The organism is Streptomyces sp. HNM0575 (genome assembly GCF_012726265.1).
Taxonomy (GTDB): domain Bacteria; phylum Actinomycetota; class Actinomycetes; order Streptomycetales; family Streptomycetaceae; genus Streptomyces.
Genome location: NZ_JAASAG010000003.1, coordinates 174522 through 405207 on the forward strand (window position 1 = coordinate 174522; position 230686 = coordinate 405207).

Here is a 230686-nt window from a genome sequence, read left to right on the forward strand (position 1 = left end):
AGGGGTCCTTGCCGGCGTCCGCGTGTCCGGGGCCGCCCGCGGGAGGTCCGGCCGCGGCGGCGAGCACGTTCCCAGGAGTGCTGGGTTCTTCTCGACCCGCGCCAGGCTCCCGCGCTGGTCGTCCCCGCGACCGGCGCACGTTTGCAGCGAAGCCCAGGCCAGGCACTCCGGGCCAACTCCCTTGCGGGCGGCCCGGGTTCGCCCCGAGGCATCGCCGCGGTCCAGCCCGTCGGCCCGAGGGGTCCTTGCCGGCGTCCGCGTGTCCGGGGCCGCCCGCGGGAGGTCCGGCCGCGGCGGCGAGCACGTTCCCAGGAGTGCTGGGTTCTTCTCGACCCGCGCCAGGCTCCCGCGCTGGTCGCCCTCGCGACCGGCGCACGCTCGCCCCGAGGCCCAGGTCGGGCACCCCGCGGCCAACTCTCCTGCGGGCAGTTCGGGTTCGGCGAGTTCGCGAGTCGCGGCCAATGTGCGCCGGAGCGTGCCGCCGGACCAGAGGTCCGGTTCCGACCTCGGTGCGTTGGCGGGTGCGCCAACTCCCGTGCGGGCAACCCGGGTTGGGGCTTTCCCGGCTGTCCGTCGGTGAGCGCTGGTGGGCGCCCGAGCCCGGCCCGCGTGCCGCCGGGGTCCCGTGCCGGAGCGCCGGTCCGTGTCGGCAGCGGTGTCAACCCCCGTGCGGGCGGCCCGGGTTGGGGTCCGCCCCCCCGATCGCCCGCCAATGAGCGCTGACTGCGCCCCCCCGGGCCCGGGGACGGAGGCCCCGCAACCCAAGGTTGCCGGGTCCCGGGGCGGGGCCCGCCCGCGCTGCGCGTCGGGCCGGGCCCCACTTCGCAAGCCCAGGCCGCAGGCCGCCCCCCTTTGTTCGGACAAACTCTCATGGAGAATGTTCGGACAAAGTATTGACGCCCCGCTCCGGCCCCGGCTAGAACTCCGCTCATGGTCCTTCGGCGTAGAGCACGTAGAGCGACAACGGTGGCCGCGGCCCTGACGAGTGCGGCGCTTCTCGCCGCCGGTTGCAGCAGCTCCGGCGGCAAGGGCGGCGAGGAGCAGAGCGACGGCGCGGGCGGCGGCAAGGGTGTCGACACCCCGCGGATGACGATCGCGATGGTCTCGCACTCCGGTGAGGGCGACACCTTCTGGGACATCGTGCAGAGCGGAGCGAAGGACGCGGCCCGCAAGGACAACGTCCAGTTCGACTACTCGCACGACGACGAGGCGGGCCGCCAGGCGCAGCTCGTGAAGTCGGCCGTCGACAAGAAGGTGGACGGACTGATCGTCACCCTCGCCAAGCCGGACGCGATGAAGGGCGTCCTGAAGAAGGCCGTGAAGGCCGGGATCCCGGTCATCACCATCAACTCCGGGGGAGAGCACTCGAAGGAGTTCGGTGCGCTCTCGCACATCGGGCAGGACGAGGCGATCGCGGGCGAGGCCGTCGGCGAGGAGCTGAACAAGCGCGACCGCAAGAAGGCCCTGTGCGTCATCCACGAGCAGGGCAACGTGTCGCTGGAGCAGCGCTGCGACGGGGCGAAGAAGACCTTCGACGGCGAGATGAGCACGATCAACGTCGACGGCACGAACATGCCGGACGTGCAGTCGTCCGTGGAGGCCAAGCTCGAGTCGGACGACGGCATCGACACCGTGCTCACTCTCGGCGCCCCCTTCGCGGCGACGTCGGCCAAGGCGAAGGAGGAGGCCGACAGCAAGGCGGAGATCGACACCTTCGATCTCAACGCGCAGGTCGTGCAGGGCCTGAAGAACAAGAGCTTCGGCTTCGCGGTCGACCAGCAGCCCTATCTCCAGGGGTACGAGGCGGTGGACGCCCTCTGGCTCCACTCGTACAACGCCAACGAACTGGGCGGCGGCAAGCCGGTATTGACCGGCCCGCAGATCGTCACCAGCAAGGACGTGCCGCGGCTGGAGAAGTACACCAAGCGCGGGACCCGGTGAGCGGACACCGGACAGGGGTCGCCGATACTGGCGCGGACGTCCGCGCCGGTACCGGTGGCCGCCGCGGGCGCCGGGCCGGACAGAAGCACCCGTATCGAGAGGTCGGCAGTACGTGTCAAGGCTGGAAGGGTTCCGGAGGGACCGCGCGTGCGCACCCGCGCGCAGCAGTACGCGCAGGAGTACCGGAACACGCGCCGCCCGGGCCGCGACCGCGGCCCTGCTCCTCGCGTCCGTCGCGCTCGCGGGATGCAGCAGCACCGGCGGACTGCGCGCGGAGAAGCAGCGCGACGCGGCCGTCTCGGGCCACGCCGCCGTCGGCACACCGCGCTGGAAGATCGCCATGGTGAGCCACTCCGGCGAGGGCGACACCTTCTGGGACATCGTCCAGAGCGGCGCGAAGCAGGCGGCGGTGAAGGACAACATCGACTTCAGCTACTCGCACGACAAGGAAGCGGGCCGCCAGGCCCAGCTGGTCAAGGCCGCCGTGGACAACGAGGTGGACGGCCTGATCGTCTCCCTCGCCAAGCCGGAGGCGATCAAGGGCGCCCTGAAGAAGGCGGAGAAGGCGGGGATCCCCGTCGTCACCGTCAACTCCGGCCAGGACAAGTCGAAGGCGTACGGCGCGCTCGCCCACATCGGACAGGACGAGGAGGTCGCGGGCGAGGCCGTCGGACGGGAGCTGAACGAGCGCGGCCGCAAGAAGGCCGTGTGCCTCCTGCACGAGCAGGGCAACGTCGGCCACGAGGAGCGCTGCCGGGGCATTCGCAAGACCTTCGACGGCGAGGTGCGCAACCTCCACGCGGACGGTACGAACATGCCGGCCGTGGAGTCCTCCCTGGAGGCCGAGCTCCAGGCGGACCGCAAGATCGACACGGTGGTGACGCTGGGCGCGCCCTTCGCGCCGACCGCCGTCAAGGCCGCCGACAGCGCGGGCAGCAAGGCCGAGACCGTCACCTTCGACCTCAACGACCAGGCGGCCAGGGGGCTCAAGGACGGCTCGATCGGATTCGCCGTGGACCAGCAGCCCTACCTCCAGGGGTACGAGGCGGTCGACCTGCTGTGGGCCGAGCGCTACAACGCCAACATGCTGGGCGGCGGCAAGCCCGTGCTGACCGGCCCGCAGATCCTCACGAAGAAGGACGCATCCACCTTGCAGAAGTACACGAAGCGGGGCACGCGATGACGGCTGCATCCACACCCACTCCACCCGGCGCCTCCGGTGCGGGGGACGGCGGCGGCACGGGCACGGCCGAGGCGGCCGGCGTCCCCGCCGGCGACGCCAAGGCCGGCACCACGGCCGACGCCAAGGCGCCCGGCGGCCCCGGCGGCCCCGGCAGCTCCGGCACCGCGGACACCGCCGGCCGCACCGGCCAGGGCCAAGGCGAGGCCGCGGGCGGCGACGAGCGCCTCGTACACCGTTCGCTGCTCCAGCGGCTGCTGGGACGCCCCGAACTCGGCGCCGTCGTGGGCGCGATCGCCGTCTTCGTCGTCTTCTCGGTGATCGCCGACAGCTTCCTGCGCGCCTCCAGCCTCTCCACGATCCTCTACGCCTCCTCCACCCTCGGGATCATGGCGGTGCCGGTGGCGCTGCTGATGATCGGCGGCGAGTTCGACCTGTCGACCGGCGTGATGGTCACCAGCTCGTCACTGGTCTCCTCGATGTTCAGCTACCAGATGACGGCGAACGTCTGGGTGGGAGTGGGCGTATCGCTGCTCGTGACGCTGGGCCTCGGCCTGTTCAACGGCTACATGCTCGTGCGTACGAAGCTGCCGAGCTTCATCATCACGCTCGGCACGTTCCTGATGCTCACGGGACTCAACCTCGGCCTCACGAAGCTCATCAGCCGCACCGTCACCACCAAGACGATCTCCGACATGGAGGGCTTCAGCTCGGCGAAGGCGGTCTTCGCGTCCGAGCTGACGATCGGCTCCGCCGACATCCAGATCACCGTCGTGTGGTGGCTGGCACTGGTGGCGCTGGCGACGTGGCTGCTGCTGCGCACGAAGGCCGGCAACTGGATCTTCGCCGTCGGCGGCGGCCAGCACACCGCCCGCGCGGTCGGCGTCCCGGTCGCCCGTACCAAGATCGGCCTCTATCTCGGGGTGGCGCTGGGCGCGTGGATATCCGGCCAGCATCTGCTCTTCAACTACGCCGTCGTGCAGTCCGGCGAGGGCGTGGGCAACGAGCTGATCTACATCGCCGCGGCCGTCATCGGCGGCTGCCTGCTGACCGGCGGCTACGGCTCGGCGGTCGGCGCCGCGGTGGGGGCGTTCATCTTCGGCATGACGAGCAAGGGCATCGTGTACGCGCAGTGGGAGGCCGACTGGTTCAAGTTCTTCCTCGGGGCGATGCTGCTGGTCGCCGTGCTGCTGAACGCGTACATACGCAAGCGTGCGGAGGCGAACCGATGAGCACGGAGAAGGAGCGGGAGAAGGCGCAGGAGCCGGAAAAGGACGGGAACGTGGCGGACGTACAGGACGCGGCCCCGGCCGTGCCGCTCGTGGAGCTGACCGACGTCAGCAAGTTCTACGGCAACATCCGTGCCCTGGAGGACGTCTCGCTCCAGGTCGCCGCGGGCGAGATCACGTGCGTGCTCGGCGACAACGGCGCCGGCAAGTCGACCCTCATCAAGATCGTCGCGGGTCTGCACCAGCACGACGCGGGCACGTTCCGCATCAACGGCGAGGAGGCCCGACTCTCCTCACCGCGCGAGGCCCTGGACCGCGGCATCGCCACCGTCTACCAGGACCTCGCCGTCGTACCGCTGATGCCGGTGTGGCGGAACTTCTTCCTCGGCTCGGAACCCACCAAGGGGCGCGGGCCCTTCGCACGCCTCGACGTCGACCGCATGCGCCGCACCACGCACAGCGAGCTGCTGCGCATGGGCATCGACCTGCGCGACGTCGACCAGCCCATCGGCACCCTCTCCGGCGGCGAGCGGCAGTGCGTGGCCATCGCCCGCGCCGTCTACTTCGGTGCGAAGGTGCTGGTGCTCGACGAGCCGACGGCGGCGCTCGGCGTCAAGCAGTCCGGTGTGGTCCTGAAGTACGTGGCGGCGGCGCGGGACGCCGGGCTCGGCGTCGTGCTGATCACGCACAATCCGCACCACGCGTATCTCGTGGGGGATCGTTTCGTGCTGCTCAAGCGGGGCGCGATGGCGGGCAGCCACCGCAAGGACGGGCTGGAGCTGGAGGAGCTGACCCGGCAGATGTCCGGCGGCAGCGAGCTGGAGCAGCTCAGCCACGAACTGGAGCGCGCGCCGGTACCCGAGCACCTGGGCTGAGCGGCGGCCGCGGCGGCGACGGCCCTTCCCCGTCCGTCGCCCCCGCCCCGCGGGACCGGACAGGGCAGCCGCCGGGCGCGAGCAGCTGCCGGACCGGCCGCTTGCGGGCCCGTATCGCCGCTGGTCAGAGCCCTGTGGCGTCGCGGCCTCGCGCGGTAAGGCAGAATCGGCGAGTGGGCCGGGGTTGTACGGCACGACCGCCGCCCGGCCCGCGATCAGCCGGCCGGGCCGTCGGCCGCCTGCCCAGCCCGTACGACCGACCCGTGGCCCAGAGCCAGCAGCCGCGCACAGAGGAAGGCCGCGCAGTGAGCATGTACAGAGAGCGCGCGGACCGCGACCGTCTCTACCGCCGCTCCGCGCCGAGCGCCAGCGTCCTGCGGACCGTGAGCACCCGGGAGCGGCGCTCGCCCCTGTCGGCGCCCAGGGTCCCCACCGTCGGCATCGACATCGGCGGTACGAAGGTGATGGCGGGGGTCGTCGACGCCGACGGCCACATCCTGGAGCAGGTGCGGGCCGAGACGCCCGAGAAGTCCAAGAGCCCGAAGGTCGTCGAGGACACCATCGCCGAACTGGTCCTGGACCTCTCCGACCGTCACGACGTGCACGCCGTGGGGATCGGCGCCGCCGGCTGGGTGGACGCCGACCGCTCCCGCGTGCTCTTCGCGCCGCATCTCGCGTGGCGTGACGAGCCGCTCAAGGACGCCCTCACCGCGCGTCTCGCCGTGCCGGTCATGGTCGACAACGACGCCAACACCGCCGCGTGGGGCGAGTGGCGCTTCGGCGCCGGCCGCGGCGAGGACCACCTGGTGATGATCACGCTCGGCACGGGCATCGGCGGCGCGATCCTGGAGAACGGCCAGGTCAAGCGCGGAAAGTACGGTGTGGCGGGCGAGTTCGGGCACATGCAGGTCGTGCCCGGCGGCCATCGCTGCCCCTGCGGCAACCGCGGCTGCTGGGAGCAGTACAGCTCGGGCAACGCGCTGGTGCGCGAGGCCCGCGAACTGGCGCTTGCCGAGTCGCCCGTCGCGTACGGCATCATCGAGCGCGTCGACGGCCACGTCTCGGAGATCACCGGGCCGCTCATCACCGAACTCGCCCGCGGCGGCGACGCCATGTGCACCGAGCTGCTCCAGGACATCGGCCAGTGGCTGGGCGTCGGCATCGCCAACCTCGCCGCCGCCCTCGACCCCGGCGGCTTCGTGATCGGCGGAGGCGTCAGCGCCGCCGACGAACTGCTCATCGACCCGGCACGTGAGGCGTTCAAGCGCCATCTGACGGGCCGCGGATACCGTCCGGAGGCCACCATCGCCAAGGCACAGCTCGGCCCCGAGGCCGGCATGGTCGGCGCGGCCGATCTCGCCCGCCTCGTCGCCCGCCGCTTCCGCCGCGCCAACCGGCGCCGCCTGGAGCGCTACGAACGCTACGAGCGGGCCGCGGACAACCTGCGCCGGGCGGTGGGCCAGTGACGACCACGACGCCGCCCCAGAACCTGCGTCCCTCGCAGCGCCCGCCCCAGCGCCCCCCGCACCGGCCGCGCCACCGCCTCCTGACGCTGCTCATAGTCGTACTGCTGATCGCGGTGCCCGGCGGCTATCTCGTCAGGTCGGCCTTCACGAGCCGGGACAGCGGCGAGGAGAAGGAGCGCAAGGCCGCCGCCACCAACCTCACCTACGGCTGGCCGAGCAAGGTCCAGCGCAACGTCTACGACGTGCCGCTGCCGTCCAAGTCCAGCCACTACGCCTTCTACGAGGCCAACTCCTGGCAGACCAGCTCCCTTTACGTGCAGTTCCGCGTGCCGGAGAAGAAGCTCGACGACTTCCTCGACGACGTCGGCACCAACACCTCCGCGCTGCGGGAGGGGAAGGTCACCATCCCCGACAAGCATGCCGACCGGATCGGATGGGACCTGAAGAAGGACGGCCACGACTACGCGGGCACCACGTACCGGCAGGGCGACAGCCGCCCGGACGTGGCGATCACCGTGGACCGCACGTACAAGGACATGCCGCGTGTATATGTCGTGTCCACCGTGAAGTTCTGATGTACACAGCGATGCCCCCTCGGCCGCGCCCCGAAGAGCCCTGGGTAGCGTGGCCGCGTGAGCGAGAAGCAGAGTGACCGGATGTTGCAACACCGCCTCGACGGCCCCGACGACGCCCCCGTCCTCGTGCTCGGTCCGGCCCTCGGCACGACCTGGCACATGTGGGACCGGCAGATCCCGGAACTGACCCGCAACTGGCGCGTTCTCCGCTTCGACCTGCCCGGTCACGGCGGCGCCCCCGCACACCCCGCGGACTCGGCGACCGCGCTCGCCGAGCGCGTCCTGGCCACCCTCGACTCCCTCGGCGTCCACCGCTTCGGCTTCGCCGGGTGCTCCATCGGCGGGGCCGTCGGCATCCAGCTCGGCATCCTCGCCCGCGAGCGGCTCTCCTCGCTCGCCCTGATCTCCACCTCGCCGCGGTTCGGCACCGCCGACGCGTGGCGCCAGCGCGGCGTCGTCGTGCGCACGAACGGCCTCGATCCCATCGCCCGCTCCACGCCCGAGCGTTGGTTCACCGAGGGCTTCATCGAGGCGCAGCCGGCGATCGTGGAGTGGGCCGTGCAGATGGTCCGTACGACCGACCCCGGCTGCTACATCGCCGCCTGCGAGGTGCTGGCCGCCTTCGACGTACGCAGCGAGCTGAGCGGCATCGGCGTGCCCACGCTGGTCGTCGCCGGCGCCGAGGACGAGGCGACACCGCCCGCCGACGCCCGCGGACTCGTCGCGGGGATACCGGACGCGAGGCTGGCGATAGTGCCCGGGGCCTCGCACCTCACGCCCGTCGAACAGCCGGGCGCGGTCACCGAGTTGATCATCAGGCACTTCACCACCAGCTGGCAGGAGTCGCCCGCGGGCCCGCCGGCGCCCGCCCCCGTCATCGCCCCGCAGCCCGTGAGACCGACCGGCGCCATAGCCGAACTGGAGCCGGGCGAGCAGGCTTCGATACGCACCGACCCGTACGACGCGGGGATGAAGGTGCGCCGCGAGGTCCTGGGCGACGCGCACGTGGACCGCGCCCAGGAGAACGCCGACGACTTCACTCAGGACTTCCAGGACCTCGCGACCCGCTACGCGTGGGGCGAGCTGTGGACCAGGCCCGGCATCGACCGGCGCACCCGCAGCGTCATCACCCTCACCGCGCTCGTCTCCCGCGGCCACTTCGACGAGCTGACCTTCCACGTGCGCGCGGCGCTGCGCAACGGGCTCACCCCGGAGGAGATCAAGGAGGTGCTCCTCCAGACCGCGGTCTACGCGGGCGTCCCGGCGGCGAACTCGGCCTTCGCGGTGGCGCAGAAGGTCATACGCGAGGAGACCACCCCCGAGGAGTGAGCGCCCCGAGGAGTGCCCGGGGGCGGTCGCGCCCCGAGGGCGGCCGGGACGCCGCAGGCGTGGGGGCACAATGGGCCCCATGAAGCTGATCAAGAAGGGCCACGCCTGCGTACGGATCGAGCACGAGGGGCGGACGCTCGTCATCGACCCGGGAGGGTTCAGCGAGGACGACGCCGCCGTCGGGGCCGATGCGGTGCTGGTCACGCACGAGCACCCGGACCACTTCGAGGAGGGCAGGCTGCGCGCCGCCATGGAGGCCAACCCGGCGGCGCACATCTGGGCGCCCCGCAGCGTCTCGGAGCAGATCGCCACGACCTTCCCCGGACGGGTCCACCACGTCGGTGAGGGCGACGCCTTCGACGCGGCCGGGTTCGGGATCGAGGTGCACGGGCAGCTGCACGCCGTCATCCATCCCGACATCCCGCGGATCGCCAACTGCGGCTATGTCGTGGACGGTTCGCTGTTCCACCCGGGCGACGCGCTGACCGTGCCGGGCCGTTCCGTCGACACGCTGCTGCTGCCGGTGCACGCGCCCTGGAGCAAGGTCTCCGAGGTCATCGACTACGTGCGCGAGGTGGCGCCCCGGCGCGCGTTCGACGTGCACGACGGGCTGCTCGCCGACCGTGCGCGGCCCGTCTACGACCGGATGATCGGCGACCTCGGCGGCGTGGAGCACGGGCGTCTGGCCCCCGGCGAGAGTGTCGGTGTCGCGCGGTAGATTTCACGGCATGCGTATCGCGACCTGGAACGTCAATTCCATCGGCGCCCGGCTGCCGCGGCTGCTGGAGTGGCTGAAGTCCGCCGGCCCCGATGTGGTCTGCCTCCAGGAGCTGAAGTGCTCCGCGGAGGCCTTCCCCGCCGCCGAAGTCGAGGCGCTGGGCTACGAGTCGCTGGTCAACGGCGACGGCCGGTGGAACGGGGTCGCGGTGCTCTCCCGCGTCGGCCTCGCCGACACCGTCCTCGGTCTCCCCGAGGGCCCGGCCTTCGACGGCGGGCAGGAGTCGCGCGCGGCCGCCGCCACGTGCGGGGGCGTGCGCGTGTGGTCGGTGTACGTGCCGAACGGCCGGGAGGTCGGCCACCCGCACTACGACTACAAGTTGGCGTGGCTGGAGGCGCTCCGTCTCGCCGCCCGCCACGAGGTCTCCGGCGATCTGCCCTTCGCGATACTCGGCGACTACAACATCGCCCCGGCCGACGAGGACGTCTACGACCGTTCCGCCTTCGAGGGCTCCACCCACGTCACCGAGCCGGAGCGGGCCGCCCTTAAGGCGCTGCGCGAGGAGGGCCTCAGCGATGTGATGCCCCGCCCCCTGAAGTACGACCACCCCTATACGTACTGGGACTACAGGCAGTTGTGCTTCCCCAAGAACAGGGGCATGCGCATCGATCTGGTCTATGGGAACGCGCCGTTCGCGGCGGGCGTCCAGGACGCCTACGTCGACAGGGAGGCCCGCAAGGGCAAGGGCGCCTCCGACCACGCCCCGGTCGTCGTCGACCTCGGGATCGCGGCCGACGGCTGAGCGGCGCGGCCGGGGCTGCGCCGGCGGTTCGCCGCCGCCCCGGCCTGCCGCTTGCGGGCTCCCTCCTGCGGGGCTATGGCACGAGCTTGCTCAGCTCCACCGACTCGCCCATCGCCTTGTATCCCGTGTCGCCCGGGTGCAGATGGTCACCGCTGTCGTAGGCGGGCAGCATCCGCTGCGGGCGTGCCGGGTCGCGTACGACGGCGTCGAAGTCGAGCACCGCGTCGAAGGCTCCCTTGCTGTCGCGTACGAAGGCGTTGACGGCGTTGCGCTTGGCGTCCACTTCCGGGAAGCAGTCCTGGTAGCCCTCGCACGGCGTCAACGTCGCCCCGACGACCCGCAGTCCGCGCTCGTGCGCCCGCCGGGCCACCTCCTTCAGGCCCGCGATCACCTCCTCGGGCGTGGAGCCCCAGCGCACGTCGTTGATGCCCTCGAAGACGACGACGGTGTGCGCGTTCGTCTGCCCCAGTACGTCGCGCTCCAGCCGGTGCAGGGCGCTGACTCCGCCCGCGTCGTCGCTGACGCCGTCGCCGGGATAGCGGTCGGAGACCACGCGGTTCGCGGAGATGCCCTGGTTGAGCACTCCGTAGCGCGGCACCTCCTGCTGCGCCCGCAGCCGCCGCGCCAGCACGTCCGGCCAGCGCAGATTCGCGTCCGGCGTGGAGCGCACCCCGTCGGTGATGGAGTCCCCGAAGGCGACCACCGACCCCGGGCCGCCCTGCACGTCGACGCCCGTGAGGAACGGCCACACCTCCAACGAGCCGGTGAACGCGGCCCCTTCGGTGTCGCCCGTACGGTCGCCGCTGCCGCTCGCGCTGACGTAGCTGTGCTGCCGGGCCTCGCTGTGCACCGGCGCCGTCTCGACCCGTCCCGGCAGGTGGATGCTCACCAGCAGGTTGCTGTCGGGCGGCACTTGGAAGCCCACGGGGTCGCTGACGGCGTGCCCGCCCGCCGGCAGCAGCACGCCGTCGCGCCCGCCGAAGTGCAGCGGCACGGGCTTGCCGCGTCCCGTGGCGCCTTCGCGCTGCACGACGACCGAGGCGTGCCCGATCTGCACGGGCCCCGAGGCGAAGGTGTTGGCGAGCTTCACGCGGGTGTGCGAGCCGCCGGCGGAGGTGTGCACGACGAGCCGGAGCGTCTGGTCCACCCAGGGGCCCACCGCGGTGTATCCGGCGGAGCTCGTCGTCCAGCTGCCCGTCCAGGACGACTCCGCGCGCCGTACGGACGCGGCGAAGACGTGCAGATCGCCGTCCGGGCCCGGATCGCGCGGCAGCGTCACGGAACGGACGCTGCGGCCCTCGCGCACCGGCACGGTCACCGCGTACAGCTTGGCCTTCTCGCCGAGCTGCCCGCCGGAGCGGGTGTTGACGTGCGGCAGCGCCACGGCCTTCGTGGCGAGCGGGCCGCCGCGCCAGTCGGGGGCGGAGAGCGTGTAGCCGGAGGTGGAGCCGTCCGAGTAGTGGACGGTGCCGCTGCCGGTGACGTCGCCGCCGGGGCCGCCGCTGGAGGTGCCCGCGACGAGCAGCGATACGGCGTTGCCGCTGCCGCTCACCCGCACCTGCTGCCCGTCGGCCCGTACGTTGTCGGGCTCGCCGGGGCCGGTGTGCGGCCAGCGCAGCGCGGCGGAGTCCAGTCCGAGAAGGCGCCCGGGTTCCCAGCCCGCGGCTCTCAGGTCCTGGGAGGAGAGGGAGTTGCCCGCGCCGTCGAAGTCGGCGTCGCCGGGGTGTGCGTCGTCACTCACTGCACGATTGTCGAAGAGCCGCTCCAAAGGGAGCGGCTCCGTGGGATCAGTGGCGGTAGTTGCGGTTGTTGTCGTGCGGTCCTGCGCGACTGCTGCCGCTGGGGCTGCCGCGAGGGTCACCGTGATCATGAGGGGAACACTCCACAGACGTCCGCGCACGCCGACGGTCCTCTCTCTTCGTCCGGCACCAACACCCTTTCCGCGCCTCCCGATTCGAACGAGGCTGGGTGAAGGTAGAGATACGGCAAAGCGGCGTCAAGGTGTCCAGTCGGGACACCGTCCGTTTTTTCCGCACCCCTGTCCGCAGCACAGCGTGCCTGTGGTGCTCGCCCATGCGGGGATGACACCCTGATGCGTATGAACATCCCCTTCCTGGACAACTGGCGTAAGAGGCACGGGGACGCGCAGGGCGCGTCGCTCTCGGACGCCGTGTCCAGCGACCCCGAAGGAGCCGCGCAGCTGCTCTCCGAGTGCGAACTGCTGCGGGACCAGGCGGAGGACGCCGGCGTCGAACTCGACGACTCCGCCGAGTCGTTGTCCGCCCTCGACCAGCTCCTGCCGCGCTGGCGGGACGACCCCGAAGTCGCACCGTGGCTCGGCAGCGACGCGGGCCTGTATCTGGGGACGGTTCTGGTGCGTACGGTGCCGGGCGCCGGATGGCGGCTGCGGCCGGACGGTCAGCCGGTGGTGCGGCTGGGCTCGGGCCGCGAGCTGGACGTACTGGAAGAGGGGGCGTCGTGGGCGGAGACCGGCACGCCCGAGCTGTCGCAGCTGTACGCGGAGTTCTCCGAAGGCTGAGCGGGCCCGACGGCCGAGGGTGCCCACCGGACGGCCGACGGGCGGGCCGCCGTGGGCCGTTGCTGCCGGATCAGCTCTTCGCGCGGTGGCCGCCGCGCCGCCCGCCGTCCGGGTCGGAAGCCTTCTTCGGCGGGGACGCCTTCTTCGGTGCGGGAGCGGTCGCGGCGCGGGTGACGTCGGCGACGAGTTCGACCACGTCGGCCCCGTACGCCTGGGAGTTGACGACCCGCAGCAGCAGCGCGAAGTTCCCGTTCGGCCCGTACTTGCGGGCCAGCCGCGCGTGGTGGCGGGCGAGATAGCGGGCCGCGGCCTGATTGGTGACGGAGCGCTGGCCGCAGAAGAGGAAGACGGGGCGTGCCGTGTCGCTCTCTCCGGCCGTGAGGCGCGCGAGCAGCACGTGCTCACTCACACCGGACTCCAGCAGATGCCGTTCGCCGCCGATGGTGAAGGAGCCGCGGTCCGGGCTGTTGCCGGTGTCGGTGCCGATCTGGACGCCGGGCAGCAGCGACTGGAGATGCGCGGCCATACGGCGGTTCGAGACGGGCCCGCCGATGCAGAACTCGGTGCGCTCGCCGAAGCCCTGCTGTGCCATGTCGTGGGATATGAGGTCGGCGTTGGCGCCGCACTCCTTGACGACGGCCGACAGCTCCAGCAGCGCGAAGACGTCGTTGCGGGCGACGGACCACTCGCCGGTCGCCGCGTCCCGGTTGACCACGAGCAGGCACTCGGAGTTCTCCGGCAGTCCGAAGAAGCGCTGCTTGCGGGCGAGTACGCGCTGCCACAGATATGTGCGCGCGAACCAGCCCAGGGCGATGGCGATGGCCGCCGCCAGCACACCCGGCACGACCATAGGCAGGTTCTCCGTCATGAGGCGGCAGCGTACATGCGTGCCCTTGGCGGGCCCACCGGAGTCGCCGGGGATCGCCTCCCGACCAGACCGCCCGGTGGGCCCGGGAGCGCGGGGCGGTCGCGGGCCGCGGGAGCCGGGTCCGCACCGGGGCTGACGTGCACGCGACGGCGGGCTAGTCTTCGCTGATCCGTCTCGTCAGGAGGTCTCCATGCGGCGCACCACCAACCGCCGTTCCGCCAGACTGATCGCCGTGCTCACGGCTACCGCAGCCGTCGCAGCGGCGGGCGCGGCCGCCGCGCCCGCCCTCACCGGAAGCGGCGGCGCAGCGGCAGGGCACCAGCAGTCGAAGAAGCCGGTCGCGGTCGGTTACGGCGGTGCCGTCTCCAGCGTGGACGCCGACGCGTCGGCAGCCGGCATCAAGGTGCTCAAGCAGGGCGGGAACGCGGTCGACGCGGCTGTGGCCACCGCCGCCGCGCTCGGCGTGACCGAGCCGTACTCCGCGGGCCTGGGCGGAGGCGGCTACCTCGTCTCGTACGACGCCTCCAGCGGCAAGGTCCGCACCCTCGACGGCCGGGAGACCGCGCCGAAGAGCGCCGACGAGAAGCTCTTCCAGGAGGACGGCAAGGCACTGCCGTTCGACGAGGCCGTCACCAGCGGACTGAGCGTCGGCACTCCCGGCACGCCCGCCACCTGGCAGGAGGCGCTCGGCAAGTGGGGCACCAAGCCGCTCGGCAAGGTGCTCGCGCCCGCACAGAAGCTGGCGCATGACGGATTCACCGTCGACGACACCTTCCGCGATCAGACCGCGGAGAACGAGAAGCGCTTCCGCAAGTTCCCCGACACCGTGGACCTGTTCATGCCCGGCGGCAAGCTGCCGAAGACGGGCAGCACGCTGCGCAACCCGGACCTGGCACGCACGTACGCCACGATCGCCCGCAAGGGCATAGGCCCCCTCTACGACGGCGCGATCGCCGACGACATCGTGAAGACGGTGCGCAAGCCGCCCGTCGGACCGGACACGAAGAAGGTGCGCACGGGCGATCTGACGCGGGACGACCTCAAGGCGTACGGGGCCAAGAAGCAGGGACCGTCGCACACCCGCTACCGCGGCCTCGACGTGTTCGGCATGGCGCCGTCGTCCTCCGGCGGCACGACCGTCGGCGAGGCGCTGAACATCCTCGAGCGCAGCGACCTGAGCAAGCTCAGCAAGAAGAAGCTGCTGCACCGCTACATCGAGGCCAGCCGGGTCGCCTTCGCCGACCGCGGCCGCTGGGTCGGCGACCCCTCGGCGGAGGACGTGCCGACGAAGGACCTGCTCTCGCAGCGCTTCGCCGACTCCCGCGCCTGCCTGATCAAGGACGACAAGGTGCTCAAGAGCCCTGTGACGCCCGGCGATCCGCGCCACCCCGAGGACTGCGGATCCGGTGACAAGGCCGCGCCGACGACCTACGAGGGCGACAGCACCACGCATCTGACCGCGGCCGACAAGTGGGGCAACATCGTCTCCTACACGCTGACGATCGAGCAGACCGGCGGCAGCGGCATCACCGTCCCCGGCCGGGGCTTCCTGCTCAACAACGAGCTGACGGACTTCTCCTTCGAGCCCGCCGACCCCGACGTGCACGACCCGAACCTGCCCGGTCCCGGCAAGCGCCCCCGCTCGTCGATGTCGCCGACGATCGTGCTGAAGGGCGGCAAGCCGGCCTTCGCGCTGGGCTCGCCGGGCGGCGCCACGATCATCACGACCGTGCTCCAGAGCATGATCAACCACGTGGACCGCGGCATGCCGCTGGGCGACGCCATCAACGCGCCGCGGGCCAGCCAGCGGAACGCGGAGAAGACCGAGCTCGAACCGAAGCTGTGGAACAGCGATCTGCGGCCGCAGTTGGAGGACCTCGGGCACTCCTTCACGAAGATCGACGAGATCGGCGCCGCCACCGGCGTACAGCCGCTGCCCGGCGGCCGCTGGCTCGCCGCTGCCGAGAAGGATCGGCGCGGCGGCGGATCGGCGATGGTGGTGCACCCCTCGAAGCGGTAGCTCGAAGAGGCAGGGAGCCGCAGGCGTACGGCGGCGGCCCGGGGCGTACGGGCCGTTGCCGTACGGGCCGCGCCGTACCGCCGGCGAGCGGCAGGCCGGGCGGTCGCCGGGAGCGCGTACGAAAGCCGTCCGTAGCGTTGCGGTAACACCCGCGGTAACACGGCGGGTGTGCAATGCGGGGCATGGCAGAAGTGTCCGCTCCGGCGACCGTCCGGCAGCCTCCAGACGCGGTGCGCGCCTATGCTGCCGAACTGGTCGCGCTGGCCCGGCGGTTGGACCCCGGGACGGGATGGTTCGCCGTCTTCAGGGAGCACGATCCGCACGGCCTGCGGGAGTGCCTGTCGGGGCGCGAGATGGCGCCCTGGGACGTGGTGGCCTCGCTGCTGGAGGATCTCGGGCGGCTGCACGGCACCGGCACGGCCCGGGGGCTGGAGGAGCGCCTGCGTCCATTGCACCGGGCGGCCGTCGCCGCGTACGACCTGCACACCGGTGGTGAGCCGGTGCTGCGTGACCGACTCGCCGCGGCGGTCCGGGAGTTGGACCAGGCCGCGGCTCGCGTACGCACGCTGGAGCCGGACGGCGGCTCGGAACTGGCCCTGGCCCGGGACTATCACGCACGTGTCGAGTCGCGCTGCGTGGAACTGCGGGCCCGCCTCGCGGACGCCGCGGGCGCCGCGGACGCCTCCCGGGGCGTGCCCCACGACGTCGCGCGCACGGCCGCTCCCGGGGCCGGGGCCGGGGTCGTGCCGGAGACTGCGCCCGAGGCCGTGCCGGAGGCCGTGGGGGAGGCCGTCCGCGAGAAGGCCGCGCCGCCCAAGCGGCGGATGCGCACGGGCGGTTCCCGCTTTGCGGGCGCCGTAGAGGAGCCGGATGCCCCGGGACCGGCCCCGATCGTGCCCCCTGGAGCCCCCTCGCCGGATCTGGCCCCTCTCGGGGACCGGACGCCCGGCACCCACGACGGCGCCGGGCGGAGCGGCGAAGTCGCCCCGCGCGGCGCACGGTTCGCCGGTGCGGTGCAGCCCGCGGGGGCGGGCACGGCCACGGCGCTGCCCGCCCGCGAGGAGGCGGCCGCGGCGCGCGTCGCCGCGAGCGAGGCCGCCGCCCGGCTGATCGCGCTGCGGCAGGTCGGAGACGGCGGCACGGCGTACGCCCTGCTGTGCGAGGCGGCGCAATGGCGGCCCCTGCGGCTCGCCGTGCTGGTCGACGAGTTGCAGCGGCGCGGACTGGGCTCGGACGTGGGGATCCTGCTGTGGGAGGCCGCGGTGCTGCCCGCCGCCGGGTTCGTGGAGGCCGCCTGCGCGCTGTCGGCACTGGGCCGGGGCGAGGAGAGCACGCGCATGCTCCGCCAGGGCGTCTCACGTCCGCCGGAGCAGATCGCCGAAGCCGCGCTGGCGCTGCACCATGCGGGCCGCGGACACGAGGCCGTGGAGCTTCTCGCCGCGATGCTCCGCTTCCGGGCGCCGGCGGGGGCCGTGCAGGTGGCGCGCGCCGGACCGGCGGTGCTCGTCGGCCTCGTGCTGGAGGCGGCCCGCACCCTCTCCCACGAGCAGTGCCGAAGTGTCGCCCACGCCCTGCGGGTCGAAGGGCTACCCGGCGTGCCGAGGGAGCTGTGACGGCGTGACGGCAAAGCTTCGCACGGCGCCGCGCCGTCGCTCGTCGTCCCTGGTAGGCCGCGGACGGGCGGCCCCCGCCGCGCGCCCGTACCGGTTCGCGGAGCGAGATCCGTCGGGCGACGTGGCGCCGATGCCCTTGCCACCGTGCGAGACCCGACCTACGGTCACATTCTCACGTGGATCTACGCGTGTCGAATGGCCTTGACCTCCCGGCAAAGGAGCTGCTCATGCCCGACGTTGTGCGCGCCGCCCTCGTGCAGGCGACCTGGACAGGCGACACAGATTCGATGATCGAGAAGCATGAGCGGTACGCGCGCGAGGCCGCCCGGCAGGGCGCACGCGTCATCGGCTTCCAAGAGGTCTTCAACGCCCCGTACTTCTGCCAGGTGCAGGACGCCGAGCACTACAAGTGGGCCGAACCCGTCCCGGACGGGCCGACGGTGCGGCGGATGCAGGAGCTGGCGCGGGAGACGGGAATGGTGGTGGTCGTCCCCGTCTTCGAGGTCGAGCAGTCCGGCTTCTACTACAACACCGCCGCCGTCATCGACGCGGACGGCACGGTGCTGGGCACGTACCGCAAGCATCACCTGCCCCAACTCCCGGGCTTCTGGGAGAAGTTCTACTTCAAGCCCGGCAACCTGGGCTGGCCCGTCTTCGACACCGCGGTCGGCCGGATCGGCGTCTACATCTGCTACGACCGCCACTTCCCCGAGGGCTGGCGCGAACTCGGCCTGGCCGGCGCCCAGCTCGTCTACAACCCCTCCGCCACCTCCCGCGGCCTCTCCAGCCACCTGTGGCAGCTGGAACAGCCCGCCGCGGCCGTCGCCAACGAGTACTTCATCGCCGCCATCAACCGCGTCGGCACCGAGGAGTACGGCGACAACGACTTCTACGGCACGAGCTACTTCGTCGACCCGCGCGGCCAGTTCGTCGGCGACGTCGCCAGCGACAAGGAGGAGGAACTCCTCGTCCGCGACCTCGACTTCGACGTCATCGACGAGGTGCGCCGGCAGTGGGCCTTCTACCGAGACCGGCGGCCCGACGCCTACGAGGGGCTGGTGCGGCCCTGATGAGCACTGCGCAACCGGCAGGCCACTCCCCGGATCCGGAGGCCCTCCTCCAGCGCACCCGCGCCGTACTGCCCGACTGGCTCGCGCTCTACTACGACCGGCCGCTGGAGATCACCCACGGCGAGGGACGGTACGTCTGGGACGGCGAGGGCAACCGCTACCTCGACTTCTTCGGCGGCATCCTCACCACCATGACGGCGCACGCGCTGCCCGAGGTGACCAAGGCCGTCAGCGAGCAGGCGGGCCGCATCCTGCACAGCTCCACGCTGTATCTGGACCGTCCCATGGTCGACTTGGCGGAGCGCATCGCCGCCCTGTCCGGCATCCCGGACGCCCGGGTCTTCTTCACCACCTCCGGTACGGAGGCCAACGACACGGCGCTGCTGCTGGCCACCACCCACCGTCGCTCCAACCAGATCCTGGCGCTGCGCAACAGCTACCACGGGCGCTCCTTCTCGGCGGTCGGCATCACCGGCAACCGCTCCTGGTCGCCCACCACCCTCTCGCCGCTCCAGACGCTCTACGTGCACGGCGGCGTGCGCACCCGCGGTCCCTACGCGGCCCTGGACGACGCCGGGTTCATCGATGCGTGCACCGCGGACCTGACGGACATGCTCGGCCAGACCGGCGGCGACGTCGCGGCGCTGATCGCCGAACCGGTGCAGGGCGTCGGCGGGTTCACCTCGCCGCCCGACGGCCTCCTCGCCGCGTTCCGTGAAGTCCTCAGCGAACACGGCATTCTGTGGATCAGCGACGAGGTGCAGACCGGCTGGGGCCGTACGGGCGAGCACTTCTGGGGATGGCAGGCACACGACGGGGCCGGGCCGCCCGACATGCTCACCTTCGCCAAGGGCATCGGCAACGGCATGTCGATCGGCGGCGTCGTGGCGCGTGCCGAGGTCATGAACTGCCTTCCGGCGAACTCCATCTCCACCTTCGGCGGCAGCCCCGTCACCATGGCCGCCGGCAACGCGAACCTCAACTACCTGCTGGAGCACGACCTTCAGGGCAACGCCCGCCGCGTCGGAGGTCTCCTGCTGGAGCGGCTGCGGGCCGCGTCGGCGGGTCTCGGCGTCGTACGGGAGGTGCGCGGCCGCGGCCTGATGGCCGGTGTGGAGCTGGTCGACCCGCACACCGGCGCCCCGTCGCCGGAGGCGGCCTCGCTGGTGCTGGAGGCCGCACGCGAGCGCGGCCTGCTCATCGGCAAGGGCGGCGGCCACGCCACCAGCAGCGTGCTGCGCATCGCGCCGCCGCTGACCCTCACCGTCGCGGAGGCGGAGGAGGGCGCCGAGATCCTTGAGCAGGCCTTGCGCACGGCCGACAACGAGCTGGGAGGGGAGAGCACTCAATGACGCACTCACGTACGGTCGTTCGCGGGGGACTCGTCATCACCGCGTCCGACGAGACACACGCGGACGTGCTGATCGAGGACGGACGCGTCGTCGCCACCGCCGCCACGGGAAGCAGCGTCGCGGAGGGCTGGACCGCCGAGCGGAGCATCGACGCCACCGGCAAGTACGTCATCCCGGGCGGCGTCGACGGTCACACGCACATGGACATGCCCTTCGGCGGCACCTTCTCCTCCGACGACTTCGAGACGGGCACGAGGGCCGCGGCCTGGGGCGGCACCACGACCATCGTCGACTTCGCCATCCAGCAGAAGGGGCACTCGCTGCGCGAGGGACTGGACCGCTGGCACGCCAAGGCCGACGCGCAGTGCGCCATCGACTACGGCTTCCACATGATCCTCGCCGACGTCAACCAGGGGACGCTGAAGGAGATGGACCTCCTCGTGGAGGAGGGCATCAGCTCCTTCAAGATGTTCATGGCCTATCCCGGTGTCTTCTACAGCGACGACGGGCAGATCCTGCGGGCCATGCAGCGCACCGCCGCCAACGGCGGGCTGACGATGATGCACGCGGAGAACGGCATCGCCATCGACGTGCTCGTCGAGCAGGCCCTCGCCGAGGGCCGCACCGACCCCCGCTACCACGGGGAGGTGCGCAAGGCGCTGCTGGAGGCGGAGGCCACGCACCGCGCCATCCAGCTGGCGCGGGTGGCCGGTTCACCGCTGTACGTCGTGCACGTCTCCGCCGAGGAGGCCGTCGCCGAGCTGGCCGGAGCACGCGACAAGGGGCTTCCGGTGTTCGGCGAGACCTGTCCGCAGTACCTGTTCCTGACGGTCGACAAGCTGGCGGAACCCGACTTCGGCGGCGCCAAGTACGTCTGCTCCACGCCGCTTCGGCCCCGGGAACACCAGGCGGCACTGTGGCGCGGGCTGCGCACGAACGACCTCCAGGTGGTCTCCACCGACCACTGCCCGTTCTGCTTCGTCGGCCAGAAGGAGCTGGGCCGCGGCGACTTCTCCAAGATCCCCAACGGGATGCCCGGCGTCGAGCACCGCATGGACCTGCTCCACCAGGCCGTGCTCGAAGGGCACATCTCGCGCCGCCGCTGGATCGAGCTCGCCTGCGCCACCCCGGCCCGGATGTTCGGGCTCTACCCCAAGAAGGGGACGCTACAGCCCGGTTCGGACGCCGACCTCGTCGTCTACGACCCCGGAGCCGAGCAGACCCTCTCCGCCGAGACGCACCACATGAACGTCGACTACTCGGCCTACGAAGGCAAGCGGATCACCGGGCAGGTCGAGACGGTGCTCTCGCGCGGCGAGACCGTCGTCGACAGGCGCACCTACACAGGACGTGCGGGGCACGGGCAGTACACCCCGCGCGGTCTGTGCCAACTCCTCGACTGAAGACAGCGGTTGCTGTGCCTGAACAGATGTGCCTGAACAGAAGGGACGGACAGGGCATGGACTTCGGACTCGTACTCCAGACGGACCCGCCCGGCTCGCGGACGGTGGGCCTGATGCGCCGTGCCGAGCGGCAGGGCTTCCGCTACGGCTGGACCTTCGACTCGGTGGTGCTGTGGCAGGAGCCGTTCGTCATCCACAGCCGGGTGCTGGACAACACCGACCGGCTGATCGTCGGCCCCATGGTCACCAATCCCGGCACCCGCGCCTGGGAGGTCACCGCCTCCACCTTCGCCACCCTCAACGAGATGTACGGCAACCGCACCGTGTGCGGCCTCGGCCGGGGCGACTCGGCGATGCGCGTCGCCGGGCGCAAGCCGAACACCCTCGGGCAGGTCAGCGCTGCGATGACCGCCATCCGCGACCTGGCGGAGGGCCGGGAGGCGGTCGTCGACGGTACGCCGCTGAAGTTCCCGTGGGTGAAGGAGGGCAGCAGGCTCCCGGTGTGGATGGGCGCGTACGGGCCGAAGGCACTTGCCATGGCGGGCCGTGAGGCGGACGGCTTCATCCTCCAGCTCGCCGACCCCTATCTGACGGAGTCGATGGTCAAGGCGGTACGGGTCGCCGCCGCCCAGGCCGGCCGCGACCCGGACGACGTCACGGTCTGTGTCGCGGCCCCCGCCTATGTCGGCGACGATCTCCAGCACGCGAGGGAGCAGTGCCGCTGGTTCGGCGGGATGGTCGGCAACCACGTCGCCGACCTCGTCGCCCGCTACGGCGAGGACTCCGACCTCGTACCGGCGGCGCTGACCAGCTACATCAAGTCCCGCCAGGGCTACGACTACGCGCACCACGGCCGTGCGGGCAATCCGGACACGGAGTTCGTGCCGGACGAAGTCGTGGACCGCTTCTGCCTGTTGGGCCCGGCGGAGGCGCACATCGAGAAGCTGCGGACGCTGCGGGACCTGGGCGTCGACCAGTTCGCGGTGTACGCGATGCACGACGCGACGGAGGCGGTGATCGACGCCTACGGGCGCGACGTCATCCCCGCGCTGAACGACTGAGACCGGCACGGCGGCGGGGGCGCGGCAGCGTGCCCCCGCCTCTGGCGCCCAGGCCGCCGGCCGCAGACCGCCCCTACCCCCCCCCACAACCGAAGACCAGCACCGAGTCGAAGAGGTGTGTGCCATGACCGGGACCGTTCCGACCGCCGCACCGGGCCCGCAGGGCGCGCCCGGCACCGGCACCGCTGAGCAGCTCACCCACCCCGACGGCCGGGTGGAGCTGCCCGAAGGGGCGATACCGGAGGGCAGCCGGTTCGCCAACGCCGACCTGCGGCCGGTGCCGCTGTCGAAGCGCCGCTGGACGACGTACAACTTCGCCGCCGTATGGATCGGCATGGCGCACAACATCCCGTCCTGGCTGCTCGCCTCGGGCCTCGTCGCGCTCGGAATGGACTGGAAGCAGGCCGTCTTCACCATCGCGCTGGCCAACGTGATCGTGCTGATGCCGATGCTGATGACGGGTCACGCCGGACCCAAGTACGGCATTCCCTTCCCCGTCTTCGCACGCGCCTCGTTCGGGCTGCGCGGGGCCAACCTGCCGGCGCTGATCCGGGCGGCCGTGGCCTGCTGCTGGTTCGGCATCCAGACATGGATCGGCGGACAGGGCATCTTCGTGCTGCTCGGCAAGATCTTCGGCGGCTGGGCGGAGGCCGGGAAGATCGGCGGGCAGCCGTGGACGCTGTGGCTGTGCTTCGTGCTGTTCTGGGCGCTCGAACTCGCCATCATCTACCGGGGGATGGAGACGCTGCGCCGCTTCGAGAACTGGGCGGCGCCGTTCGTGATCGTCGGTGCGCTCGTGCTGCTGGCGTGGATGGCCGTCAAGGCCGGCGGCTTCGGGCCGCTGCTGGACGAGCCGTCGAAGCTGGGCTGGGGGCCGGAGTTCTGGCCGGTCTTCTTCCCGTCCCTGATGGGCATGATCGCGTTCTGGTCCACGCTGTCGCTCAACATCCCCGACTTCACCCGCTTCGGCGCCGGACAGCGCGCCCAGGTGTGGGGCCAGTCGCTGGGCCTGCCCACGACGATGACGCTCTTCGCGCTGCTGTCGGTCTTCGTCACCTCCGGTTCGCAGGTGGTGTACGGGACGTCGATCTGGGACCCGGTGAAGCTCGCGGGCAAGACCGACAACGTCTTCGGGCTGCTGTTCGCGCTGATCACCGTGCTCGTCGCGACCATCTCCGTGAACCTGGCGGCCAACGTCGTCTCGCCCGCGTACGATCTGGCGAATCTCGCGCCGCGGTTCGTCAACTTCCGTACGGGGGCGCTGATCACGGGTGTCGTGGGCGTCGTGATCATGCCGTGGAAGCTGACGGAGACGCCCGAGCTGTACATCTACACATGGCTCGGCACCGTCGGCGGGCTCCTCGGCACCGTCGCCGGAATCCTGATCGCCGACTACTGGCTGGTGCGCCGCACCCGCCTGCACCTCGCGGACCTCTACCGGGAGGGCGGCGCCTACTGGTACTCCGCGGGCTGGAACTGGCGCGCGGTCGCGGCGTTCATCGTCGGCGGGCTGCTCGCGGTCGGCGGCTCCTACTCGGCGAAGGGCAAGGGGCCCTTCCCCGCGGACGGTCTGATCCCCTTCCTCCAGCCGCTCGCGGACTACGGCTGGGCGGTCGGAGTGGCCAGCTCACTGCTGGTGTACGTGGCGCTGACGCGGGTCAGCCCGCCGCGTGGGGACGCCGTCGGGAGTTGAGGAGGCACCCCCGCGCCGAGGCGGCACCCAGGGAAGCCACAGCCGAGAGGAAGGGAAGGACATGCAGCCCCTCCGCGGAGTCACCGTGGTCTCGCTGGAGCAGGCCATCGCCGCTCCTTACGCCAGCCGTCATCTCGCCGATCTGGGCGCACGCGTCATCAAGGTGGAGCGCCCGGGCACGGGCGACTTCGCACGGGCCTATGACTCGCGCACCCGGGGCCTCAGCTCCCATTTCGTCTGGGTCAACCGCAACAAGGAGTCGCTCACGCTCGACTTCAAGGACCCGGGCGGCAGGGACGCACTGCGGCGGCTGCTGTCCGGTGCCGACGTCTTCATCCAGAACCTGGCGCCCGGCGCCGCCGCCCGCGCGGGATTCGGCGCCGCCGAACTGCGGGCCGCACAGCCCTCGTTGATCGTCTGCGACATCTCGGGATACGGCTCCCCGGGGCCGTACCGGACCATGAAGGCCTACGACCTGATGGTGCAGAGCGAGGCCGGGCTGCTGTCCGTCACCGGCGACGGCGAGGACATGGCGAAGGTGGGCGTCTCGGTGTCCGACATCGCCGCGGGCATGTACGCCTACAGCTCCGTTCTCGCCGCCCTGCTGGAGCGCGGGCGCACCGGCGACGGCACCCACATCGACGTATCGATGCTGGAGGCCACCGTCGAGTGGATGGGCTTCCCGCTCTACTACTCCTACGGGGGCGCGGAGCAGCCGGTGCGCGCGGGCGCCGCGCACGCGACCATCTACCCGTACGGCCCGTTCACGGCGGGCGACGGCAAGGTCGTGATGATGAGCATCCAGAACGAGCGTGAATGGCGGGGGTTCTGCGAGAGCTTCCTGCGGCAGCCCGGCCTCGCAGACCGCCCGGAGTTCGCGACCAACGCCGACCGCAACGAACACCGCGACTCGCTGGCCGCCGTCATCTCCAATCGGTTCGCCGAACTGACGAGCACTGAGGCGATGGACGCGCTCGCCGCGGTCCCGGTCGCCCACGCCCGTGTCAACTCCATGGCGGAGGTGTGGGACCACCCTCAACTCGCCGCGCGCGGACGCTGGCACGAGGTCGGCACCCCGGCGGGCCCGGTGCCGTCCATGGCCCTGCCCGGCATGGTCGCCGGCGAGCCCAGGATGGATCCGGTGCCGGAACTCGGGCAGCACACCCGCGCCATCCTCGGCGAACTCGGCCTCACCGCCGACGACATCGACGCGCTGGTCGCCAAGGGAGCCGCCTGAGACCGGCCGTGGCGGCCAAGATCGCTGTGGCCGCCGCGGGACGCGTCACAACTCCGCGTTGAGGGCGATGCGGTGGACGCCCGGAAGGTAGGCGTCGAGGTCGCCGGGCGCGAAGCGCGTCATGCCGACGACATGCCAGAACTCGCCCGCCACGTCGCCCTCGTGCTTGTATCCGCCGCCCGGAGTCAGCGCGGCCCAGCCGCCCTGTAGGCCGAGCAGGGTGGCCCGGAGGCCGGGGGCGGCAGCCGGCTGCCCGTCCTCGTCGTGGAGGTTCCACAGGCGGACCGTGCCGTCCTCGCCGCCGCTCGCAAGCAGCGAGCCGTCCGGGCTGAAGGCGAGCGTGTGGATGCGGCCGGTGTGCCCGGTGAGCCGCGCCGTGGTCTCGCCGGTGTCCGCGTCCCACAGCCGGATCGCGCGGTCGTCGCCCGCGGTCGCCAGCAGCGGGCGGTGCGGGTGCGCCGCCGCGGTCCACAGCCGGCCGCGGTGACCGCGCAGCACGTGACGGCGCTCGCCGTTCTCCTCCCAGACGACGGCCGTTCCGTCCCAGGAGGCGCTCAGCAGCGCGCTGTCGCCGCAGCAGAAGGTCACGGCGTACACGCGGTCGGAGTGGCCTTCGAGTGCGGCGGCGAGGCGTCCGGTGTACGGCTCCCACAGCCGTACGCGACTGTCGTCGCAGCCGGTGGCCAGCAGCTCGCTGTCGCCGCGGAAGGCGATGGAGCGCACCCGGCCGCGGTGCTCGGTCAGCGTCGTGACGTGCGCGCCGGTGCTGCGCCACCACAGCCGTACGGTGTCGTCGTCGTTGGCGGTGGCGAGGAGTTCCCCGTCGCCGCTGAAGGCCTCCGCCCACGTGTGGTCGGTCTCGACGTCGATCTCCCGCAGGTATTCGCCGTTCTCGGCGTTCCACAGATAGACGTCGCCGTCGTTGCTGGCGGTGCCCAGCACGGGACCGGCCGGGCTGAAGACCGCGGAGACCAACCGGTCGCCGCGGCCCGCGAGTTCGGCGGTGCGGCGGCCGGTCCGGGCGTCCCACATCCGTACCAGGCCGTCGTTGCCCCCGGTGGCCAGGCGGGTGCCGTCCGGGCTGAAGGCGAGGGTGTTCACGCGGCGTCCGTGGCCGCGGAGGATCCGCTTGCCCTGGCCCGTGCCGGCGTCCCAGATCTGCGCGCCGCCGTCGTTGCCGACGGTGAGCAGCTGCCGGTCCTGTGGGCGGAAGGCGCAGGCCCAGGCGGAGCCGCGGTGTTCCAGGGGCTGCTGGGGCAGCAGGGTCACGGAGTGCCCGCCGCCTGCGGGGGCCACCCGCCACATCCGTACCGTCCCGTCGCTGTCGCAGGCGGCCAGCAGGCGTCCCTCGTCGCCGAAGAGCACCTGGTATACGGCTCCGGTGCAGCGCTCCGGCGTCCCCGCCTCCGTACCGGTGCGCGGGTCCCACAGGCGGACCCTGCCGTCGGTGTCGCCGCTGACGAGCAGTTCGGCGGAGGGGTGGAAGTCGAGGGTGTAGACGTGCCCTGAGTGGCCGGTCAACTCGTGCAGCAGCCGCGGTCGTCCGCCCTCCGCGCCCTGCCGCACCGCGCAGTCCGTCATGTCCCATACGCGTACGGTGCCGTGACCGTCCGGGCCGCGGTCGCCGGTGGCCAGCAGGGTGCCGTCGGGGCTGAACCTGGCCCGGTAGAGGGCGCCTTGGTGGTCGTGCAGCTCGGCCGTGCAGCGTCCCGTGCGGGTGTCCCAGACGCGCAGCACGGCGTCCGCGTCGCCGGTGACGAGGATGCCGCCGTCGGGGGAGAAGGCCGCCGTGTAGACGGGAACGGCGTGGCCGGGAAGGCGGTGCACGGGCTGTCCGGCGTCGGGACCCGTCGCGTTCCACAGCGTCACCAGGCCCTCCCTGTCGCCCGTGGCCAGCATCCGGCCCCCGGCGTCGAGGGACACGGGCCAGACACCGCCGGGATGGACTTCGAGCCGGTGCAGGCAGCGGCCCGACACCGGGTCCCACAGGCGTACTTCGCCGTCCGCGGCTCCCGTCGCGAGCACGTCCGCGCGGAACTTCACGGCGTAGACCCGGCCTTCGTGCCCGTGCAGGGTGCGCACCGCACGGCCGGTGTCCGCCGCGCAGACCAGTACGCCGCCGTCCTCGCTGCCCACGGCGAGGAGTTCGCCCTCGGGGCTGTAGGAGATCGGCTCGGGCAGCCGGCTGGTACGCATGTCGAAGCCGTACGGCACGCCCACCGCCGACGGGCGCAGCCCCGCCTCGACCGGCATGCCCGGCGCGACCGCGGCCGTGGCGAGCTCCGGCGCCGGCGTGCCGTCGGTGACCGCGTCGATCAGCGCGGCCCGGTTCCAGCGGCTGTCCGTGAGGTGCGCGCCGCGTAGATCCGTCCTGATGAGCCGCGCCCGGCGCAGGTCCGCGCCGGTGAGGTCGGCGCCGCTGAGATCGGCCTCGTCGAGCCGGGCCCCGACGAGGCGCGCGTCGCGCAGCACCGCTCCGGAGAGGCCGGTGCCCAGCAGGCGCGTGTCGGTGAGGTCGGCGCCGGTGAGGTCGACGCCGGAGAAGTCGCGGGCCGAGAGGTCCTCGCCGACGAGGCGTGCGCCGCGCAGATCGGCGTCGGCCGGCACCCGCAGACGGTCGATGACGCGCACCGCGTTGGCGCGGGCGGCCTCGCTCGTGCGGGGGCCGGGGGAGTTGAGCACCTCCTGCACCCACGCCGTGCAGCGTGCGTGGTCGGCAAGGTCGCAGAAGAACTCGACGGCGAGCTGCGTCAGCGGGCGGGCCGCCAGCAACGTGTCGTCGCCGCGGCCCAGTTGGGCCGCGGCCTCGCGTGCGATGAGCCATTCGACGACCGACCCGTGGATGAACTGGAAGAGCCCGTCCTCCGTGCGTACGAGAAGGCTGCCCGCGCCGACGGCCTGGGCGCTCTCCTGCGTGGACATCGAGCTGCCGCCCGCCAGCCCGCTGAGGGTCTCCGTCAGCTCGTCCAGACGCAGCGCGCTGCGGCCGCTCTCCCACAGCCGCTGCGCGAGAGCGGTGACGGCGGCCCACAGGTGCTCCGTGCTCAGCCCCGGGGCGGCGCCGGGCCCGCCCTGGCCGCGGCGCTCCTCGAATTCGAGCCACGCGGTGAAGACGTCCTCGTAGAGACCGGCGGGGCTGAGCGCCCTGCCGGCTCCCGCGACGGCGCGCAGCTGCTCGGGTCCCAGGTCGGCGACGAAGCTGAGCAGCCGCGGGTTGGCGCACAGCTCCAGCAGGTCGGGAATGTTCTGGAGGAGGCGGAAGCGCTGCTCCGCGGCCTCCTCGTCGCCGTACCGGTTGACGAGGTACGTGCGGATCTGCGCCGGGGCGAAGCCCACGAGGGAGAGCACGCGCCGCCTCGGCAGCATCCCGACCCGTTCGCCCAGCGCCGTGAGGATCTGCGACTGCGACTTGAAGTGCTGGGTGCGGCTGCTGACGACGATCTTGGCGTTGTCCACGGACGCGTCGAGGAGCACTTGGAGGTGGTCGGCGGCACGGTCGTAGCTGACACGGTTGACCAGTTCGTCGAAGCCGTCGAAGAGCAGCACGACGCGGCCCTGGCCCAGCATGTAGCGCAGCGCCCGCAGGTCGATGGTGTCGACGCCGTTGCCGGCGAGGTGTGCGGCGACGAGACCTTCGAGGCTGTGCGCGCGGTCGAGGGTGTTGAGCGGGATGAGCAACGGCGTGAGGTGCGGCAGCTGTTCGGGGATTCGGCGCGCCAACTCCCGCAGGGCGAAGGTCTTTCCGTGCCCGAAGTCGCCGAGGAGCAGTATGAACCGCCCGTGGTCCGCGGCGAGCAGGTCCAGCATGTTCTCGACGAGGCCGTCGCGCTCCTCGCCGTCGGGGCGCTCGGCGTCGCGGTAGCGCCCGGGCAGATAGAGGCCCGGCCGGTAGCGGTCGTCGGCGGCGAGGCGTGCCGTCTGGGCGGCGACGTACGCGCGCAGATCCAGCAGGCCCTGGAACTCCAGGAAGCTGCGGACGCGGACGCCGCGGCGGCTCGCGCGCTCCCGCAGCGCGCGCTCGGGAGCCGGCCCCTCGTGGACAATCTCCGCCTCAGAGCCGGTGTCCGTGGCGTGCGCCTGCGCGACGAAGCGGTCGACGTCCTCCTCGGCGGGGGTGCCCGGGTGGATCGCGATGCGCTGCTGGCGGACCACGCCCTCCTCGTGCCACGTCGCCATGAGCTGGACCATGTCCTCGGCGTCGCGCCTGGGCACGTCGCGCAGCCGGACGCCCTCGCGCCGGGCGCGGCACACCTCCCGCACGCGTTCGGCGAGCGAGTCGGCGGGCTCGTCGAGCGGGCGGTTGTCCCTGTCGGCTTCCGGCGCCGCCTCCGGCGGAAGGGGCGCCGCCGGCTCGTCGGGCACGGCGAAGACCCGGTGGGCCGAGCGCCATTCGAGGGGGAAGTCCGTGGGCTGGCCGCCCGCCTCGTCCCTCCACCGGGTGACGCCGCTGGGCCCGATGCGCAGCAGTTCGCACCGCGCGGGCGCGGCCGAGCCGAAGAGCGGCAACTCGCCTGCCGGGGTGGACAGTTCGGCGTACGAAGGCTCCGACGCGGTGGTGCGCGGGCCGCCGGTGGGGCCGTGCAGCACGAGGTGCAGCCGGCGCGCGGTGAACCGGGCGAAGGTGCCGGCGTCGCGCAGCGGCCCGGGCCCGCCGGGTGCGTCGCCCGGGCGCTGCCGCCCCTCGGCCGGCGGGTGCCGCACCACGCCGACGCGCAGCCAGCCCTCGTCCTCGTAGGTGCGCAGCGCCTCGGAGAACCAGGTCGCCTGGTCGCGCCCGAGGAAGCCGTACTGGTCGTCGGTGCGGTGGCTGAAGGCGATCGAGGAGTTGAACCCGGCGACGACGGTGTGCAGTTCGGGCACGGGGAACAGCGTCCACGGCTGGTCGCTCTCGAAGACGGTGTCCATCCCGTGGTAGAGGCCGCGGAACAGGCGTGTGTAGTGGCGCCACTTGGGCCAGTACGGCGGCTGCGGCGGCACCTCGTCGGCCTCGCAGGTGTGGAAGTAGCCCAGGCAGGCGGCCTGGCTGACGTCCTGGGTGCCCGGCACCACCACCAACCGCTGCGGCGGCAGGTCGAGTTGGGAGCGCAGCCCGGTGAGGAAGCTGAGGGCCTGGTCGCATTCGCGCGGGCTGCCGGACGCGGTGAGGTCGCCGGAGACGACGAGGAGGTCGGGCGCGGGGGCACCGGCGTCCTTCAGCTCGACGAGGTCGCTCCACATCTCCCGCAGCAGCGCCTCCGGTTCGCGTCCGCGGCCGAAGTTGGGCCCCGCCACATGCAGTACGGACACGGTGCCCCGTGGCGTCGTGCCGCCGCCGGGCCCGGCCGGATACTGCGGTGCCCTGGCGGGCCGCCGCCGCCCCGACCAGCCCGTGCGGCCCAGCGGGCGCTGTGCGTCGGCCTCCCGGCCGCCGTCCGCATCGAGCGGTGCGCGCGGGCCCGGGACCTCGCCGGAGGGCGTCCCGCCGGGGTAGCCGGGGCGCAGCGGCGGGCGCGCGTGGCCCTCGACTGCCTGACCGACGCGTGTGAGCAGCATGCTGCGCGCCGTCTCGGTGTCGGTGACGCCCACGAGATCGACGTACGTGATCGTGGCGAGCAGACCCTCGATGGGGACGTCCTCCACCCGTACGGTCAGCAGTTTGCGCTCCGGCGCCTCCGGCTCGGCGCGCAGCGCGGCCTGCCATTCCATGCGCCCGTACGTGGAGCGCCCGTAGTGGCTGGAGAGCACGGCGATGACGGCGACGGACTCGCTGACCCCGCGGTCCATGAAGTCGATGAAGTTGGTGCCGGGCACGAAGTCCCACGCCTGGATCACCGTGCGGTAGCCGGCCTCCTCCAGCGTCCAGGCGATCCATGACGCCCACTGCTCGTCCGCCGGGGAGTAGCTGATGAAGAAGTCCAAGTCCCGCGTGTGCGCTGCGAGTTCCCCGTTGTCCGTCATGCCAGCATCGTAGGAGCACGGGCACGGTGCGGGCATCCCGGGTACGACAGGCTGCGATCCTCTCCTCACATCGTGTGTGCGATTCTGTCCGACGTGCGAATCGTGAAGAGCGTGCATCCGCTGGACTGGCTCGCGGCCGGGCTTCTGGTCTGCGGAGCGCTGCTGGTCGCCACGGGACTGCTGCCCGCCCGTAACGCCGGTGATGCGATGACACGCATCGGGCCGCTGCTGGTGTTCCTCGCCACCGCCATCGTCATGGCCGAACTGACGGGCAAGGCGCAGGTCTTCGACGCCGCCGCGTCGTGGGTGGCCCGCGCCGGCAAGGGCAGCTACGCGCTGCTGTTCGGGCTGTGCGTGCTGTTCGCGTCCGTCACCACGATCACGCTCAACCTGGACACCACGGCGGTGCTGCTGACGCCGGTGATGCTCGCGCTCGCCACCCGCGTGGGCATCGCGGCCGTGCCGCTGGCGATGACCACCGTCTGGTTGTCGAACACCGCGTCTCTGCTGCTGCCGGTCTCCAACCTGACCAATCTGCTCGCGGCGGACCGCGTGGCGCTGTCGCCCGCCCGGATGGCGGCGACCATGTGGCTGCCGCAGCTCGTCTCGATCCTGGTCACCATGGCCTGCCTGTGGGGCTTCTACTGGCGCCGCGGGCGTCGCGGGTCGGAGAGCTACACGGCGCCGGAGCCGCTGCGCCCCGCCGATCCCGTGCTCTTCCGCGTGTGCGCGCTCGCCTGCGCCGCCTTCCTGGTGGCGATCCTCGTCGCCGACGTGCCGCTGTGGTCGGCGTCCTCGGCGGCCGCGTTCGTCGTCGTCGTGGCGTTCGCCTTCAGACGCAGGGCGGATCTGCGGCTCTCGCTCATCCCGTGGCGGCTGATGATGCTGGTCCCCGGGATGTTCCTCGTCGTGGAGACCGTCAACGCACACGGGCTGCACGACCTGCTGACCGCGGCGATCGGCTCCGACGGCGGACTGGTGGGGATGCTCCGCTCCGCCGGAGTCGGGGCGGGACTGTCCAACATCCTCAACAACCTTCCCGTCTACCTCGCGGGCGAGGCGGCCGTGCCGGTCGCCAACAAGCACCAGTTGCTGGCCCTGCTCATCGGCACCAACGTGGGCCCCCTCGTGACGCCGTGGGCGTCGCTGGCGACCCTGCTGTGGTTCGAGCGCTGCCGGGCGCACGGCACGGTCATCCCCCTGCGGCGCTTCGTGGGCACGGGCTTCGTGCTGGCGACGACGGGGACGCTGGCGGCGACGGTCCAACTCGCCCTCGTCTGAGGGGAGTCGGGGCCCGCCCCGTCCGGCGGGCGGAGTCAGGACGTGGTGTTCCCGGCGCCCGCCCGCCCCGCGAGATCGACCAGATGCGGCAGCGTCTCGCCGCGCGCCGCGACGAAGCTGCGCCCCGAGTCCGGGCCGTCGAAGCCCACTTGGAACTCCCCGCCCGACAACGTACGGAACTCCACGCCTGCTTCGGCGGCCAGCAGCGCACCCGCCGGGAAGTCGATGCCTTCAGCCCGGTAGCCCACGTAACCGTCGATGGTGCCGCTCGCCAGCATGGTCCACCCCAGCAACGGCGCCCACAGTTGCAGCACGCGCCGCGAGTGCAGCTCCAGCGCACCGCGCAGAGCCAGGGCGCGCTCGTCGCCCCGTGCCACCGCGTGCCCCTGCGTCCACGCCAGTACGGGTCCGGACCGCGGCAGCGTGCCGCACGGGCCGCCCACCCGCGCCGTCCCGCACCATGCGCCCCGGCCGGCCGTGGCCCGCCAGGTCCGCCCCGTGACCGGCTCGTGCACGACGCCCACGACGGGGGAGCCGTCGACGCACAGCGCTATCCCCACGGCGTAGGCCGTCAGCCCGATGGCGACGTTGTTGCTGCCGTCCAGCGGGTCCACCAGCCATGTACGGCTGCCGTGCGCGTCGAGGAGCCCGGCCTCCTCCGAGACGATCCGCTCGTGCGGGAAGTGCGTGCGCAGCCGGTCCAGGATGACCTTCTCGGCCGCCAGGTCCAGGTCGGTGACGACGTCGCCGCCCTCGCCCTTGCTGCGTACGGTGTGCGCCTGCCGGAAACCGGCACGCAGCAACGCCCCGGCCTCCTCCGCGGCTTGGACGGCCACCGTCTGTTCGAAGGCGTACGCACCGTTGCCGGAGCCCGTTTGCGCACCGGTGCCGGAACCGGCGTGCGCGCCCGTGCCCGTGCCACCGTCCGAGCGCCGCTCCGAGCCCCGCTCCGTGTCCCGGCCCGCGTCCCAGCCCCTGTCCTCGCCCGCCCCGCCGTCCGCGTCGGCGGAGGACTCACTCCGGCTTTCCCTCATGCACCCTCCTCAGCGCCGCCCGCACGGTCCTCCGGGTGTCCTCCGCGCCGCACAGCCGCCGCACGGTGCGGTGACCGCCGCCCTCCAGCGGCCCCAGGAAGAGGTCGGTGCGCCCCGGAAGGGTCCTGCCCAGCACCAGGGTGGCCGCCGGCTCGCCCTCCCTGACGACGGTGGAGTGGAACTCCCCGGCCCCCAGGACATATGTCTCGCCCCCGCCGCTGGTCTGCTCGGGACCGGGCTCGCTGCGTACGAGGCGTTCCGTGGGGCGCAGTTCGTCGGTGCCGTCGGGCGCGCTGTGCACCTCGAAGACGCGGTGCGTGGGCCCCGAGGCCGGTGCGGGCGCGGGCGCCGGACCGGCCGCCGGCGCGGCGACGTCGGCCACCCGTACCGGGACGTTGGAGACGTGTCCGTAGAGCACATGGCTGAGCAGCTCCCAGCTGTGCGCGTGCACCGCCGCCTCCGCCGGCTGCCCGGAGGCCGTCACGCCGTCGAAGAGGTGCACGCACACGCCGCGTTCGCCCTCGCGCACCACCGGGAGGCACAGGAACCCGAGCGGATGCCGCACGGCGCGCAAGTCCCGCCCACCGGAGGCGATTTCGGCGAGGACGCCCGCAACGGCCGCGCGCGGCACGTCCGATGACGGCCCCCCGTCCTGACGCAGCGCGTCTTCGAGCTCGTCGTAGTCCATGGCGCCGAGGGGGTCACCTCCGGTACGGATCGTCGGCGTGCAGTGCCTTGTCAATGATCTCGCCGACGTCGCCGTCGGTGAAGACGGCGGGGAGCGGAAGCCTCAAATGGTCGAAAACCGCCCGGACTTCGTCGACCGTCGGCTCGTCGCTCAGCGGCGGCAGCGCGTGCAGGTCGAGCCGCTCGGCCTGCTCCCTGCTCTGGTGCAGCTCGGTGACGTAGTAGTCGTAGAGCGGCTGGTCGCGGGCGACGATGAGGTTGACGCGGTTGGGGTCGTCCTGCGTGATGACGAGGCACGACTCGGACAGGTCGAAGCGGAGCGTCGGCACGCCGGAGGACAGGTGCACGCTGATCTCCAGGGTGTCCAGCCGCTGCCGGTACCAGCACGCGGCGAGCACCGTCGCGTACGACTCCTTCCTGGTGCGCGTCGTGGTCCAGGCGTTGGCCGCCTCGGTGTTCCGCTGCCGGGCGAAGGTCTGCCGGAAGCGCGCGTAGTCCGAACAGGTCTTCTCACTGCCCGGGTTGATGATGTCGATCTTGATGCTGAGGGGTGTGCGGTGCCTCGTGGCCGTCTCCACGCAGCGCGGCAGCGTCACCGCCCGCAGATAGGTGCCCGTGCCGCCCTTGAAATACCAGAGGTTGGTCTGCTCCCGCGCCTTGCCCAGCGTCTCCCCGACCTCGGAGCCCGACAGCGAGCGCACCATCGCCAGGTCCTCCAGGGCGCGGCGCGTGTCCGCCGAGACCTCCTGGATGTCGGACTTGCGGCGGACCCGCTCGGTCATCGAACCCACCGCGAGCGCGCCGAGTACCAGCAATGTCGCCCCGGAGGCCACGTCGTCGCTGATGACGTCCCCGAAGACGTCGAGGAACCCGATCGTCAGGCCGAGCCCGACGGCGACGACGACGTCCAGGTTCCGGATGATCCAGCCGACGCCCATTTCGATGCGTCCCACACGCTGTGCCACGTGATCGCCCCTCCCCGTGATCACCAAGCATCGTAGGAGGAGGTCCCGGCGGTCCGCCAGGCGGGCAGGTACGGCGGCCGGCGAGCGGTTACGCCTCGCCGCTCCCGGTGCGTAAGCTCGCTGCGCCCACGCGAGCCACGAGGATGACGCGATGCCCGATGCGGCCCGGTCCGCGCTCGACGACGCGGTACGCGCCGTACCCGCCGAGCAGTTCCACGGCGCCGACGGCCGCGCCGTCCGTCCCTGCACGCCCGCCGAGGTCACCCACCGCCACCTGGGCCTGCTGGACATACGGCCCGGCGACGCCGTCCTGGACATCGGCGTGGGCTCCGGCCTCTCGGCGGCGCTGGCCGCCCGGCTCGCGGGCCCCGAGGGCCGGGTGACGGCCGTCGAGATCGACGCCGGTCTCGCGGCGCGCGCCCGGGCGCTCTACGCCGCACACGGACACCGCGTCGAAGTGGTCGTCGGCGACGGCCTGCACGGGCATACGGGCCGCGCACCCTACGACCGCATCCTCGCCGGAGTCACCCCGCCGGCCGTGCCGGACGCGTGGCTGCGTCAACTCCGGCCCGGCGGCCTGCTGTTGTGCGGCGTACGGGTCTGCGATCTGCCGGGCGGATACGCCATCGCCCGCATCCGCACCGGCGAACGGAACCGGCCGCGGCAGGTCACCGTCCATCAGGGCGGATACATGCCGGCGGCGGGTCCCGTCGCCGACGAGAGGGTCACCCGTGCCCGTGCCCGTGCCGGGGAGCCGGGGCCGCCGGGGCCGCCGGAGCGTTCCCTGACCCTCCTCGGTGCCCACGAGCCGGGCCTGGCAGAGGCGTTCCTCGCGGCGCTCACGGACGCGGCCCACATCGATCCCGCACCGCTGCACGGCAGCGACTGGTTCCACCTGAAGGACTGGCTCATGGCCGCCGAGCCGCCGTGGCTGCTCGAAGCGACCCTCGAACGCGGCAACGGAATCGGCGTCGGCCACCGCACACCGGACGGCACCGCGCACGCCGCGCTCGTCACCGGCTTCCATCTCATCGCGGATCGCGGCGACTCACCGGCCCTCGCGGATCTCGACGGCCTGATCCGGCGCTGGCGGGAGAGCGGCTCTCCCCGTACGCACCAACTGCGCGCGGAGCTGCGTCAGGAAGGCGACCGCTGGCACGCCCGCATCGGCACCACGGCATAGCGCCCGCCGTTTCCGGTCTGCCGCCCGCCGTTTCCGGTCCGCTGTCGCCCGTCTGCCGGTCGCCAACTGCCGTCCGCTGTACGGCTGTTCGCGCGTGCCGCTCAGTCCTCGTGCAGCCGCTCCAGCAGCGCCGGGAGCGCTTCGCCGATCGGTTCTCGCACGATCTCGGCCGCCAGGCCGTCGTACGGAGTGGGCTCGGCGTTGACGATGACCAGCCGCGCGCCGTGGTCCACGGCGATCTCCGCGAGCGACGCCGCGGGCTGCACCTGGAGCGACGTACCGACGGCCACGAAGACGTCGCACGCCTTCGCCACACCCACCGCCTGCCCCAGCACCTCCGGATCGAGCGCCTGCCCGAACATCACCGTCGACGACTTGAGGATGCCGCCGCACTCCAGGCAGGCCGGATCCTCCTCGCCCGCCTCGACCCGCTCCAGCGCCCCGGCCATGGAGCCCCCGGCCTCGCACTGCGTGCACACCACCGAGCGTGAACTGCCGTGCAGCTCCAGCACCTTGCGGTCGGGCAGCCCGGCGAGCTGGTGCAGTCCGTCGACGTTCTGGGTGATGACGCGCACCGGCCTGCCGGACCTCTCCAGCCGCGCCACGGCCTCGTGCGCGGCGTTGGGCACGGCCTTCCAGGTGGGGCTGGTGCGGCGCATCTGCCATGACTTGCGCCGGATGTCCGGATCGGTCATGTAGTAGTCGTACGTGACGAGCTTCTCCGCCTCGGGGTCACTGCGCCAAAGCCCTTGCGGGCCGCGGTAGTCGGGGATGCCTGAGTCCGTGGAGATCCCGGCGCCGCTGAGGATCGCGACGAGGGGGCCGCGCGGCGAGGAGGCGCCGGCCTCCTGCCCGGCGCGGGCCTCGGCGTGCGGTTCCGGAACGGGTTCGGGGAAGTCCGTCATGGCCGCCAAGGGTACTTCCGCCGTCCCGGCCGTCGCGGCGGCCCGTCATGGTGCGGGCCTGGTGGGAGGGCCCATAACGGGCGGTGAACATCGGTCGACGGTGCGGGGCACGGCCTCTCCGCGGAACGGCCGGTCTCATACGTTGAGCGCATAAAAGTCGATCAAGCGCGCGAGGCCCCCATGGAGTGGTTCAGCCCCGAGAACTCACTGGCGGCGCTCGGCGTCTTCGCGACCGTGGGCGTCCTGGCGTACGAGCGGCTCATGCCGGGCCTGAAGCGCATCGGATACCGCGTCCAGATGGACACGCTCATAGGCGGCGACTCCCAGAACGGCCAACCGGACGTGCGGCTGGGCCTGTTCGGGGAGGCGCCCGAGATGTCGGACGCGTCGCTGGTGCTGCTGCGCATCGAGAACGACGGGCTGCGCGGCATCTCCGTCGAGGACTACACCTCGCGCGAACTGGCGGGCCTGACCGTCACGTTCACCGAACGGACGGTCATCTGCCGCCGAACGAGGAGCTGTGCCGCTCGCTGTGACCGCTCCGCGTGACCCGCGGTGCACGCTCCCGCACGCCCGGTCGAGGGGCGGAGGCGCCCGCGGCCGTATCAAGTCCGGCCGGTTGCGGGCGGGTTCGCGCCGGCGGAAACGGTCGCTGAACACTTGGACAACCCGCCGACGCGCCCCTCACACCGCCATACGCTGCCCGGTCCGGGCCCGGTGACCGTGCCGGGGCCGCCCGGCGAGCGCCACCGCCTCCGGCGGCCGCACCTTCCCGAGCCCGGTCCGCTGTGCCATCACCGGGCTTCGCAGGGAAGGACCTCGGGTGTCTTCGCTCTTCTCCGGCCTCCGCCGGATCACGGCAACGGACAGGCCGGTCACCGAGAACGACCGGGACGACGATCCGCGCAGGGACGACGATCCGCGCAGCGACGACGATCCGCGCAGGGACGACGGCCCTCCCAGCGACGACCGCCCGCCCTGGGGCGGGGCCTCCGGGCGGGGCCGTGCGGCCGGGCTGCGGGCCCGGTTCCGGGCCCGGTTCCGTGAGCGGTATCCGCGTGCGGCGCGGGCCGCCCCGTGGGTGACCACCGGCCTGGCCGCCCTGCTCGTGCTGTTCGCCCTGCTCGTTCCGAACACGCTCGACCGCACCACGCCCGGAACATTCCTCCGGCTCCCCGTGGAGGCCGTCTACTTCGCGGCCCTGCTGCTCGTGCTGCCGTCGAGGGCGGGACGGGCGGTGTCCCTCGCAGCGGGGCTGTTCCTGGGTGTGCTGACCGTGCTGAGGCTCACCGACATGGGCTTCTTCTCGGTCCTCGACCGGCCCTTCGACCCGGTGCTCGACTGGATCCTCTTCGACGACGCCGTGGACTTCCTGCGGGAGACGGCGGGCGCGGCTGGTGCGGCGGCCGCCGTCGTCGGCGCGGTCGGCGCGGTCGTCCTGCTGACCGTCCTGACCGTGCTCGCGGTGCGCAGACTGGGCGGCATCGTGCTGCGGAACAGGGCGGCGGCCACCCGTACCACCCTGGTGCTCGGGGTCGCCTGGATCACCGTCTCGACGCTCGGACTCCAGGCCGTCGACGGCATCCCGTTCGCGTCGAAGGCCACCTTCAGGCTCGTACAGGAGCGGGTGATGCTGCTGAACAAGGGGCTGAACGACGGGCGGGAGTTCGCAGGGCAGGCCGCGGTGGACGACTTCCGCGGCACTCCGCGGGAGAGGCTGCTGACCGGACTGCGGGGCAAGGACGTCGTGTTCGCCTTCGTCGAGAGCTACGGCAGGGGAGCCGTCGAGGACCCGAGGATGGCGCCCCAGGTCGGCAAGTTGCTCGACCGCCAGAACGAGCGGCTGCACGAGGCGGGCTTCTCGTCCAGGAGCGGCTGGCTCACCTCGCCGACGACCGGCGCCGGCAGCTGGCTCGCCCACTCGACCCTCATGTCGGGTCTGTGGATCGACAACAACCAGCGTTACCGCACCGCCACCGCAAGCGACCGCTTCACACTCACCGGTGCGTTCCGGCGCGCCGGTGCGTGGCGGACGGTCGGCATGATGCCCGGCGTCCGCAGGGCCTGGCCGGAGGGGCAGTTCTATCGCTTCGACACCGTCTACGACTCACGTGAAATGGGGTACAGGGGCCCGATGTTCAGCTGGTCGCCCGTGCCCGACCAGTACACGATGCAGGCCTTCGAACGGCTGGAGCACGGCAAGAGGAACCGCAGGCCGCTGATGGCGACCGTCGTCCTCGCCACCAGCCACAACCCCTGGGCGCCGCTGCCCAGGACGGTCGGCTGGGACGAACTCGGTGACGGATCCCTCTTCCACGCGCAGAAGAAGGAGGGCAAGACCCCGGCGGAGGTGTGGAAGGACGCCGCCGGCGTGCGTACGGAATACCGGCGTTCCATCCAGTACTCGATACGCAGCCTCACCGACTACGTGGCGAGGTACGGCGACAAGGACACCGTGCTCGTCTTCCTCGGCGACCACCAGCCCGCCCCCGTCGTCGTCGGCAACCACACCAGCAGGGACGTGCCGGTCTCGGTGGTGGCCCATGATCCGAAGGTGCTCGACCGGATCTCCGAGTGGGGCTGGCAAGACGGTCTGAAGCCCGGCAGGGACGCCCCGGTCTGGCGCATGGACCGCTTCCGTGACCGGTTCCTGACCGCTTACGGCCCGGGAGGCGGAGCCGGGGACGCGCCCCGCTGAGGCCGCGCAGCCGCCGGGTGAAAGGGTCCCGGGCCCGCCACGGGCAGGCCGCGCGCAGCGAGACGTGTGCTGGTCACAGCGGGGCCGAGGCCCGAACCCGCCCTTGCCAGGCGACTGTATACGACATACTGTCGCCCGGGTCCTGTCGATCTGTATCAGGGGTGGGCAGCCTTGCGCCCTCGCGCACCAGCGTCCTCAAGTGCCGCCGTCCGCGGAGCGGTTCTCACGCTCGCACTCGCCCTCGGCGCGACCGGCTGCGCCTCCCTGACGACGTCCGCGACCGAGGTCGGCGGCGTACGGATGGCCGACGAGCGGCCCGTGCGCGACGGCGGCACCCTCACCGTGGCGTTCAAGTCCGACCCGGACAAGCTCGATCCCAGCCTCGGCAGCACCCTCGTGGGCCGCAGCGTCTTCGCCGCGATGTGCCAGAAGCTCTACGACACCGACGCCCGCAACCACATACGGCCCCAACTGGCCTCCGGCATGCCGGAAGTGAGCGACGGCGGCCGGAAGGTGGTGATCGGCGTCCGGCACGGAGCCCGCTTCAGCGACGGCACCCCGCTGGACGCGAAGGCCGTCGAGACGTCGCTGCGCCGCCACCGTGATCTGCCCGAGTCGGCACGCGCCAGCGAGCTCGAACCCGTCGAGAGCATCGAGGCAGTCGGCGACGACAAGGTCGAACTGCGCCTGAAGGAGCCCTACGAGCCGCTGCTGGGCGCCCTCGCCGACCGCTCCGGCATGGTGATGTCGCCGCGTGCCCTCAAGAAGTACGGCAAGGACTTCGCCACGCACCCCTCGTGCGTCGGGCCGTTCCGCTTCAAGCAGCGGGTGACGGGCGACCGCATCGTGCTGGAGAAGGACCCCGGGTACTACGCGGCGTCCCACGTTCACCTGGACAAGATCGTCTACCGCACGATCATCGACGGCAACGTGCGGCTGGCCAACCTCCGCTCCGGCGACGCCCAGGTCAGCGACCAGACCGCGCCGCTGGAGGTGCAGAGCGCGCTCACCGACGACACGCTCCAGCTCTTCAACTCGCCGACGCTCGGCTACCAGGGCCTGACGGTCAACATCGGCAACTCCCGCGGCCTGGGCGAGAAGCCGGGCAAGGTGCACGGTGCGCTGGCCCGTGACGACCGCATACGGGAGGCGTTCGCGCTCTCCCTGGACCGCCGGCTCATCAACAAGATCGTCTTTCAGGGCATGTACGACACCGCCTGCGGTCCCGTCGCGCCCTCCAGCGAACTGGGCACCGAAATGCGCTGCCCCGGACGCGACTTGGGCAAGGCGCGCCGGCTGCTGCGCGAGGCGGGCGCGAAGGGCCCGGTCCCCGTCGAGCTGACCGTCTCCAACACCGTGGAGGACATGCGGCTCGGACAGGTCGTACAGGCGATGGCGAAGGACGCCGGGTTCCGGGTGAAGCTGCGGCCCACCGAGTTCACCACCCTCCTGGAGCACGCCGACAAGGGCGACTTCGAGGCCGCGTCCGTCGGCTGGTCGGGCCGCCTCGACCCGGCGGGGAACGTCGACGCCTTCGCCGGCACCCTCGGATCGGAGAACCGTTCCGGCATCTCCGACGAGCGCATCGACTCCCTCATCGAGGACGGCCGCCGCACCGCCGACCCGGAGAAGCGCAGGGCCGTCTACGGCGACCTCACCCGGGCCGTCAACGACCAGCATTCGCTGATCTACCTGTACCGGCAGCGCAACTACGTCGTCGCCACCAAGGACGTCGCGGGCCTGCGCGTCTACGGCGACGGCCTGATACGCGTCGAGAACGCCGGCTGGAGCCGGGGTGCGGAGCACGACGGATCCACGGAGGCGGAGGCGAGGAGCCGGTGACCCGCTATGTACTGCGCCGCCTGGGCCAGTCGGCACTGACGCTGGTCCTCGTCAGCATCGTGGTCTTCCTCGGCGTACGCGCCATGCCCGGCGACACCGCACGCGCGCTCGCGGGGGAGGAGACCACACCAGAGGCGCTGGCCGCGATCCGCCGCCAGTACGGACTCGACCAGAACATCGCCGTGCAGTACGCCCGTTACGTGGAGCACGCCGCCACCGGCGATCTCGGCACCTCGGCCCGCACCGGACTGCCCGTCGTCGACGGCATCTTCGACGCCCTGCCCGTCACCCTCGAACTCGCCCTGCTGTCCCTGCTGCTGGCCGTCGTCGTCGGCGTCGGTGCGGGCGTGGTCGCCGCGGTGCGGCGCGGCCGCCCGGCGGAGTGGATCGCCAACACCGTTGCCCTGCTGGGGCTTTCGGTGCCGAACTTCTGGCTCGGCATCGTCCTGATCCTCGGATTCGCCATCGCCGTACCGCTGTTCGCGGCGTCCGGCTTCGTGCCCTTCGGCACCGATCCGCTGGAGAACCTGCGGCGGATGGTGCTTCCCGTGGCCGTGCTCGGCAGCGGCCTCGCGGCCGTCGTGATGAGACAGACGAGAGCGGCGATGCTGGAGTCGCTGTCGGCCGACTACGTACGCACCGCACGCGCCAAGGGCCTCGCGCCGTACCAGGTCGTCGGCGGCCACGCGTTGCGCAACTCCCTCGTCACGGTCGTCACCGTGCTGGGAGTCCAGCTCGGGCATCTCGTCTCCGGGGCGGTCGTCACGGAACAGATCTTCGTGCTGCCCGGCTTCGGGAAGCTGATGATCGACGCGATCTTCACCCGCGACTACGCGATGGTGCAGGGCGTGGTGCTCTTCACCGCGACCGGCTACATCCTCGTCAACCTCGCCGTCGACCTTCTCTACTCCGTCATCGACCCGCGCATCCGGCTGGGAGGCGCACAGTGAGCACGGTCACCGAAGCAGCGGGGAGCCCGGACGCGGGCGGTACGGACGGTACGGGTGCCGCGGGCGGTACGGGCGGTACGGGCGGTACGGGTACGGGCGGATCGGGCGGCGCCGGACCGGATCCGCGCACGGGCGCGGGTGGCGCACCGCCCGCGGGGCCCGGCCACGGCGCCCGCGCTCTGCTGCGCCAACTGCGCCGCAACAAGCTCGCGTTCACGGGCGCCGCCGTCGCCGCCGTTTTCGTGCTCGTGGCCATCGCCGCGCCGCTCGTCGCTCCGTACGACCCGGCACGCGCCGACTTCGGCTCGGCCCTCGCGCCCCCGGGCCCCGAGCACTGGCTGGGCACCGACGACCTCGGCCGCGACCAGCTCTCCCGGGTGATGCACGGCGCCCGGGCCTCGATGCAGGTGGGGGTGCTCGCCGTCGCGCTGGCGTTCGTCGTGGGCGTGCCGCTCGGGCTGATCGCCGGGTATTACGGCCGCTTCGCGGACTCCCTGGTCTCCCGCCTCACCGACACCCTGCTCGCCTTCCCGTTCCTGGTGCTGGCCGTGGGCCTCGCCGCGGTGCTGGGGCCGTCCCTGCTCAACGCGACCATCGCGATCAGCGTCTGGCTCGTACCGCAGGTCACACGCGTGATGCGGGCCGAGACGCTGCGCCTGAAACACCTGGACTACATAGGGGCGGCGATCGCGGGAGGAGGCGGCGACGCCACCGTGCTGGCCCGGCACATCCTGCCCAACGCGGCCTCGGCACTGCTCGTTCAGGCCACCGTCGGCGTTCCCACGGCCATCATCAGCGAGGCGCTGCTCAGCTTCCTCGGCCTGGGCGTGCAGCCGCCCGACCCCTCGCTCGGGGTGATGCTCTCCAGCGCGCAGCCGTACATCGCGGCGGCGCCGTGGATGGCGGTCTTCCCCGGGCTGGCGATCGTGGCCGCCACGCTCGCGTTCAACCTCTTCGGCGACGGGCTGCGCGACGTACTCGACCCGAGGGGCGTGACACGGTGAGCGAGTCGAGCGGAACGAGCGGCACAGGCGGGGAGAGCGGGACGTCCCCTGCGACCGGCACCGCCACCGGCAAGGGCAGCGGCACCGGCAAGGGCACCGGCGCCGTTTCCGGCGGTGGCCCCGTGCTGCGCGTACGCGACCTGTCGGTCTCCTTCCACGCCGAGGAGGGCGACGTACACGCGGTCGACGGCGTCGGCTTCGACGTCGGCGAGGGCGAAGTGCTCGCCGTGGTGGGCGAGTCGGGGTGCGGCAAGTCGGTCACGTCGCTGGCCGTGATGGGGCTGCTTCCCGGAACCGCCGAGGTCGGCGGCTCCGTCGAGCTGCGCGGGCGCGAACTCGTGGGCGCGGACGAGAAGTCGCTGCGCCGCGTACGCGGCAGCGAACTGTCCATGATCTTCCAGGAGCCGATGACGTCGCTCAATCCGGTGCTGACCGTGGGCCGCCAGATCGGCGAGGTGCTCCGCCGCCACCAGGGCCTGAACCGTCGGCAGGCGAGACGGCGCGCCGTGGAACTGCTGGAGTCGGTCGGCATCCCCGCGCCAGGGCGGCGCGTTGACGAGTATCCGCACCAGCTCTCCGGCGGCATGCGCCAGCGCGTGATGATCGCGATCGCCGTCGCCTGCGATCCGGCCGTGCTGATCGCGGACGAGCCGACCACCGCGCTGGACGTGACGGTGCAGGCGGGCATCCTCGACCTGCTGACGTCGCTGCGCGAGCGGCTGGGCACGGCGATCGTGCTGATCACCCACGACCTCGGTGTCGTCGCGCACGCCGCGGACCGCGTGCTGGTGATGTACGCCGGGCGGGCCGTCGAACACGCCCCGGCGGACGGCCTGTTCGCGGACCCACGGCACCCCTACACCCGCGGCCTGCTGGACGCCGTGCCACGGCCCGGCGAGCGGGCCGCCGCCCCGCCGGGCGAGCGGGCGCCGCTGCGGGAGATCCCCGGCATGGTGCCCGGGCTCTCCCGGCAGCCGGACGAGTGCACGTTCTCGCCGCGCTGCTCGCGCGCCGACGAGCGCTGCACGGCCGAGCGGCCCGTACTGGCGCTGCCGGGCGGCGACTCCTCCGGAAGCGGGGGACCCGGCGGGCGCTACGGAAGCGGGGGACCCGGCGGGCACGCGGACTCCGGTCACACCGTGGCGTGCCTGCACCCGCTCGGCGGCCCGGACGGACCCTCGTCCGCGGACTCCACGGCTTCCACAGGGGAGGCGGCACCGTGACCACCGCAGCGCACGGAACAGATGACGGAACAAACGACGGCGCGGGCGACGGCGCAGGACCGGCCGCCACCGCACCACGGGACGCCCCCGCACCGAACGCCTCCCCACGGGACGCCTCCGCGCCCGGCGCCCCCGCGCCCTCCGTCCCCGGCCAGGAGGCCCCGGCCCTCGAAGTGCGCGGTCTCGTACGCCACTTCGCGGCCCGCCGCGGCGGCACGGTCGTACGGGCCGTCGACGGTGTCTCCCTGACCGTGGGCCGCGGCGAAGTCGTGGGCCTGGTGGGGGAGTCCGGCTCGGGCAAGTCCACCGTCGGGCGGTGCGTCGTACGCCTCGACACCCCCACCGCCGGCACCGTCCGCATCGGCGGCACCGACGTCACCCGCCTCTCGCGGCGCCGGCTGCGTCCGCTGCGCAAGGACTTCAACATCGTCTTCCAGGACCCGTCGGCGTCGCTGGACCCGCGGATGCGCGTCTCCCGCATCGTCGGCGAACCGCTCGCGCTGCACGGCACGGCGAGGGGCACGGCGCTGCGCGACCGCGTCGAGGAGCTGCTCGCCCAGGTCGGGCTGCCGCCCGGGACGGCCGAGCGCCGCCCGCACGAGCTGTCCGGCGGCCAGCGGCAACGTGTCGCCGTGGCGCGTGCGCTCGCCGTCGACCCGATGCTGCTCGTCGCCGACGAACCCACCTCCGCGCTGGACGTCTCCGTACAGGCGTCCGTGCTCAACCTGCTTGCCCGCCTCCAGCGCGACCGCGGCTTCGGCTGCCTCTTCATCACCCACGACCTGGCCGCGGTGGAGTTCCTCGCCGACCGGATCGCCGTGATGTACCTCGGCGAGATCGTCGAAGTCGCCCCGGCCGCCGAGCTGTTCGCCGCGCCCAAGCACCCGTACACACAGGCGCTGCTCTCCGCGGTGCCCGTGCCCGATCCGCCCGTACAGCGTGCGCGGGAGCGGATCGTGCTCCAGGGAGACCTGGCAGGCCCCGTCTTCCCCAAGGCCGTGGGCGCGTCGCAGACTGTGGACCACTGCCGCTTCCACACGCGCTGTCCCCTCGCATACGAGCGCTGCCGTACGGAGGCGCCCGAGCACCGCATGCTGCCGGGGCCAGGTCCGGAACCGGTTCCGGAGCCGGAGCCGGGGCCGGACCCGGGCCCGGGCCCGGGCGGCACGGGCCGCGGCCGCATGGTGGCCTGCCACCTCGTCGCGGACGACGGCACCGCGCCGGACGCGGCGGCACCGGCCGTCGCCCCCCGCCCCTGATCCCGCCTGCCCGCCGCCCCCTGACCCCGGCACCGCCCCGTACCCCGACCCCGACACGTGTCCCTGAAGCCCGTCCCTCACCCCAGCACCCGAACCAGGAGCCGCATCGCCCGTGTTCACGACCCGCCCCACCCTGCAAGGCACCTTCGGCATGGCCTCCTCCACGCACTGGCTCGCCTCCCAGACGGCGATGGCCGTGCTGGAGGACGGCGGCAACGCCTACGACGCCGCCGTCGCCGCGGGCTTCGTGCTGCACGTCGTCGAGCCGCACCTCAACGGGCCCGCCGGCGAGGTGCCCGCGCTCATCGCCCCCGCCGGCGGCCCCGTCAAGGTGCTCTGCGGCCAGGGCGTCGCACCGCGCGGCGCGAGCATCGAGCACTACACGTCTCTCGGCCTCCGGCTCGTGCCCGGCACGGGACCGCTGGCCGCCGCCGTACCGGGCGCGTTCGACGCGTGGATGACGCTGCTGCGCGACCACGGCACCCAGTCCCTGGAGCGCGTGCTCGGATATGCCATCGGCTACGCCGAGCGCGGCCACCCGGCCGTGGAACGGGTCGGGGAGACGGTGGAGACCGTGCGGGAGCTCTTCGAGAAGGAGTGGACGACCTCGGCCGCCCTCTACCTCCCCGGCGGGCGCTCGCCCGCACCCGGTGCGCTGCTGAAGAACCCACCGCTCGCCGCGACATGGAAGCGGCTGCTGTCCGAGGCCGCGGCGGCCGGACCGGGCCGCGAGCAGCAGATCGAGGCGGCACGGCGGACATGGCGCGAGGGCTTCATAGCCGACGCTCTGCTCGCCGCGTCGGCCCGCCCCACCATGGACACCTCGGGCGAGCGCCACACCGGCGCGCTCACGGGCGACGACCTCGCCGGCTGGGAGGCCACCTACGAGGACCCCGTCACCCACGACTGGAACGGCTGGACGGTGTGCAAGGCCGGTCCCTGGTCGCAGGGCCCCGCGCTGCTCCAGCAGCTCGCGCTCCTCCCGGACGGAGTGACGGCGGCCGATGTGCACTTCGAGGGCGGGGCCGCGGACGCCGCCTCCGCAGACGGCGAGTTCGTGCACCGGCTGATCGAGGGCACCAAGCTCGCGATGGCCGACCGGGAGGCGTGGTACGGCGATACCGAGGGTGCCTCGGCCGTGCCCGTCGAAGCGCTGCTGTCCGCGGCGTACAACGACGAGCGGCGCGCGCTCATCGGCGAGCAGGCCTCCCGCGAACTGCGGCCCGGCAGCCCGCAGGGCCGTGAACCCCGCGTCTCGGAGCACGCCACCGCGGTCGCCAACGGCGGGACCGGCAGCTTCGATCCGCTCTCGCTCTCCGCGGGGGCCGGCGCGGGCGCGGGCGAGCCCACCGTCGCGCGCGACGGCGCCACCAGCGGGGACACCTGCCACATCGACGTCGTCGACCGCTGGGGCAACATGATCAGCGCCACCCCCAGCGGCGGCTGGCTCCACTCCAACCCCGTGGTGCCCGAGCTCGGCTTCCCCCTCGGCACCCGGCTCCAGATGACATGGCTGGAGCACGGGCTGCCCAACTCCCTGACGCCGGGCCGCCGTCCGCGCACCACCCTCACGCCGTCGCTGGCGCTGCGGGGCGGGCAGCCGGTGCTCGCGTTCGGCACGCCGGGCGGCGACCAGCAGGACCAGTGGCAGCTGCACTTCTTCATCGCCGCCGCGCTGCGTCCGCAGGTGAGGGGAGGGCTCGACCTCCAGGGCGCCGTCGACGCCCCGAACTGGCACACCGACAGCTTCCCCGGCTCCTTCTATCCGCGCGCCATGCGTCCCGGCAGCGTGACCATGGAGTCGCGTACGCCGCGGTCCGTGACCGACGGGCTGCGGCGCCGCGGCCACGACGTCGAGTCGGGCCCGGCCTGGTCGGAGGGGCGCCTGTGCGCCGTCGCACGCGATCCGGAGACGGGGGTGCTCAGCGCCGCCGCCAACCCGCGCGGCATGCAGGGCTACGCGGTGGGCCGGTGACGAGCCCTCCGCCTCCGGTGCCGAACCTGCGGGGTACGTCCCCCGCCGCCCCGTGCTTTCATGGGCGCATGATCGACGATGAGCTGGTCGCAGCGGTCGAAGGAGTCGTGCGCAGGGCCGTCGCGGAGGAGGTGACGCCGCGCTGGCGCCAGCTCGCCGACGACGAGGTGGTGCAGAAGAGCGGCCCGCACGACCTCGTCACCGTCGCCGACCAGCGCGCGGAGGAGATGCTGACCCGGGAGCTGGCCGCGCTGCTGCCCGGCTCCGTCGTCGTCGGCGAGGAGGCGGTGCACGCCAAGCCCGCCACGTACGAGGCGCTGCACGGCGACGCCCCGGTGTGGATCGTCGACCCGATCGACGGCACCCGGCAGTTCGTCCGCGGCCACGAGGGCTTCAGCACGCTGGTGGCGCTCGCCCGCTACGGCGAGATCCTCGCCTCGTGGACGTACGCACCCGTGCCCGGCGAGATGGCCGTCGCACGGCACCGCGGCGGCGCGCTGCTCAACGGCGAGGCCCTGTGCGCCGGATCGCCCGAGAAGGGCAAGGTGCTCGAAGTGGCCACCTCCCACCCGGACTTCACCACCGACGAGCAGAAGCGGTCGCTGCTCGGGCTGCGCACGGAAGGAGTGGCGCCGCGGCCCTGCGGGTCGGCCGGGCTGGAGTATCTGGCCGTGGCGCGGGGCCTGGTGGACGCCGTCGCCTTCAGCTGGGAGGCGGCGTGGGACCACGCCGCGGGGCTGCTGCTGGTCGCGGAGGCGGGCGGTGAGAGCCGCACCGTCGCGGACGCGCCGTTCCGGCTCGCGGGCGGCAACGCGCTGCCGTTCACCGCGGCGCGGGACGCGGGTACGGCCCGGCGTATGGTGGGGCTTCTGCGCGCCGGACGTTGACCGGTTTCTGCGTGCGACCTCACAGGCGAGGGGAGAGCCGACAGTGCCATCGATCCGTGACGCGGTCGTCGTCGGAGCAGGGCCCAACGGGCTGACCGCGGCGGTCGAACTGGCCCGCCGCGGCTACTCTGTCGAGCTGTTCGAGGCGAAGGAGACCGTCGGGGGCGGCGCGCGCACCGAGGAGTTGACGCTCCCGGGCTTCCGGCACGACCCGTGCTCCGCGGTGCACCCCACGGCCGCGATCTCTCCCGCCTTCAACAGGATGCCGCTTGAGGACTACGGACTTCGGTGGCTGCACCCCGAACTGTGCATGGCCAACCCCTTCCCCGACGGCACGGCAGCCGTGCTGGCCCGATCCGTCAGCGAGACCGCGATCTCGCTGGGCGCGCGCGACGCCGCCACGTACCGGCGCATGGTCGAGCCGTTCGTCGACAGGTTCGAGGCTCTCGCCGAGGACTACCTCGGCATGGGCTCCTGGTTCAACGGCAGCTTTCCCCAACTCCCGTTGCTGCTCGCCCGCTTCGGCCTGACGGCGTTGCAGCCCCTCAGCCTCCTCAACGTCCGCTTCCGCGACGAGAAGGCCCGCGCGCTGATGGCGGGCATGGGCGGCCACGTCATCGCGCCGCTGTCCACGCCCGCGATGAGCGGCGCCGCCCTGACGTTCGCGCTCGCCGCCCACGTCGCGGGCTGGCCGGTCGCGCGCGGCGGCTCGCAGTCGATCTCCGACGCCCTGGCCGCGTATCTACGCGCGAAGGGCGGGCAGATCCACACCGGCACCGAGGTCAAGCGTCTCGACGAACTGCCCCCGGCGCGCGCCTATGTCTTCGACACCTCGCCCCGCGCGCTCGCCCGTATCGCGGGACTCGGCAACGCCTACGACGCGTTCCGCTACGGGCCCGGCGTGTTCAAGATCGACTACGCGCTGGACGGGCCGGTGCCCTGGACGTCTCAGGAGGCACGCCGCGCCGGCACCGTCCACGTGGGCCCCACCGCGGGCGCGATCAACACCGCCCTGAAGGACGCCGTGAACGGACGCGCACCCGAGCGCCCCTTCCTCATCACCGCCCAGCCGAGCCTCGTCGACGACAGCCGCGCACCGGAGGGCAAGCACGTCTTCTGGGCCTACGGACATGTCCCGAACGGCTGGGAGGGCGACGCCACCGACGCCGTCGAGGCCCAACTGGAGCGCTTCGCACCGGGGTTCCGCGACCGCGTGCTGGCCCGCGCGACCGCCGGCCCGCCCCAACTCGCCGCCCGCAACGCCAATTACGTCGGCGGCGACTTCTGCGCGGGCGCCGCCGACGGACTCCAGCTGATGATCCGTCCGAAACTCACGCGCGTGCCGTACGCCACCGCGCACCCCGCCGTCTTCCTCTGCTCCTCCTCGGCACCGCCCGGCCCCGGGGTGCACGGAATGTCCGGACATCATGCGGCTCGTGCGGTCTGGCGATGGCTGCGGCAGGACCGCTGAAGGCCCGTCCGAGGCCGTCGGCGGGCCTCTCGTGCGCACTCGCGTCCGCATACGAGTACGGATCCGTGTCCGTACGGGCCCTGACGTTGCGTTGCCCATGGTGGCCGGGGGCTCGGGACGGATAAGGTCGCATCGGCGCGACTGCCTGTTCGAACGCAAAACAGACCCAGGGGCAGAACCATGACGACGACGGCGCGCGTACTGATCGCCGCGGACAAGTTCAAGGGATCACTGACGGCCGTCGAGGTCGCGGAACGGATCACTACAGGGATCAGGCGTGCGCGACCCGACGCGGTCCTGGAATCCCTGCCGGTCGCCGACGGCGGCGACGGCACGGTGGCCGCGGCGGTCGCCGCCGGCTTCGAGCGTCACGAGACCGAGGTCACCGGCCCGCTCGGCGCCCCCGTCACCGCGGCCTTCGCACTCCGCGACGGCACGGCGGTGGTCGAGATGGCCGAGGCCTCCGGGCTGGGGCTGATGCCGCCCGGCGTCGTCGCCCCGCTCACCGCGACGACGCGCGGCACCGGCGAGCTGCTGCTCGCCGCCGTCGAGGCCGGCGCCCGCACCGTCGTCCTCGGCGTCGGCGGTTCCGCGACGACCGACGGCGGCGCGGGCATGCTCGAAGCGCTCGGCGCCCGCTTCCTCGACGAGGACGGCGACCCGGTGCCGCACGGCGGCGGCCCGCTGGTGGAGATGGTCTCCGCGGACCTCTCCGGTCTCGACGAGCGGCTGGCCGACGTCGAGGTGATCCTCGCCAGCGACGTCGACAACCCCCTCACCGGGCCGAAGGGCGCCGCGTACGTCTACGGTCCGCAGAAGGGCGCGGGCGAGCAGGACGTGAAGGTACTCGACGCCGCGCTCACCCACTTCGTGCATGTCATGGGCGAATCCATCGGCTCGCGCGCCGCGGAGACGGCCGAGGCGCCCGGCGCGGGAGCGGCCGGCGGCATCGGATACGGCGCGCTCATCGGCCTGAACGCCGCCTTCCGCCCCGGCATCGACGTACTGCTGGAGGTGCTGGGCTTCGCCGACGCCCTGTCCCGCGCCGACCTGGTCATCACCGGCGAGGGCTCGCTCGACGAGCAGACCCTGCACGGCAAGGCACCGGCGGGTGTCGCCGCGGTGGCACGCGAGGCGGGCAAGCCCGTGATCGCGGTGTGCGGGCGGCTGGCCCTGGACAACAAGGCCCTCAAGGGCGCCGGCATCGAACGCGCCTATGCGCTCTCGGACTTGGAGAAGGACCAGGACCGCTGCATGCTCCAGGCCGGGTCACTGCTGGAGGACCTCGCGGAACGCATTGCTGCGGACCGGCTCTGAGCATCGCGCACGGCACGGCGGCCCCTGTCGTCCGCACCGGCGGAAGGGGCCGGAGAGCACCCCGGGCCCGGGAGGGCGGCAGATGAAGTTCGGCGTGCAGGCCTTCGTCACGGACCAGGGGATCGCACCGCACACACTCGCGCGTGCTCTGGAGGAGCGCGGCTTCGAGGCGCTGCTGCTCACCGAGCACTCGCACATCCCCGTGCGGCGCGAGACCCCCTGGCCCGGCGGCGGCGAACTGCCCGGCGAGTACTGCCGCACGCTAGACCCGTTCGTCGCCCTGGCCGCCGCGTCCACCGCGACCAGCACCCTGACGCTCGGTAGCTCGCGGGCTTCGCGGAAGCGGGCGTCGAGCGCGTGGCGTTCGCCCTGCCCACGGTTCCCGAGGCGGAGACCCTGCGCCGTCTCGACGAGCTGGCCGCCTTCGTCGCCCGCCACGCCTGACGGGACGCGGAACCGCAGACCCACGACGCAGACCCACGACGCAGACCCACGACGCAGACCCACGACGCAGACCCATGACAGAGCGCTGGGCCCCGGGGATGCCCCGGGGCCCAGCGCTCAAGTGGGTCCGCCTGTTCAGCCCTGCGCGGCGGTCCTCGCCTCGCGGCGGTTGTCGCGGAAGGTGTGCACGCGGCGGAAGGTCGCGAACAGCGGGATCACGGCGCCCAGTACGACCTGGAGCGCGCAGCCGGTCTGGAGCAGCAGCTCACCGCCGGGTGCGTCGAACGCCCATGCCGCCAGCAGTCCCATGCTCGCGACGATCCAGCCGAGCATCGCCACCGCCAGCCGGCCCGTCGGCTTCGGGTACTCGACGCGGCTCACCATCAGCCACGCCACACCCATGATCGCCAGCAGCGTCGGTACGAACGGCAGCTCCAGCAGCACGATCGACACGACCGTCAGCGCCCCGAACGGGCCGGGCATGCCCTGGAACATGCCGTCCCGCATCGGCACGCACGAGAACCTCGCAAGCCGCAGCACCACCGCCAGCAGCACCACGACGGCTGCCACCACCGACACCTGCTGGTTCGCGTCGTTGGCGACCATGCCCCACGTGGCCACGAAGAATGCCGGGGCGAGGCCGAAGCTGATCAGGTCGGAGAGGTTGTCCAGCTCCGCGCCCATCGCCGAGCTGCGCAGCTTCCGCGCCACGAGCCCGTCGAAGAGGTCGAAGACGGACGCCAGCAGCATCAGCATCACGGCGGTCGCGGCGCTGTGCCGCGCCATGCCGCCGTCCTCGCTGCCCGTCAGATGCGGGATGAGGACACCGGTGGTGGTGAAGTACACCGCCATGAAGCCGCACGTGGCGTTGCCGAGCGTCAGCGTGTCCGCTATCGACAGCCGCGTGGAGAGCGGCATCTCGTCGTCGTCCGCCTCGGCTTCGGCGACCCAGGCGGCCGCCTGCGTATCGGGATCAATCACGGTCAAGGCGAGTCACCCCCGCGGTCGTGGCCTGCCCGACCTCGACGCCGGCCTCGACGCCCTCGGGGAGGTAGATGTCGACGCGGGAGCCGAAGCGGATCAGCCCCACGCGGTCGCCCTGTTCGACCTTGCAGCCCTGCGGCACGTACGGAACGATCCGCCGGGCCACCGCGCCGGCGATCTGGATCATCTCCACGTCGCCGATCTCGGTGTCGAAGTGCCAGACGACGCGCTCGTTGTACTCGCTCTCCTTGTTGAACGCCGGCACGTAGCCACCCGGGATGTGTTCCACGGAGGCGACGGTGCCCGCGAGCGGGGCGCGGTTGACGTGCACGTTGAGCGGGCTCATGAAGATCGCGACGCGGGTGCGTCCGTCGTGCCACGGCATGATGCTCTGCACCACTCCGTCGGCCGGAGCGATGACGCGTCCCTGCGCGATCTCGCGCTCCGGGTCGCGGAAGAACCAGAGCATGCCGGCCGCGAGCGCGGTCGCCGGTACGGCGACGGCCGCCGCTCTCTTCGAGCGGCGGGCGCGGAGGAGTCCGACGGCCGCCGTGGCGACGGTCGGCAGAAGCCACGGCGACGCTCCGCGCGCGATGCGGACTCGTCCGCGGGGTGCAGAGGATGGGCTGTGGGGCATGTATGACCTTCGTAGCGGAGGGAGCCGCGGCTGCTACTGGGGGACGGCGGCTTTCCGGGATGTTATCGGTTACGGATGGCAACTGGCCAAGCCAGTGCGGCAGTCCGTGCCCTGATCCCGGATCGGGATGTCGTCCTGACCGGCAGGAGAACATCCCGAAAAGGGACATCAACCCTGGAAGCGGTACTCCTCCAACAGGCGGCGGCCTACGATCATTTTCTGGATCTCGGCGGTTCCTTCACCGATCAAGAGCATCGGCGCCTCGCGGTAGAGGCGCTCGATCTCGTACTCCTTCGAGAAACCGTACCCGCCGTGGATGCGAAACGCGTCCTCCACGACCTCCTTGCAGTACTCGGAGGCGAGGTATTTGGCCATTCCCGCCTCCAGGTCGTTCCGCTGACCGGCGTCTTTCTTTCGGGCCGCGCCGACCATCAATGCGTGAGCGGCCTCGACCTTCGTCCCCATTTCCGCCAGCCTGAACTGAATCGCCTGGTGCTGTGCGATCGGCTTTCCGAAAGTGTGCCGTTGCTGTGCGTAATCGATGCCCAGCTCGAAGGCACGCTGCGCGACTCCGCAGCCACGCGCCGCCACATTGACGCGGCCGACCTCCACGCCGTCCATCATCTGGTAGAAGCCGCGGCCGGTCTCGCCGCCGAGCACCCGGTCCGCGGGAACGCGCAGGTCCTGCATGATGAGCTCGGTCGTGTCGACGCCCTTGTAGCCCATCTTGTCGATCTTGCCGGGGATGGTCAGCCCGGGACGCACCTCGCCGAAGCCGGGCTCCTTCTCCACGAGGAAGGTCGTCATCGACTTGTGCGGCGCGGTGCCTTCGGGGTGGCCCTCGTCCGTGCGGCACAGGACCGCCACCAGCGTCGACGAGCCGCCGTTGGTCAGCCACATCTTCTGGCCGTTGAGCACGAAGTCACCGTCGGCGCCCTCGCGTTCACCCTTGGAGGAGATGGCCGAAACATCCGAGCCCAGACCCGGCTCCGACATGGAGAAGGCGCCGCGCACCTCGCCCGTCGCCATCCTCGGCAGGAAATGGTCCTTCTGCTCCTGGGTGCCGTGCTGCTTGAGCATGTACGCCACGATGAAGTGGGTGTTGATGATGCCGGAGACGCTCATCCAGCCCCGCGCGATCTCCTCGACGCACAGCGCGTACGTGAGAAGGGACTCACCGAGCCCGCCGTACTCCTCGGGGATCATCAGGCCGAACAGCCCGAGTTCCTTGAGGCCTTCGACTATCTCCGTCGGGTACTCGTCGCGGTGCTCCAGCTCCGTGGCGACCGGGAGGATCTCCTTGTCGACGAAGCTGCGGACGGTGGAGAGGATCTCCTGCTGGATCTCCGTGAGACCTTCGGTCTGAGCGAGCCTTCCCATCTCACTTGCCTCCCTTGCCCGCGTCCTTGCCCGGGGCCTCGCGCAGTTCGGGGCGGCCCGGCTGCTCTCCTCCGCGCTCCTTGACGTACGTCTCCGTGGGCACCATCACCTTGCGGCGGAAGACGCACACGAGCGTGCCGTCCTGGTTGTAGCCCTTGGTCTCGACGTGCACGACGCCGCGGTCGCTCTTCGACCTGGACGGGGTCTTGTCGAGGACGGTGGTCTCGCCGTAGATCGTGTCGCCGTGGAAGGTCGGCGCCACGTGCTTGAGCGACTCGACCTCCAGGTTGGCGATGGCCTTCCCGGAGACGTCCGGCACCGACATGCCCAGCAGCAGCGAGTAGACGTAGTTGCCGACGACGACGTTCTTGCCGAAGTCGGTGGTCTGCTCCGCGTAGTTGCTGTCCATGTGGAGCGGGTGGTGGTTCATGGTGAGCAGACAGAACAGGTGGTCGTCGTACTCGGTGACCGTCTTGCCGGGCCAGTGCCTGTAGACGTCCCCGACGGTGAACTCTTCGTAGGTGCGGCCGAATTGCATGGCGGTCAGGCCTCCGGTGCTTCGAAGCTCGTGGTGCGGGACATGCCGGCCGCACGGCCCTTGCCGGCGATGACCAGCGCCATCTTGCGGCTCGCCTCGTCGATCATCTCGTCGCCGAGCATCGCCGAGCCCTTCTTGCCGCCCTGCTCGGACGTGAAGTACTCGTAGGCGTCGAGGATCATCTCGGCGTGGTCGTAGTCCTCCTGGGACGGGGAGAAGATCTCGTTCGACGCCTCGACCTGGCCGGGGTGCAGCACCCACTTGCCGTCGTAGCCGAGCGCCGCGGCGCGGTCCGCCACCTCGCGGAAGCCGTCGACGTTCTTGATCTGGAGGTACGGGCCGTCGATCGCCTGGAGGTCGTGGGTGCGGGCGGCCATCAGGATCCGCATGAGGATGTAGTGGTACGCGTCCGACGGGTAGCCGGGCGGCTGCTCGCCGACGACCAGGGACTTCATGTTGATGGACGCCATGAAGTCGGCGGGCCCGAAGACGATGGTCTCCATGCGGGACGAGGACGCGGCGATCTCGTCGACGTTCACCAGGCCCTTGGCGTTCTCGATCTGCGCCTCGATGCCGATGCGGCCGACCTCGAAGCCCATCGTCGTCTCGATCTGCGTCAGCAGCATGTCCAGGGCCTGGACCTGCTGCGCGTCCTGGACCTTCGGCAGCATGATGCAGTCGAGGTTCTGCCCCGCGCCCTCGACGACGGTGATGACGTCCCGGTAAGTCCAGTGCGTCGTCCAGTCGTTGACGCGCACGACGCGCGTCTTGCCGCTCCAGTCGCCCTCGTTGAGGAACTTCACGATGGTGTGCCGGGCGTCCGGCTTGGCCAGCGGCGCACACGCGTCCTCCAGGTCGAGGAAGACCTGGTCCGCGGGGAGGCCCTGCGCCTTCTCCAGGAAGCGCGGGTTGCTTCCGGGCACGGCCATGCAGGAGCGCCGGGGACGCAGACGGCGGGATGCCTGGCCGGTGTCCGGCGTCGGGGCTGTCATGCGGGGACCTCCAGGGGGTCGAGCTTGTTCGCTGTGCGGATTTCGTTGACGATACGGCCGATGATCTCCGTGATGCCGAAGTCCTTCGGCGTGAACACGGCGGCGACTCCGGCCTCTCGCAGCGCGGCCGCGTCGGCCGCGGGGATGATGCCGCCCACGACGACCGGCAGATCGACGGCGCCGGCCTTCTCCAGCCGCTGAAGCACGTCCGGCACGAGTTCGGCGTGCGAGCCGGAGAGGATGGACAGGCCGACGCAGTGCACGTCCTCGGCGACGGCGGCCGAGGCGATCTGCTCGGGCGTGAGCCGGATGCCCTGGTAGACCACCTCGAAGCCCGCGTCGCGGGCCCGTACCGCGATCTGCTCCGCTCCGTTGCTGTGCCCGTCCAGGCCCGGCTTGCCCACCAGCAGCCGGAGTTTGCCGACGCCCAGGTCGCCGGCGGTCAGCTCCACCCTGCGGCGCACGCCGGCCAGCGCGGAGCCCTCCTCGGCGGGCACCGCCACGGGGGCGCTGCTCACGCCGGTGGGCGCCCGGAACTCGCCGAACACCTCGCGCAGGGCGCCCGCCCACTCGCCGGTGGTGACGCCCGCGCGGGCGCACTCCAGGGACGCCTCCATGAGGTTGGCGTCGCTCGCGGCGGCGTCCTTGAGGTGCTGGAGGGCACGCGGTGCCGCCGCGCCGGGCGAGGCGTCGCGTTCGCCGCGCCAGACCCGCACGGCCTCGGCGACCTGTTCCTCGGTCGCCGGGTCGACGCTGTGGATCGCCGTCTCCAGGTCGGCGGTGAGGGGGTTGGGCTCGGTCGTCTCATAGCAGTTGACGCCGACGATCTTCTCCTCGCCGGACTCGATGCGGCCGCGGCGCTCGGCGTGCGAGGCCACCAGCTGCGACTTCAGATAGCCCGACTCGACCGCGGCCATGGCGCCGCCGAGGCTCTCGATGTGCTCCATCTCGGCGTACGAGGCCTCGACGAGCTCGTTCACCTTCGCCTCGATCACGTGCGACCCGGCGAAGATGTCGTCGTACTCCAGCAGGTCGCTCTCCATCGCCAGCACCTGCTGGATGCGCAGCGACCACTGCTGGTCCCAGGGCCGCGGCAGGCCCAGCGCCTCGTTCCAGGCGGGCAGTTGGACGGCGCGGGCGCGCGCGTCCTTGGAGAGGGTGACGGCCAGCATCTCCAGCACGATGCGCTGGACGTTGTTCTCCGGCTGCGCCTCCGTGAGGCCCAGGGAGTTGACCTGGACCCCGTAGCGGAAGCGGCGCTGCTTGGGGTTCTCGATGCCGTACCGCTCGCGTGTGACGCGGTCCCAGATGCGCGTGAAGGCGCGCATCTTGCACATCTCCTCGACGAAGCGGACTCCCGCGTTGACGAAGAAGGAGATCCGCGCCACCACGTCGCCCATCCGCTCCTGCGGCACCTGCCCCGAGTCGCGTACGGCGTCGAGGACGGCGATGGCCGTGCTCATGGCGTACGCGATCTCCTGGACCGGTGTGGCACCGGCCTCCTGGAGGTGGTAGCTACAGATGTTGATGGGATTCCACTTGGGGATGTGGCCGACCGTGTAGGCGATCATGTCCGTGGTCAGCCGCAGCGAAGGCGCCGGCGGGAAGACGTGCGTGCCCCGCGACAGGTACTCCTTGACGATGTCGTTCTGCGTCGTCCCCTGGAGCTTGGAGATGTCCGCGCCGTGCTCCTCGGCGACGACCTGGTACAGCGCCAGCAGCCACATGGCGGTGGCGTTGATCGTCATCGAGGTGTTCATCTGCTCCAGCGGGATGCCCTCGAACAGCCGCCGCATGTCCGCGACATGGGAGACCGGCACGCCGACCCGGCCGACCTCGCCGCGTGCGAGCACGTGGTCGGGGTCGTAACCGGTCTGCGTCGGCAGGTCGAAGGCGACCGACAGACCGGTCTGGCCCTTCGCGAGGTTGCGCCGGTAGAGCTCGTTGGACGCCTCGGCCGTGGAGTGACCGGCGTATGTGCGCATCAGCCACGGCCGGTCCTTGGCTCGCTCAGGCATGCTCGCCGTTCCGGCCGTGCTTGTCGGTCCGCTCGCCTTCGGTATCCCTGAACAAGTTGATCGCGCCGAGGTGCTTGGCGCGCTTCTCCGCGTCGCGCACGCCCAGGCCCTCCTCGGGCGCGAGCGAGAGGACCCCGACCTTGCCCTGGTGGACGTTGCGGTGCACGTCCTGGGCCGCCTGCCCCGTCTCCTCCAGGTTGTACGTACGGGAGAGGGTCGGATGGATCTTGCCCTTGGCGATGAGGCGGTTCGCCTCCCACGCCTCGCGGTAGTTGGCGAAGTGCGAGCCGACGATCCGCTTCAGCGACATCCACAGGTAGCGGTTGTCGTAGGTGTGCTGATAGCCGGAGGTGGAGGCGCAGGTGACGATCGTGCCGCCCTTGCGCGTGACGTACACGCTGGCGCCGAAGGTCTCGCGGCCGGGGTGCTCGAAGACGATGTCGACGTCCTCGCCGCCGGTCAGCTCGCGGATGCGCTTGCCGAAGCGCTTCCACTCCTTCGGGTCCTGGTTGTGCTCGTCCTTCCAGAACTTGTAGCCCTCGGCGTTGCGGTCGATGATCGCCTCCGCGCCCATGCGGCGGCAGATCTCCGCCTTCTGCTCGCTGGAGACGACGCAGATCGGGTTGGCGCCGCCCGCGAGCGCGAACTGCGTGGCGTACGAGCCGAGTCCGCCGCTCGCGCCCCAGATGAGGACGTTGTCGCCCTGCTTCATCCCGGCGCCGTTGCCGGAGACCAGCTGCCGGTACGCGGTGGAGTTGACCAGGCCCGGTGCAGCCGCCTCCTCCCAGCTGAGGTGGTCCGGCTTGGGCATCAGCTGGTTGGACTTGACGAGCGCGATCTCGGCGAGGCCGCCGAAGTTGGTCTCGAAGCCCCAGATGCGCTGCTCCGGGTCGAGCATCGTGTCGTTGTGGCCGTCGGCCGACTCCAGTTCGACGGACAGGCAGTGCGCGACGACTTCGTCGCCCGGCTTCCAGGAGTTCACGCCCGCGCCCGTACGCAGCACGACGCCGGACAGGTCGGAGCCGATGACGTGGTACGGCAGGTCGTGGCGCTTGGTCAGCGGCGACAGCCGCCCGTAACGCTCCAGGAAGGCGAAGGTGGACACGGGCTCGAAGAGCGACGTCCACACGGAGTTGTAGTTGACGGAGGAGGCCATCACGGCCACCAGCGCCTCGCCGGGCCCCAGTTCGGGCACGGGCACCTCGTCCAGGTGCAGCGACTTGCGGGGGTCCTTGTCCCGGGAGTCGAGGCCGTCGAACATCTCGGCCTCGTCCTTGTGGACGGTGATCGCGCGGTACGACTCGGGCAGATCGAGGTTCGCGAAGTCGTCGGCGGTGGTGTCGGACGCGAGGATCGCGTCGAGGATCTTGTTCACGGTAATGCCTCCGGCGAAGCGCTGTGGAAGGAGACGCTTTGAGGGTCGTCGGGTGTGAGGCAGAGCCGTCGGTTCGGCGGGTGATGCTGTTGGCTGCGCTGGTGAGCGCGGGGGTGCCTGTGACGCAGGCGTCCGGGCACGAGCGGGTGTGGTGCCGCTGGGACAGCGCCCAGACTCGCACCAAGCTATGACACCCAGTGCCAGGACACAAGACACTGCGTGCCAAGAATTTCTCTCAATTGTCGTGAGGTGGCGCACGCATGAGCGGAGTGGGGGCGCGCGGTGCGTCCGGTTTGCTGCGCGCGGGGGGCGGTGTTCATCGGGCCGCCGCCCGGCCCGCTGTGCGCGGGCGCCAAGCAGCGCCTGCCGTAAGGGAGTCGGCCGGGCGCACTCAGCCGCGGGTCGCGGCTGCTTCCAGATCGTGGTGCGAGGTCTTGCCGCTCGCGGTAAGCGGCAGCGCGTCGAGGAAGTGGATGCGGCTGGGGAGCTTGTACGCGGCGATGCGTCCCCGCAGAAAGGCGGTCAGATCGTCGGCCGTGAGTCCGCCCCCTTGCCGCAGGACGACGAAGGCCACCGGCACCTGGCCCTCCTCGGAGTCGGGCGCCGCGACGACCGCCGAATCGGCCACCTCCGGGTGCTCGTCGATCGCCGACTCGACCTCTCCGGGAGTGATCTTGGAGGTGCGGCGCACGATGAGGTTCTTGATGCGGTCGCGGAACCACCAGATGCCGTCGGCGTCCCGGGAGGCCATGTCCCCGGTGCGCAGCCAGCCGTCCCACACGGACCGCCGGGTGAGTTCCTCGTCGTTCCAGTAACGGCTCATGAGCATGGGGCCGCGTACGAGAAGCTCACCGGTCTCCTCGTCCGTACGCAGCTCCGCGCCGCCGACCGGTGTGCCGATGCAGCCGGCACCGCCGGGCCCGGGGTCGCGCTCGACGGTGAGCCAGATCGCCTCGGTCAGGCCATAGCCCACGCCGATGGGCACTCCGGTGAGGGCCGTGAAGTCGCGCTGCAACGCGTCGGGCACCGTCTCGCCGCCCGTGTAGACGCCACGCAGCGAGGAGAACCAGGATCGCTCGGCGCTCGGCTCGTGCGCCAGCTGAGCCAGTACATCGATGTGGGTGCAGATCAGGGTGGGCCGGTGGGCGAGCAGCCCCGAAACATAGCCGGGCAGGTCGAACCCGTCGTAGAGGACGGCCTCGCCCCCGGCCATGATGGTGCTCAGCGTCTCGATGAACCCGCTGACGTGGACCAGCGGATCGCAGACCTGTACCACGTCGTCGCCGCGGATCCTGCCCATGGCCTCGGAGGTACTGGTGAGCATGGCGAGGGCCGAGCCGTGGCTGTGGAGGACGGCCTTGGGCTCGCCCGTCGAGCCGGAGGTGAGGAACAGCGCGGCGGGGCGTTCCGGCCCGTGCGGCCGGGACGGCCGGCGCGGCGGTCCGGTGTCGCCGGGGCGGGGGTCGAGCAGCGGAGTGAACGGCTCGTGGCGCCCGCCACGTCCGGTGACCAGGACGCGGACGCCTGCCAGCACCGCCGGATTCACGCCGTCGAGCCGGTCCGTGAGGCTCTCGTCGACGACGAGCCAGCGGGGGCGTGTGTGCCGGAGCGCCCGCTCGACCTCGGGCGGCGCGTAGCGCGTGTTGAGGGGTGCGGCGATCGCTCCCGAACGGAAGCAGGCGAGATATGTCAGGAGCGCCTCGGGGGAGTTCGGCAGCATGAACGCCACGCGCTCGCCCGTCAGTTGGTCCATTTCCGCGGCCAGCGCCCCGGACGCGGCTGCCAGGTCGCCGTACGTCCAGTGCTGAGCACCGTGCACCAGGGCCGTACGCTCGGGCGCGTGGTTTTCCGGCAGGCGGCTGAGTCGTCGCGCGGGGGCGTCGTGTGACATGACGGCCTCCTCGGGTCTCTTCCAGGTCGCTCACAACTCCGGCTTCCCCGCTGACGACCGATATGCGGGGGAATCTCCGGATACCTGGTGCACGCCCATGAGCAGTGGTCGTCAGCCCGGCCCATGAGCATTGGCCATCAGCCCGCCGTGTCCGCCACCGGGCGGCCCGGGTCGGTCGAGTCGCGGATCACCAGCCGGCAGGGACGGCGGTGCACTCCCGGCTCCGTGTCGCCGTGACCGCCGCTGAGCGCGCTCCCGTACACCGGAGACGCCTCGGTGCTCTACTGCACAACACCGAGCTGTTCGAGAAGGCCGTGCCCGACCCCGACCGGCCGCCGCGCGACTGGAAGGGATTCCTCACTGCCGCACGGAGGATCGGCGCGCTCGGCGGCGACATGTACGGCTACGCCGGACGACGCGAAGTTCACGCTGCCGATCTTCCTGAGCACCCTCGTCTCCGGGCATCCGGACAGTACCGACTGGGGCGTTCCGGAAGCCGGGGTCCTGGTCACGATGCTCTCGTGTGTGGTCATCTTCCGGCTGTTGCGGCGCTACCTGCGTCAAGGCCCCGGTGAGCGGTTCGGTGAAGTGACCGCTTGGGACGCCGAAGGCGCCAGGGACGCTACGGGCGTTACGGGTGCCGGGGGCGCGCGGTGCGCGGCCGGGAGGCCTGGCCGGCCACCGTCGCCCACGGCCGGCCGCCGCCGCTGACGGTCGCGGCTAGTCCCGCAGCGCCTGCTCGATCGTGCGCATGATCTCGCCGATGGGTGTGTCCGTGCGCGCGACGGTGACCAGCACCTCGTCCTCCCGCCTGGTCTCGGCGCCGCCGCCCGTGGCGCCCGCGCGGAGCCCCGGCTCCGCGGCCGCGAGCCGGTTCGCCCCGAAGCCCGTGCCGAACGTCCTGCGCACGATCGCGAACGCGTGGTCCAGCTGAGCCTCCACGTCGCCGACCGCGCCGTTGCGCAGCCACCGCCGCAGCACGTGGTTGTGCGCGGTGACGACCGCGGAGGCGGCGACCTCCGCGAGAAGCGGGTCGTCGTCGCCGTCGCGGTGCGCCGCCTCGTCGAAGTGGCCCAGCAGATAGCGCGTGAAGAGCCGCTCGTAGCGCGCCACGGAGGCGATCTCCCGTTCGCGAAGCGCCGGCACCTCACGGGTCAGCTTGTAGCGCTCGACGCTTCCCTTCGGCGAGGCCGCGTACATCCGCATGACCTCTTTGATGCCGCGGCAGACCGTGTCGAGCGGGTTCTCATGGGCGGGCGCGGCCTCCAGGACCGCCTGGGCCCGCACGAGGGTGTCGTCGTGGTCGGGGAAGATCGCTTCTTCCTTGGCGCGGAAGTGCCGGAAGAAGGTGCGGCGGGCGACACCGGCCGTCGCCGCGATCTCGTCGACCGTCGTGGCTTCGTACCCCTTCGTCGCGAAGAGTTCCATGGCCGCCGCCGCCAACTCGCGGCGCATCCTGAGGCGCTGGGAGGAAGCGGCATGCGAACGGGACGGCTTCGCGGTGTCTGACATGCAGGGAACGTTACATGCCGTGACGGACTCGGGGGGCGGGCTGCCGACCGTCGGCTCCAGCAGCCCGCCCCACCGGTTGTCCCGCTTCACAGACGCGTCACCGCCGTGCGTACTCGCGGAAGCCCCGTCCCGTCTTGCGGCCCAGGCAGCCCGCGGCGACCAGGTGTTCCAGCAGCGGCGCCGGCGCGAGCCCCGGATCGCGGAACTCGCGGTGCAGCACCTGCTCGATGGCGAGCGAGACGTCCAGCCCGACGACGTCCAGTAGCTCGAAGGGGCCCATCGGGTAGCCGCCGCCGAGCCGCATCGCGGAGTCGATGTCGTCGAGGGAGGCGTAGTGCTGCTCGACCATCTTCACGGCGTTGTTGAGGTACGGGAACAGCAGCGCGTTCACGATGAAGCCCGCGCGGTCCCCGCAGTCCACGGGGTGCTTGCGGACGGCGCCGCACACCTCGCGCACCGTCGCGTGCGCCTCGTCGCCGGTCAGCACGGTACGCACGACCTCGACGAGCTTCATCGCCGGCGCCGGGTTGAAGAAGTGCATGCCGATGACGTCCTGCGGACGGGACGTCGCCCGGGCGCACGCGACCACCGGGAGGGAGCTGGTGGTGGTGGCCAGCACCGCGCCCGGCTTGCACACCCGGTCGAGGGCCGCGAACAGCTCCCGCTTCACGTCCAGGTCCTCCGCCACGGCCTCGACCGCGAGATCGACGCCGGACAGCGCGTCCAGGGAACCGGCGGGCGAGACGCGCGCGAGGGCCGCGTCACGGTCCTCCTCGCTCATCCGCCCCTTCTTCACGGCCCGTTCGAAGGACTTGGCGATGCGGGCCTTCGCCGTCTCCGCCTTCTCCTCGCTGCGCGCGGCGAGCACCGTCTCGAAGCCGGCCTTGGCGAAGACCTCCGCGATGCCGCTCGCCATCGTGCCCGAGCCGGCGACGCCGACGGCCGAGACGGGCCGCCCCGCGGTACGTGCGGTGCCGCCGTCCGGGGTCTCGGAGTCGGCGACGAGGACGGACGAGCCGGGGGCCTCGTAGGAGTAGAAGCCCCGTCCGGCCTTCTGGCCCGTGAGCCCGGCGTCGCTGAGCTGCCGCAGGATCGGCGCCGGTGCGTGCAGCCGGTCGTGGGAGTCCGCGTACATCGCGTCGAGCACGGTACGGGCGGTGTCGACGCCGATGAGGTCGAGCAGCGCCAGCGGTCCCATCGGCAGCCCGCACCCCAGGCGCATCGCGTCGTCGATGTCCTCGCGGCTGGCGTAGCGCGACTCGTACATCGCCGCGGCCTGGTTGAGGTAGCCGAACAGCAGCCCGTCGGCGACGAATCCGGGACGGTCGCCGACCGCGACGGGCTCCTTGCCCAGCTCCCGCGCGAGATCCGTGACGGCGGCCACGGCCTCCGGCGAGGTCAGCACCGAGGAGACGACCTCGACGAGCTTCATCGCCTGCGCCGGGTGGAAGAAGTGCAGGCCCAGCACGCGCTCGGGGCGGTCGGAGTCGGCCGCGAGGCGTGTCACGGACAGGGCGTTGGTGCCCGTCGCGAGGATCGTGTCCGGCTTGACGACTGTGTCGAGGGCAGCGAACACCTGGCACTTGGTGTCGTAGTCCTCCGGCACCACCTCGATGACGAGCTGCGCCTCGGCGGCGGCCTCGAGTTCGGTGAACGTACGGAAGCGGGCGAGGGCGCTGCGCCGCTCGTCCTCCGTCATCCGCTCGCGCTTGACGGCGCGCGCCGTCGAGGCCTCGAACGCGGCGACGGCGTTGCGTGCGGCGGTGTCGCTGATGTCGATGCCGACGACCTCGTGGCCGGCCCGTGCGAGCACGTCGGCGATGCCGGTGCCCATGGTGCCGAGGCCGACGACGGCGATGGTGTGCAGAGGCGGACGGTCCATCACGGGACTCCTCTGATGTGACGACTGACGATGAGGGTGTGGCGCCGCCGCGCGCGACGTCGACGCGAGGTCGAGCGGGGGCGCGGCAGGCGGAAGAACCGGCGTTCCGGGAGGAGCGCGGACCGGGATGCACCGGCGGAGCCGGCAGACCGGGGCACGCGAATCCGGGTGTCACGGGTTCGGAGGGAAGGCGGCGGAAAGGACGGGCACGGCGCCGACGGTGCAGGCGTGCGACCGTGCGAAAGGCCCTGTCCCAGGGGCCGTCGCCGTACCGGGGCGGTGCTGCCCGGGGGTGCCGCAGCGGTATGCCGCGCCCCGGACCCCCGCCGAACCGACTTCACTCTCGGGCGGCTGCGTCACCAGGCCGCCTGAGCGGGGGTGCCGCTCTCGCGAGAGAGCTTAACTCGTGGGTAACCAATGCGCCAGGGGTATGGCACTTCCAGGGCTGTGGGACGGAGCACGTGGGGGAGGGAGCGTAAGTGGGCGACGCATTCCGGTCGTTGATCGATCGCGTACGGGGAGAGGCGGACCCCGACGAGTACGAGCGGCTGGTCGCACTGGCGAGGGAGGACACCCCCGCGGCGCGCGACGAGCTGGCATCCGTACTGGCCGAGGCCCAACGCCCGTTGTGGGCACGGGAGGTGGCGGCCTTCGCCCTGGGCAACGCCGGCGACAGGCGCAGTTTCGAGACGCTGATCTTCATGCTGAACTACCGGGACCCGGTGCGCTGCGCCACCGCCGCCCACGCCCTGGCACGCCTGCGCGATCCCCGTACGGCCCGGGCCGCCGCAGCCCTCGCGACCAACGAACTGCGCACCGGCTACGCGCTGCACGCGGTGCGGCTCCTCACGGCCTTACGAGCGCCCGAGTCCGTCCCCACCCTGATCTCCGTGCTCCAGCGGCTGCTGATGGGCCCCGTGCACTACTGGCCGATCGCCGAAGCCTGTGTGCAGGGGCTGGGCGCGCTCGGGGACCGGCGGGCGATCGCGGTGCTGGGGGCCGCCGCGGAGCACCACAGGCTCTCGCCGTCGGCGAAGGCGGCGCTGGCCCGGATCCCGGTGCAGCAGGGGAGGGCACGCAGAAGACCGGTCAGGCAGAACCGCTGCCCGTGAAGGGACCGCCGGCCAGGCTCCGTGCGTAGCGCACGACCGGGACGGGCGCATACGTGCCACGGCCGTCGATGTCCTCCGTGTCCTGGGTGCCGTCCGCCGCGAAGCCCGCCCGTTCGTAGAAGCGCCGGGCCCGGGAGTTGCCCTCGACGACCCACAGCAGTACGCGCCCGAATCCCCGCCCCCGTGCCCGCTCCAGACAGGCCTCCGTCAGCTCCCTGCCCAGCCCCGTTCCGATCAGCTCGGGGAGCACGTAGATCGCGTACAGCTCGGCGTCGCGCTCCGCCCGCGGCGCCGCGCGCGTGTGCGCGCCGCCGATCCGGTCCGGGCCGATGGCCGCCCAGCCGGTGACCGCGCCGTGTGCGTCCTCGGTGACGAAGTTGCTGATGGTGCCGTCTGCCTTCGCGAACATCTCGCGCCTGCGGGCCGCGTCCTCAGCGACGGACATCGCGTCCAGGTACGGGCGCGGCATCAGATCCGCGTACGCGGACTGCCAGGCGCGCACCCGCAGCCGGGCCACGGCGTCGATGTCGTCCGCGGTCATCTCCCGTATCGGCATGGGCGGATGGTGGCAGAGCCCGGCGGGCACCACGACCGGTTTTATGGGCGGGCCCGCCCGGGGTGTCCCGGCGGAATCCGGACAGCAGGTGTCGGGTATCGGCGCCAGCATGGACGTATGACAGAGAGCTGGGCGGCCTTCCATGCCGCCGAACCCGAATTCGCCGACGCCGTACGCGCCCGCTTCAAGGCCTTCCAGCACCACGTGCTGGCCACGCTGCGCCCCGACGGGTCGCCCCGGCTGACCGGCCTGGAGGGCGACTTCCGCGGAGACGAACTGTGGCTCGGCATGATGATCGGCTCCCGCAAGGCGCTCGATCTGCGCCGCGACCCGCGCTTCTCGATGTACGCCAACCCCGGCACCGGCACGGGCATGCACGGCGGTGACGTGCGTGTCTCGGGGCGCGCGGTCGAGGTGACCGATCCGGCGGAGTTCGCGCGTTACGCGGGCGGCGAGTCACAGGACGAGGCGCCCGAGCGCTTCCACCTCTTCCGCGCCGAGCTGTCCGAGGTCGTACGGATCACGATCGAGGACCCGCACATCGTCTTCCAGGTCTGGCACCCGGGCCACGCGCTGCGCACGATCCGCCGCGCCGACCAGGACAGCACCCTCTACGAGGACGCGTGAACGGCGGGATCCGGGCCGGTATCCGAAGGCACGCGGGGCGGGACGCGAGGCTGTGCCGATGCGCCGCGTGCCGCCCGGGCGGGCGGTCGTCCGCCCGCCGTGCTGCGCCTCGCGTACGGCGCCTGCCGAACCGCCGCTAAAGCAGCGTCAGTTGCGTGCAGTCCGGGGTCTCGCGCTCCCGCCCGGGCGTCCTGTCGGGGTGGACGTCGACGCGGCGGTGGGTGCCCGGGGAGGTGGGCCCGATGCCGTACTCGGCGGCGAGTTCGTGGACCTGGCGGGTTATGCGGCGCTGGTACCACTTCGGGGCGTAGGCGCCGTCCGCGTACAGCCCCTCGTAGTGCCGCACCAGGTTCGGGTGGTGCTTCGCGAGCCACTGCATGTACCACTCGCGGGCGCCGGGCCGCAGATGCAGCGCCAGTGGCGTCACGGAGGTGGCCCCGGCGGCGGCTATCGCCCGCACCGTGGTGCGCAGCCGGTCGGGCGAGTCGCTGAGGAAGGGAATGACGGGAGCCATCAGCACCCCGCACGGGATGCCCTGGCTGCTGAGCGTCCGTACGACGTCGAGGCGGCGCTCGGGAGCCGGGGTGCCCGGTTCGACGGTGCGCCACAGCTCCTCGTCGGTGAAGCCGACGGAGACCGAGATGCCGACGTCCGTGACGGCCGAGGCGGAGCGCAGCAGGTCGAGGTCGCGCAGGATGAGCGTCCCCTTGGTGAGGATCGAGAAGGGGTTGGCGTAGTCGCGCAGCGCGGTGAGGATGCCCGGCATCAACCGATAACGTCCTTCCGCCCTTTGGTAGCAGTCGACGTTGGTGCCCATCGCGATGTGCTGGCCCTGCCAGCGGCTCGATCCGAGTTCGCGGCGCAGCAGTTCGGGTGCGTTGACCTTCACGACGATCTGCGAGTCGAACCCCGCGCCCGTGTCGAGGTCGAGATAGCGGTGCGTGCCGCGGGCGAAGCAGTACACGCAAGCGTGCGAGCAACCCCGGTACGGGTTGACCGTCCATTCGAACGGCATGCGGGACGCCCCCGGCACGCGGTTCACGATCGACCGGGCGCGCACCTCGTGGAACGTGATCCCGGCGAATTCGGGGGTGTTGAAGGTGCGTGTCACCACGTCGGTGCCGAAGAGGGCGGGATTCACCGCCGACCCGTCGCCGCTCAGGTTCTCCCAGCGCATGGACCCTCCTCGTGCCTCGTGCTGTTCGTACGCAGAGAATAGAACATCTGTTCCCAAGCCCGCTGTCAAGCCGATTTGGGCCCGGGTCCGCGGGGTGATTGGGTTGGCTGGCGCCTGCTGGGGCGCGACGGACGTGCGATGAGCAGGAGGAGCAAAATGGCGCAGGTCGAGGCGACGACCCATCGCGAGATCGCGGCGGAGCCCGGGGCGGTGCGCCGCGCGCTCGCCGACTACGGCGAGACCCGGCCGAAGCTGCTGCCGGCCCACTACAGCGAGTACGAGGTGCGCGAGGGCTGCGAAGGCGCCGGCACCGTCGTGCACTGGAAGCTCCAGGCCACCAGCAAGCGGGTCCGCGACTGCCTGATCGACGTCACGGAGCCGGCCGAGGGTGAAGTGGTCGAGAGCGACCGCAACTCCACGATGGTCACGACCTGGAAGGTCGCTCCCGGCGCCGCGGAGGGTTCGTCGCGCGTGACGGTCCGCACCACCTGGCAGGGTGCGGGCGGCATCGGGGGGTTCTTCGAGCGGACCTTCGCGCCCAAGGGGCTGGCACGCATCCACGACGAGGTGCTCGCGAAGCTCGCGGCCGAGACGGAGAAGTAGCCGCCGGGGGGCGGGCGGAGGCGGACACGGGCGGGTCTCGCGCGCCGGCCGCCCCAGGCCGCTATCGGGGCCGTACGGCCGCTCACCGGATCGAGTGGTTTTCGCGACGGTCAGGCGGGCGAGCCCCGGCACCCGTCCCGCCCCTTCCGGTCCCGAAAGCCGCAGTTGAGGGCCCGAAAGACGCCCAGGGCAACGGACTTGAGGCTCCACGTGCTCAACTTCCCCGCTCGGTGTCTGACTTGATCGCCCTTGTCACGTAATGCGAGAAAAGCTCCCCGAGAGCGAGCGGACGCGACCAGGGGAGTGCGATGAGCGGTACGGCTCTGGGGCGTCCCGGTGCTTCCCCTGGGCCTGGCGGCCCGGGCGGTACCCCTACGCCGGCGTTCGTCGAAGTGAGCCTGGAGGTTCCGGCGCCGCCCGACGTGGCTCCGGGGGCCGCACCGGGGATGGGAACCCGTTCCGCGTTCTCACCGGACACCCAGCCTCCGCCCGCTTCGGAGTCCGGGCTCCCCTCCGGGCCCGCGGCGCCGTCCGGGCGCGCACCGGGACACGAGCCGGCGGCGCCGCGGCCCGGCAGCCCCGCCGGGCTCAGCCCCCGCCGAGTGCGCCTGGTCTTCCTCGGCCTGATGCTCGCGCTGCTGCTGGCCGCGCTCGAACAGACCATCGTCGCCACGGCGTTGCCCAAGATCGTCGGTGAACTGCACGGCCTGGACCGGATGTCGTGGGCCGTGACCTCCTACCTCCTCGCCGCCACCGTCGGCCTGCCCGTCTACGGGAAGCTCGGCGACCTCTTCGGCCGCAAGGGGATCTTCCTCTTCGCGATCGCCGTCTTCGTCGCGGGCTCCGCCCTCGCGGGCTGGTCGCGCACCATGACCGAACTGATCGCCTACCGGGCCATCCAGGGCGCGGGCGCCGGCGGGCTCATGATCGGCGTGCAGGCGATCATCGCGGACGTCGTGCCGCCACGTGCCCGCGGCCGCTACATGGGCCTGATCGGCGCCGCGTTCGGGCTCGCGTCGGTGGCGGGCCCGCTGCTGGGCGGCTGGTTCACCGACGAGCTGTCCTGGCGGTGGTGCTTCTACTTCAACGTCCCCCTCGGCCTGGTCACGCTGCTCGTCACCGCGTTCGTGCTCGAACTGCCCCGCCCGCGCGGGCGTCCGAAGCTGGACGTGCTCGGCACGCTGCTGCTCGCCGCGTTCTCCACCTGCCTGGTGCTGCTGACGAGCTGGGGCGGCACGGAGTACGACTGGGACGACACGGTGATCCTCGGGCTCGCGGCCGGCGGCGCGCTGAGCGTGGTGCTCTTCATCGCCGTCGAGCACTCCGCGAGCGAGCCGGTGCTGCCGCTGCGCCTCTTCCGCGACTCCGTCTTCAACGTCACGGGGGCGGTCGGAGTGGCCGTCGGCGTCGCGCTGTTCGGAGCGGCGAGCTATCTGCCGGGCTTCCTTCAGATGGTCGACGGGGTGACCGCGACCGAGTCGGGCCTGCTGATGCTGCCCATGATGGGCGGGGTCGTGCTCTCCTCCACCGTCTCCGGCCAACTGATCTCCCGTACGGGGCGCTACCGGATCTACCCGGTGCTGGGCTGCGCGCTCTCCGCCGTCGGCATGTGGCTGCTGTCGCGGCTGGAGACCGGCACGTCGCGCACGGACTACAGCATCTGGATGGCCGTGCTCGGGCTGGGCATCGGGCTGGTGCTGCCGGTGCTGGTGCTGGCCGTGCAGAACTCCGTGCCGCTCGCCGACCTCGGCGTCGCGACCAGCGCCAACAACTACTTCCGGCAGATCGGCGGCAGCGTGGGTGCCGCCGTCTTCGGCACGGTCTTCGTACGTCGGCTCACCGACGAGCTCGCGCGGCGGCTGCCCCACGACGCGCCGCGAGGGCTCCCCGACCCCTCGTCGCTGACCCCGCAGACGGTGCACCGGCTGCCCGGCCCGCTGCGGGAGATCTATGTGCAGGCCTACGCCGACGCGATGCCGCGGATCTTCCTCTATCTGGTCCCGGTGCTCGTACTCGGGCTGCTGTTCGCCTTCTTCCTCAAGGAGAAACCGCTCGTGACCGAGAACGCCCCCGTGCCCGAGGCACGCACGCCCGCGCAAGCACCCGCCGCCGCACCCGGGGCTCCCTCCTCAAGTGCCGCGCACGGCACGGGAGTTCCCGTCTGCGGAAGCGTGCGCCACCAGGACGGCAGCACCGTGCCGCGTGCGGCCCTCACCCTCATCGACACCTCGGGAAAGCAGGTCGGCCGGGGCGGCACGGGCGACGACGGGCGGTACGCGCTGAGCACGCCCGCGACCGGTTCGTACGTACTGATCGCGGCGGCCGGCGGCCATCAGCCGCAGGCCGTGAGCGTCACCGTGGGGGAGCGCCCCGTCGAGCTGGACGTCGTGCTCGGCGGTGCGGGACGGCTCGCGGGATGCGTCCTCACCCCGGACGGACAGCCCGTGCGCGAGGCGTCGGTGACCCTCACCGACGTACGGGGCGAGGTCGTGGCCGCCACCCGCAGCGGCGCGGAGGGCGGTTATGCGCTGGACGGACTCGTGGACGGCGAGTACACGCTCGCCGCGAGCGCGCCCGCGTACCGGCCCGCCGCCGTGCCCGTGGCCGTGCGTTCGGCTCGGGAGACGCGGCAGGACATCGAGCTCGCGGGCGGCGCGATGCTGCGCGGCACCGTAAGGGCGAGCGGCGGCAGGCCCGTGGAGGACGCCCGCGTGACGCTGCTGGACGCGGCGGGCAACGTCGTGGACACGGCGACCACCCGCGCCGACGGCGTCTTCCGCTTCGTCGACTTGGCCGCCGGCGAATACACCGTGATCGCGGCCGGCTATCCGCCGGTGGCGACGGTGCTGCACATCGCGGGCGGCGGGCGTACGGAGCACGATCTGCAACTGGGGCACGAGAGCTGACCGGGGCCGGGCCGGGACGTACCGGCGCCTACGCCCGCGGCCGGTATGAAAGCGTCCCGCCCGGTGCTCCGCTCGCGGTGCCTCGCGGCACGGGAGGCGCGGCCGGAGCGGGAGGCGCGGACGTTGCGGGACCGCGTCCGTCCGTGGGGGCAAGCGTGTCGCGAACGCCCCGCGAGGACCCTTCGTGGCCGGTGAAACGCCTGTTCAGCGCGGGGCGGTGGGGGCGGTCAGTGGTAGAGACCACGGGAGTTATCCACAGGGGTGTCACGGGGTTTGCGCACCGCGTAACGTTCCGGCCATGAAGATCCTCATCAGCGCCGACATGGAAGGCGCCACCGGCGTGACCTGGCCCGCGGACGTGCTGCCGGGCACTCCCCAATGGGAGCGCTGCCGCCCGATGTTCACCTCGGACGTCAACGCCGCGGTGACCGGCTTCTTCGAGGGCGGCGCCGATGAGGTCCTCATCAACGAGGCGCACTGGACCATGCGCAATCTCCTGCTCGAGCAGCTCGACGACCGGGCGCAGATGCTCACCGGCCGGCACAAGTCGCTGAGCATGGTCGAGGGCGTGCAGCACGGAGACGTGGACGGCATCGCCTTCGTCGGTTACCACACGGGCGCGGGGGAGGAGGGCGTCCTGGCGCACACCTACCTCGCCAACTCCATCACCGGAGTCTGGGTCGACGGGGCGCGCGCGAGCGAGGGCCTGCTCAACGCCCTCGTCGTCGAGGAGTACGGAGTGCCGGTCGTGCTCGTGACGGGCGACGACCGCACCGTCGAGGACGCGAAGGGCTATGCGCCGGACGCCTTCGCGGTCGCCGTCAAGGACTACGTCTCGCGGTACGCGGCGGTGTGCCGCACTCCGGGCCGCACGGCCGCGGACATCAGGGCCGCCGCCCGCAAGGCCACCGCCCTCTCCGTGCGGTCGAGTCCGTCACAGCCTCAGGAGCACACGGTGGAGCTGGAGTTCGACGCGGAGCATCTGGTGGGCGCCGCGAGCGTGGTGCCCGGCGTGGAGCGCACCGGGGAGCGCCGCGTCTCGTACACCTCCCCGGGCATGTATGAGGGGATCCGTACGTTCAAGGCGGTCACGACGGTCGTATCGGCCGCGGTGGAGGAGCAGTATGGCTGAGCACATCGACCCGGCGGCGCTGGATGAGGCGGTGACTTTCACCTCCGAGCTGATCCGCATCGACACCACGAACCGCGGTGGGGGAGAGGGCTCGGAGCGTGCCGCCGCCGAGTACGTGGCCGAGCGTCTGGCGGGCGCGGGCGTCGAGCCTCAGCTGCTGGAGAAGGCGCCGGGGCGGACGAACGTGGTGGCGAGGGTGCCGGGCAGCGAGCCCGGAGCGGACGCGCTGCTGGTGCACGGCCATCTGGACGTGGTGCCCGCCGAGCCCGCGGACTGGAGCGTCCACCCGTTCTCGGGCGAGATCCGCGACGGGGTGGTCTGGGGCCGCGGCGCCATCGACATGAAGAACGCCGACGCGATGGTGCTGGCGCTCGTGCGCGCGTGGGCGCGTGCCGGCGTCCGCCCGCGCCGCGACATCGTGCTGGCCTTCACGGCGGACGAGGAGGACAGCGCGGACTACGGCTCGGAGTTCCTTGCCGAGCGCCATCCCGAGCTGTTCGAGGGCTGCACGGAGGGCATCAGCGAATCGGGCGCCTTCACCTTCCACGCGGGAGAAGGGCTGCGGCTGTATCCCGTCGCGGCGGGGGAGCGCGGCACGGCCTGGCTGAAGCTCACCGCTCACGGCAAGGCCGGGCACGGCTCGAAGGTCAGCCGGGCGAACGCCGTGAGCAGGCTCGCGGCGGCCGTCGCCCGCATCGGAGAGTACGAATGGCCGCAGCGGCTCACGCCGACGGTGCGCGCGGCCCTCAAAGGACTGGCCGCGGTGCGCGGCCTGCCCGAGCCGGACGTGGACGCCCCCGGCTTCGAAGCCGACAAGCTCCTCGCCGAACTCGGCCCGGCCGCCGCCCTGGTGGAGCCCACCGTGCGCAACAGCTCCAACCCGACGATGCTCAGCGCCGGTTACAAGGTCAACGTCATCCCGGGCAGCGCGACGGCCTTCGTCGACGGCCGGATGCTGCCCGGCGGCGAGGAGGAGTTCCACGAGACCCTGGACCGGCTCACCGGACCCGATGTGGACTGGGAGTTCCACCATCGGGAGGTCCCGCTCGAAGCCCCGGTGGACTCGCGGGCGTTCGCCGTGATGCAGGAGGCCCTGGAGCACTTCGACCCCGAGGCCCATGTGGTGCCGTTCTGCATGTCGGGCGGGACGGACGCCAAGCAGTTCTCCCGGCTGGGCATCAGGGGATATGGCTTCACGCCGCTGAAACTGCCCGAAGGCTTCGACTACCAGGCGCTGTTCCACGGCGTCGACGAGCGCGTGCCCGTCGACGCCCTGCACTTCGGCACCCGCGTCCTGGACCGCACCCTGCTCGCCCTCTGACCACCGGCTCCCGCGACCACCCCGTACCAGGCGATCCGACCAGCAGACGCCGGACACCTCGCACCCGCCGCATGCCGCGGTCGGGGTGCGGGCGGTCCCGAACCCCCCACGGAGGCACCCAGCACATGGCCAAGACCACGGCTCCTTACGGCAGTTGGCCTTCTCCCGTCGATGCCGCGCTCGTCGCGTCGCACGACGGGAAGCCCGAGTACCTCGGCTCAGTCGGGGAGGAGATCTGGTGGACGGAGCCCCGCCCCGCCGAGGGCGGACGCCGTGCCCTGATGCGGCTGCCCGCAGGGGGCGACGGAGAGGCCGAGTCGGTGCTGCCCGCCCCGTGGAACGTGCGGAACAGGGTCATCGAGTACGGCGGGCTGCCGTGGGCCGGCACACCGCGCGCAGAGGGCGGGCCGCTGATCGTCTTCACCCACTTCGCGGACCAGCGGCTGTACGCCTACGAGCCGGACGCGCCGGGGCAGGGCCCGCGGCCCCTCACACCCGTCGCGGAGGTCATCGCGGGCGGGCTGCGCTGGTGCGACCCGGTCATCGTGCCGGACGGCCCAGCCGGACCCGAAGTGTGGTGTGTGCTGGAGGAGTTCACCGGTGAGGCGCCGACGGATCTGCGGCGGGTCCTCGCGGCCGTGCCGCTGGACGGCTCCGCGGCCGAGGACGGCACGCGCGTGCGTGAACTGACCGACGACGCACGGCGCTTCGTGACGGGGCCGCGGCTCTCGCCGGGCGGTCGCCGGGCGGCGTGGCTGGCCTGGGACCACCCGGCCATGCCCTGGGACGGTACGCAGGTGATGACGGCCCGGGTCACCGCCGCCGGCGGGTTCGAGGACGTACATGCCGTGGCGGGCGGGCCGGAGGAGTCCGTGGCGCAGGTCGAATGGGCCCCCGACGGGAGCCTGTTGCTGTGCACCGACGCGAGCGGCTGGTGGAATCTGCGCCGCCTCCACCTGGAAGCGTCCGCCTCCGGGAGCGACGGCAGCAGCGAACTGTGCCCGCGTGAGGAGGAGTTCGCGGCCGGGCTGTGGCGCATCGGGCAGAAGTGGTTCCAGCCGCTGGAGGGCGGGCTGATCGCCGTGCTGCACGGTCGGGGGTCCATGCGGCTGGGCGTGCTCGACCCGGAGACCGGTGAACTCGCCGACGCCACCGGGCCGTGGACGGAGTGGTCGGGCGTGGCCGCCGTCGGCAGCCGGGTCTTCGGCGTCGCCGCCGGGCCGCACAGCTCCCACGAGATCGTCGAGGTCGACACCCGCACGGGCCACAGCAGAGTCGTCGCCGCGCACCACAAGGACGCGGTCGACCCCGCCTTCTATCCGCAGCCCCTCGCACGGACCTTCACCGGGCCCGACGGCAGGGACGTCCACGCCCAGGTCTATCCGCCGCACCATCCCGGATATGAGGCGCCTGAGGGCGAGTTGCCGCCGTACGCGGTGTGGGTGCACGGCGGGCCCACGAGCCGGGCACCGCTCGTGCTCGACCTGGAGATCGCCTACTTCACCTCACGCGGCATAGGCGTCGTCGAGGTGAACTACGGCGGCTCCACGGGGTACGGGCGCGCCTACCGCAACCGGCTGCGCGAGCAGTGGGGCGTGGTGGACGTCGAGGACTGTGCCGCCGTCGCACGGCAGTTGGCGGCGGAAGGCGAGGCCGACCCCCGGCGGCTGGCCGTCCGCGGCGGCAGCGCCGGGGGCTGGACGAGCGCCGCCTCCCTCACCTCGCCCGCCGCCGAGGGCCTCTACGCCTGCGGCACGATCAGCTACCCGATCCTCGACCTGACGGGCTGGGCCACCGACGAGACCCACGACTTCGAATCGCGGTATCTGGAGTCGCTCGTCGGCCCGCTGGAGCGCGTCCCCGACCGCTACCGCGAGCGTTCGCCCCTGCACCGGGCGGACCGGATCACGGCGCCCTTCCTGCTGTTGCAGGGCCTCGACGACGTGATCTGCCCGCCCGCGCAGTGCGAGCGCTTCGTGGCCCATATCGACGGCAGGGGAATCCCGTACGCCTATCTCACCTTCGCGGGCGAGGGGCACGGTTTCCGCCGCGCCGAGACGATCATCCGCGCCGTCGAGGCCGAACTCTCCCTGTACGCACAGACCTTCGGCATCGACCGCGACGACGTACCGCAACTGGAGCTGAACCGATGAGCACCGACGCCCCCGCCTCCGCCCCGGCTTCCGCCTCCGCACCTGCCTCGGGACCGGCACCCGCCCCCACCGCTCTGACCAGGCCGCGACGGCTGAGCCGCGGCGACCGCGTCGGGCTGGTCGCACCCAGCGGTCCCGTACCGCCGGAGCGACTGGAGGCGGGCTTGGCGATCCTCCGCGAGTGGGGCCTGGAGCCCGTCGTCGGACGGCACGTACTGGAGCCACACCCGTCCATGCGCCACCTCGCCAGTGCCGACGAGCACCGGGCCCGCGACCTGGAGGAGGCCTGGTGCGACCCGTCGCTCGCGGCCGTCGTCTCGGCCCGGGGCGGCTACGGCGCACAGCGCGTGCTGGACCTGCTCGACTGGGAGCGGATGCGGGCGGCCGGCCCGAAGGTCTTCGTCGGCTACAGCGACCTCACCGTGCTGCACGAGGCGCTGGCGCAGCGTCTCCGACTGGCCACGCTGCACGGCCCGATGCCGACCACGGCCTCCTTCGTGGAGGACGAGGCGACACGTGACCATCTGCGCCGGACCCTCTTCGAGCCGGAGACCGTCCTGAGCATCGGCCCCGTCGCCGGCTCCCGCACGCTCGTCCCCGGCCGGGCCCACGGCATCACCCTCGGCGGGAACCTCTCGCTGCTCGCCGCGGAGCGCGGCACCCCGTACGCCCGTCCGTCCGCGGCCGGCGCCGTCGTGCTCCTGGAGGACATAGACCAGCCGCCCTACAGCCTGGACCGGCTGCTGACGCAGCTGCTGCGCTCGGGCTGGTTCGACGGCGCCGCGGGCATCGCGCTGGGCTCCTGGACGGAGTGCGGGGACCCCGAGGAGGTCGGTGTGGTGTTGCGCGAGCGGCTCGAACCGCTGGGCGTGCCGCTGGTGGACGGCCTCGGCTTCGGCCACGGCCCGTCGACGCCCACGCTTCCGCTCGGGGTGCCCGCCGTACTGGACGCCGACGCCCGCACACTCACCTACGACGAACCGGGACTGCTGTGACCGCCATCGAAGCCTCCATCCCACCGCTGCCGCCGGGCGAGCCGGACCCTTCAGTCGCGGATCCGCACGCGCTGTTGCGCGGTTATCTCGACTACTACCGAGACACCCTGCTGCGGAAGATCGACGGCCTCTCCGAGGAGGAGCTGCGGGGCAGCCGCGTGCCGTCGGGCTGGTCGCCGCTGGAGCTGGTGCGGCATCTGACCTATGTCGAACGGCGCTGGCTGGCCTGGGGGTTCGAGGCGGAGCGGGTCCCCGACCCGTGGGGCGACAGGGGCGGCGACGACCGATGGCGCGTTCCGGACGGGGCGGCGACGGCCGACATCGTCGACGCGTTCCGCGCACAGTGCGACCGCTCCCGCGAGATCGTCCGCGAGGCGCGTCTCGACGCGCACGCGAGGCTGGGCGGCCGGTTCCCCACGGAGGACGAGGCGCCGTCGCTGGCGTGGATCCTCTTCCACCTGCTCCAGGAGTACGCCCGGCACGTGGGACAGCTCGATGTGGCACGGGAGCTGGCGGACGGCGCGACGGGGGAGTGACGCGGCCCGCGCCTCATAGCCCGGCCACGCCGGCCAGGACCCGCACCTGCCCCGACATCCGTACGGCCTCGGACAGATCGCCGCTCCCGTCGAGGCACCACAGCAGGAACTCGACGTGGCGTGCGACGGCCCAGGTGCGCAAGTGGGCCACGTCCACACCGAGTTCGCCGGCCACGAGGGAGGTACGCCGGGCCAGCACCCGCTGGGGTTCGGGAAGGGCGAACGGATCGTCGATCTGCTGGATCAGCGGCCAGGGATCGAAGGCCGGATCCCCGTACATCGGCTTCGTGTCGATCGCCAGCCACGGCTCGCGCTCGGCGGCCAGCAGGTTCCCGGGGTTGAAGTCGCCGTGGAGGACGGTCTTCCGGCCCGCGCCGAGCGGCAGTTCGCGCAGCAGCTCCGCCCCGTGCGCGAGGAGGCCGGTGTCCGCAGCGGCGGGCCAGTCGTAGCGTGCCGTGCGTTCCTCGGCACGGTTCGCCCAGTCGGCCGCCACCGCCGAGAGGTGCTCCAGGGACGGCGGCCGGGGAGCACCCTCCGTATCCGGCCCGGTGTCCGGCCCAACCTCCGCCCCCGTGTCGGTCGCGGTGTCGGTCGCAGCTTCCGTCGCGGTGTCCGGCCCCGCCTCCCACAGCTGGCGCAGCACTCGCGCGCCGATCAACAGCCGTTCCTCGGCAGGGAGTTCGCGGGCGGCGCGCAGCTCGGTGCCGGGTTCGCAGCGCTCCAGCAGCAGGGCGTACCGGTCCGGATCGTGCTCGTACACCCGCACGGCACCGTGGCCCGCCCATAGCTTCAGCACTGCGCCCTCGGGCCGTGCCTCACGGTGCGGCCATGTCACCTTCAGCACCGCGCGGGTGCCGTCGGCACGGAGCGCGGGCGCGACCCACGAGCAGCTGCCGCCGTGGTAGGGCGCGCCGAGCCGCAGCTGCCAGCGTTCGCTGAACTCCTCGATGAGCGAGGGCAGTTGCTCCAGCCACTCTCGTCCGTCCCGGGTGCGCCGCATGTCCTTGAGCACGGGGAGCGTGGGCGGGAAGAGGGAGGGGCCGGTCACGGTACGTTCGTACCATGCCCGTCGGCTCCGAAGCGCCCGAGATTCTCCTGCTGCGGGTGTCCGAGCACGCCGCCCGTGCCGCCCTGGAGGCGGGGTGCCTCTCCGAGGAGGAACGGGAGCGGGTGGCGGTCTTCAGACGCCGGGAGGATCGCGACCGCTACCGGGTCGCCCACACCGCGCTGCGCCACGAGCTCGCCCGCCGCCTCGGCACCGTGCCCGCCGGCGTGCCCCTGGTGCGCGGCGACTGCCCGCTGTGCGGAGGTCCCCACGGCAGACCGGGAGTCGCGGGCGACCCGCTGCACTTCTCGCTCTCGCACGCGGGAGACGTGGTGCTGCTCGCGTTCGCCGGTGCGCCCGTCGGCGTCGACGCCGAGCGCGAGCCTGGGCTCTCCGTCGTCGCAGAGGTGTCCGGCTCCCTGCATCCGCGGGAGCGGGACGAACTCGCCGCCCTGCCCGGGGAGCGGCGGCCCGGCGCGTTCGCCCGCTGCTGGACCCGTAAGGAGGCGTACGTGAAAGGCACCGGCACGGAATTCGGGGCGGAACCGTCGGTCACCTATGTCGGCACCGGCGGCCTGCCCGCCTCGGCGCCGGGCTGGAGGATCGGCGACATCGCCGCACCCGGCGGATACGCCGCCGCATGGGCCCTCCGGCTCGATTGACTTGCGGCTCTGACTGACTTGCGGCACGCGTCACTTGGGGCTCGCGCCCGCGCCACTTGCGGCCCGCGTGCTTTCGGCACGCACCCCTTGCGGCACGCGTGGCTTCGGTCCCGCCCGGCGTGGGGCCCACGCGACCTCGGGCCCGCATCAGCCGGGCCGCCCCTGCCACGTCTCGCCCGGACCGCCACGGCTCCGCCGGGCACCGCGCCACGGGGCCGCCCCCGAACCCCGGCCCCCGTTCCCCGGCCCCCTTCCCGCTCCCCTGACCCCGTCCCCCCGCACTGTTCAACGCCTCCCACAGCGTGTTCCATGGTCGACGAGGGGCTACCGGTGAGGCGGCGGCGCCCGTGGAGGGGATCGAGGTAGCCGTGCCGACGACGCTGCGACGTACCACGCTGCACCTGCCCGTCGCCGATGTCGGCCCCGAGAATCCGCTGCCCGCGCTGGCGCCCCTCGACGAGATGCACACGGTCGACGAGCGGGAGCGGGCGGCGCTGCCGCCGGACATGGCCCGCCAGGTCGGCTATGCGCCCCTGCGGTCCGTGCTGCCCGTCCGCGTCCTCGACGGCTATACGCGGCGGCGCGCCCTCGCACCGCTGGAGGCCCTCGTCCTGGAGAACGACCGGCTGCGCGCGACCGTGCTGCCCGGTCTGGGCGGCCGGATCCACTCCCTCCATCACAAGCCGACGGGCCGTGAACTCCTCTACACCAACCCGGTGTTGCAGCCGGCGGACTTCGCGCTGAACGGCGCCTGGTACTCCGGCGGCATCGAGTGGAACATCGGCGCGACCGGCCACACCACGCTCTCCGTGGCGCCGCTGCACGCCGCCCGCGTGCCCGCTCCCGACGGCTGGGGACCCCAACCGGCGGGCGCCGGGGGAGAGATGCTGCGGCTGTGGGAGTGGGAGCGGCTGCGGGACACCCCCTTCCAGGTCGATCTGTGGCTGCCCGACGGCTCCGACTTCCTCTACGTCGGCGCCCGTATCCGCAATCCGCACGACCGGACGGTCCCCGTCTACTGGTGGTCCAACATCGCCGTGCCGGAGGAGGAGGGCACCCGCGTCCTCGTACCGGCCGACGAGACCTGGTACTTCGCCTACGAGCGCCGGCTGCGCCGCATCCCCGTGCCCGAGTGGGACGGCGTGGACCGCACCTATGCGCTGCGCAGCGAGTTCCCCGCCGACTACTTCTACGAGATTCCGCGCGAGGAGCGGAAGTGGATCGCCTCCCTCGACGAGCGGGGCACGGGTCTCGTTCAGACGTCGACCGGCCTGCTGAGCGGCCGGAAGCTCTTCGTGTGGGGCCACGGCCCCGGAGGGCGGCGCTGGCAGGAGTGGCTGACCGAGCCAGGCACCGGCGGCTACGCCGAGATCCAGGCGGGGCTGGCGCGTACGCAGCTCGAACACGTTCCGCTCGACGCCGGGCGGGAGTTCGCGTGGCTGGAGGCCTACGGGCCGCTGTCCGCCGACCCGGCCGTGGTGCACGGCGACGACTGGGCGGCCGCCCGCGAGCACACGGCCGCACGGCTGGAAGAGACCCTGCCCGCAGCAGACGTGGACGCCGCGTTCGCCGCCTGGCGCCCGTACGCGGACACGGAGCCGGACACCGAACCGGACCCCCGTGCGGACCGGCTGCTCGCCGTCGGGTCCGGCTGGGGAGCGCTCGAAGTCGCCCGCGGCGGCTACGAGTTGCCCGGTACCCCCTTCCCGGCGGAGACGATGGGCGAGCAGCAGCGGCCCTGGATGGAGCTGCTGACGAGCGGGCGCCTCCTCGACGACGCCCCGCCCGGCACCCCGCCCGCACAAGCCGTCGCGTCCGCGCCGGACGCCGCATCCCCGCCCCCGCCCGAGCCCTCCACCACACCCCCGCCCGATTCCGCCGCCGCGCCCGCGTCCCCGTCCGCGCCCGCCTCCCCGCCCGTCTCCGCCTCGCCGTCCCCGCCCGGCCCCTCGCTGGTCTCCGACGCCTGGCGCGACCAGCTGGAGTGCGCACCCTCGGGCCCGCTCACCGACTACCACCTCGGCGTCGCCCAGTGGCACGCCGGTGACCGCGCACAGGCCGTACGCAGCTGGGAACGCTCGGCCGCGGCCGTGCCCACCGCCTGGTCCCTGCGCTGCCTCGCCTTCGCCGACGCCTACGACGCCGCCACCGGACCGCATCCCGAACGGGCAGCCGACCGCTATCTGGCCGCCCTGGACCTGGCCTCCGCCGGCGGGGCTCCCGCGCTCGCCGCGCTCGTACGCGAGGCCGTGCCCGTGCTGCTCGCCGACGGGCGCACGGACGGCGCGGCGGGAGCCCTGGACCGGCTGCCCCCCGAGTACCGCGACCGCGGGCGTTTCCAACTCCTGCGCGCGCAGACGCTGTTGGCGCGCGGCGAGAGGGATGCGGCGCGGGCGCTCTTCGACTCGGGCTTCGACGTGGACGATCTGCGCGAGGGCGACGAGGTGCTCGGCGAGGTCTGGGCGGCGCTGAGCGAGGAGCCGCTGCCCGCTCGGTACGACTTCCGGATGCGGCCCGCCTGACGAGCCGGGCCCGTAACGGGCAGCGGAGCCGCTGAAACAGACATCGCCGGACGGGGAACGGACCGTTCCGCGCAGGGCACAGCGCCCCATGCACGCCGGTAAACGGGCAGTTACGGTCACGATCTCGTCTGTACTTGGCCTGGTCCCGGTGTTCGAGGGGCTGTACAACTCTCCACACGGGCCCGAACGGGCAGTTCCATGACCGTACGGAGCGGACGAGCCGTGCGGAGAACCCAGGGAACGCAAGGAAGGAGCGCAGTACATGAGCGCGGAGGAACGTCAGCGGGAGATCGTCGGGGCGGCCCGGCGAAGCGGATCCGTGGACGTCGCCGAGCTCGCCGCCGAGCTGGGCGTGGCCAAGGAGACGGTCCGCCGTGATCTGCGCGTACTGGAGTCTCACGGGCTGCTGCGCCGCACCCACGGCGGTGCGTACCCCGTGGAGAGCGCCGGTTTCGAGACGACTCTCGCCTTCCGCACCACCATGCACGTGCCGGAGAAGCGCCGCATCGCCGCAGCCGCGGTCGAACACCTCGGTGAGGCGGAGACGGTCTTCATCGACGAGGGCTTCACACCGCAGCTCATCGCCGAAGGCCTGCCGCGCGACCGACCGCTGACCGTGGTGACCGCCTCGCTGGCCGCGGCGGGCGCGCTCGCCACGGCCGAGGAGATCAGCGTGCTGCTGCTCGGCGGGCGTGTGCGCGGGGGAACGCTGGCAACCGTCGATCACTGGACGACGAAGATGCTCTCGGGCTTCGTCATCGATCTGGCGTTCATCGGCGCCAACGGGATCTCGCGCGAGCACGGCCTGACCACTCCCGATCCGGCCGTCAGCGAGGTCAAGGCGCAGGCGCTGCGCGCGGCACGGCGGCGGATCTTCGCGGGCATGCACACGAAGTTCGGCGCGGTGAGTTTCTGCAAGTTCGCGGAGGTCGGCGATTTCGAGACGATCGTCACCTCCACCGGTCTGCCCGCCTCCGAGGCCCATCGATATTCGCTGCGCGGACCTCAGGTGATCAGGGCTTGACGGCCCGTATCCGCCCCGGTGCCCGAGACCTTCCCGGCCCGGCCGCATACCGGACACGCGCGTCCGGCACCCGCTTCGCCCCCTTATGACCCAAAGACCAGGAGACCGTTCATGCGCACCCGCAGCCGCCAAAGGACACGCGCAGTCATAGGCGTCGCCACGGCCAACGTGCTGCTGGCCGCCTGCGCCGGCGCCGGAAGCCTCGCCACCGGCGGCGACACCATCAATGTGCTGATGGTGAACAACCCGCAGATGGTCGAGTTGCAGAAGCTCACGGCCAAGCACTTCACGAAGAAGACCGGCATCAAGGTCCGGTTCACGGCGCTGCCGGAGAACGACGTCCGCGACAAGATCAGTCAGGACTTCGCCAACCAGGCCGGCCAGTACGACGTCGCGACCATCAGCAACTACGAGACGCCGATCTATGCCAAGAACGAGTGGCTCAAGCCCCTCGACGGCTATCTGAAGAAGGACGCGGACTTCGACCAGAAGGACATCCTTCCCCCGATCCGGGAGTCCCTGAAGGGCGAGGACGGCAAGACGTACGCCGAGCCCTTCTACGGCGAGTCCTCCTTCCTGATGTACCGCAAGGACGTCTTCGCCAAGAAGGGCCTGAAGATGCCCGCGAAGCCGACCTGGCCGCAGGTCGCGAAGCTCGCCGCGAAGGCCGACGGCGCGCAGAAGGGCATGAGCGGCATCTGCCTGCGCGCACTGCCCGGCTGGGGCGAGATGATGGCCCCGCTCACCACGGTCGTGAACACCTTCGGCGGCACCTGGTTCGACAAGAACTACAAGGCGAAGCTGACGGACCCCGGCTTCGCCAAGGCCGTGAAGTTCTACATCGACCTGGTGCGCAAGCACGGCGAGTCCGGCGCCACCCAGTCCGGTTTCGCCGAGTGCCTCAACAACATGACCCAGGGCAAGTCCGCCATGTGGTACGACGCCACCTCCGGCGCCGGTTCCCTCGAAGCCGCCAAGTCCCCCGTCAAGGGCAAGATCGGCTACGCGCCGGCGCCGACGGTGAAGACCAAGTCCTCCGGCTGGCTCTACAGCTGGGCCTGGGGCCTTCAGAAGGCCTCCCGCAACCAGGACAAGGCGTGGAAGTTCATCAAGTGGGCCTCCAGCAAGGAGTACGAGCGGCTGGTCGGCAAGGAGTTCGGCTGGGCCAACGTCCCGGCGGGCAAGCGCGCTTCGACCTACGACATCCCGGAGTACGAGAAGACCGCCGGCGCCTTCGGCGAGCCCACCCGGGAGTCCATCACGCAGGCCAAGCCGAACGATCCGGGCGTGCAGCAACGGCCCACCATCGGCATCCAGTTCGTGGACATCCCCGAGTTCTCCGACCTCGGCACCAAGGTCTCCCAGGAACTCAGCGCGGCCGTCGCCGGACGCCAGTCCGTCGAGACGGCCCTGAAGAAGTCGCAGCAGCTGGCCGCAGAGATCTCCGAGGAGTACGAGGGACGAGGGCGATGACCGACACCACTACAACCACGACCACTCCGCCCGGCGCACCCACGGACGGAACTCCACCCACCGCACCCGCGGGCACGCCGCCCGCCGGGCTCCGCGCCTGGGTCACCCGCGCACCGCTGCTGCCCGCGCTGGTCTTCCTGATCATCGTGACCCAGCTGCCGATGGTGGCGACGCTGGTGATCTCCGTATTCGACTGGAACGCGCTGTACCCGGAGGCCCGCACCTTCGCCGGGCTCGAGAACTACGCGGAGGTGCTGGGCGATCCGGAGCTGCGCAAGTCCGTGTTCACCACGATCCTCCTGACCGTCACCGTCGTGCTGGTCAGCCTCGTGCTGGGCATGCTCCTCGCGCTGCTCCTCGACCGGCGCTTCAAGGGACGCGGGGCGGTGCGCACCATGCTCATCGCACCGTTCCTGCTGGTGCCCGTCGCCGCGGCCCTGCTGTGGAAGCACGTGCTCTACAACCCGGAGTACGGCCTCTTCAACGGCGTACTGCACTGGATACTCGGCGACGGCGCCGCACAGCCCGACTGGGTCGCCGAGATGCCGCTCGGCGCCGTGGAGGCCTCCCTGGTGTGGCAGTGGACGCCGTTCATGATGCTGATCCTGCTCGCCGGGCTCCAGAGCCGTCCCATGGACGCCGTCGAGGCCGCCTGGATCGACGGGGCGAGCTCGTGGCAGGTCTTCCGCTTCATCACGCTGCCGCATCTGCGCCGCTATCTGGAGCTGGGGGCGCTGCTCGGCACCGTCTACATCGTGCAGAACTTCGACGCCGTCTTCACCATCACCTCGGGCGGGCTCGGCACCGCCAACCTGCCGTACACGATCTACCAGACCTTCTACCAGGGCCACGAGTACGGGCTGGCCTCCGCCGCCGGCGTGCTGGTCGTGATCGGCTCCATCATCATCGCCACCCTCGCGCTGCGGGTGGTCTCGTCCCTGTTCCGTGAGGAGGCCCGGTCATGAGCGCCGCCACGCACGCCCCTGCCGGCACGCCGTCGTCCCCGTCCTCGTCCCCTTCGGCGTCCCGCAAGTCCGCCGTGGACACCGCGCCGAAGAAGGTGCGCAGGAGGAACGCCGGACTGGGCCTGATCGCCTGGCTCGTGGGCATCGTCTTCGTGCTGCCCGTGCTGTGGATGGCGCTGACCTCGCTGCACACCGAGGCCGACGCCGCCACCAACCCGCCGTCCCTGGCCGCGCCGCTGACCCTGGACGGCTACCGCGAGTTCTTCGGCGCCGGGGGAGGGCCCAGCCCCTGGTTCTCGCTGGCCAACTCCCTGACGGCGTCGGTCGTCTCCACCCTGTTCGTGCTGCTGCTGTCGCTGCCCGCCGCGTACGCGCTGTCCATCCGGCCCGTGAAGAAGTGGACCGACGTCCTGTTCTTCTTCCTCTCCACGAAGATGCTCCCGGTCGTGGCGGGCCTGCTGCCGATCTACCTGTTCGCCAAGAGCTCCGGCATGCTGGACAACATCTGGCTGCTCGTCATCCTCTACACGTCGATGAACCTGCCGATCGCCGTGTGGATGATGCAGTCCTTCCTCGCGGAGATCCCCGTGGCGCTCATCGAGGCGGCACAGATCGACGGCGCACGTCTGCCCGCGATCCTCACCCGCGTCGTCGCCCCGATCGCCATGCCCGGCATCGCCGCGACCTCGCTGATCTGTTTCATCTTCAGCTGGAACGAGATGCTCTTCGCCCGAGTTCTGACGGGAGTCATCGCGCAGACGGCGCCCGTGTTCCTCACCGGTTTCATCACCAGTCAGGGCCTGTTCCTGGCGAAGGTGTGCGCGGCGTCGCTCGTGATCTCCCTGCCGGTGCTCGCGGCAGGGTTCGCCGCCCAGGACAAGCTGGTCCAGGGCCTGTCTCTAGGAGCCGTGAAATGAAGGCAGCTCTCGTCGAGTCCGTGGGCAAGGTCGGACTCACCACCGTGCCCGATCCGACGCCCGGCCCGCGCCAGGTCGTCGTGAAGGTTGCGGCGTGCGGGCTGTGCGGCACCGATCTGCACATCAGGCAGGGCGAGTTCGCTCCGTCGCTGCCGCTCGTCCCCGGCCACGAGTTCGCCGGCGAAGTCGTCGGCACCGGCGCCGAGGTGACGGAACTGGCCGTCGGCGACCGCGTGGCCGTCGACCCCTCTCTGTACTGCTACGAGTGCCGCTTCTGCCGTACGGGCCACAACAACCTGTGCGAGCGGTGGGCGGCGATCGGCGTCACCACCGCGGGCGGCGCCGCCGAGTACGCCGTGGCGCCCGTCGCCAACTGCGTACGGCTGCCCGAGAACGTACGCACGCAGGACGCGGCACTCATCGAACCGCTCTCCTGCGCCGTACGCGGCTACGACGTGCTCAAGAGCCAACTCGGCGCGCACATACTGATCTACGGCTCCGGCACCATGGGCCTGATGATGCTGGAGCTGGCCAAGCGGACCGGTGCCGCGAGCGTCGACGTGCTCGACCTCAACGAGGACCGGCTGGCCACGGCCCGGCGCCTGGGATGCTCGGCCGCCGCGGCGAACGCCGACGAACTGGACCGCCCGCAGGGCTGGGACCTCGTCGTCGACGCCACCGGGAACGCCGCTGCGATCCAGGACGGCCTGGGCCGGGTGGCGAAGGCAGGGACGTTCCTCCAGTTCGGCGTCTCCGACTACGCGACGACCGCCACCATCGAGCCGTACAAGATCTACAACCAGGAGATCACCATCACCGGCTCGATGGCCGTGCTGCACAGCTACGAGCGGGCCGCCGAACTCTTCGCGGGCGGCGTGCTGGACCCGGAGATCTTCATCTCCGACCGGCTGCCGCTCGACGAGTACCCCGATGCGCTGGACCGCTTCGCCGCGGGCAAGGGACGGAAGATCGTCGTCGTGCCGTGACGCGGCGCCCGGAGCGAGCCCGGGCCGCCAACCGCCGCCTTTCCGCGGCGAGTTGACGGCCCTCCGCCTCCCGGCACCCGGCAGCGCGAGAGCGGGCCCCGCACGCAACCACATGCGGGGCCCGCTCTTCGTTGAACCCGTTGAACCGATCGCCGGCTTCCGCCTTGGAGGGGAGGACTCGCCCAACTCGGGGGAGCGGATGAGGACTTGCCCAACTCCCAGGAGCAGTACGCGAGTCAGCGGCGGCGCCCGTGGGGCGCCTAGCCCTCCGTCCCCTGCCGGTCGACGTACTCGAAGACGCTGCCGTCGGGGTGGCGTGCGATGACGCTGCGTCCGATCGGGGTCTCCTTCGGGCCCGCGACGATCTGGGCGCCCACCGCCTCCAGATCGGCGACGGCCTCGGTCACGTTCTTCACCGCCAGCGTCGCCGCGATCTTGCGGAGGATCTCCAGATGCTCCGACGGGCCGCTCATCAAGAAGAAGGGCCCCACGGCTGCGACTTCGACCGGTCCTTGGGTGAAGCGCACCGCCTCGGTGCTCGCCAGTCGCTCGTACGCCGGAACCGCAGCGTCCAGATCATCGACGCAGACGCGCAGTGAAGTCCCCAGAATGTCCATGCCCAGAAGCCTAGTTGGGCGCCTCGGCGCACGTCAGGCCCGGCACAGGATCTCCCCGTGCGGCACGGCGAACCAGCCGTCCTCCCGCGCACCCCACTCACGCCAGGCCTCCGCCGCGCCGCGCAGATGCTCCCGCGTCGCGTGCCCGCCCTCGACGGCCGACGTCGCGAACGACGAGGCGAGCGTGCGCTCCGCCCACGACTCGCTCCACCACGCCCGCTCCTCGGGTGTCGCGAAGCACCACGTGCCGGCCGACGCCGTGACGTCCCGCAGCCCCGCCTCCCGCGCCCACGCGTGCAGCCTGCGCCCGGCGTCGGGCTCGCCGCCGTTGGCGCGCGCCACCCGCCGGTACAGCTCCTGCCATCCGGCGAGCCCGTCCACGAGGGGAAACCAGAACATCGCGCCGTAGTCGGCGTCCCGGGCCGCGACGAGGCCGCCCGGCGCGCACACCCGCCGCATCTCCCGTAGCGCCCGCACCGGATCGCCGACGTGTTGCAGCACCTGGTGTGCGTGCACCACGTCGAAGGAGTCGTCGGGGTGGGCGAGCGCGTGCACGTCGCCGGTCTCGAACGTGACGTTGCCGAGGCCGCGTTCGGCCGCCGCCGCCCGCGCCCGCTCCAGCACTCCGGGTGCCGAGTCGAGGGCCGTGACGTGTCCCTCCGGTACGAGCGCCGCCAGGTCCGCCGTGATGGTGCCCGGCCCGCAGCCGATGTCCAGCACCCGTGCGTCCGGCTTCAGCCGGCCCAGCAGGTACCCGGCCGAATTGGCCGCGGTGCGCCACGTATGCGAACGCAGCACCGCCTCATGGTGCCCGTGCGTATAGACGGCCGTGCGCCCGTCCGTCTCTTCACCCTCCGCCATGTCCGCAGGCTATTGGCTCCGGGGCCGACGGCACGACCGCGGACCGCCATGCGGACACCGCACCCCGAAGGCGCGGGATCGAGGGCGCGGGATCGAGGGCGCGGGGCCGAGGGCGCGGACCCGGGGAAGTCCGCGGCGCGCGGCTCGCGGTGGGCGTCCGGCACGGCGATGAGTTCCGGCACGGGCGCGGGTCTCTTCTGGCGACCGCCGCGGGCCGCCGTAAGGACCTCGTACGGCCCCGCCCCGCCCGGCACGAGCACCACGGAGGACACCATGACGACCACACCCGGCGATCCGGCCACCACGCTTCCCGGCCGTCCGCCCGTCGTCGACGCGGCCACCTGGCAGGCCGCCCGTGACGAGCTTCTGATCCGCGAGAAGGCCCACACCCACGAAGGCGACGCCATCGCCGCGGCCCGCCGCAGGCTGCCGATGGTGGAGTTCGACGGGACGGTCGAGGTCGTCGGGCGCGAAGGGTCCGTACCGTTCCTGGACCTCTTCCAGGGCCGCGACGAACTCGTGGTCTACAAGCACATGTGGCACGACGGCGCGCCGCACCAGGGGCAGTGCGAGGGATGCACCACCACCGCCTGGCACATGAAGGACGCGGTCTATCTCAACGCCCGCGGCGTCTCGTTCGCCGTGCTGACCACGGGCCGCTGGGAAGAGGTGGCCGCCTACGTCGAGTTCATGGGCTACACACAGCCCTGGTACTCGGTGCGCGACGTGGCCGCGCCGGTCGGCACGGACATGGGTCACATCGCCTGCTTCCTGCGCGACGGCGACCGCACCTTCCTCACCTACTCCACGACGGGTCGCGGCAACGAGCCGGTCAACGGCTCCCTGGGCCTGCTCGACATGACGCCCTACGGCCGCCGCGAGGGGTGGGAGGACAACCCCGAGGGCTGGCCCGAGACCCCGCGTACCGACGCACCGATCGGCGGGCACGGCTCGCCGATCTGCTGGTACTGGCGCACGGACGCGGACGGGAACGCGACTTGGGGCCCGACGAGCCGTCCCGTGCCGCAGTGGACCCGTCCCGGCGCGACGCCCGTGGAGACCCTGGGCAGGAACGGCCACCACCACTGAGGCTCGTCCCGCCCCGCCGACCCGGGCCCCGTTCACGGGCGTTCTCCCGCTCTCTCTCAGGCGCTCGCTCTCTCAGGCGCTCGCTCTATCTCAGGTGCTCGCTGTCTCTCAGACGTTCAGCGGCCGGTACACGCGCAGCGCCTCGTGCTCCTTGTCGAGCAGCAACCTGCCCGGCGCCCTTGCCACTTCACCGTCGTACGTCAGATGAGTGCCAGGGGGGATGTCGCTGATCATCAGCCGGCGCAGCCGCGTCGTGCTGTGCAGCGGCGAGCGGTCCACGGCGCTGGTGAGGGCCGCTATGAACAGCCGCGTACGGGCCCAGCGGCCGGCCTTGACGATGCGGACGTCGAGCATCCCGTCGGCGAGGTCGTGCCGCCGCACCGGCGCCATGCCCACCCGGTACGCGCAGTTGCCCGCGAAGAGCAGCCACAGGGCGCGCTCCTTGCCGCCCAGTCCGGCCTCCACGGGTCCGCTGGTGCGCAGTACGCGAAGCGCCGCCAGCACCCCGGCCGGCCAGGGGCCGATGCGGTGGGCCCAGCGCTCGCGGATGCGGACGAGCTCCGGGTACGCGCCGAGGCTGAAGGTGTTGAGGAAGTAGCCGGGCTCCTGGTCCGGGCGCTCGCCTCCGGGCTCCGGCTGCGGCGTGAACCGTCCCAGGTCGACGGCGACCGCCTCGCCCGTCTGCACGGCACGGCACGCGTCGGCGACCTCCTCTATGCCGAGGTCGAAGGCGAAGTGATTGTGCGTACCGCCCGGCAGCACCGCCAGCGGCACCCCGGCCCGTACGGCGCATGACGCGGCGGCGTTCACGGTGCCGTCGCCGCCGCTGACGCCGAGCGCGCCGCCGAGTGCCGCGGCCCGCTGAGCGGCCTCCTCCAGGGCCTCGGGCAGCCCGCCGGACTTCGGGTCGCAGGTGACGATCTCCGCCTTGGGCAGCATGCTGCGTACGACGCCCAGCGCCGCGGGCTCGGCGGGCTCGGCGGGCTCCTCGGGCTCGGCCGGCTCGTCCCGCCCGGCGGCCGGGGCCTCGTCGCGGGCCGCGGGCTCCGCGGTCCGCGAGGTCACGGCGGCGACGGGCTGGGGGCCGAAGTCGTCGATGCGGAACCCGGAGGAGGAGTTGGCGACCAGCACCAGCCCCGAACCCTCGGGCATCGCCGGAGCGTCCGCCAACGGGCGTCCGGGCGAGGGCAGTTGGGAACGGGTGGGTGCGATGCCCCGTACGGCGAACGCCGAGCCGACGCCGAGCGCCGCTCCCACCAGTACGTCGCTGGGGTAGTGGACGCCCGTGTAGACGCGGGAGAAGGCGACGGCCGCCGCGACGGGGGCGACCGCCGCGCCCCAGCGCGGCGACTCCAGGGCGACACCCGTGACGAATGCCGCGGCGGACGCCGCGTGCCCGGAAGGGAACGAGGTGGTCACCGGTTGGCGGTGCAACTGCCTTATCAGCGGCACCGCGTCGAGCAGCGGCCGTTCCCGCCGCACCGAGCCCTTGCCGAGGGTGTTGACCGTGGCGGAGGCGACGGCCAGCGAGGCGAGTCCGCGTGCGGCGCACCGGCGGGCGCGCGGGGTGTTCGAGAGCGCGATGGCGCCCGCCACGGCGAACCAGAGCCGGCCCTGGTTGGCGCTGCGGCTCAGCGCCGGCAGCACACCTTCCGGGCCGGGCCAGTCGCGCCGGGCGACCAGTTCGAAGACGCGGCGGTCGGCCGCCGACCAAGCCCGCGACGGGGGCCAGTTGCGCCACGAAGGGGTGCCGGACGACGCCTTGGCCGAGCGCTTCGCCGGTCCCTTGGCCGAGCCCTTGATCGCCCCCTTGACCGGTCCCTTGGCCGTGGCCCTGGTCCCGGCCTTGGCCGCTCCCCAGGGCTTACTCGCCCAAGTCGCGTTCGCCATCGCGGAGTTGAGCGCCCCGCGTGTTCCGCGTGTTCCGCGCGTCCTGCGCGCGCCTCCTGCCCGGGGCGGTTTCGCCGCGGAGGCGGCGCCACGGCCCTGTACGTGCTGACGCTGGAAGCTGCGCAGAGTCCGCCCGAGGCGGTCGGTGAACGTAGCCATGAGGCTTCGCTTGCTCCGCCGCGATGCCCGTAAACGTTGACGTGCCGCGCCTCACCACGGCCGTAACGGACGTAACACACGCGGAAGCGGCCCCGCCTGCGAATGGCGGGAGCCGCTTCCGGCGCCGGGGCCGCGAGCCCCGGCGGTGTCTCCAGGCCGCCTCATATCACGCCTGGGGCCTGCGCCCCAGAGCGGCCATCACCTCCTGCACGTTCCCGTAGGTGTCGCCGCCCTTGGGCAGCTCGCGCACCGTCTCCACCAGGGAGTCCGGCGCGTACTGATCCATCAGCGTGCGCTTGAGCCCATCCCGGTCGGCGGGAAAGGCGCCGCGCCCGAGATGGCGTGCCAGGTCGGAGCGCAGGGCCTCGTCCTCCGCCTCCTCCCGGTCCGCCGCACCGAGTACCGGCACCGGCCGCTCGGTGACCTCCGGGTCGTCGTCGGCGCCGGGCTCGGGGTCGTCCCACTCCTCGGCCCGCGTGGGGTGCCCGGACCGTATACGGCCCTGCATCTCCCGCTTGGCCTCGTCGTCCCGGTGGACGTTCAACCGGTCACTGCCCCGTTGCATGTTGTCCGCCACCGGCTCCACCTCCTTCCGGTGCTCCTTCGTAGGGCCAGCGCAGCAGCGCACCGAGACCGCCGTCGGGCAGGTCCCGCGGTACGCCTTCCGGGACGTCGGAGTCCCGTACGCACAGCACGTCCGCTCCCGTCGCCGCCGCGGAGCGCAGCAGCGCGTCGTCGGCTCGTGCCCGAGAGGGCTCCGTGGCGCCCAGGTACTGCGTCTCGCTTCGGCGGGCCGCGAGCTGTCCGGGCTCGTCGCCGACCCACACGTCGCGGTGGAGATCCGGGCCCTCGGGGCGTACGAGCAGCACCGCGACGCGGTGCTCGCGTGCCGCCTCCACCAGCGCGGGCACACCCTCGGCGGCGTCGATGCGGCCGTCCTCGCTGGGGGCGCGGCCCGCCTGGAACCGCTCGAGGGCGGTGGCCACCCGCTGCCGCGCGTAGTCGGCCCGGGCGCGGGCGACCTCCTCCGCCAGCAGCTTCCGTCCGCCCGCGGTGTTCGCGGCGGGCCCCTCGGGGCCGCTGTCGGCGCGTACGCCGTGCTCCGCCGTCACGGTGCGTTCCCGCAGGTCGGACGGGAGACGGTCGTACACGGAATTGCGCTCGCGCGCGTCCCCGGCCAGTACGAGCACTTCCGCGCCGCACTTCTCCCAGCGGATGCGCAGCTCGTCGGCGATCTCCGCGGCGTTCTGCTCCCAGGTGTTCTCGACGGCGGTCTGGAAGTGCCGCTCGGACCAGTCGCCGGTGGGCGTGCGGTGCACCGGCCAGTCGGCGCCGGTGACACGTCCCGCGCCGTGGGCGCCCGTGGCGCCGGTCAGCTCGAATTCGGCTCCCTGGCGGTCGATGTAGGCCACGAGGCCGGGAGGATCGGCGTCGGCGAGTTCGACCAGCGGACCGGTGTGCGGAAGCGGCTGCCATGCGACGAGGGGACCCCCGCCGGGCGGCGCCGCGGTCAACTCCACGTCCAGCACGACCTCGCCGCCCGCGGCGAAGACCGCGTGCCCGGGCGGTTCCGGGCCTCGGGGCAGCGATACGAGCCTGTCGTACACGGCGCCGCACGTGGCGTCGTCCGCGCCCTCGTCCTTCAGCTGCTCGCGGGCCGACTTGGCATTGAGCCTCTGGCGGGCCGCGGCGTCCTCGGAGGCCCACGTGGTGTCGAAGTAGACCGATGCCCAAGGGCCCTGGCGCTCGAAGAGCGGACCGAGGAATCCGAGTTCCATTGATTCCCTCCTTGGATTGCCGAGGCCGGGTACCCGTACGGCCGCGGACCACACGGGGAGCCGGGCGCGGCCAGGGCGTCCCGGCTGGTCGGCGGCAGATCCGTACGAGGAGCGGTTCGAGGACGGATGGCAGAGCAGAAGCAGAGCAGGCAGGCAGAGCAGCACCCGGCGACGGAGCAGTACGCAGCGACACCGAGAGCGACACCGAGAGGGAGCCTCATGGGAATCGACCCCCGCGATCTGTCCGACGCGGACCTTCTCAAGGAACTCGAGACCATTCACCGCACCCGGCACGACACCCTGCTGCACGCGCCGGAGGACGCGCTCTCCGCGCACAGCGTGCGGATGACGGAGCTGGAGGCGGAGTATCTGCGCCGCCACCCGGACCGTCCGGTGACCCCCGGTCGTACGCGGGAGGGCGCGCGGGCGCGTGAGGCGTGACGCGTGGCGTGACGCGTGACGCGTGACGCGTCAAGGGCACCGGGGCGCGGGAAGGCCGTCGTGCCCTCCCGCGCCCCGGCGCCCTTCGCGCGGCGGAAGGTCACTCGTCGGTGCCCTTCGCCACGCGCTCGCGCTCACGCCTGCGCTTCTTCGGCTCCTTGCCCGAGCCCGACTTCTCCTTGTCCTTGGCGTGCTTCTTCTCCGCCTTCGTGTCCTTCTTCGCGTCCTTGCGCCCGTCCTTGCCGCTCTTCGCGACGTCCGGCTTCTCGCTGTCCGGCTGTCCGCCGTCGGGCCGGGCCTTCTCCGGCTCCTCGGCCGCCCCGGACGGATGGGGCCTGCCGCCGGGCAGGAAGTCCTGGAGCTTCGCCTTGAAGCCCTGTTTGACCACCGACCTTCGGTCCGTATCGCCCTTGACGATCGACGCCACCGTGGCCTCGATCTGGTCCCAGTCGGCGTGCGGCGGAATCGGCGGTACGGACGGGTCCGTCATGAACTCGACGACCGCCGGGCCGTCGGCCTCCAGTGCGCGGCGCCATGCGTCCTCGACGTCCTCCGGCTGCTCGACCCTGATGCCGGTCATGCCGAGCGTGCGCGCGAACGCGGCGTAGGAGACGTCCGGCAGCGACTGCGACGGCACGAACTGCGGCGAGCCGCTCATGGCGCGCATCTCCCAAGTGACCTGGTTGAGGTCGCGGTTGTTCCAGACGCCGATCACGAAGCGCGAATCGGCCCACGACATCCGGTACTTGGCGAGCGTGATGAGCTCTGCGAGCCCGTTCATCTGCATCGCGCCGTCGCCGACGAGCGCGATCACGGGCCGGTCCGGGTGGGCGAACTTCGCGCCGATCGCGTACGGGACGCCGCAGCCCATCGTCGCCAGCGTGCCCGACAGCGAGCCCCGCATGGTGCCGCGCATGGTGAGGTGCCGGGCGTACCAGTTGGTCGTGGAGCCCGAGTCGGCGGTGAGGATCGCGTCGTCGGGGAGCAGCGGATCGAGGCAGTGCGCGACGTATTCGGGGTTGACCGGGTCCGCGCTCACTTCGGCCCGCCGCCGCATGATCTCCTTCCAGCGGTCGACGGAGGCCGTCAACTCCTCCTGCCACTCCGTCCCTTCGTCGTTCTGACGGAGCTTCGGCAGCAGCCGCCGCAGGGTGGACCTGGCGTCGCCGATGAGGTTGACCTCGTACGGGTAGCGCATCCCCGCCATGTGCGGGTCCAGGTCGATCTGGACGGCCCGCGCCTTGCCGTACGGGGGCAGGAACTGGCTGTAGGGCAGGCTCGATCCGATGGTGAGGAACGTGTCGCAGTCGCGCATCATCTCGTAGCTGGGACGGCTGCCCAGCAGCCCGATCGGGCCCGTCACATACGGCAGGGTGTCCGGGAGTACGTCCATGCCGAGCAGCGCCTTCGCCACACCGGCCCGCAGGGTCTCCGCGGTCTTCTGCACCTCGGCCTGCGCGCCGCGAGCCCCCTGCCCGGCGAGTACGGCCACCTTCTTGCCGGAGTTGAGGATCTCCGCGGCGTGGTCGAGGGCCTCCTCGGAGGGTTCGGTGCGCCAGCCGCTGCTGCCCAGGCTGGAGGGCACCATCTTGAACTCGTGTCCCGGCGCCTCGTATTCGAGCTCCTGCACATCGGAGTGGACGATGACGGCCGTGGGCGCGCGGCGCGCGTAGGCGGTGCGGACGGCGCGGTCCAGGACGTTGGGCAGCTGCTCGGGGACGGTGACCGTCTCCAGGAACTCCGAGGCGACGTCCTTGAAGAGGGAGTGCAGGTCGATCTCCTGCTGGTAGGAGCCGCCCATGGCGGTGCGCGCGGTCTGCCCGATGATCGCCACGACGGGCACGTGGTCGAGCTTGGCGTCGTAGAGCCCGTTGAGCAGATGGATGGCACCCGGGCCGGAGGTGGCGGTGCAAACGCCCAGCGTGCCGCGGAACTTGGCGTAGCCGACGGCTTCGAAGGCTGCCATCTCCTCGTGCCGTGACTGTACGAACCGGGGCTCGTTGCCGGCCCGTTCCCAGGCGGCGAGCAGGCCGTTGATGCCGTCGCCGGGGTAGCCGAAGACGTGCTCGACGTTCCACTCGCGCAGCCTGCGCAGGATGTAGTCGGAGACCTTCTCGGACATGGATCGCGCTCCTCTCGGTGCCGGCGGGCCGCGTGCGTGCGGGCGTCCGGCCGCGGTCTTCGGCCCCCCGGGGCGCGGTCCGTGCCCCGGGCCTCGCCGCCCGCCGGGTCTCGGCGGCGTCAGTTCTCCGGCTGCGGCATGCCGGGACGGCGCTCGTGGACGGTGCGTATCGCGGCGGCCGAACGGGCGGTACGGGCCGTACGGGCCGAACAGGCCACGTCGCAGCGACCCTGAGCCGCGGTCCACGGGTCATGACTGCCTGGGATCCACGGCGCCCTGCGCCCCGCCCGGCCGACCGTGCCGGCCGCCTGCTCCACCAGCCCGCGCGGACCGTACTCGGAGGCCGGGAAGCGTCCGCAACTCGTCGCCGTCGGGGTAGCCATGCGGCCCCGGGTTACCGGCCCGGCAGGCAGGAAACCCCACCGGGCGTGCAGTGACCGTCGCCCGTGCGGGGCTCGGGTGGCACAAGCCACAGCAACGAAGCGGGTGTTGACGTTTGGTGCCCCGAAGCGGGGGCAAGCGGGACAACAGTGCTTCGGAAAGAAGGCACATCCGCGGGAGCGGGACATCTTCGTCCGCTCAGGGCCGTTCAGGTCCGACCGCAGGTGCCTTCTCCCGCGGTGATTGCTCTGACGCAGTACACCGAAGGGAAGAGGGCGAGAAGCACTCATGACCCCCGTACAGACCCGTACGAAGCGTGTTCGTCATCCGCACGACGACGCCCCCGACACCGCTGCCGACTTCCGTCGCATCGTCTCGCTGCCCGAGGGGCCGGAGAAGGAAGAGCTGAGGCAGCAGGTCGTGACGGCCTGGATGCCGATGGCCGAGCGTCTGGCACAGCGTTTCCGCAACCGCGGAGAGGCGCTGGAGGACCTTCAGCAGGTCGCCTCCCTGGGCCTGGTGAAGGCTGTCACCCGTTATGACCCCGACCGTGGCAGCGCCTTCGAGAGCTTCGCGGTGCCCACCATCGTCGGTGAGATCAAGCGCCACTTCCGCGACCACATGTGGGGGCTGCACGTGCCGCGCCGCGTGCAGGAGCTGCGCAACCGCGTGCGCATCAGCCGCCGCGAACTGAGCATGTCCACAGCCGGCCGCAGCCCCTCCGTGGCGGAGATCGCCGAGCATGCCCGGATGTCCGAGGAGGACGTGCTCGTCGGGATGGAGGCGCTGGAGAGCTACAGCACCCTTTCCCTCGACGCCGAGCTGCCGGGCGCCGACGACGGCTACTCGCTCGCGGACACGCTGGGACGCTCCGAGCCCGGCTTCGACCACATCGTCTACCGCGAGTCGGTGAAGCCGAGGCTGGAGCGGCTGCCGGACCGTGAACGCCGCATCCTCTACCTGCGGTTCTTCTGCGACATGACGCAGACGAAGATCGCCGACCGGCTCGGCATCTCGCAGATGCACGTCTCGCGGCTGATCAGCCGTACATGCGACCGGCTCCAGCAGGAGGTCGACGCCGATCTGGAACGCGAGAGCGACAGTGACCACGACCACGACCACGACCACGACCGCGAACCGGAACGGGAACGCGAGCGGGAGCTCGTGGCGGTCTGACGGGAGACCGCCCGGCAGGTCCCCTGCCCGTCGTCAGCCCATCGCGAGCGCGATGTGACGGGCGATGCGCTGGACGGCCCCGGCTTCGGCGAGTTCGAAGGCACGCTCTCCGGCCGTACGGAAAAGAGTCAGCACTCCGCGCGTACGGGCGGCGCCTTCGGCGGCCTTGCCGGGGCCGTTCCCTTCGGGGGCGTTCTTTCGGGGGCCGTTCCTCAGGGGGCCGCCCCGGCCGGTGCCGTCCTCGCCCCGGCGGGAGCCGTTGCCGGGGCGCTCGCCGGGTGCGAGCGGTACGCACATCAGCGAGCCGACCGCGGCGCGCACGAGCACCGCGGATCCGGTGTCGTCCGTACCGAAGGCCTCGGAGTCCTCGGCGCGCGTATGGAGAGCGGCGGTGCCGTTCACCACGGCGTCCTTCACGAGGGGCGCGTCGAGGGGTGCCTGCCGCATGAGCGCGTCGCGTACGTCCTCGTACGGGCCGAGCGCCACCGCCCTGCGCAGTGCGTCCCCGTCGAGGACGTCGACGATCACCCAGTCCGCGAAGCGCTCGTGGAGCACCGCCGCGGCGCGTGCCGCCACCGACTCCGGTTTCCGCTCGGCGGTCAGCAGCGCGGAGGTCATGTCGTCGGTGAGATCGAGGAGTTCGGCGTGCCGGGACATCTCGTCCAGGTCGGGGGCGCCTGCCGGACCCGGCTCGACCGGTGGCACCTCGCCGCTCGCGTGCCCCTCCGGGCCCGGCACGACCGGCTGGAAGACGGCGAGCACGCCGCCGCGTGACTCCTGCGGCGTGGAGACGGCGCTGAGGGTCGCCCGCAGAGCCGTGTGCGGCGAGGGCCCGCCGCCTGCGCCGCCCGAACCTTTGGTGCCGCCCGAACCTTTGGTGCCGGTCGCGCCGGTCGCCTCGGCGGAGGAGCCGGGGTGCAGCAGCTGCACCCGCACGCTCCGCGCCCCCTCGCCGCGCGCCACGGCCGCGACCTGCGTACGCAGAACGGGCCGCCCGTCGTGGGTGAGCGACCCCGTGATCGACCGCCCGGCCGCATAGCCGGCGCGCACGCCGAACAGCTGTGTCGCCGCGGGGTTCAGCCGCCGTACGACCGCGTCCTTGTCGAGCAGGACCACGGGCACCGGCAGCCGGTGGAAGACGGAACGCAGCAGCTGCTGCTCGTGCCCGTCGCCGCGGCCGCCGCCGCGCCGCCCGGCCGCCGCGAGCTCCTCGTAGCGCGGCCACAGCACCTCGGCGACGTGCCGGAGCTCGAACAACGCGGCGTCGAGGGAGAGCAGCCGCTCGCTCTCCGGGAGGGAACGCGCGGCTTGCAGTTCGTCGACTCGTCGGCGGAAATCAGCCAGTTCAGCGCCGAAGCCCTCAACTTCCGTCATGTAGGCAAACCTAGCGGGCATCCCTGGTCAGGGAAGCGCCAGGCCGTCCCTGCGCGACATTCACCAACCCTGCCCGGTCTGTGCACATGCGGCCGTTTCCCGCCCGGGTTCCCGGGCAGCCGAACGCGTGTGGACAACCCGCATTCGCCAGGCGCCCCGGACGGTTCGCTCGCCGCGACCCTGCCCTCCCTGCTCCCCCCCGGAGGAAGTGGACGAACGCGGCGGCGAGATATCCCTCGCCCGCGGCTGCACCGAACTCGCCGAGCGCGCCGTCGCCAGTACGCCCGGGAGCTGCGCCGCCGCGGTGACGCTCACCGATGCGACGGGCGGCCCGCTCGCCGGTGCCCCCGAGGGGCCGGCCGCCGCCGTGACACATCCCGATGTATCGGGACTCGTCGCCGTTCAGTGGGAGTACGAGGAGGGGCCCGTGCCCGGCGCGCTGGCGAGCGGAGAGCCCGTGGTCGCGGGCGACGTGCTGCGTGAGACCCGGTGGCCGCGCTTCCGGGCCATGGCGCTCCAGCGCGGACTGCGCGCCTGTGCCACGTTTCCGTACCGCCACGACGGCGCCGTGCTGACGGTCAGCCTCTACGCCTTCCGTCCGGAGGGCCTGGACGGCGTGGTCGCGGGCAGCGGACCGCAGCTCGCCGAACTCGCCGCAGCCGTGCTGGGCAGGGACCGCCGCTACCGCGACGCGCTCGTCGAGGTGGAACAGCTCAACTCCGCGTTGCGCTCGCGCCCCGTGGTGGACCAGGCGTGCGGGATCGTGATGGGCCACGAGCGCTGCGGCCCGGAGGAGGCCTTCGACCTGCTGCGCGCCCTGTCCCAGCGCACCAACCGCAAGCTGAGCGAACTGGCCGAGGCGATCGTGCGCAACCGGGGCCGGGGCGTCGAGGAGCACCTGGGGAAGCTGCGGAACTCGCGCTGAGTCGATGGGCACGCTGAGCCGGTGGGGCGCGGGGAGCTGCGGGCCGGGACGCCGGGGCGCCTTCGGATCCGCGTCGGGTCCGGTTTCGTCCCCGTCGTCCGGGGGCGGCCGGGCCGTCCGGGACGGACCTCGTTCCCGGCCCGTACGCCCTGCCCTGGCGCGCCCGGCGGGGACACGTGTCGGCGCGCGCCACCGTCGGAACGTCTGCCAAGGTGGACGCATTGTGACGTTTGTCTGAATTGATGCCGGACCGCTGACCATCCGCACCGCCGGCCACCGACCGCCGCGGGTGGCGCACGGCGTCACGACGGCGGAGGCGTGGCATGGAGGGCAACGCGGGCAGCGAAGGCAACGAGGCCTACCGCCAAGGCGGTTCAGCCACCGCCGTCGCCGCCTGCGGCTACTGGCGCCGCCGCGGCATGGAGACCCGCCCCGGACAGGTCGTCGCGGCCCCCAACTCCGCGCTCCTGCTCTTCGCCGTGCTCGCGACGACCGGCTGCGGAGCCGTACTGACCCCCAGGCCCTGCGAGGGCTGGTACGCGCCGCAGGCCATGCTGCTCGACCGGCCGCTGCACACCGTTCCCGTACCGGCCGAGTGCGGGGGAGTGCCCGACCCGGTCGCCCTGCGCGAGACGGTGCGGCGCACGCGCGGCCACGGTCACGACCCTCGGGTGCTGGTCCTCTCCGTGGCCGACGACTGCACCGGTACGGCCGTGCCCCCCGAGCTGCTGCACGAGGTCATCGAGGTCGCCGGGGACGAACGGCTGCTGATCGTCAGCGACGAGACCTGGCGCGAGACGTCACACGCACCGCACACCACGGTGGTCGTGAGCCCCGCCGAGATGATCCACGGAGGACGGGAGAGCGACGCGGTCGTCGTGCTCACGGGCCTCGGCGAGACGCTGCTGACCAGCGGCCCGGCCGCCGGGATCGCGCGCTTCCCGGACAGCGGGCGCGGGCGCGGCCTCGCCGACTCGGTACGGCAGGTGCTGCGGGTGCTGCGCACGGGGCTGAGCGGCCCGGACGACGCCGCCGTCGCCGACGCGCTCACCGAACCGGAGGCGGTGCGGAAACGGCGTGCCGCCACGGCACGCGCCTACGGCGCCGTGCTCAAGGAGCTGCACGGACTCGTCACCGGAGCCGGTGCGCTGTGCCGCCCGCCCCGCCTCGGGCGGCATCTGTACGCGGACTTCGAGCCCGTACGGGCCCGTCTCGACGCCCGCGGCATCCGCGACTCGGCCGCGCTGGAGGCGGAACTGGTGCGGATGTTCGGTCCGTACGCGTGCGGCGGGCACCGTCTCGGCGACGATCCGAAGGCCCTGCGCGTACGGCTGCCGGCGGGGCTGCTGACGGGGTCCGAGGAGCCCGGAGCTGCGGCATCGGCCGGGGAGAGCCGGGTACTGGAGTCGGTGCGATCTGCCCTTGCCGAACTGACGGCCTTCCGGGAGTGACCGTGGAAAAGGACCGGACGCTGCCCGATCACGACATGGAGACGGCGGAACCAGTGAGCGCGGGGGAACCGGCGGGTGCCGCGGACTCAGCGGGCTCGGCCGGGTCCGCCGGCTCGGCCCGCACGGCGGATCCGGCCCGCACGGCGAGGGCGCCGGGAGCCCCGGAGGCGGGGAGCGCGGCGCCCGCATCTGCCCCGTCCGCCGCGCTCGCTCCCGTGGAGCGCGAGCCGGCGCCGGGCACGGGACATCCGGTGCTGCACCCCGTCGGTGCCAAGCGCTTCTGGCCGCGGAGCTTCGCGCACCGCCTCAGCGCGCCGCTCCCCGACGCACGCGCGTTCCTGCGGGTCATCCGCGACGGCTCGATGCGCCCGGCACCGGAGACGCTGAGCGACGTCGCGCGCCTTCCGTACGAGCCGGGTCCGCTGGCCGAGCCCCGCCCCGGGGAAGCGGCCGTCACATGGGCGGGGCACGCGAGTTGGGTCGTACGCGCCGGCGGGCTGACCGTGCTGACCGACCCCGTGTGGTCGCGCCGCATCCTCGGCACGCCCGCCCGTGTCACGCCGCCCGGCGTCGCCTGGGCGGATCTTCCGCGGATCGACGCCGTGGTCGTCTCGCACAACCACTACGACCACCTCGACGCCCCGACCCTCCGCAGACTCCCGCGCGGCACGCCCCTGTTCGTGCCCGCCGGGCTGGGCCGCTGGTGCCGCAGGCGCGGCTTCACCAGCGTGACGGAGCTGGACTGGTGGGAGGCGGCGGAGCTGCCCGGAGACGACGGCCGCCGGGTCCGCTTCGAGTTCGTACCCGCACACCACTGGTCCCGCAGGACGCTGACGGACACGTGCCGTTCCCTGTGGGGCGGATGGGTGCTCACCGTGAGCGGCGACGGCCTCGGGCGGCGGCACGGGCCCGAACGGCGGGAGCAGCGCGTCTACTTCGCGGGTGACACGGGTTACGGCCACTGGTTCCCGGAGATCGGCGACCGCTGCCCCGGAATCGATCTGGCGCTGCTGCCCGTCGGGGCGTACGAGCCGCGCTGGATGCTGCGCCCGGTGCACATGACCCCCGAGGAGGCGGTGCGGGCCTGCCGCGACGTCGGGGCGCGCGCCATGGCGCCCATGCACTACGGGACGTTCCTGCTCTCGGCGGAGCCGCCGATGCAGCCCCTGGAGCGGGTACGGGCGGCGTGGGCCGCGGCGGGACGCACGCGCGGTGACCTGTGGGACCTCCCGGTCGGGGCGTCGCGGGTGCTGCGGGCGTGAAGTCCGCGCGGGCGTACGGCCGCCCGTCGCCGTGGAGAGGCGCGGGTCCGCCTGCTCTCAGCCCGGACGGAGCCGGCGCCAGACCGCCGGCACGGCGCTGATGACGACCGTGAGGGCGACCGCCGCCGCGACTCCCTCCCACGGCTCCGGGAAGAGGGATCCGCTGAGCAGTCCCACGGCCTGGTAGGCGACCGTCCAGGCCAGACATGCGGGCAGATTGCCGCGCACGAACTCCCTCGTGCCGATCCGCGCGAGCAGGCAGGCCAGCATCACGGGTATGCGTCCGGCGGGTATGAGGCGCGAGACGACGAGCACCGCCACCTCGTGTTCGCGGAGCCTGTCCTGGGCCTGCCCGAGACGTTCGGGCGGTGCGTGGTCCCGCAGCCGCTCCAGCCAGCGTGATCCGCTCTTCGAGTCGATCCCGCGCCTGCCGAGCCAGTACAGCGTGATGTCGCCGCAGAACGCGGCGGCCGCTCCCACCGCGAAGACCGCCACCAGCGCCAGCCCCGGCACGCTCTGGTGCAGGGCCACCACCGCCGCGCCGCTGACGAGGGCACCCGTGGGCACGACCGGCACCAGCGAGCCCAGCACCACGAGCAGGAAGAGGGACGGGTAGGTGACCGCCTGCTGTGTGGACTCCGGGGGTATCGCCGTGCCCGTGCCCATCCCGCCACCGGCCGCGGCACCGGCCGCGGCACCGATGCCGAGGACGGATCCGGCGCCGATGCCTCCGCCGGCCGCGGCGTGCGCGGCCGCCCCCGCGGCGTACAGGACGTGAGCCGGCATCAGGCCACCCCCAGCCGTACGCTCTCGCCGTGCGCCAGCCGGTGCACCGTCACCGCGGGCGCCAGCGCACCCGCCTTCCGCACGAACTCGTCGCCCGGCGCGTGGAATTCGTGCGGCCGCACCGCGTCCATGCCGATCGGCCAGTACGTGCCGTAGTGCACCGGCACCGCCGTGCGCGGGCGCAGGTCCACCAGGGCGCGGGCGGCGCGCTCGGCGTCCAGGTGCTCCTCGCCCAGCCACGGGCCCCAGCCGCCGACGGGCAGCAGGGCAACGTCGACGTCGCCGACGGCCTCCGCCATGCCGTCGAACAGGCCCGTGTCACCCGCGAAGTACGTACGGCCCTCGCCCTCCACGACGTATCCGAGCGCGGGCGTGCGCTGCGGCCCGTACGGCAGGCGCCGCCCGTCGTGCGCCGCGGGCACCGCACGCACCGTCACGTCCCGCACGGCGACGCACTCGCCCTCGGCGACCTCGTCGAACCGCAGCACCGGAGCGAGCCGCCGCAGCCCCGGCACCGCGCGCAGCGCGCCGCGCGGCACGATCACGCGGGTGTCGGGTGCCAGCAGGGCGAGCGAGCCGAGGTGGAGATGGTCGGCGTGGAGGTGGGAGACCAGCACCACGTCGGCGAGAGCGGCGGACGGCGGCGGCAGCGGACCGCGGCGGCGGCGCAGATGTGCCATGCGCCGCACGAGGAGAGGATCGGTGAGAACCGTCACTCCGGAGTCCCGCACCGTGGCGGTGGCGTGCCCCCACCACGTGACCTCCACCGGCACCTGTGCTCCTCCCTGCCCGTACGGACCCGGCCTCCCGTTCGCGGCTTCGACTCGCCCCGGCCTGCGCCGTCGGGATGTGCCCCGGTCTGCCCCGTACCGGCAGGTGCGAACCGTGCGGACGACGGCCGTGTGCCCCGAGCGTATGCGCCGGCGCACAGGGGCGGGACGGGCGCTGTGTCACGAGCCGGGCGCAACGTGGAGAATCGGAGAATATCCCGCGCATCGGGTGGGTTCTCGTCTGTGGATGTGCGAGCGGAGCCGGGAGAGTCAGGAGGCGGCATGCGGCTGCGGATCTTCCCTTCGGGGCTGTCCGCGGGGACGCCACGGCGCTGGCACGCCGCGGGCGGCTGGTGCAGCGTCCGGGCCTGGCGCAGCCTCGGCGCCGCGGTGTTGCGGGTGCTGGCGGTATGGGTGGTGAGCACCCTCACGCTGCTGGTGCTCGCCGGGCTCCTCCCCGACTTCCGGCTCCAGTCGCCGGACGGCGACAGCGCCACCTTCATCGCGAGCACCGCGGCCATAGGGGCCGGGGTCTTCGGACTGCTGAGCGCGGTGGTGTGGCCCGTGCTGGTGCGGGCGCTGCTGCTGGTGCCCGCGCTCGTGCTCGGCACGCTCGTGTTCTTCCTCAACGGCTCGCTGCTGTGGCTCGCGCTCTCCCTGGTGCCGTATGGAAACGGTTCGGCCGAGCCCGGCACCGCCGTCGTCGTGGCGGCCGCCATGTCCGCCGCCTCGTCCGCCACCAGCACGGCACTGGCCGTACGCGACGACGGCGCCTACCGCCGCCGCTTCGCCCGGCTCGCCGACCGGCGCCGCCGCCGTGAGGGTCTGGGCCCGGCGCCGCGCACGCCCGGCACGGTCTTCGTGCAGCTCGACGGCGTGGGGTACGGCGTGCTGCGCGAGGCGGTCACCGGCGCCGGCGGCGAGCCCCCGCTGATGCCGGCCCTCGCCGCGATGTACGAGAGCACGCACCGGCTCACCCGCTGGCGCACCGACTGGCCGTCCCAGACCGGCGCCAGCCAGCTGGGCATCCTCCACGGCACCAACAAGGACGTCCCCGCCTTCCGCTGGTACGAGAAGGAGTCGGGGGAGGTGCTGATCAGCAACCGGCCCTCGGGCGCCGCCGAACTCCAGCGCCGCGCCGTCGAGGAGACCGGCGACCGCGGGCTGCTCGCACTCGACGGCGCCAGCCGCGGCAACCTCTTCAGCGGGGGCGCGGGCCAGGTCGCGCTCGTGGTGTCGGTGGCCGCGCGCCGCGGCCGGGACAACCGTTCGCGCGCGGGCTACTTCGCCTACTTCTCCGACCCGGCCAACGCCACGCGTACCGCCGCGTCCTTCGTCGCCGAGGTGGTGCGGGAGCTCGTGCAGGCCATGCGGTCGCGGCTGCGCGGCGACCGGCCGCGGGTGCCGCGCGGCGGGCTGTACCCGCTGATCCGCGCCTTCGCCACCGTCGTCCAGCGCGACGTGGTGGTCGCGGCGGTGCTCGGAGACGTCTTCAGCGGGCGCAGCGCAGTCTTCGCCGACCTCGTGGCCTATGACGAGGTGGCCCACCACTCGGGCCCGCGCGGCAGGGACACCCGGCAGGTGCTGCGCAGACTCGACCGCTCGGTCGCGCTGATCGCCAAGGCGGCGCAGCGGGCGCCGCGTCCGTACCGCATCGTGCTCCTCTCCGACCACGGGCAGAGCGCGGGGGAGACCTTCCGCAGGTCCTACGGGCTGACGCTGGAGGACCTCGTACGGGCGGGCTGCGGGCTGCCCGTCTCGCGCCGCGTGGGACGCACGCCCAGCGGCGCGGAGGCGCGGTCCGCGGCGCGCGCGGCGCTGCACAGGCCCGAGGACGGGCCGCCGGGCGAGGAGCGGACCCCGTCGAGGAGCGCGGGACCGGTGGTGCTGGCGTCCGGCAACCTCGGGCTCGTCTCGTTCCCCGACGTGCCGGGCCGGATGCCCGCGGAGCAGGTGGACAAGCGGCATCCCGCGCTGCTGCGCACCCTCGCGGACCACCCCGGCATCGGCTTCCTGCTGGTGCACAGCGAGCGGCACGGGCCCGTGGTGCTCGGCGCGGGCGGGGCCCGGCACCGCCTGGACACGGGGGAGATCACCGGCGGGCGGGATCCGCTGGCGCCGTACGGCCCGGGAGCGGCGGATGCCGTGCGGCGCACGGCGGGGTTCCGGAACGCGCCCGACATCCTGATCAATTCGGCGGTCGACCCGGAGAGCGGCTCGGTGCACGCCTTCGAGCAGCAGATCGGTTCGCACGGCGGGCTCGGCGGCGAGCAGAACGAGGCGTTCCTGCTCTGGCCGCGCGAGCTGTCCTCCCCGGCCGAGTGCGGGGAGGACCGTGGCGAGGACCGCGGGGCGGCGGAGGAACTGGTCGGGGCGGAGCGGGTCCACCTCGTGCTGCGCCGCTGGCTGAACGAGGCGGCGGGGGCGGCGGATTGGGCGCCGCCGGCGGCCCGCACGGGGGACGGCGACGCGCTGGAGCACGCGGACCGCGAGTTCCCGGCGGCCAACCCCGCCTGAGCGCGTCCCGCCTGACGGTGCGTTCCGTATGACGGCGCGTCCCCGCCGCCGCCGTCAGCCGCGGATCGGCGTCCCCACGTCCCGCAGATGCCGCAGCGCCTCGCGCCACGAGGCGACGAGCCCCGTCTCGTGGTAGCCGATGCCGAGTTCGGCGCAGTAGTCGCGGACGATGACGCGCGCCCTGCGCAGATGCGGCGAGGGCATGCTCGGGAAGAGATGGTGCTCTATCTGGTGGTTGAGGCCGCCGAGCATGACGTCGGTCAGCGGTCCGCCCCGTACGTTCCGCGAGGTGAGCACCTGCCGGCGCAGGAAGTCCGGGCGGTCGTCGCCGGTGAGCGTCGGCATGCCCTTGTGGTTCGGGGCGAAGATCGAGCCGAGGTAGACCCCGAAGACGGCCTGGTGCAGGAAGAGGAACGCCAGCGCCATGCCGGGCGGCAGCACGAGGAAGAGCGCCGCGAGATACGCCCCGAAGTGCGCGAAGAGCAGCACGCCTTCCAGCACCCGCCGCTTCATGTGCGCCTCGCGCAGCGCCCGTACCCCGGAGACGTGCAGATTGAAGCCCTCCAGCGTCAGCAGCGGGAAGAACAGGCCGGCCTGGTGGCGCCCGATGAAGCGGGTCACTCCTCGCGCCGCGCGGGCCTGCCGCCGGGACCAGACGAGGATGTCCGGCCGTACGTCCGGATCCAGCTCCTCATGGTTGGGGTTGGCGTGGTGGCGGGTGTGCTTGTTCATCCACCAGCCGTACGACATGCCGATCCCGAGGTTGCCGACGATACGGCCGCCCGTCTCGCTCGGACGCCGCCCGGCGAAGACCTGGCGGTGCGCCAGATCGTGTGCCACGAGGGCGAGTTGGCCGAAGACCAGCCCCAGGAGGACGGCGACGGCGAGCTGCCACAGGCTGTCGCCGAGGACGGCGAACGCCGTCCAGCCCGCCGCGTATGCCAGCCCCACGAGCGTGATCCGCAGCGCGTAGTAGCCGGGGCGGCGCCGCATCAGGCCGGCCTCCTGGACGCGTGCGTACAGCCGGGCGAAGTCGCTGCCCTGCCTGGCGCCCTGCCCGCTGTCCTGCCCTGTTTCCTGCCCGGTGCCCTGTTCGCTCTCCTGCCCCGTGCCGTGCGGGCGCCGCCCCTCGTGCGGGCGCGGACGCGCGGCGGATTCGGAGAGGGCTGCGGGAGGGGCCGGAGCAGGGGCGGCCTCGGAGTGTCTCAGCGGTGTCGTCATGCACTGAAGCCTCGCTGTACCGCCGGGGGTGCCGACAGCCGCGCAGCCCGCCTCTCACCAGGGGTGTCCGCCGCAGCAGGGGGGTGTTGCCAGGTGCACCCCGGTACGGGGGCGCACCCGCGCCGGGCTGCTCAGAAGTCCTGCGTCGCCTCCTGGATGGCGTAGTTGCCGCCGTGCATCCGCAGCAGGTGCACGTGACGCGTCAGCCGGATCAGAGGTCTGGCCAGCAGCTCGATGCTGCCGAAGACGAAGCACCAAGTGCCCGACGTCTGCCAGTCCGGAAAGAAGAACATGACGCTGCCGGCGAGGAACCACATGGCGACGAGGATGTCGTTGGCGATGCTCACCACCTCGTAGCGCTGACGGATCACCACTTCCTCGTGGCCCAGACGGATCGTCAGGGACTGCTTGCCGTCACCGTGGCGGGGCTGGTGGGGGCTCGGCTCGGACACCGCTGGTCCTCCTGTCACATCACGCGTCGTGGAAACCGTGTGCCCAGCTCAGCAGCTCCGTCGCCGTCCAGGTCGTGATGACGCGCTCGGCGGGCACCGCGCACTCCACCGCCCGTACACATCCGTTGATCTGCCAGTCCAGCTGTCCGGGGGCGTGGGCGTCGGTGTCGATCGAGAAGAAGACCCCCGCCTCGACGGCACGCCGCAGCAGCCGGCGTGGCGGATCGAGGCGCTCCGGGCGGCAGTTGATCTCCACGGCGGTGCCCGACCCGGCGCACTCCGCGAAGACCGCGTCGGCGTCGAACTCGGACTCCGGGCGGCTGGAGCGCAGCCTGCCGGTGCAGTGGCCGAGCACGTCGACCAGCGGATTGCGGACGGCGGCGATCATCCGCCGCGTCATCTCGGGCGCCGGCATCCGCAGCTTCGAGTGCACGGACGCCACCACGACATCGAGACGGGCCAGCAGCTCCTCGTCCTGGTCCAGCGATCCGTCCGGCAGGATGTCGCACTCGATGCCGGTCAGCAGACGGAACGGAGCGAGCCGTTCGCCGACCTCGGCGACCACGTCCAGCTGCTCGCGCAGCCGGTCGGCCGACAGGCCCCGCGCGACCGTCAGCCGCGGCGAATGGTCGGTCAGCACGGCCCATTCGTGGCCGAGTTCAGCCGCCGTGCGGGCCATCTCCTCGATCGGACTGCCGCCGTCCGACCAGTCGGAGTGCATGTGGCAGTCGCCGCGCAGCGCGGCGCGCAGCCTCCGTGCCTCGTCGGTGACCGGGACGTCGTCCACGGTCGTCGCCTCCGGCAGCGACTCCGCCTCCCGCTCCAGCCGGGCGAGATAGCCGGGGACCTCGCCGCGCAGCGCCTCCCGTACGACCTGCGCGGTCTTGGGCCCAACACCCTTCAGCGACTCCAGCCCTCCCGCGGCTGCGGCACGCTGCTCCACATCCTGCGGGCCCAGGTCGCCCAGCACCCGGGACGCGGTACGGAACGCCCGCACCCGGTACGTGGGGGCCTGCACGCGTTCCAGCAGGAAGGCGATCCTGTCCAGTGCCGTGAGCGGATCCACCGGATGCCCTCCTCGCCGTGCCGCTGTCGCGCGCCCCGCTGTGCCGGTCATGTCCGGCCGTCATCCTCCACGGTGGCTCACTCGGGCTCCGGGCGCGCGCCCGCCGCCCGGATCCGCCCCTCCGGTGAGCGGTCCGCCGCCGCGGACCGACGGCGGCAGGGCCTCCGGTCCGGGCTGCGAGGGCCCGCCGCGAGCCTGTCGCGGACCAGCCGCGGACCCGCCGCGGACCTGCCGCGGACCCGCCCCGCTCAGCCGGTCCGCTCCAGGCGGGCGACGCCGATGTGCGCGTCCGCCATGCCGTAGAAGACGTGGCGGACGCCGTCGATCTCCTCGACGGCAGTGGGGAAGACGACGTTCGGGACCGTCCCGGAGCGCTCCTCCTCCGTCTCCGGAGCCATCAGCGGCTCCGCCGAGCGGGCCAGCACCCTCGCCGGGTCCGCCGGGTCGAGGATCATCGCTCCCGCCGCGTAACTGACCTGCTGCTGCTGGTCCACGGCGCGTTCCATCCGCCCGGAGACGCCGTGATGGATCAGCAGCCAGCCCTCCTCGACCCGGACCGGGGCCGGGCCCGCGCCGATCTTCAGCTTCTCCCAGGGGTGTTGGGGCAGTGCGACGAGCCGGTGGTGCCGCGGCCTGGTCAGCGCGGTGAGGTCCGCCTCGGCCTCCGCGGCCGGTACGTAGCTGATCCAGATGCCGGGCCGCTCGTCGGTGACGCCCGCCGGAAGATGCACGCCCTCGCCCGGCCGGAACCAGCCCAGGTCCCACATGGGGCGGTGCAGCATCGCGTACGCGGGCTCGCCGTCCGGGCCCGGCACCGGCACCGGGAAGTGCACGACGTCCTTGTTGGGGAAGAGGTTGAGGTCGGTGTCCAGGCCCGGCTGGTAGGCGAACTGGAGCGGCCCGAGCCGGCGCCACTCCCGCAGGTCCGCGGAGACGGCGAGCGCCGCACGCGGACCGAGCGGCCCGTAGGCGACGTACGACATCACGTACTGCCCGAGCCCCGGGACCCAGGTCACCCGCGGGTCCTCGACGCCCGCGTTGTTCTTTCCGCGCTCCCATCCGGCGTCGGGGGCGAGCACCACACCGCGCCGGGCGACGCCCGTGGGAACCCCGTCCGTCAGCGTCACCTCGGCGAGGCCGACGCGGGAGACGTTGCCTTCCGCGACGAGGCGCGGCAGGAGGTGCAGCGAGCCGTCCTCGGTACGTCCGGAGGCGGGGTTGAGCACGCCCTCGGCCTCCAGGGGGTCGCCCGGCGACGGCGACATCACGACGCCTTCGCGCACGAGCCGGTACGGGACGTGGTCGGAGACGCTGCCGGCCGTGGACCCGGAGGGGGCGCCGGAGGCGGCGTTCGTGGAGCGGTCGAGCACTGTGGGATCAGCCCTTTGTCGCGGAGTCGATGTCGGTCTGCGTGAAGTGGCGCTGGAAGAGGAGGAAGAGCACCACGGCGGGGACGGCCAGCACGCACGCCCCGGCCATCACGGCCCCCGTCGGGTTCTCGACGGTGCCGCGCAGATTGCTCATGAAGCCCGCCAGCGCCACGGCCAGCGGCTGCATCTCCGCGTCCTTGGTCACCAGGAACGGCCACAGGAACTCGTTCCAGGGACCGATGAAGGCGATCAGGGTGCCCGTCAGCAGTGCGGGGCGGGCCATCGGCAGCGCCACGCGCCACAGGATGCGCAGTTCGCCCGCGCCGTCGATCCGCGCCGCCTCGAAGAGCTCGGCGGGAAGCTGGAGGAAGAACTGGCGGAAGAGGAAGACGGCCGTGGAGTTGACCGCGAAGGGAAGGATCATCCCCACGTAGCTGTCGCCCAGCCCGTAGTCGCGCACCACCAGCACGTAGAGCGGCAGCATCAGCAGCTGGAACGGCACCGTCTGTACGAGCAGCAGCGCACCGAAGAGTGTGCTGCGGCCGAGGAAGTGCATGCGGGCCAGGCCGTATCCGGCGAGCACGCCGATCACCAGCGTGCACAGCAGCACGCCCACGGTGAAGACGCCCGAGTTCATCAGCGAACTGCCCAGCGAGATGGCGCCGTTGGCCGCCTCGTAGTTCTGGAGGCCGCTGCTGCCCGGACGGGGGAGCGCCGAGCCGAGGTCGCCCGTCGTCTGCTTGTTCAGCGACTCGGCGAACATGTACGCGAAGGGGAAGAGGAAGACGACCGCTCCCAGCGCGAGCACCGTGAGCTTCGTCCGACTCCCGTCGTGGCGGCGTGCGTTCATCGCTCAGGCCCCCTTCCGCTCGGTGAACCTGCGGGCGAGGAGCGACAGCGTCACCACGACCAGCACCAGTACGACGCCGAGCGCCGCCGCGAAGTCGGGGTGGGCCTGCTCGATGCCCTTCTGGTAGAGGATCAGCACCGGGGAGGCCGAGGCGTGATCGGGCCCGCCGCCGCCGGTGAGCAGATACGGCTCGGTGAACAGGTTGGCGCCCTTGATGATCGCGAGGACCGTGACGAGGGTCGTGGCGTGGCGTACGCCCGGCACCGTCACCGACATGAAGGTGCGCACCCGGCCCGCGCCGTCCACGCCGGCCGCCTCGTACAGCTCGCCGGGCACGCCTTGCAGCGCCGCGAGATAGAGCATCACGAAGAAGCCCAGGTTCGTCCAGGTGACGAAGACCGCCACCACCGGCATCGCGAGCGTGGAGTTGACCAGCCACGACGGGTCGGGCGCGAGTCCTCCCAGGATGTGGTTGAGCAGCCCGTCGGTGCCGAAGAGATAGCCCCACACCGCCACCAGCGCCACGCTCGCCGTGATGTACGGCAGGTAGTAGGCGGCGCGGAAGAACGACCGCAGCGGCACACGGGAGTTGAGCGCCGAGGCGAGCACGAGGGCGAGCACCACCGTCAGCGGGATGTTGATGACGAGGAAGACGGCGATGTTGAGGAACGAGCGCAGCACCACCGGATCGGTGAACACGTCGCGGTAGTTGCGCAGCCCCACCCACGGAGAGTCCACGTCGGTGCCGGGCGCGGTGAAGTAGAAGCGGTGGAAGGACATCCACACCGTGTAGCCGAGCGGCACGGCGAAGACGACGATCAGGAACAGCGCGTACGGCGTGACGAACAGGGCGCCCAGCGGCGTCCTGCCGCCGCGCGAGGCGCTGCCGCGCGGTCCGCCGCGCCCGCCGGGGCCGCCGGGGCCCCGCGACGGGCCACGGGATGCTGGCGGTGGGCCGGGCGCGGGCCAACGGCGCCCTCCGGCAGGGGACTTGAGGGGGAGACTCATCGGGGACCTCGGCAATCGTCAGTACTCGTCGAGGAGTTGGGAGATCTTGTCGGAGGCGTCGCGCAGCGCGGGCCCCGTGGGCTCGCGCCCGAAGACCACGGACGCCGTCCAGCGGTCCCGCAGCGCCTGCCACATGTCCACGGAGCCGGCGACGTTCGGCACCTCGACGATGCGGTCCGCCTGTCCGGCGAACTTCCGGTAGCCCGGGTTCTTTGCGAACCAGTCCCCGTACGTCTTCAGCAGATCCGGGCGCATCGGCATCTGGCCCGTCACGTCGAGCAGGGCGCCGTCCTGCTGCTTCGACGTGGCGAACTTCAGCACGTCCCACGCCGTGGCCCGGTGCTCGCAGGCGCTGAACATCGACACCGACTTCTCGTCGGAGAAGGTGTGCGTCCTGGACGCGGGCAGGCCCTTCGAGGTCGGCACCGGCACCACGCCCCAGTCGATGCTGTCCTTGTACGCGGCGACCGCCCACGGCCCGGCGATCGTCATGGCGGCCTTGCCCGCGGCCATCGAATCGCCGGGGAACAGCTCCGGCTGCGCCAGCTTCTCGCGGTACAGGCTGCGCCAGAAGTCCATGACGCGGCGGCCCGCCGGGTCGTCGAACCGCGGCTCGCCGTCCTCGACGAGCGGCCTGCCGTGCGTCTCCGCGATGAAGGACGCGTAGAAGTCGTACCAGGCCTGGAAGAACTCGGAGCTGGGCGCGGGCCATATCGCCGCCTTCGCCGCGCCGCTGTGCACGAGCTTGCGCGAGGAGGCCAGGAAGTCCTCGTACGTCGAGAGCTTCGGGTGCTCGGGGTCGAGTCCGGCCTTCTCGAAGAGCTTCTTGTTGTAGAGGATCATCACGGGGTTGCTCTTCCAGGGGATCTGGTAGAACTTCCCGTCCTCGGAACGGTATTGGGCCGCGGCACCGCCCGTACGAGCGGTGATGTACCTCTCGGCGCCGGGGAAGTCGTCGAGCGGGACGAGGCCCGCCTGCTTCTGGAACTGGGGCACCGACGCGGGCGAGGTGTTGAAGACCAGGCACGCGCTGTTGCCCGCGATGATGGACGCGCTCAGCGCCTCCTCGGAGGTCTTGCCCGCGGGTATCTTCTGGGCCTTGATCCGTTCACGGGGGTGCTTCGCGTTCCACTCGGCCACCATCTTCTTTCCCCAGGTGACCTCTTGGGCGTTGTTGGACAGCCACACCGTGATGGGGCCGCGCGCCTCGGACGCGGCGGCGCTGCCGGGCATCGTACGGGCGCATCCCGCGCTCGCACCGGCGAGCGCGAGCAGCAGCAGGAGCGCCGCCGCCGTCTTCCTCTTCCGCTTCCTCAGCAAGATTCGCTCCGTATCGCCGGATTCGGGGACGTGGGGGCCGGGCCCGTGGGGTCCTGGGCCGTCTGGTTCGGCACCGCCGAGTGGGGCGCGGGCCCCAGCGAGGCGCGGGAGAGCAGCTCGGCGGGGGCGAGTTCGACGTCGTCGGCGCGGCCGGCCGAGACGACCTCGTCGAGCGCGCGTGCCGCCGCCGCGCCCCAGCCCTGCGCGTCGGCGCGGGCCGAGGCCAGCGGCGGGTGGGTGTAGGCCGCGAGCGGGGTGTCGTCGTAGCCGACGACGGAGAGGTCCTGCGGTACGGACAGGCCCAGTCGGTGGGCGACGGCGAGGCCCGCGGTCGCCGACAGGTCGTTCGCGTAGACGATCGCCGTGGGGCGCTCCGCGGCGGGCAGCGCCAGCAGCTCGCGGGTGGCCGCCGCACCCCCGTCGGCGGTGAACCCGCCCGGCAGCACGGGCCCCGGCGTCAGCCCCGCCGCCCGTACGGCCTCCTCCCACGACTCCTGACGGCGCCGCGAGTGCCGGAACTCCCGCGGCCCCGCCACATGTGCGATACGCCGGTGCCCCAGCTCCGCCAGCCGCTCCACGGCCGCGGCGAACGCCGGTCTGTCGTCGAGGCTCACGGCGCACAGCCCCTGCGCACAGTCCGGGTCGCCCACCACCACGGCGGGCAGCCCGATACCGGCGGTCAGCGCCGGGCGCGGGTCGTCGACGCGCATGTCTGTGAGCAGCACGCCGTCGACGCGCCGGTCGGCCGCGAGCCGGTGGTAGGCCGCGGCCTCGTGCGCGGGGTTCGTGACATGCAGTACGAGGGAGTCGCCGCGCGGGGAGAGAAACGACTCGACGCCCGCGATGAAGGCGGGGAAGAACGGGTCCGCGCCCACCGCGTCGGTCTCCCGCGTCAGCACCAGACCGAACGCGCCCGCCCTGCCCTGCGACAGGGCCTGCGCGGGGCGGCTGGGGCGCCAGCCGAGCTCGGCGGCGGCGGCGAGGATGCGCGACTTGGTCGCCTCGGCGAGGCCGGGGCGACCGTTGAGCGCGAAGGAGACGGCGCTGGGGGAGACCCCGGCGAGCTTGGCGACGTCCGTGATGGTGGGTCGCCTCTCACGTGATGCCGCCATGCCGCCGGGTCCCGTCCGTTCGCTGTGGATGCCGAGTTGAGCTTGCGCGCTATGAGCCGCTATCGGCCGGTTGGTGAGGTTGAAGTCTTTAAACCGCTTTAGCCGGCGCGCGATGCGTGAACTCAACCGGAACCCTGTTGCGGGTGTCAACGGGTGTGCAGGGGAAAGTCCCTGCCGTCGGGATGCGGCGGCCATGCGTCGGGCGCGCGGCACGGCTCGCGGCGGGGGCCCCGGGGCGGGGCGCGGGCACCGGCGGGCTCCTAGGCTGGCGGTACGCCGCACGACACGACAGGAAGCGAGACATGCCATGGCCCCTGAAGCGCTGACCCGGCAGCAGACCGACGAGGCACTGGCCGAGCTTCCCGGCTGGAGCACGGACGGCGACAGCATCTCCCGTACGTACTCCTTCGCCGGGCATCTGCCGGCGGCCGCGATGGTGATCCATGTGGCCGCGGTCCAGGAGGAGTTGAACCACCACTCCGACATGACGCTCGGCTACAACAAGCTGTCCGTGACGGTGAACACCCACAGCGTGGGCGGGCAGGTGACGGAGAAGGACATCGAACTCGCCCGGCGCATCGAGGAGATCGCCCCGGGCCACGGCGCGAGCTAGCCGCACGGGCCGTGCCCTCGGGGCGTCTCGTACCGCCGTGTGCCTAGTCGGTGCTGAGCGTCAGCCCGTACTCGGCGAGGGGCTCCGTCACGGGCTGGAAGTAGGTCGTGCCGCCCGTCGAGCAGTCGCCCGAGCCGCCCGACGTCGTGCCCTGCGCCTGGTCGCCGGAGAGGAACGGCCCGCCGGAGTCGCCCGGTTCGGCGCACACGGAGGTACGGGTCAGGCCCCGCACGGTGCCCTGCTCGTAGGTGACGGTGACGTCGTGCTGCTCGACGGTGCCGCAGCGCCAGCCGCTGGTCGCCCCGGAGCGGCACACCGACGAACCGGACGGCATCTGCGTCGATCCGGCGACGGTCAGGTTCGCCGCGCCGGGACCCTTCACATAGGGCTTCGCCCGCCAGTCGTCGTTGACGGCGACCCACGCGTAGTCGTCGTCGGGGAAGGCGGCGCCCTGCACGGTGCCCTGCGCGGCACGGTTGCGGCCCGTCGTCTTCGAGCCGGCCTTTCCGCAGTGCCCGGCGGTGACGAACCCTTCCGTGCTGCCCTTGGTGACGGGGAAGCCGATGGAGCAGCCGGTGGTGCCGTTGGTGTAGTAGGCGTCTCCGCCGCGCAGATCCTCGTCGTAGGTGCGGGGCTTCTCGGCGGACTGCGTCACCTGGACCAGTGAGGCGGAAGCTCCGCTGCGGGTGAGGAAGTCCTTCGCGGACGCCGTCTCGCCCGCCCGCACGAAGACGCTGTTGCTGCGCACGTCGACGCCCCACAGCGAGGTGCCGCGCGGCGACCGGCGGAGCGCGGAGCTGTCCAGCGCGCTCTTCGCGCGCTCCAGCTCGGTGAGGCTGTGGCGTACGACCTTCGACTGCGCGCCCTCGGCCTTGATCGCCGCCGAGTCGCCGCTGTCGGTGGTGGCGACGACCAGCTTCGAGGTGGCTCCCGTGACCCAGGCCCCGCCGAAGTCGCTGCCCAGCTTCTTGCGGAGCTTCTTCTCCACGGCGACCGCACGCTGCTCGTTGACGAGCCGCAGCCTCGCGTCCGCCATCGTGATGCCGAGGTCCTTGCTGACGCTCTTCAGCATCCCCGGGGCGATCTCCGGTACGGGCGTCCTGGTGCCGGTGTCCGCGGTGCCGGATCCGGTGCCGGGCGGATGGGGTTCGCCCGCGGTCGCGGGCAGCACACCGACGCCGAGGGCGCCGGCGGTGAGGACCGCGGCGGCGAGGACCGGGAGCTTACGGGGCATTGGCGCACTCCTCGTGTCGCTGGCGCACAGGCTTTCTGGGGCCTGGGCTCAGCGTCGGGCCACCGCGGCGGTGACACCACCGTGAGGGGACCAGATGGACGCACGGGCGACGAGGTGTGTGCGGCCGTACGGAGTGCGCACGCGAGGCGGCGTGGCACGGCACCCGGCAGGTGCCGTGCCACGCGGTTCCCCGTTACCGGGATCCCCGTTTCCCGGATCCCCGTTTCCCGGATCCCCGTTTCCCGGATCCCCGTTTCCCGGATCCCCGTTACCGGGATCCCCGGTCCCGGGGTGCGCCGGGCGGCGGCCCGTGCTCCCTGCCGCACGCCCGGCTCCCGGGCCCGGTGCCCGCGCCTACTTCGGCGGCATCAGGACGGAGTCGACGATGTGCACCGTGGCGTTGGCGGTCTTCACGTTGCCGCAGCCCACGGCCGCCTCGTCGTTGACCTTGTAGGAGTCGCCGGATCCGGAGGTGGTCAGCCTCTCCTTCGCCAGGGTCTGGAAGGAGCCGTCGGCCAGCTTCTCCTTCGGCACCTTCTCGCCGACCACGTGGTAGGTGAGGATCTTGGTGAGCGTCTTCTTGTCGCTCATCGCCTTCTCCAGGTCGGCCTTGGGGATCTTCTTGAAGGCGTCGTTCGTCGGGGCGAAGACGGTGATGTCCTTCGAGCTGTTGAGGGTGTCGACCAGGCCGGCCTTCTTCACCGCGCCGACCAGCGTGGACAGTTCGGGGTTGTTGCCGGCGGCGGTGGCGACGGGGTCCTGGGCCATGCCCTTGAAGCTGCCCTTGCCGGTCTTCGGCACGGACTTGCAGGCCGGTCCGAACTCTCCGTTCGCCGCCTGTCCCTTCGCGGGCTTCGAGGTCTCCTTCGGCGCCTCGGACTTCTTGCCGTCCTGGGCCTTTGCGCCGCCGCTGTCGCCGGAACAGGCCGCCGCTCCGAGCGGCAGCAGCGTCACGGCGGTGACGGCGACGACGGTACGGCGGATACGGGAGGTGTTCATGTCGTTCTCTCCTCGGGATCGGTCCATCTGTCCTGCTCCGCGACTGCGTCGCGGAGCCCTCATCCGGCGGGCGGCGGGCGGCGGTCGGCGGGTCGGGGCCACCGTCCGCTGCCCGGCCGGGAGTTCGCGGCGGGCGGACCCGCGGCGGTCAGCTCACGTCGACCACCACCGAATGCCGTCCGGTAGCACCGTCGGGTACGGTCCCGGCGCGCTCGGCGGTCTGCGTCTCGCCGTCCTTGTCGGTGGCGCGCACCTGGAGCCGGTGGCTTCCCGGGGTGGCGGGCCACTCCCACACCCACTGCCGCCATGTGTCGCGGCCGTCCTCGTCCGCGAGCCGGGCCCGGTGCCAGGGGCTGCCGTCGACGCGTACCTCGACGCGTTCGACGCCCCGGTGCTGGGCCCACGCCACCCCGGCGACCCGTACGGTGCCGGCCCGCAGCGAGGCGAGCGGCCTTGGAGTGTCGATGCGGGACTGGGTCTTGACGGGCGCCTCGCGCGCCCAGTCCCGCTTGACCCAGTACACGTCGTAGTCGTCGAAGGCCGTCAGCTCCAGTTCGCGCAGCCACTTGCACGCCGATACGTAGCCGTAGAGGCCGGGCACGACCATGCGGACCGGGAACCCGTGGGCGAAGGGCAGGGGTTCGCCGTTCATGCCGACCGCGAGCATGGCGTCACGGCCGTCCATGACGGTCTCGACCGGACTGCCCAGCGTCATGCCGTCCACCGACCGTGCCACCAGCTGGTCGGCCCGTCCGCCCTGCGACGGCGGGCGCACCCCGGCCTCGCGCAGCAGACCGGCCAGCGGCACGCCGAGCCAGCGGGCGTTGCCCGTATAGGAACCGCCGACCTGGTTGGAGACGCAGGTGAGCGTGATGCGGCGTTCGATCAGCCTGCGGCCGAGCAGGTCCTCGAAGTCCAGCGTCAACGGGCGGCGTACGCCCGTCCCGTGGATGCGCAGCCGCCAGCCCGCGACATCGACCCGGGGCACGGAGAGCGCGGTGTCGACGCGGTAGAAGTCCTCGTTGCGCGTGACGAACGGCTCGACTCCGTCGATGCCCAGGTCCGCGCGGCGCGGTACGGGGGCGGCGGGTGAGGCGGGCGCCGGCAGCACCACCGAGGCGCGGGAGGCCGACGCACGGGCGCGGCGCGCGGAGTTGAGCCGGAGACCCGCGAACCCGGCCGCCGCCGAACCTGCGGCCACCGCGCCCGCGGCCAGGGTGAAACCGCGCCGGTCGAAGGAGGCCGGGGCGGCCGGCCGCTCGGCCGCCCCGCAGGAGGCCTCTCCTCCGGCCGGCGCGGTCGTAGCGGCCGCGGCCTGCGCTCGTGCGGCGAGCCGTCCCGCCAGCAGATGGAGCGCTCCCGCCCCGGCGAGGGCACCCACGGCGGACGGCAGCGCGTCCAGCGACCCGCCGTCCGGCCGTTCCACCGCCGACGCCGCACCGATCACGCCGAAGAGCAGCACCCCGGCGGCGCCGGTGCGCCGCAGCCGCAGCGCGAGCAGGCCGAGCGCGAGGGCGGAGAGCAACAGCAGCGCCACGATGCCCAGTTGGAGCACGAGCTTGTCCTGGCTGCCGAAGGTGCGGATCGCGAAGTCCTTCACGGGCGCCGGTGTCCTGTCGACGACCGCTCCGCCCACCGCCGTGAGCGGGCTCGCCTCGGGACGTACCGGCACGGACGCCAGCTCCGCCACGGCCAGCGCCGCGAACCCGGCCAACAGGCCGGCCACCATGGCGAGTCCGGCACGCGGTGCCCGCGGCGTACGGGGCGCACGCGTGCCACGACCCGTGCCGCGGCCGGTCACCGCGGCGGTGCCGCGGCCGTTGGCGTCGCCCCCTCCGGGGCCGCTCCTGCCGCCGTTCGCGCCGTGCGCACCGTCCGCGCCGCTCGTGTCGTTCGCGCCGCCCGCCGGTGCGTCCGTGCGGGCCGGTGCCGCGCTGGGTTCTCGATCGCTGCTCACGTCCGGCATTCGCGGCCGCCAGGGATCCGGATTGGCCGCCACATCAGGAGAATTCGCTGTTCAGCCCGTTCGGAAGAAATTCCGTTCCGCGACCAAGCCGCGGCACTTGCCGCTCCGAATGAAGCCGGAGAGGGCATGCATCGTCCTCCCCGTGTACGGAAGGAGCGGCAGCGGATGGCAGAGCGCAGCGGTGGCGGACCGGGGCGGCGCCGGGTGGCCGTGGTCGGCAGCGGAGTGGCGGGGCTGACGGCCGCGCACGTGCTTCAGCGCGCGGACTCTGTGTCCCTGTACGAGGCGGACAGCCGGCTCGGCGGGCATGCCCACACCCATGACGTGCCGTCCGCGGACGGCCGGGTCCACCGGATCGACTCCGGCTTCATCGTCCACAACGAGCGCACGTACCCGCTGCTGCTGCGGCTCTTCCGCGAACTCGGCGTGAGCACACGGGAGTCGGAGATGAGCATGTCCGTACGGTGCGAGGGCTGCGGACTGGAGTACGCGGGTGCGCGCGGAGCCCGCGGCGTGTTCGCACAGCCCCGCAGCCTCGTGCGGCCCCGCTTCCTGCGGATGGTCGCCGAGGTGCCCCGCTTCCACCGGCAGGCGCGCCGCCTGCTGGAGAGCGAGGACGCCGGCGGCGCCGGGGCGGAGGGGCAACAGGCCCTCACCCTGGGGGAGTTCCTCGCGCGCGGCGGCTATTCCCCGTACTTCGTCACGCACTTCATGACGCCGCTGGTGTCCGCCGTGTGGTCCTGCGACTCGGCGGCGGCGCTGCGCCACCCGGCCGTCCATCTGTTCCGCTTCCTGGACCACCACGGCATGCTGAGCGTCGGCGGCTCGCCGCAGTGGCGCACGGTGGAGGGCGGATCCGGCACGTACGTGGAGCTGATCGCCAAGCGCCTGGCGGCGGTTCACACCTCCACACCCGTACGTGCGGTGCGGCGGCACGCCGACGGCGCCGAGATCGTCACGGAGGACGGGACGGCCCACGAGTACGACGCCGTCGTGCTGGCCACACACGCCGACACGGCCCTGCGGCTGCTCGAACGGCCCACCACCGCGGAGCGCCGGGTCCTCGGCGCCTTCCGCTACTCGCGCAGTCGCACGCTGCTGCACACGGACGGTTCGGTGCTGCCGCGGGCGCGGGCCGCCCGCGCCTCGTGGAACTACCTGATGCCGTCCTGCGGCACCGACGCCGGGTCCGTACGCATCAGTTACGACATGAACCGGCTCCAGCGCCTCGACGCCCCGGAGCACCACCTCGTCACCCTCGGGGGCGGGCATCGGGTCGACCCCGCCTCGGTGACGGCCTCCATGGTCTACGAACACCCCCTGTACACCGCGGAGTCGGTCGCCGCGCAGCAGCGGCTGCCCGAACTCTCCTCCGCCGCCGCGGTGTTCGCGGGCGCGTACCACGGCTGGGGGTTCCACGAGGACGGCTGCCGCTCCGGCGTGGACGCCGCCGCGGCCCTGGGGGTGCGCTGGTGAGGCACGGAGCACGCACGGCACGCACATCCCGTGTCGCCCGCGCCACGACGGACGCGGCGGACACCGCGGACGCGGCCGACACCGCGATCGCGCCGGACACGACGGACGTGGCAGACACGGCGTACGCGCCGGACACGGCACGGGAGGGATCCGGCGGGCCCGCGCGTCCCGGCCGGACCGCCCTGTACGACTGCCTGGTGACGCACGTACGGACCCGGCCGCTGCGCCACACCGTGCGGCACCGCACCTACATGTGGCTCGTCGACGTGGACCGGCCGCCGCGGCTGCCGCGCCCCCTGCGTCCCCTCGCACGCTTCGAGAGCCGCGACCACTTCGGCGGCACGGCACCCACGATCCGCGCCGGCCTGGAACGCTTCCTCGCCGCGCGCGGCGTCGACCGGCCCGCCGGGCAGGTGCTGATGCTCACCAACGCCCGCGTGTTCGGCCACGTCTTCAATCCGCTGACCCTCTACTGGTGCCACGACGCGGACGGCGAGCAGATCTGCGTCGTGGCCGAGGTGCACAACACCTACGGCGGGCGCCACTGCTATCTGCTGCATCCGGACGGCGCCCAAGTGGCCACCGCCGTCAAGGAGTTCTACGTCTCCCCGTTCTTCCCCGTCGACGGGGCGTACCGGATGCGGCTGCCGCGCCCCGGCGCGGGACTGCACCTCTCCGTCCACCTCGAACGGGCCGGAGAGCGGCCGTTCACCGCGACGCTGCGCGGCCGGCGCAGGGCGGCGACCACACCGGCGCTGCTGCGCGCCGCCCTGCGGCACCCCTGGCCGACGGCCGCCGTCACCGCCGCGATCAGGCTGCACGGCGTCCGGCTCTTCCTCCGCGGCCTGCCCGTACGTCCCCGTCCCCGCCACCGGATCCAGAGAGGCCTGGAGTGAGTCCGCACACGCAATCACAGTCCGAGCACCACGCCGCGGTGGATCCACGGCGCTGGCCCGACGTCGCACGCACTCCACGGCGCGCGCCGCTGCGCACGGCCGTCGCCGCGCATCTCGTGCGCCGCGCCCTGGCACGGCTGCCGCTCGACGTGCGCACGCCCGACGGGCGGCACCTCGGCCGGGGCGGCCCGCTGCTTCAACTCCGTGCCCCCGACCGCTTCTTCGCGAGAATCGGACGTCACGGCCTGATCGGCTTCGGAGAGTCGTACATGGCCGAGGAGTGGGACGCGCCCGATCCGGCCGCCGTGCTCACCGTCATCGCCGGACACGTCACCGAACTCGTGCCGCGGCCGGTCCAGCGGCTGCGGGCCCTGTGGGCCGCGCGGCAGCCCGCGAAGGCCCGCAACACCGAGACGCACTCCCGCGAGAACATCCACCACCACTACGACCTGTCCAACGAACTCTTCGCCCTCTTCCTCGACGCCACCCTCACCTACTCCTCGGCGCTCTTCGGTGAACTGCCCGCCGAATGGGACGACTTGGCGGCGGCCCAGCAGCGCAAGACCGACCGCCTCCTCGACCTGGCCGGAGTCGGTCCCGGCACCCGGCTGCTGGAGATAGGCACCGGCTGGGGCGAACTGGCGCTGCGCGCCGCGGCCCGTGGCGCGCACGTCGTGACGGCGACCCTCTCCGAGGAGCAGCTGAAGCTGGCGCGCGAGCGCGTGCGGGCCGCCGGACACGAGGACCGCGTGACGCTGCTGCTGCGCGACTACCGGCAGCTGACGGGCACGTACGACGCCGTTGTCAGCGTCGAGATGATCGAAGCGGTGGGCGCGGAGTTCTGGCCGGGCTACTTCCGCTGCCTGGACCGGCTGCTGGCGCCCGGCGGACGGGCCGCCCTCCAGGCCATCACCATGCCGCACGAGCGGATGCTGGCCACCCGGAACACCCATACGTGGATCCAGAAGTACATCTTCCCCGGCGGGCTGCTGCCGTCCATCGAAGCGATCGAGCAGACCGCCGGGGACGCCACCGCGCTGCGGGTGACCCGGCAGTACGGATTCGGGCGGCACTACGCGGAGACGCTGCGCCTGTGGCGCGAACGCTTCGCCGAACGCGCCCCCGAGGCGGCCGCGCTCGGGTTCGACGCGACGTTCCGGAGGATGTGGAACTTCTATCTCGCCTACTCGGAGGCGGGCTTCCGCGCCGGATATCTCGACGTCAGGCAGGTGCTGCTCACCCGGCCCGCAGAGGACGCCGCCACCGAGATCACCACCACCAGCGGCGGCCCCACGGACGCCGAGCCCGCCGACAACCAGCCTGCCGACAGCGAGCCCGCCGACAGCGAGCCCGCCGACAACGAGCCCGGCGAGGACGGCCCCGAGACCGACGAGGAGAGCCCCGTATGAACACCGGAGGTGCCGCACGGCGTCTCGCGCCCCTGCTCCAGGAACTGCTCGGCAGCCCCCTGCCCGTACGGCTGCGGACCTGGGACGGCAGCGAGACGGCCCCCGGCGACTCGGCCGAGGACGCACCGGTGCTGGTGCTCCGCTCCCGCCGCGCGCTGCGCAGACTGCTGTGGCAGCCCGGCGAACTCGGCCTGGCCGAGGCGTACATCACCAGGGACATCGACGTCGAGGGAGACCTCGCCGACGGGCTGCGCACCGTGTGGCGCGCGGTGCGCAGTGGCGGCCTGCGCCCACCGCGCACCGGCGCCCGCGAGCGTGCGCGTGCGCTGGGAGTGCTGCTGCGGCTGGGCGCCGTGGGTCCCCGCCCGCCCGCGCCGGCGCTGCGCGCCCGTCCCACCGGACGGCTGCACAGCCGCGCCCGCGACCGCGCGGCCGTCGCCCATCACTACGACCTGTCCAACGACTTCTACGGCCTGCTCCTCGACGAGTCGATGGCGTACTCCTGCGGCTACTGGCGCCGCCCCGAGGATCCGGACTACTCGCTGGCCGACGCACAGCACGACAAGCTCGAACTCGTCTGCCGCAAGCTCGGCCTGCACCCCGGCGCCCGGCTGCTCGACGTCGGCTGCGGCTGGGGCTCGCTCGCGCTGCACGCCGCCAGGCACCACAAGGCGCGGGTTACCGCTGTGACGCTCGCGCGGGAACAGGCCGCGGCCGTCACCCGCCGGGTCGAGGAGGAGGGCCTGGAGGAACTGGTCGACGTGCGGTTGCGGGACTACCGCGACATCGAGGCGGGGACCTACGACGCGGTGGGCTGCATCGAGATGGGCGAGCACGTCGGGGACGCGCAGTACCCGGCGTTCGCCGCGGCGCTGCGCGACAGGCTCCGCCCGCAAGGACGGCTGCTCCTCCAGCAGATGTCGCGAGGCCGGAACGCGCCCGGCGGCGGTGCCTTCATCGAGACCTACATCGCCCCCGACATGCACATGCGGCCGCTCGGTGAGACGGTCTCGCTGCTGGAGGGTGCCGGTCTGGAGGTGCGCGGCGTGGAATCGCTCCGCGAGGACTACGTCCGTACGGTCGCGGCATGGCGGCGCACCCTGGAGGAGCGGCGGCCCGAGGTGACGGCGCTGATCGGGGAGGAAGCCGCGCGGGTGTGGCGCCTGTATCTGGCGGGCGGGATGCTCGCCTTCGAGGAGGGACGCATGGGCGTGGACCAGATCCTCGCCGTACGGCCGGACGCGGACGGCAGCAGCGGAATGCCGGGCGGCGGACGGTGAACGGCTTCCCCTGGGGCACGTTCGGCGTCAACCTCGCCGTGAGCGCGGGCGCCGCCCTCGCCGTCATGCTCGTCACCTTCGCGGTGGCGCTCGCCAAGGGCGTGCACCGCGTCGTCGACGTCGCGTGGGGGCTGGGATTCACCGCCGTCGCCGCGGTCACCTTCGCCGTCTCGGGCGCGTACGGGCACGGCCACGGGGACGGCGCACGCCGGCTGATCGTCACGCTGCTGACCGCCCTCTGGGGCCTGCGGCTGGCCTGGCACATCGCGAGGCGCGGACGCGGCCACGGCGAGGACCCGCGGTACGAACGGCTGCTCGCGAGGGGACGCGGCGACCCCCGGCTGTACGCGCTGCGCACGGTGTATCTGCTGCAAGGCGCACTCGTGTGGCTGGTGTCGCTGCCCGTACAGGCCGCCCAGTATCTGCCGGGGCCGGTGACGGGGCCGCAGCGGGCGCTGGTCGTGGCCGCGGTGGCGGTGTGGCTGACGGGGCTGCTCTTCGAGTCGGCCGGCGACGCGCAGCTCGCCCGCTTCAAGGCCGATCCCGAAGCGCGCGACGTGAACGGCTTCCGCATCATGGACCGCGGTCTGTGGCGCTACACGCGGCACCCCAACTACTTCGGGGACTTCCTCGTGTGGTGGGGCCTGTACCTGCTGGCCTGCGGCGACTTGGCGGTGGCCGCCGCGGTTGTCGTCTCGCCGCTGGTGATGAGCCTCCTGCTGACCGAGGGCAGCGGAAAGCGGCTGCTGGAACGGCAGTTGGCGGACCGTCCCGGCTACGCGGAATACGCGGCACGCACCAGCGGCTTCTTCCCGCTGCCCCCGAGAGGGGGCCGCGGCCGGGGATCGGGTGCCGATGCGGCGTGACCGCCGGGTTCCCGGGCCGCGCCTCCGCGGCGCCACCGCCGGTTCCGTGGTGAATCTTCGCGGCGCCACGGCCGGTTCCGTGGTGAACCTTCGCGGCGCCACCGCCGTGCCCCTCTGCGCGGACCCGGGGCACGGCGGACGTACGCCCCGCTACGCCCGGGGGAGCTTCATCAGGGCCAGCGGCTGGGTCGTCGGCTGCGGGGAGCCGCCCGCCGGTTCGACCGTGACGCCCATCGCGGACGCCCTGCCGACATTCCCCTCCATCAGTACGGCCTCGCTGCCGCCCGCCGACTCCATCAGGCCCGCGGACCGCATCTTCTTACCGTCGGCGAACCAGAGTTGGTAGACCTTGCCCCTTGGAGGGGCGTCCAGTCCCGAGGTGAGGAAGGCGGCACGGTCGCGGTCGCGGGAGACGACGACGGTTCCCGAAGCGCCGCCCGGCAGTTCACCGCGTCCCGTGGTCCTCGCGTCGGGCGCCGCCAGCACCCGGGCCAGCTCCTGCTGCTGCCGCTGGGAGCGCTCGGCCTGTTCGTGAGCGTCCTGTGCCGCCCGGTACTGCCACACGGCGACACCGCCGGACGCCGCCGCCAGGGCCAGGCAGGCGGCGAGCGCGAAGCGCGGCAGCGCCCGCAGGCCGGACCGCGGGCCGCCGCGCGGACGTTCGCTCCGTCCGCCGCCGCGCCGCTTGCCGCGGTACCCGGACCGGGCCTCGCTCGCGGTGCCGCCGCCCGCCTCCCCATGACGGGCGTCCGCCTCCCCATGACGGGCGTCCGCCTCGCCATGACGGGCGTCCGCCGCGGGGCCGCCCGCGGGGCCGCCCACCCTCGGTGGCTCCTGCCGTACGTGGGCGATCTCCCGGAGGACCCGCTCGCGCATCCGCGGCGAGGTGGCCGCCGACACCGCGAGGCCCAGCCGTCCCGCGGTCGCCCGCAGCTCCGCGACCTCCCGTTCGCAGGAGGGGCACGCGGCGAGATGCCGTGCGAACTCCTCGCGTTCGGAGTCGGGGAGCGCGTTCACGGCGTAGACGCCTGTCAGCGTGTGCAGTTCGGCCCCCGCCGTGCCGCCGGCCGCGGCGTCACCGGTACCGCCGCCGCTCGTCCCACCGGTCACGCGGTCACCCCCAGGCAGTCGCGCAGCCTGATCAGTCCGTCCCGCAGCCGGGTCTTCACCGTGCCGAGGGGCTGGGCCAGCAGTTCGGCGACCTCCCGGTACGTGAGGCCCCGGTAGTAGGCGAGAGTCACGGACTGGCGCTGGAGCTCGGTCAGGGTGCGCAGACAGCGGCGCACCTGCTCGCGCTCCAGTCGCGCCTCGACCGCCTCGGTGACGTGGTCGAACGCGGGCGTACGGTCCAGCAGCGCCGCACGCTGCTCACGGTCCGCGGCGGCCTGCGCGGAGCGCACCCGGTCCACGGCCCGCCGGTGGGCGAACGTCAGCACCCACGCCATGGCGCTGCCCCTGTCCGGGCGGTAGTGGGCTGCGGTGCGCCACACCTCGACCAGGACCTCCTGCGTGACCTCCTCGGACTGCGCCGGGTCGCGCAGCACGCTGCGTACGAGTCCGAGGACGGGTCCGGCGATCCGGTCGTAGACGGCGGCGAACGCGTCCTGGTCGCCGCGTGCGACCTCGGACAGCAGCTGCGCCAGTTCGGGCGGTGCCGTACCGCCCGCACCCGTGATGTGCACTGTTTCCCTCACGCCTGCGCACCTCCCCCGGATCCGGGTGCGCATGCGGGCGCGGCGGCGGTCCGGGTGCGCTCCGGCGGCCACGCCGGCCCGGGCCGGTGCCGTGTGCGCTTATACGCGGTGCGGTGGGATGCGGCCAAGCCCATGTTTCCTCCCGGGAGTTCTCCTCACGGGTCCTTCGTGGCGGACGGCCCGGTGGATTGGTGGGCTGCGCGCCGTATTCCGCGTGCCGTACCCCGTGCCCGTCCCGCGTCCCGTCCCGTGCCCGTCCCGCGTCCCGTCCCGTGCCCGGACGGAGGCCGCCGGGAGACGGGCCGGGCCCGGACGCGTCCGCGCGCGGCCGGAAGGTACCGGCCGCGCGCGGAATGCGGGGTGCGGTGGTGGGTGAGGGAGCCTCGGCGCCTTACGGCGCCCGTCCCGTCAGCCCATCCAGTTCATGGTGTCGGGGTCCGGGCCGAGCCTGGTGTCGCTGTTGAGCCCGCCGATCTCCTCCAGGTCCCCTGCGTCGAGCTCGAAGTCGAAGACGTCCATGTTCTCCCTGATCCGGGAGGGCGTGACGGACTTCGGGATCACCACGTTCCCCGTCTGGAGGTGCCAGCGCAGCACGGCCTGTGCGGGCGACTTCCCGTGCTTGGAAGCGATCGCCTGGAGCTTGGGCTCCTTGAGCAGCTCCTTGCCCTGGCCGAGCGGCGACCACGCCTCGGTCGCGATGCCGTGGTCGGCGTGGAAGGCACGCGGCACGCCCTGCTGGAGATGCGGGTGCAGCTCGATCTGGTTGACGGCCGGGACGGTGCCGGTCTCCTTCAGCAGCCGCTGGAGGTGTGCGGGGTTGAAGTTGGAGACCCCGACGGCCCTGGCGCGGCCCTCGGCGTGGATCTTCTCGAACGCCTTCCAGGTGTCGACGTACCTGTCGGCCTCGGGAACCGGCCAGTGGATGAGGTAGAGGTCCACGTAGTCCAGGCCGAGCCTTTCGAGGGAGTTGTCGAAGGCGCGGAGCGTGGAGTCGTAGCCCTGGTCGGCGTTCCAGAGCTTGGTGGTGACGAACAGCTCCTCACGGGGCACGCCCGAAGAGGCCAGGCCGCGGCCGGTTCCCCGCTCGTTCTCGTAGATGGCGGCGGTGTCGATGCTGCGGTAGCCCGCTTCGAGCGCGGTGCCCACAGCGGTCTCCGCCTCGTCGTCCGGCACCTGCCAGACGCCGAAGCCGAGTTGCGGCATGACGCTGCCGTTGTTGAGGGTGATGGTGGGAACGTTGCTCACGAACGATCGGTCCTCACATATTGACGAACGGTTCCGGTTCCATTCCGTCAACGATCAAGGCGACCGGCGCATTCCTGGGTTGGGGCATTCCCGGGTTGCGGCATTCCTGGGCCGGGGCTCCGGATCCTGCTCCGGTTCCGGCCCCGCGCCGCAGCGGCGGTCCTCGCGCCTCACTGGTGGTACAGCGCCTCGATCTCGACGGCGTACGCGGTCTCGATCGCCTTCCGCTTCAGCTTCAGCGACGGCGTGACGTACCCGGCCTCCTCGGTGAACTGCGCCGCGAGTATCCGGAAGGTGCGTATGGACTCCGCCTGCGAGACCTGGGTGTTGGCGGCGACGACCGCGCGCCGCACCTCCGTCTCCAGGTCCGGGTCGCGCACCAGCTCCGTCGGCTTGAGCTCCGGCTTCTCCCGCATCTGGAGCCAGTGGGTCACGGCGTCCGGATCCAGGGTGACCAGGGCCGACACATACGGCCTGTCGTTGCCGACCACGATGCACTGCGCCACCAGCGGATGCGCGCGGACCCGCTCCTCGAGGATGCCGGGCGAGACGCTCTTGCCGCCCGACGTGACGAGGATCTCCTTCTTGCGCCCGGTGATGGTGAGGTAGCCGTCCTCGTCCAGGGCGCCCAGGTCGCCCGTGGCCAGCCAGCCGTCGTGCAGCGCCTCGTCGGTGCCCTTGGGGTTGTTGAGGTAGCCCTGGAAGATCTGGGGGCCGCGGAGCCAGATCTCGCCGTCGTCGCCGATGTGCACGGTCGTGCCGGGCAGCGGGTGCCCGACGGTGCCGAAGCGGGTGCGCTCGGGCGGGTTGAGGGTGGCGCCGGCGCTGGTCTCCGTCAGTCCGTAGCCCTCGTAGATGCGCATGCCCACGCCGTCGAAGAAGAGGCCGAGCCGCCGCTCCATCGCGCTGCCGCCCGATATCGCGCCGCGGCAGACGCCGCCCATGGCGTCGCGCATCTTGCCGTAGACGAGAGCGTCGAAGACCTGGTGCTTCAGCCGCAGCGACGCGCTCGGGCCGGGGCCCGTGCGGAACGCCTTGTGCTCCATCGCCTCCGCGTAGCGCACCGCCACGTCCACGGCCTTCTCGAACGGGCCGAGCTTGCCCTCGAGTTCGGCCTTGCGGCGCGAGGCCTGGAAGATCTTCTCGAAGAGGTACGGCACGGCCAGCATGAACGTCGGCCGGAAGGTGGCCAGGTCGGGCAGCAGCGCCTCAGCGGCCATGACCGGCTGGTGCCCGAGCCTCACCTTGGCGCGTATGCACACGAGTTGGACCATCCGCCCGAAGACGTGGGCGAGCGGCAGGAAGAGCAGCAGGGACGGCGGCTCGCTCGGCTTCGAGCTGAAGACGTGCTGGTACTTGGCCTGGATGCCCTCGGCGTCGGCCATGAAGTTGGCGTGCGTCAGGACGCAGCCCTTGGGGCGGCCGGTCGTGCCCGAGGTGTAGATGATCGTCGCCGTGGAGTCCGGGGTGACGGCGAGCCGGTGCCGGTGGACGACGTCGTCGTCCAAGTGGGCGCCAGCGGCCATGAGTTCCTTCTCGGCCTGTGCGTCGAGCTGCCAAAGCCGCTTCAGCTGAGGCAGCCGGTCGATGACGGAGCCGACCGTCATCGCGTGGTCCTCGTGCTCGACGATGGCGGCCGAGACCTCGGCGTCGTGCATCATCCAGCAGACCTGCTCCGCGGAGGAGGTCGGGTAGATGGGCACCACGTGGACGCCGATGGACCACAGGGCGAAGTCCAGCAGGGTCCACTCGTAGCGCGTGCGGGACATGACGGCGACCCGGTCGCCGAAGCGGATGCCCTCCGCGAGCAGGCCCTTGGCCATCGCCATCACCTGGTCGCGGAACTCCGCGGCGGTCACATCCTGCCACTCGCCGGCCGCGTCCTTGCGTGACAGCGCGACCCTGTCGGGGTCCTCGGCGGCATGGTCGAAAACGGTGTCAGCCAGCCCGCCAACCTGGGGCGTGGGAGCCACAGCCGGGACGGTGAACTCGCGCAATGGGAATGCTCCTCGACGTGCAGTGCACAGCTGTGTAAGGCACAGCGCGCGGTGACCGTATCCGATGAAACAGCCGCCGGGGAGAGGGTCCGAACCCGGTCAACCGGTCATTCCGGGGCGCATCGGATTGGCGTCGTCAGGTTGTTGCAGATCGTACGAGCTTTCTGCACCGAACCTCCCCGAGTAAAGCAGCCTCAGGGCACAGGAGAGAATGGGTCGGAGGACATTCGTACAGCGTCCTCACGGCGCCGGGGACGGCCCGCCGCCGGGAGGGCCGACCGCAGCACCGCACCGAGGGAGACATGCGCCGACTGGCACGACTGGCGGACCCGTACATCGCACTGCTTCTCGGCACCGTCCTCCTCGCCGTCTTCCTGCCGGCGAGCGGTGGCGTGGCCACCGGCCTCGGATGGGGCACCAAGGCAGCGGTCGGACTGATCTTCTTCCTCTACGGAGCCCGCCTCTCCACCCGCCAGGCCGTCGAGGGGATGCGCCACTGGCGGCTCCAACTGCTCGTCCTGATCTGCACGTTCGCACTCTTCCCGCTGATCGGGCTGGCGACACGGGCGCTCGTTCCGTACGTGCTGACCCCCGGACTCCAGTCGGGGCTGCTCTTCCTCTGCCTGGTCCCCTCCACGGTCCAGTCCTCCATCGCCTTCACCTCCGTCGCACGCGGGAACGTGCCCGCCGCCATCTGCGCCGGCACGTACTCGAGCCTGCTGGGCATGGTGGCCACCCCGCTGCTCGCCGCATGGCTCGTCGGCGGTCACGCGGGGCTCGGCGCCGACGGTCTGGTGGGTATCGTCTGCCAGCTCCTCGCGCCCTTCGTGGCGGGGCAGTTGCTGCGCCGCTGGATCGGCGGTTTCCTCACCCGGCACCACCGGATCCTCGGCTTCGTCGACCGCGGCTCGGTGCTGCTGGTCGTCTACACGGCCTTCAGCCAGGGCATGACGGAAGGCATCTGGGGCCTGATCACACCGCTGAGGCTGCTCGCCCTGCTCGGGGTGGAGGCCGGGCTGCTCGCGCTGATGCTCACCCTCACCTGGTTCGGGACGCACAGGCTGGGCTTCGCGCGTGCCGACCGAGTCGTCGCCGTCTTCGCCGGGTCCAACAAGTCCCTCGCGGCCGGACTGCCCATGGCCAGCGTCCTGTTCGGGGCGCACGCCTCACTGGCGGCGCTGCCGCTGATGCTCTTCCACCAGATGCAGCTCGTCGTCTGCGCGTTCCTCTCCCGCCGCTGGGCGGGCGGCACTTCGGACGTACGGGCCGCCGGTACGGGGACGGGTGCCACGGGGCGCACGGGCGAGGAGACCGGCGCGGGACGGAGCGCCTCCAACGCCTCCGGCGCCTCCGGAAGCGATGCCCGTACCGCCGCCGGGGACGACGCCCGTACCGCCGCCGGGGACGACGCCCGTACCGCCGCCGGAGGCGGGCCCGGGGCGGCGGCACCGGACGGCGGCGGGGGCGGCGGCGGAGCCCGGACCGGGACCCGGGCCTGAGTCCGGACCGGGACCCGGGCCTGAGCCCGTTCCCCGGCCCGGAGTCGGACGCCTCCTCAGCGCTTCGCGGGAGCGCGGACGCCGTCCAGCGGCAGGTCCAGCAGTGAGCCGTCCCCGGCGCTGACGCGTACGTCGTCCAGCGCGCCCGTGAAGTGCGCCCGGCTGTCGAGCCGTTGCCCCAGGTGCACGCCGAAGGGGGACCCGACGCTGACCGAGCCCGGCACGTCCTGCGCGGATACGCTCTCGCGGTCGACGCTCAGCCGCAGCTGACCGTCCCCACGGCGCAACTCCGCGTGGTGCCACCGCCCGTCGTCGTACGCACCCTGCGTCGACACCTGCGCGGTGGCCGAGGGCGCCGGGACCTGCCGTGCGGTGACGGCCCCCGTGACACGGCCGTTGGCCGCGTCCGCGACGATCCGCACCTGCGGCTGCGACGCACCCACGCCGCCCATCCACAGCAGCGGCTGCTCGCCCGTCTCCGGCTGCCCGTCCGTGCACCGGAACCACAGGCTCGCGGTGAAGTCCCGCTCGTTCAGCGGCAGTTGAGGACGGAACGGCAGCCGCACGGCGTCGTCGCGCCCGTCGAAGGCCAGCGCGCCCCCGTCGTGCCCTGCCACCGGCTGCGCCCCGCCGAGCACCGCCGCGTCCCCGGCGCCGGGCGCGCGGTCCTCGGTGGTGGGGTCGGCACCGCGCCGGGCGCCCAGCCAGTCCTCGGTGAAGAGCGCGAAGCGGATCTCGTCGCGGGCGTCGGCCGCGCCGCCCTCGTAGATCAGACCCACGCTGAGGGCGCTCGCCCGGACCATGTCGGAGTAGCCGGACCAGTCGGTGGTCACGGTACGGCCGCGGTCGACCCCTTCCCAGGTCCTGCCGTCGTCGTAGGAGGAGCGGATCGTCATCGTGCGGCGCCGGTCGGGATCGGCGGGCGCGGACAGCAACAGCCGGTCGCCGAACGGCAGTACGGAGCCCTGCACTTGGGGTGCGTAGAGGTCCGGCAGCGAGCTGAAGGGCGCCGTGAAGAGATCACCGCCGGCCGCGGCGACCGCCGCCGTGCGGTGCCCGAGGTCGGTTCCCTCGGTCTCGCGGGCACCGGCGAGGACCGTGCCGTCCCGGCGCTCGTGGAGCGTCAGCTCCTGCGGCTTCTGCCGGAAGACGCCGTCGGGGGAGTGGGGACGGCTGTCCGTGGCGCCGCGCCGCCAGCTGCGGCCGCCGTCGTCGCTGACCGCCAGCGCGGCGTGGTTCTCGGTGTTGCGGCCGTCGCGCCAGGTCTCGCCGTTGACGCCGAGGACGATACGGCCGGCGTGCAGGCCGTGGCGCAGCTGGATGCCGTGCCCGGGACCCGTCGCGTACCAGGAGTTCCACTCCCCGGAGCGCAGCTGGGCGCTGAGGTCCTCGGGCTTCGACCAGCTCTCGCCGTCGTCGTCGCTGTACTGGAGATGCGGGGTGCGGTCGCACGGCGAATCGCAGTTCTTGCCGTCGGTACGCCCGGGGTTGAAGGTCTGCGCGAGCAGGATCCGCCCGGTGCGGCGGTCCACGACGGGCGCCGGGTTGCCGTGCGTGTCCCCGCCGCCGTCGCTCGCCACGCGCAGCGGGCCCCAGGTCCGCCCGCCGTCGGACGACCGCTTGACGACGATGTCTATGTCGCCCGCGTCGCCGCAGTCGTGCACCCTTCCCTCCGCGAAGGCGAGCAGATCGCCCTTCACGGTGCGTACGACGGCCGGAATGCGGAAGCAGCTGTAGCCCTCGTCCCGCGACGCCTTGAAGAGCACCTCCTGGGTGAGACCTGGCGCACCTCCCTGCGGCCCCTGCCGTGTGTGCGCCCGGGCCGCCGGGTCGGGGACCGCGAGGAGGGAGGCGCACAGGGCCGTCAGAAGCGCGGCCCGTAAGGACGACCGTGTACGGGAGGCGGAACAACCGGAACTCATGCAGGCCCCTTCCGCGGCCCGGAGGACACGGGCCTTGTCGCGGTTCACGGGATCATGGGACGTACCGGAAGTGCTTTAGTCACCATGCCCGTTCGGGGCGGAAGCTACGTATGAACAAACGGAACGGCGGCGCGGCCGTGCGGTTGCGCGGAGGACAAGCGGACGCCACGCGATACCCGGCGGGCACGCATCGTCCGGGAGCGGGCACCCGACATCCGGGGCGAGGACGCGGCACCCGGGCGGGCACGCGGGAAGGGCCCGGCCGGCGCAGGGGGCGCCTCCCGCCGACCGAGCCCCTATCCCGTGCAGCAGGCGGGACCGTCAGGCCCGGCCGGCCGTTGTGCGCAGGGCGAGCCGGTGCTCACCTGCGTACACGTTCATCGAGGTGCCGCGGAGGAAGCCGACCAGGGTCAGCCCGCTCTCCGCGGCCAGATCCACCGCAAGTGAGGACGGCGCGGATACGGCGGCGAGCACGGGGATCCCCGCCATCACCGACTTCTGCGCCAGTTCGAAGGACGCACGTCCCGAGACCATCAGCACCGAGTCGCGCAGCGGCAGCCCGCCCTGCTGGAGGGCCCGGCCGACGATCTTGTCCACGGCGTTGTGGCGGCCCACGTCCTCCCGTACGTCCAGCAGCTCGCCCTCGGCGGTGAAGAGAGCGGCGGCGTGCAGCCCGCCGGTGCGCTCGAAGACCCGCTGGGAGGCGCGCAGCGTATCGGGGAGGGAGGAGAGCACGGACGGTTCGAGGCGCACGCGCGGCCCGGCCGGATCGTCCGGGTCCTCGGGGTCCTCGATGCTCCAGCGCGCCGTCGTGCGGACCGCGTCCAGGCTCGCCTTGCCGCACAGCCCGCAGGACGAGGTGGTGTAGACGTTGCGCTCCAGCGCGATGTCCGGGACGGCGACGCCGGGCGCGAGACGCACGTCGACGACGTTGTAGGTGTTGGAGCCTTCGTCGGTCGCGCCCGCGCAGTAGACGATGTTCGCCAGCTCATCCGCGGAGCCGAGCACGCCCTCGCTGACGAGGAAGCCCGCGGCCAGCGCGAAGTCGTCACCGGGGGTGCGCATCGTGATGGCGAGCGGCTTGCCGTTCAGCCGGATCTCCAGCGGCTCCTCGGCGACCAGGGTGTCCGGGCGGGTGCTGACCGCACCGTCCCGGATGCGCAGCACACGCCGTCGCTCAGTGACCCGTCCCATTTCGGTCCGTCCTGTCGGTGAGTCCTGTGGGCGGAGGCCCCGGCCGGCCCCACGGGGGCGGAGGCCGGCCGGGACCGCCGTCCGTCATGTACCGGCCGGTTTCCCGCCGCCGACGTGCTGATAGCCGAAACGGCCCTTGATGCAGAGGTTGCCGTGCGTGACCGGATTGTCCAGCGGCGAGCTGACCTTGACGATCTCATTGTCCTGCACGTGAAGGGTGAGGTTGCAGCCCACACCGCAGTACGCGCACACCGTGGTCGTCTGCGTCTGCCGGTCCTCGTCCCACGTGCCCGCCTCCCGCATGTCGAACTCCGACTTGAAGGAGAGCGCGCCCGTCGGGCACACCTCGATGCAGTTGCCGCAGTAGACGCAGGCGGAGTCCGTCAGCGGCGCGTCGTGCTCGGTGGAGATGCGGGCGTCGAAGCCGCGGCCCGCCATGGAGATCGCGAAGCTGTTCTGCCACTGCTCACCGCAGGCGTCGACGCACTTGTAGCAGAGGATGCACTTGTCGTAGTCCCGCACGTACAGATCGTTGTCGATCTTCGGAGGCTCGTTCATGGTGGCCGCGTCAGCGCCGAAGCGGTCCGGCTTCGCGCCGTACTCCTTGATCCACTCCGCTGCCCGCGGCGTCGTGGACAAGTCCGTTGCGGAGGCGAGCAGTTCGAGGACGATCTTGCGGCTGTGCCGGGCGCGCTCGGTGTCCGTACGCACCGTCATGCCCGCCTCCGCCTTGCGCGAGCAGGCCGGGGCGAGCGTGCGGGCGCCCTCGACCTCGACCACGCAGACGCGGCAGGCGTTCTTCGGCTCCAGCGTCTCGCCCTGGCAGAGCGTGGGGATGTCCTTGCCCGCGGCACGGCAGGCGTCCAGGATCGTCGACCCGTCGGGTACACGGGCCGGTTCGCCGTCGAGCTCGAACTCGACGAGGCGGCGCGGGGGATCCAGCGGTACTGCGGTCATGCGTAGGCTCCAAGTCGGTCGATGGCGGACTCCACGGCGTTCCACGCGGTCTGTCCCAGACCGCAGATCGAGGCGTCGCGCATCGCCGCTCCCACCTCGCGGAGCAGCGCGACGTCATCGGCCCCTCCGTTTCCGCCGGATCCCCCGTTGCGTTCGGCGAGCCGGTGCAGCGCCTCCTCCTGCCGTACGGTGCCGATGCGGCACGGCACGCACTGCCCGCACGACTCGTCGCGGAAGAACTCCGCGATGCGCAGCAGGATCCGCGGCAGCGGCACCGACGAGTCGAGGGCGAGCACCACGCCCGAGCCGAGCGTCGTACCGGCCTCTCTGGTGCCCTCGAACGTCAGCGGGATGTCCAGCTCGTCGCCGCGTACGAAGCCTCCCGCGGCGCCGCCCAGCAGCACGGCCCGCAGGTCGTCCCCGGCGCCCGCGAGCGAGAGCAGCTCGCCGAGTGTGGCGCCGAAGGGCAGTTCGTAGATGCCGGGACGCCCGACGCTGCCGGAGACGCAGAAGAGCTTCGGGCCGGTGGACTTGCCCGTCCCGATCGCGGCATACGCCTCGGCGCCCAGCTCCAGGACGGTCAGCACGTTCACCAGCGTCTCGACGTTGTTGGCGGCCGTCGGCTTGCCGAACAGGCCCTTCTCCACCGGGAACGGGGGCTTGGAGCGCGGCTCGCCCCGCTGCCCCTCCAGGGAGTTGAACAGCGCGGTCTCCTCGCCGCAGATGTAGGCGCCGGCGCCGCGCCGGATCTCGATGTCGAAGGCGTAGCCCATGCCGAGCACGTCGTCGCCGAGCAGTCCGCGGGCACGGGCCTGCACGATCGCGTTCGTCAACCGCCGCAGCGCGCGCGGGTATTCGCCGCGCAGATACAGATAGCCCTTGTGCGCGCCGGTGGCGTAACCGGCGATCGTCATCGACTCGATCAGCGCGAACGGGTCGCCCTCCATCAGCACCCGGTCCTTGAAGGTGCCCGGCTCGCTCTCGTCGGCGTTGCACACGACGTAGTGCGGATGGTCCGGCTGCGACGCCGTGGCCTGCCACTTGCGGCCCGTGGGGAAGGCGGCGCCGCCGCGCCCCACCAGCCCCGAGTCGTTCACCTCACGCAGCACCCCGGCCGGGCCGAGGGCGAACGCCCGGCGCAGCGCCCGGTATCCGCCGTGCGCGCGGTACTCGTCGAGGGACTCGGGGTCGGCCACGCCGATGCGTGACAGCAGCTTCAGCCCCGGGTCGCCGGCCTGCGGTACGGCGAGCATCGCGGACGGCTCCTCGGGCGCGGCCTCGGGGGCGTGTGCCGCCGCCTCGACGGCCTCCGCGGTGGCGGGGGCGAGGACGGCGGTGGCGTAGGGCACCTCCCCGTGTGCGGGGCCGCCGTCCCGCCCGAGCGGTGAACTCCCGTTCGGCGAGGCCCCGTTGGACGTGCCAGCGGAGGCCGCTGCCGCTCCGGCTCCCGGACCGGCCGCCGAGGGGCAGCCGGGCCCGGCCCGTACCGCCAGCACCGCCGGAGCCCGCTCGCACAGGCCCAGACAGGGGCTGGGCTGCCAGACAGCGCCGTCACGTGCCTCGCCCGCCGGGCCGAGGCGCTGCTCCACCTCCGCCCGGAAGTCGTCCGCGCCCGGCGCCGCCGCGCACGCGATGTCCGTGCAGACATGCACGACGGTGGCCGGACGCGGACGCATGGAGAACATCGAGTAGAACGTCGCCACCCCGTACGCCTCGGCCGGCGGCACCGTCAGCCTGCGGCACAGATAGGTGAGCGCTCCCTCGCTGATCCAGCCCACCCGGTCGTTGACCGCGTGGAGCCCCGGCAACAGCAGATCGCGCCGCTCCCGCGCGTCCCGGCCGCCGACGGCCCAGCGCAGGTCGCCCGTACTGCGGTCGTCCGCTCCCTCCCAGGCGCTGGGCGGCGGCCCGAGCAGATCGTCGACGGCCGCCTTCTCCTCGTCCGTCGGCTTGCTGTCACCGAAGCGCAGATCCATCGCAGGTCTCAGCTCCTCACGGCTGCCGCGACAGGCAGCTTCTCGATGCGTATCGCGGATGCCTTGAACTCGGCGGTACCTGCGATGGGGCAGTTGGACTCGATGGTCAGCTGGTTGGTGTCCACCTCGTCCGGGAAGTGCATGGTCATGAACGCCAGGCCGGGCCGCAGCCCGGGGTCGATCCACACCGGCGCCACGACCGAGCCGCGCCGCGAGGTCACCCGCACCTCTTCCTCCTGGCTGACGCCGTAGCTCTCGGCGTCCTCGGGGCACAGCTCCACGTACTCGCCGCGGCGCAGCGGGGAGGCGAAACTCCCGCTCTGCACACCGGTGTTGTACGAGTCGAGCCGCCGCCCCGTGGTCAGCCGCACCGGATACTCGTCGTCGGTGAGGTCGACGGGCGGGTCGTGCTTGACGATCCCGAACGGCGCCGGCTTGCCGCGCTTGTCCGGGTCCTTCTCCCACAGCCGCCCGTGCATGTACGGCGGCTCCAGCTCCTCCGTGCTGGGGCAGGGCCACTGGATGCCCTGGTGCTCGGCGAGCCGGTCGTACGTCATGCCGTAGTGGAGCGGCGAGACGGAGCGCAGCTCGTTCCAGACGGCCTCGGAGTCCGCGAACTTCCACTCGTGGCCCAGGCGTCCGGCGATCTCGCAGATGATGTCGATGTCCTCGCGGGCCTCACCGGGCGGGGCGACCGCCTTGCGCACGCGCTGCACCCGGCGCTCGCTGTTGGTGGTGGTGCCGTCCGTCTCGCACCAGGCCGCGGTCGCCGGCAGGACCACGTCGGCCAGTTCGGCAGTCTTCGTCAGGAAGATGTCCTGGACCACGAGGTGTTCGAGCTTCTGCAACCGCTCGACGGCCTGTCCGGTGTCGGCCTCCGACTGCGCCGGGTTCTCGCCGATGCAGTAGACGGCCTTCAGATCGCCGCTCTCCATGGCCTCGAACATCATGGTGAGGTTGCGCCCGTGGCGCGGCTCCAGCGTGACGTCCCACGCGGCCTCGAACTTCTCCCGGGTCTCCGGGTCGAGGACGTTCTGGAAGCCCGGCAGCCGGTCGGGGATGGCGCCCATGTCGCCGCCGCCCTGCACGTTGTTCTGGCCGCGCAGCGGCTGGAGCCCCGCGCCGTAGCGGCCGACGTGACCGGTGAGCAGCGAGAGGTTGATCAGCGCCCGTACGTTGTCGGTGCCGTTGTGGTGCTCGGTGATGCCCAGCGTCCAGCACAGCTGGGCGCGTTCGGCGGTGGCGTAGGCGTGCGCCAGGTCGCGGATCGCCTCGGCGGGCACGCCGGTGACCTTCTCGGCGGCGCTCAGCGTCCACGGCTCGACCTCGGCCCTGTACTCCTCGAAGCCGGTCGTGGCCCGCTCGATGAAGGTGTGGTTGGCCAGCCCCGCGTGGATGATCTCGCGGCCAATCGCGTGGGCGAGGGGGATGTCCGTGCCGACGTTCAGCCCGAGCCAGCTCTCCGCCCACTCGGCGGTGGACGTGCGGCGCGGATCGACGGAGTACATCCTCGCGCCGTTGCGTATGCCCCGCAGCACGTGCTGGAAGAAGATCGGGTGCGCGAAGCGGGCGTTGGAGCCCCACATCACGATCAGGTCGGTCGACTCGACCTCCTCGTAGGAAGAGGTGCCGCCGCCGGAGCCGAAGGCCGCCGACAGGCCGGCCACGCTGGGCGCGTGACAGGTGCGGTTGCACGAGTCGACGTTGTGCGTGCCCATGATGACGCGGGTGAACTTCTGCGCCACGTAGTTCATTTCGTTCGTCGCGCGGGCGCAGGAGAACATCCCGAAGGCGTCCGGGCCGTGCTCCTCCTTGATCCGGCGGAAGCCCTCGGTCGCCTTCCCGAGCGCCTCCTCCCAGGTCGCCCGCCGCAGCGGACCGCCCTTCTCGTCCCGCACCAGCGGATGCGTGAGCCGGGTGTACTCCTTCGACGACGGTTTCCCGCGGTCGCGTTTCATGCTGCGCTCCTTACGGTCTGTGCCAGCAGGTCGGTCACGGCGTGGATGGCGCAGAGCTTCGGCACGCGGGTGCCGGTGAGCGCGGCGAGCTCGACCACGGCGGCCAGGAGCACGTCCAGCTCCATCGGCTTGCCGCTCTCCAGGTCCTGGAGGGTGGAGGTCTTGTGCTCGCCGACGCGTTCGGCTCCGGCCAGCCGCTTCTCGACGGAGATGTCGGGGCGGCAGCCGACGGCCCCGGCCACCGCGAGCGTCTCGCGCATCATCGTCGCCACCAGCGCCCTGGTGTCCTGGTGGCGGCAGATCTGCGCCATGGTCGCGCGGGAGAGCGCGCTGAGCGGATTGAAGGCGATGTTGCCGATGAGCTTGATCCACACGTCGTTGCGGATGTCTGCCTCGACGGGGCACTTCAGCCCGCCCGCCTTCATGGCCTCGCTGAAGTCCTCGCAGCGCCTGGAGTCGGTGGTGTCGGGCTCGCCTATCGAGAAGCGGGTGCCTTCCAAGTGCCGTACGACGCCGGGCCCTTGGAGCTGGGTGGCCGCGTAGACGACGCAGCCGACGGCGCGTTCGGGCGGAAGCACCGCGCTGACGGCGCCGCCGGGGTCCACGCTCTCTATGCGCCTGCCCTCGTAGGGGCCTTCGAGACCGTGGAAGTACCACCAGGGAATGCCGTTCTGCGCGGCCACCACGGCCGTGTCCTCGCCGAGCAGGGGGTGGACCAGCGGCCCGCACTCGGCGTACGAGTTGGCCTTGAGTCCCAGGAAGACGTAGTCGACGGGCCCGATGGCGGACGGGTCGTCGGTGGCGTGCACGCGTGCGGTGAAGTCACCGCGGGGGCTGAGGACCTGTACGCCGTGCTCCTTCATGGCGGCCAGGTGCGGTCCGCGGGCTATCAGGTGTACGTCCGCGCCCGCGCGGTGCAGTGCTGCACCGACGTAGGCGCCTATCGCTCCGGCACCGACGACTGCGACTTTCATATCCGCTCTCCGTTCGGTTGAGGGGACCGAGCGTGGGGGAACCAGGATGGTCGACAGAATATTGTATACACTTGGCTTTCCCAACGGGCAAGACGTGTGCGGCGGTTGCGCCGCACACGACCCGACCCGGCCGGTTTCCGGCGCGGACCATTGGTCAGGTCCGAATTATCCCTTCACGGCCGCCCGTGGGGAACCCGTCGTCCGTCAGTCGCCCGTCAGCCCCCGGTGAAGAGCTGCACGACCTTGAGGATCAGCTCGTAGAGCCCGTACGCCATGGGCAGCCCGACCCACAGCCATGTGAACGCGAACAGCGCCGCGGGCGGCCGCGCGGCGGTGTCCGCCGGCGCGGCCTCGGGGGTGGTCGTCTCTCCGCCGGTCATCGCCCGGTCGCCTCCCTGGTCTCTGCGCCGCCCTCCTGGCCGGCGGCCGCCACGGCCGTCGCGGGCTCGTGGAACTTCGGATTCACCGGCCGGATCAGCTCGTTGGCGATGAAGCCCACGGCCAGCAGCCCGATCATGATGGACAGGGCGAGCCCGTAGAGGCCCGGCCCCGAACGGCCCGCCGCCTCCTGCGAGTCGGCGACCCAGTTGACGATCAGCGGGCCGAGTACGCCGGCGGTGGACCAGGCGGTCAGCAGCCGCCCGTGGATGGCGCCGACCTCGTACGTCCCGAACAGGTCCTTCAGATACGCCGGTACGGTCGCGAAGCCGCCCCCGTAGAAGGAGATGATGACGAGCGCGCACCCGATGAACAGCGGCTTGGAGGAGTCGCCCAGCAGCACGATCCCCAGATACATCAGAGCGCCGACGCCGAGGTAGCAGCGGTACATGTTCTTGCGCCCGATGGCGTCGGACGTCGTCGACCACAGGAACCGGCCGCCCATGTTGGCCAGCGAGAGCAGCGCGACGAAGCCCGCCGCTGCCGAAGCGGAGACCGGCGTGGAGGTGTCGGCGAAGAAGTCGCCGATCATCGGCGCGGCCTTCTCCAGGATGCCGATGCCGGCGGTGACGTTCATGCACAGCACCACCCACAGGCACCAGAACTGCGGGGTGCGCACGGCGTTGCGAGCCGAGACGTCGGCGGTCGTCACCATCGCCTTCTGCGCCTGCTGCTCCTGGGGCTTCTTTCCGCCCGGGGGCCGCCAGCCGTCCGCCGGTACGCGCACGAGCAGCACGCCCAGCGACATGAAGACCGCGTAGACCAGGCCGTGCACGAGGAAGGCCGCGGCGACGCCGCCGTGGTCCGAGCCGAAGCTCTCCAGCATCTGCGCCGACCACGGCGAGGCGATCAGCGCGCCGCCGCCGAAGCCCATGATCGCGATGCCGGTGGCCATTCCCGGCCTGTCGGGGAACCACTTGATCAGTGTGGAGACGGGGGAGATGTAGCCGATCCCGAGGCCGATCCCGCCGATGAAGCCGTAGCCGAAGACGACCAGCCAGTACTGCTCGACGGCGGCGCCCAGCGCCGCGATCAGGAAGCCCGAGCAGAAGCAGAGCAGGGACACCGTCATCGCCCAGCGCGGTCCGTTGCGCTCCACGAGGGTGCCGCCGAAGGCCGCCGAGAGGCCGAGCATCACGATGCCGAGCTGGAACGGGAGGGCGCTGGCCGTACCGGACAGTCCGAGCGAGGACTCCAGCGCTGGTTTGAAGACGCTCCACGCGTAGGCCTGACCGATCGACAGATGGACGGACAGGGCGGCCGGAGGTATCAGCCAGCGGCTCCAACCGGGAGGCGCGACAGTGCGGGAGCGATCGAGAAACCCAGGTGCCATGGCCAGGAGGTTAGGAAGTTGAAGAGCGGATGACCAGAGGCGCGACAGATTTCGTCGACAGTATGTGGCCGGTCCGCTGCGCCGGGGCGGGGTTGCGCCTAATGAGGGGTTGGGAGACATGACAAGCGTGTCGTTCTTCATATTTGAGGCTCAATGCGGACATTTGTGATGTCAGCACCCCCGGAGAAAAGGATTCCTCATGCGATCTGTCATCCGTCCCGCCTTCGTAGGGCTCGCGGTAGTCGGCATGGCCTTCGCGGGCGCCGCTACTGCCCAGGCTTGCGACGACGACTCTCCCTCGACGGTGAACGTCGCCAACTTCGAGGACAGCTTCAACGAGGACAGCTACAACGACTTCACCTTCACCGACAGCTTCAACGGCACCATCATCGACGGTGACCTGACGATCAACTGACGGGTCCTGCGACGGGCGGGGCGGCCACGGCATCAGCCGGGGCCGCCCCGCTTCCGTGTGCCTGCGGCTTCCGTGTGCCGGCGGCTTCCGTGTGCCTGCGGCTTCCATGCGTCAGCAGCGGTCGGGCTCCCCGGGACCTCCCGGCTCGGCGCACGGTCCGCCGACTTCGGCGGACTCCCCGGCTCCGGGGCGGAGGACCGTACCGGGCACGGCGACGGAGACCGGGCCTGCGAACGAATCCCGGGCGGCGCGCACCGCGTCCCGGTGCGGGGTGCCGGGCCACAGATGGGTCAGCAACAGCCGTGCGGCGCCCGCCTGCTGGGCGTAGCGCCCGGCCAGGCGCGCGGAGAGCAGATGCGCGGCGTCCTCGGGGGGCACGGTCTCCGGGTGCGTGGCTTCCGAGAGGAAGAGGTCGGCGTTCCGCGCCAGTTCGGGCACCTCCGGGCTCGGGCCCGTGTCCCCGGTGTAGGCGAAGACGGCGCCGCACGGGCCGGTCAGCCGGACGCCGGCGTTGGGCACGAAGTGCGGGAGCAGCCGGGTCTCCACGTCGAAGGGGCCGATCCGCAGACGTGCGCCGGCGGTGATCCCGTGCGGCGTACGGAAGCCGTCGAGCATGCCGGGCCGGTCGAGTGCCAGCACCGCGTCGAGGGCGCCCGGCGGCGAGTACAGCGGGAGCGGCGGGGGAGCGGAGCCGCCGAGTGCGCGGGCGCGCAGCAGCGGGTTGAGGTCCGCGCAGTGGTCCGGATGTCCGTGGGTGACCAGCACCGCGTCGACGTCCTCCGGGCGGATACGGGCCAGCAGGGGCGGGAGCGTCGCGTACCCCGGATCGAGCAGGAGGCGGAAGCCGTCGCAGACGAGCAGATAGCCGCTGCACCCCTGGTCCGGAGTGGGCCAGGCGCCGCGGCCGCCGAGCACGGTCAGTTCCACGGGGGCGCCTCCCCGTCCCGCCGCACCCCTTCGTTCATCGCTTGACGCAGGTGTACGAGGCGAAGACCGATGCGCGGAAGGAGGAGTCGGCGATCTCGAAGCCCGCGGCTGTGAGCATCGGCTCGAACAGCCAGCGGAACGTGCTGTGTTCGGTGCGGATGTGCTCCGCGAGCTCCTCGCGGGTGTAGGCCGTGGCGGGGTCCTCGGGTGCCTTGGCGAGCCAGTCGTCGAGGACGCTCTCCGCCTGCTCCGGAGCGAAGTCGTAGAGGAGGTCGTGCAGCCGTAGGACGCCGCCCGGGCGGAGCATCCCGGCGATGCGGCGCAGTGCCAGCACCTTCCAGAAGTCGGGGAGTTGATGCAGTGCGTGGCGGGTGAAGACCGCGTCGGCCGGAGCGCCGGAGTGCTCGTACGTGAGGAATCCGCCCCGTACGCACTCCAGCGCCGGGAGGCCCTCCGCGGTGGCGCGCTCTCGCAGCACGTCACGCATGACGGGCGAGATCTCCACGGCGACCACGCGCCCGAAGTGCCGTGCGGCAGGTACCGCGAACTGGCCGGTGCCCGCGCCGAGATCGACGACGACCGACTCCGCGGAGAGCCCGCGGGAGCGGAGCAGCGTGATGTCCGCACCCGGGTCGGGGCGTCCCTGCTTGCGGTCGAAGCCGCCGACGAAGTCGGGGTCGAGGTGCTCGGGGCCTGCGTGCGCGAGTTCGTCGGGCATCCAGTCGCGGTCCATGGGAAGGGAGACTGGCACGGCCCGCGACAGCGGCGCGCGCCATTATCGGGCGGGCCGAGGCGCACCGGGAGGGGGCCGGAACGCGCGGCGTCGGGCACTCGGGGCGGGCGCTCGGCGCGGGAGCCGGAGCGGGAATCGGGCGCCGGGGGCGGGAGCCGGCTCCCGTGCCTCGGGATGCGGGTGGGTGTGACGCGTCACAGAGGGGCGGAAGATGCCCCCTACACCCGGCACAGGCGCAGTGCACTCCGTAGACTGTATTCAATAGCCAGAAGTTCGGGTTCCCTGTTCCTGGTCCGCTGTGACCAGGCCGGGGTCCGCCCGGGAGTCAAGGAGTAGCCGATGCTGTCCGCGGGTCTGCCGGAAGGCACCATGCCCAAGCTCGAGCGGCCGGGGCCGCTCCGCGAGCGGGTCTACGAGGCGCTGCTGGAGCTGATCACCACGCGCTCGCTCAGGCCCGGGCAGCATCTCGTCGAGAGCGAACTCGCCCAGCATCTCGGCGTCTCACGGCAGCCCGTGCGCGAGGCGTTGCAGCGGCTGAACACCGACGGATGGGTCGATCTGCGCCCCGCGCAGGGGGCGTTCGTGCACGAGCCGACGGAGGACGAGGCCGATCAGCTGCTGACGGTCCGTACGCTGCTGGAGGCGGAGGCGGCCCGGCTCGCCGCGGTGCACGCGGACTCCGCCGGCATCGCGGAGCTGGAGGACCTGTGCGCCCGCGGTGAGGCGGCCGTCGGCGGCGAGGAGGTCGAGGCGGTCGTGGAGGCCAACGCGGCGTTCCACGCACGGGTGATGGGCCTGGCGGGGAACGCGGTCCTCGCGGAGCTGGCCCGCCAGGTAGACCGCAGGGTGCGCTGGTACTACACGCCGGTGGCGCGGCAGCGCGGCGCGCAGTCCTGGATCGAGCACCGCGAGCTGATCGCGGCCATCACCGACGGCGACGAGGGCCGTGCCGCCGAGGTCATGCGGAAGCACACGGAGCACACGCGCCGCTCGTACCACGAGCGCGAACGCCCCTGAGAGCCGGACGGCCGCGCTGCTGCCGTACCCGCCTCGCTGCTTCGCCGCCTCGCGGAGGGTGCGGGCGCGCACGGAGTGGTCGTCGGAGCGGGGGTTGGGGCGGCGGCGCGGTAGCGGGAACGCTTCGCGGCTTCGCGGAGTCCTTTGTCCATTGCATGGAAAAAGTCGAAGCAGTTTCTGCAGAACTTCTTCCCCCTTGCGCAGAGCGCTGGTACGTTCCCAGTCAATCCCCGGGGAGCGACCCACGCTCCGCGGGAGAGGTCGACGAGAAGTCCGGCCCCGGGCAGGGGAGTTGGTCTCCCTGCCGCCGGGCCGGGTGGCTTCCCGAGAGCCGTTCGACGGTGGCCAGGGGAGGAGGGTGGCGGTGAGGCGCATGACTGCTCGGCCCGCGAACGCCCACCAGGCGCGACTGCTCCGCCTGTTGCGTGACGGCGGCCCGAACTCCCGCGCCGAACTGGGCGACCACGTCGACCTCTCCCGCTCCAAGCTCGCCGTGGAGATCGACCGCCTGCTGGAGACAGGGCTCGTCGTCGCCGACGGGCTCGCCGCCTCCCGCGGCGGCCGGCGTTCGCACAACGTGCGGCTGACACCCGAACTCCGTTTCCTGGGCGTCGACATCGGCGCCACGTCCGTCGATGTGGCGGTCACCAACCCCGAGTTGGAGATCCTGGGACACCTCAACCAGCCGATGGACGTGCGTGAGGGCCCGGTCGCGGTCTTCGACCAGGTGCTCGCGATGGTCGGCAAGCTCCGCGACTCCGGTGTCGCCGCCGAGGGCTTCGACGGCGCCGGGATCGGAGTCCCGGGCCCGGTGCGCTTCCCCGAGGGCGTACCGGTGGCGCCGCCGATCATGCCCGGCTGGGACGGCTTTCCCGTACGGGAGGCCCTCGGCCAGGAGCTGGGCTGCCCCGTCATGGTCGACAACGACGTGAACCTCATGGCCATGGGCGAGATGCAGGCCGGAGTCGCCCGCTCCGTGCGGGACTTCTTCTGCGTGAAGATCGGCACCGGCATCGGCTGCGGCGTCGTCGCCGGAGGCGAGGTGCACCGCGGCACCACGGGAAGCGCCGGCGACATCGGGCACATCCAGGTCGAGCTGGAGGGCCGGCAGTGCCCGTGCGGCAACCGCGGCTGCCTGGAGGCCTACTTCGGAGGAGCCGCGCTCGCGCGTGACGCCGAGGCCGCCGCGCGCGACGGGCTGTCGGCGGAGCTGGCCACGCGGCTGGAGGCCGCGGGACGGCTGACCGCCGAGGACGTGGCCACCGCGGCCGCCGCGGGCGACGGCACCTCACTCGACCTCATCCGCGACGGCGGCGCCCGCGTCGGCCAGGTCATCGCGGGCTTGGTCAGCTTCTTCAACCCCGGGCTCGTGGTGATCGGCGGCGGTGTGACCGGGCTCGGCCACACGCTGCTCGCGAGCATCCGCACACAGGTCTACAGCCGGTCGCTGCCCCTGGCGACCGGCAATCTCCCCATCGTCCTGGGCGAGTTGGGCCCCGCCGCCGGCGTGACCGGAGCCGCCCGGCTCATCAGCGACCACCTCTTCTCACCGGCCTGACCCGACTGCTCAAGGCCGGGCGCCCGCCCGGCCCCCACGGCCCAGCGGCCCCGTAGTACAGCGCGTGCACCGCCCCGCACCACGGCATCCGCCGCGTACGCCCTCCGGATCCCGTACCTCTCAGCGCATTCCGGCACCTCCGCACATTCCGGCACTTCAGCGCACACCCGCATCCCGTGACCCCGGCACCCGCACCCCGGCACCCGCACACCACGGCACACCCGATATTCCGTACATCAGCATCCGCACCCCCTACGAGCACCGGCGCCCGGTTCGGGCGTCCAGCACGGTCCCGCCTGTCCGTACGAAGTACGCACGGAGGCCCCCGCCATGGCTCCACAGGTTCCACAGGTCCCAACGGGCCCGCCTTCTCCGGCGGCTCAACCGGCCGAGTCCGCGCCCCTGTTGAGGATGTCCCGCATCACCAAGACCTTCCCTGGAGTACGGGCGCTGGACGGCGTCGACCTGGACGTGCAGGCCGGCGAAGTGCACTGCCTGCTGGGCCAGAACGGTGCGGGCAAGTCCACCCTCATCAAGGTCCTCGCCGGGGCGCACCAGCCCGACTCGGGCGAGATCCACTGGCGGGGCGAGCCCGTACGGCCGGCCACTCCGGCCGCGGCGATGCGGCTGGGAATCGCGACCATCTACCAGGAACTCGACCTGGTGGAGCACCTGTCGGTCACCGAGAACATCTTCCTCGGCAACGAGGTCGCCGTCCGCGGCGTCGTCCGCGCGCGTGAGGCCCGCGGCCGCGCCGCCGCGCTCCTGCGCCGCCTCGGGCACCCGGAGATCGACCCGGACACGGCCGTCGGAGCGCTCCCGGCCGCCGCGCAGCAGATCGTCTCGATGGCGCGCGCCCTCTCCCACGACGTGCGCCTCATCGTCATGGACGAACCCTCCGCGGCCCTCGACCCGGACGAGGTCGACAACCTCTTCCGCATCGTCGGCGGGATGACCGCGGACGGCGTCGCCGTCGTCTACATCTCGCACCGCCTGGAAGAGATCCGCCGCATCGGCGACCGCGTCTCCGTGCTCAAGGACGGCCGTGTCGCGGCCCGCGGGCTGCCTGCCCGCACCACCGGGACGGGGGAGTTCGTGGCGCTGATGACGGGCCGCGACGTGCAGTACGTCTTCCCGCGGCGCCCCGTCACCACCGAGCCGCTGCACGACAGGGTCCTGCACAAGGTGCCGCCGCCGCCCGTGCTGTGTGCCGAAGGGCTCGCGCGCGAGGGCGAGTTCGAGCCTCTCGACCTCGAACTGCGGGCGGGCGAGATCACCGGCCTCGCCGGGCTGGTCGGCTCGGGGCGCTCGGAGATCCTGGAGACCCTCGCAGGCGCCCGCCGCCCCACCGCGGGGCGCGTACTCGTCGACGGCAGGCCGCTGCGCCCGGGTGACGTCACCGCGGCCGTACGGGCGGGCGTCGGCCTGGCGCCCGAAGAGCGCAAATCCCAGGCGCTGTTGATGCTGGAGTCCGTCACCAGCAACGTCTCCCTCTCCGCGCTGCCCCGCTTCTCCACGGGCGGCTGGCTCGACCGCGTGCGCGAGCGCGCCGAGACCCGCTTCCGCACCCGGGGCCTCGCCCTGCATCCCGACGATCCGGACCGTGCCGTGCGCACTCTGTCCGGCGGCAACCAGCAGAAGGTCGTACTGGCGCGCTGGCTGCTGCGCGAATGCCGGGTGCTGCTGCTGGACGAGCCGACCCGCGGCGTCGACGTCGGGGCGCGCGCCGAGCTGTACGGAGTCATACGCAGGCTCGCGGACTCCGGCGTCGCCGTACTCCTCGTGTCCAGCGAAGTGCCCGAAGTGCTCGGTCTCGCCGACCGGGTGCTGGTGCTGCGCGAGGGCCGCGTGGTGCACACCGCCCCCGCCCGGGAGCTCGACGAGCACCGGGTGCTCGACCTCGTCATGGAAGGGAGCCCGTCGTGCTGAGCCCAACCGGTGCCGAGGCGGTCAAGGAGCCCGCGCAGGCGGCTGCTTCACCGCCGCGGCGCGGCGCCGGCGCAACACGTGCCGGACTGCGCCATCTCTCGCTCGCCGGGGTGCTGGTGGCGCTGGTGATCGTGGGTGCGTTCACCAAGCCGCAGCAGTTCCTGACGGCCGACAACCTTCAGCTGATCCTCACCCAGTCCTCCGTCATCGGGGTCGTGACCGTCGGCGTCACCTTCGTGATCATCGGCGGCGGCATCGACCTGTCCGTCGGGGCGATCGTCGCGCTCGCCTCCGTATGGGCGACGACCGTGGCCACGCAGGAGTTCGGGCTCGGTGGCATGCTGCTGTGCGCCCTGTCGGTGGGGGTGGGCTGCGGCCTCGTCAACGGCCTGCTCATCGCCTACGGGCCGATGGTGCCCTTCATCGCGACACTCGCCATGCTCGCCTCCGCGCGGGGGCTGGCGCTGCTGATCAGCGACGGCAAGACGCAGGTGGTGACGGTGGACTCCGTGCTCGACCTCGGCGTCTCCGACAGCTACGTGCTGGGCGTGCCGCCGCTCGTGCTGGTCTTCGCGGCGGTGGCGGTGCTGGGCTGGCTCGTCCTGGGCCGTACGACCTTCGGGCGGCGCACGGTGGCCGTGGGCGGCAACGCGGAGGCGTCCCGGCTCGCCGGCATCGCCGTACGCAGGCAGCGGCTGCTGCTGTACCTGCTGTCCGGACTGTGCTGCGGCATCGCCGCGTTCATGCTGATCGTCCTCACCGGCTCCGGTCAGAACACCAACGGCAATCTCTACGAACTCGACGCGATAGCCGCCGCGATCATCGGCGGCACGCTGCTCAGCGGCGGCCGGGGCACCATCACCGGTTCCGTGCTGGGAGTCCTCGTCTTCACCACGATCACCAACCTGTTCGCGCTCAACAACCTCCAGACCGACGTCCAGCAGATCGCCAAGGGAGCGATCATCGTCGCCGCTGTCCTGGTCCAGAAGGGGCGTAAGACGCAATGACCGAGATGAATGAGAACGCCGGCCCGAAGCGGGGCCCGAATCCCGACGTGAACCCGAACTCCCGTACCTCGCCCGTCTCCCGCGGCCCCCGCGCCTCGCGCAGGAACGTGCTCTTCGGTACGGCCGCCGCCGGTGCCGCCCTCTTCGCCGCGGGCTGCACCAGCAACGAGAGCAACGACGACAAGGACGCCGGGACCGGGCAGGCCAACGTCGCCGACGACCGGCCCGGCAAGAGGGTCACCATCGGCTTCGCCGGTCCGCAGGCCGACCACGGCTGGCTCAACGCCATCAACGAGCAGGCCAAGCAGCGGGCGAAGAAGTACCGGGACGTCACGCTGGAGGCCACCGAGGGCTCCAACGACAACGCGCAGCAGGTCGGCCAGATCGAGACGCTGATCAACAAGAAGGTCGACGTGCTCGTGATCCTCCCCGCCGACGGCAAGGCCCTGACGCAGGTGGGCCTGAAGGCGATGCGCGCGGGCATCCCCGTGGTCAACCTCGACCGCGTCTTCGCCTCGCAGCAGGCGTACCGCTGCTGGATCGGCGGCGACAACTACGGGATGGGCCTCAACGCGGGCCGCTACATCGGCGAGAAGCTGAAGGGCAAGAAGAACGCGAAGGTCGTCGAACTCGCCGGCATCGACAACCTGGAGCTGACCCGTGAGCGCACGGAAGGCTTCGACGACGCCCTGAAGAACTACCCCAACATCAAGAAGGTCGCCCGCCAGGCCGCCGAGTTCACCGTCGAGTCCGGGCAGTCGAAGATGGCTCAACTGCTGCGTGCGGAACCGAAGTTCGACGCCCTGTGGAACCACGACGACGATCAGGGCGTGGGCGCCGAGCGGGCCATCAGACAGGCCGGACGCGATGACTTCCTGATGGTCGGCGGCGCCGGTTCACGCCGCGTCATGGACGCCATCAAGGCCGACGACAGCGTCATCAAGGCGACCGTCCTCTACCCGCCGACGATGGCGGCCTCCGCGATCGACCTGGCCCGTGCGCTCGGGCAGGGCAAGGGAGTCGGCGGACTGGCCGAGTTCGAGATCCCGGCCTCGATGACCCTCTACTCGGCCGTCGTCACCAAGGCCAACGTCGAGGAGTACCTGCCGACCGGCTTCAAGTAGGCGGGATCCGGGGGCCGTTCGGGGCCCGGTGCGGGGGCGCGCTCATGCCGCGACCGCCCTCGCACCCGTCCCGCGGAGCCCCCGCGCACCACGCCAGGCCGTGCCCCACCGACAGGCCGTGCCCCACCCCCCACTCGTACCCCCGACAGGGAGGAGCCCAGCCCCATGTCCAACGACACAGCGCCCGCACCCGCGCCCGCCCCCGCACGCCCCGAGCAGGGCGGGGCGGCGCCGCCGCTCGGCGTGGGCATGGTCGGTTACGCCTTCATGGGCGCCGCACACTCCCAGGGCTGGCGCACCGTCGGCCGGGTCTTCGAGCTTCCCCTCACGCCCGCCATGACGGCCGTCTGCGGCCGGGACGCGGACGCCGTGCGGGCGGCGGCCGGCCGGCTGGGCTGGACGGCGTCGGAGACCGACTGGCGGGCGCTGATAGCCCGCGACGACGTCCAGCTCGTCGACATCTGCACACCGGGCGAGAGCCACGCCGAGATCGCGGTCGCGGCGCTGGAGGCAGGCAAGCACGTGCTGTGCGAGAAGCCGCTCGCCAACTCCGTCGAAGAGGCCGAGGAGATGGCGGCGGCGGCCCGACGGGCCCGTGAGCGCGGCCAGTTGACGATGGTCGGCTTCAACTACCGCCGTACGCCGGCACTCGCCTTCGCCCGTCGCATGGTTGCCGAGGGCCGCCTGGGCGAACTGCGGCACGTACGGGTCAGCTACCTTCAGGACTGGCTCGTCGACCCCTCCTTCCCGCTGGCGTGGCGGCTGCGCAGGGAGGCGGCCGGATCCGGCGCTCTCGGCGACCTCGGTGCACACGCCGTCGACATCGCGCAGCACCTCGCGGGCTCGCCGCTGGCCGGGGTGTCGGCGCAGACGGAGACGTTCGTGACGGAGCGTCCGCTGCCGGGCGAGGAGGCCGGTGGCGCGCTCGGCCCGGTCACAGTCGACGACGCCGCCATCTTCAACGGGCGCCTGGCATCGGGTGCGTTGGCGTCCTTCGAGGTCACACGGGTCGCTGCCGGGCGCAAGAACGCCCTGCGGGTCGAGCTCAACGGCACCCTGGGATCACTGGAGTTCGACCTGGAACGCCTCAACGAGCTGAACTTCCACGACCACACGGACTCCGCGGCGGAGTCCGGCTTCCGGCGGATCCTCGTCACCGAGGCCGACCACCCCTACCTGGAGGCCTGGTGGCCGCCGGGGCACGGCCTGGGCTACGAGCACACCTTCGTACACCAGGCGCGGGACCTGCTGTACGCGATCGCCACCGGCACCGACCCCGAACCCTCCTTCGCCGACGGGCTACAGGTCCAGCGGGTGCTGGCGGCGGTGGAGGAGAGCGCGGCGAAGCACAGCGCGTACATCGCCGTGTCCGGCGACTGAGCGTCCGAGCAGCACGAGACGGGCCCGGGAGATCCCGGGAGACCAGGAGGGTCGAGCACATGCCCAGACAGTTCACGCTCTTCACCGGCCAGTGGGCCGACCTCCCGCTGGAGGAAGTCTGCCGCCTGGCCCGCGACTTCGGCTACGACGGGCTCGAACTCGCCTGCTGGGGCGACCACTTCGAAGTGGACAGGGCCCTCGCCGAGCCTGACTACGCCGACGGCCGGCGCGCCCTGCTGGAGAAGTACGGGCTGAACTGCTGGGCGATCTCCAACCACCTGGTGGGCCAGGCCGTCTGCGACGATCCCGTCGACGAGCGGCACAAGGGCATACTGCCCGCCCGCATCTGGGGCGACGGCGACCCGGAGGGCGTACGGCGGCGCGCCGCCGCGGAGTTGAAGGACACGGCGCGGGCGGCGGCGGCCTTCGGGGTGCGCACCGTCGTGGGATTCACCGGGTCCTCGATCTGGCATCTGGTGGCGATGTTCCCGCCCGTGCCGCCGCACATGGTCGACCGCGGCTACGAGGACTTCGCCGAACGGTGGCATCCGATCCTCGACGTCTTCGACGCGGAAGGCGTGCGCTTCGCCCACGAGGTGCATCCCAGCGAGATCGCGTACGACTACTGGACGACGCACCGCGCGCTCGAAGCCGTCGGCCACCGCCCGGCGTTCGGGCTCAACTTCGACCCAAGCCACTTCGTCTGGCAGGACCTGGACCCCACCGGGTTCCTCTACGACTACCGGGACCGCATCTACCACGTCGACTGCAAGGAGGCCCGCACCCGGCTGGACGGGCGCAACGGCCGCCTCGGCTCGCATCTGCCGTGGGGCGACCCGCGGCGCGGCTGGGACTTCGTCTCGGCCGGGCACGGCGACGTGGCCTGGGAGGACGTGTTCCGGATGCTGCACTCCATCGGCTACGACGGGCCCGTCTCGGTGGAGTGGGAGGACGCCGGCATGGACCGCCTGGCGGGCGCGCCGGAGGCGCTGCGGCGGCTGAAGGCGTTCGACTACGACCCGCCCACGTCCTCCTTCGACGCGGCGTTCAGCAGCTGATCTCCAACCGGGCCCGGGCCACCGCCGGTTGAGCCGCCGCGCCCCGGGCAACCCGCCGGCCCGGGGCGCGGCTCCGCCCGCGCGAACCGGGTCCGGGACCAGGGCGGGGACCAGGGCGGGACCAGCGGCGCCGCCCATGACGTCCGTCATCTCCGGCGGCCTCCGCGCGCCTCCGTTTCCCCGTATGCCGTGGACGGCACGCACCGTCACATACGGTCATATCCGCTGACCAGCGCGTCCGCCCGTAGGGTGCGGCCCCGTACGGACGCCGTCACGCGCACGACAGGAAAGGGGTGAACTGCCGGTCGTTACAGGACAGGTCATGAATTGCCGGGCCGACTTTGCGAGTTCTTGACAAGAACTGTGCGGACGACCACTGTCATGCCTCTCCACCCCTTGCCCCACCAAGGAAGGCGACGTCCCGCCATGAGTTCACGTCCTGTCAGAGTGCTGGTCTCGGTCCTCACCGGTGCGGGTCTGGCCTTCGCCGCCCCCGCCGCCGTGCCCGCCATCGCGAACTCCGCGCCGGCCGCCGCCGCGGACGCGGCCCCCGCCGACGCCTGCTACACCTGGAGCGGGACGCTCGGCGAGGGTGCCTCCGGCGAGGCCGTACGACAGCTCCAGATCCGCGTCGCCGGATACCCGGGAACGGGCAGCCAGCTCGCCGTCGACGGCGAGTTCGGACCGGCCACCAAGGCCGCCGTGCAGCGCTTCCAGTCGGCCTACGGCCTGGGCGGCGACGGCACCGCGGACGAGGCCACCTTCAACAAGATCTACGAGTTGCAGGACGATGACTGCTCCCCGGTCAACTTCGACTACGGCGAGCTGAACAACTGCAACTCCGACTGGTCCGGCGGCAAGGTCGACGCGGCCACGGCCCGGTCCAACGCGCTGGTCACCATGTGGAAGCTCCAGGCCATGCGCCACGCCATGGGCGACAAGCCGATCACCGTCAACGGCGGCTTCCGTAGCGTCTCGTGCAACGACGCGGTCGGCGGCGCGGCCAACAGCCGCCACCTGTACGGCCACGCGGCCGACCTCGGCGCCGGCTCCCAGGGCTTCTGCGCCCTGGCGCAGGCGGCCCGCGACCACGGCTTCACCGAGATCCTCGGCCCCGGCTACCCGGGCCACGACGACCACACCCATGTCGCGGGCGGCGAGGGCCAGTTCTGGTCCGCCCCCGACTGCGGTATCTGACCCGCGAGTTCACCTCGTCCTGGTTCACCTCGTCGCGCCCGGCGCGACGAACGACGACGAACGACGACGCCCGCCCGGTGCTTCGGCCCGGGCGGGCGTTCGTGTGTCCGTACGGCCGCTCTGTGGAGCAGCGCGGTCCGGTTGTGGCGCCGGGGCAGCTCTCTTTGTCCACATCGTGGAAGAAGCCAACTCCGGGTATGTCAAAGGGGTTTCGGTATAGGACGAAGATGGCTACCGTCCTTGGGTGTACCGGACATGAGCCGATTTCCCCCTCGTTCCTCTCCCGTACGGACGATTTCACACTGACTCCGGTCTTCCCGGGCGCGTACGCCCGGAGGACCGTTCCGGCGCGACGGCGCGCGCCTGTGCCAGAGCAAGCGGTCAACGACACCTACGTCACCCACCGTTCCGCCTCCCAGGAGGAGTCGCGTGCACAGGATCACCCGTTCTGCATCCCTGCCCTCCGGGCCGCGCAGGCCCGGACTTCCGTGGCGGCGCCGGGTACGCGCCGCGTTCCGTTCCAGGTTCGCCGTGCTCGTCTCCGCGCTGCTGCTCGGGAGTTCGCTGAACCTCGGTGCGGCGCCGTCGAGTTACGCGGCCGCGCCCCGGCCGGAGGCGAAGGCCGCCGCCGCCGACTTCCAGCAGGTCACCCTCGCCAAGGGCGAGCCCGAGACCGGCGAGCCGATGACGCTGTCCGTGCTGCCGGACCGTTCCGTGCTGCACACCTCGCGGGACGGGACGCTGAGGCTGACCGACGCGGGCGGCGCCACCAGGGTCGCCGGGAAGATCCCCGTCTACAACCACGACGAGGAAGGCCTCCAAGGCGTGGGCGTGGACCCGGACTTCGCCACGAACCGCTTCGTCTACCTCTACTACGCGCCGCCGATGGACACCCCCGAGGGCGACGCCCCCGAGACGGGGAACGCGGACGACTTCAAGCCGTTCGACGGCGTCAACCGCCTCTCCCGCTTCGAGCTCGGCGAGGACGGCACGCTCAAGACCGACAGCGAGAAGACGATCCTCGAAGTGCCCGTGAACCGGGGCCTGTGCTGTCACGTCGGGGGCGACATCGCCTTCGACGCCGACGGCAACCTGCTGCTGTCCACGGGTGACGACACCAACCCGTTCCAGTCGGACGGCTTCACGCCGATCGACGAACGAGCTGACCGCAACCCGGCGTTCGACGCCCAGCGCAGCGCGGGCAACACCAACGACCTGCGCGGGAAGATCCTGCGGATCAAGGTCGCGGAGGACGGTTCGTACGACATCCCCGACGGCAATCTCTTCGCGCCGGGCACCGAGAAGACCCGCCCCGAGATCTACGCCATGGGCTTCCGCAATCCCTTCCGCATGACGGTCGACAAGCCCACCGGGACCGTCTACGTCGGCGACTACGGCCCCGACGCGGGCGCCGCCGACCCGGCCCGCGGACCCGGCGGGCAGGTCGAGTTCGCGCGCGTCACCAAGGCCGGCAACTACGGCTGGCCGTACTGCACCGGCGACAACGACGCCTACACCGACTACGACTTCGGCAGCGGGCAGTCCGGTGAGAAGTTCGACTGCGACGCCCCGAAGAACACCTCGCCCCACAACTCGGGACTCACCGACCTGCCGCCCGCGCAGCCGGCCTGGATCCCCTACGACGGCGCGTCCGTGCCGGAGTTCGGCGACGGCTCCGAGTCGCCCATGGGCGGCCCCGTCTACCGCTACGACAAGGACCTCGACTCCGATGTGAAGTTCCCCGAGGAGTACGACGGCGACTTCTTCGCCGGCGAGTTCGGACGTCAGTGGATCAAGCGGATCGAGCAGGACGCCGACGGCAACGTGGGCTCCATCAACGCCTTCCCCTGGAGCGGCACCCAGGTGATGGACATGGAGTTCGGTCCCGACGGCGCCCTGTACGTACTGGACTACGGCACCGGCTACTTCAACGGCGACGAGAACTCCGCGCTGTACCGGATCGAGAACGCCACGGGCGGGCACAGCCCCGTAGCCGAGGCCGCGTCCGACAAGACCAGCGGACAGGCGCCCCTGGAAGTCGCCTTCTCCTCCGAGGGCAGCAGCGACGCCGACGGCGAACAGCTCGGCTACAGCTGGGACTTCGGTGACGGCGCCACGTCCGGCGAAGCGAACCCGACGCACACCTACACCGAGAACGGCACGTACTCCGCCACCGTGACCGCCACCGATCCCGGCGGCCGGACCGGCAGCGCGAGCGTGATCGTCACCGTCGGCAACACGGCACCCACCGTGCAGCTCCAACTGCCCGCCGACGGGCAGCCGTTCAGCTTCGGGGACGAGGTGCCCTTCAAGGTGCAGGTGACCGACCCGGAGGACGGTGACGTCGACTGCTCGAAGGTCGAGGTCAGTTACATCCTCGGCCACGACAGCCACGGCCACCCGATCACGTCCGCGAAGGGCTGCTCGGGCACCATCAAGACCAGCGCCGACGGCGAACACGACCCGAACGCAGACATCTTCGGGGTCTTCGACGCCGAGTACACCGACAACGGCGGCGGCGGTCAGAACCCGCTGACCGGGCACGACCAGAGCATCCTCCAGCCCGAGCACCGGCAGGCCGAGCACTTCACCACCTCCGCCGACGGCGTGACCGTCGCCGACGCGGAGGGCGCCGAGGGCGGGCGCGCGGTCACCGGCGCGGGCGAGGGCCAGTGGATCACCTTCGACCCGTATGTCACCCACGACGTCACGGAGTTGTCCGCGCGCGTCAAGAGCGGCGACGGCTCGGGCGGAGCCGTCGAGGTACGGGCGGGAGGCCCCGACGGGACCCTGCTCGGCACCGCCCAGGTCGGCAACGGAGACGGCTGGCGGGACGTGACCACGGCCGTCAAGAACGCGCCGGAGGGCACCGGGAAGCTGACGCTGGTCCTCACCGGAGGCGCGGGCGACCGGTTCGACCTGGACAGCTTCAAGGTCACGGCCGGCTGAGAGGAGGAGGGATGAGAGGAGGGAAACACATGGGAAGGACACGCCTCGCAGCTGCCGCGGCCGCCGTACGCGCCGCGCGCGGCCCGCGCACCGTCCGCCTTGCCCTGGCCGCGTCGGCGGCGCTGCTGCTGACCGCGGCGGCGGTGCCGGCCGGCACGGGAGCGTCCGGCACAGGACCCGCGGGCACGGGACGGGCACAGGAGGCCGGGCCGCGTGACGCGGGATCGGTGCTGGTCTTCTCCAAGACCGCCGGATTCCGGCACGACTCCATACCCGACGGCATCGCCGCCCTCGAACAGCTCGGCGCCGAGGCCGGGTTCACGGTGGACGCCACGGAGGACGCCGGGGTCTTCACACCGGAGCGGCTCGCCGCGTACGACGCCGTGGTCTTCCTCTCCACGACCGGCGACGTGCTCGACGACTCCCAACAGGCCGCGTTCGAGGGCTACATCGAGAACGGCGGCGGGTACATGGGCGTGCACGCCGCCGCCGACACCGAGTACGAATGGCCCTGGTACGGCGGGCTGGTGGGCGCGTGGTTCGACTCGCACCCGGCGATCCAGCCCGCGAAGGTCGACGTCGAGGACCGCGCGCACCCGTCCACCGCGCACCTGGGCACGGTCTGGGAACGCACGGACGAGTGGTACAACTACCGCACGAATCCCCGGGAGAACGTCCACGTGCTGGCGACCCTCGACGAGGGCTCGTACACCGGCGGCAGCATGGGCGACGACCATCCGACCGCCTGGTGCCACGAGTACGAGGGCGGCCGGGCCTTCTACACCGGCGGCGGGCACACCGAGGAGTCCTACGCCGACCCCGCCTTCCGCGCCCACCTGCTTGGCGGGCTGCGCTGGACGGCGGGCGCCGCGCAGGCCGACTGCCGCCCGGAGAACGGCTACAAGCCGCTCTACGACAGCGGCACCGGGCTGGACGGATGGAAGCAGGCCGGGCCCGGCCACTTCGAGGAGAGCGACGACGGGACGCTCAACACCGTCGGCGGCATGGGCCTGTTGTGGCACGAGACCGACCGGCAGGGCGACTATTCGCTGAAGTTGGACTGGAAGGCGGCCGGAGACGACAACTCCGGTGTGTTCGTGGGCTTTCCCGCCTCCGACGACCCGTGGTCCGCGGTCGACAACGGCTACGAGATCCAGATCGACGCGAGCGACGTGCCGGAGAAGACGACCGGTTCCGTCTACGGATTCCAGTCGGCCGACCTGAAGGCCCGTGACGCGGCCCTCAACCCGCCGGGCGAGTGGAACACCTACGAGATCCGCGTCGAGGGCGAACGGTTGCGGATCCTGCTCAACGGCACCCTCGTCAACGACTTCACCAACACCGACCCCGCACGCAGCCTCACCGACGGCCATATCGGGCTCCAGAACCACGGCGACGGCGACGACGTGGCCTTCCGGAACATCAGGCTGCGCGAGCCGGCGTCAGAAGGGGCGGGGCCCGCCGGGGAGGGAGGCGGGGGCTGAGCGGGGCGCTTGGCGCCGCGGGCCGGCGGCCTGTCGCGAGCAGGCCGCCGGGCCGGCCGGGCCCTCACCGGGTCAGGCGGCGCGCGGTGCCTCCACGCCGTCCGGCTCACGCCGGATGACGAGCCGCAGCCGGCGGCCCGTCAGCGCGGTGTCCACCGGTCCGAGGGGGGCCGCAGACGCCGTACAGGCGGCGGGCGAGGAGAACGCCGACTCCTCCCCGCCGCCCCAGCAGCAGCCGGTGGCGGGGCGCGGCCCTGGCACCGCGCCGCCCCGTCCGGTCCGTTCCGAGGGATCCGGCCCGGCGCCGGGCCCGAGCCGATGACCCAGCCGAGTACCGAGCCGATGACTGAGCCGAGCACCGACCCGAGCGCCCAGCCGAGTACCGAGCCGAGTACCGATACCCGAGCCTCCGGCCGGCGAGCCCGAGCCCGGATGCCGGGCCCGGATGCCGGGCCCGGCCCACTCCGAGCCCGGACCCCGACCCCCGTACGCCCAGCGCGGTCCCGATTCCCCCGACTCCCCGTCCCCGCGGCGCCGTTCGGCAAGCGCGCGCCCTCCCGCAACGCGCCCCCTCACCCCCTCGCCGCGTCACCCGTCGTCCCGAACCATCCGTACACCCCCTCACAGCGGAGGCAGGCCGTGACCGAAGACCACCCGAACCAGCCGACCGCCGGCCAGGACGGCCCCCGCACCGGCGTCTGGCTCGTCGGAGCGCGCGGCTCGGTCGCCACGACGGCGATCGCCGGGTGCGCCGCGGTCGCGTCCGGGATGCATCCGCCCACCGGGATGATCACCGAGACCGGGGCCTTCGCCGGATGCGGTCTGCCGCCCCTGGGCGGACTGGTCTTCGGCGGCCACGACACTGCGTCGTGCCCGCTGCCGAAGCGCGCCGAACAACTCGTCGTGGGCGGCGTACTGCCGCACGGCCTGCCCGCCGCCGTGCACGCCGAACTGGCCGCCGCGGACTCGTGCATACGCCCCGGCGGCCCCCTGCCCGGCGATCTCCGTGAGGGCGAAGGCCCGCGCTCCGACGAGGACTTGACCGACGCCTTCGCCGCCGACCTCGCCGCCTTCACCCGCGACAACGGGCTCGACCGCACCGTCGTCGTCAACGTCGCCTCCACGGAGGGCGCCCCCGACGACGGCGACACGGAGCTGCCGCCCAGCTCGCGCTATGCGGCGGCGGCGCTCCGCGCGGGCTGCCCGTATCTGAACTTCACACCGTCAACCGGGCTGCACCACCCGCGGCTGCGCGAAGCCGCACTCCGCTCCGGGCTGCCGCATGCGGGGCGCGACGGCAAGACGGGGCAGACGCTGCTGCGTTCGGTGCTGGCGCCGATGTTCGCGCAGCGGGCACTGTCCGTACGCGCCTGGTCGGGCACCAACCTGCTCGGCGGCGGCGACGGCGCGGCCCTCGCCGATCCGGGCGCCGCCGCGGCGAAGAACGCGGGCAAGGAACGCGTGCTCGCCGACAGCCTCGGCCGGATGCCCGAAGGGCGGCTGCACATCGACGACGTGCCCGCGCTCGGTGACTGGAAGACGGCGTGGGACCACGTGGCCTTCGACGGCTTCCTCGGGTCGCGCATGATCCTCCAGACCGTGTGGCAGGGCTGCGACTCTGCACTGGCCGCGCCTCTCGTGCTCGATCTCGTACGGATCGTCGCGCGCGTCCACGAGTGCGGAGGCCGAGGGCCCGTGGACGGGCTCGGCTTCTACTTCAAGGACCCCGACTCCGGGCCGGGCGACCTTCCGGGCCAGTGGCGGGAGCTGACGGCCCTCGCCGGGCGGCTGCGGGCGGCCGCATGAGCGGCGGCATGAGCGGCGGCGGGCCGGGCGCGGCCGCCACCGCCGGGGCGTGGGCCGAACTGCTGCGCGTCTCGGCCCTGTTCACGGTGCCGGGCGACGCGCTGGCGGGCGCCGCGGCATCGGGGCACCGCCTCAACCGGGGCACGGCGCTCGCGGCCGCCTCGTCGCTGTGCCTGTACGAGGCGGGGATGGCGCTCAACGACTACGCCGACCGCCACATCGACGCCGTCGAACGCCCGGACAGGCCGCTGCCGTCCGGACGCGTCGACCCCGGCGCGGCGCTGGCCGCCTCCGCGGTGCTCACGGCCGCGGGCCTCGGGCTGGCCTCCGCCGCCGGGCGCGGGGCGCTGCTGACGGCGTCCGCGCTCGCCGCCACCGTCTGGGCGTACGACCTGGGGCTCAAGCACACGGTGCTGGGGCCCGCGGCGATGGCGGCCGCACGCGGGCTCGACCTGGTGCTGGGGACGAGGGCGACGGCGGAGGTCGCGACGGCCGCGACGGCCGCGACGGGCTCGCGGGGCGCGGCGGGTACGGCGGGTGCGGGGCGAGCGGCGCGTGGGGTCACCGCCTCGCCGGTGGTACGTCCCGTTCCCGACCGGCCGACGGCACCGCGGCGGCGGGGGAGGGGCGCGCGGGAGACGCTGCGCGTAGCCGGGGGTTCCGGGCCTGCCCGGCTTGCCGGGCGTGGGCCGTCAACTGCTGGTGGTCTGGGGGCTGTTGGTGCCGATTCTGTATGGGTGGCGGGGTATGTGCCGGGTCTGGTGGGGGTTGGGTACGGCGGTTCGGTGGCGTCGGCGAAGGTGCGGTCCGTGCGGGCCTGGGAGGTGCTGCGGGCCGCCGGGCTGCTCGCGGCGCACACCTTCGCCGTGACGGCGGTGTCACGGCGCGAGACGCTCGGATCGTCGCCTGCCGTGCCGCTGGGGGCGCTGGGCGCGGTCGGCCTGGTCGCGTCCGTCGTCGGCGGCGCGTTCGCGGGCGAAGACGGGCCGTGGGCGCCTCGGGCCCGCACGCCGTATCCCGATCCCGTGAACACCCGGGTTCCGGGCGTGCGGACGGCCTGGCTGCGGGCCGTGCCCGCCGCCGCATACGCCGCGACCGGTGGCAGACCCCTCGCACACGCCCTGTTCAATCCCTCGCCCCCGCTCCTCCAGCGCGCCGTCGGAGGCGGCATCCGCGCCACGATCCCGCTCCAGGCCGCACTGGCCGCACGTGCCGGACGGCCCTGGTCCGGCGCCGCGGTGCTGGCGCTGCTGCCGGCGGCCGCACGGCTCTCACGGAAGGTCAGCCCCACATGACCGGGACACCCACCGGGGCACGGACCGGGGCACGGACCGGCACGGGCTCCGGCAACGGGCCGGCGGCGCCGCTGCGCTACGCCTACGGCACCAACGGTCTCGCCGACCTGCGGCTCGGCGACGCCCTCACCCTGCTCGCGGACCTCGGCTACGACGGCGTGGGCCTCACCCTCGACCACATGCACCTCGACCCCTCGGCCCCGGACCTGCCGCGCCGAACGGCCGCCGTGGGCAGGGCACTTGAGCGGCACGGGCTGGAGGTCACCGTCGAGACGGGCGCCCGTTACGTGCTCGATCCCCGCCGCAAGCACCACCCCACGCTGCTCGACCCCGACCCGGACGCCCGTGCCGCCCGGCTGGAACTGCTACTGAAGGCCGTGCGCGTCGCGGCCGAACTCGGCGCGCACGCCCTGCACTTCTTCAGCGGCGTCCTGCCGTACGGCGCCGACCCGCACACGGCCTGGCCCCGCCTCGCCGACGGCACCGCCGCACTGCTCGCCGCCGCGCAGGCAGCAGGCGTCGCGCTGGCCGTGGAGCCCGAACCGGGCCATCTGCTGGGCGACTTGGCCGCGTTCCACCGGCTGCGCACGACTCTGGGCGAGCCGGAAGGCCTCGGTCTCACCCTGGACGTCGGGCACTGCCTGTGCCTGGAGAGGGAACCGCCGCACGAGTGCGTACGGGCCGCCGCGCCGTGGCTGCGGCATGTGCAGATCGAGGACATGCGGCCCGGTGTGCACGAGCATCTGCCGTTCGGCGAGGGCGAGTTGGACGTGCCGCCCGTGCTGGCCGCGCTGCGCGAGGCGCGGTACGGCGGGCTGGTCACCGTGGAGCTGCCCCGCCACTCCCACGCCGGTCCGGACCGCGCACGCGAGTCGATACGCCACCTGCGGCGGGCGGAGGCCGAAGCGGCGCCGGATACGGCAGCCGGAGCGGACCGGGCTCCCCGCGCACCGGCCCCGCACGCACCGGCCGCTCCGGCTCCCCACGCACCGGCCGCACCGGCCCGGGACGCGCCGACACCGCGGGCGCCGGCCCCGCACGCAGCGGACGACGAGCAGTCAGGAGCCGCCCCATGCTGAACACTTCCGCACCCGGCTCGCCGGGCTCCCCGTACCACGACGCGTCGATCGAGGACGTCGAAGCCCGCATAGAGAACGCCCTGGACACCGGCGGCGACGCCCGCACCTGGCTGGACCGCGCCCTCGCCGCCGCCCGAGACCCCGAAGGCGCGGCGTGGGAGCTGCACTTCGCCTCCGCGGGCCGGCACGCCGGACGTACGGCAGCGGCCGACGCACGCGTCCTGCTGCTGCACGCCGCCCGTGCGGACGCCGGCACCCTGGGCCGCCTCTACCGGCAGGGCACCGCCGCCGAGCGCGCCGCGGTGCTGCGCGCCCTGCACCTCCTGCCCGCCGGTTCCACACCGGACGCCGTGCCGCTGGTCGAGGACGCGCTGCGGGCGAACGACACGACTCTCGTCGCGGCGGCGGTCGGCCCGTACGCCGCCGCCCGCCTCGGTCCGCACCCGTGGCGGCACGCGGTGCTGAAGTGCCTGTTCACGGGCGTACCGCTGGATGCCGTCGCGGGGCTCGCGCAGCGGGCACACGGTGACGCCGAACTGGCCCGCATGCTGCGGGACTTCGCGGCCGAGCGCACCGCCGCGGGCCGTCCCGTACCGGCGGATCTGCGCCGTGCGCTCGGCCTGACGGGACATGCCGGGCCACCCGCGGAACCCCCGTCACCGGAGACCGCACCGTCCGCACCCCGACCCGCCGCAAGCCCCGCCGCACCGTCCGCCGCAAGCCCCGCCGCATCGCGACCCGCCGCACCGCGAGCCACCGCACCCGAGACCCCCGCGCCCCCGCCCGAGGAGTTCTGATGCGCATCTTCGACCCGCACATCCACATGACCTCGCGGACCACCGACGACTACACCGCCATGTACGAGGCGGGCGTACGCGCCCTCGTCGAGCCGTCCTTCTGGCTGGGCCAGCCCCGCACCTCGCCCGCGTCCTTCTTCGACTACTTCGACTCCCTGCTGGGCTGGGAGCCCTTCCGCGCCGCCCAGCACGGCATCGCCCACCACTGCACCCTCGCCCTCAACCCCAAGGAGGCCGGCGATCCGCGCTGCGTGCCCGTACTCGACGAGCTGCCGCGCTACCTCGTGAAGGACGGCGTCGTCGCCGTCGGCGAGATCGGCTACGACTCGATGACTCCGGCCGAGGACACCGCACTGGCCGCGCAGCTCCAACTCGCCGCCGACCACGGCCTTCCCGCGCTCGTGCACACCCCGCACCGCGACAAGGCCGCCGGGCTGACCCGTACCCTCGACGTGCTCCGCGAGTCCGCGCTGCCACCGGAGCAGGTCGTCCTCGACCACCTCAACGAGACGACCGTCGGCGAAGCCGCCGACTCCGGCTGCTGGATGGGCTTCTCCATCTACCCCGACACCAAGATGGACGAGCAGCGCATGGTGCGCCTGCTGCGGCTGCACGGCACGGAGCGCGTCCTGGTCAACTCCGCCGCCGACTGGGGCCGCAGCGATCCGCTCAAGACCCGTGCAGTCGGCGAGGCGATGCTCGACGCGGGCTTCACCGACGACGACGTCGACCGGGTGCTGTGGCGCAACCCCGTCGCCTTCTACGGGCAGAGCGGACGCCTCGAACTCACCTCCGCACCGCCGGAGGAGACGGCCCCCGGGGCCACGCACGAGGGCAACTCCATTCTGCGCGGCGGGAATTGACGGGGAGGCGGACTGCCGATGCGCTTCAGACATCCGGACGGTTCGACCGTCCACCTGGCCTACTGCACCAACGTGCACGCCGCCGAGGACCTCGACGGCGTCATGGCCCAACTCGGCGAGCACGCCGAGCCGGTGCGCCGCCGCCTGCACCGCGACCGGCTCGGGATCGGCCTGTGGCTGGCCCACGACGCCGTGCGCAGGCTGACCGCCGATCCCTCTGCCGTACGGGCGCTGCGCGCCGAACTCGACCGCCGCGGCCTGGAAGTCGTCACGCTCAACGGCTTCCCCTACCGGGGCTTCGGCGCGCAACGCGTCAAGTACCGCGTCTACAGGCCCGACTGGACCGAGCCCGAGCGGCTGGAGCACACCACCCGGCTCGCCCGGCTCCTCACCTCGCTGCTGCCGGAGGACGCCGCCGAGGGCACCGTCTCCACGCTGCCGCTGGCCTGGCGCGACGGCTTCACGCCCGAGCGTCGCGAGGCCGCCCTCACCGCTCTCGGCGTGCTCGCCGTCCGGCTCGACGTGCTGGAGGAGATGACGGGCCGCAGCGTCCGCGTCGGCCTCGAACCCGAGCCCGGCTGCACCGTGGAGACCACCGCGGACGCGCTTGAGGTGCTGACCGGGGCGGACGGGCCGCCCGCGCACCGCATCGGCGTCTGCGTCGACACCTGCCATCTGGCCACCCAGTTCGAGGATCCGGCGCGCGCACTCGACGCGCTCACCGAAGCGGGCGTGCCGGTCGTCAAGAGCCAGCTGTCGGCCGCGCTGCACGCCCAGCAGCCCGCGGCGGACGGAGTGCCCGCCGCCCTCGGCGAGTTCGACGAGCCCCGCTTCCTCCACCAGACCCGTGCCCTGACCGCCGCGGGCGTACGCGGCACCGACGACCTCGGCCAGGCCCTGCGCAACGGCGCGTTGCCCGGAGACGTGCCGTGGCGCTCGCACTTCCACGTACCGCTGCACGCGCCGCCCGAGCCGCCGCTCACGTCCACGCTCGACGTCCTGGAGGCGTCCCTGAAGCGCCTCGTCGGCGGTCCCGTGCCGCTGACGCGCCATCTGGAGGTGGAGACCTACACCTGGCAGGCGCTGCCGCAGGGGCTGCGGCCCCGCACCCGCTCGCAGCTGGCCGACGGCATCGCCGCCGAACTCGGCGTCGCACGCGAGATGCTGACCCGCCTCGGCCTCAAGGAGCTGCCGTGAACCAGAGCCGCACGGCGGACCACCGGCGCACGTCCGGCGGCCCGCAGCCACTGCTCGTACTCGACGTCGTCGGCCTGACCCCGCAACTCCTCGCCCACATGCCGCGGTTGAGCGCGCTGGCCCGGGAGGGCAGCCGGAGCCCGCTCGGCACCGTACTGCCCGCCGTGACCTGCGCGGCGCAGTCGACGTTCCTGACGGGGCTCACCCCGGACGGGCACGGAATCGTCGGCAACGGCTGGTACTTCCGCGAACTGGGCGAGGTGCTGCTGTGGCGCCAGCACAACGCCCTCGTCTCCGGGGAGAAGCTGTGGGACGCCCTGCGTGCCCGCCACCCCGGCTACACCGTCGCCAACATCTGCTGGTGGTACGCCATGGGCGCCGCCACCGACTGGACCGTCACCCCCCGACCCGTCTACTACGCCGACGGCCGCAAGGAGCCCGACTGCTACACCCGGCCGCCCGAACTCCACGACGAACTCACCGGCGCACTGGGCACGTTCCCCCTCTTCCAGTTCTGGGGCCCCGGCGCCGGCCTCGTCTCCTCCCGCTGGATCATCGGCGCCACCCGGCACATCCTGCGCACCCGCCGGCCCGACCTCGCGCTGTGCTACGTGCCCCATCTCGACTACGACCTCCAGCGGTACGGACCCGACGATCCGCGTTCGCACCGTGCCGCCGCCGAACTCGACGCCGAACTGGGGCCGTTGCTCGACGACGCCCGCACCGGAGGCCGCACCGTCGTCGCCCTGTCCGAATACGGGATCACCGCCGTCGACCGCACCGTCGACCTCAACAGGGCGCTGCGCCGCGCCGGTCTGCTCGAAGTGCACACCCAGGACGGCATGGAGTATCTGGACCCGACCACCTCCCGTGCCTTCGCCGTCGTCGACCACCAGCTCGCCCACGTCTACGTACGCGACCCGGCCGACCTCGACGCGGCCCGCGCCGCCCTGGAACCCCTCGACGGTGTCGCCCTGCTCCTCGGCGAACAGGGCAAGAAGGAGCACCACCTGGACCATCCGCGCTCGGGTGAGCTCGTCGCCGTCGCCGAGCCCGGCGCCTGGTTCACGTACTACTACTGGCTCGACGACGCCCGCGCCCCCGACTTCGCCCGGCTCGTCGAGATCCACAGCAAGCCCGGCTACGACCCGGCCGAGCTGTTCATGGACCCGCTCGACCCTTACGTACGGCTGCGGGCCGCGACCGCACTCGCACGCAAGAAGACCGGCATGCGCTACCGCATGGCGGTCGTGCCGCTCGACCCCTCACCGGTGCGCGGAAGCCACGGCCGGCTTCCCGGACGCAGCGACGAGGCCCCGGTGCTGATCTGCTCACGCCCCGGCGTGGCCGAAGGCCCGGAGCCCTTTCCCGCCACCGGAGTCAAGTCCCTGCTCGTCGAACTCGCCCTGGGAGAGCACTCATGAGACGTACCGCCACGCACACGAAGCGCACACCGGACCCCGGACTGACCCGCCGGCTGCGCCGCCGCGGCTTCCTCGGCGTCGCAGCCGGAGCGGCGGCCGCGTCGCTGCTGAGCGGCGCCGCGGGCACCGCACACGCCGCCGCCACCGACTCAGACCCCGCCGCGGCGTCCGGCCGCCGCCGGCCGCTCGTACCCAAGGGGCGGCTGGGCATACAGCTCTACACCCTGCGCGACAAGGTGGCCTCCCTCGGCTTCGCCGCCGTATTCGAGGAGCTGGCCGAATTCGGCTACGAGCAGGTCGAGTTCGCCGGCTACACCCAGGGCACGGGCGACATCACGCTCGGGCAGCTGCGCACGCTGCTGCGGGAGAGCGGTCTGCGCGGCATCGGCAGCCACGTCGGCTACTCGTCCGACAACCCCGGCGACTACACCTTCGACACCCAGCTGGAGAAGGTCGTCGACGACGCCGCCGCGCTCGGACTGCCCCACGTGGGCACCGCCTCCAGCCCCGACCGCTACGGACGCACCGTCGACGGCTGGAAGCGCGCCGCCGAGGACTTCAACCGGTACGGGGCCGCCGCCAGGAAGCGCGGCCTGAAGTTCTACCAGCACAACCACCAGATGGAGTTCGGCTTCGCGGAGGACCGGCCCGACGTGCGCCTCTACGACGTGCTGCTCGCCGAGACCGACCCGGAGCTGGTCTTCCTGGAGATGGACATCTACTGGGCCTATGCCGGCCAGTACCGCTTCAGCGTCCGGCCCGACGGCACGCCGGCGCCGTTCGAGCCGTTGGACTACGTGCTCGCGCAGCCGCAGCGCTATCCGCTCTTCCACGTCAAGGACGGCGAACACGACGAGACCGCCGAGGACGGCTACCGCATGGTGGACGTCGGCGACGGCGACATCGACTACCGCCGCTTCCTGACGAAGGTCGGCAGGACGCCCGGCGGACGGAAGCACAACTGGCAGGTGGAGCACGACGTTCCGGCCGATTCCCTCCGGACGGCCCGCCGTTCCGCGGCATATCTGCGCTCCCTGCGCGAGCGGGGACGCTGACGCGCCCGGGGTTCGGGCGCACGAACGCGCCGGCGGACGGTGCCGGAGAGGGCACCGTCCGCCGGCGCGCGGCGGCCACCGGCCCGGATCAGACCGCTTCGCGGCTGATGGGCTGCGGGTTGGCGGAGATGTCCCGGACCCGCTTGCGTCCGGGCTGATGTAGGAACAGGGCCAGAACCGCGGCGACCAGCGAGATGACGCCCGCCAGCACGTAGGCACCGTCGTAGCCCCATGCGTCGATGGCCATGGATCCCAGGCCGCCGCCGAACAGGCCGCTGACCAGCTTGCCGCTGTAGGCGATCCCGTAGTTGGTGGCGTTGTAGTTCTCTCCGAAGTAGTCCGGCGTGAGCGCCGCGAACATCGGATAGAACGCGCCGCCGCCGAACCCGGAGATGAAGGCGAAGATCAGGAACAGGACCTCGTTCTGGATGCTGCCCGCCCACAGCACGCCGAACTGCGCCAGCCCGAGCACCACGATGACGAAGATCAGTGTGGTCTTGCGGCCCCACTTGTCCGACAGCCAGCCCATGGCGGCCCGGCCGACGCCGTTGACGACCGACATCACACCCATCGACGAGGCCGCCACGAAGGGACCGAAGCCGACCTCCTTCGCGTACGGCACCTGGAAGGAGATGCCGAAGATGGACACGCCCGCCGTCATCACCACGAGCAGCCACATCAGCGGCAGCATCCCGGTGCGCATGGCCTCCTTCGGGGAGTACTGGCGCACCGCGGGCGGGTTCTTGGCCAGGCTGGCCGCGTCCTTGCCGCTCGCCGACTCGGCGGCGAGCGGATCGACGTCGGCGGGCCACCAGTTCTTCGGCGGGTCCTTGAAGAACCAGGCGCAGATCGCCACCACGGCGAGCACGTACAGACCGATGGCGTCCAGCCATGCCTGGTAGTTGCCCGTGTCGAAGACGTAGTTGAAGATGAAGATGAACGGCACCGATCCGTAGGCGAAGCCGCCGTTCACGAAACCCGTCTTGCCGCCCCGGCGTTCGGGGAACCACTTGCCGACCATGTTGATGCTCGTCGCGTAGACGAAGCCGGCTCCGATGCCGCCGAGCACGCCGAAGCCCACGATCGCGGCGAAGACGTTGTGGAAGTGCGAGATCGCGAGGAAGCCGATCAGCGACAGCCCCGCGCCGAGGAACATCGCCCTGCGGGCCGTGAGCATGCCTTTCTCCCGCAGCCATCCGGCCGGGAACGCCACGCCCGCCTGGAAGAAGACCCAGACGCTCAGAATCCAGAAGGTGTTGCCCTGCGTCCAGCCGTGTGCCTTGCCGAGCACGTCCTCGGCCGAACCGTAGGCGTACTCGAAGACGCTGATGGACATCATGGCCGCCCACGGGAGGTAGACCATCAGCTTGCGTGAGTGACCGAGAATCTCCCGGTCCGTCTCACCCACGCGGTATACGCGGCCCTTGCTGCCTGTTATCTCCCGATACCCGCCGCCCGAGGCGGATTCCGGGCTTTCCGTCGTCGTCATGTGCTGCACCCCTTGCGTAGAGAGAGTCTGGCCAGCGCCCCCTGTCCTGATCTCTTGCTTGGTGCGGGAGTTCCTTTCGGGTCGTGTGCGGCTCTTGTGGTTCGTGTGCTGCTTGTCCGGTGGTGGCGGCGCGCCGCGCGCATGCCGCACCGCCACCACCGGGCTGCGGTTACAGCAGGCCCGCGGCCCGCGCCCAGCGGTACTTGGCGCCAAGCACCGCGACCGGCTTCTCCGTCGTGTAGGGGTAGGCGACGACTCCGCGGTCGAAGAGGTACTGGCTCGCTTCCTCGACCTCGGTGTCGCCGGCGAGCGACGCCACCACGGGCTTCTCGATGCCCTTCTCCCTGGCCTCGGCCACGACCCTGGCCGTCAGCTCCGCGAACACCATGGGCGGAGTGACGATCGTGTGCCAATAGCCGAGCACCAGGGAATGGATGCGGGGGTCCTCCAGGCCGAGCCGGATCGTGGCCTCGTACGTGGAGGGCGGCTCACCGCCGGTGATGTCGACGGGGTTGCCCGCGGCGCCGAACGGCGGGATGAAGGCGCGGAACGCCTCGTCCAGGTCCGGCGGAATCTCCATCAGCGACAGCCCGTTGTCGACGATCGCGTCGGAGAGCAGCACGCCCGAGCCGCCGGCCCCGGTGATGATCACGGTGTTGTCGCCCTGCGGTACGGGCAGCACGGGCAGCGCCCGCGCGTACTCCAGCATCTCGTTCAGACCCGGCGCCCGGATGACGCCGGCCTGCCGGAGCACGTCGTCGTAGACGGCGTCGTCGCCCGCGAGCGCGCCCGTGTGCGAGCCGGCGGCCTTCGCGCCCGCGCTGGTGCGGCCCGCCTTCAGCACGACGACCGGCTTCTTCGGCACGGTCTCCCGCGCGGCCTCCACGAACGCCCGCCCGTCCTTGAGGTCTTCGAGGTGCATCGCGATGCACTTCGTGTTCGGGTCGTCCGCGAAGTAGGTGAGCAGGTCGTCCTCGTCCAGGTCGGACTTGTTGCCCAGCCCGACGATCGCCGAGACACCGGTGCTGGTGCTGCGGGCGAAGCCGAGGATTGCCATGCCGATGCCGCCGGACTGGGAGGTGAGCGCCACACCGCCCTTGACGTCGTACGGCGTGCAGAACGTGGCGCACAGGTCCTGCCACGTCGAGTAGTAGCCGTAGATGTTCGGCCCCAGCAGCCGCACACCGTGCTTTTCGCCGATGGCGACGATCTTCTCCTGGAGCTCCACCTCGCCCGTCTCGGCGAAACCGGAGGGGATGAGAACGGCGTTGGGTATCCCCTTGGCGCCGACGGCCTCCAGGGTGTCCGGCACGAACTTCGCGGGCACCGCGAAGACCGCGACGTCCACATCGCCGGGGATGTCCGCGACCGACTTGTACGCCTTGCGCCCCAGGATCTCGTCGGCCTTCGGGTTGACCGGGTGGATCTCCCCGGAGAAGCCGCCGTCCACGAGGTTGCGCATGACCGAATTGCCGATCTTGCCCTGCTCGTTGGAGGCGCCGATCACCGCGACCGACGACGGCTGCATCAGCCGCCGCATCGAGGTGCGGATCTCCGCGGGCGTGTAGCGCCGCCGCTCGGCGGGCTCGCCCTCGGTGAGCAGGATCCGGATGTCCGCGGCGGTCGCCCCGTCCGGCGAGGCGAAGACCGGGTTGAGGTCGACCTCGGCAAGCTCGGGGAAGTCGTGCGCGAGCTGCGAGACGGCGGTGATCACCCGGATCAGCGCCTCCCGGTCGGCCGGATCGCTGCCGCGTACGCCCTTGAGCACCTCGGCGGCCTTGATGCCGTCCAGCATCGACTCCGCGTCCTCGCGGGAGGCCGGCGCCAGGCGGAAGGTGACGTCCTTGAGTACCTCCACCAGCACGCCGCCCAGCCCGAAGGCCACGACCTTGCCGAAGGTCGGGTCGGTGACGGTGCCTACCAGCACCTCCTGTCCCGGCTTCGCCATCTGCTGGACCTGTACGCCGAGTACGTTCGCGCCGGCGTCGTAGTCACGGGCGTTGCTCACGATCTCCGTGTACGCGGTGCGTACCTCCGCCGGGGAGGACACCCCTACGCGGACGCCGCCCGCGTCGGTCTTGTGCAGGATGTCCGGGGAGACGATCTTCATGACGACGGGGAAGCCGAGCCTGTCGGCCAGCTGCACCGCCTCGTCGGCGGACTCCGCCAGCCCCTCGTCCGGTACGGGAATGCCGTAGGCGTCGGCGACCTGCTTGCCCTCGGGGGCGGTCAGCGACGTGCGGCCGTCGGCACGCGCGGCCCGCAGGACCGCACGTACCGCTTCCTTGTCCGGCGTGGCGGGGCCGTCGTTCTTTCCCTGCGCCATCGGTCAGATCACTCCGTTCGTCTTGAGCAGCGCCACTTCTTCGTCGTTCAGGCCCAGCTCGCCCATGTAGACCTCCTCGTTGTGCTCGCCCAGCAGCGGAGAGGAGGTGATCTCCACGGGGGAGTCGGAGAGCTTCATCGGGGAGCCCACGGTGGTGAAGGAACCGCGCTCGGGGTGGTCGACCTCGACGATCATCCCGTTCGCGGCCAGGGACTCGTCCTCGACGATCTCCCTCGTCGAAAGGATCGGCCCGCAGGGGATGTTGTGGGCGTTGAGCGCGCCCAGCACCTCCCACTTGGGCAGCGTCGAGGACCACTCCTCGATGAGCTGGAACATCTTGTTCAGCTTCGGCAGCCGCGCCTCGGGGGTGTTCCAGTCCGGGTCGTCGGCGAGTTCGGGACGGCCGATGAGCTTCGTCAACGGCCCCCAGCCCACGGGCTGCACGATCACGTAGACGTAGTCGTTGGGGCCGCCCGGCGCGCACTTGACCGCCCAGCCGGGCTGTCCGCCGCCGGAGGCGTTGCCCGAGCGCGGCACCTCGTCGCCGAAGTCCTCGTTCGGGTACTCGCCGAGCGGGCCGTGCGTCAGCCGCTGCTGGTCGCGCAGCTTCACCCGGCAAAGGTTGAGCACCGAGTGCTGCATGGCCACGTTGACGCGCTGCCCGCGGCCGGTGCGTTCGCGCTGGAGGAGGGCGGCGAGGATCGCGGCGACGGTGTGCACGCCGGTGCCCGAATCGCCGATCTGCGCGCCCGTCGCCGTGGGAGGACCGTCCTCGAAGCCGGTGGTCGACATCGAGCCGCCCATGGCCTGCGCGACGACTTCATACGCCTTGAAGGTCGTGTACGGGCCCTCTCCGAAGCCCTTGATCGAGGCGTACACCAGCCGCGGGTTGATCTGCTTGATGCGGTCCCAGGTGAAGCCCATCCGGTCCACGGCTCCGGGCCCGAAGTTCTCCACGAGCACGTCGCTGCGGCGGATCAGCTCCGTCAGCAGCTCCTTGCCGCGGTCGGACTTGGTGTTGAGGGTGATGCTCCGCTTGTTGCAGTTGAGCATCGTGAAGTAGAGCGAGTCGACGTCCGGGAGATCCCGCAGCTGCTTGCGGGTGATGTCGCCCGTCGTCGCCTCGAGTTTGATCACGTCTGCGCCGAGCCAGGCGAGGAGCTGTGTGGCGGAGGGGCCCGACTGGACGTGGGTCATGTCCAGTACGCGAATCCCGTCGAGCGCCTTCTCCGTCACCGTCGTCGAGCCGCCGGCAGGACTGGTTTCGGTCACATCGGTCACCGCGGTCACCTCACTTGTACATCGTCTGGTTCATGGTTCCGGGGGCGTACGCGTCCGGGTCGATCCACACGTTGACCAGGGACGGCTTGCCGGAGGCGCGGGCGCGCTCCAGCGCGGGCCTGATCTCGGAGGGCTCGCGCACGGCCTCGCCGTGGCCGCCGAGCATCCGTGCGAACTCGTCGTAGGGGACGTCGCCGAGGGTGTTGCCGACCCGCTCGCGCTCCTCGCCGTACTTGGCCTTCTGGCCGTAACGGATCTGGTTCATCGAGGAGTTGTTGCCGACGATCCCGACGAACGGCAGGTCGTAGCGGACGAGCGTCTCGAAGTCCCAGCCGGTCAGCGAGAAGGCGCCGTCGCCGAAGAGCGCTACGACCTCCTTGTCCGGGCGGGCCTGCTTGGCGGCCAGCACGAAGGGCACGCCGACGCCCAGCGTCCCCAGCGGCCCCGGGTCCATCCAGTTGCCGGGCGCCTTGGGCTGGACGACCTGGCCGGAGAAGGTGACGATGTCGCCGCCGTCGCCGATGTAGAGCGAGTCCTCCGTCAGGAAGTCGTTGATCTCGCTGACCAGCCGGTACGGGTGGATCGGCGAGGCGTCCGAACGCAGCTGCGGCAGCCGCTTGTCCAGCGCCGTCTGCTCCGCGGTGCGCAGCTCCTCAAGCCACGCCTTGCGCTTGTCGCCGCCGCCGTTGAGCCGCCCCGAGGCCGCCTGTGTGACTGCGGAGAGCACCAGGTCGGCGGAGCCGACGATGCCGAGGTCGATGTCCCGGTTCTTGCCGACGGTGCGGTAGTCGAGGTCGATCTGCACGACGGTCGCGTCGGGGGAGAGGCGCTTGCCGTACCCCATGCGGAAGTCGAAGGGCGTGCCGACGATGACGATGAGGTCGGCGTTGGAGAAGGCGTAACGCCGCGAGAGCTGGAAGTGGTACGGGTCGCCGGGCGGCAGGGTGCCTCGGCCCGCGCCGTTCATGTACGCCGGTACGTTCAGCGTCCGTACCAGCTCCTTCGCGGCCTCGGTCGCCCGGCACGTCCAGGTCTGGGAGCCGAGCAGGATGGCCGGCCGCTCCGCCTGCACGAGCAGGTCCGCGAGCTTCTGGACGTCGTCGGGGTCGCCGGCCTGGCGGGTGGAGGCGCGGTAGTTGCCGGTCTTCGGCACGCGCGCCTTGTCCGCGGGCACCTTCGCGTCGAGTACGTCGCGCGGTATCTCCAGGAACGACGGGCCGGGCGCGCCGTGGTAGCACTCGCGGAAGGCCATCGAGACCATGTCCGCCGCGCGCGCCGTGTCCGGCACCGTGGCCGCGAACTTGGTGATGGGCGTCATCATGTCGACGTGCGGGAGGTCCTGGAGGGACCCCATCTTGTGCTGCGTGTGGGCTCCTTGGCCTCCGATGAGCAGCATCGGCGACTCGGCGCGGAAGGCGTTGGCGACGCCGGTGACGGCGTCGGTCGTGCCCGGACCCGCGGTCACCACGGCGCAGCCGGGTTTGCCGGTCAGCCGTGCGTAGCCGTCGGCGGCGTGCGCGGCCACCTGCTCGTGGCGTACGTCCACCACGTCGATTCCCTCGTCGACGCAGCCGTCGTAGATGTCGATGATGTGGCCGCCGCAGAGCGTGTAGATGACCTCCACGCCCTCCGCCTTGAGCGCCTTGGCGACCAGGTGCCCGCCAGATATCAGGTCCTGGTTCTCGCGGCTTTCCTGGCTGTCGTCGGGCATGGCTTACGAGTCCCTTCGTCGGGTGTGAGCTCAGGTCAGAGCAGATTGCATACAGTCGACGAATACTGTATGAACCTTGTTATCCCGCATCGAGTGAGCGATGTCCAGGGGGCGTGCACCGATCGTTTCGAAGATCGACCAGGGAGCACATGTGGACCTTTTCGAGCACCAGGCGAGGGAACTCTTCGAGCGCTACGGCGTCTTGGTACCGGAAGCAGAGGTCGCGGAGACGGGCAGCGCGGCCCGTGAGGCGGCCGTGAAGCTCGACGCCGACCGGCGCGGCGTCGTGGTCAAGGCGCAGGTCAAGACCGGAGGCAGGGGCAAGGCCGGAGGCGTGAAGCTCGCGTCCGGCGCCGCGGCCGCCGAGATCACGGCACGCCAGATCCTGGGCATGGACATCAAGGGCCACACCGTGCACAAGGTGATGCTCGCCCAGCCCGTCGAGGTGGATCAGGAGTACTACGTCTCGTTCGTACTCGACCGCGCGCAGGGGCAGTTCATCGCGATCGCCTCCGCGGAAGGCGGCATGGAGATCGAGGAGGTGGCCGAGGCGCGCCCCGAGGCCGTCGCCCGCGTCCCCGTCGACCCGGCGGAGGGCGTGACGGCCGAGAAGGCCGCGGAGATCGTCGAGGCCGCGGGCCTGCCCGCGGGCGCCGGTCCCGTGCTGCGCAAGCTCTGGCAGATCCTGCGCTCCGAGGACGCGCTCCTGGTCGAGGTCAATCCCCTGGTCCGTACGGTCGGCGGCGAGATCGTCGCGCTCGACGGCAAGGTCACCCTCGACGACAACGCGCGCTTCCGGCAGGCGCGTTGGGGCGAGCCGGACGAGGGCGCCGACAGCGGATCACTGGAGGCGCTGGCCTCGGCGAAGGGCCTCAACTACGTCAAGCTCGACGGCGAGGTCGGCGTGATCGGCAACGGCGCGGGGCTGGTGATGTCCACCCTCGACGTCGTCGCCGGCTGCGGCGCGAAGCCCGCGAATTTCCTGGACATCGGGGGAGGGGCTTCGGCGCAGGTGATGGCCGACGGGCTCTCCGTCGTACTCGGCGACCCGTCCGTGAAGTCCATCCTCGTCAACGTCTTCGGCGGGATCACCGCCTGCGACGCCGTCGCCGACGGAATCATCCGGGCCCTGGGACGGATCCGCCTGACCAAGCCGCTCGTCGTGCGGCTCGACGGCAACAACGCCGTACGCGGGCGGGAGATCCTTCAGGCGAACCCCCACCCGCTGCTTGAGCAGCGCACCACGATGGACGGCGCCGCCCGGCGGGCCGCCGAACTGGCCACGTCCGCGGCCGCGATCGCGTAGGGAGGCGGGAGAGGCATGGCGATCTTCCTCAGCAAGGAGAGCAAGGTCATCGTCCAGGGCATGACCGGCTCGGAGGGCATGAAGCACACCCGGCGCATGCTCGCGTCCGGCACCGACGTCGTCGGCGGCGTCAACCCGCGCAAGGCGGGAACGAAGGTGGAGATCGAGGGTCCTTCCACGCCCGGCGGCGTGGAAGGCACCCCCAGGTCGGTGCCGGTCTTCGGGACGGTCGCCGAGGCGCGGGAGGCGACCGGCGCCGACGTGTCCGTCCTCTTCGTGCCACCGGCCTTCTCCAAGGCGGCGGTCGAGGAGGCGGCCGACGCGGGCATCCCGCTCGCCGTCGCCATCACCGAGGGCATCCCGGTGCACGACGCGGTCGCCTTCCGTGCGTACGCCAAGGAGCGCGGCACCCGCGTCATCGGGCCCAACTGCCCGGGACTCATCAGCCCCGGGCTGTCCAACGCCGGGATCATCCCCGCCGACATCGCACCCGAGCCGGGCCGCATCGGGCTCGTCTCCAAGTCGGGCACGCTCACCTACCAACTCATGTACGAGCTGCGCGACATCGGCTTCTCCTCGTGCGTCGGAATCGGCGGCGACCCCGTCATCGGTACGACGCACATCGACTGTCTCGCGGCCTTCGAGGAGGACCCCGAGACGGATCTGATCGTGATGATCGGCGAGATCGGCGGCGACGCGGAGGAGCGTGCCGCGGAGTTCATCGAGGAGCGTGTCACCAAGCCGGTCGTCGGCTATGTCGCCGGCTTCACCGCCCCCGAGGGCAAGACCATGGGGCACGCCGGGGCGATCGTCTCGGGTTCGTCGGGCACCGCGCGGGCGAAGAAGGAGGCGCTGGAGGCGGCGGGCGTACGGGTCGGCGAGACACCGACGGAGACGGCGCGGCTCGTACTCGACCGGCTCGCCTGAGAGGGCCGGCCGACCCGGTCGGACCCGGCAGGGGCCGGCGTGAACTGCGGTGCGGACGTGACGTTCCGCATATCTGGGCTCGGGCGGGTGTCACGTCACGCGACAACTCACTACTGTCCAGTAATAAGTCCACGCCGGCTTCACCGACCGCCCCGTATGTGCAACGAGAGCGGAGAAGAACGATGGGCACCACACCCTCACCCTCGTCACTCCCACCCCCGACGCCGCCAGGAACGGCCGGGCGGCCCGGCCCGTCCGCCCCCGCCCGGCCGGTCCTCAAGCCCGGCGCCGCCTGGGCCGACGCCTGGGAGCGCTGCCGCGCCGCCGCGCCCGAAGCCTTCACCGGCGACGGGCGGATACGCGGCCTCCGGCACGGTGCCTGGCACGACGGCGGCGAGGACCGCGAAGTGCCGCCCGCAACCAGCCCGTTGGACGGCACGTCCATCGCCCGTACCGCTGCGTCGTCCGCGGCCGAGACGCGCGAGGCGCTCTCCGCTGCGTGCGACCGGCACCGCGCGCGGCGCCACGTACCGCTGCCGGAGCGCGCCGCCCGCGTCGGCGCCGCGCTCGACGCGCTGGCCGAACACCGCACGCTGCCCGGCCGGCCGCCGGAGCGTGCGGCCCCGTGCGACCGCCGCCGGACCGCCCGCTCACCGGGGATCACCGAGGTGAAGACCGCTGCCGGAGCTTGGTATGGTTGTCCGCGTCGCCACGGCAGAGCCGGGCGACGACCCTTGTCCGGGTGGCGGAATGGCAGACGCGCTAGCTTGAGGTGCTAGTGCCCTTTATCGGGCGTGGGGGTTCAAGTCCCCCCTCGGACACAGACATCGCGCCCCGCCGGTGCCCGCGGCTTCCCGCCGGGCACCCGCGGATCCTCCGACTCCGGTCGGTCTCTCGGTCTTCGTGCCGATCCCCGCGTATCTGCGTCCGTGGTGGCTTCCCGCCTCGCTCGCGTACGTACCCCGTCACACGCGTCTGCCCGGTCCCCACCGCGCAGCGGTCCACGGCCCGGGGTCCCACCGGTCCCCGCCGTGCCGTCCGCCGCCTCCAGCCCTGCCGTCCTCACGGCTGCGCGGCCTTCCGTAGGGCCGCTGTCCGCCGCCACGGTCCCCGCGCCGCCCGTCCGCAGCGTCCTGAAGGACTCACCGAGGAGACACATCTCGACCGAAGCCAGTCAGACTGACCTTTGATACGCCCTCTGAGCAGTCCACTCACGACCGTGCCGTCCCGCGGTACGCCGGACCGCCAAGCCGCTCAACACCCCGTATAGGGAGACCGATGTCAGATTCACATCCGCAGCAGATCGGCGTCGCCGCCGAGTCTCGAGCCGGGGAGACCCGGGTCGCGGCCACGCCGGACAGCATCCGGAAGATCCTGAAGCTCGGCTACGAGGCAGTCGTCGAATCCGGAGCGGGCGAGGCCTCGGGCTTCTCCGACGCGCAGTACACCGAGGCGGGCGCGACGATCGGCGACGCCTGGCAGGCGGACGTCGTCGTGAAGATCAACGAGCCCTCGCACGAGGAGATCGGACGGCTACGGGACGACGCGACGCTGGTCGGCATGATCGCCCCCGGCCTCAACCCGAGCCTGCTCGACGAACTCGCGCAGCGCTCCCTGACCGTGCTGTCCATGGACGCCGTGCCGCGGATCTCGCGGGCCCAGTCGCTCGACGTGCTCAGCTCCATGGCCAACATCGCGGGCTACCGTGCCGTCATCGAAGCGGCGCACGTCTTCGGGCGGTTCTTCACCGGGCAGGTCACCGCCGCCGGGAAGGTGCCGCCGGCCAAGGTCCTCGTGGCGGGCGCCGGCGTCGCCGGTCTCGCGGCGATCGGCGCGGCCAGCAGCCTCGGCGCCGTCGTACGGGCGACCGACCCGCGCCCCGAGGTGGCCGACCAGGTCAAGTCGCTCGGCGGTGAATACCTTCCCGTCGAGGTCGAGCAGGAGGCCTCCACCGACGGCTACGCCAAGCAGACTTCGGAGGCGTACGACCGCCGCGCCGCGGAGATCTACAGCGAACAGGCCGCCGACGTCGACATCGTCATCACCACCGCACTCATCCCCGGGAAGCCCGCACCGCGGCTGATCACCGCCGAGGACGTCGCGAGCATGAAGCCCGGCAGCGTCATCGTCGACATGGCCGCCTCCCAGGGCGGCAACGTCGACGGAACCGTCGCCGGCAAGGCCATAGTCACCGACAACGGCGTGACGATCATCGGCTACACCGACCTGCCGGGCCGTCTGCCCACGCAGGCGTCCCAGCTGTACGGCACCAACATCGTCAACCTGCTCAAGCTGCTCACGCCGGAGAAGGACGGGCAGCTGACGCTGGACTTCGACGACACCGTGCAGCGGGGCGTCACCGTCGTACGGGACGGGGAGACGACGTGGCCGCCGCCACCTGTGCAGGTGTCGGCCGCCGCCACCGCGAAGACCGATGAGAGCGCGGGGGCCGTGGCCGCCGCGGAACCGAAGAAGCCGCGGCTGACGGCGCGCCTTCGGTTCGGGCTCATCGGCGTCGCCATGGCCGCGATGTTCGCGCTGATCGCCTTCTCACCGTCCCAACTGGCGGAGAACTTCACGGTGTTCGCGCTGGCTGTCGTGATCGGCTACTACGTCATCGGAAAGGTGCACCACGCGCTGCACACGCCGCTGATGTCCGTGACCAACGCCATCTCCGGGATCGTCGTCGTCGGGGCGCTGCTTCAGATCGGGCATGTGGGCCCCGCGGTCACTGTCCTCTCGTTCATCGCGATTCTGCTGACCAGCGTCAACATCTTCGGAGGCTTCTCCGTCACCCGTCGCATGCTCGGCATGTTCTCGAAAGGCTGAAGCCCCATGACTGCCACCACGTCTGCACAGGCCGCGGATCTCGTCGCGGCGCTTCTGTTCATCCTCAGCCTGGCCGGGCTCTCGCAGCACCGCACGTCCAGGGCAGGGGTCGTCTTCGGCATCGCCGGCATGGCGCTGGCGCTGCTGGCCACGGTCGTGCTCGCCGCGCGCGAGATCTCCGCGACCGCCACGCTGCTGATCCTCCTCGCCATGGCGATCGGGGGCGCGGCGGGCCTCTGGCGCGCGCGTCTCGTGGCGATGACGCAGATGCCCGAACTCATCGCCATCCTGCACAGCTTCGTCGGCGTAGCGGCCGTACTCGTCGGCTGGAACAGCTACTTCGAGGTCGAGGCGAAGGGCGGTGCGCAGCACGTCGTCCCCGCCGAGCTGCTGGGCATCCACCACGCCGAGGTGTTCATCGGGATCTTCATCGGGGCCGTCACCTTCACCGGCTCGGTGATCGCCTTCCTGAAGCTTTCGGCGCGGATCAAGTCGCAGCCGCTGATGCTGCCCGGCAAGAACGTGCTCAACCTCGGCGCCCTCGGGGCGTTCCTGGTGCTGACGGTCTGGTTCACCATCACCCCGAACCTGGGGCTGATGATCGGCGTGACCGTGCTGGCGCTGCTGCTGGGCCTGCACCTCGTCGCCGCGATCGGCGGCGGCGACATGCCCGTCGTCGTCTCGATGCTCAACAGCTACTCGGGCTGGGCCGCCGCCGCCGCGGGGTTCCTGCTGGACAACAACCTGCTAATCGTCACCGGTGCGCTGGTCGGGTCCTCCGGTGCGTACCTGTCGTACATCATGTGCAAGGGCATGAACCGCTCGTTCATCTCGGTGATCGCGGGCGGCTTCGGCATCGAGGCCCCCTCCGGCGGAGACGCCGAACAGGGCGAGCACCGGGAGACCAGCGCGGAGGACGCCGCCGAACTCCTGGGCGCCGCAAGCTCCGTGATCATCACCCCCGGATACGGGATGGCCGTAGCCCAGGCCCAGCACCCGGTCGCCGAGCTCACCCGCACCCTGCGGGAACGCGGCGTCGAGGTGCGCTTCGGCGTCCACCCGGTCGCGGGGCGGCTGCCGGGCCACATGAACGTGCTGCTCGCCGAGGCGAAGGTGCCGTACGACGTCGTGCTCGAAATGGACGAGATCAACGACGACTTCGAGCACACCTCGGTCGTCCTCGTGATCGGCGCCAACGACACGGTCAACCCGGCGGCGGCCGAGGACCCCACCAGCCCCATCGCGGGCATGCCGGTGCTGCGGGCGTGGGAGGCGGAGAACGTCATCGTCTTCAAGCGCTCGATGGCCTCCGGATACGCGGGAGTCCAGAACCCGCTGTTCTTCCGGGAGAACACGGCGATGCTCTTCGGCGACGCGAAGCAGAGCGTGGAGAGCATCCTCAGGGCGCTGGGGGACGCGGGGCCGTCGGGTTCCGGCGGCGGCACCGACGCGGGGCGGCAGCCGGCAGGCGCGGGGATCTGAACGACCAGTCGTACGGAGGAGACCCGGCTGACAGCTGTGTCCCATCGAGCTGTGCCGCCTGGGACTGGGCCGATTTCACTTGCGGCCCAGCCCCACGGGGGCGGGCACCCGGACCGTGCTGGACGCCGTTCGCCGCCAACTCGGCGATAGCGCTATTTCAAGAACGATGTTCGGGGCGGGGCAGCAGAGGTGTGGTGAACAGGGCCCGCGGAAGGGGCCGTTAGGATGACGCGCCAGCCTCGGCAACATCGCCGGGAAGCACAGAGGCACACGCAAAGTGCAACGGGGGCGGAAGTGAAGACGGACGAGGGCGTCGGGGAGAACTCCCCGCACAGGAAGGTCAAGGGCGGAACCGGAACCGGCGCAGTTACCACCGACGCCAGATGGAGTCTGCGCAAGCGAATCGGATTCAGCGTCCTGGGCGTTGCCGTGGCGCTCTACGGACTGTTCCTCGTCGGCAAGGGCTATGAGGACGGTCCCAGAAAGGTGGCCGATGGCACCCCCGGGACGGTCACCATCGAGTACTGCTCCGCACACGACCGGGGACGGCACACTGATGTGGAGTGCTCGGGCGCTTTCCACTCCGAGGACGGCAAGCTCCGCTACGACGTGAAGGAATTCGATCCCGGCACGCATTACGACGAGGGTGAGAAGGTCGGGGCCGTGGCTTTGAGCCCGGAGTCGTTCGACCGCAGTATCCCCGCGCTCTACGCCGAGGCTGCGCGCAGCTGGTGCTTTGCTGCGGCGGCGTTCGGCGTGGCCATGATGCTGATCGAGTCTGTTGTTCGCGCCGGCCGGCGTCCCAGCGCCGACCAGCGTCTCGCGCGCTACACCTTCCTCGGCGGTCTTGGCCTGCTTGTCGGCGGCGTGCTGGGGGGCTTCTTGTCCCTCGTGGCGGACTGGGCGGTGACGTAACCGCTGAAACGCGGTGATAACTGCCCTCGCTTCTGGTGGTGTTGCAGAGCCCCCAGCGCTCCGCGGGCCCCACCACAACCGGCGTGCGGTGGATTTCGCACGCCGCGCGGGTGCGCGCGTAGCCCCTGGGGCGGGGATTGCGCATGTCCGAGCCCGTGGAGATCCTATGCAGGGCGTGAGCGTGGGATCCCCGTTGATATTCTCGCTTGGATCTTCACCAACTGAACGGGGGGACGCGATGGCGTCGGGTTATGCGGTGGAACTGTCGGCCTTGCAACGTCTGAACAAGGATCTCAAGACCTGCACGGACGAGATGGATCATGCCTTGAAGGCGCTGGAGGAGATCGGTCCCAAGGGCCTCGGCTATGACTTCCTGGACGAAGCCTGTGCGCACTACCAGGACAAGTGGGACAACGGTCTCAGCCGGATCAGCGAAATCGCCGAGGACCTCAAGGACAAGATCGATCACATCGGCAAGAACTACGCGAAGGCCGAATCCGGCGTGATCGATGCGCTCAAGGACGTCGGCTCGGGGGAGATGTACGGATGACCGGCGGGGAATGGTCCGGCCTGGGGTTCAACCCCGCCCCAGGTGCGCCTCACGTTGTGGACAACCTGGTCAAGAGCCTGACCAAGCTGTCCAAGCACCTCAACGAGACGTACGAGGTGATGGACAGGATTCGCAGCGGGCGGGACAACACATGGACGGGTGAGGCGGCCGACGCGTTCAAGGAACATGTGGGCAAGCTGCCCAAGTACCTGCGTGACGCGTCCGACGGCGCGACGCGGGCACAGCGGGCCCTCAAGGGCTGGGCCGAGGTTCTGCATGAGAACCAGCCGAAAGCACACGACCTGGAGAGGCAGGCGAAGCAGGCCAGATCACAGCTGGGCAAGGCGCGTTCTGAGCATGCGACGGCGCGAACCAACCCGGACCTCGGGCTCGCTGGCAAGGAGTTCTCCGGCGAACAACTGGAGCAGGCCAAACGGCGTTACAAGGCTGCATCGGATCAACTGGACTCTGCTGTTTCGAAGTTGAATACGGCACAGGAGCATCTCGACACACTGGTCAAGCGAGCCGAGCGACTTGAGGACGACCACCAGTCGGTGGCACACGCCAAGGAGCGGGCGATCCGGGAAGCGGCGGACAGCACCGCCGGAGACTGGAACGACTTCAACGACTGGTGGAGCGAACACGGGGGCGACCTTCTCGGAGTGGCCGGTGGAATCCTCGGCGTGGCCGCCTTCTTCTGCCCCATCCTCGCTCCGGTGGCAGTTCTGTGCAGCCTGGCGGCGATGGGGCATCACACGTACCAGTACGCCAAGGCAGGGGAGCTCTGGCCCCCGCAGAAGCACGTCGGCAACTACCTGACGCTGGGCGGTGACTTGCTGGGGTCAGTCCCCGGAGTGGGCCTCGCGGGGAAGGGCCTCAGTGCAGGAGCAGACGCTGCGGGCGGCGTGCGCGGAATGGTGGTGGGTGCGGAGGGAATGTCCCGTGGTGCCAACCTGGCGCAGGGGGTCCGGACGGGTGCGTCGGAGTTCACCTCCGGTGTACGGGCAATGGCGGGGGATGCGCCGGAAGCCTCGCCCATGGTGCACGACATCGTCGAAGTGACTGCCCATCACTTGCGCCCGGGGCAAGAGTTCAGCGGTCAAGCCATCGAGGCGATCGCACGCAAGGCAACCATGGGCGTGGACAGCGCAACTACCGGTGCGCAGGTCCCGGCCCTGTTCACCGACTCGGATACAGCCAGCTACGCCAACAGCGTCGGCGGAGGCGCCGGGAACATTCTCAGTGGCATGAAGGACGGCCCGACTGGGACTGTGATCGGTATCGCCAGCGCCGTCGGCTTGGGTCCCACTCTGGGAGGTGCCGAGTGAGCCAGGCCCCGGTGACTCCCCTCCACACGCCCATTCCCGTGTGGTTCCAGCTCCCCGAAGGGTTCATCGAAATTCCCCTCGTGGAGAATCCGCAGCTACGTGCGCAACGTATGGGGGAGATGCTGGAAGCCACCTTTCCGGCAGCGCCGTTGGACGAGAAGCTCACTCTGGTCGCTGCTTCGGAACTACTCATGCAGGGATTGCTGGACGCAGGCGCCATCCATGCGTCCTCTTTCCTGTACAGGCTTGGTGACGGTGATGTCTGTAGTGGCACCGCCATCGTCTTCATGGAGGACAAGAACGTCCGCCCCCTGGAGATATTCGCAGAGCGGACGCTGTATTCGGCATCCGCCGAGTACACAGATGTGCCTCTCGACAAGGGGGAACTCAACCTTCCCTGTGGGACGGCGGTATTGATCGCAAGGGATGTGGCAGGGACGTCGTTGGCGTCCATCGTTCAACCGACAGAGGGCGGTGCGGCAGAGGTGAATCGACAACTTGAGGTCTACATCCCCTTCCCGCACGGATTCTCACTTCTGAAGGTATGCTTCGCAACACCCGACCTGGGCGCTTGGGAAGAACTCCTGCCAGCCTTTGGAAAATTCTTGACCGGGATTGCGTTCACGCCTCCCGGTCGACCGAGAACCGGTCAGAACGTGGACCGTATGTGTGCTGCTGACGACTGGGCACAGCAGGAATTCGGGTAGGGAATGGTGAACCATGGAGCAAGCGGAGCAAGCTCTGCTCAACAGGTTGCGTAACCGCAATTTCAGTCCCCGGCTGTCTAACGGCTGGGGGCAGGTGACCCGCAACGCCATCGAGGGTATGAGCGATGCTGATGCGACTGTTGTTGCCAGGACCTGGGGGTACGATTTCAAAACCACTTACAACAAGGGCAACATTCTGACCTTCCTACGGCAGGACGCACCGCGGTTGGATGTCGTGGGCGGCCCGGCCCGTGACGTTGCACGCGCTGTGCCGAAGGCTCGCGAAGAGGCGGAACGGATCCGAACGCAAACCGGGTACGACGTGCTGGATCCGGACTGGTACGAGCCGGTGGAAGCCGCCGCGGGCGAGAATGTCAAAAGGCGGAACAAGCGTATCCAGGGCGCGGTCGGAATCGGAATCGTCACTGCGATCATGACAGCGTGGGCCATCGCCTCCATCGATACGCCGTCCTCGGTGCTGCTCCCGGGCGCGCTCGGCCTCGTCGGTTGGATTTGTGTTGTCACTTGGGTTTGGCAGCTTGTGGCTCTGACCAAGGTGTACGGCAACGACATAAAGCCGAAGGTCGGCTTGATCCGGCAGGTGCTCAACGTCGCTGAGGAGGAATTGCTCGGCAGCACACGCCGGTGAACTTTCTTCCGAATCGAGTCCGTGAACCTGGGCCCTGATGTGCTGCGAGCCGGTGGTTGTCACGCGACGTCGTTGGTCCTTGTACGCGGTCGGTTCCTTAACCGCCCTGGAGGGCCTGGGGTTGGGGCGAGGGGCCTCTCGTCAGCCGAGCAGGGTGCGCATGATGCAGGGTGAGGGCGGTTGGCGAGACGCCGGGTACGGGGCCGGAGGATGGGGCCGGCACGCTCGTACTAGTCGCGGGCCGTGACGCGCCGCGTCACACCGCCTCCGGCGCGTCGGTCAGAGCGATGACGCGGGCCGTGGCCGAGGCGGTGGCCACCGTCAGGTCGTGGGCGTCCAGGAGGGACGCCTCCAGAAAGGCCAGGTCGCCCTCACGCCGGATCACGCGTCCCCTGCCGGTCAGGCGGCCGGGGCGGGCCGGGCGCAGGAAGTTCACCTTCAGCTCCAGCGTGGACTGGAAGTCGTCGGCGCCGAGGGTGGCGAGCAGGGCGGGGCCGACGGTGTCGTAGAGCATCGCGGAGAGGAAGGCCCCGAGTACGTTGCCCACGGGGTTGGTGAAGTCCTCGGTGGCGGTGAACGCCAGCTCGATCGTGCCCAGTTCGGGGTCTGCGGCCAGGAACTCCAGGCCCAGGGTCCGCGCCGCGCGGGGCATCGGTGCGCGGCCTTCGACTCCGTCCCAGAACGGTCCCGTACGTTCGGACACGGTCTCTCCCTCTGTGTCGGCCTGCGGGCTCCTCGTCGGCCTGCGGGCTCCTCGCACCGCATTGTCGCCCGGCGGGAAGGCTCCGCATCCCGCTCACGGCGCTCTCAGTCGCGAGGCATCTCGGTCACGGGGCTCTCGGTCGCGGGGTTCGCGCTCACCGGCCGTCTCAGTCGGCCGGTGAGCGGTCCGCTCCCGTGGCCGCCAGCAGGCTGTCCGCGACGACTTCCGCGCCCTCGGCGCCGAGCAGCAGCGTGTAGTGGTTGGTGCCGGGGACCTTGCGGGGCCGTATGACGGTGTCTTCGAGGCGGGCGGCCTTGAGGCGCTGCTCGTCGTAGAGGCCCTGCGGTTCGTCCATGAGGCCGCGCTCCGCCCACAAGAGTTCGCTGGGGACGGCGAGTTGGTGCACCGCCTTCGCCGTCTCCTCGCTCAGGGTGTCGGCGCCGTCGGCGCGTATGGCGTCGATGAGGCAGGAGGAGCGCAACTCCGGTTCCGTGCCCACCAGATCGCGCTGGATGTACGCCTCCGTCCACGGCTCCCAGGAGTCCGCGAACGCCGGATGGCCCTGCCAGAAGGCGCGGTAGGCGGCCCGGTCGGGGAACGTCGTCTTCAGCCGCTCCATGGCCGGACCGATCACGGCGGTGAGCAGGTCGTCGGTCGTCATGCCCTCCGGTACGGGGAATCCGACGCCGCCGTCCACGAGGAGCAGCGAACGGAACCGCTGCGGGTGGCGCACCCCGGCCACGGCGGCCACGAACGCGCCCATCGAATGACCGGCGAGCACGACGTCGTGCAGGCCGAGCGCCTCGGTGAGCGCCGCGGCGTCGGCGGCGTGCGCGGCCATCCCGTACGGGCCGGAGACGCTGCGGCTGCCGGCCCGGCCGCGCAGGTCCGGTGCGACGAGCGTGACGCGGCCGCCGAGCCTGCGGGCGACTCCCGCCCAGGACATGGCGTTGGAGGTGATGCCGTGCAGGGCGACGATGGCGGGTGCGGGCTCCGCCCCCTGCTCGCCCTGCGTGCCCTGCCGCGTGGCGGGCCAGCGCAGCACGGTGAGGTGACCTCCCCGCACGGGCACCCGGAGTTCCTCGTAAGTGGTCGCCGGCATGGGCTCGGATCTCCTGTCGTGGACGGGACTGGTGCGTACGTACGTGTACGTGGATGCGCTGGTGGACGTCGGCGGCGCTGCCGCGACCCCCGACCCCGGTGACCCCGGTGACCCTGGCGCCCCCGCGGCCTCGGTGACCCCGGGACCCCGCGACCGCGCGCGGTCCGGCGCATCGTGGCGTGGTTGCCATGGTCCGTCACGACCCCGGGTCCTGGCGATGGAGCAGTGGCACATCGGCGGGCGGCACGGTGTGTGCGGCGGGCACCCGCCCCGGGTACCGCCCCCGGGACCCACCGATGGCCCATCCGCGGTTCAAGCGTCCCCGCCGGGTGGGACGAGTTCTGCCCGGGGACGCTTCGAGCAGGGAGAGCGACGTGCGGGCGACGTTCACGCTGGGACGGATGGCCGGTGTACGGATCGGGGTCCACTGGAGCGTGGTGCTCATCTTCGCGCTGATCGCCTTCGGGCTGGCGCGGGGGCGGCTCTCCGACGCGTATCCCGGCGAGCCCGAGGCCGTCTACTGGATCGCCGGGTTCATCGCGGCGGTCGTCTTCTTCGGCTCGCTGCTCGCCCACGAACTCGCCCACGCCGTACTGGCCCGCCGCAACGGCATCGAGGTGGACGACATCGTGCTGTGGCTGCTGGGCGGAGCCGCACGGCTGAAGTCGGAGGCGTCGAACCCGGCCGCCGAACTGCGCATCGCGGGCGTCGGACCGCTCGTGAGCCTCGCGCTGGGCGGGGTCTTCGTGCTGGGCGCGTGGCTGCTGAGCCTGGCGTCCGCGCCCGGGATCGTGGTCGAGGTGGTGGCGTGGCTCGGGGCCATCAACGTGCTGCTCGCCGTCTTCAACTCCGTGCCCGCCGCCCCGCTCGACGGCGGACGGCTGCTGCGCGCCTTCCTGTGGTGGCGTACGGGAGACCGGCTGAAGGCCACCGCGGGGGCCACTGCGGCGGGGCGGGTCTTCGGCTGGCTGCTGGTGCTGCTGGGCGTGGTGCTGTTCCTGTACGGCGGTGAGTTCGGCGGGCTCTGGCTCGCGCTGGTCGGCTGGTTCCTGATCGCCGCGGCCACATCCGAGGGGCGCCAGGCACAGCTGCGCGGCGTGCTGTCGGGCGTGCCCGTGCGGGACGCCATGACTCCGGGGCCCGTCACGGTCTCTCCCGGTCTCGCGGTCGCTGACGTGCTGTCAGGGCCGCCGTTCCGCTACCGGCATTCGGCGTTCCCGGTCGTACGGGACGACGGCACGCCCGTGGGGCTGCTCGCGCTGGACGACGCCAGAAAGGTGCGGCGGGAGCGCGCGGACGAGGTCACGGTGGACGAGGTGATGGTGCCGCTCCCGGAGGTCACGGTCGCGGCCTCGCAGGACCCGCTGGCGGATCTGCTGCCGCAGATGGAGTCGGGTGCGCGCAACCGCGTGCTGGTCATCGACGGCGGCCGGCTCGCGGGCATCCTCGCGCTGTCGGACGTCAGCCGTACGGTGACGTGGCTGACGAACACCGCGCCGCAGTCCGGCGGCCGCCGCTGACGGCGCGAGAGCGGGAGTCCACGGGGACCCCACGGCCCGTCGGCGAGGGTTTTCCTCAAGCCTTGCTCAGATTTCCGGGCCGGTGGACGACGCCTGTGCGGAAAGAGACCTGACGGACCCTCAAGTCCGCCTCAAACGCAACCTCAATTCCGCCTCAGATTCCCGCGGGCTTTCTTAAATCGTGTTCAAGGCGAGGTAACGATCGGGTCCATGGAGCCGAGGTTAATGGGGTGGCACGGTCAGCTATGGGCGGTTCTCCCTGTGACTCCGGTCACATCACCGCGGCTGTCGCGCCGCGCCGTCCGTGGTAAATCTTCTCGATCTCCTGCACGGTATCCCTCCTGCCGTGCAGGAGACCCGTGCCGGCGGATTGCCGGCCGGCACCTCCATTCATTCCCGGGAGAACGGGAATTCCCGGGAGAACCGGATCCGGCCCGATCCGAGCGACGCGGCCGGACGTGGAGAAAGGCACGGACGTAATGGTCTCGGTGGAAACAAGGCAAGTCGGAGAGGTCGGAGAAGCCGCAGGCGGCGGCTCCGGTGAAGAGTACGAACGCGGTCTGGGATCACGTCAGGTCCAGATGATCGCGATCGGCGGCGCCATCGGCGTGGGACTCTTCATGGGTGCCGGCGCGAATATTGAGAAGGCCGGCCCGAGCATCGTCGTGATGTACGCGCTCGCGGGTGCCGTCGTATTCCTCATCATGCGGGCGCTCGGCGAACTCCTCCTCTACCGCCCGGTCTCCGGAAGCTTCGCGGAATACGCCCGTGAGTTTCTCGGGCCGTTCTTCGGATTCGCGACGGGCTGGACGTACTGGCTCAACTGGGTCGTCACAGGAATGGCCGAGCTGACCGCGGCGGCGATCTATGTGCACTTCTGGTTCCCGGCGATTCCGCAGTGGGTCAGCGCGCTGGCGTTCCTCGTCGTGCTCTTCGGGGTCAACCTGATCTCGGTGAAGATATTCGGCGAGGTCGAGTTCTGGTTCTCGATGGTCAAGGTGACGGCCATCATCGGAATGATCGTGATCGGCCTGGGCGTGCTGACCCTGGGCTTCTCGGAGGTCGGCGACACCGCGTCGCCCGCCAACCTCTACGCACACCACGGCTTCTTCCCCAACGGCATCGGCTCCAGCCTGATGACCCTTCAGGGCGTGATGTTCGCCTACCTCGCCGTCGAACTCGTCGGCGTCACCGCGGGCGAGTCCGAGAACCCGGAGAAGACCCTTCCCAAGGCCATCAACACGCTGCCCTGGCGCATCATCTTCTTCTACGTGGGCGCGCTGCTGGTGATCCTCTCCGTGGTGAAGTGGACCGACTTCTCCGCGGGGGAGAGCCCCTTCGTGCACGCCTTCTCCGAGATGGGCATCCCGCTCGCAGCCGGCATCGTCAACTTCGTCGTACTCACCGCTGCCCTGTCGTCGTGCAACTCCGGCATGTACTCCACGGGCCGCATGCTGCGCGACCTCGCCGCGAACAACCAGGCCCCGAAGATCTTCGGGCGGCTCAACTCCCGCAAGTCGCCCGCGTTCGGCATCACCGCCTCCGTGGCACTCATGGGCGTCGGCGTCGTACTGAACTACCTGGTGCCGGAGAAGGCCTTCGCATACGTCACGTCGGTGGCCACCACCGCCGGTATCTGGACCTGGATGGTGATCCTCGCCAGCCACATCCGCTACCGGCTGGCGCTGCGGGCGGGCCGGCTGCACCGCTCCCCGTTCCCCGCCCCGGGCGGCGCCGTCGCGAGCACGGTCGCGCTGCTCTTCCTGTTCCTGGTGACCGGGCTCATCGCCTACGACTCCGAGGCGCGCATCTCCCTGTACGTCGGAGCCGTCTGGGCCGTGCTGCTCGGCGGCGGCTGGGTCAGGTTGCGGCAGCGCCGGACTCACGCCGGGCTTTCCCAGCCGCGGCCGGCGGAGGACGGCGCGGAGCACGGGACGGAGCCCGACGGCTCGCTCGTCTCCAAGTAGCGGGCGACACCGCTGCGTTCACCACCGCGACGGCTTCTGCCCCCGCAATACCGGCCCGTGGCCGGCGGTCCCACCCCCGTCCGCCGGTCACGGGCCTTCTCGTGCTCGTGGCGCTCATGTCCCGTGGTCATGGCGCCCAGGGTGCCCGGGGCGCGCGCGGCGCTCGTCGCGCTCGTGGCGCTCACGCCGCTCACCGCGTCGCGGCGGTCCGAGCCGCGGCGGCCGGTGCCGCGGCCGTCTCCCCGTCCTCGCCGAGCCGTGCCAGCTGCCGGTCGTGCACCCTGCTCAGCAGGAGCAGCGACGACGTCGCACCGACGAGCGCGAGGAACATGTCCCACTGGGTGTCCCACGCGTCGCCCTGCGTGGCGAGGAAGTCGTCCGCCCCGGAGCCCCCGATCAACGCGGCCCACCACTCGATCAGTTCGAAGAAGGCGCTGAAGGCGAGGCAGCCGCAGACGACGAGCGGCGCCAGCCAGCGGCTGCCGCGCAGCGGCGAACGCCGGGCGAGGATCTCCCGCCACAGCACAGCGGGCACGAAGCCCTGCACGAAGTGCCCGATCCGGTCGTACGGATTGCGGGCCAGCCCGAGCCCGTCCTGGATCCAGTCGCCGAGCGGTACGCGCGCGTAGGTGTACTGGCCGCCGAGCACGAGGACGAGAGCGTGCAGGGCGAGCAGGCAGCACAGCAGCGCCGTGAGCGGGAAGCGCCGCCACGCCAGCACTGCGACCGGTATGCCGAGAAAGACCCAGAACGTCTCCATCAGCCAGGTCGCGCGGTCGTACGGGGCCAGACCCGAGACGATCAGCGCCACCGTCACCGCGGCCACGAGTGCGCCCGGCAGCGACAGCCGGAATCGGGGCGCGGCCGGGGTGCCGGTCGGGCCGCTCGGACCGTTCGGGCCGGTTGCGCCGGTGGTGGTCTGGGCTGAGCCGGTCGAGGACATCGTGGCCGTCCGGGTGTGTGGGGATGGGGTGTTGTGCCGGTGCGCTGCTGTGCGGGCGGGCGCCGCGGCGCACCGAGGACTGCGTACCGAGGGCTGCGGACGTACCGGCGGCTCCCCGGCGTTCCGGCGGCTCCGCGGCGTACCCACGGATCCGCCGGGAGGCCCGCGCTACGTGGCCATCCTCCGGAGGCTGGGCGCCCCGGGCCATGAGTATTCGTACTCAACTCACTGAGGCCTCGTCCCCGAGTGAGAGTGCCCGTCCGGAGGCTCCCGGCCGCGGCCGCTCCCGGGTTCACGAGCGGAACAAACCCGTGGCAGGGTGGCTGTCGCCGCCGGGGCGTACGCCGCTCACCGGCACCGACGGATCCGTCACCGCACCGACAGGGGCGCACACGGCCCTCGACAGAACGAGTCACACCATGAACATCCTGCGAAAGATGCCGGTCGAGCACGTTCTCGACCGGAACCGGCAGAACACCCTGAAGCGCCGCCTGACCGCGGTGTCGCTCGCGGGTTTCGGCGTCGGGGTCATCATCGGGACCGGCATCTTCACGCTGGTCGGCGTCGAGGCGAAGGAGCACGCCGGGCCCGCGGTCGTCCTCTCGTTCGTGGTCGCCGGCGTCGTCGCGTCGCTGGCGGCTCTCTGCTACGCGGAGCTGGCGTCGTCCGTGCCGACCGCGGGCAGTGCGTACACCTACGCCTTCGCCACCCTCGGCGAGCTGTTCGCCTGGATCATCGGCTGGGACCTGCTGCTGGAGTTCGCGCTCGGTGCCGCCGTCGTCTCACGCAGCTGGTCCGGCTACGTCGCCAATCTGCTGCACCTGCCCGCGGGCTGGTTCGGGGAGGAGGCGACGGTGAACGTCGGCGCGGTGATCATCATCGCCGTGCTCACGGTCGTCGCCGTCGCGGGCATCCGCGAGTCCTCGCGGCTCACCAACGCGCTCGTCGTGATCAAGGTGTCCGTGTGCGTGCTGATCGTCGTCGCCGGTCTCTTCTTCGCGCGGGGCGCGAACCTCTCCCCGTTCGTGCCGCCGGCCCAGCCCGCCGAATCCAGCGCGAGCATCGTCGACCAGCCGCTGATCCAGGCGGTGGCCGGTCTGGAGCAGTCCGTCTACGGCTTCGGAGGCGTGCTCACCGCCGCGGCCGTCGTCTTCTTCGCGTACACCGGGTTCGAGGCGCTGGCCAACCTCGGCGAGGAGACCAAGGAGCCCAAGAGGGACCTGCCCCGCGGGCTGCTCGGCAGCCTCGCGATCTGCACCGTGCTGTACGTCGCGGTCGCGCTGGTGCTCAGCTCCATCGTCGACTACCGCAAGATCGATGTGGGCGCCCCGATCGCCGCGGCCTTCCAGTCCGTCGGCGCTCCCTGGGTCGGCGCCCTGGTAGGGCTCGGCGCGGTCACCGGTCTGACGTCGGTGATGATGGTCGAGCTCGTCACCCTCGGCCGCATCGGCTTCGCGATGAGCCGCGACGGGCTGCTGCCGCGCCCCTTCTCAGAGGTCCATCCGAAGTGGCGCACACCGCACCGGATGACCATAGCCATCGCCGTACTGATCATGATTCTCGCCGGGTTCGTGCCGATCGCCGAGCTCGCCGACATGGTCAGCATCGGCGCCCTGTCCGGGTTCCTGATCGTGGCGCTGGCGGTGCCGGTGCTGCGCCGCCGCAACCCCGATCTGGAGCGGCCCTTCCGGGTGCCGCTGTCACCGGCGCTGCCCCTGGTCACGGCCCTGGCATGCCTGTATCTGATGGCGAACCTCGACGTCTTCACCTGGCTGCGGTTCGCCGCGTGGCTGGTGCTCGGCCCGGTGATCTACCTCGGTTACGGGCGCAGGCACTCGATCCTGGCGGGCCGTACCGGGGCGGGTACGGAGACGGCGGCGAAGGGTGCGAAGGAGGGCGGCGACGGCGGCGATGCCGGCAGCGGCGAGGGCGGCGGCGATGGCGGTGACGGCGCCCGGGGATGAACCGGGCCGCCCGTCGTCAGCCCCGCTCCGCCAGCTTTCGCAGGGTGAGCAGCTGACGGCGCATCATGAACAGGTCGCCCCAGGCCAGGACCGGGCGGCGCAGCCGCCCCATCGCTCCGTCCGTACCGCCCACGACGAGCTTCGCCAGCAGCCTGGTCGTGCCGGGGCCCTCGTCGGTCACGGAGTAGGTGACGGTGAAGTCCCCGAACAGACGGACCCCTTTGGGGTCGTCCATGATCAGGGTCATGTGGCCGTCCGGCGCGAAGGCCGCCAGCCGGAAGATCCTCATCACCCGCTGGCCCGTCTCCAGGCGCCCGGCGCCGGGGGTGAGCTGCCGCGGGCTGCGGCGTCCCCTGTTGTCCAGCAGGTCGTAGCTGTACGGGGCGACCTTGAGCTGGCACAGCCACCGGAAGACCGTGGCACGGTCCGCGGTGACCGTGACGGCACGGAACCACTCTTCGCGGGGCCCGCCGATCAGGCCGTCGCACGGGTAGGCCCTGCGGATCTCGTCCTCGCGGGCACCCCACACGCGGGGGAGCCCCCAACGGGCTGTCGGATTCGGTCTGCCGCGCACGTCTGAAGCGTCCGCCCCGGCCCCGCCCGCCGTCAACAGGTGCAGGACTCCCACCACTTGGGGCCGCGAGGGCCGGTGCGGTGCGGTGCGGTGCCGTGCGGTGCGGTGCGGTGCGCGGACAGGGCGCGGGTGCGGACAGGGTGAGGCCCCGCCGTGCTCACCGCGACGACGGGGCCTCTCGCCATGTGCCGCTTGCCGTACGCGGCTTGCTGCGTGCTGCCTGCTGTATGCGGCGTCGGCTACTCGCTCTCGCGCCGTCTCTGCGTCGCCACGAGGACGCCCGCACCCGCGACGAGGACCAGACCGCCCGCCGCGGCGATGTACGGCGTGGAGTCGTCCCCGCCGGTCTCGGCGAGACCGCCCGCGTCCTCTCCGCTCTTCTTCCCTTCGCTCTTGCCGCCGTCCTTGTCACCGGCCTCGTCGCTGCCCTCGCCGCCGCGGTCCTTCGCGGGGACGAAGTCCGCGGGAGGCTGGTCGCAGGCGACGCCGTCCCCGTCCCGGTCGAGGTGCTTGCCGTAATGCTCGTCGCTCTCGCGGATGTTGGAGTAGCCGGCGTCATAGGCGGCGGAGCAGTTCTTGAAGGGGTGGCCCCCGTCGTGCGCGACAGCCACGGACGGCGCGAGCGCCAGTCCCAGAGCGCCGATGGCGGCGATCGTCGCGGCCGATGTGCGGATCTTCATCTTCACGTCTCCGATGGAGTGGCGATGCTGTGAACGGGGGGTGGTGATGATGTGACTCAGGATCCTTGTCGTGGGTTGTACGTCGTGCATGTGATGTCCGGTACTGGTGGGGAATGTTCAATTCCCGTGAGTACCAGTCGACTTGACCGCTCCTGAGCCCTCCCGCCGTCCGGGCCGCACCCCGGTCGTCCGCCCGCCGCCCGCGCGAATCACCCCGGCTGACCGCTGTCCGTACGGTCAGCCGCCGGAGCGCAGCGCCGGATTGCGCAGCGGCGGATCGCCGAGGACGTGGACGCGGCGCAGATGGCGCGGGGCGCGGCTCGTGAACGCCTCACGGCCGTGCAGCAGCGTGTAGTTGTCGGCGACGACAAGGTCGCCGGTCTGCCACCGGTGCGTGTACGAGTGCCGGGGTGCGCGCAGCGCCCTGCTGAGGCCGTCGTGGAATTCCGCCAGGCCGTCCTCCGGCAGGCCGCTGAAGGTCAGGTCCGGGTGGTTGATGAACTCGTCGTCCGCGGCGACGGGTTCGTTGTAGCGGATCACCGGTTCGCCCGTGACGGGGTGCGCGCTGACGACGGGGGAGACGGCGACGCTGTCGTAGAACTCCATCCTGCGGCGGTACGTGCCGGTCACCTGCTCCCACAACTCCCGTTCGGCCGGGACGGCTTCGCGGAGCACGGCGGAGGTGTGCGAGAAGACCGTGCCGCCGCCCTGGTTGCGGCCGGGGGCGCTCACGCAGTGGAAGATCTGGAACTCGGGCACCTCGGGCCGGTACATCCCGTCCCAGTGCAGCGGCACATGGCGGTGGTCGAAGATGTGGTCGCCGGGATTCTCGTGCTCGACGAGTTCGAGCACGGCGCCGAACGGCCACATGCTGATCTCGCCCCACTGTGCGCAGTAGGCGGTGAGTTCCTCGGCGTCCGCGAAGCCGGTGAAGCCGCGCAGCAGCAACAGGCCGTGCTCGCGGACGAGTTCGCGGAGTTCACCGACGGGGAGGTCGGTCGGCCGCTCCTCCGGCGAAGCGGCTTCTAGCAGTGCGCCGAAGGCGGTCCGCGGCAGCAGGGCGGGTGTGCGGCCGGACGTGCCGGCGGTGCTGCCGGGCGTGGTGCGGGCCGTCGTAAGGGGCGTCGTCGGGGTCGTACGGGCGGTCAACTTCACCACTCCTCGCGTGTGTCGGGAAGTCCTGGAAGGGCGGGGGCGCCGGCGGTCGGGGGTCCGGGGTGCGGGGCGGCGCCGTCCGCGCCCCGAGCCACCGCTGCCACCGTGGCCACCGTGGCCGCCGCTGCGGGCGCGGTCGTCGCGGTCGTCGCGACCGTCGCCACCGGCGCCGACTCGTCCGCGAGCAGGCCCGGTTCGCGCAGCACGTAGTGGCTCGGCCGTCCGTCGCGTACGGCCAGCTCGCCGCCCAGCCGCTCGGCCTCCGCCCGCTTCATCAGCACCACACGGCCGCCGACGTCCACGGCCACCCCGTGCCACGGAGTGAGCCACGCGCCGGTCGACTCGCCGAGACGGATGCCGAGCTTCGCCGAGGAGCAGGGCTGCGGATGGATGGACAGGCGCACGGAGCCCGGGAACCGCTCGGCGAGGAAGTCGCCCCATGCCTTGCTGCGCTGGATGACGACGTACGCGCGCCGCCGCGCGTCCCGTTGCAGCGCCGCTCTGCTACCGCCGTACTCGGGGGTGTTGCCGTCCTCGAAGAGGAAGCGCGTGACGGCCCGGTACAGCGGCAGGTCCTCGCCGTGGCGTATGCGGGCGCGCAGCGACTCCAGCGGCACGGCGTGGCGTTCGGTGAGCACGCGGCGCATTTCGTCGTGACCGAGGTCCGCGAACCCGGTCGCCTGGTCGAGAGTGAAGACCGAGACCGCCCGGCCGGGCAGCGCGGCGACCATCGAACGCAGCGCGTCGTGATACGCCGTGATGTCCTCGTCGGGTATGCGGACGGCGTCACTGAAGACACGGCCATCGGAGCAGATCACGATCTCCGCGCCGGGCGGATGGACCTCCCGTATGCGGGCGGCCAGCAAGTCAAGGAATTCCAGGGCGACTTCCTCGGCCAGATCGGGCAGCGCACCGAGCACCTTGGCGCGGTTGGGCGACTTGCCGGGGAAGGCCGGCAGCAGCAGACGCACGGGACGCCCTTCACGGACGAACGGCTCGATCACGCGGGCCTGCGTCTCCTCGCAGGCGCCGCAGGGGAATTCGCGGCACTCGCCGGGCTGGTGGGCGGCGCCGCCGGCTCTGCGCTGATGCCGCAGCAGCAACCGGGCGATGACGCGGGCCCGTTCTCTGGCTCTTCCGGCTTCGGACGCGGGCAGGGGCAGGGCATGCGAAGCGAGCATGCGATGGCTCCTCGCGGTGTGGTGGGGGGTGGGGGTCGGGCGCCCGTGACCACACGATGCCCGCTGCCGCCCGCTCCCTGCTCATCCCTCGTGGCCATAGCATCGAGTGATGGACCTCGAAGTGCGCCATCTCCGAGTGGTACGGGCCGTGGCCGACGCCGGGAGCCTGACCCGCGCAGCCGTCGCACTGGGGATGTCGCAGCCGTCCCTGACAGCGCAGTTGCAGCGCATCGAGCGGATGCTCGGCGGCCCCTTGTTCGTACGCCACCGGGGCGGCGCCAGCCCCACCGCGCTGGGCGAGCTGGTCACCGCGAAGGCCCGCGAACTGCTGCCGCAGCTGGACTCGGTGCAGCAGCAGGTGCTGTCCCATCTCGGTTTCGCCGACGGGCGGTTGTCGCTGCGCTACGTCGCCAACCCGGGACCGCTGATGGTGCGGATGCTGGACCCGCTGCGCAAGCTCTTCCCGGGCGCCGAGGCGAAGTTGCGCACCGAGTCCCATGTCTCCGTCGTCGTCGACCTTGTCGCGGACCGGCAGCAGGACCTGGGCGCGGTCGTCGAGTACGAGGGGAAGCCGCGTCCTCCGCGCCGTGAGGTGACCGAGCAAGTGGTCGCGGTGGAACCGGCGTTCGTGCTCCTCTCCGAGCGGCACCGGCTGGCGGGACGCCCGGAGCTGGACCTCGGCGAACTCGCCGACGAGGAGTGGGTGCTGCCGCCCAGCCACGGCAGCGGCCTGCACGACGCATTCACGGCGGCATGCTCGCGTGCCGGGTTCACCGCCGTCGTCCAGCACGAGGCGGAGGCCGCCGCGGCGCGCGAACTCGTGGTCGCCGGGGCCGCGATCGGGCTCGCGCAGGCGACCTTCCGCAGTACCCCGGGCATAGTGCCGCGCCCGCTGCGCGGCACTCCCTTACGGCTGCGGCACTCCCTGGCGTGGCACCGGGACAGCGCACTGGCCGCGTACGGCACGGCGCTCGTCGAACGCGCGGAGCGGGCGTACGCCGACGCGGTCGGTAACAACCCGCAGTATGCGGCCTGGTTGAGCGAGCACGGCGGACTGAGCCAGGGGTACGGGGCCACGTGCTGAGACCCGTCCGGCGGGGTTCGTGGACGCCCAACTGCCGCTGTTCGGCGTGTGGTTGAGCCGTTGAGTTGACAGGGCTCAGGCGCCGGGCCTGGGCCGACGAGCCGTCAGCCCTGGGCCGCCGCCGACGGATCGGGAACGAGCCCGTCGGCGACGAGCCCGGCGAGCACGGCCTCGCCGAGCGCCTGCACGGCGGACTGCGGCCGGACCATCACGGTGAACTCCTTGATCAGACCCGCCTCGTCGAACTGGAGCAGATCCAGACCGTGGATCTCCTTGCCGTTCACGGTGGCACGGAAGATGAGGATCTCCGACGGAGCCTCGGTGCCGTCCGCGCTGGTCTCAGCCGTGCCTTCGAGCCGCCCGACGTAGCGGAAGTCCTCGAACGTGCGCAGCAGTACGCCGAAGAGCCCCATGACCAGGGGCCTGCCCTCGAACGGGGTGAACTTCACCGGGCTGTAGAAGCTGACGTCCTCGGTGAACAGCTCTTCCAGCGCGCCGTGATCGCCTGTCTCGACGGCGGCCCGGAAGCGTGCGGCGGTCTCCAATGCCCCTCCATGTGTCGCGGACACTCAAGTCCCTGTGTCGCGGGCACTCAAGGATGGCAGAGGGCAGCGGAGGCCGCCGTGGCGGGACGCTCGCCCGGGCACAGCTCCGGCACCGTTCCGCGCACAACTCCGGGCACAGCCCCGGCACCGCTCCGCGCACAGTCCCGGCACCGCTGCGGGCACCGCCCCGGGCCCGTACCGTCACCAGGGCAGCAGCGCCTCGGCCAGCGTGCGCCACTCGGCCCGCGGCAGCGCACCGAAGGGCTCTTCGGTGACGACCTGGAGCGCCACGTGGTCGGCGCCCGCGTCGAAGAACGACGCCACCTTCGTCCGTACCGCTTCGGCGTCGCCGAGGGCGTAGACCGCGTCCAGCAGCCGGTCGCTGCCCCCACCGGTCAGATCGTCCTGGGCGAAGCCCAACCGCAGCCAGCTGTTGCGGTAGTTGGCCATTGCCAGATAGCGCTCCAGGTAGGCGCGCGCCGACGTACGGGCGCGTTTCAGGTCGGGGTCGAGCACGACCTTGAGCTCGGGTGCGAGCAGCGCGTCCGGGCCGAGGATCTCGCGGGCACGGGCGGTGTGTTCCGCAGTCACCAGGTAGGGCAGCGCGCCCACCGCCCGGTCGCGGGAGAGCTCCAGCATCCTCGGGCCCAGAGCCGCGAGGGCGCGCTCGCCGGCCGGTACGGGCCGCGGCGCGGCGTCCAGCTCGTCGAGGTAGCGGCGCATCGCGGTGTAAGGGCGCCGGCGCAGCTCCTCGCGGGTCGCCTCGTCCTTCGCCGCCTCGGCGTGGCTGACTCCCAGGCCGAGCACGAAGCGGCCGCCGTGCGCCGAGTTGAGGCGGGCGTGCTGCGCCGCCACGTCCTCGGCACGGTGCTGCCAGATGCTCATGATGCTCGTGCCCACCGTGACGCGTGACGTGGCGGCGAGTACGGGCTCGGCCTGGGCGGGGCCGGGGCTGGCGCCGATCCAGAGCGTGCCGTAGCCCGACTCGTCGAGTTCGGCCGCCGCTTCGGCGATCTCCGTACGCCGCGCCGGGTCGCCGGAGTGCAGGGCCGGGCTCCACAGCCCGATCCGGCCGAAGCGCCGGGCATGGTCGCCTCCGGCGCGGGCGTCGTCCGGGCGGGCGTCGTGGGTGCGGGTGCCGTGAGCGTTGTGCCCGTCGTGTTCGTTCGTCGTCATGCCCGTAGAGCCGCGGGGTCCGCGCCCGGTATTCCTTGCTCTCACCCGCACGGGCCCGCGGGGATTCCACGTCGGTTGCGGCCGGTCCGCGCTTCGCGGCGTCCGCCCGCACGGGCCCCACGTCACCGTTCGCTTTCGAAAGAAAGCCCTTCGACGGCGATTTCTGTTTCCTTCATTGACTTTCCGACTTTGCGATTTCTACTCTCACGCAGCGTTTCGAAAGGCCTCCAGGCGCGTTCCTGATCCTGCGGGGAGTTGTGGCATGCCGGGCATCGCGGAGCACGAGCGTCAGCAGGAGGTGCTGCGGCTGCTCGAAGGGACGGGCAGGGTGAGCGTCCCCGAGCTGGCCGAGCGCCTGGGCGTCTCCGTGGTCACCGTGCGCAAGGACCTGGACGCGCTGGAGCGCCGCAGGATTCTCCGCCGGGTGCGCGGCGGCGCCGTCGCGGTGCGGGGCGCGGACGAGGGCGCCTTCGAGATGAGGGTGCGCTATCGCGTACCGGAGAAGCAGGCCATCGTCCGTACCGCCGCGAAGCTGGTGCGCGACGGCGACGCGATCGCCCTGGACTGTAGTACGACCTGCTACCACCTGGCCCGCGAGATCCGGGACCGCAGCGGCCTGATCGTCGTCACCAACGGGCTGCGCGCGGCGGAGGTGCTGAGCGAGTCCGACGCGACGGTGGTGATGCCCGGCGGCACGCTGCGCCGGTCGTCGTGGTCGCTGGTCGGGGACGTGGGGGAGGCGTTCGACGGGCGGGGCCGGGTCGCCCGCGGCTTCTTCGGCCTGCGCTCCCTCTCTCCCGAACTCGGCCTGCTGGAGCTGTCCGCGGAGGAGACCGAGGCGAAGCGGATGCTCGTGGCGCTGTGCGACGAGGTGTACGGGCTCTTCGACGCCGGCAAGGCCGGCAGGTTCGCGCTGCACGCCTTCGCGAAGTCCGGGCAGGTCGACGGCCTGATCACGGACGCCGGCGCATCCGACGAACTGGTCGGGCAGTGGCGGGCGGTCGGAGTGCCCGTACAGCGGGTGCCCGTACGCGGGGGAGCGGCGGAGGACGGTCCCGGCGGAGCGCCGGCGGGCGAGCGGGAGGCGGCGGCGAGCGCCGCGGCGGACGACGCGGCGGCGAGGGCCGCGGCGGACGACGCGGCGGCGAGGGCCGCGGCGGACGACGGGGCAGGGGACGGGACGGGGACCGAGGCGGGGACCAGGGACAGGGCGGGGGCCGGGAACCGGAACCAGGCCGGGAACCGGAACCAGGCCGGGGACGGGGCGACATGAACGCACGCCGCACCCGCCGCAATGTGCTCGCCGTGGATCTCGGCGCCGAGAGCGGACGAGTCGTACTCGGCGGCTTCGACGGCTCGGCGATCCGCACCCAGGAGGTGCACCGCTTCGCCAACACCCCGCGCACCGGCCCGGACGGGGTGCTGCGCTGGGACCTGGACCGGCTGTGGCGGGACGTACGCGACGGGCTGGGCAAGGCGGCGGCACTGTCACCCGACCCCATCGACTCCGTCGGCGTGGACACCTGGGGCCTGGACCACGGATTCATCGACGAACGGGGCGCGATACTCGACGACCCCGTCAGCCACCGCGACGGACGCACTCGCGGAATGCTCGCCGAAGCGGCCCGGCTGGTGGGCCGGAAGCGGCTCTACGCGGAGACCGGCACCCAGCTGATGGAGATCAACACGATCTTCCAGATGCTGGCCGACGTACGTGACGGGCAGGGGCGGGAGCGCGAGCGGTACGCCGCGGGGAACCGGCTGCTGATGCTGCCGGACCTCTTCCACCACCTGCTCTGCGGAAGCACCGTCGCCGAGTACACCGCCGCGAGCACCACCGGCGCGTACGACATGACGCGCCGCCGGTGGGCGACCGGCCTCCTCGACGACCTCGGCATACCGACGGGCGTGCTGCCCGAAGTCGTCGACCCCGGAACCGACTTGGGGCCTGTGCTGCCGGAGGCGTCGGCGGGCCACCCCGCGTACCGGAACACCCGGGTCGTGGCACCCGGCAGCCATGACACGGCGAGCGCGGTGGTGAGCGTGCCGTTCGCCGACGCCTCGGCCGCGTACATCTCCTCCGGCACCTGGTCGCTGATCGGGGTCGAGACGGACGCGCCGCGCGTCGACGAGGCCACGCGCCGCGCCAATCTCACCAACGAGGGCGGAGTCCTCGGCACCGTCCGCCTGCTGCGCAACTGCATGGGGCTGTGGCTGCTCCAGGAGTGCCGCAACCAGTGGGCACGCGAGGGGCGCCGCTACGGCTACGGCGAACTGGCCGCGCTCGCGGCCGAGGTGCCCGCGGGCCGCAGCGTGGTCAATCCCGATCACCCTGACTTCGTGGCGCCCGGCGACATGACGGGCCGGATCCGCCGGTACTGCGCCCGCACCGGTCAGCCCGTGCCGGACGGGGTGGCGGAGACGGCCCGCGTCGTCGTGGACAGCCTCGCCCTCGGCTACCGCAGGGTCCTGGAGGACCTGGCGCGGGTGACCGGACGGCGGCCGTCCGCGGTGCACATCGTGGGCGGCGGTTCGCGCAACGCGCTGCTCGACCAGCTCACCGCCGACGTCAGCGGACTGCCCGTGCTGTCGGGGCCGGTGGAGGCGACCGCGCTCGGCAACATGCTCGTCCAGCTGCTGGCCCCCGGCGAACTCGCGGACCTCTCGGAGATGCGCGAGGTCGTACGGGCCGGGCAGCGGCCGGAACTGTATGAGCCCGGCGGCGACGGCTCGGCGGACGAACGCTACGGCCGGTACCGGGAGTTGGTCGCGGCGGATGCGGCGGATGCGGCGGATGCGGCGGATGCGGCGGATGCGGCCGCCGGGGCCGCGGGGGCCGGGACGGCGGAGACGGAGACCTGAGCGCGGGGAGCGGGGATCGGGGAGCGGGGCGGGAACCGAGGCGGGGAGCACGACGTGAACCGCCGCACCGAAAGGAGAGGCAGGATGCGCATATCGCGAGGAGTCGCCGTGGGTGTCGCGGTGGCGGTGTCGGCGTCCCTGACGCTGGCAGGGTGCAGCAAGAAGAACAACGGATCGGGCGGCTCGTCGGGCGGAGGCGGGCCGAAGGTCGCGTTCGTGCCGAAGGTGCAGGGGATTCCGTACTTCGAGGCGATGAACAAGGGCGGCAAGAAGGCCGCGAAGGACCTCGGCGCGCAGTGGATCTACAAGGGGCCGACCACCGCCGACCCGGGCGCGCAGACGGACATCGTCAAGTCGCTCCTCCAGCAGCGCGTGGACGTGCTCGCCGTGGCGCCGAACGACCCCGACTCCATGCCGCCGATCCTGCGCGACGCCAAGGACCAGGGCGTACACCCCATGACCTCGGACACGGACGCGCCGAACTCCACGCGTGAGGTCTTCGTCAACCAGGCCACCCCTGAAGGCATCAGCAAGGCGCTGACGGACACGCTGATGAAGAAGACGGACGGCAAGGGCAAGTACGCGATCGTCTCCTGCGGGCAGACCGCCGAGAACCTCAACTCCTGGATCAAGGAGCAGAAGAAGTACACGGCGGAGAAGTACCCGGACGCGAAGATCGTCGACATCGTGTACGCGGGCGAGGACGAGGCCAAGGCCGTCTCCATGGCCAAGGACCTGATGAACGCGCACCCGGACCTCAAGGGGCTCGTCGGGGAGTGCACCACGTCGGCGCCGGGCGTGGCCAAGGCGGTACATGAGGCGGGCAAGACCGGCAAGGTCGCCACCACGGGAGTGGGCACGCCGAAGTCGATGAAGCCCTACCTGGAGGACGGTTCGTCCGCGGGCGCGGTGCTGTGGAACGTCGAGGCGCTCGGCTATCTGACCGTATGGGCCGGAAAGCAGGTCAGTGAGGGCAAGAAGTTCAAGAAGACCAACCGGGTCAGCGACGAGCTGCCCGCGGTCAAGTACTTCCCGGACCGCAAGGAGCTGCTCCTCGGCGACCCGCTGCTCATCACCAAGGACAACGCGGACGACTACGACTACTGACGGCGGGTGCCCGGCGCGCGTCGTGCCGGGCGGCCGACGGCTGTCGGGCCGACGGCTGACAACTGGCAGATCACAGCTGACAGATGACGGCTGACGACTGGCAACTGACGGATGACGACTGGCAGCTGACGGATGACAGCTGCCGGATGACGACTAACGGCTGACGGTCGACGGATGACGACCGACAGATGACAGCTAACAGATGACAGACGATGTCACCTGCCGTGCCGAGTGAACCGCCGCCGGGGCAGGGGCGGCGGTTCGCCGCACGGCCGAGGAGTGAGATGACCCAGTCTGAGACGCCCGGCCCCGAGAGGGACCGGCCCGGGACGCCCGGGCCCGGGAAGACCGGGCCCACGACGACTCCGCCCACCCCGACCCCGACCCCGACCACGGATTCCGCGACGCCTCCGACCCCGACCACGGGCTCCGGGACGCCCCCGACCCCGGCCACGGGCTCCGGCACCGCCCCCGCGGCGGCGCTGCTCGTCTCCCGTGGAATCCGTAAGCGCTACAGCGGCGTACAGGCCCTGCACGGCGTGGACTTCGACGTGTACGCGGGCGAGGTGCACGCCCTGGTCGGCGAGAACGGCGCGGGCAAGTCCACGCTCATCAAGATCATTTCGGGTGCGGAGTCCGCCGACGAGGGGACGGTCGACGTCGACGGCCGGAGCCTCGCCGCGGGCGACACCAACGCGGCACTCGCCGCGGGCGTCGCCACCGTCTATCAAGAGCCGCAGCTGTTCGGCGAGTTGACCGTCGCGGAGAACATCTTCCTCGGACGCGAACTGCGCCGCGGCGCGCTCATCGACTGGGGAGCCCAGCGCGCACGCGTCTCCGCGCTGCTGGAACGGCTCGGCCTGGACCCGGCGCTCGCGGACGTACGGGCCGCGGATCTGCCCGTGGCCGAGCAGCAACTGGTCTCGATCGCGAAGGCGTTCGCACACGACGTCCGCGTCCTCGTGCTCGACGAGCCGTCCGCGATCCTCACCGACCAGGAGGTGCAGACCCTCTTCCGCGTCATCGACTCGGTGAAGGCCGAAGGCGTCGGCGTGATCTACATCAGCCACCGCCTCGACGAACTCGTCGTCGTAGCGGACCGGGTGACCGTGCTGCGCGACGGCGAGGTCGTCGCCACCCGTCCCGCGCGCGAACTGACCGTACGGCAGACCGCGGAGCTGATGACCGGACACGCGCTCGACGAGCGCCGGGTCTCCCGCGAGGCGCCGGCCGCCGATCCGGTGCTGGAGGTACGGGGACTGGGCGCGGGCCGTGCGTTCCGCGACGTGGATCTGGTGCTCAGCCGGGGCGAGGTGGTCGGTCTGTACGGGCTCGTCGGCTCCGGCGTGAACGAGGTGGCACGCGCGCTGTACGGAATCGACCCCGCCGACCGCGGCACCGTCACCGTCGGCGGCCGTCAGCGGCGGCTGAGCAGCCCCCGGGACGCGGTGCGCGCCGGTGTCGCGATGCTGCCCGCGAACCGCAAGGTCCAGGGCGTCTTCGCGTCCAAGTCGATCGGCTTCAACATCTCCATAGGCCATCTCGCGCTGCTGAGCAGACTCGGCGTCGCGATGGACCGCCGCCGCGAGAAGGCCGTCGCGGCGGACTTCCTCCAGCGCATCGCGATCAAGGCCCCAGGAGTGCACTCGCTGGTGGGCACGCTCTCCGGCGGCAACCAGCAGAAGGTCGTACTGGCCCGGTCGCTGGTGGAAAGGCCTCCCGTCCTCGTCCTCGAAGAGCCCACGCAGGGCGTCGACGTCGGCGCCAAGGACGAGATCCACGACATCGTCCTCTCCCTCGCCGACCAGGGCAGTGCCGTGCTCGTCGTCTCCTCCGACCTGGCCGAACTCCAGCGGCTGGCCGACCGGGTGCTGGTCATGCGGGAGGGCCGCACGGCGGGGGAGTTCGCCCGCGGCGCCTCACAGGCGGATCTGCTCTCCGCGGCGGCCGGAGGCGACGAGGAGGAACCGACCTCGCTGGACGAGGCGAGGGCCGCGATCACCGAGGAGGTGAACCAGCCATGGGACCCACGGCCGTAGAACCCGACGGCACCGGGGACTCCGGGGACACCGGGGACACCGGCGGCACCGGCCGCGCCGGGAAGGCCGGGGCCGAGGGCACCGCGAGGACCGGGAAGCCCGGCGGGGCCGGAACCGGGACCAGGACCGGTGCCCGGACCGGGACCAGTGCCAGGACCGGGACCGGTGCCGGGACCCGGGCCGGTGCCGGGACCCGGGCCGGTGCCGCCGCCACCGGCCCCGCCCTCCTCCGCTCCCGGCGGGGCGCCCTCCGCCTCGTGGAGGGGCAGGAGGCGGTGCTCGCCGCGCTCCTCGTGGCGCTGTGGCTGGTGCTCGGCCTGAGCACCGACACCTTCCTCGCCGCGTCCAACCTCCAGAACATCCTGTTCACCGTCGCGCCCGTGGCGATCGCCGGCATCGGCATGACGGCGGTCATCGTCACCGCGGGCATCGACGTGTCGGTGGGCGGGACGCTCGCCGTGGTCGGCGTCGTCGTGGCCAAGCTCGTACGGGACGCGGGGGCCGGGCTGCTTACCGCGGTCGCCGTCGCCGTGCTGACCGGCGCCGTGCTGGGGCTGGTCAACGGCCTGCTCGTCGCGTACGGACGGCTGCATCCGATCATCGTCACCTTCGGCACGCTCAATCTGTTCCGCTTCGTGGCCCTCCAGATCTTCGACTCCAAGCAGGTCTCGGGCGTCCCGGGCACGTTGGGCCTCCTGGGCGGCGGTGAGAGCGGACTCTCCCTCGGCGTGCCGCACGCCGCGATCCTCGCCCTCGTGCTGGCGGCCGGCGCCTGGAGCTATATGCGTTACGTGCCTACCGGCAGGCACCTGTACGCGGTGGGCGGCGACGCGTCCGCCGCCCGTCTCGCGGGCGTGCGGGTCGAGCGCCGCCAGATCAGCGTCTATGTCCTCGTCGGTCTGCTGGTCGGCCTCGCGGCGTGCGTACGCATCGGATCGGGCGGCCTGGTCGGGCAGGACATCGGCACCGGCTTCGAGTTGGAGGTCATCGCGGCGGCGGTGATCGGCGGTACGAGCATCCTCGGCGGACGCGGCAGCGTCGTCGGCACCCTGCTGGGCGCGCTGCTCGTCAGCACCATCACGAGCGCCGTCACGTTGCTGAACTGGCAGAACGAACTCACCCAGCTCTTCATCGGAGTGTTCATCGTCGCGGCTGTCGGCGCCGACCTCCTGCGCGAGCGAAGGAGGCGATCCCTGTGACCACCTCGACGCACGGCACCCCGGCCGAGGAGTCAGCCGACGCGGCGGCGAAGGCGCGGGCAGGCGGCCCGCCGGAGGACGCCGGCGAGGGCGCGCCCGGCCACGTGCGTCTGCGCCGTGCCCTTACCGTCCTGCTCACCGAACGCGTGGTGCTGCTCGCCGCGTTGCTCGTCGTACTGCTGGTGTGGATGAAGGTCCTCGACACGGGCGGCTATCTGCTGGCGCCCTACGACCTGACATATCTCGCGTCGGCCCTGGAGACTATGGTGCCGCTGTGCATCCTCGGCCTGGCCGAACTGCTGGTGATGGTCTCGGGCCGCGGCGGCATCGACCTGTCGGTGGGCGCGACGGTCAGCCTCGCGGGCATGGTCTTCGGATACACGGTGAGCGAATGGGGCTGGTCCCCGCTGCTCGCGGTTCCGGCGACGCTCGTGGCAGGGGCGCTGCTCGGCGCGGTCAACGGGTTCCTCGTGGCGAGGCTCGGCTTCCCCGCGCTGATCGCCACGCTCGCCACGTACTACGCCTACAGCTCCGTGGCGCTGGTCGGCAGCGGCAACAAGCCCGTCTCGACGGCGCCGGTGCGCGACCTGCATTCGCTCACCAGCCGGGTCCCGCTGCCCGGGCTGCCCGATGTGCCGATGCAGGTCTTCACCTTCCTGCTGCCCTGCGCGGTGCTGGTGTGGCTGCTGGTGAACCGGAGCACCTTCGGCCGCAAGCTGTACGGGGTCGGCACCAACGACGTGGCGGCGCGCTTCGCCAACGTGCCGGTCGTCTCCGTACGGCTGCGGGCCTTCACGCTCTCCGGGCTGCTGTCGGCGGTGGTGGCCGTGGTGACGGTGGGGCAGTTCGCCTCCGCACGGCCCGACGCCGGCACCGTGGGCAACGGCATGGCGCTTCCCGCCATCACTATCGCGGTGCTCGGCGGGGTGGCCATCACCGGGGGCATCGGACGGGTGGGAGGCGTCGTGGTCGCGGCGCTGCTGGTCGCGTGGCTCAACGCCGGGATCCTGCTGGCCTTCGAGGGCTCGCAGGGCAGCCGCATCCAACTCCTCGCCCTCGGCGTGCTGTTGGTGTGCTCGGCGCTGCTGAACTCGGTCACCGCCCGCCGCACGGGCGGCTTGCGGTGAGCGCCCTGTGGAAGCCGGAGGCAGTTCCGGAGGAGCTGGTCGGGCTCACGCGCCGGCTCGGCGATCCGGCCGCGGACCTCGTGGTGCTGGCGGAGGGCAACACCTCGACGCGCCTCGCCGACGGCACGTTCGCAGTCAAGGCGAGCGGCGCCCGCATGGACTCGGCCGCCGCCGGCGACTTCGTCGTGGTCGATCCGGGGGAGCTGCTGGATGCGATACGGCCTCGTGCGACGGATGGACATGCGACGGGTGGACGTGCGACGGCCGGTGCGCGCGGCGGAGGACGCCCGACCCAGGACGAGTTGACGGACGCGCTTGCCGTGCGCGGCCCGTACGAAGGCCCACCGGGACGGGCCTCCGTCGAGACCCTGGTGCATCTCGCCGCCCTCGAATACGCGGACGCGACGTGGGTGGCGCACACCCATCCCACCGCCGTCGTGGGACTGCTGGCCTGCCCCGGCGCCGAAGAGCTGTGGAGCGCGCCGCTCTTCCCCGACGAGGCGGTCGTCCTGGGCCGCCCCGCGTGGGTCCCGTACGCGGCTCCCGGGCTCGAACTCGGCCGCGCCGTCGCCGAGTCGCTGACGCGCCACCGCGAGACGGAGGGGGTTCCGCCGCGGCTGGTGCTGCTGGGCAACCACGGCATCGTCGCGCTCGGCCGGACCCCGGCGGAGGTGGAGGCGGTCACGGCGATGTGCGTCAAGGCGGCACGGATACGTTCGGTCGCGCTCGGGGCCGGCGGTACGGCACCGCTGGAGGCGGGCCATGCGGCGGCCCTCGCAGGCCGCGGCGACGAGAGGGAACGGTGGGCCCGGCTCGGCGGCGCGGCGTCCGGGGGTTCGCCGTCCGGCGTTGCGGGGTCCGGGAGTTCGCCTTCCGGGAGTGCGCGATGAGCGGCGCGCTCGACGCGGCGGGGCCGCCGGGCCCGCCCCCGCCCGACCCGCCCGCCCCGCCCTGTCCGCACCGCCGCCCGCAACGACGACGACCCCGGACCCGATCGTGGGTCCGGGGTCGTACCGATGTCCTGAGACATCGCATGGAGGCCGTGGCGGGATTCGAACCCACGTAACTCGCTTTGCAGGCGAGCCCCTGAACCGCTCGGGCACACGGCCGGGCCTGAGTGACGTCTCGACCGTAGGCCGGGCGTCGCCGCCCGCGGAAGGTCACTCCGGACGATGTCGGGAGACCGCAATACGCAGTTCACACTGCGAGTTGCGGGCTCCGGGCAGCTGTTTCAGGCCGACGGCGCGTCCTGCTTCACCGTGGCCGTCCCCCCGTCCGTCGTCTCATCGCCCGTCCCGGCGGACAGGCGCTCCTCTTCGCGCTCACGGACGAGATTGCGGCGGTGCTCCTTGAAGGAGTAGGCGAGCGCGGCGGCCCAGATCGCGTAGAGCACCACGTACACGACCGTCTTCACCGCGCCCGGGGCGGCGACCCAGTCGCTGTCGAGGAGCGTGCTGGTGTTGGTGATGACGATGATGCCGCCGACGGCGGAGCCGAGGAGCCGCGGCGGTACGTGCCGTACCAGCCACGCCGCGATCGGTGCGGCCACGACGCCGCCGATGAGAAGTGCCGCCGCCCACGACCAGTTGACGCCCTCGGAGCCCAGCCCCGTCAGGAAGCCGATGCTCGCGGCGACCGTGACCAGGAACTCGCTGGTGTCGATGGAGCCGATGACCTTGCGCGGCTCCAGCCGTCCGCTGGCGAGGATCGCGGGGGTGCCGACCGGGCCCCAGCCGCCTCCGCCGGTGGCGTCGACGAACCCGGCGACGAGGCCCAGCGGGGAGAGGAATCGCTTCCGCAGGGGCTTGCCGAGGTTGCGGGAGGAGAAGCCGGAGAAGGTGAACCGGCCCAGCAGATACAGGCCGAGAGCGAGCAGGATGAGGGACATCACGGGCTCGGCCACGGCGGTGGAGAGACCGGACAGGACGGTCGCACCCGCGAACGCGCCCACGGCGCCCGGCACTCCGACCTTCGCCACGACCCGCCAGTCGACGTTGCCGAAGCGCCAGTGGGAGGCGCCGGAGACCAGCGTCGTGCCGATCTCGGCGAGGTGCACGGTGGCGGACGCGGCAGCGGGGTTGGTGCCGACGGCAAGCAGCAGCGTGGTGGACGTGACGCCGTACGCCATTCCGAGACTGCCGTCCACCAGTTGGGCACCGAGGCCCGCGAGTGCCAACAATATGAGCGTCCGCATGCCACTGCCCCGATCTGAATCCCTAGCATTCCTACCGCTTTGATAGGGAAATCTGCCCGACAGACCGAGGAGCGGTCAACACTGTCTCGTCAACTGGACATGATCAGGGGCAGAGTGTGGACATGATCAACCGGAGGGCCGTGGGCCCGGCCATTCGCCGGGCCGGGAGACGAAGGGCCCGGTCAGGGGTTGGTCCACGATTCGGGCTGCTCCGCGAGCCGGTAGACCCGGTCCGGCAGCTTGGAGCACGCCACGTCCGCGAGCGTCACCTCGCCGAGGATCGCCCTCACGTTGGCGCGCACCGCGATCCACAGTGGCAATAGCGACTCCGCAGGCCCGGTGTAGGAGAGCGCGGGCGGTCGCTCGCCGCGGACGGACACCAGCGGTCCGTCCACTACGCGGATCACGTCCGCGACGGTGATCGTCTCGGCCGGAGCGCCCAGCTTGTAGCCGCCCTGCCCGCCGCGGCGGCTGACGACCAGGCCGCCCCTGCGCATGTCGTTGAGGATGCCCTCCAGGAACTTGCGGGGCACGCCCTGTGCCTCCGCGATCGTCTCGGCCTTGACCGGGCAGTCGTCGCCCGCGGCCGCCAGTTCCAGCGCGGCACGCACCGCATAGTCCGCTCTCGCCGAGATCCGCATACGCGCATTCTCCAGCACGTAGGAGATTGGGCCTCCTGCGCGCAGGAGCCGGGGCCTCCCGCACGTGGGAGGCAGGGCTTCCTGTGTGTACGGAGCGGGCGGACCTGCCGGGGTGACCGTCGCGGATTGTCCAGCAAGTGGACAGGCTGTCCGATCCGTGATCGCTTCGGCTGCGAGCGCCGCGAGCCCGTGCGGGCCGGACCGGCGCCTCAGCCGCGGGGGGCCACGAACAGGCTCTGCACGCTGCGCCCGATCGGCCCCTGCTCGTCGTGCAGCACGGTCTCGGTCATGCCGATCCCGGCGTCGTCGATGCTCGTACGGGCGTCGACGCAGACCCATTCGCCGCCGGGGTGCCGGTGCAGATGGACGGTCAAGTCCGGGTTGACGAAGAGGTGTTGGGAGAAGTCCAGCACGTTGCTCACGCCGTTGCCCGAGTCCGCCGCGATCAGCGCGCGGTCCAGCGGCGCCGTCTTCTCACCCTCCACCAGCGGCACCCGCATCCGCAGCCAGCACGCCGCGGGGCCGCGTCCCAGGAACGAGCCGTGGGCGAACCGGGCCTCCATGGCGGTGTGGTAACCGACCTCCCACGGGACGGGGAAGAAGGGCTCGGCCGCCGCGCTCTCCGGTCCCGGGACCTCCGGCTCCGGCACGGACTCCGGCACGGCACCGGGCAGGGTGCGGATGCGCAGCGCCCGCGCCCGCATCACCTCGTCCCCGCCCTCCGGCGTCAGCGACGCCTCGACCAGCTCCACGCTGCGCCCCTGCCGCAGCACGCCGGTGGACACCGTCAGCGGCTTCAGCGGTACGGGGCTGGTGATCTCGAAGGTGATCCTGGCGAGGCGCATGTCCTCGCGGGCGCCGTCGCGCATCCGCATCGCCCGGCCCAGCAGGGCCGCCGGCGGGCCCGCGTGCTGGCTGTCCGCGGACCACGGGCCGCGGGTGTTCTCGGTGGGGACGAAGCGGTCGTCCGCGACCCGCTCGAAGAAGGCCTCGGCCGAACTGGTCTTTTCACTCACGGCTGTTCTCCTGCCCGCCGGCTGTTCGCCCCTGAAGGCTACTGGCAGGTAGTGGGCCTGTCACTGCCACCGCCTCCGCCGGGCTCCCGCCCCCGCCCGTCCTCCGGCGCCCGCACCGGGCCCTGCCGAGCGGAACCGGTAAGCGCAGGTCAGCCCCCGGTACGTGCCGGATACGGGCGGGCTCTGCGGGGCCTCCGTAAGGCGTTCACGAAGTTGGAGGTGAAGCCATGTTCATGTATAAGTTGACCATGGCTATGACCGCGTCCGCCGCCGACGACTGGGACGGGCCGCCGCTGCCGTCGATGGTCAACCCGGCCCTGCTGCGCGGGAGTCCGGCCACCGAGCGCGGTGCGCGGCGGCGCGCGACGCTGATAGCGGCGGCGCGGAAGGTCTTCGAACGCTCCGGCTATCTCGACGCCCGCCTCACGGACATCACCAAAGAGGCCAAGTGCTCGACGGGGTCCTTCTACACGTACTTCAAGAACAAGGAAGAGATCTTCGCCGCCGTACTCGAGGCCGCGCAGCAGGACATGCTCCACCCCGGCATGCAGCGCCTGCCCGACAGCGGCGATCCGTACCTCGTGCTGGAGGCGAGCAACAGGGCCTATCTGGAGGCCTATCGGCGCAACGCGAAGCTGATGGCCCTGCTGGAGCAGGTCGCCAGCGTCGACCACACCTTCCGTGAGCTGCGCAGGCGGCGCGGGGAGGCGTTCATACACCGCAACGCGCGCGGCATCGCTGACCTCCAGAAGCGCGGCATCGCCGATCCCGACCTGGATCCGATGCTGGCCTCGCGGGCGCTGTCCGGCATGGTCAGCCGCTTCGCCTTCAGCGTCTTCGTACGGGGCATGGACCAGCCCGTCGACTTCGAGCAGGTCGTCTACACGGTCACCCGGATCTGGGCCAACGGGCTGCGCTTCCCCGGCCACCGCTGAACTCGCCGGCCCGCCACGGGCCTTCCGGGCCGAGGGGCCCATCTCGCCGTGCGGCGGCCGCAGTTGGACCGTTCAATTTTCGCTGCCCTGTACAGCCGTCACACGGTGCCGCCGACCGTACGGGCCCGACGCGTCGTCGCAGCGCAGAAGACTCTGCCGGGACTGTTGACAGCACAACGGCCTTCGCTCAGTCTTCGCCCAGAAGTTGAACATGACGTCAGCTTACGGCGACCCGCTTGCAGTCCCACCCCTCGAAGGAGTGCCTGATGACTGAGACGGCAGAACCGAGCGGGGAGGCGGCCGAGGCACAGCAGCCCCGGATCAAGCCCAGAAGCCACCGCAAGCTGCTCGCCGCGGGGCTGATCGGCAGCTCCATCGAGTGGTACGACTTCTTCCTCTACGGGACGGCGGCGGCCCTCGTCTTCCCCCACGTCTTCTTCCCCTCCAGCTCGCCGCTGACCGGGACGCTGCTCTCCTTCAGCACCTTCTGGGCGGGCTTCATCGCGCGCCCGCTGGGCGGCGTGCTCGCCGGGCACTTCGGCGACCGCTACGGCCGCAAGCCGATGGTCGTCACCTGCCTGCTCGGCATGGGGCTGGCGACGTTCCTCATCGGCTGCCTGCCCAGCGCGGCGTCGATCGGGACGGCTGCGCCGGTGCTGCTCGTCCTGCTCCGCTTCGTGCAGGGGCTGGCGTGCGGCGGGCAGTGGGGCGGGATCGTGCTGCTGCTGATCGAGTCGACGGGGCCCAAACGCCGTGGTTTCGCGGGCACGTTCGGACAGATGGGCGTGCCGTTCGGCGTCATCCTCGGCAATGTGGCGTTCCTGGTGGCGACCGCGGTGATGCCGGAGGCGTCGTTCATGGACTGGGGCTGGCGCATCCCGTTCTTCCTCTCGGCGCTGCTCTTCCCCGTCGTGCTGTACATCCAGACGAAGGTCGAGGACACCCCCGAGTTCAAGGCGCTCCAGGCGGAGGTGTCGAAGAAGAAGCCGCAGCGGGTCGCGCGGGCGCCGCTGAGCGAGGCCGTGCGCAAGGACTGGCGCAGGATCCTGCTCGCCTGCGGAATGCTGGCCGCCACCAACTGCCTCTTCTACATCAGCATCGCGGGCGTCCTCAGCTACGCGACCGAACAGCTCGGCATGAGCCATCAGTCGCTGCTGGCCGTCTCGTTGGGCTCCTCGCTGATCGGCGCGGCCGCGATCCTGTGGTCCGGCGCCGCGTCCGACCGGGTGGGGCGCAGGCCGATGGTGCTCGTCGGCGCGGCGATGCTGGTGGTGTGGGCGTTCCCGTACTTCTGGCTCGTCGACACCAGGAACCTGTGGCTGTTCTTCGTGGCGCTGGCCGTCGGCGGCGTCTTCCAGTCGATGACGTACGGGCCGGTCGCGGCCTACATCGGCGAGATGTTCGCGCCCAACATCCGTTTCTCCGGCGCCTCGTTGGCGTACCAGCTCGCGGCGATCACCGTCAGCGGCGCCACGCCGCTGGTGATGACGGCACTCATCGCGGAGACGGGCTCGACCACGCTGGTGTCGGTCTTCGTGGCGCTGATGGGCCTGATCACCTTCGGCTGCACGTGGGCTCTGCGGGAGACCAACCCGGCGGAGGTACGGGCGGACCCCGACGCGGTGCCCGGCGAACTGCTCCACGCCTGACGGGAGTTCACGGCGCGGACCTTCCGCATCGGCCCGTGTCGCGGCACCGCTCGGCACGGGCCGATGCGTGCCGCAGCGCGTGACGCGGCGCGGGCCGCGGCGCAAGTGTCAGGCGTCGCCGCGGCGTTCGAGCATCCGCCGCGGATTGACGGTCATCATCGCCGTGATCTGCTCCTCGGTCACCCCACGCTCCCGCAGCGCGGGCAGCACGTCCCTGGAGATGTGCAGATAGTGCCAGTCGGGAAGCAGGGAGGGCAGTTCGCGCATCGGATACCAGTCGATGTAGCACGACGCGTCGTGGGCCAGCACCATCCGGTCCGCGTATCCGCGCTCGCACAGTGCCGCGACGGTCTCCACGCGCTGCTCGAACGGCAGCCGCGTCTCCAGGCCGAAGCGGTCCATGCCGAGTACGGAGCCGCGGTCGGCGATCGACATCAGATAGCCGAGGTCGGTCGAGTCGCCGCAGTGGCCGATCACCACGCGAGTCAGATCCACGCCCTCGGCCTCGAACACGTCCTGCTGCTCGGTGCCGCGCCTCGTGGCGGCGTGGGTGTGGGTGAGGATCGGGGCGTCCGTGGCGCGGTGCGCACGGGCCACGGCGCGCAGCACCCGTTCGACGCCGGGTGTGAGTCCGGCCTCGTCGGTCGCGCACTTGAGTACGCCGGCCTTCACGCCTCCGGTGCCGGCGATGCCCGTGGTGATGTCCTCCACGAACATGTCCACCAGCGGCTCTTCGCCGCCCAGCAGCGTTCCGGGCCCCCGGTACTGGAGGTAGTGCGGAATGTCGCCGTAGGTGTAAAGGCCGGTCGCCACAACGATGTTGAGCCGCGTACGGGCCGCCACCTGCTGTATCCGCGGGATGTAGCGGCCCAGTCCGATGACCGTCGGGTCGACGATCGTCGAGACCCCCTCAGCGGCAAGGGTGTCGAGCCGCTCGGCCGCCGCGGGTATCTCCTCCGACTCCCGGAACCCCTCGTGCTCGGGGTAGTTGTCCGCGAACTCCGGGCTGAGGATGAAGATGTGCTCGTGCATGAGGACCCTGCCCAGGTCCTCCGGCGGCACGGGCCCGCGCACGGTGTCCACGGGGCGGGAGCGCCCGGCGGGTGTGCGGGACCGTCCGGCGGGCGTCTCGCGCGGCATGGGAGGCGTCCTTCCGCCGGGTGGTGATCACATCCGTACCGGGACCGTAGGCGCGCCCTCGAAACGGGGTCAATGGTTCCGTTCCGAGGGCGCGCGGGCGGGGCGCCCCGGACGCGACCGTCACGCCGGCGGCCGGTGGACCGGCGGGTCAGAGGGCCCTGCGGCGGAGCTTGACCGTGTTGTCCGTACGGATCGCGGGGGTGCCGTCGGGTCCGGTCTGGGTTCGTCGGTGCTCTTCGCTGAGCAGCACCTCCCACTCGCCCTCGGGCAGCCGCAGCGCGGCGACGACCTCGTCGGGAGAGGGGAGGTGCAGCTCGTCGTGGCCGCTGGCGTGGCCGTTGCTGTGGCCGTGGCCGTGGCCGTGATCACCGTTCTGACCGTGGCGGTCATCACCGTCCTGACCCTGGCCGTGGCCCTGGTCGTCGTCCCATGGCGCCGGGCCGGAGTGCCCCTCGATCAGCAGCGTTCCGCCCGGGGCGACGGCGTCCGCGGCCCTGCGCAGTATCTCCTCGCGCGGCAGGTCGCCGTACGAGTGCAGGAACTGGGCGGAGACCAGGTCGAAGGCGCCCTCGGGGAACGAGACGCCGAGGTCGTGCCGCTGCCAGTCGATCCGGTCCACGACCCCCGCCTCCACCGCGTGTTCCGCGGCACGGTCCAGCGCCACGCAGGAGATGTCGGCGGCCGTGACCCGCCAGCCCTGTCCGGCGAGCCACACGGCGTCGGCGCCCTCCCCGCAGCCCAGGTCCAGCGCACGGCCCGGCCGGAGCCCCTCGGTCTCCCGTACGAGCACGTCGTTCGGTCTGCCGCTCCAGATCCGGTCGCGCTCCGCGTACCACTCGTCCCAGGTCAGATCCCGGCCGACGGCGCCCATCGTGCTGTTCCCGCCCGTGTTTGTCCGGCCGCCCGTGTCCGCCTGGGCGTTCGTCTGCGCGTTCATCGCTCTCCCTTCGTCACGGGCGATGGTCGGACGGCCCTGCACGGAATGACAAAGCTTCTTGCCGAGATGGCAAACTGCACTCATGGCGGACGACGAACTCACAGGAGTGCTCAATGCGGTGGGGCCGCGGCTGAGGGGCCTGCGCGAGCAGCGCGCCGTCACCCTCTCCCAGGTCGCCTCCCGCACGGGCATCTCCCTCAGCACCCTGTCCCGGCTGGAGTCCGGGCAGCGCAGACCCACCCTGGAGCTGCTGCTGCCGCTGGCACGGGAGTACGGCGTACAGCTCGACGAGCTCGTGGGCGCCCCCGCGACCGGCGACCCCCGCATCCATCCGCGCCCCTTCACCCGGCACGGCCAGACGTTCATCCCGCTCACCAGGTACTTCGGCGGGCTGCACGCGTACAAGCAGATCCTGCCCGGCGCGAGGCCCGGCCAGGGGTCCCCGGTGCGGCCCGAGCAGCGGACCCACGAGGGCTACGACTGGCTGTACGTACTGTCGGGGCGGCTGTGGCTCGCGCTGGGGGAGCACGATCTGGTGCTCACGCCGGGCGAGGCCGCCGAGTTCGACACCCGCACGCCGCACGGCTTCGCCAACGCCGGGAAGCAGCCCGTGGAGTTCCTGAGCATCTTCGGGGCCCAGGGCGAACGCCTCCACGTGCGGGCCCGGCCCTCGGCGCCCCTCGACGCCGGTACGGAGGAGCCGGGGCGGCCGTGAGGCGGGGAGGGGCGCGGGACGCCAAGTGCCGTGCGGAGCCGGGTACTTGGGAGGAGCACTTGGGCGGGACACTCCAGCGGGGCGCTTCAGGCGCCCGCGTGGCTTGCGGCCTCAGGCCGTGCCGCTCCGTGCCGCGGCGTCGGCGGTACGGGGCACCGACACCGCGGTGAGCACGGCGGCGAGCAGAAACGCGCAGCCCGCGGCGGCCAGTCCGGCGACCGCCCCCCACGCCCCGATCGCGCGCGCCCTGGCGGACCGGCCGCGCGACGGGCCGGCCCGGGGCGGGCGAGGCTCTCCCGGGCGTTCAACCGGCAGGTCACCCGTACCATCCGAAACGGTCCGCGATGACGGGCAGCCGGTCGGCCGCCAGCGCGTGTGCGGCCTGGCGCGGAGTCGTGCCGTCGGCCTCGGCACGGTCGGTCATCAGGCCGGTCAGCTCACGCATCGACCGCCGTATGCGGGCGAAGGCCTCGTCGGGATCCGGGCCGACGTCGCCGAAGAGGGTCCACCACCAGGCGTTCGTCGCGGAGTTGACGACGACGTCCGGCAGTACGGTCACTCCGCGCGCGGCGAGCAGCTCCTCGGCCTCCGCCCGCACCGGCATGTTGGCCGCCTCGACGATCCAACTCGCCGTGATCCGCGACTGGTTGGCGGCGTCGACGGCGTAGGAGACCGCCGCGGGTATCAGCACGTCGGCGCCCGCGGACAGCCACGCGTCCCCTGGCAGCGCCGTATGCCGGACCTCCAGGGCCGAGCGGTCCAGGCAGCCGTACTCGTCGCGGGCCGCCAGCAGCGCCTCCACGTCCAGCCCGCCCGGATCGGCGACGGTGCCCTTCGCGTCGGCCACCGCGACGATTCTCAGCCCCGCGCGGGAGAGGAAGCGTGCCGTGGCCCCGCCCATGGTGCCGAAGCCCTGCACGGCGACCCGGGTCTCCGCATACGGAACCCCGGCACGGTCCAGGACCGTGAGCACGGTCTCGGCGACGCCGCAGCCGCCCGCCAGCTCCCCGAGTCCGATGCCGTCCACGCGGACGGCGAAGGCGTCGTCGAGCCGCCGCCGCGCGGCCGGTTCGTCGTCGAGGAGCGGATACACGGCCTCGATGGTGGAGGACAGCCCGGCCTCGGCCGCCGCCGCGTCGACGGTCGCCTGGCTCAGACCGAGGTCTTCGCCGGTGGTCCAGAAGTGCTGGATGTACGGGCGCATCGCGCGCAGGTACCGCACCAGCACCCCGTGGGCCTCAGGATCGCGGGGATCGCAGTCGATGCCGCCCTTGGCGCCGCCGAGCGGGATGTAGCGCCCCCGCGGGTCGTAGTGCAGCGCCTCCTTCATCGTCATGCCACGGGCCAGGCCCGCCACTTCGTCCAGCGTGCAGCCCTCCCGCATCCGCAGGCCGCCGCTGGCGACGCCGCGCACCAGCCGGTCGACGACCAAGTGGCCCTCGCGGCCCGTCACTTGGTCGGTCCAGGTGAGCGAGATCAGCGGGGCCGCGGAGTCGCGCGTACGGGAGGGGCCGTACGGACTGCCCGGACCGGGGCCGGCGTCCGGACCGCGCCCGCCATGCGGCGCGGCGGCCGCGGTCAACGCGGGGCCTCCCCGCGGGCGTTGGGCACCGCGTTCGGCGCCGCCGTCCTCACCGGCCGGTGCCCGGCTCGCCGATGTCCTCGCTGTGCTCGCTGCTCCTGCCGTCCCCGCTGCCCGCGGCGCCCCCGCCGTTCTCGCCGGCTTCGCCGCCCCGACTGCTACGGGCGTCCCGCCCCTCCCCGCCGTTCCGGCCGTCGCCTGCGGGCAGGTTGGCCAGGCGCACCTCGCCGCGTGCGATGTCCCGGCCGGTGTCGTCGGTGACGGTGACGAGCCACAGCTGCTGGGTGCGCCCGCGGTGGATCGGCGTGGCCGTGGCGGTGACGGTGCCGGTGCCGATGGCCCGCAGGAAGTTGGTGTGGTTGGAGACGCCGACGACGTTTCCGCGGTCGCCGTACCAGATCGCGGCGGCGAGGCTCGCGGCCGTCTCCACGAGCGAGCAGTAGACCCCGCCGTGGACGATGCCGTACGCCTGGAGCAGTTCGGGTGTGATCTCGCAGGTCACGACGGTTCTGTCGGCCGTCATCTCGGGGAAGGCCATCCCCACGGTCTTCTCGAAGCCCGACCCGAAACCGTTCGCGTTCATTCGCTCTTCCTGTCGTCGAGGGCTTTCCAGTGGCGGTCCGCGGCGGGCCGCCAGGCACTGTGGCGTTCGTGGAAGAGCGCGGCGGCCTGCGCGCCGCGCCACTCGTCGGGCAGCAGACGGGCCGGCAGCCCCGGGTCGAGGAAGGGGAAGCGGCGCCACTCCTGGACGAGGCGGGTGTGAGCGGCGAACGTCTCGACGTCGTCAGCCGGTTCGAGGGCGCGCACCTCGTCGAGGAAGCGTTCGTAGGCGCGCTCGACGGCGTCGAGGTCCCATGCCTCACGTGCCACCTCACGCGCCTCCGCGAGATCCCCGAGGCGCGCGTGGAAGACCCGCGACGTGCTGCCGACGCCGACCTCGCTCAGCACGCCTCGCACCTCCGGTTCGCGCTCCGGATGCGGGCTGAGCCAGACGCCGGTGGACAGATTGCCCAGCCCGTTCCAGGAGAGCCGGGTGCGCAGCAGGTGCCGCAGCCTGCGGCTGGACTCGGGGACGGTCACGAGGACCATCAGCCACTGACCGTCCCACTCGCCGACCGGGCGGCCGAACCCGTAGATCCGCTCGGTGCCGTCCGTCAGCAGCCGGCGGCCCGAGGACGTCAGCCGCCACGACGTGCGCCGCCCGTGGCGCTCCCCGACCAGCCATCCCTCGGCGGCACTTCGGGCCAGCGCCTGGCGCACTGCCTTCTCCTCCACGCCGAGCACGCCGAGGGCGTCCAGGAAGGTGGCCGTCCAGACGGGCTGTCCGCCGGGCAGTACGAACTCGCCGAGCACGGTCAGCAGCAGGGAACGGGCGCTGGCCGCGCCGAGTTCGCGGCGGCGCAGGAACTCCGGCTCGGCGGGCCGGACTTCCGTGGACGGCGACGCGGGCGCGTCCGCCGCCCCCGTCGTTCCGGGCGGCGTTCCGCCGTGCCCGTCTCGCCGCGCGGCCATGCACCCCTCCCGTCGTCTCATGCCGGTCATCTGCCGGTACGGGCCTACCTCCCGGTGGGCCTACCTCCCGGTGCCGCAAGTGCCATGACTCGGCGTGCCCGTGGCGTACGCGCCGGTGCCGTACGTGCCGGTGTGGTGTGCGCACCAGGCGCTGTGCCGGGTGCCTGGTGACCGCCCCGTCTCCGTGTGGGGACCAAGTATGCGCCGTACGGCCGTTGCCCTGTCCAGTCATTCCACACTGCTATTGACGAGCGTCCGGAACGTGTAGAGCATGACGCCACGGTTCCAGGCGAAGGGGAGACCCGATGACCGCCCACAGCGCGACACCGCCAGTCACTGCCGTCACGCCCGTCGTCCCCGACATGTTCAACGCCTCCGACTACCTGCTCCGGTCCGCCGTCCAGCCGGAGACGGCCGGGCGCGTCGCCGTCACCGGCCCGGCGGGCGAGCTGACCTACGGTGACCTCGCGGAGCTGGTCGGGCACATCGCCGCCGGGCTGGAGGCGTGGGGTGTGCGCGCCGAGGAGCGGGTGATGCTGCTCATGGCCGACGGGCCCGAGGCGGCGGCCGCGATCCTGGCGGCGATGCGGCTGGGCGCCGTTCCCGTACCGGTGTCGACGATGCTCACCGGGCCCGAACTCGCCGAGCTGCTCGGGGACTCGCGGGCCAGGGTGCTGCTGGTGAGCGCGGAGTTCGGGGCGGCGGCCGAGGCGGCCGTGGCACGCGTGCCGGGGATCCGGTACGTCGCGGTCACCGGGGACGCGGCGGGCGCGGACGGCCTCGGTGGCCCCGGTGGTCCCGGTGGCCTCGGCGGTTCCGTCAGCGCCGGTGGTCCGGGCGGTTCCGGGACGGGATTCGCCGTGCCCGCCGGTGTACGGCTGCGCGCCTTCGCCGAGCTGGTCGAGGAGGGCCGCCGCCGCGGCGGCGAGCTTCAGGACCCGTACATCACCTGTGAGGACTCGGCCGCGCTGTGGCTCTACACCTCCGGCACCACCGGCAAGCCCAAGGGCGCGATGCACCGGCACGCCAACATCCGCCATGTCGTGGAGAGTTACGCGCGACAGGTGCTCGGCATCACCTCCGCCGACCGATGTCTGTCCGTCGCGAAGCTCTTCTTCGCCTACGGCATCGGCAACTCGCTCTTCTTCCCCCTCGCCGCCGGCGCCGAGACCGTGCTCGATCCGCAGCGGCCCACGCCGCAGTCGGTCGCCGAGCGCCTCACCGAGTACCGGCCCACGCTCTTCTTCGCCGTCCCCACCTTCTACGCCGCGCTGCTGCGCTCCGACGTGCCGCGCGACGCCTTCGGATCCGTACGACTGGCGGTCTCCGCGGGAGAGGTGCTGCCCGCGGACCTGTGCCGCAGGTTCGCCGACCGCTTCGGCGTCGAGATCCTGGACGGCATCGGGTCGACGGAGGCGCTGCACATCTTCCTCTCCAACCGGCCCGGCCGTTCCCGCCCCGGCACCACCGGGACCGCCGTCGACGGATACGAACTGCGCGTCGTCGACGGCGAGGGCCACGACGTCCCGCGCGGCGAGCCGGGATCGCTGCTCGTCAAGGGCGAGTCGATCGCGACCGGTTACTGGTGCAGGACGGGCGTCACGCGGCAGGTCTTCCAGGGGGAGTGGCTGCACACCGGTGACACCTACGTCGTCGACGACGACGGCTACTACACCTGCCTCGGACGTACGGGGGAGATGCTCAAGGCCGGGGGCATCTGGGTCGCACCGTCCGAGGTGGAGGCGCGGCTGCTGGAGCATCCGGCCGTCTGGCAGGCCGCCGTCGTGGGACTGCCGGACGCGGACGGCATCGACAAGCCGGTGGCGTGCACCGTGCTCGCGGAGGGCGCGGAGGCCGCACCCGAGGAGCTGATCGAGTTCTGCCGCGACGGGCTCGCCGCCTTCAAGCGACCGCGCGAGGTGATCGTCGTGGACGAACTCCCCACCACGGCGAGCGGGAAGCTGCGCCGGCACGCCGTACGTGAGCTTGCGGCGGCACGGCTGGGGCATGCGCCGGGGTGACCCGCGCCCGCCGCCCCGACAGGACGCCCCGACCGTGCGCGCAGACCCGTGCGCGCAGATCCGCGCATTGCACGCAGCCCCGTACACGCAGCCCCGTACACGCGACTCCCGGCAGGTGAGAGATGATCGACGGCCGCCTCGTGGTCGACGCGCACGTGCACGCCGCCCGGCTGCCGACGCTGCGGCCCGCATGGCGGCGCTGGGCCGAGGAGTTCGGCGACGGCGCCGGGCTCGCGGGCCTCTACGACGAGAACGGCACCCTCGTACCGGAACGCCTCGACGCCCACTTCGAGGCCGAAGGCGTCGACAAGGCGCTGCTGTTGTGCGAGTACAGCCCGAAGACGACCGGGGAGCAGCCGATCGAGGACGTGCTGCCGCTGATCAAGTACAACCCGCGCAGATTCCGTCCCGTCGCCAACATCAACCCGCATCTGCACTATCCCGTCGACGCCGAGCTCGAGCGGCAGCTGTCGCTGGGCGCCGTCGCGCTCAAACTGCACCCGGTGCACGGCGGGTTCAGCCCCGCCGACCCGGCCCTGTATCCGGCGTACCAGGTGTGCGCGGGCGCGGGCGTCCCGGTCGTGGTGCACTGCGGCACGAGTTCCTTCCCGGGCTCGATGAACAAGTACGCCGACCCGGTGCTGTTCGACGACGTGCTGCGCGACTTCCCCGGGCTCACGCTCGTGCTGGCGCACGGCGGCCGCGGCTGGTGGTATCAGGCCGCCGCCTTCCTCGCGCTGTCCCGTCCGAACGTCTGGATCGAACTCTCCGGCCTGCCGCCGCACCGCCTGCCCGGCTACTACGCGCAGTACGAACTGGGCCGCCTGGCAGGGAAGTTCATCTTCGGCACCGACTGGCCGGGCGTGCCGGGCATCGCCCGCAACGCACGGGCGCTCGCCGGGCTCGGTCTCGACGAGGAGACCCTAGCCGGCGTTCTGGCAGGCAACGCGCTGGAGGTCTACCCGGGGCTGCGCGACGCGTAGCACGAGTTCACCGGCCCGGTCCGAGGTTCACCGCGCCAGGCGCCCACACCGTGACGTTCTACAAACTCTTGACGTCACGGATGAATGATGTGGAACATGGTGGCATCCCAGGCTGGAGGACATCGCATGACCACCACCCTCGGCACAGAGCCGGAAACAGCCCCTGACCAGCCCGTGCACGTGGACTTCCGGACCGATCCGTCGCGTTACCGGCACTGGCGGATCGACGTGCGGGGGCCCGTCGCCACGCTGACCATGGACGTCGACGAACAGGGCGGTCTGCTCCCCGGCTACGAGTTGAAGCTCAACTCCTACGACCTCGGCGTCGACATCGAGCTCCACGACGCCGTGCAGCGGCTGCGCTTCGAACACCCAGAGGTGCGTGCCGTGGTGGTGACGAGCGCCAAGGAGAAGGTGTTCTGCGCGGGTGCCAACATCCGGATGCTGGCGGCCTCCCCGCACCACTGGAAGGTGAACTTCTGCAAGTTCACCAACGAGACCCGCAACGGCATCGAGGACGCCACCGACCGCTCCGGGCAGACATACATCGCCGCCGTCAACGGGGCCGCGTCCGGCGGCGGTTACGAACTCGCCCTGGCCTGCGAGCACATCATGCTCGTCGACGACCGCTCCTCCACGGTCTCCCTTCCCGAACTCCCGCTGCTGGGCGTGCTGCCCGGCACCGGCGGCCTGACGCGCGTCACCGACAAGCGGCATGTGCGGCGCGACATCGCCGACTACTTCGCCACCAAGTCCGAGGGCATCGGCGGCAAGAAGGCCGTCACCTGGCGGCTCGTCGACGAGACCGTGCCGCGCACCGCGTGGGACGACACGGTCGCCCGGCGGGCCGCCGAGGCCGCGGCACCACCGGAGGGGGCCGGGACCACCGCGGCACAGGACGGCGCCGGACCCGCCGAGCCCGCCGGCATCGAGCTGACGCCGCTCGCCAAGTCCCGTACGGACACGGAGATCTCGTACCGGCACGTCTTCGCGCGACTCGACCGCGACGCCCGCGCCGTCGAGATCACCGTCGAGGGACCGGCCGCCGAGGCCCCCTCCGGCATGGACGAAGTGCACCGCGAGGGCGCCGGCTTCTGGACGCTCGCCATGACGCGGGAGCTGGACGACCTGATCCTCGACCTGCGCACCAACGAACCCGAGCTGGGCACCTGGCTGCTGCGCACCACCGGCGACCCGCAGCGCGTGCTCGACCACGACCGGCTGCTGCTCGACCACCGGGGCGACTGGCTCGCGCGCGAGATCCTGCTCTTCCTCAAGCGCACCCTGAAGCGGCTCGACGTCACCAGCCGCAGCCTCATCGCCCTTGTGGAGCCCCGTAGTTGCTTCGCCGGCTCCCTGCTGGAGCTCGCCCTCGCCGCCGACCGCGGATACCAGCTGCTCGGCGTCTTCGAGGACGAGGACCCGGACGCGCCGCCCGCGACGGTGACCGCCGGGCCCGCCAACTTCGGTGCCCTGCCGACGGCCAACGGCCTCTCCCGGCTGGCGACCCGCCACCACCACGACCCGGAGCTGCTCGCCGCAGTCGAGGCCGTGGCCGGGAAGCCCCTGGGCGCCGTCGAAGCCGAACGTCTCGGCCTGGTCACCTTCGCCCCCGACGACATCGACTGGGAGGAGGAGGTCCGCATCGCCGTGGAGGAGCGCGCGAGCTTCAGCCCCGACGCGCTCACCGGCCTGGAGGCCAACTACCGCTTCCCCGGCCCGGAAACGCTGGAGACGAAGATCTTCGGACGTCTCAGCGCCTGGCAGAACTGGATCTTCACCCGGCCCTCCGCCTCCGGCCCCGACGGCGCCCTCCGCTCGTACGGCACGGGCCGCCGCGCCGACTTCGACCGAAAGCGAGTCTGAGATGCCCGTCAACGGCGCCGACTACAGCGAGAAGATCCCCAACAACGTCGATCTGCGCGACGACCGCCGCCTCCAGCGCGCACTGGAGTCGTGGCAGCCCGACTTCCTCAACTGGTGGGAGTCGATGGGGCCTTCACTGCCCACCCAGGACGTCTACCTCCGTACGGCCGTCGACGTCGGCCGCGAAGGATGGGCGCACTTCGGGCACGTCGCCATGAAGGAGTACCGCTGGGGGATCTTCCTCGCCGAACGCGACCGGGACCGCAGGATCGGCTTCGGCGCGCACAAGGGCGAACCCGCCTGGCAGAAGGTGCCCGGCGAGTACCGCGCCGACCTCCAGCGCCTCATCGTCATCCAGGGCGACACCGAGCCCGCCAGCGTCGAACAGCAGCGCAACCTCGGCGCCACCGCGCCCAGCCTCTACGACCTCCGCAACCTCTTCCAGGTCAACGTCGAGGAAGGCCGCCACCTGTGGGCCATGGTCTACCTGCTGCACGCCTACTTCGGCAGGGAGGGCCGCGAGGAGGCCGAGGAGCTGCTGCGCCGCAACTCCGGCAGCGACGAATCGCCGCGCATACTCGGCGCGTTCAACGAGGAGACCCCGGACTGGCTCTCCTTCTTCATGTTCACCTACTTCACCGACCGCGACGGCAAGTACCAGCTCGGCACCCTCAAGGAGTCCGGCTTCGACCCGCTCTCGCGCACCTGCGAGTTCATGCTGAAGGAAGAGGCGCACCACATGTTCGTCGGTACGACGGGCATCGACCGCGTCGTCGAGCGGACCGCGCAGCTGATGGTGGAGCACGACACGGACGACGTCACAGCGCTCGGCGCCATCCCCCTCGACGTCGTGCAGAAGTACCTCAACTTCCACTACTCGGTGTCGCTGGACCTCTTCGGCAGCGAGACCTCCAGCAACGTCGCCAACTACTACACCGCGGGCATCAAGGGCCGCTGGCGTGAGGACCGCCGCAAGGACGACCACCGGCTCACCGGCGACTCGGTCCACGTAGACGCCCTCGTCGACGGCGACATCGCCACCACCGAGGTCGCCGCGCTCGTCGGCCTCAACACCGACCTGCGGCGCGAGTACATCGGCGACTGCCAGAGCGGCGTCAACCGCTGGAACAAGATCCTCGAAGACGCCGGGCTCGCACCGCGCTTCCGGCTCCCCAGCGTCGCCTTCAACCGCAAGGTGGGCGCCTTCGCCGGCATCGAGGCCGCACCCGACGGCACGGTGCTCACGGCGGAGGAGTGGGAGCGGAGCATGGCCGCGTGGCTGCCGACGGCGGTCGACAAGACCTACGTCTGCTCGCTCATGCAGCCCGTGCACGAACGCGGCAGGATCGCCGGCTGGATCGCCCCGCCCCGGCGCGGCATCAACGGTCAGCCCTTCGACTACGAGTACGTCCATCTGGCCTGAGCGCGCGGGGAGTTGAGCCCCGCCCGTGCGCCCGGCTCACCTCACCCGACGGCTTGCTCAGCCCGCTCCTCGTCGTGCCCGCGCGGGCCCGCGCCGTCCGCGGGCCGCCGCCCGCGAAGCCTGCGGCCCGCCACCGCGACGATCAGCAGCACCGCGAACACCCCGGCGACGACGGGGACTCCAGTCCACTCCAGGGCCGCCGCGATCGTCCGCTGCACCGTGCCCGCACCGTCGACGACCGGGTCGCCGTCCGCGACGCCGCCGCCGAGGGCGCGGATCTCGTACCAGCCGTAGTAGGCCGTATAGGCGCCCACAAGGACCAGAAGCCCGCCGCCCAGCCGCGACGCCGACGCGCCCAGCCGGCGCAGCCGTCCGACGGCGGACGTGCGGGCGAGCGCCACGGCCAGCGCCGCCGTACCGACGACGGCGCCCATCCCCGCCGCGTACGCCCCGAAGAGCAGCAGCCCGCCCGCGGTCGAACCGCTGCGGAAGGCCGACACGACGGTCGCGAGGAACGGTGCGATCGTGCAGCCGAGCGAGGCCACCGCGTACGCGCCGCCGAACAGCGCCATCGACGGCACGGAACGGGCGACCCCGGGCGCCCGGCGGACCCTCGGCAGCAGCGCCGGCAGCCCGCGCCCCGCCAGCAGCCACACGCCCAGGCCCGCGAGAAGCACGCCGAAGACGACCGTGAACCACGGCAGATGCTGCTGCACCTGGCTCGCGACAGGCGCGACGACCAGGCCGAAGATCCCGAACACGGCCGCGAACCCCACCGTCATCGCGGCGGTCGCGGCCAGCGCACGCCCCACGGCCGCTCCCCGCGAGGGCGAGTCGTCACCCAGCACCAGCAGCGACAGATAGGCGGGCAGCAGGGCGAAGCCGCAGGGGTTCACCGCCGCGAGCATGCCCGCGGTCAGCGCCAGCGCGAGGGGCAGATCGGCCATGTGAGCGTCGGGGCGCCGTAGTTCAGCCGGCCAGCCCGGCCACCTGCTTGGTCAGCTGGTCCGGACTCGTCGCGGCGCCCTCGTGTACCGTCCGCCCGTTCTTGTCGAGCATGACGTACGAACTCTGCTGCGAGATCCCGAACTTCTTCCAGACGGAGCCCTTCTGGTCGTTGAGATGCGGGAAGTTGCCGACCTTCTGCGTCTTGACGAAGCCGCGGATCGGCTCGGTCTTGTCCAGCCCGGCCACGCCGACGAAGTTGACCTTGCCCTTGTACTTGGCGGCGAGCTTCGCCGTCGTCGAGGCCTGCCCCTGGCACGTACCGCACCACGGCGCCCAGAACCACAGCACCGACGGCTTCCCGGCCAGCGACTCGCCCTTGAACGACTTCCCGTCGAGCGTCGTGCTCGCGAACTTCAGCTTCGCGGCCACCGCCTTGCCGTCCGGGGCCTTCTCACCCGGGGCGATACCCGCCGAGCCGCCCTCTTCCTTGCCGGTGTCCTTGCCGCCGCCCTTCTCCTCGCCCT

Annotated in this window: 186 protein-coding genes, 2 tRNA genes and 1 pseudogene (1 of these 189 running past the window's edge); 109 read left to right on the forward strand and 80 right to left on the reverse strand. The window is 71.9% G+C overall.

Annotated features, from left to right (window positions below; translation table 11 throughout):
- The first annotated feature begins 930 nt into the window (after nucleotides 1–930).
- The 9 genes from HCC61_RS08795 to HCC61_RS08835 all read left to right on the forward strand — a co-directional run bounded on the left by HCC61_RS08795 (nucleotide 931) and on the right by HCC61_RS08835 (nucleotide 10115).
- Nucleotides 931–1941, forward strand: coding sequence for a sugar ABC transporter substrate-binding protein (locus HCC61_RS08795; RefSeq protein ID WP_169134746.1), 1011 nt, complete (start codon nucleotides 931–933; stop codon nucleotides 1939–1941).
- 217 nt (nucleotides 1942–2158) lie between these two features.
- Nucleotides 2159–3124: a substrate-binding domain-containing protein gene (locus HCC61_RS08800; RefSeq protein WP_169135192.1), complete on the forward strand. Its 966-nt coding sequence runs from the start codon at nucleotides 2159–2161 to the stop codon at nucleotides 3122–3124.
- Nucleotides 3121–4353 (forward strand): ABC transporter permease, encoded by a 1233-nt coding sequence (locus HCC61_RS08805; RefSeq protein WP_240968714.1) that lies wholly within the window; start codon nucleotides 3121–3123, stop codon nucleotides 4351–4353. Before HCC61_RS08800 ends, HCC61_RS08805 begins: the two co-directional genes overlap by 4 nt.
- Complete coding sequence (locus HCC61_RS08810; protein WP_169134747.1) at nucleotides 4350–5225, forward strand: ATP-binding cassette domain-containing protein; 876 nt, start codon at nucleotides 4350–4352, stop codon at nucleotides 5223–5225. The genes HCC61_RS08805 and HCC61_RS08810 overlap by 4 nt, the downstream gene beginning before the upstream one ends.
- 311 nt (nucleotides 5226–5536) lie before the next feature.
- Nucleotides 5537–6691, forward strand: coding sequence for an ROK family glucokinase (locus HCC61_RS08815; RefSeq protein WP_169135194.1), 1155 nt, complete (start codon nucleotides 5537–5539; stop codon nucleotides 6689–6691).
- Nucleotides 6688–7266 (forward strand): hypothetical protein, encoded by a 579-nt coding sequence (locus HCC61_RS08820; RefSeq protein WP_346777099.1) that lies wholly within the window; start codon nucleotides 6688–6690, stop codon nucleotides 7264–7266. Before HCC61_RS08815 ends, HCC61_RS08820 begins: the two co-directional genes overlap by 4 nt.
- An 81-nt stretch (nucleotides 7267–7347) precedes the next feature.
- Nucleotides 7348–8595, forward strand: a complete 1248-nt coding sequence (pcaC, locus tag HCC61_RS08825) for a 4-carboxymuconolactone decarboxylase (RefSeq protein ID WP_169135196.1) — start codon at nucleotides 7348–7350, stop codon at nucleotides 8593–8595.
- A 79-nt stretch (nucleotides 8596–8674) separates the two neighbouring features.
- A complete protein-coding gene (locus HCC61_RS08830; protein ID WP_169134748.1) occupies nucleotides 8675–9313 on the forward strand; it encodes an MBL fold metallo-hydrolase in 639 nt (212 codons plus the stop codon).
- 10 nt (nucleotides 9314–9323) lie between these two features.
- On the forward strand, nucleotides 9324–10115 hold the full coding sequence (locus HCC61_RS08835) for an exodeoxyribonuclease III (protein ID WP_169134749.1): 792 nt from the start codon (nucleotides 9324–9326) through the stop codon (nucleotides 10113–10115).
- Nucleotides 10116–10188: 73 nt separating this feature from the next.
- On the opposite strand, the gene HCC61_RS08840 is transcribed toward HCC61_RS08835, so the two are convergent.
- Nucleotides 10189–11985 (reverse strand): SGNH/GDSL hydrolase family protein, encoded by a 1797-nt coding sequence (locus HCC61_RS08840; protein WP_169134750.1) that lies wholly within the window; start codon nucleotides 11983–11985, stop codon nucleotides 10189–10191.
- A gap of 228 nt (nucleotides 11986–12213) precedes the next feature.
- Here HCC61_RS08840 and HCC61_RS08845 point away from each other — a divergent pair, with 228 nt between their 5' ends.
- Complete coding sequence (locus tag HCC61_RS08845) at nucleotides 12214–12654, forward strand: DUF6278 family protein (RefSeq protein WP_169134751.1); 441 nt, start codon at nucleotides 12214–12216, stop codon at nucleotides 12652–12654.
- 70 nt (nucleotides 12655–12724) lie between these two features.
- On the opposite strand, the gene HCC61_RS08850 is transcribed toward HCC61_RS08845, so the two are convergent.
- The gene (locus HCC61_RS08850) at nucleotides 12725–13522 is read right to left on the reverse strand and encodes a hypothetical protein (RefSeq protein WP_169134752.1); all 798 of its coding nucleotides are present in this window, start codon (nucleotides 13520–13522) and stop codon (nucleotides 12725–12727) included.
- Between the two features lie 190 nt (nucleotides 13523–13712).
- Here HCC61_RS08850 and ggt point away from each other — a divergent pair, with 190 nt between their 5' ends.
- The 8 genes from ggt to HCC61_RS08890 all read left to right on the forward strand — a co-directional run bounded on the left by ggt (nucleotide 13713) and on the right by HCC61_RS08890 (nucleotide 24971).
- On the forward strand, nucleotides 13713–15542 hold the full coding sequence (gene ggt / locus HCC61_RS08855; protein ID WP_169134753.1) for a gamma-glutamyltransferase: 1830 nt from the start codon (nucleotides 13713–13715) through the stop codon (nucleotides 15540–15542).
- Between the two features lie 182 nt (nucleotides 15543–15724).
- Complete coding sequence (locus tag HCC61_RS08860; protein ID WP_169134754.1) at nucleotides 15725–17155, forward strand: hypothetical protein; 1431 nt, start codon at nucleotides 15725–15727, stop codon at nucleotides 17153–17155.
- A gap of 227 nt (nucleotides 17156–17382) precedes the next feature.
- Complete coding sequence (locus HCC61_RS08865; RefSeq protein ID WP_169134755.1) at nucleotides 17383–18225, forward strand: nitrilase-related carbon-nitrogen hydrolase; 843 nt, start codon at nucleotides 17383–17385, stop codon at nucleotides 18223–18225.
- Nucleotides 18225–19577: an aspartate aminotransferase family protein gene (locus HCC61_RS08870; protein ID WP_169134756.1), complete on the forward strand. Its 1353-nt coding sequence runs from the start codon at nucleotides 18225–18227 to the stop codon at nucleotides 19575–19577. The genes HCC61_RS08865 and HCC61_RS08870 overlap by 1 nt, the downstream gene beginning before the upstream one ends.
- Nucleotides 19574–20980 carry a dihydropyrimidinase gene (gene hydA, locus HCC61_RS08875; RefSeq protein WP_169134757.1) on the forward strand — a complete coding sequence of 469 codons (1407 nt, stop codon included), beginning with the start codon at nucleotides 19574–19576 and terminating at the stop codon, nucleotides 20978–20980. Before HCC61_RS08870 ends, hydA begins: the two co-directional genes overlap by 4 nt.
- A gap of 56 nt (nucleotides 20981–21036) precedes the next feature.
- On the forward strand, nucleotides 21037–22041 hold the full coding sequence (locus HCC61_RS08880) for a TIGR03842 family LLM class F420-dependent oxidoreductase (RefSeq protein ID WP_169134758.1): 1005 nt from the start codon (nucleotides 21037–21039) through the stop codon (nucleotides 22039–22041).
- A 124-nt stretch (nucleotides 22042–22165) separates the two neighbouring features.
- Nucleotides 22166–23734 carry an NCS1 family nucleobase:cation symporter-1 gene (locus HCC61_RS08885; RefSeq protein WP_169134759.1) on the forward strand — a complete coding sequence of 523 codons (1569 nt, stop codon included), beginning with the start codon at nucleotides 22166–22168 and terminating at the stop codon, nucleotides 23732–23734.
- A 61-nt stretch (nucleotides 23735–23795) separates the two neighbouring features.
- Nucleotides 23796–24971, forward strand: coding sequence for a CaiB/BaiF CoA-transferase family protein (locus HCC61_RS08890; protein WP_169134760.1), 1176 nt, complete (start codon nucleotides 23796–23798; stop codon nucleotides 24969–24971).
- 45 nt (nucleotides 24972–25016) lie between these two features.
- On the opposite strand, the gene HCC61_RS08895 is transcribed toward HCC61_RS08890, so the two are convergent.
- Nucleotides 25017–30908, reverse strand: coding sequence for a TIR domain-containing protein (locus HCC61_RS08895; RefSeq protein ID WP_169134761.1), 5892 nt, complete (start codon nucleotides 30906–30908; stop codon nucleotides 25017–25019).
- A gap of 93 nt (nucleotides 30909–31001) precedes the next feature.
- Between HCC61_RS08895 and HCC61_RS08900 the strand changes: the two genes are divergently transcribed.
- The gene (locus tag HCC61_RS08900) at nucleotides 31002–32189 is read left to right on the forward strand and encodes an SLC13 family permease (RefSeq protein WP_346777100.1); all 1188 of its coding nucleotides are present in this window, start codon (nucleotides 31002–31004) and stop codon (nucleotides 32187–32189) included.
- A 35-nt stretch (nucleotides 32190–32224) separates the two neighbouring features.
- On the opposite strand, the gene HCC61_RS08905 is transcribed toward HCC61_RS08900, so the two are convergent.
- From HCC61_RS08905 to HCC61_RS08915, 3 genes are read right to left on the reverse strand one after another with little or no spacing between them, the layout of a single operon-like run.
- A complete protein-coding gene (locus tag HCC61_RS08905; protein WP_169134762.1) occupies nucleotides 32225–33223 on the reverse strand; it encodes an inositol monophosphatase family protein in 999 nt (332 codons plus the stop codon).
- Nucleotides 33204–33911: a hypothetical protein gene (locus tag HCC61_RS08910; protein ID WP_169134763.1), complete on the reverse strand. Its 708-nt coding sequence runs from the start codon at nucleotides 33909–33911 to the stop codon at nucleotides 33204–33206. Before HCC61_RS08910 ends, HCC61_RS08905 begins: the two co-directional genes overlap by 20 nt.
- Before the next feature lie 13 nt (nucleotides 33912–33924).
- Nucleotides 33925–34875: a hypothetical protein gene (locus HCC61_RS08915; RefSeq protein WP_346777101.1), complete on the reverse strand. Its 951-nt coding sequence runs from the start codon at nucleotides 34873–34875 to the stop codon at nucleotides 33925–33927.
- Nucleotides 34876–35026: 151 nt separating this feature from the next.
- Between HCC61_RS08915 and HCC61_RS08920 the strand changes: the two genes are divergently transcribed.
- Nucleotides 35027–36058, forward strand: a complete 1032-nt coding sequence (locus HCC61_RS08920; protein ID WP_169134764.1) for a methyltransferase domain-containing protein — start codon at nucleotides 35027–35029, stop codon at nucleotides 36056–36058.
- Nucleotides 36059–36159: 101 nt separating this feature from the next.
- On the opposite strand, the gene HCC61_RS08925 is transcribed toward HCC61_RS08920, so the two are convergent.
- The gene (locus tag HCC61_RS08925) at nucleotides 36160–36963 is read right to left on the reverse strand and encodes a Sir2 family NAD-dependent protein deacetylase (RefSeq protein WP_169134765.1); all 804 of its coding nucleotides are present in this window, start codon (nucleotides 36961–36963) and stop codon (nucleotides 36160–36162) included.
- Between the two features lie 180 nt (nucleotides 36964–37143).
- Between HCC61_RS08925 and HCC61_RS08930 the strand changes: the two genes are divergently transcribed.
- The 12 genes and pseudogenes from HCC61_RS08930 to HCC61_RS08985 form a co-directional block, all read left to right on the forward strand.
- On the forward strand, nucleotides 37144–37512 hold the full coding sequence (locus tag HCC61_RS08930) for a hypothetical protein (protein WP_169134766.1): 369 nt from the start codon (nucleotides 37144–37146) through the stop codon (nucleotides 37510–37512).
- A gap of 274 nt (nucleotides 37513–37786) precedes the next feature.
- A complete protein-coding gene (locus tag HCC61_RS08935) occupies nucleotides 37787–39661 on the forward strand; it encodes a sulfatase (RefSeq protein WP_169134767.1) in 1875 nt (624 codons plus the stop codon).
- A gap of 171 nt (nucleotides 39662–39832) precedes the next feature.
- A complete protein-coding gene (locus tag HCC61_RS08940; RefSeq protein ID WP_240968717.1) occupies nucleotides 39833–41503 on the forward strand; it encodes an ABC transporter substrate-binding protein in 1671 nt (556 codons plus the stop codon).
- A complete protein-coding gene (locus HCC61_RS08945) occupies nucleotides 41500–42453 on the forward strand; it encodes an ABC transporter permease (RefSeq protein WP_169134768.1) in 954 nt (317 codons plus the stop codon). Before HCC61_RS08940 ends, HCC61_RS08945 begins: the two co-directional genes overlap by 4 nt.
- 179 nt (nucleotides 42454–42632) lie before the next feature.
- Entirely contained in the window at nucleotides 42633–43457 is an 825-nt protein-coding gene (locus HCC61_RS08950) for an ABC transporter permease (protein WP_169135200.1), read from the forward strand.
- 122 nt (nucleotides 43458–43579) lie between these two features.
- Nucleotides 43580–44680 carry an ABC transporter ATP-binding protein gene (locus HCC61_RS08955; RefSeq protein WP_169135201.1) on the forward strand — a complete coding sequence of 367 codons (1101 nt, stop codon included), beginning with the start codon at nucleotides 43580–43582 and terminating at the stop codon, nucleotides 44678–44680.
- 173 nt (nucleotides 44681–44853) lie between these two features.
- The gene (locus HCC61_RS08960; RefSeq protein ID WP_169135202.1) at nucleotides 44854–45939 is read left to right on the forward strand and encodes an ABC transporter ATP-binding protein; all 1086 of its coding nucleotides are present in this window, start codon (nucleotides 44854–44856) and stop codon (nucleotides 45937–45939) included.
- A gap of 112 nt (nucleotides 45940–46051) precedes the next feature.
- Nucleotides 46052–47914: a gamma-glutamyltransferase gene (locus HCC61_RS08965; RefSeq protein WP_169134769.1), complete on the forward strand. Its 1863-nt coding sequence runs from the start codon at nucleotides 46052–46054 to the stop codon at nucleotides 47912–47914.
- A 68-nt stretch (nucleotides 47915–47982) separates the two neighbouring features.
- The gene (locus tag HCC61_RS08970; protein ID WP_169134770.1) at nucleotides 47983–48801 is read left to right on the forward strand and encodes an inositol monophosphatase family protein; all 819 of its coding nucleotides are present in this window, start codon (nucleotides 47983–47985) and stop codon (nucleotides 48799–48801) included.
- A 43-nt stretch (nucleotides 48802–48844) separates the two neighbouring features.
- Nucleotides 48845–50272, forward strand: coding sequence for an NAD(P)/FAD-dependent oxidoreductase (locus tag HCC61_RS08975; RefSeq protein ID WP_169134771.1), 1428 nt, complete (start codon nucleotides 48845–48847; stop codon nucleotides 50270–50272).
- A 180-nt stretch (nucleotides 50273–50452) separates the two neighbouring features.
- Nucleotides 50453–51589 carry a glycerate kinase gene (locus HCC61_RS08980; RefSeq protein WP_169134772.1) on the forward strand — a complete coding sequence of 379 codons (1137 nt, stop codon included), beginning with the start codon at nucleotides 50453–50455 and terminating at the stop codon, nucleotides 51587–51589.
- Between the two features lie 82 nt (nucleotides 51590–51671).
- A pseudogene (locus tag HCC61_RS08985) lies at nucleotides 51672–51914 on the forward strand (LLM class flavin-dependent oxidoreductase); the annotation flags it as partial.
- A 254-nt stretch (nucleotides 51915–52168) separates the two neighbouring features.
- Here HCC61_RS08985 and pssA read toward each other — a convergent pair.
- From pssA to HCC61_RS09035, 10 genes are all read right to left on the reverse strand, one after another.
- Nucleotides 52169–53020: a CDP-diacylglycerol--serine O-phosphatidyltransferase gene (gene pssA / locus HCC61_RS08990; RefSeq protein WP_169134773.1), complete on the reverse strand. Its 852-nt coding sequence runs from the start codon at nucleotides 53018–53020 to the stop codon at nucleotides 52169–52171.
- The gene (locus HCC61_RS08995) at nucleotides 53007–53654 is read right to left on the reverse strand and encodes a phosphatidylserine decarboxylase (protein ID WP_169134774.1); all 648 of its coding nucleotides are present in this window, start codon (nucleotides 53652–53654) and stop codon (nucleotides 53007–53009) included. The genes pssA and HCC61_RS08995 overlap by 14 nt, the downstream gene beginning before the upstream one ends.
- 168 nt (nucleotides 53655–53822) lie before the next feature.
- The gene (locus tag HCC61_RS09000; protein WP_169134775.1) at nucleotides 53823–55034 is read right to left on the reverse strand and encodes an acyl-CoA dehydrogenase family protein; all 1212 of its coding nucleotides are present in this window, start codon (nucleotides 55032–55034) and stop codon (nucleotides 53823–53825) included.
- Between the two features lies 1 nt (nucleotide 55035).
- Nucleotides 55036–55572, reverse strand: coding sequence for a MaoC family dehydratase (locus HCC61_RS09005; protein ID WP_169134776.1), 537 nt, complete (start codon nucleotides 55570–55572; stop codon nucleotides 55036–55038).
- 5 nt (nucleotides 55573–55577) lie between these two features.
- On the reverse strand, nucleotides 55578–56564 hold the full coding sequence (locus tag HCC61_RS09010) for a CoA ester lyase (RefSeq protein ID WP_169134777.1): 987 nt from the start codon (nucleotides 56562–56564) through the stop codon (nucleotides 55578–55580).
- Nucleotides 56561–58582 carry a protein meaA gene (locus HCC61_RS09015; RefSeq protein WP_169134778.1) on the reverse strand — a complete coding sequence of 674 codons (2022 nt, stop codon included), beginning with the start codon at nucleotides 58580–58582 and terminating at the stop codon, nucleotides 56561–56563. Before HCC61_RS09015 ends, HCC61_RS09010 begins: the two co-directional genes overlap by 4 nt.
- Nucleotides 58575–59957 carry a crotonyl-CoA carboxylase/reductase gene (gene ccrA, locus HCC61_RS09020; RefSeq protein WP_169134779.1) on the reverse strand — a complete coding sequence of 461 codons (1383 nt, stop codon included), beginning with the start codon at nucleotides 59955–59957 and terminating at the stop codon, nucleotides 58575–58577. Before ccrA ends, HCC61_RS09015 begins: the two co-directional genes overlap by 8 nt.
- Nucleotides 59958–60348: 391 nt before the next feature.
- On the reverse strand, nucleotides 60349–61848 hold the full coding sequence (locus HCC61_RS09025; protein WP_169134780.1) for a class I adenylate-forming enzyme family protein: 1500 nt from the start codon (nucleotides 61846–61848) through the stop codon (nucleotides 60349–60351).
- 720 nt (nucleotides 61849–62568) lie between these two features.
- Complete coding sequence (locus tag HCC61_RS09030; RefSeq protein WP_206322284.1) at nucleotides 62569–63360, reverse strand: TetR family transcriptional regulator; 792 nt, start codon at nucleotides 63358–63360, stop codon at nucleotides 62569–62571.
- 97 nt (nucleotides 63361–63457) lie between these two features.
- The gene (locus tag HCC61_RS09035) at nucleotides 63458–65242 is read right to left on the reverse strand and encodes a 3-hydroxyacyl-CoA dehydrogenase (protein WP_169134782.1); all 1785 of its coding nucleotides are present in this window, start codon (nucleotides 65240–65242) and stop codon (nucleotides 63458–63460) included.
- A 479-nt stretch (nucleotides 65243–65721) separates the two neighbouring features.
- Here HCC61_RS09035 and HCC61_RS09040 point away from each other — a divergent pair, with 479 nt between their 5' ends.
- A complete protein-coding gene (locus tag HCC61_RS09040) occupies nucleotides 65722–66354 on the forward strand; it encodes a HEAT repeat domain-containing protein (RefSeq protein WP_169134783.1) in 633 nt (210 codons plus the stop codon).
- Here the strand turns inward: HCC61_RS09040 and HCC61_RS09045 are convergent.
- On the reverse strand, nucleotides 66332–66910 hold the full coding sequence (locus tag HCC61_RS09045) for a GNAT family N-acetyltransferase (RefSeq protein WP_240968720.1): 579 nt from the start codon (nucleotides 66908–66910) through the stop codon (nucleotides 66332–66334). The two genes, HCC61_RS09040 and HCC61_RS09045, sit on opposite strands and share 23 nt — an antisense overlap.
- Nucleotides 66911–67027: 117 nt before the next feature.
- On the opposite strand from HCC61_RS09045, the gene HCC61_RS09050 reads away from it, so the two are divergent.
- A complete protein-coding gene (locus HCC61_RS09050) occupies nucleotides 67028–67537 on the forward strand; it encodes a pyridoxamine 5'-phosphate oxidase family protein (RefSeq protein ID WP_169134784.1) in 510 nt (169 codons plus the stop codon).
- A gap of 136 nt (nucleotides 67538–67673) precedes the next feature.
- Here HCC61_RS09050 and HCC61_RS09055 read toward each other — a convergent pair whose 3' ends face one another.
- A complete protein-coding gene (locus HCC61_RS09055; protein WP_169134785.1) occupies nucleotides 67674–68714 on the reverse strand; it encodes an Rv2578c family radical SAM protein in 1041 nt (346 codons plus the stop codon).
- A 156-nt stretch (nucleotides 68715–68870) separates the two neighbouring features.
- Here HCC61_RS09055 and HCC61_RS09060 point away from each other — a divergent pair, with 156 nt between their 5' ends.
- The 7 genes from HCC61_RS09060 (at nucleotide 68871) to HCC61_RS09090 (ending at nucleotide 78360) form a co-directional block, all read left to right on the forward strand.
- Nucleotides 68871–69317, forward strand: a complete 447-nt coding sequence (locus HCC61_RS09060) for an SRPBCC family protein (RefSeq protein WP_169134786.1) — start codon at nucleotides 68871–68873, stop codon at nucleotides 69315–69317.
- A 308-nt stretch (nucleotides 69318–69625) separates the two neighbouring features.
- Complete coding sequence (locus tag HCC61_RS09065) at nucleotides 69626–72223, forward strand: MFS transporter (protein WP_169134787.1); 2598 nt, start codon at nucleotides 69626–69628, stop codon at nucleotides 72221–72223.
- A gap of 298 nt (nucleotides 72224–72521) precedes the next feature.
- Nucleotides 72522–73355: a M55 family metallopeptidase gene (locus tag HCC61_RS09070; protein ID WP_169134788.1), complete on the forward strand. Its 834-nt coding sequence runs from the start codon at nucleotides 72522–72524 to the stop codon at nucleotides 73353–73355.
- Complete coding sequence (locus HCC61_RS09075; protein ID WP_169134789.1) at nucleotides 73348–74676, forward strand: M20/M25/M40 family metallo-hydrolase; 1329 nt, start codon at nucleotides 73348–73350, stop codon at nucleotides 74674–74676. Before HCC61_RS09070 ends, HCC61_RS09075 begins: the two co-directional genes overlap by 8 nt.
- Before the next feature lie 125 nt (nucleotides 74677–74801).
- The gene (locus HCC61_RS09080; RefSeq protein WP_169134790.1) at nucleotides 74802–76829 is read left to right on the forward strand and encodes a prolyl oligopeptidase family serine peptidase; all 2028 of its coding nucleotides are present in this window, start codon (nucleotides 74802–74804) and stop codon (nucleotides 76827–76829) included.
- Nucleotides 76826–77824: an LD-carboxypeptidase gene (locus HCC61_RS09085; RefSeq protein ID WP_169134791.1), complete on the forward strand. Its 999-nt coding sequence runs from the start codon at nucleotides 76826–76828 to the stop codon at nucleotides 77822–77824. The genes HCC61_RS09080 and HCC61_RS09085 overlap by 4 nt, the downstream gene beginning before the upstream one ends.
- Entirely contained in the window at nucleotides 77821–78360 is a 540-nt protein-coding gene (locus HCC61_RS09090) for a DinB family protein (RefSeq protein ID WP_346777102.1), read from the forward strand. Before HCC61_RS09085 ends, HCC61_RS09090 begins: the two co-directional genes overlap by 4 nt.
- Nucleotides 78361–78373: 13 nt before the next feature.
- Here HCC61_RS09090 and HCC61_RS09095 read toward each other — a convergent pair whose 3' ends face one another.
- Nucleotides 78374–79408 (reverse strand): aminoglycoside phosphotransferase family protein, encoded by a 1035-nt coding sequence (locus HCC61_RS09095; protein ID WP_169134792.1) that lies wholly within the window; start codon nucleotides 79406–79408, stop codon nucleotides 78374–78376.
- 14 nt (nucleotides 79409–79422) lie between these two features.
- Between HCC61_RS09095 and HCC61_RS09100 the strand changes: the two genes are divergently transcribed.
- The 7 genes from HCC61_RS09100 to HCC61_RS09130 all read left to right on the forward strand — a co-directional run bounded on the left by HCC61_RS09100 (nucleotide 79423) and on the right by HCC61_RS09130 (nucleotide 87954).
- Nucleotides 79423–80067, forward strand: a complete 645-nt coding sequence (locus HCC61_RS09100) for a 4'-phosphopantetheinyl transferase superfamily protein (protein ID WP_169134793.1) — start codon at nucleotides 79423–79425, stop codon at nucleotides 80065–80067.
- Nucleotides 80068–80435: 368 nt separating this feature from the next.
- A complete protein-coding gene (locus HCC61_RS09105) occupies nucleotides 80436–82589 on the forward strand; it encodes a DUF5107 domain-containing protein (RefSeq protein ID WP_169135205.1) in 2154 nt (717 codons plus the stop codon).
- A gap of 262 nt (nucleotides 82590–82851) precedes the next feature.
- On the forward strand, nucleotides 82852–83613 hold the full coding sequence (locus HCC61_RS09110) for a DeoR/GlpR family DNA-binding transcription regulator (protein ID WP_169134794.1): 762 nt from the start codon (nucleotides 82852–82854) through the stop codon (nucleotides 83611–83613).
- Nucleotides 83614–83724: 111 nt separating this feature from the next.
- The gene (locus HCC61_RS09115) at nucleotides 83725–85086 is read left to right on the forward strand and encodes a sugar ABC transporter substrate-binding protein (protein ID WP_169134795.1); all 1362 of its coding nucleotides are present in this window, start codon (nucleotides 83725–83727) and stop codon (nucleotides 85084–85086) included.
- The gene (locus HCC61_RS09120; RefSeq protein WP_169134796.1) at nucleotides 85083–86051 is read left to right on the forward strand and encodes a sugar ABC transporter permease; all 969 of its coding nucleotides are present in this window, start codon (nucleotides 85083–85085) and stop codon (nucleotides 86049–86051) included. The genes HCC61_RS09115 and HCC61_RS09120 overlap by 4 nt, the downstream gene beginning before the upstream one ends.
- Complete coding sequence (locus HCC61_RS09125) at nucleotides 86048–86968, forward strand: carbohydrate ABC transporter permease (RefSeq protein WP_169134797.1); 921 nt, start codon at nucleotides 86048–86050, stop codon at nucleotides 86966–86968. Before HCC61_RS09120 ends, HCC61_RS09125 begins: the two co-directional genes overlap by 4 nt.
- Nucleotides 86965–87954: a zinc-dependent alcohol dehydrogenase family protein gene (locus HCC61_RS09130; protein ID WP_169134798.1), complete on the forward strand. Its 990-nt coding sequence runs from the start codon at nucleotides 86965–86967 to the stop codon at nucleotides 87952–87954. The genes HCC61_RS09125 and HCC61_RS09130 overlap by 4 nt, the downstream gene beginning before the upstream one ends.
- A gap of 260 nt (nucleotides 87955–88214) precedes the next feature.
- Here the strand turns inward: HCC61_RS09130 and HCC61_RS09135 are convergent, their stop codons facing one another.
- Nucleotides 88215–88571 carry a VOC family protein gene (locus HCC61_RS09135; RefSeq protein ID WP_169134799.1) on the reverse strand — a complete coding sequence of 119 codons (357 nt, stop codon included), beginning with the start codon at nucleotides 88569–88571 and terminating at the stop codon, nucleotides 88215–88217.
- Nucleotides 88572–88604: 33 nt separating this feature from the next.
- Nucleotides 88605–89432: a methyltransferase domain-containing protein gene (locus HCC61_RS09140; protein WP_169134800.1), complete on the reverse strand. Its 828-nt coding sequence runs from the start codon at nucleotides 89430–89432 to the stop codon at nucleotides 88605–88607.
- 273 nt (nucleotides 89433–89705) lie between these two features.
- Here HCC61_RS09140 and HCC61_RS09145 point away from each other — a divergent pair, with 273 nt between their 5' ends.
- Nucleotides 89706–90521, forward strand: a complete 816-nt coding sequence (locus HCC61_RS09145) for a DUF899 family protein (RefSeq protein ID WP_169134801.1) — start codon at nucleotides 89706–89708, stop codon at nucleotides 90519–90521.
- Nucleotides 90522–90629: 108 nt separating this feature from the next.
- Here HCC61_RS09145 and HCC61_RS09150 read toward each other — a convergent pair whose 3' ends face one another.
- The 3 genes from HCC61_RS09150 to HCC61_RS09160 form a co-directional block, all read right to left on the reverse strand.
- Entirely contained in the window at nucleotides 90630–92570 is a 1941-nt protein-coding gene (locus HCC61_RS09150) for a bifunctional phosphatase PAP2/diacylglycerol kinase family protein (RefSeq protein WP_240968721.1), read from the reverse strand.
- A 166-nt stretch (nucleotides 92571–92736) separates the two neighbouring features.
- The gene (locus tag HCC61_RS09155) at nucleotides 92737–93135 is read right to left on the reverse strand and encodes a DUF2795 domain-containing protein (RefSeq protein ID WP_169135207.1); all 399 of its coding nucleotides are present in this window, start codon (nucleotides 93133–93135) and stop codon (nucleotides 92737–92739) included.
- Nucleotides 93119–94348 carry a Vms1/Ankzf1 family peptidyl-tRNA hydrolase gene (locus HCC61_RS09160; RefSeq protein WP_169134802.1) on the reverse strand — a complete coding sequence of 410 codons (1230 nt, stop codon included), beginning with the start codon at nucleotides 94346–94348 and terminating at the stop codon, nucleotides 93119–93121. The genes HCC61_RS09155 and HCC61_RS09160 overlap by 17 nt, the downstream gene beginning before the upstream one ends.
- Nucleotides 94349–94567: 219 nt before the next feature.
- On the opposite strand from HCC61_RS09160, the gene HCC61_RS09165 reads away from it, so the two are divergent.
- Nucleotides 94568–94789, forward strand: coding sequence for a DUF6158 family protein (locus HCC61_RS09165; protein WP_169134803.1), 222 nt, complete (start codon nucleotides 94568–94570; stop codon nucleotides 94787–94789).
- A gap of 100 nt (nucleotides 94790–94889) precedes the next feature.
- Here the strand turns inward: HCC61_RS09165 and HCC61_RS09170 are convergent, their stop codons facing one another.
- Nucleotides 94890–96911, reverse strand: a complete 2022-nt coding sequence (locus tag HCC61_RS09170; RefSeq protein ID WP_169134804.1) for a thiamine pyrophosphate-requiring protein — start codon at nucleotides 96909–96911, stop codon at nucleotides 94890–94892.
- A gap of 119 nt (nucleotides 96912–97030) precedes the next feature.
- Nucleotides 97031–97294, reverse strand: coding sequence for a hypothetical protein (locus tag HCC61_RS09175; RefSeq protein WP_169134805.1), 264 nt, complete (start codon nucleotides 97292–97294; stop codon nucleotides 97031–97033).
- Between the two features lie 286 nt (nucleotides 97295–97580).
- Between HCC61_RS09175 and HCC61_RS09180 the strand changes: the two genes are divergently transcribed.
- Nucleotides 97581–98468, forward strand: a complete 888-nt coding sequence (locus HCC61_RS09180) for a SigB/SigF/SigG family RNA polymerase sigma factor (protein WP_169134806.1) — start codon at nucleotides 97581–97583, stop codon at nucleotides 98466–98468.
- A 33-nt stretch (nucleotides 98469–98501) separates the two neighbouring features.
- Here HCC61_RS09180 and HCC61_RS09185 read toward each other — a convergent pair whose 3' ends face one another.
- Nucleotides 98502–99842 carry a PAS domain-containing protein gene (locus HCC61_RS09185; RefSeq protein WP_169134807.1) on the reverse strand — a complete coding sequence of 447 codons (1341 nt, stop codon included), beginning with the start codon at nucleotides 99840–99842 and terminating at the stop codon, nucleotides 98502–98504.
- A gap of 208 nt (nucleotides 99843–100050) precedes the next feature.
- On the opposite strand from HCC61_RS09185, the gene HCC61_RS31470 reads away from it, so the two are divergent.
- The 3 genes from HCC61_RS31470 (at nucleotide 100051) to HCC61_RS09200 (ending at nucleotide 103480) form a co-directional block, all read left to right on the forward strand.
- Nucleotides 100051–100767, forward strand: coding sequence for a GAF and ANTAR domain-containing protein (locus tag HCC61_RS31470; RefSeq protein WP_169134808.1), 717 nt, complete (start codon nucleotides 100051–100053; stop codon nucleotides 100765–100767).
- 323 nt (nucleotides 100768–101090) lie between these two features.
- Nucleotides 101091–102218, forward strand: coding sequence for an aminotransferase class I/II-fold pyridoxal phosphate-dependent enzyme (locus HCC61_RS09195; RefSeq protein ID WP_169134809.1), 1128 nt, complete (start codon nucleotides 101091–101093; stop codon nucleotides 102216–102218).
- A 2-nt stretch (nucleotides 102219–102220) separates the two neighbouring features.
- Nucleotides 102221–103480 carry an MBL fold metallo-hydrolase gene (locus tag HCC61_RS09200; protein WP_346777103.1) on the forward strand — a complete coding sequence of 420 codons (1260 nt, stop codon included), beginning with the start codon at nucleotides 102221–102223 and terminating at the stop codon, nucleotides 103478–103480.
- Nucleotides 103481–103537: 57 nt separating this feature from the next.
- On the opposite strand, the gene HCC61_RS09205 is transcribed toward HCC61_RS09200, so the two are convergent.
- Both HCC61_RS09205 and HCC61_RS09210 read right to left on the reverse strand, forming a co-directional pair.
- Complete coding sequence (locus HCC61_RS09205) at nucleotides 103538–104146, reverse strand: VTT domain-containing protein (RefSeq protein ID WP_169135209.1); 609 nt, start codon at nucleotides 104144–104146, stop codon at nucleotides 103538–103540.
- A 119-nt stretch (nucleotides 104147–104265) separates the two neighbouring features.
- Nucleotides 104266–105039 carry an MBL fold metallo-hydrolase gene (locus HCC61_RS09210; protein WP_169134810.1) on the reverse strand — a complete coding sequence of 258 codons (774 nt, stop codon included), beginning with the start codon at nucleotides 105037–105039 and terminating at the stop codon, nucleotides 104266–104268.
- Between the two features lie 279 nt (nucleotides 105040–105318).
- Here HCC61_RS09210 and HCC61_RS09215 point away from each other — a divergent pair, with 279 nt between their 5' ends.
- Entirely contained in the window at nucleotides 105319–107553 is a 2235-nt protein-coding gene (locus HCC61_RS09215) for a phage holin family protein (protein WP_169134811.1), read from the forward strand.
- 54 nt (nucleotides 107554–107607) lie between these two features.
- On the opposite strand, the gene HCC61_RS09220 is transcribed toward HCC61_RS09215, so the two are convergent.
- The 8 genes from HCC61_RS09220 to HCC61_RS09255 form a co-directional block, all read right to left on the reverse strand.
- Nucleotides 107608–108774, reverse strand: a complete 1167-nt coding sequence (locus HCC61_RS09220) for an acyl-CoA desaturase (RefSeq protein WP_169134812.1) — start codon at nucleotides 108772–108774, stop codon at nucleotides 107608–107610.
- Nucleotides 108775–108905: 131 nt separating this feature from the next.
- Nucleotides 108906–109226 carry a YrhK family protein gene (locus tag HCC61_RS09225; protein ID WP_169134813.1) on the reverse strand — a complete coding sequence of 107 codons (321 nt, stop codon included), beginning with the start codon at nucleotides 109224–109226 and terminating at the stop codon, nucleotides 108906–108908.
- A gap of 19 nt (nucleotides 109227–109245) precedes the next feature.
- Nucleotides 109246–110292 (reverse strand): PHP domain-containing protein, encoded by a 1047-nt coding sequence (locus HCC61_RS09230; RefSeq protein ID WP_169134814.1) that lies wholly within the window; start codon nucleotides 110290–110292, stop codon nucleotides 109246–109248.
- A 248-nt stretch (nucleotides 110293–110540) separates the two neighbouring features.
- Nucleotides 110541–111557, reverse strand: coding sequence for a glycosidase (locus tag HCC61_RS09235; protein ID WP_169135210.1), 1017 nt, complete (start codon nucleotides 111555–111557; stop codon nucleotides 110541–110543).
- A 112-nt stretch (nucleotides 111558–111669) separates the two neighbouring features.
- Nucleotides 111670–112512 carry a carbohydrate ABC transporter permease gene (locus HCC61_RS09240; RefSeq protein WP_169134815.1) on the reverse strand — a complete coding sequence of 281 codons (843 nt, stop codon included), beginning with the start codon at nucleotides 112510–112512 and terminating at the stop codon, nucleotides 111670–111672.
- Nucleotides 112513–112515: 3 nt separating this feature from the next.
- Nucleotides 112516–113520, reverse strand: a complete 1005-nt coding sequence (locus HCC61_RS09245) for a sugar ABC transporter permease (protein WP_169134816.1) — start codon at nucleotides 113518–113520, stop codon at nucleotides 112516–112518.
- 18 nt (nucleotides 113521–113538) lie between these two features.
- Nucleotides 113539–114840, reverse strand: a complete 1302-nt coding sequence (locus HCC61_RS09250) for an extracellular solute-binding protein (RefSeq protein WP_240968724.1) — start codon at nucleotides 114838–114840, stop codon at nucleotides 113539–113541.
- Entirely contained in the window at nucleotides 114834–115952 is a 1119-nt protein-coding gene (locus HCC61_RS09255; protein WP_169134817.1) for a LacI family DNA-binding transcriptional regulator, read from the reverse strand. The genes HCC61_RS09250 and HCC61_RS09255 overlap by 7 nt, the downstream gene beginning before the upstream one ends.
- A gap of 307 nt (nucleotides 115953–116259) precedes the next feature.
- Between HCC61_RS09255 and HCC61_RS09260 the strand changes: the two genes are divergently transcribed.
- A complete protein-coding gene (locus HCC61_RS09260; RefSeq protein ID WP_169134818.1) occupies nucleotides 116260–116565 on the forward strand; it encodes a 4a-hydroxytetrahydrobiopterin dehydratase in 306 nt (101 codons plus the stop codon).
- 43 nt (nucleotides 116566–116608) lie between these two features.
- On the opposite strand, the gene HCC61_RS09265 is transcribed toward HCC61_RS09260, so the two are convergent.
- From HCC61_RS09265 to HCC61_RS09275, 3 genes are all read right to left on the reverse strand, one after another.
- Entirely contained in the window at nucleotides 116609–117799 is a 1191-nt protein-coding gene (locus HCC61_RS09265; protein ID WP_169134819.1) for a S1 family peptidase, read from the reverse strand.
- 354 nt (nucleotides 117800–118153) lie between these two features.
- Nucleotides 118154–118798 carry a fasciclin domain-containing protein gene (locus HCC61_RS09270; protein WP_169134820.1) on the reverse strand — a complete coding sequence of 215 codons (645 nt, stop codon included), beginning with the start codon at nucleotides 118796–118798 and terminating at the stop codon, nucleotides 118154–118156.
- A gap of 148 nt (nucleotides 118799–118946) precedes the next feature.
- Nucleotides 118947–120527 (reverse strand): molybdopterin-dependent oxidoreductase, encoded by a 1581-nt coding sequence (locus HCC61_RS09275; protein WP_169135212.1) that lies wholly within the window; start codon nucleotides 120525–120527, stop codon nucleotides 118947–118949.
- A 402-nt stretch (nucleotides 120528–120929) separates the two neighbouring features.
- On the opposite strand from HCC61_RS09275, the gene HCC61_RS09280 reads away from it, so the two are divergent.
- The 5 genes from HCC61_RS09280 (at nucleotide 120930) to HCC61_RS09300 (ending at nucleotide 126691) form a co-directional block, all read left to right on the forward strand.
- Nucleotides 120930–122240 carry an FAD-dependent oxidoreductase gene (locus HCC61_RS09280; RefSeq protein WP_169134821.1) on the forward strand — a complete coding sequence of 437 codons (1311 nt, stop codon included), beginning with the start codon at nucleotides 120930–120932 and terminating at the stop codon, nucleotides 122238–122240.
- Nucleotides 122241–122422: 182 nt separating this feature from the next.
- Nucleotides 122423–123136 carry a DUF1365 domain-containing protein gene (locus HCC61_RS09285; protein WP_206322329.1) on the forward strand — a complete coding sequence of 238 codons (714 nt, stop codon included), beginning with the start codon at nucleotides 122423–122425 and terminating at the stop codon, nucleotides 123134–123136.
- Entirely contained in the window at nucleotides 123133–124545 is a 1413-nt protein-coding gene (locus HCC61_RS09290) for a cyclopropane-fatty-acyl-phospholipid synthase family protein (RefSeq protein WP_169134822.1), read from the forward strand. Before HCC61_RS09285 ends, HCC61_RS09290 begins: the two co-directional genes overlap by 4 nt.
- Nucleotides 124542–125825 (forward strand): cyclopropane-fatty-acyl-phospholipid synthase family protein, encoded by a 1284-nt coding sequence (locus tag HCC61_RS09295; protein WP_169134823.1) that lies wholly within the window; start codon nucleotides 124542–124544, stop codon nucleotides 125823–125825. Before HCC61_RS09290 ends, HCC61_RS09295 begins: the two co-directional genes overlap by 4 nt.
- Nucleotides 125822–126691: a DUF1295 domain-containing protein gene (locus HCC61_RS09300; RefSeq protein WP_169134824.1), complete on the forward strand. Its 870-nt coding sequence runs from the start codon at nucleotides 125822–125824 to the stop codon at nucleotides 126689–126691. The genes HCC61_RS09295 and HCC61_RS09300 overlap by 4 nt, the downstream gene beginning before the upstream one ends.
- A gap of 150 nt (nucleotides 126692–126841) precedes the next feature.
- Here the strand turns inward: HCC61_RS09300 and HCC61_RS09305 are convergent, their stop codons facing one another.
- The 4 genes from HCC61_RS09305 to HCC61_RS09320 all read right to left on the reverse strand — a co-directional run bounded on the left by HCC61_RS09305 (nucleotide 126842) and on the right by HCC61_RS09320 (nucleotide 131627).
- Nucleotides 126842–127801: an anti-sigma factor gene (locus tag HCC61_RS09305; RefSeq protein ID WP_346777104.1), complete on the reverse strand. Its 960-nt coding sequence runs from the start codon at nucleotides 127799–127801 to the stop codon at nucleotides 126842–126844.
- Nucleotides 127798–128385: a sigma-70 family RNA polymerase sigma factor gene (locus HCC61_RS09310; RefSeq protein WP_169134825.1), complete on the reverse strand. Its 588-nt coding sequence runs from the start codon at nucleotides 128383–128385 to the stop codon at nucleotides 127798–127800. Before HCC61_RS09310 ends, HCC61_RS09305 begins: the two co-directional genes overlap by 4 nt.
- Nucleotides 128386–128793: 408 nt before the next feature.
- Complete coding sequence (locus tag HCC61_RS09315; protein ID WP_346777105.1) at nucleotides 128794–129630, reverse strand: aldo/keto reductase; 837 nt, start codon at nucleotides 129628–129630, stop codon at nucleotides 128794–128796.
- Nucleotides 129631–129800: 170 nt separating this feature from the next.
- A complete protein-coding gene (locus tag HCC61_RS09320) occupies nucleotides 129801–131627 on the reverse strand; it encodes an AMP-dependent synthetase/ligase (protein WP_169134826.1) in 1827 nt (608 codons plus the stop codon).
- Between the two features lie 302 nt (nucleotides 131628–131929).
- On the opposite strand from HCC61_RS09320, the gene HCC61_RS09325 reads away from it, so the two are divergent.
- Complete coding sequence (locus HCC61_RS09325) at nucleotides 131930–133126, forward strand: bile acid:sodium symporter family protein (protein WP_169134827.1); 1197 nt, start codon at nucleotides 131930–131932, stop codon at nucleotides 133124–133126.
- Between the two features lie 56 nt (nucleotides 133127–133182).
- Here the strand turns inward: HCC61_RS09325 and HCC61_RS09330 are convergent, their stop codons facing one another.
- From HCC61_RS09330 to HCC61_RS09365, 8 genes are all read right to left on the reverse strand, one after another.
- The gene (locus tag HCC61_RS09330; protein WP_169134828.1) at nucleotides 133183–135048 is read right to left on the reverse strand and encodes an exo-alpha-sialidase; all 1866 of its coding nucleotides are present in this window, start codon (nucleotides 135046–135048) and stop codon (nucleotides 133183–133185) included.
- A 321-nt stretch (nucleotides 135049–135369) separates the two neighbouring features.
- Nucleotides 135370–136242 (reverse strand): formate dehydrogenase accessory sulfurtransferase FdhD, encoded by an 873-nt coding sequence (gene fdhD / locus HCC61_RS09335; protein WP_169134829.1) that lies wholly within the window; start codon nucleotides 136240–136242, stop codon nucleotides 135370–135372.
- Nucleotides 136243–136326: 84 nt separating this feature from the next.
- A complete protein-coding gene (locus HCC61_RS09340; protein WP_169134830.1) occupies nucleotides 136327–137199 on the reverse strand; it encodes a 2Fe-2S iron-sulfur cluster-binding protein in 873 nt (290 codons plus the stop codon).
- Nucleotides 137196–139175, reverse strand: a complete 1980-nt coding sequence (locus HCC61_RS09345; protein ID WP_169134831.1) for an NAD(P)H-dependent oxidoreductase subunit E — start codon at nucleotides 139173–139175, stop codon at nucleotides 137196–137198. The genes HCC61_RS09340 and HCC61_RS09345 overlap by 4 nt, the downstream gene beginning before the upstream one ends.
- Nucleotides 139176–139183: 8 nt before the next feature.
- The gene (locus HCC61_RS09350) at nucleotides 139184–141133 is read right to left on the reverse strand and encodes a molybdopterin-dependent oxidoreductase (RefSeq protein WP_169134832.1); all 1950 of its coding nucleotides are present in this window, start codon (nucleotides 141131–141133) and stop codon (nucleotides 139184–139186) included.
- Entirely contained in the window at nucleotides 141130–142107 is a 978-nt protein-coding gene (locus tag HCC61_RS09355; RefSeq protein ID WP_169134833.1) for a 2-dehydropantoate 2-reductase, read from the reverse strand. Before HCC61_RS09355 ends, HCC61_RS09350 begins: the two co-directional genes overlap by 4 nt.
- A 215-nt stretch (nucleotides 142108–142322) precedes the next feature.
- Nucleotides 142323–142487 (reverse strand): hypothetical protein, encoded by a 165-nt coding sequence (locus tag HCC61_RS09360; protein WP_169134609.1) that lies wholly within the window; start codon nucleotides 142485–142487, stop codon nucleotides 142323–142325.
- Nucleotides 142484–143878 (reverse strand): OFA family MFS transporter, encoded by a 1395-nt coding sequence (locus tag HCC61_RS09365; protein WP_169134834.1) that lies wholly within the window; start codon nucleotides 143876–143878, stop codon nucleotides 142484–142486. Before HCC61_RS09365 ends, HCC61_RS09360 begins: the two co-directional genes overlap by 4 nt.
- A 199-nt stretch (nucleotides 143879–144077) precedes the next feature.
- On the opposite strand from HCC61_RS09365, the gene HCC61_RS09370 reads away from it, so the two are divergent.
- Nucleotides 144078–144293 (forward strand): hypothetical protein, encoded by a 216-nt coding sequence (locus HCC61_RS09370; protein ID WP_169134835.1) that lies wholly within the window; start codon nucleotides 144078–144080, stop codon nucleotides 144291–144293.
- Between the two features lie 111 nt (nucleotides 144294–144404).
- Here HCC61_RS09370 and HCC61_RS09375 read toward each other — a convergent pair whose 3' ends face one another.
- Nucleotides 144405–145220, reverse strand: coding sequence for an MBL fold metallo-hydrolase (locus HCC61_RS09375; protein ID WP_169134836.1), 816 nt, complete (start codon nucleotides 145218–145220; stop codon nucleotides 144405–144407).
- A 34-nt stretch (nucleotides 145221–145254) separates the two neighbouring features.
- Nucleotides 145255–145953, reverse strand: coding sequence for a class I SAM-dependent methyltransferase (locus HCC61_RS09380; RefSeq protein WP_169134837.1), 699 nt, complete (start codon nucleotides 145951–145953; stop codon nucleotides 145255–145257).
- A 339-nt stretch (nucleotides 145954–146292) separates the two neighbouring features.
- On the opposite strand from HCC61_RS09380, the gene HCC61_RS09385 reads away from it, so the two are divergent.
- The 10 genes from HCC61_RS09385 (at nucleotide 146293) to HCC61_RS09430 (ending at nucleotide 160656) form a co-directional block, all read left to right on the forward strand.
- Entirely contained in the window at nucleotides 146293–146970 is a 678-nt protein-coding gene (locus HCC61_RS09385; protein WP_169134838.1) for a GntR family transcriptional regulator, read from the forward strand.
- 373 nt (nucleotides 146971–147343) lie between these two features.
- Nucleotides 147344–148528, forward strand: coding sequence for an ROK family transcriptional regulator (locus HCC61_RS09390; protein ID WP_169134839.1), 1185 nt, complete (start codon nucleotides 147344–147346; stop codon nucleotides 148526–148528).
- A 411-nt stretch (nucleotides 148529–148939) separates the two neighbouring features.
- Nucleotides 148940–150457 (forward strand): sugar ABC transporter ATP-binding protein, encoded by a 1518-nt coding sequence (locus HCC61_RS09395; protein ID WP_240968727.1) that lies wholly within the window; start codon nucleotides 148940–148942, stop codon nucleotides 150455–150457.
- Entirely contained in the window at nucleotides 150451–151464 is a 1014-nt protein-coding gene (locus HCC61_RS09400) for an ABC transporter permease (protein ID WP_169134841.1), read from the forward strand. The genes HCC61_RS09395 and HCC61_RS09400 overlap by 7 nt, the downstream gene beginning before the upstream one ends.
- Before the next feature lie 5 nt (nucleotides 151465–151469).
- Nucleotides 151470–152588, forward strand: a complete 1119-nt coding sequence (locus tag HCC61_RS09405; protein ID WP_169135216.1) for a substrate-binding domain-containing protein — start codon at nucleotides 151470–151472, stop codon at nucleotides 152586–152588.
- Nucleotides 152589–152837: 249 nt separating this feature from the next.
- Nucleotides 152838–153968, forward strand: a complete 1131-nt coding sequence (locus tag HCC61_RS09410; protein ID WP_240968856.1) for a Gfo/Idh/MocA family oxidoreductase — start codon at nucleotides 152838–152840, stop codon at nucleotides 153966–153968.
- Between the two features lie 59 nt (nucleotides 153969–154027).
- The gene (locus HCC61_RS09415; protein ID WP_169134843.1) at nucleotides 154028–155026 is read left to right on the forward strand and encodes a sugar phosphate isomerase/epimerase family protein; all 999 of its coding nucleotides are present in this window, start codon (nucleotides 154028–154030) and stop codon (nucleotides 155024–155026) included.
- Between the two features lie 426 nt (nucleotides 155027–155452).
- Complete coding sequence (locus tag HCC61_RS09420; RefSeq protein WP_169134844.1) at nucleotides 155453–156223, forward strand: D-Ala-D-Ala carboxypeptidase family metallohydrolase; 771 nt, start codon at nucleotides 155453–155455, stop codon at nucleotides 156221–156223.
- A 531-nt stretch (nucleotides 156224–156754) separates the two neighbouring features.
- The gene (locus HCC61_RS09425) at nucleotides 156755–159172 is read left to right on the forward strand and encodes a PQQ-dependent sugar dehydrogenase (RefSeq protein ID WP_346777139.1); all 2418 of its coding nucleotides are present in this window, start codon (nucleotides 156755–156757) and stop codon (nucleotides 159170–159172) included.
- A 29-nt stretch (nucleotides 159173–159201) separates the two neighbouring features.
- Nucleotides 159202–160656, forward strand: a complete 1455-nt coding sequence (locus HCC61_RS09430) for a ThuA domain-containing protein (RefSeq protein ID WP_169134845.1) — start codon at nucleotides 159202–159204, stop codon at nucleotides 160654–160656.
- 72 nt (nucleotides 160657–160728) lie between these two features.
- Here HCC61_RS09430 and HCC61_RS09435 read toward each other — a convergent pair whose 3' ends face one another.
- Nucleotides 160729–160917, reverse strand: coding sequence for a hypothetical protein (locus HCC61_RS09435; protein WP_169134846.1), 189 nt, complete (start codon nucleotides 160915–160917; stop codon nucleotides 160729–160731).
- A 378-nt stretch (nucleotides 160918–161295) separates the two neighbouring features.
- Between HCC61_RS09435 and HCC61_RS09440 the strand changes: the two genes are divergently transcribed.
- The 8 genes from HCC61_RS09440 to HCC61_RS09475 are packed head-to-tail and all read left to right on the forward strand — an operon-like array spanning nucleotide 161296 to nucleotide 170172.
- Entirely contained in the window at nucleotides 161296–162462 is a 1167-nt protein-coding gene (locus HCC61_RS09440) for an inositol-3-phosphate synthase (protein ID WP_346777106.1), read from the forward strand.
- Nucleotides 162459–163757, forward strand: a complete 1299-nt coding sequence (locus HCC61_RS09445; RefSeq protein WP_169134848.1) for a UbiA family prenyltransferase — start codon at nucleotides 162459–162461, stop codon at nucleotides 163755–163757. Before HCC61_RS09440 ends, HCC61_RS09445 begins: the two co-directional genes overlap by 4 nt.
- Nucleotides 163754–164836, forward strand: coding sequence for a sugar phosphate isomerase/epimerase family protein (locus tag HCC61_RS09450; RefSeq protein WP_169134849.1), 1083 nt, complete (start codon nucleotides 163754–163756; stop codon nucleotides 164834–164836). The genes HCC61_RS09445 and HCC61_RS09450 overlap by 4 nt, the downstream gene beginning before the upstream one ends.
- Nucleotides 164830–165633 carry an EboA domain-containing protein gene (locus tag HCC61_RS09455; RefSeq protein WP_169134850.1) on the forward strand — a complete coding sequence of 268 codons (804 nt, stop codon included), beginning with the start codon at nucleotides 164830–164832 and terminating at the stop codon, nucleotides 165631–165633. Before HCC61_RS09450 ends, HCC61_RS09455 begins: the two co-directional genes overlap by 7 nt.
- Entirely contained in the window at nucleotides 165633–166496 is an 864-nt protein-coding gene (locus tag HCC61_RS09460; protein ID WP_169134851.1) for a TatD family hydrolase, read from the forward strand. The genes HCC61_RS09455 and HCC61_RS09460 overlap by 1 nt, the downstream gene beginning before the upstream one ends.
- Nucleotides 166497–166514: 18 nt before the next feature.
- Nucleotides 166515–167693 (forward strand): metabolite traffic protein EboE, encoded by a 1179-nt coding sequence (gene eboE / locus HCC61_RS09465; protein ID WP_169134852.1) that lies wholly within the window; start codon nucleotides 166515–166517, stop codon nucleotides 167691–167693.
- Complete coding sequence (locus tag HCC61_RS09470; RefSeq protein ID WP_169134853.1) at nucleotides 167690–169117, forward strand: nucleotide pyrophosphatase/phosphodiesterase family protein; 1428 nt, start codon at nucleotides 167690–167692, stop codon at nucleotides 169115–169117. The genes eboE and HCC61_RS09470 overlap by 4 nt, the downstream gene beginning before the upstream one ends.
- Nucleotides 169114–170172 (forward strand): sugar phosphate isomerase/epimerase, encoded by a 1059-nt coding sequence (locus tag HCC61_RS09475; RefSeq protein WP_169134854.1) that lies wholly within the window; start codon nucleotides 169114–169116, stop codon nucleotides 170170–170172. The genes HCC61_RS09470 and HCC61_RS09475 overlap by 4 nt, the downstream gene beginning before the upstream one ends.
- A gap of 88 nt (nucleotides 170173–170260) precedes the next feature.
- On the opposite strand, the gene HCC61_RS09480 is transcribed toward HCC61_RS09475, so the two are convergent.
- The 4 genes from HCC61_RS09480 to HCC61_RS09495 all read right to left on the reverse strand — a co-directional run bounded on the left by HCC61_RS09480 (nucleotide 170261) and on the right by HCC61_RS09495 (nucleotide 176979).
- Entirely contained in the window at nucleotides 170261–171661 is a 1401-nt protein-coding gene (locus HCC61_RS09480; protein ID WP_169134855.1) for an OFA family MFS transporter, read from the reverse strand.
- A 169-nt stretch (nucleotides 171662–171830) separates the two neighbouring features.
- Nucleotides 171831–173987, reverse strand: coding sequence for an acetate--CoA ligase family protein (locus tag HCC61_RS09485; protein ID WP_169134856.1), 2157 nt, complete (start codon nucleotides 173985–173987; stop codon nucleotides 171831–171833).
- Between the two features lie 3 nt (nucleotides 173988–173990).
- Nucleotides 173991–175223 carry a formyl-CoA transferase gene (gene frc / locus HCC61_RS09490; protein WP_169135218.1) on the reverse strand — a complete coding sequence of 411 codons (1233 nt, stop codon included), beginning with the start codon at nucleotides 175221–175223 and terminating at the stop codon, nucleotides 173991–173993.
- A gap of 55 nt (nucleotides 175224–175278) precedes the next feature.
- Nucleotides 175279–176979, reverse strand: a complete 1701-nt coding sequence (locus HCC61_RS09495) for a thiamine pyrophosphate-binding protein (RefSeq protein ID WP_169134857.1) — start codon at nucleotides 176977–176979, stop codon at nucleotides 175279–175281.
- A gap of 151 nt (nucleotides 176980–177130) precedes the next feature.
- Between HCC61_RS09495 and sucC the strand changes: the two genes are divergently transcribed.
- From sucC to HCC61_RS09545, 10 genes are all read left to right on the forward strand, one after another.
- Nucleotides 177131–178285 carry an ADP-forming succinate--CoA ligase subunit beta gene (sucC, locus tag HCC61_RS09500; RefSeq protein ID WP_169135219.1) on the forward strand — a complete coding sequence of 385 codons (1155 nt, stop codon included), beginning with the start codon at nucleotides 177131–177133 and terminating at the stop codon, nucleotides 178283–178285.
- A gap of 15 nt (nucleotides 178286–178300) precedes the next feature.
- Entirely contained in the window at nucleotides 178301–179212 is a 912-nt protein-coding gene (gene sucD / locus HCC61_RS09505; RefSeq protein ID WP_169134858.1) for a succinate--CoA ligase subunit alpha, read from the forward strand.
- A 736-nt stretch (nucleotides 179213–179948) separates the two neighbouring features.
- Nucleotides 179949–180033: transfer RNA gene (locus HCC61_RS09510), tRNA-Leu, on the forward strand.
- A 457-nt stretch (nucleotides 180034–180490) separates the two neighbouring features.
- On the forward strand, nucleotides 180491–182041 hold the full coding sequence (locus HCC61_RS09515; RefSeq protein WP_169134859.1) for a Re/Si-specific NAD(P)(+) transhydrogenase subunit alpha: 1551 nt from the start codon (nucleotides 180491–180493) through the stop codon (nucleotides 182039–182041).
- Nucleotides 182042–182047: 6 nt separating this feature from the next.
- The gene (pntB, locus tag HCC61_RS09520; RefSeq protein WP_169134860.1) at nucleotides 182048–183523 is read left to right on the forward strand and encodes a Re/Si-specific NAD(P)(+) transhydrogenase subunit beta; all 1476 of its coding nucleotides are present in this window, start codon (nucleotides 182048–182050) and stop codon (nucleotides 183521–183523) included.
- A gap of 294 nt (nucleotides 183524–183817) precedes the next feature.
- Nucleotides 183818–184438 (forward strand): hypothetical protein, encoded by a 621-nt coding sequence (locus HCC61_RS09525; RefSeq protein ID WP_169134861.1) that lies wholly within the window; start codon nucleotides 183818–183820, stop codon nucleotides 184436–184438.
- 271 nt (nucleotides 184439–184709) lie between these two features.
- Nucleotides 184710–184988: a hypothetical protein gene (locus HCC61_RS09530; protein ID WP_169134862.1), complete on the forward strand. Its 279-nt coding sequence runs from the start codon at nucleotides 184710–184712 to the stop codon at nucleotides 184986–184988.
- Nucleotides 184985–186316: a putative T7SS-secreted protein gene (locus HCC61_RS09535; RefSeq protein WP_346777107.1), complete on the forward strand. Its 1332-nt coding sequence runs from the start codon at nucleotides 184985–184987 to the stop codon at nucleotides 186314–186316. The genes HCC61_RS09530 and HCC61_RS09535 overlap by 4 nt, the downstream gene beginning before the upstream one ends.
- Nucleotides 186313–187023, forward strand: coding sequence for a hypothetical protein (locus HCC61_RS09540; protein ID WP_169134864.1), 711 nt, complete (start codon nucleotides 186313–186315; stop codon nucleotides 187021–187023). Before HCC61_RS09535 ends, HCC61_RS09540 begins: the two co-directional genes overlap by 4 nt.
- 13 nt (nucleotides 187024–187036) lie before the next feature.
- Nucleotides 187037–187672: a hypothetical protein gene (locus HCC61_RS09545; RefSeq protein WP_169134865.1), complete on the forward strand. Its 636-nt coding sequence runs from the start codon at nucleotides 187037–187039 to the stop codon at nucleotides 187670–187672.
- A gap of 256 nt (nucleotides 187673–187928) precedes the next feature.
- On the opposite strand, the gene HCC61_RS09550 is transcribed toward HCC61_RS09545, so the two are convergent.
- Complete coding sequence (locus tag HCC61_RS09550; protein WP_346777108.1) at nucleotides 187929–188375, reverse strand: PaaI family thioesterase; 447 nt, start codon at nucleotides 188373–188375, stop codon at nucleotides 187929–187931.
- Nucleotides 188376–188541: 166 nt separating this feature from the next.
- Nucleotides 188542–189477 carry an alpha/beta hydrolase gene (locus tag HCC61_RS09555; RefSeq protein ID WP_169134866.1) on the reverse strand — a complete coding sequence of 312 codons (936 nt, stop codon included), beginning with the start codon at nucleotides 189475–189477 and terminating at the stop codon, nucleotides 188542–188544.
- A gap of 374 nt (nucleotides 189478–189851) precedes the next feature.
- Here HCC61_RS09555 and HCC61_RS09560 point away from each other — a divergent pair, with 374 nt between their 5' ends.
- Complete coding sequence (locus HCC61_RS09560; protein WP_169134867.1) at nucleotides 189852–190997, forward strand: site-2 protease family protein; 1146 nt, start codon at nucleotides 189852–189854, stop codon at nucleotides 190995–190997.
- 581 nt (nucleotides 190998–191578) lie between these two features.
- Entirely contained in the window at nucleotides 191579–192964 is a 1386-nt protein-coding gene (locus HCC61_RS09565) for an amino acid permease (RefSeq protein WP_240968863.1), read from the forward strand.
- 190 nt (nucleotides 192965–193154) lie between these two features.
- Here HCC61_RS09565 and HCC61_RS09570 read toward each other — a convergent pair whose 3' ends face one another.
- Nucleotides 193155–193907, reverse strand: coding sequence for a DUF2238 domain-containing protein (locus tag HCC61_RS09570; protein ID WP_169134868.1), 753 nt, complete (start codon nucleotides 193905–193907; stop codon nucleotides 193155–193157).
- Nucleotides 193908–194326: 419 nt separating this feature from the next.
- Between HCC61_RS09570 and HCC61_RS09575 the strand changes: the two genes are divergently transcribed.
- Complete coding sequence (locus tag HCC61_RS09575; protein ID WP_169134869.1) at nucleotides 194327–195871, forward strand: amino acid permease; 1545 nt, start codon at nucleotides 194327–194329, stop codon at nucleotides 195869–195871.
- A gap of 16 nt (nucleotides 195872–195887) precedes the next feature.
- On the opposite strand, the gene HCC61_RS09580 is transcribed toward HCC61_RS09575, so the two are convergent.
- The 4 genes from HCC61_RS09580 to HCC61_RS09595 all read right to left on the reverse strand — a co-directional run bounded on the left by HCC61_RS09580 (nucleotide 195888) and on the right by HCC61_RS09595 (nucleotide 199461).
- Nucleotides 195888–196445: a hypothetical protein gene (locus HCC61_RS09580; RefSeq protein WP_169134870.1), complete on the reverse strand. Its 558-nt coding sequence runs from the start codon at nucleotides 196443–196445 to the stop codon at nucleotides 195888–195890.
- A gap of 239 nt (nucleotides 196446–196684) precedes the next feature.
- On the reverse strand, nucleotides 196685–197125 hold the full coding sequence (locus HCC61_RS09585) for an excalibur calcium-binding domain-containing protein (RefSeq protein ID WP_206322289.1): 441 nt from the start codon (nucleotides 197123–197125) through the stop codon (nucleotides 196685–196687).
- 237 nt (nucleotides 197126–197362) lie between these two features.
- Nucleotides 197363–198280, reverse strand: a complete 918-nt coding sequence (locus tag HCC61_RS09590) for a TauD/TfdA family dioxygenase (protein WP_206322290.1) — start codon at nucleotides 198278–198280, stop codon at nucleotides 197363–197365.
- Nucleotides 198277–199461 (reverse strand): isocyanide synthase family protein, encoded by a 1185-nt coding sequence (locus HCC61_RS09595; RefSeq protein ID WP_169134872.1) that lies wholly within the window; start codon nucleotides 199459–199461, stop codon nucleotides 198277–198279. Before HCC61_RS09595 ends, HCC61_RS09590 begins: the two co-directional genes overlap by 4 nt.
- 109 nt (nucleotides 199462–199570) lie before the next feature.
- Here HCC61_RS09595 and HCC61_RS09600 point away from each other — a divergent pair, with 109 nt between their 5' ends.
- Nucleotides 199571–200545, forward strand: coding sequence for a LysR family transcriptional regulator (locus HCC61_RS09600; RefSeq protein ID WP_169134873.1), 975 nt, complete (start codon nucleotides 199571–199573; stop codon nucleotides 200543–200545).
- Nucleotides 200546–200649: 104 nt separating this feature from the next.
- On the opposite strand, the gene HCC61_RS09605 is transcribed toward HCC61_RS09600, so the two are convergent.
- Together HCC61_RS09605 and HCC61_RS09610 are read right to left on the reverse strand one after the other, a co-directional pair.
- Nucleotides 200650–201090 carry a nuclear transport factor 2 family protein gene (locus HCC61_RS09605; RefSeq protein ID WP_169134874.1) on the reverse strand — a complete coding sequence of 147 codons (441 nt, stop codon included), beginning with the start codon at nucleotides 201088–201090 and terminating at the stop codon, nucleotides 200650–200652.
- 201 nt (nucleotides 201091–201291) lie between these two features.
- Nucleotides 201292–202266 carry an LLM class F420-dependent oxidoreductase gene (locus HCC61_RS09610; RefSeq protein WP_169134875.1) on the reverse strand — a complete coding sequence of 325 codons (975 nt, stop codon included), beginning with the start codon at nucleotides 202264–202266 and terminating at the stop codon, nucleotides 201292–201294.
- Between the two features lie 262 nt (nucleotides 202267–202528).
- On the opposite strand from HCC61_RS09610, the gene HCC61_RS09615 reads away from it, so the two are divergent.
- The 7 genes from HCC61_RS09615 (at nucleotide 202529) to HCC61_RS09645 (ending at nucleotide 211490) form a co-directional block, all read left to right on the forward strand.
- The gene (locus tag HCC61_RS09615; RefSeq protein ID WP_169134876.1) at nucleotides 202529–203539 is read left to right on the forward strand and encodes a DeoR/GlpR family DNA-binding transcription regulator; all 1011 of its coding nucleotides are present in this window, start codon (nucleotides 202529–202531) and stop codon (nucleotides 203537–203539) included.
- Entirely contained in the window at nucleotides 203536–205128 is a 1593-nt protein-coding gene (locus tag HCC61_RS09620; RefSeq protein WP_169134877.1) for a rhamnulokinase family protein, read from the forward strand. The genes HCC61_RS09615 and HCC61_RS09620 overlap by 4 nt, the downstream gene beginning before the upstream one ends.
- A gap of 84 nt (nucleotides 205129–205212) precedes the next feature.
- A complete protein-coding gene (locus HCC61_RS09625; protein ID WP_169134878.1) occupies nucleotides 205213–206235 on the forward strand; it encodes an autoinducer 2 ABC transporter substrate-binding protein in 1023 nt (340 codons plus the stop codon).
- 284 nt (nucleotides 206236–206519) lie between these two features.
- On the forward strand, nucleotides 206520–208274 hold the full coding sequence (locus HCC61_RS09630; protein WP_169134879.1) for a sugar ABC transporter ATP-binding protein: 1755 nt from the start codon (nucleotides 206520–206522) through the stop codon (nucleotides 208272–208274).
- Complete coding sequence (locus tag HCC61_RS09635) at nucleotides 208256–209473, forward strand: ABC transporter permease (protein ID WP_169134880.1); 1218 nt, start codon at nucleotides 208256–208258, stop codon at nucleotides 209471–209473. Before HCC61_RS09630 ends, HCC61_RS09635 begins: the two co-directional genes overlap by 19 nt.
- The gene (locus HCC61_RS09640; RefSeq protein WP_206322291.1) at nucleotides 209470–210600 is read left to right on the forward strand and encodes an ABC transporter permease; all 1131 of its coding nucleotides are present in this window, start codon (nucleotides 209470–209472) and stop codon (nucleotides 210598–210600) included. Before HCC61_RS09635 ends, HCC61_RS09640 begins: the two co-directional genes overlap by 4 nt.
- The gene (locus HCC61_RS09645) at nucleotides 210597–211490 is read left to right on the forward strand and encodes a class II aldolase/adducin family protein (protein ID WP_169134881.1); all 894 of its coding nucleotides are present in this window, start codon (nucleotides 210597–210599) and stop codon (nucleotides 211488–211490) included. The genes HCC61_RS09640 and HCC61_RS09645 overlap by 4 nt, the downstream gene beginning before the upstream one ends.
- Nucleotides 211491–211634: 144 nt before the next feature.
- Here HCC61_RS09645 and HCC61_RS09650 read toward each other — a convergent pair.
- From HCC61_RS09650 to HCC61_RS09665, 4 genes are all read right to left on the reverse strand, one after another.
- Nucleotides 211635–211709 (reverse strand) — tRNA-Cys (locus HCC61_RS09650).
- Nucleotides 211710–211831: 122 nt separating this feature from the next.
- Complete coding sequence (locus HCC61_RS09655; RefSeq protein WP_240968731.1) at nucleotides 211832–212776, reverse strand: sulfite exporter TauE/SafE family protein; 945 nt, start codon at nucleotides 212774–212776, stop codon at nucleotides 211832–211834.
- Between the two features lie 200 nt (nucleotides 212777–212976).
- On the reverse strand, nucleotides 212977–213435 hold the full coding sequence (locus HCC61_RS09660) for an Rrf2 family transcriptional regulator (protein WP_169134883.1): 459 nt from the start codon (nucleotides 213433–213435) through the stop codon (nucleotides 212977–212979).
- 209 nt (nucleotides 213436–213644) lie between these two features.
- Complete coding sequence (locus HCC61_RS09665; RefSeq protein WP_169134884.1) at nucleotides 213645–214451, reverse strand: thioesterase family protein; 807 nt, start codon at nucleotides 214449–214451, stop codon at nucleotides 213645–213647.
- 248 nt (nucleotides 214452–214699) lie between these two features.
- Between HCC61_RS09665 and HCC61_RS09670 the strand changes: the two genes are divergently transcribed.
- Nucleotides 214700–215386 (forward strand): TetR/AcrR family transcriptional regulator, encoded by a 687-nt coding sequence (locus HCC61_RS09670; RefSeq protein ID WP_240968733.1) that lies wholly within the window; start codon nucleotides 214700–214702, stop codon nucleotides 215384–215386.
- Nucleotides 215387–215652: 266 nt separating this feature from the next.
- A complete protein-coding gene (locus HCC61_RS09675; protein ID WP_169134885.1) occupies nucleotides 215653–217035 on the forward strand; it encodes an MFS transporter in 1383 nt (460 codons plus the stop codon).
- Between the two features lie 108 nt (nucleotides 217036–217143).
- Here HCC61_RS09675 and HCC61_RS09680 read toward each other — a convergent pair whose 3' ends face one another.
- Both HCC61_RS09680 and HCC61_RS09685 read right to left on the reverse strand, forming a co-directional pair.
- Nucleotides 217144–218175 (reverse strand): phosphotriesterase, encoded by a 1032-nt coding sequence (locus tag HCC61_RS09680; protein ID WP_169134886.1) that lies wholly within the window; start codon nucleotides 218173–218175, stop codon nucleotides 217144–217146.
- A gap of 148 nt (nucleotides 218176–218323) precedes the next feature.
- The gene (locus HCC61_RS09685; RefSeq protein WP_169135225.1) at nucleotides 218324–219046 is read right to left on the reverse strand and encodes a class I SAM-dependent methyltransferase; all 723 of its coding nucleotides are present in this window, start codon (nucleotides 219044–219046) and stop codon (nucleotides 218324–218326) included.
- A gap of 148 nt (nucleotides 219047–219194) precedes the next feature.
- On the opposite strand from HCC61_RS09685, the gene HCC61_RS09690 reads away from it, so the two are divergent.
- The gene (locus HCC61_RS09690; protein WP_169134887.1) at nucleotides 219195–219827 is read left to right on the forward strand and encodes a helix-turn-helix transcriptional regulator; all 633 of its coding nucleotides are present in this window, start codon (nucleotides 219195–219197) and stop codon (nucleotides 219825–219827) included.
- A gap of 316 nt (nucleotides 219828–220143) precedes the next feature.
- Here the strand turns inward: HCC61_RS09690 and HCC61_RS09695 are convergent, their stop codons facing one another.
- From HCC61_RS09695 to HCC61_RS09705, 3 genes are all read right to left on the reverse strand, one after another.
- Nucleotides 220144–221307, reverse strand: coding sequence for a Glu/Leu/Phe/Val dehydrogenase dimerization domain-containing protein (locus tag HCC61_RS09695; RefSeq protein ID WP_169135226.1), 1164 nt, complete (start codon nucleotides 221305–221307; stop codon nucleotides 220144–220146).
- A gap of 151 nt (nucleotides 221308–221458) precedes the next feature.
- Nucleotides 221459–221992, reverse strand: a complete 534-nt coding sequence (locus HCC61_RS09700) for a PaaI family thioesterase (protein ID WP_206322292.1) — start codon at nucleotides 221990–221992, stop codon at nucleotides 221459–221461.
- The gene (locus tag HCC61_RS09705; RefSeq protein ID WP_169134888.1) at nucleotides 221989–222921 is read right to left on the reverse strand and encodes a PaaX family transcriptional regulator C-terminal domain-containing protein; all 933 of its coding nucleotides are present in this window, start codon (nucleotides 222919–222921) and stop codon (nucleotides 221989–221991) included. Before HCC61_RS09705 ends, HCC61_RS09700 begins: the two co-directional genes overlap by 4 nt.
- A gap of 305 nt (nucleotides 222922–223226) precedes the next feature.
- Between HCC61_RS09705 and HCC61_RS09710 the strand changes: the two genes are divergently transcribed.
- The 4 genes from HCC61_RS09710 to boxB all read left to right on the forward strand — a co-directional run bounded on the left by HCC61_RS09710 (nucleotide 223227) and on the right by boxB (nucleotide 229214).
- Entirely contained in the window at nucleotides 223227–224942 is a 1716-nt protein-coding gene (locus HCC61_RS09710) for a benzoate-CoA ligase family protein (protein ID WP_240968735.1), read from the forward strand.
- A 122-nt stretch (nucleotides 224943–225064) separates the two neighbouring features.
- Nucleotides 225065–225925: an amidohydrolase family protein gene (locus tag HCC61_RS09715; RefSeq protein ID WP_169134889.1), complete on the forward strand. Its 861-nt coding sequence runs from the start codon at nucleotides 225065–225067 to the stop codon at nucleotides 225923–225925.
- Between the two features lie 126 nt (nucleotides 225926–226051).
- Complete coding sequence (boxC, locus tag HCC61_RS09720; RefSeq protein WP_169134890.1) at nucleotides 226052–227791, forward strand: 2,3-epoxybenzoyl-CoA dihydrolase; 1740 nt, start codon at nucleotides 226052–226054, stop codon at nucleotides 227789–227791.
- Nucleotide 227792: 1 nt separating this feature from the next.
- Nucleotides 227793–229214: a benzoyl-CoA 2,3-epoxidase subunit BoxB gene (gene boxB / locus HCC61_RS09725; protein WP_169134891.1), complete on the forward strand. Its 1422-nt coding sequence runs from the start codon at nucleotides 227793–227795 to the stop codon at nucleotides 229212–229214.
- A 41-nt stretch (nucleotides 229215–229255) separates the two neighbouring features.
- Here boxB and HCC61_RS09730 read toward each other — a convergent pair whose 3' ends face one another.
- Both HCC61_RS09730 and HCC61_RS09735 read right to left on the reverse strand, forming a co-directional pair.
- Nucleotides 229256–230161, reverse strand: a complete 906-nt coding sequence (locus HCC61_RS09730; RefSeq protein WP_169134892.1) for a cytochrome c biogenesis protein CcdA — start codon at nucleotides 230159–230161, stop codon at nucleotides 229256–229258.
- Between the two features lie 22 nt (nucleotides 230162–230183).
- Nucleotides 230184–230686 carry the 3' portion of a redoxin family protein gene (locus tag HCC61_RS09735; protein WP_169134893.1) on the reverse strand. 154 nt of this gene lie beyond the right edge of the window, so 503 of the gene's 657 nt are visible here — the last part of the coding sequence; the start codon falls outside the window, past its right edge; the stop codon is at nucleotides 230184–230186.

Coding starts and splice junctions, on each gene's coding strand:
- HCC61_RS08795 (WP_169134746.1), top strand. CDS start 931: ATGGTCCTTCGGCGTAGAGCACGTAGAGCGACAACGGTGGCCGCGGCC.
- HCC61_RS08805 (WP_240968714.1), top strand. CDS start 3,121: ATGACGGCTGCATCCACACCCACTCCACCCGGCGCCTCCGGTGCGGGG.
- HCC61_RS08810 (WP_169134747.1), top strand. CDS start 4,350: ATGAGCACGGAGAAGGAGCGGGAGAAGGCGCAGGAGCCGGAAAAGGAC.
- HCC61_RS08815 (WP_169135194.1), top strand. CDS start 5,537: ATGTACAGAGAGCGCGCGGACCGCGACCGTCTCTACCGCCGCTCCGCG.
- pcaC (WP_169135196.1), top strand. CDS start 7,348: ATGTTGCAACACCGCCTCGACGGCCCCGACGACGCCCCCGTCCTCGTG.
- HCC61_RS08830 (WP_169134748.1), top strand. CDS start 8,675: ATGAAGCTGATCAAGAAGGGCCACGCCTGCGTACGGATCGAGCACGAG.
- HCC61_RS08835 (WP_169134749.1), top strand. CDS start 9,324: ATGCGTATCGCGACCTGGAACGTCAATTCCATCGGCGCCCGGCTGCCG.
- HCC61_RS08840 (WP_169134750.1), bottom strand. CDS start 11,985: ATGATCACGGTGACCCTCGCGGCAGCCCCAGCGGCAGCAGTCGCGCAG.
- HCC61_RS08845 (WP_169134751.1), top strand. CDS start 12,214: ATGAACATCCCCTTCCTGGACAACTGGCGTAAGAGGCACGGGGACGCG.
- HCC61_RS08850 (WP_169134752.1), bottom strand. CDS start 13,522: ATGACGGAGAACCTGCCTATGGTCGTGCCGGGTGTGCTGGCGGCGGCC.
- ggt (WP_169134753.1), top strand. CDS start 13,713: ATGCGGCGCACCACCAACCGCCGTTCCGCCAGACTGATCGCCGTGCTC.
- HCC61_RS08860 (WP_169134754.1), top strand. CDS start 15,725: ATGGCAGAAGTGTCCGCTCCGGCGACCGTCCGGCAGCCTCCAGACGCG.
- HCC61_RS08865 (WP_169134755.1), top strand. CDS start 17,383: ATGCCCGACGTTGTGCGCGCCGCCCTCGTGCAGGCGACCTGGACAGGC.
- HCC61_RS08870 (WP_169134756.1), top strand. CDS start 18,225: ATGAGCACTGCGCAACCGGCAGGCCACTCCCCGGATCCGGAGGCCCTC.
- hydA (WP_169134757.1), top strand. CDS start 19,574: ATGACGCACTCACGTACGGTCGTTCGCGGGGGACTCGTCATCACCGCG.
- HCC61_RS08880 (WP_169134758.1), top strand. CDS start 21,037: ATGGACTTCGGACTCGTACTCCAGACGGACCCGCCCGGCTCGCGGACG.
- HCC61_RS08885 (WP_169134759.1), top strand. CDS start 22,166: ATGACCGGGACCGTTCCGACCGCCGCACCGGGCCCGCAGGGCGCGCCC.
- HCC61_RS08890 (WP_169134760.1), top strand. CDS start 23,796: ATGCAGCCCCTCCGCGGAGTCACCGTGGTCTCGCTGGAGCAGGCCATC.
- HCC61_RS08895 (WP_169134761.1), bottom strand. CDS start 30,908: ATGACGGACAACGGGGAACTCGCAGCGCACACGCGGGACTTGGACTTC.
- HCC61_RS08905 (WP_169134762.1), bottom strand. CDS start 33,223: ATGAGGGAAAGCCGGAGTGAGTCCTCCGCCGACGCGGACGGCGGGGCG.
- HCC61_RS08910 (WP_169134763.1), bottom strand. CDS start 33,911: ATGGACTACGACGAGCTCGAAGACGCGCTGCGTCAGGACGGGGGGCCG.
- HCC61_RS08920 (WP_169134764.1), top strand. CDS start 35,027: ATGCCCGATGCGGCCCGGTCCGCGCTCGACGACGCGGTACGCGCCGTA.
- HCC61_RS08925 (WP_169134765.1), bottom strand. CDS start 36,963: ATGACGGACTTCCCCGAACCCGTTCCGGAACCGCACGCCGAGGCCCGC.
- HCC61_RS08930 (WP_169134766.1), top strand. CDS start 37,144: ATGGAGTGGTTCAGCCCCGAGAACTCACTGGCGGCGCTCGGCGTCTTC.
- HCC61_RS08970 (WP_169134770.1), top strand. CDS start 47,983: ATGATCGACGATGAGCTGGTCGCAGCGGTCGAAGGAGTCGTGCGCAGG.
- HCC61_RS08980 (WP_169134772.1), top strand. CDS start 50,453: ATGACGACGACGGCGCGCGTACTGATCGCCGCGGACAAGTTCAAGGGA.
- HCC61_RS08995 (WP_169134774.1), bottom strand. CDS start 53,654: ATGCCCCACAGCCCATCCTCTGCACCCCGCGGACGAGTCCGCATCGCG.
- HCC61_RS09000 (WP_169134775.1), bottom strand. CDS start 55,034: ATGGGAAGGCTCGCTCAGACCGAAGGTCTCACGGAGATCCAGCAGGAG.
- HCC61_RS09005 (WP_169134776.1), bottom strand. CDS start 55,572: ATGCAATTCGGCCGCACCTACGAAGAGTTCACCGTCGGGGACGTCTAC.
- HCC61_RS09010 (WP_169134777.1), bottom strand. CDS start 56,564: ATGACAGCCCCGACGCCGGACACCGGCCAGGCATCCCGCCGTCTGCGT.
- HCC61_RS09015 (WP_169134778.1), bottom strand. CDS start 58,582: ATGCCTGAGCGAGCCAAGGACCGGCCGTGGCTGATGCGCACATACGCC.
- HCC61_RS09025 (WP_169134780.1), bottom strand. CDS start 61,848: ATGTCACACGACGCCCCCGCGCGACGACTCAGCCGCCTGCCGGAAAAC.
- HCC61_RS09030 (WP_206322284.1), bottom strand. CDS start 63,360: ATGTCAGACACCGCGAAGCCGTCCCGTTCGCATGCCGCTTCCTCCCAG.
- HCC61_RS09035 (WP_169134782.1), bottom strand. CDS start 65,242: ATGGACCGTCCGCCTCTGCACACCATCGCCGTCGTCGGCCTCGGCACC.
- HCC61_RS09045 (WP_240968720.1), bottom strand. CDS start 66,910: ATGCCGATACGGGAGATGACCGCGGACGACATCGACGCCGTGGCCCGG.
- HCC61_RS09050 (WP_169134784.1), top strand. CDS start 67,028: ATGACAGAGAGCTGGGCGGCCTTCCATGCCGCCGAACCCGAATTCGCC.
- HCC61_RS09055 (WP_169134785.1), bottom strand. CDS start 68,714: ATGCGCTGGGAGAACCTGAGCGGCGACGGGTCGGCGGTGAATCCCGCC.
- HCC61_RS09060 (WP_169134786.1), top strand. CDS start 68,871: ATGGCGCAGGTCGAGGCGACGACCCATCGCGAGATCGCGGCGGAGCCC.
- HCC61_RS09065 (WP_169134787.1), top strand. CDS start 69,626: ATGAGCGGTACGGCTCTGGGGCGTCCCGGTGCTTCCCCTGGGCCTGGC.
- HCC61_RS09070 (WP_169134788.1), top strand. CDS start 72,522: ATGAAGATCCTCATCAGCGCCGACATGGAAGGCGCCACCGGCGTGACC.
- HCC61_RS09075 (WP_169134789.1), top strand. CDS start 73,348: ATGGCTGAGCACATCGACCCGGCGGCGCTGGATGAGGCGGTGACTTTC.
- HCC61_RS09080 (WP_169134790.1), top strand. CDS start 74,802: ATGGCCAAGACCACGGCTCCTTACGGCAGTTGGCCTTCTCCCGTCGAT.
- HCC61_RS09085 (WP_169134791.1), top strand. CDS start 76,826: ATGAGCACCGACGCCCCCGCCTCCGCCCCGGCTTCCGCCTCCGCACCT.
- HCC61_RS09100 (WP_169134793.1), top strand. CDS start 79,423: ATGCCCGTCGGCTCCGAAGCGCCCGAGATTCTCCTGCTGCGGGTGTCC.
- HCC61_RS09110 (WP_169134794.1), top strand. CDS start 82,852: ATGAGCGCGGAGGAACGTCAGCGGGAGATCGTCGGGGCGGCCCGGCGA.
- HCC61_RS09115 (WP_169134795.1), top strand. CDS start 83,725: ATGCGCACCCGCAGCCGCCAAAGGACACGCGCAGTCATAGGCGTCGCC.
- HCC61_RS09120 (WP_169134796.1), top strand. CDS start 85,083: ATGACCGACACCACTACAACCACGACCACTCCGCCCGGCGCACCCACG.
- HCC61_RS09125 (WP_169134797.1), top strand. CDS start 86,048: ATGAGCGCCGCCACGCACGCCCCTGCCGGCACGCCGTCGTCCCCGTCC.
- HCC61_RS09130 (WP_169134798.1), top strand. CDS start 86,965: ATGAAGGCAGCTCTCGTCGAGTCCGTGGGCAAGGTCGGACTCACCACC.
- HCC61_RS09135 (WP_169134799.1), bottom strand. CDS start 88,571: ATGGACATTCTGGGGACTTCACTGCGCGTCTGCGTCGATGATCTGGAC.
- HCC61_RS09140 (WP_169134800.1), bottom strand. CDS start 89,432: ATGGCGGAGGGTGAAGAGACGGACGGGCGCACGGCCGTCTATACGCAC.
- HCC61_RS09145 (WP_169134801.1), top strand. CDS start 89,706: ATGACGACCACACCCGGCGATCCGGCCACCACGCTTCCCGGCCGTCCG.
- HCC61_RS09150 (WP_240968721.1), bottom strand. CDS start 92,570: ATGGCTACGTTCACCGACCGCCTCGGGCGGACTCTGCGCAGCTTCCAG.
- HCC61_RS09155 (WP_169135207.1), bottom strand. CDS start 93,135: ATGCAACGGGGCAGTGACCGGTTGAACGTCCACCGGGACGACGAGGCC.
- HCC61_RS09160 (WP_169134802.1), bottom strand. CDS start 94,348: ATGGAACTCGGATTCCTCGGTCCGCTCTTCGAGCGCCAGGGCCCTTGG.
- HCC61_RS09165 (WP_169134803.1), top strand. CDS start 94,568: ATGGGAATCGACCCCCGCGATCTGTCCGACGCGGACCTTCTCAAGGAA.
- HCC61_RS09170 (WP_169134804.1), bottom strand. CDS start 96,911: ATGTCCGAGAAGGTCTCCGACTACATCCTGCGCAGGCTGCGCGAGTGG.
- HCC61_RS09175 (WP_169134805.1), bottom strand. CDS start 97,294: ATGGCTACCCCGACGGCGACGAGTTGCGGACGCTTCCCGGCCTCCGAG.
- HCC61_RS09180 (WP_169134806.1), top strand. CDS start 97,581: ATGACCCCCGTACAGACCCGTACGAAGCGTGTTCGTCATCCGCACGAC.
- HCC61_RS09185 (WP_169134807.1), bottom strand. CDS start 99,842: ATGACGGAAGTTGAGGGCTTCGGCGCTGAACTGGCTGATTTCCGCCGA.
- HCC61_RS09195 (WP_169134809.1), top strand. CDS start 101,091: ATGGAGGGCAACGCGGGCAGCGAAGGCAACGAGGCCTACCGCCAAGGC.
- HCC61_RS09205 (WP_169135209.1), bottom strand. CDS start 104,146: ATGGGCACGGGCACGGCGATACCCCCGGAGTCCACACAGCAGGCGGTC.
- HCC61_RS09215 (WP_169134811.1), top strand. CDS start 105,319: ATGCGGCTGCGGATCTTCCCTTCGGGGCTGTCCGCGGGGACGCCACGG.
- HCC61_RS09220 (WP_169134812.1), bottom strand. CDS start 108,774: ATGACGACACCGCTGAGACACTCCGAGGCCGCCCCTGCTCCGGCCCCT.
- HCC61_RS09235 (WP_169135210.1), bottom strand. CDS start 111,557: ATGTCGCCGTCGCCGGGCGACCCCCTGGAGGCCGAGGGCGTGCTCAAC.
- HCC61_RS09240 (WP_169134815.1), bottom strand. CDS start 112,512: ATGAACGCACGCCGCCACGACGGGAGTCGGACGAAGCTCACGGTGCTC.
- HCC61_RS09245 (WP_169134816.1), bottom strand. CDS start 113,520: ATGAGTCTCCCCCTCAAGTCCCCTGCCGGAGGGCGCCGTTGGCCCGCG.
- HCC61_RS09255 (WP_169134817.1), bottom strand. CDS start 115,952: ATGGCGGCATCACGTGAGAGGCGACCCACCATCACGGACGTCGCCAAG.
- HCC61_RS09260 (WP_169134818.1), top strand. CDS start 116,260: ATGGCCCCTGAAGCGCTGACCCGGCAGCAGACCGACGAGGCACTGGCC.
- HCC61_RS09265 (WP_169134819.1), bottom strand. CDS start 117,799: ATGCCCCGTAAGCTCCCGGTCCTCGCCGCCGCGGTCCTCACCGCCGGC.
- HCC61_RS09270 (WP_169134820.1), bottom strand. CDS start 118,798: ATGAACACCTCCCGTATCCGCCGTACCGTCGTCGCCGTCACCGCCGTG.
- HCC61_RS09275 (WP_169135212.1), bottom strand. CDS start 120,527: ATGGTGGCCGGCCTGTTGGCCGGGTTCGCGGCGCTGGCCGTGGCGGAG.
- HCC61_RS09280 (WP_169134821.1), top strand. CDS start 120,930: ATGGCAGAGCGCAGCGGTGGCGGACCGGGGCGGCGCCGGGTGGCCGTG.
- HCC61_RS09295 (WP_169134823.1), top strand. CDS start 124,542: ATGAACACCGGAGGTGCCGCACGGCGTCTCGCGCCCCTGCTCCAGGAA.
- HCC61_RS09325 (WP_169134827.1), top strand. CDS start 131,930: ATGCGCCGACTGGCACGACTGGCGGACCCGTACATCGCACTGCTTCTC.
- HCC61_RS09330 (WP_169134828.1), bottom strand. CDS start 135,048: ATGAGTTCCGGTTGTTCCGCCTCCCGTACACGGTCGTCCTTACGGGCC.
- fdhD (WP_169134829.1), bottom strand. CDS start 136,242: ATGGGACGGGTCACTGAGCGACGGCGTGTGCTGCGCATCCGGGACGGT.
- HCC61_RS09340 (WP_169134830.1), bottom strand. CDS start 137,199: ATGACCGCAGTACCGCTGGATCCCCCGCGCCGCCTCGTCGAGTTCGAG.
- HCC61_RS09345 (WP_169134831.1), bottom strand. CDS start 139,175: ATGGATCTGCGCTTCGGTGACAGCAAGCCGACGGACGAGGAGAAGGCG.
- HCC61_RS09350 (WP_169134832.1), bottom strand. CDS start 141,133: ATGAAACGCGACCGCGGGAAACCGTCGTCGAAGGAGTACACCCGGCTC.
- HCC61_RS09355 (WP_169134833.1), bottom strand. CDS start 142,107: ATGAAAGTCGCAGTCGTCGGTGCCGGAGCGATAGGCGCCTACGTCGGT.
- HCC61_RS09360 (WP_169134609.1), bottom strand. CDS start 142,487: ATGACCGGCGGAGAGACGACCACCCCCGAGGCCGCGCCGGCGGACACC.
- HCC61_RS09365 (WP_169134834.1), bottom strand. CDS start 143,878: ATGGCACCTGGGTTTCTCGATCGCTCCCGCACTGTCGCGCCTCCCGGT.
- HCC61_RS09370 (WP_169134835.1), top strand. CDS start 144,078: ATGCGATCTGTCATCCGTCCCGCCTTCGTAGGGCTCGCGGTAGTCGGC.
- HCC61_RS09380 (WP_169134837.1), bottom strand. CDS start 145,953: ATGGACCGCGACTGGATGCCCGACGAACTCGCGCACGCAGGCCCCGAG.
- HCC61_RS09385 (WP_169134838.1), top strand. CDS start 146,293: ATGCTGTCCGCGGGTCTGCCGGAAGGCACCATGCCCAAGCTCGAGCGG.
- HCC61_RS09390 (WP_169134839.1), top strand. CDS start 147,344: ATGACTGCTCGGCCCGCGAACGCCCACCAGGCGCGACTGCTCCGCCTG.
- HCC61_RS09395 (WP_240968727.1), top strand. CDS start 148,940: ATGTCCCGCATCACCAAGACCTTCCCTGGAGTACGGGCGCTGGACGGC.
- HCC61_RS09405 (WP_169135216.1), top strand. CDS start 151,470: ATGAATGAGAACGCCGGCCCGAAGCGGGGCCCGAATCCCGACGTGAAC.
- HCC61_RS09410 (WP_240968856.1), top strand. CDS start 152,838: ATGGTCGGTTACGCCTTCATGGGCGCCGCACACTCCCAGGGCTGGCGC.
- HCC61_RS09415 (WP_169134843.1), top strand. CDS start 154,028: ATGCCCAGACAGTTCACGCTCTTCACCGGCCAGTGGGCCGACCTCCCG.
- HCC61_RS09420 (WP_169134844.1), top strand. CDS start 155,453: ATGAGTTCACGTCCTGTCAGAGTGCTGGTCTCGGTCCTCACCGGTGCG.
- HCC61_RS09430 (WP_169134845.1), top strand. CDS start 159,202: ATGGGAAGGACACGCCTCGCAGCTGCCGCGGCCGCCGTACGCGCCGCG.
- HCC61_RS09445 (WP_169134848.1), top strand. CDS start 162,459: ATGAGCGGCGGCATGAGCGGCGGCGGGCCGGGCGCGGCCGCCACCGCC.
- HCC61_RS09450 (WP_169134849.1), top strand. CDS start 163,754: ATGACCGGGACACCCACCGGGGCACGGACCGGGGCACGGACCGGCACG.
- HCC61_RS09455 (WP_169134850.1), top strand. CDS start 164,830: ATGCTGAACACTTCCGCACCCGGCTCGCCGGGCTCCCCGTACCACGAC.
- HCC61_RS09460 (WP_169134851.1), top strand. CDS start 165,633: ATGCGCATCTTCGACCCGCACATCCACATGACCTCGCGGACCACCGAC.
- eboE (WP_169134852.1), top strand. CDS start 166,515: ATGCGCTTCAGACATCCGGACGGTTCGACCGTCCACCTGGCCTACTGC.
- HCC61_RS09475 (WP_169134854.1), top strand. CDS start 169,114: ATGAGACGTACCGCCACGCACACGAAGCGCACACCGGACCCCGGACTG.
- HCC61_RS09480 (WP_169134855.1), bottom strand. CDS start 171,661: ATGACGACGACGGAAAGCCCGGAATCCGCCTCGGGCGGCGGGTATCGG.
- HCC61_RS09485 (WP_169134856.1), bottom strand. CDS start 173,987: ATGGCGCAGGGAAAGAACGACGGCCCCGCCACGCCGGACAAGGAAGCG.
- HCC61_RS09495 (WP_169134857.1), bottom strand. CDS start 176,979: ATGCCCGACGACAGCCAGGAAAGCCGCGAGAACCAGGACCTGATATCT.
- sucD (WP_169134858.1), top strand. CDS start 178,301: ATGGCGATCTTCCTCAGCAAGGAGAGCAAGGTCATCGTCCAGGGCATG.
- HCC61_RS09515 (WP_169134859.1), top strand. CDS start 180,491: ATGTCAGATTCACATCCGCAGCAGATCGGCGTCGCCGCCGAGTCTCGA.
- pntB (WP_169134860.1), top strand. CDS start 182,048: ATGACTGCCACCACGTCTGCACAGGCCGCGGATCTCGTCGCGGCGCTT.
- HCC61_RS09535 (WP_346777107.1), top strand. CDS start 184,985: ATGACCGGCGGGGAATGGTCCGGCCTGGGGTTCAACCCCGCCCCAGGT.
- HCC61_RS09545 (WP_169134865.1), top strand. CDS start 187,037: ATGGAGCAAGCGGAGCAAGCTCTGCTCAACAGGTTGCGTAACCGCAAT.
- HCC61_RS09555 (WP_169134866.1), bottom strand. CDS start 189,477: ATGCCGGCGACCACTTACGAGGAACTCCGGGTGCCCGTGCGGGGAGGT.
- HCC61_RS09565 (WP_240968863.1), top strand. CDS start 191,579: ATGATCGCGATCGGCGGCGCCATCGGCGTGGGACTCTTCATGGGTGCC.
- HCC61_RS09570 (WP_169134868.1), bottom strand. CDS start 193,907: ATGTCCTCGACCGGCTCAGCCCAGACCACCACCGGCGCAACCGGCCCG.
- HCC61_RS09575 (WP_169134869.1), top strand. CDS start 194,327: ATGAACATCCTGCGAAAGATGCCGGTCGAGCACGTTCTCGACCGGAAC.
- HCC61_RS09585 (WP_206322289.1), bottom strand. CDS start 197,125: ATGAAGATCCGCACATCGGCCGCGACGATCGCCGCCATCGGCGCTCTG.
- HCC61_RS09595 (WP_169134872.1), bottom strand. CDS start 199,461: ATGCTCGCTTCGCATGCCCTGCCCCTGCCCGCGTCCGAAGCCGGAAGA.
- HCC61_RS09600 (WP_169134873.1), top strand. CDS start 199,571: ATGGACCTCGAAGTGCGCCATCTCCGAGTGGTACGGGCCGTGGCCGAC.
- HCC61_RS09610 (WP_169134875.1), bottom strand. CDS start 202,266: ATGACGACGAACGAACACGACGGGCACAACGCTCACGGCACCCGCACC.
- HCC61_RS09615 (WP_169134876.1), top strand. CDS start 202,529: ATGCCGGGCATCGCGGAGCACGAGCGTCAGCAGGAGGTGCTGCGGCTG.
- HCC61_RS09620 (WP_169134877.1), top strand. CDS start 203,536: ATGAACGCACGCCGCACCCGCCGCAATGTGCTCGCCGTGGATCTCGGC.
- HCC61_RS09625 (WP_169134878.1), top strand. CDS start 205,213: ATGCGCATATCGCGAGGAGTCGCCGTGGGTGTCGCGGTGGCGGTGTCG.
- HCC61_RS09630 (WP_169134879.1), top strand. CDS start 206,520: ATGACCCAGTCTGAGACGCCCGGCCCCGAGAGGGACCGGCCCGGGACG.
- HCC61_RS09635 (WP_169134880.1), top strand. CDS start 208,256: ATGGGACCCACGGCCGTAGAACCCGACGGCACCGGGGACTCCGGGGAC.
- HCC61_RS09660 (WP_169134883.1), bottom strand. CDS start 213,435: ATGCGGATCTCGGCGAGAGCGGACTATGCGGTGCGTGCCGCGCTGGAA.
- HCC61_RS09670 (WP_240968733.1), top strand. CDS start 214,700: ATGGCTATGACCGCGTCCGCCGCCGACGACTGGGACGGGCCGCCGCTG.
- HCC61_RS09675 (WP_169134885.1), top strand. CDS start 215,653: ATGACTGAGACGGCAGAACCGAGCGGGGAGGCGGCCGAGGCACAGCAG.
- HCC61_RS09680 (WP_169134886.1), bottom strand. CDS start 218,175: ATGCCGCGCGAGACGCCCGCCGGACGGTCCCGCACACCCGCCGGGCGC.
- HCC61_RS09685 (WP_169135225.1), bottom strand. CDS start 219,046: ATGGGCGCCGTCGGCCGGGATCTGACCTGGGACGAGTGGTACGCGGAG.
- HCC61_RS09690 (WP_169134887.1), top strand. CDS start 219,195: ATGGCGGACGACGAACTCACAGGAGTGCTCAATGCGGTGGGGCCGCGG.
- HCC61_RS09700 (WP_206322292.1), bottom strand. CDS start 221,992: ATGAACGCGAACGGTTTCGGGTCGGGCTTCGAGAAGACCGTGGGGATG.
- HCC61_RS09705 (WP_169134888.1), bottom strand. CDS start 222,921: ATGGCCGCGCGGCGAGACGGGCACGGCGGAACGCCGCCCGGAACGACG.
- HCC61_RS09710 (WP_240968735.1), top strand. CDS start 223,227: ATGACCGCCCACAGCGCGACACCGCCAGTCACTGCCGTCACGCCCGTC.
- HCC61_RS09715 (WP_169134889.1), top strand. CDS start 225,065: ATGATCGACGGCCGCCTCGTGGTCGACGCGCACGTGCACGCCGCCCGG.
- boxC (WP_169134890.1), top strand. CDS start 226,052: ATGACCACCACCCTCGGCACAGAGCCGGAAACAGCCCCTGACCAGCCC.
- boxB (WP_169134891.1), top strand. CDS start 227,793: ATGCCCGTCAACGGCGCCGACTACAGCGAGAAGATCCCCAACAACGTC.
- HCC61_RS09730 (WP_169134892.1), bottom strand. CDS start 230,161: ATGGCCGATCTGCCCCTCGCGCTGGCGCTGACCGCGGGCATGCTCGCG.